General features: G+C 70.9%; 204 protein-coding genes and 2 riboswitches (2 of these 206 running past the window's edge). Of the genes, 116 read left to right on the forward strand and 88 right to left on the reverse strand.

Annotated features, from left to right (window positions below):
• Positions 1 to 18: the 5' end (the start) of a DUF1992 domain-containing protein gene (locus ACQEVI_RS11640; protein WP_432898516.1), read on the reverse strand. 612 nt of this gene lie to the left of the window's left edge; 18 of the gene's 630 nt are visible here — the first part of the coding sequence; the start codon lies at positions 16 to 18; its stop codon lies off the left edge, out of view.
• A gap of 82 nt (positions 19 to 100) precedes the next feature.
• Between ACQEVI_RS11640 and ACQEVI_RS11645 the strand changes: the two genes are divergently transcribed.
• Positions 101 to 1270: a pyridoxal phosphate-dependent aminotransferase gene (locus ACQEVI_RS11645; RefSeq protein WP_432898519.1), complete on the forward strand. Its 1170-nt coding sequence runs from the start codon at positions 101 to 103 to the stop codon at positions 1268 to 1270.
• Here the strand turns inward: ACQEVI_RS11645 and ACQEVI_RS11650 are convergent, their stop codons facing one another.
• The gene (locus ACQEVI_RS11650) at positions 1271 to 1735 is read right to left on the reverse strand and encodes a DUF6328 family protein (protein WP_432898522.1); all 465 of its coding nucleotides are present in this window, start codon (positions 1733 to 1735) and stop codon (positions 1271 to 1273) included.
• A gap of 154 nt (positions 1736 to 1889) precedes the next feature.
• Between ACQEVI_RS11650 and ACQEVI_RS11655 the strand changes: the two genes are divergently transcribed.
• A complete protein-coding gene (locus tag ACQEVI_RS11655) occupies positions 1890 to 3452 on the forward strand; it encodes a hypothetical protein (RefSeq protein WP_432898524.1) in 1563 nt (520 codons plus the stop codon).
• Between the two features lie 106 nt (positions 3453 to 3558).
• On the opposite strand, the gene ACQEVI_RS11660 is transcribed toward ACQEVI_RS11655, so the two are convergent.
• Positions 3559 to 5127, reverse strand: coding sequence for a hypothetical protein (locus ACQEVI_RS11660; protein ID WP_432898527.1), 1569 nt, complete (start codon positions 5125 to 5127; stop codon positions 3559 to 3561).
• Positions 5124 to 5654: a SigE family RNA polymerase sigma factor gene (locus ACQEVI_RS11665; protein ID WP_432898530.1), complete on the reverse strand. Its 531-nt coding sequence runs from the start codon at positions 5652 to 5654 to the stop codon at positions 5124 to 5126. Before ACQEVI_RS11665 ends, ACQEVI_RS11660 begins: the two co-directional genes overlap by 4 nt.
• A gap of 159 nt (positions 5655 to 5813) precedes the next feature.
• Here ACQEVI_RS11665 and ACQEVI_RS11670 point away from each other — a divergent pair, with 159 nt between their 5' ends.
• The 3 genes from ACQEVI_RS11670 (at position 5814) to ACQEVI_RS11680 (ending at position 8545) form a co-directional block, all read left to right on the forward strand.
• Positions 5814 to 6863 carry a PEP/pyruvate-binding domain-containing protein gene (locus ACQEVI_RS11670; RefSeq protein WP_432898533.1) on the forward strand — a complete coding sequence of 350 codons (1050 nt, stop codon included), beginning with the start codon at positions 5814 to 5816 and terminating at the stop codon, positions 6861 to 6863.
• A 78-nt stretch (positions 6864 to 6941) separates the two neighbouring features.
• A complete protein-coding gene (locus ACQEVI_RS11675; RefSeq protein ID WP_432898536.1) occupies positions 6942 to 7628 on the forward strand; it encodes a PAS and ANTAR domain-containing protein in 687 nt (228 codons plus the stop codon).
• 71 nt (positions 7629 to 7699) lie between these two features.
• On the forward strand, positions 7700 to 8545 hold the full coding sequence (locus tag ACQEVI_RS11680; protein ID WP_432898539.1) for an endonuclease/exonuclease/phosphatase family protein: 846 nt from the start codon (positions 7700 to 7702) through the stop codon (positions 8543 to 8545).
• Positions 8546 to 8557: 12 nt separating this feature from the next.
• Here ACQEVI_RS11680 and ACQEVI_RS11685 read toward each other — a convergent pair whose 3' ends face one another.
• Together ACQEVI_RS11685 and ACQEVI_RS11690 are read right to left on the reverse strand one after the other, a co-directional pair.
• Positions 8558 to 8968, reverse strand: coding sequence for a VOC family protein (locus ACQEVI_RS11685; RefSeq protein ID WP_432898542.1), 411 nt, complete (start codon positions 8966 to 8968; stop codon positions 8558 to 8560).
• Positions 8969 to 9083: 115 nt separating this feature from the next.
• Positions 9084 to 9446, reverse strand: coding sequence for a CBU_0592 family membrane protein (locus ACQEVI_RS11690; RefSeq protein WP_432898544.1), 363 nt, complete (start codon positions 9444 to 9446; stop codon positions 9084 to 9086).
• A gap of 208 nt (positions 9447 to 9654) precedes the next feature.
• Between ACQEVI_RS11690 and ACQEVI_RS11695 the strand changes: the two genes are divergently transcribed.
• Positions 9655 to 10560, forward strand: a complete 906-nt coding sequence (locus ACQEVI_RS11695) for a LysR family transcriptional regulator (RefSeq protein ID WP_432898546.1) — start codon at positions 9655 to 9657, stop codon at positions 10558 to 10560.
• An 82-nt stretch (positions 10561 to 10642) separates the two neighbouring features.
• On the opposite strand, the gene ACQEVI_RS11700 is transcribed toward ACQEVI_RS11695, so the two are convergent.
• Both ACQEVI_RS11700 and ACQEVI_RS11705 read right to left on the reverse strand, forming a co-directional pair.
• Positions 10643 to 11137, reverse strand: a complete 495-nt coding sequence (locus ACQEVI_RS11700; protein ID WP_432898549.1) for an NUDIX domain-containing protein — start codon at positions 11135 to 11137, stop codon at positions 10643 to 10645.
• Positions 11134 to 11874: a hypothetical protein gene (locus ACQEVI_RS11705; RefSeq protein ID WP_432898551.1), complete on the reverse strand. Its 741-nt coding sequence runs from the start codon at positions 11872 to 11874 to the stop codon at positions 11134 to 11136. Before ACQEVI_RS11705 ends, ACQEVI_RS11700 begins: the two co-directional genes overlap by 4 nt.
• 269 nt (positions 11875 to 12143) lie before the next feature.
• Here ACQEVI_RS11705 and ACQEVI_RS11710 point away from each other — a divergent pair, with 269 nt between their 5' ends.
• From ACQEVI_RS11710 to ACQEVI_RS11735, 6 genes are all read left to right on the forward strand, one after another.
• Positions 12144 to 13310, forward strand: coding sequence for an HAD family hydrolase (locus ACQEVI_RS11710; RefSeq protein ID WP_432898554.1), 1167 nt, complete (start codon positions 12144 to 12146; stop codon positions 13308 to 13310).
• 145 nt (positions 13311 to 13455) lie between these two features.
• Positions 13456 to 13584, forward strand: a riboswitch (glycine riboswitch).
• 155 nt (positions 13585 to 13739) lie between these two features.
• Positions 13740 to 16679, forward strand: coding sequence for an aminomethyl-transferring glycine dehydrogenase (gene gcvP / locus ACQEVI_RS11715; RefSeq protein WP_432898557.1), 2940 nt, complete (start codon positions 13740 to 13742; stop codon positions 16677 to 16679).
• A gap of 87 nt (positions 16680 to 16766) precedes the next feature.
• Positions 16767 to 17936, forward strand: a complete 1170-nt coding sequence (gene gcvT / locus ACQEVI_RS11720) for a glycine cleavage system aminomethyltransferase GcvT (RefSeq protein ID WP_432898560.1) — start codon at positions 16767 to 16769, stop codon at positions 17934 to 17936.
• A gap of 25 nt (positions 17937 to 17961) precedes the next feature.
• Positions 17962 to 18333 carry a glycine cleavage system protein GcvH gene (gene gcvH / locus ACQEVI_RS11725; protein ID WP_357448238.1) on the forward strand — a complete coding sequence of 124 codons (372 nt, stop codon included), beginning with the start codon at positions 17962 to 17964 and terminating at the stop codon, positions 18331 to 18333.
• Between the two features lie 204 nt (positions 18334 to 18537).
• Positions 18538 to 18762, forward strand: coding sequence for a helix-turn-helix transcriptional regulator (locus tag ACQEVI_RS11730; RefSeq protein WP_357448240.1), 225 nt, complete (start codon positions 18538 to 18540; stop codon positions 18760 to 18762).
• Positions 18763 to 18904: 142 nt separating this feature from the next.
• Positions 18905 to 19348: a (deoxy)nucleoside triphosphate pyrophosphohydrolase gene (locus ACQEVI_RS11735; protein WP_432898564.1), complete on the forward strand. Its 444-nt coding sequence runs from the start codon at positions 18905 to 18907 to the stop codon at positions 19346 to 19348.
• On the opposite strand, the gene ACQEVI_RS11740 is transcribed toward ACQEVI_RS11735, so the two are convergent.
• On the reverse strand, positions 19331 to 20152 hold the full coding sequence (locus tag ACQEVI_RS11740; protein WP_432898567.1) for a 2-phosphosulfolactate phosphatase: 822 nt from the start codon (positions 20150 to 20152) through the stop codon (positions 19331 to 19333). The genes ACQEVI_RS11735 and ACQEVI_RS11740 overlap by 18 nt on opposite strands.
• 451 nt (positions 20153 to 20603) lie before the next feature.
• On the opposite strand from ACQEVI_RS11740, the gene ACQEVI_RS11745 reads away from it, so the two are divergent.
• The 7 genes from ACQEVI_RS11745 (at position 20604) to ACQEVI_RS11775 (ending at position 27703) form a co-directional block, all read left to right on the forward strand.
• Positions 20604 to 20822, forward strand: coding sequence for a hypothetical protein (locus ACQEVI_RS11745; RefSeq protein WP_432898570.1), 219 nt, complete (start codon positions 20604 to 20606; stop codon positions 20820 to 20822).
• 227 nt (positions 20823 to 21049) lie between these two features.
• Positions 21050 to 21856, forward strand: coding sequence for a hypothetical protein (locus tag ACQEVI_RS11750; protein ID WP_432898573.1), 807 nt, complete (start codon positions 21050 to 21052; stop codon positions 21854 to 21856).
• Positions 21857 to 22083: 227 nt separating this feature from the next.
• Positions 22084 to 23331, forward strand: coding sequence for an extracellular solute-binding protein (locus tag ACQEVI_RS11755; protein ID WP_432898576.1), 1248 nt, complete (start codon positions 22084 to 22086; stop codon positions 23329 to 23331).
• A gap of 76 nt (positions 23332 to 23407) precedes the next feature.
• Positions 23408 to 24283: a carbohydrate ABC transporter permease gene (locus ACQEVI_RS11760; protein ID WP_419704819.1), complete on the forward strand. Its 876-nt coding sequence runs from the start codon at positions 23408 to 23410 to the stop codon at positions 24281 to 24283.
• Positions 24283 to 25206 (forward strand): carbohydrate ABC transporter permease, encoded by a 924-nt coding sequence (locus ACQEVI_RS11765; protein ID WP_432898579.1) that lies wholly within the window; start codon positions 24283 to 24285, stop codon positions 25204 to 25206. The genes ACQEVI_RS11760 and ACQEVI_RS11765 overlap by 1 nt, the downstream gene beginning before the upstream one ends.
• 216 nt (positions 25207 to 25422) lie before the next feature.
• The gene (locus ACQEVI_RS11770; protein WP_432898582.1) at positions 25423 to 26367 is read left to right on the forward strand and encodes a methylenetetrahydrofolate reductase; all 945 of its coding nucleotides are present in this window, start codon (positions 25423 to 25425) and stop codon (positions 26365 to 26367) included.
• A 115-nt stretch (positions 26368 to 26482) separates the two neighbouring features.
• Entirely contained in the window at positions 26483 to 27703 is a 1221-nt protein-coding gene (locus ACQEVI_RS11775; protein ID WP_432898585.1) for an N-acetylmuramoyl-L-alanine amidase, read from the forward strand.
• A gap of 50 nt (positions 27704 to 27753) precedes the next feature.
• On the opposite strand, the gene ACQEVI_RS11780 is transcribed toward ACQEVI_RS11775, so the two are convergent.
• From ACQEVI_RS11780 to ACQEVI_RS11790, 3 genes are all read right to left on the reverse strand, one after another.
• Positions 27754 to 28398 (reverse strand): lysophospholipid acyltransferase family protein, encoded by a 645-nt coding sequence (locus ACQEVI_RS11780; protein WP_432898588.1) that lies wholly within the window; start codon positions 28396 to 28398, stop codon positions 27754 to 27756.
• 99 nt (positions 28399 to 28497) lie between these two features.
• Entirely contained in the window at positions 28498 to 30381 is a 1884-nt protein-coding gene (locus ACQEVI_RS11785) for a glycoside hydrolase family 2 protein (protein WP_432898591.1), read from the reverse strand.
• Between the two features lie 141 nt (positions 30382 to 30522).
• The gene (locus tag ACQEVI_RS11790; protein ID WP_432898594.1) at positions 30523 to 31560 is read right to left on the reverse strand and encodes a LacI family DNA-binding transcriptional regulator; all 1038 of its coding nucleotides are present in this window, start codon (positions 31558 to 31560) and stop codon (positions 30523 to 30525) included.
• Positions 31561 to 31673: 113 nt separating this feature from the next.
• Here ACQEVI_RS11790 and ACQEVI_RS11795 point away from each other — a divergent pair, with 113 nt between their 5' ends.
• Genes ACQEVI_RS11795 through ACQEVI_RS11810 form a run of 4 tightly spaced genes read left to right on the forward strand, consistent with a single transcriptional unit; the run spans position 31674 to position 36060 of the window.
• The gene (locus tag ACQEVI_RS11795) at positions 31674 to 33077 is read left to right on the forward strand and encodes an extracellular solute-binding protein (protein WP_432898597.1); all 1404 of its coding nucleotides are present in this window, start codon (positions 31674 to 31676) and stop codon (positions 33075 to 33077) included.
• Positions 33078 to 33091: 14 nt separating this feature from the next.
• Positions 33092 to 34054: a carbohydrate ABC transporter permease gene (locus ACQEVI_RS11800; RefSeq protein ID WP_432898600.1), complete on the forward strand. Its 963-nt coding sequence runs from the start codon at positions 33092 to 33094 to the stop codon at positions 34052 to 34054.
• Position 34055: 1 nt separating this feature from the next.
• A complete protein-coding gene (locus ACQEVI_RS11805) occupies positions 34056 to 34967 on the forward strand; it encodes a carbohydrate ABC transporter permease (protein ID WP_432898603.1) in 912 nt (303 codons plus the stop codon).
• Between the two features lie 16 nt (positions 34968 to 34983).
• A complete protein-coding gene (locus tag ACQEVI_RS11810; protein WP_432898606.1) occupies positions 34984 to 36060 on the forward strand; it encodes an App1 family protein in 1077 nt (358 codons plus the stop codon).
• On the opposite strand, the gene ACQEVI_RS11815 is transcribed toward ACQEVI_RS11810, so the two are convergent.
• Positions 36050 to 37324, reverse strand: a complete 1275-nt coding sequence (locus ACQEVI_RS11815; RefSeq protein ID WP_432898609.1) for an NYN domain-containing protein — start codon at positions 37322 to 37324, stop codon at positions 36050 to 36052. The two genes, ACQEVI_RS11810 and ACQEVI_RS11815, sit on opposite strands and share 11 nt — an antisense overlap.
• A 108-nt stretch (positions 37325 to 37432) precedes the next feature.
• On the opposite strand from ACQEVI_RS11815, the gene ACQEVI_RS11820 reads away from it, so the two are divergent.
• Together ACQEVI_RS11820 and ACQEVI_RS11825 are read left to right on the forward strand one after the other, a co-directional pair.
• Entirely contained in the window at positions 37433 to 38050 is a 618-nt protein-coding gene (locus tag ACQEVI_RS11820; RefSeq protein ID WP_432898611.1) for a TetR family transcriptional regulator, read from the forward strand.
• A gap of 30 nt (positions 38051 to 38080) precedes the next feature.
• The gene (locus ACQEVI_RS11825; RefSeq protein WP_432898614.1) at positions 38081 to 38953 is read left to right on the forward strand and encodes an LLM class F420-dependent oxidoreductase; all 873 of its coding nucleotides are present in this window, start codon (positions 38081 to 38083) and stop codon (positions 38951 to 38953) included.
• Positions 38954 to 38973: 20 nt separating this feature from the next.
• On the opposite strand, the gene ACQEVI_RS11830 is transcribed toward ACQEVI_RS11825, so the two are convergent.
• Both ACQEVI_RS11830 and ACQEVI_RS11835 read right to left on the reverse strand, forming a co-directional pair.
• Positions 38974 to 39591: a DNA-3-methyladenine glycosylase I gene (locus ACQEVI_RS11830; RefSeq protein ID WP_432898617.1), complete on the reverse strand. Its 618-nt coding sequence runs from the start codon at positions 39589 to 39591 to the stop codon at positions 38974 to 38976.
• A 135-nt stretch (positions 39592 to 39726) separates the two neighbouring features.
• Entirely contained in the window at positions 39727 to 40614 is an 888-nt protein-coding gene (locus tag ACQEVI_RS11835) for a TetR/AcrR family transcriptional regulator (protein ID WP_432898620.1), read from the reverse strand.
• A 132-nt stretch (positions 40615 to 40746) separates the two neighbouring features.
• On the opposite strand from ACQEVI_RS11835, the gene ACQEVI_RS11840 reads away from it, so the two are divergent.
• The 6 genes from ACQEVI_RS11840 (at position 40747) to rlmC (ending at position 46601) form a co-directional block, all read left to right on the forward strand.
• Positions 40747 to 41715 (forward strand): ATP-binding cassette domain-containing protein, encoded by a 969-nt coding sequence (locus ACQEVI_RS11840; RefSeq protein ID WP_432898623.1) that lies wholly within the window; start codon positions 40747 to 40749, stop codon positions 41713 to 41715.
• A gap of 8 nt (positions 41716 to 41723) precedes the next feature.
• On the forward strand, positions 41724 to 42479 hold the full coding sequence (locus tag ACQEVI_RS11845) for an ABC transporter permease (protein WP_432898626.1): 756 nt from the start codon (positions 41724 to 41726) through the stop codon (positions 42477 to 42479).
• Between the two features lie 63 nt (positions 42480 to 42542).
• A complete protein-coding gene (locus ACQEVI_RS11850) occupies positions 42543 to 43262 on the forward strand; it encodes a DUF2306 domain-containing protein (protein ID WP_432898629.1) in 720 nt (239 codons plus the stop codon).
• Between the two features lie 29 nt (positions 43263 to 43291).
• Complete coding sequence (locus tag ACQEVI_RS11855; RefSeq protein WP_432898631.1) at positions 43292 to 43912, forward strand: DinB family protein; 621 nt, start codon at positions 43292 to 43294, stop codon at positions 43910 to 43912.
• Positions 43913 to 43945: 33 nt separating this feature from the next.
• Positions 43946 to 45307 carry a M15 family metallopeptidase gene (locus ACQEVI_RS11860; RefSeq protein ID WP_432898634.1) on the forward strand — a complete coding sequence of 454 codons (1362 nt, stop codon included), beginning with the start codon at positions 43946 to 43948 and terminating at the stop codon, positions 45305 to 45307.
• Positions 45308 to 45362: 55 nt separating this feature from the next.
• On the forward strand, positions 45363 to 46601 hold the full coding sequence (gene rlmC, locus ACQEVI_RS11865) for a 23S rRNA (uracil(747)-C(5))-methyltransferase RlmC (RefSeq protein WP_432898637.1): 1239 nt from the start codon (positions 45363 to 45365) through the stop codon (positions 46599 to 46601).
• 17 nt (positions 46602 to 46618) lie between these two features.
• On the opposite strand, the gene ACQEVI_RS11870 is transcribed toward rlmC, so the two are convergent.
• From ACQEVI_RS11870 to ACQEVI_RS11880, 3 genes are all read right to left on the reverse strand, one after another.
• Entirely contained in the window at positions 46619 to 48007 is a 1389-nt protein-coding gene (locus tag ACQEVI_RS11870) for a hypothetical protein (RefSeq protein WP_432898640.1), read from the reverse strand.
• A 199-nt stretch (positions 48008 to 48206) separates the two neighbouring features.
• Positions 48207 to 49667, reverse strand: coding sequence for an RNA polymerase sigma factor (locus tag ACQEVI_RS11875; RefSeq protein ID WP_432898643.1), 1461 nt, complete (start codon positions 49665 to 49667; stop codon positions 48207 to 48209).
• 126 nt (positions 49668 to 49793) lie between these two features.
• Positions 49794 to 50015, reverse strand: coding sequence for a hypothetical protein (locus ACQEVI_RS11880; RefSeq protein ID WP_116673088.1), 222 nt, complete (start codon positions 50013 to 50015; stop codon positions 49794 to 49796).
• Positions 50016 to 50623: 608 nt separating this feature from the next.
• Between ACQEVI_RS11880 and ACQEVI_RS11885 the strand changes: the two genes are divergently transcribed.
• Genes ACQEVI_RS11885 through ACQEVI_RS11895 form a run of 3 tightly spaced genes read left to right on the forward strand, consistent with a single transcriptional unit; the run spans position 50624 to position 53229 of the window.
• Entirely contained in the window at positions 50624 to 52576 is a 1953-nt protein-coding gene (locus ACQEVI_RS11885) for a class I tRNA ligase family protein (protein ID WP_432898646.1), read from the forward strand.
• A gap of 51 nt (positions 52577 to 52627) precedes the next feature.
• Positions 52628 to 52861, forward strand: coding sequence for a type II toxin-antitoxin system Phd/YefM family antitoxin (locus ACQEVI_RS11890; protein ID WP_432898649.1), 234 nt, complete (start codon positions 52628 to 52630; stop codon positions 52859 to 52861).
• Positions 52858 to 53229, forward strand: a complete 372-nt coding sequence (locus tag ACQEVI_RS11895; protein ID WP_432898651.1) for a type II toxin-antitoxin system VapC family toxin — start codon at positions 52858 to 52860, stop codon at positions 53227 to 53229. The genes ACQEVI_RS11890 and ACQEVI_RS11895 overlap by 4 nt, the downstream gene beginning before the upstream one ends.
• Positions 53230 to 53258: 29 nt before the next feature.
• Here the strand turns inward: ACQEVI_RS11895 and ACQEVI_RS11900 are convergent, their stop codons facing one another.
• Positions 53259 to 54104 (reverse strand): ion transporter, encoded by an 846-nt coding sequence (locus tag ACQEVI_RS11900; RefSeq protein WP_432898653.1) that lies wholly within the window; start codon positions 54102 to 54104, stop codon positions 53259 to 53261.
• A 212-nt stretch (positions 54105 to 54316) separates the two neighbouring features.
• Between ACQEVI_RS11900 and ACQEVI_RS11905 the strand changes: the two genes are divergently transcribed.
• Positions 54317 to 54583, forward strand: coding sequence for a GlsB/YeaQ/YmgE family stress response membrane protein (locus tag ACQEVI_RS11905; RefSeq protein ID WP_432898656.1), 267 nt, complete (start codon positions 54317 to 54319; stop codon positions 54581 to 54583).
• Positions 54580 to 55521: a hypothetical protein gene (locus ACQEVI_RS11910; protein WP_432898659.1), complete on the forward strand. Its 942-nt coding sequence runs from the start codon at positions 54580 to 54582 to the stop codon at positions 55519 to 55521. The genes ACQEVI_RS11905 and ACQEVI_RS11910 overlap by 4 nt, the downstream gene beginning before the upstream one ends.
• A 149-nt stretch (positions 55522 to 55670) precedes the next feature.
• On the opposite strand, the gene ACQEVI_RS11915 is transcribed toward ACQEVI_RS11910, so the two are convergent.
• Positions 55671 to 56360, reverse strand: coding sequence for a C40 family peptidase (locus ACQEVI_RS11915; protein WP_432898662.1), 690 nt, complete (start codon positions 56358 to 56360; stop codon positions 55671 to 55673).
• Between the two features lie 47 nt (positions 56361 to 56407).
• Positions 56408 to 56605: riboswitch (cyclic di-AMP (ydaO/yuaA leader) on the reverse strand.
• 165 nt (positions 56606 to 56770) lie between these two features.
• On the opposite strand from ACQEVI_RS11915, the gene ACQEVI_RS11920 reads away from it, so the two are divergent.
• Entirely contained in the window at positions 56771 to 57664 is an 894-nt protein-coding gene (locus tag ACQEVI_RS11920; protein WP_432898665.1) for a hypothetical protein, read from the forward strand.
• A gap of 145 nt (positions 57665 to 57809) precedes the next feature.
• Entirely contained in the window at positions 57810 to 58871 is a 1062-nt protein-coding gene (locus tag ACQEVI_RS11925) for a S8 family serine peptidase (RefSeq protein ID WP_432898668.1), read from the forward strand.
• Positions 58872 to 58969: 98 nt separating this feature from the next.
• On the opposite strand, the gene ACQEVI_RS11930 is transcribed toward ACQEVI_RS11925, so the two are convergent.
• The 4 genes from ACQEVI_RS11930 to ACQEVI_RS11945 all read right to left on the reverse strand — a co-directional run bounded on the left by ACQEVI_RS11930 (position 58970) and on the right by ACQEVI_RS11945 (position 62244).
• Positions 58970 to 59620, reverse strand: a complete 651-nt coding sequence (locus ACQEVI_RS11930; RefSeq protein WP_432898671.1) for a C40 family peptidase — start codon at positions 59618 to 59620, stop codon at positions 58970 to 58972.
• A 345-nt stretch (positions 59621 to 59965) separates the two neighbouring features.
• Positions 59966 to 60412, reverse strand: a complete 447-nt coding sequence (locus ACQEVI_RS11935; protein WP_432898674.1) for an SRPBCC family protein — start codon at positions 60410 to 60412, stop codon at positions 59966 to 59968.
• A gap of 66 nt (positions 60413 to 60478) precedes the next feature.
• Complete coding sequence (locus ACQEVI_RS11940; protein ID WP_432898677.1) at positions 60479 to 61624, reverse strand: PASTA domain-containing protein; 1146 nt, start codon at positions 61622 to 61624, stop codon at positions 60479 to 60481.
• Entirely contained in the window at positions 61621 to 62244 is a 624-nt protein-coding gene (locus ACQEVI_RS11945; RefSeq protein WP_432898680.1) for a SigE family RNA polymerase sigma factor, read from the reverse strand. The genes ACQEVI_RS11940 and ACQEVI_RS11945 overlap by 4 nt, the downstream gene beginning before the upstream one ends.
• Before the next feature lie 80 nt (positions 62245 to 62324).
• On the opposite strand from ACQEVI_RS11945, the gene ACQEVI_RS11950 reads away from it, so the two are divergent.
• Both ACQEVI_RS11950 and ACQEVI_RS11955 read left to right on the forward strand, forming a co-directional pair.
• On the forward strand, positions 62325 to 63434 hold the full coding sequence (locus ACQEVI_RS11950; RefSeq protein WP_432898683.1) for a DNA glycosylase AlkZ-like family protein: 1110 nt from the start codon (positions 62325 to 62327) through the stop codon (positions 63432 to 63434).
• A gap of 80 nt (positions 63435 to 63514) precedes the next feature.
• Complete coding sequence (locus tag ACQEVI_RS11955) at positions 63515 to 64033, forward strand: GNAT family N-acetyltransferase (RefSeq protein ID WP_432898685.1); 519 nt, start codon at positions 63515 to 63517, stop codon at positions 64031 to 64033.
• Between the two features lie 30 nt (positions 64034 to 64063).
• Here ACQEVI_RS11955 and ACQEVI_RS11960 read toward each other — a convergent pair whose 3' ends face one another.
• Together ACQEVI_RS11960 and ACQEVI_RS11965 are read right to left on the reverse strand one after the other, a co-directional pair.
• Positions 64064 to 64813 (reverse strand): GH25 family lysozyme, encoded by a 750-nt coding sequence (locus tag ACQEVI_RS11960; protein WP_432898689.1) that lies wholly within the window; start codon positions 64811 to 64813, stop codon positions 64064 to 64066.
• On the reverse strand, positions 64810 to 65328 hold the full coding sequence (locus tag ACQEVI_RS11965; RefSeq protein ID WP_432898691.1) for a DUF664 domain-containing protein: 519 nt from the start codon (positions 65326 to 65328) through the stop codon (positions 64810 to 64812). The genes ACQEVI_RS11960 and ACQEVI_RS11965 overlap by 4 nt, the downstream gene beginning before the upstream one ends.
• Positions 65329 to 65408: 80 nt before the next feature.
• Between ACQEVI_RS11965 and ACQEVI_RS11970 the strand changes: the two genes are divergently transcribed.
• On the forward strand, positions 65409 to 65666 hold the full coding sequence (locus ACQEVI_RS11970; protein ID WP_432898694.1) for a hypothetical protein: 258 nt from the start codon (positions 65409 to 65411) through the stop codon (positions 65664 to 65666).
• A gap of 93 nt (positions 65667 to 65759) precedes the next feature.
• Here ACQEVI_RS11970 and ACQEVI_RS11975 read toward each other — a convergent pair whose 3' ends face one another.
• From ACQEVI_RS11975 to ACQEVI_RS11995, 5 genes are all read right to left on the reverse strand, one after another.
• Positions 65760 to 66263 (reverse strand): FBP domain-containing protein, encoded by a 504-nt coding sequence (locus ACQEVI_RS11975; protein WP_432898697.1) that lies wholly within the window; start codon positions 66261 to 66263, stop codon positions 65760 to 65762.
• Between the two features lie 446 nt (positions 66264 to 66709).
• The gene (locus ACQEVI_RS11980) at positions 66710 to 67528 is read right to left on the reverse strand and encodes a MerR family transcriptional regulator (protein ID WP_432898700.1); all 819 of its coding nucleotides are present in this window, start codon (positions 67526 to 67528) and stop codon (positions 66710 to 66712) included.
• 40 nt (positions 67529 to 67568) lie between these two features.
• A complete protein-coding gene (locus ACQEVI_RS11985) occupies positions 67569 to 68090 on the reverse strand; it encodes a VOC family protein (RefSeq protein WP_432898702.1) in 522 nt (173 codons plus the stop codon).
• A gap of 84 nt (positions 68091 to 68174) precedes the next feature.
• Positions 68175 to 68537 carry a DUF3817 domain-containing protein gene (locus tag ACQEVI_RS11990; RefSeq protein ID WP_432898704.1) on the reverse strand — a complete coding sequence of 121 codons (363 nt, stop codon included), beginning with the start codon at positions 68535 to 68537 and terminating at the stop codon, positions 68175 to 68177.
• Positions 68538 to 68566: 29 nt separating this feature from the next.
• Positions 68567 to 69532: a DMT family transporter gene (locus ACQEVI_RS11995; RefSeq protein ID WP_432898706.1), complete on the reverse strand. Its 966-nt coding sequence runs from the start codon at positions 69530 to 69532 to the stop codon at positions 68567 to 68569.
• Between ACQEVI_RS11995 and ACQEVI_RS12000 the strand changes: the two genes are divergently transcribed.
• Positions 69531 to 70940: a PLP-dependent aminotransferase family protein gene (locus tag ACQEVI_RS12000; RefSeq protein ID WP_432898709.1), complete on the forward strand. Its 1410-nt coding sequence runs from the start codon at positions 69531 to 69533 to the stop codon at positions 70938 to 70940. The genes ACQEVI_RS11995 and ACQEVI_RS12000 overlap by 2 nt on opposite strands.
• An 80-nt stretch (positions 70941 to 71020) precedes the next feature.
• Here ACQEVI_RS12000 and ACQEVI_RS12005 read toward each other — a convergent pair whose 3' ends face one another.
• From ACQEVI_RS12005 to ACQEVI_RS12020, 4 genes are all read right to left on the reverse strand, one after another.
• Complete coding sequence (locus ACQEVI_RS12005; RefSeq protein WP_432898711.1) at positions 71021 to 71353, reverse strand: TfoX/Sxy family protein; 333 nt, start codon at positions 71351 to 71353, stop codon at positions 71021 to 71023.
• A 32-nt stretch (positions 71354 to 71385) separates the two neighbouring features.
• Positions 71386 to 71898, reverse strand: a complete 513-nt coding sequence (locus ACQEVI_RS12010) for an RloB family protein (RefSeq protein WP_432898714.1) — start codon at positions 71896 to 71898, stop codon at positions 71386 to 71388.
• Between the two features lie 58 nt (positions 71899 to 71956).
• Positions 71957 to 73255 carry an AAA family ATPase gene (locus ACQEVI_RS12015; RefSeq protein ID WP_432898717.1) on the reverse strand — a complete coding sequence of 433 codons (1299 nt, stop codon included), beginning with the start codon at positions 73253 to 73255 and terminating at the stop codon, positions 71957 to 71959.
• A 148-nt stretch (positions 73256 to 73403) separates the two neighbouring features.
• Positions 73404 to 73907, reverse strand: a complete 504-nt coding sequence (locus ACQEVI_RS12020) for a nitroreductase family deazaflavin-dependent oxidoreductase (protein WP_432898720.1) — start codon at positions 73905 to 73907, stop codon at positions 73404 to 73406.
• A gap of 105 nt (positions 73908 to 74012) precedes the next feature.
• Here ACQEVI_RS12020 and ACQEVI_RS12025 point away from each other — a divergent pair, with 105 nt between their 5' ends.
• From ACQEVI_RS12025 to ACQEVI_RS12050, 6 genes are all read left to right on the forward strand, one after another.
• Complete coding sequence (locus tag ACQEVI_RS12025) at positions 74013 to 76994, forward strand: glycoside hydrolase family 2 TIM barrel-domain containing protein (protein WP_432898723.1); 2982 nt, start codon at positions 74013 to 74015, stop codon at positions 76992 to 76994.
• Positions 76995 to 77081: 87 nt separating this feature from the next.
• Entirely contained in the window at positions 77082 to 78197 is a 1116-nt protein-coding gene (locus ACQEVI_RS12030) for a mannonate dehydratase (RefSeq protein WP_432905906.1), read from the forward strand.
• Positions 78198 to 78276: 79 nt separating this feature from the next.
• Complete coding sequence (locus tag ACQEVI_RS12035; protein WP_432898726.1) at positions 78277 to 78885, forward strand: DinB family protein; 609 nt, start codon at positions 78277 to 78279, stop codon at positions 78883 to 78885.
• Between the two features lie 73 nt (positions 78886 to 78958).
• Positions 78959 to 79813: an alpha/beta fold hydrolase gene (locus tag ACQEVI_RS12040; RefSeq protein WP_432898728.1), complete on the forward strand. Its 855-nt coding sequence runs from the start codon at positions 78959 to 78961 to the stop codon at positions 79811 to 79813.
• A 185-nt stretch (positions 79814 to 79998) separates the two neighbouring features.
• Positions 79999 to 80619, forward strand: a complete 621-nt coding sequence (locus ACQEVI_RS12045) for a hypothetical protein (RefSeq protein WP_432898731.1) — start codon at positions 79999 to 80001, stop codon at positions 80617 to 80619.
• A 103-nt stretch (positions 80620 to 80722) separates the two neighbouring features.
• Entirely contained in the window at positions 80723 to 81529 is an 807-nt protein-coding gene (locus ACQEVI_RS12050) for a DUF1206 domain-containing protein (protein WP_432898733.1), read from the forward strand.
• 48 nt (positions 81530 to 81577) lie between these two features.
• Here the strand turns inward: ACQEVI_RS12050 and ACQEVI_RS12055 are convergent, their stop codons facing one another.
• Positions 81578 to 82462: a fructosamine kinase family protein gene (locus ACQEVI_RS12055; RefSeq protein WP_432898736.1), complete on the reverse strand. Its 885-nt coding sequence runs from the start codon at positions 82460 to 82462 to the stop codon at positions 81578 to 81580.
• 143 nt (positions 82463 to 82605) lie between these two features.
• A complete protein-coding gene (locus ACQEVI_RS12060) occupies positions 82606 to 83802 on the reverse strand; it encodes a cellulose binding domain-containing protein (RefSeq protein WP_432898739.1) in 1197 nt (398 codons plus the stop codon).
• 216 nt (positions 83803 to 84018) lie between these two features.
• Between ACQEVI_RS12060 and ACQEVI_RS12065 the strand changes: the two genes are divergently transcribed.
• Together ACQEVI_RS12065 and ACQEVI_RS12070 are read left to right on the forward strand one after the other, a co-directional pair.
• Complete coding sequence (locus ACQEVI_RS12065) at positions 84019 to 84699, forward strand: Type 1 glutamine amidotransferase-like domain-containing protein (protein ID WP_432898742.1); 681 nt, start codon at positions 84019 to 84021, stop codon at positions 84697 to 84699.
• Positions 84696 to 85172 carry a GNAT family N-acetyltransferase gene (locus tag ACQEVI_RS12070; protein ID WP_432898745.1) on the forward strand — a complete coding sequence of 159 codons (477 nt, stop codon included), beginning with the start codon at positions 84696 to 84698 and terminating at the stop codon, positions 85170 to 85172. The genes ACQEVI_RS12065 and ACQEVI_RS12070 overlap by 4 nt, the downstream gene beginning before the upstream one ends.
• A gap of 12 nt (positions 85173 to 85184) precedes the next feature.
• Here the strand turns inward: ACQEVI_RS12070 and ACQEVI_RS12075 are convergent, their stop codons facing one another.
• Complete coding sequence (locus tag ACQEVI_RS12075) at positions 85185 to 86354, reverse strand: AI-2E family transporter (protein WP_432898748.1); 1170 nt, start codon at positions 86352 to 86354, stop codon at positions 85185 to 85187.
• A 159-nt stretch (positions 86355 to 86513) separates the two neighbouring features.
• Between ACQEVI_RS12075 and ACQEVI_RS12080 the strand changes: the two genes are divergently transcribed.
• Positions 86514 to 87809 (forward strand): cation:proton antiporter, encoded by a 1296-nt coding sequence (locus tag ACQEVI_RS12080; RefSeq protein ID WP_432898750.1) that lies wholly within the window; start codon positions 86514 to 86516, stop codon positions 87807 to 87809.
• 40 nt (positions 87810 to 87849) lie between these two features.
• On the opposite strand, the gene dnaB is transcribed toward ACQEVI_RS12080, so the two are convergent.
• Entirely contained in the window at positions 87850 to 89637 is a 1788-nt protein-coding gene (dnaB, locus tag ACQEVI_RS12085; RefSeq protein ID WP_432898753.1) for a replicative DNA helicase, read from the reverse strand.
• Between the two features lie 374 nt (positions 89638 to 90011).
• Here dnaB and ACQEVI_RS12090 point away from each other — a divergent pair, with 374 nt between their 5' ends.
• Positions 90012 to 91355: an MATE family efflux transporter gene (locus ACQEVI_RS12090; protein ID WP_432898755.1), complete on the forward strand. Its 1344-nt coding sequence runs from the start codon at positions 90012 to 90014 to the stop codon at positions 91353 to 91355.
• A 32-nt stretch (positions 91356 to 91387) separates the two neighbouring features.
• Here ACQEVI_RS12090 and ACQEVI_RS12095 read toward each other — a convergent pair whose 3' ends face one another.
• Positions 91388 to 92344, reverse strand: a complete 957-nt coding sequence (locus ACQEVI_RS12095) for a winged helix-turn-helix domain-containing protein (protein WP_432898758.1) — start codon at positions 92342 to 92344, stop codon at positions 91388 to 91390.
• A 488-nt stretch (positions 92345 to 92832) separates the two neighbouring features.
• Between ACQEVI_RS12095 and ACQEVI_RS12100 the strand changes: the two genes are divergently transcribed.
• A complete protein-coding gene (locus ACQEVI_RS12100) occupies positions 92833 to 96855 on the forward strand; it encodes a carboxypeptidase regulatory-like domain-containing protein (protein ID WP_432898761.1) in 4023 nt (1340 codons plus the stop codon).
• Between the two features lie 89 nt (positions 96856 to 96944).
• On the opposite strand, the gene ACQEVI_RS12105 is transcribed toward ACQEVI_RS12100, so the two are convergent.
• The gene (locus ACQEVI_RS12105) at positions 96945 to 98036 is read right to left on the reverse strand and encodes an inositol-3-phosphate synthase (protein ID WP_432898764.1); all 1092 of its coding nucleotides are present in this window, start codon (positions 98034 to 98036) and stop codon (positions 96945 to 96947) included.
• Positions 98033 to 98680 (reverse strand): PadR family transcriptional regulator, encoded by a 648-nt coding sequence (locus ACQEVI_RS12110; RefSeq protein ID WP_432898768.1) that lies wholly within the window; start codon positions 98678 to 98680, stop codon positions 98033 to 98035. The genes ACQEVI_RS12105 and ACQEVI_RS12110 overlap by 4 nt, the downstream gene beginning before the upstream one ends.
• Before the next feature lie 338 nt (positions 98681 to 99018).
• On the opposite strand from ACQEVI_RS12110, the gene ACQEVI_RS12115 reads away from it, so the two are divergent.
• From ACQEVI_RS12115 to ACQEVI_RS12145, 7 genes are all read left to right on the forward strand, one after another.
• The gene (locus ACQEVI_RS12115; protein ID WP_432898771.1) at positions 99019 to 101580 is read left to right on the forward strand and encodes a transglycosylase domain-containing protein; all 2562 of its coding nucleotides are present in this window, start codon (positions 99019 to 99021) and stop codon (positions 101578 to 101580) included.
• A 330-nt stretch (positions 101581 to 101910) separates the two neighbouring features.
• Entirely contained in the window at positions 101911 to 104352 is a 2442-nt protein-coding gene (locus tag ACQEVI_RS12120) for a transglycosylase domain-containing protein (protein ID WP_432898774.1), read from the forward strand.
• Between the two features lie 214 nt (positions 104353 to 104566).
• Positions 104567 to 104857 carry a 30S ribosomal protein S6 gene (gene rpsF, locus ACQEVI_RS12125; protein ID WP_432898777.1) on the forward strand — a complete coding sequence of 97 codons (291 nt, stop codon included), beginning with the start codon at positions 104567 to 104569 and terminating at the stop codon, positions 104855 to 104857.
• A 110-nt stretch (positions 104858 to 104967) separates the two neighbouring features.
• Positions 104968 to 105519 carry a single-stranded DNA-binding protein gene (locus ACQEVI_RS12130; protein ID WP_116673132.1) on the forward strand — a complete coding sequence of 184 codons (552 nt, stop codon included), beginning with the start codon at positions 104968 to 104970 and terminating at the stop codon, positions 105517 to 105519.
• Positions 105520 to 105598: 79 nt separating this feature from the next.
• Positions 105599 to 105835: a 30S ribosomal protein S18 gene (gene rpsR / locus ACQEVI_RS12135; RefSeq protein ID WP_116673133.1), complete on the forward strand. Its 237-nt coding sequence runs from the start codon at positions 105599 to 105601 to the stop codon at positions 105833 to 105835.
• A 17-nt stretch (positions 105836 to 105852) separates the two neighbouring features.
• On the forward strand, positions 105853 to 106302 hold the full coding sequence (gene rplI, locus ACQEVI_RS12140) for a 50S ribosomal protein L9 (RefSeq protein ID WP_116673134.1): 450 nt from the start codon (positions 105853 to 105855) through the stop codon (positions 106300 to 106302).
• 238 nt (positions 106303 to 106540) lie between these two features.
• Positions 106541 to 109117, forward strand: coding sequence for a hypothetical protein (locus ACQEVI_RS12145; protein WP_432898781.1), 2577 nt, complete (start codon positions 106541 to 106543; stop codon positions 109115 to 109117).
• 75 nt (positions 109118 to 109192) lie between these two features.
• On the opposite strand, the gene ACQEVI_RS12150 is transcribed toward ACQEVI_RS12145, so the two are convergent.
• Positions 109193 to 109909 (reverse strand): DUF305 domain-containing protein, encoded by a 717-nt coding sequence (locus ACQEVI_RS12150; RefSeq protein WP_432905908.1) that lies wholly within the window; start codon positions 109907 to 109909, stop codon positions 109193 to 109195.
• 183 nt (positions 109910 to 110092) lie between these two features.
• On the opposite strand from ACQEVI_RS12150, the gene ACQEVI_RS12155 reads away from it, so the two are divergent.
• From ACQEVI_RS12155 to ACQEVI_RS12165, 3 genes are all read left to right on the forward strand, one after another.
• Positions 110093 to 111553: an LVIVD repeat-containing protein gene (locus ACQEVI_RS12155; RefSeq protein ID WP_432898784.1), complete on the forward strand. Its 1461-nt coding sequence runs from the start codon at positions 110093 to 110095 to the stop codon at positions 111551 to 111553.
• Between the two features lie 365 nt (positions 111554 to 111918).
• Positions 111919 to 113172, forward strand: a complete 1254-nt coding sequence (locus ACQEVI_RS12160; protein WP_432898786.1) for an LVIVD repeat-containing protein — start codon at positions 111919 to 111921, stop codon at positions 113170 to 113172.
• Positions 113173 to 113357: 185 nt separating this feature from the next.
• Positions 113358 to 114131 carry a DUF305 domain-containing protein gene (locus ACQEVI_RS12165; protein ID WP_432898789.1) on the forward strand — a complete coding sequence of 258 codons (774 nt, stop codon included), beginning with the start codon at positions 113358 to 113360 and terminating at the stop codon, positions 114129 to 114131.
• Positions 114132 to 114146: 15 nt separating this feature from the next.
• Here ACQEVI_RS12165 and ACQEVI_RS12170 read toward each other — a convergent pair whose 3' ends face one another.
• Complete coding sequence (locus ACQEVI_RS12170; protein WP_432898792.1) at positions 114147 to 114965, reverse strand: CPBP family glutamic-type intramembrane protease; 819 nt, start codon at positions 114963 to 114965, stop codon at positions 114147 to 114149.
• A 36-nt stretch (positions 114966 to 115001) separates the two neighbouring features.
• Positions 115002 to 115817 (reverse strand): hydrolase, encoded by an 816-nt coding sequence (locus tag ACQEVI_RS12175; RefSeq protein WP_432898795.1) that lies wholly within the window; start codon positions 115815 to 115817, stop codon positions 115002 to 115004.
• A gap of 264 nt (positions 115818 to 116081) precedes the next feature.
• Between ACQEVI_RS12175 and ACQEVI_RS12180 the strand changes: the two genes are divergently transcribed.
• The 7 genes from ACQEVI_RS12180 to ACQEVI_RS12210 all read left to right on the forward strand — a co-directional run bounded on the left by ACQEVI_RS12180 (position 116082) and on the right by ACQEVI_RS12210 (position 123453).
• Complete coding sequence (locus ACQEVI_RS12180; protein WP_432898798.1) at positions 116082 to 117242, forward strand: hypothetical protein; 1161 nt, start codon at positions 116082 to 116084, stop codon at positions 117240 to 117242.
• 137 nt (positions 117243 to 117379) lie between these two features.
• Positions 117380 to 118933 (forward strand): sensor histidine kinase, encoded by a 1554-nt coding sequence (locus ACQEVI_RS12185; RefSeq protein WP_432898801.1) that lies wholly within the window; start codon positions 117380 to 117382, stop codon positions 118931 to 118933.
• Positions 118930 to 119646, forward strand: coding sequence for a response regulator (locus ACQEVI_RS12190; RefSeq protein ID WP_432898803.1), 717 nt, complete (start codon positions 118930 to 118932; stop codon positions 119644 to 119646). Before ACQEVI_RS12185 ends, ACQEVI_RS12190 begins: the two co-directional genes overlap by 4 nt.
• Positions 119647 to 119741: 95 nt before the next feature.
• The gene (locus tag ACQEVI_RS12195) at positions 119742 to 121433 is read left to right on the forward strand and encodes a carbon starvation CstA family protein (protein WP_432898806.1); all 1692 of its coding nucleotides are present in this window, start codon (positions 119742 to 119744) and stop codon (positions 121431 to 121433) included.
• Positions 121434 to 121436: 3 nt separating this feature from the next.
• Complete coding sequence (locus ACQEVI_RS12200; RefSeq protein ID WP_432898809.1) at positions 121437 to 121718, forward strand: cory-CC-star protein; 282 nt, start codon at positions 121437 to 121439, stop codon at positions 121716 to 121718.
• A complete protein-coding gene (locus tag ACQEVI_RS12205; RefSeq protein WP_432905910.1) occupies positions 121712 to 122668 on the forward strand; it encodes an ArsA family ATPase in 957 nt (318 codons plus the stop codon). The genes ACQEVI_RS12200 and ACQEVI_RS12205 overlap by 7 nt, the downstream gene beginning before the upstream one ends.
• 212 nt (positions 122669 to 122880) lie before the next feature.
• Positions 122881 to 123453: an FAD-dependent oxidoreductase gene (locus ACQEVI_RS12210; RefSeq protein ID WP_432898811.1), complete on the forward strand. Its 573-nt coding sequence runs from the start codon at positions 122881 to 122883 to the stop codon at positions 123451 to 123453.
• A gap of 139 nt (positions 123454 to 123592) precedes the next feature.
• Here the strand turns inward: ACQEVI_RS12210 and ACQEVI_RS12215 are convergent, their stop codons facing one another.
• On the reverse strand, positions 123593 to 124312 hold the full coding sequence (locus tag ACQEVI_RS12215) for a hypothetical protein (protein ID WP_432898814.1): 720 nt from the start codon (positions 124310 to 124312) through the stop codon (positions 123593 to 123595).
• Positions 124313 to 124715: 403 nt separating this feature from the next.
• Between ACQEVI_RS12215 and ACQEVI_RS12220 the strand changes: the two genes are divergently transcribed.
• The 9 genes from ACQEVI_RS12220 to ACQEVI_RS12260 all read left to right on the forward strand — a co-directional run bounded on the left by ACQEVI_RS12220 (position 124716) and on the right by ACQEVI_RS12260 (position 137437).
• Complete coding sequence (locus tag ACQEVI_RS12220; RefSeq protein ID WP_377136539.1) at positions 124716 to 125615, forward strand: ABC transporter ATP-binding protein; 900 nt, start codon at positions 124716 to 124718, stop codon at positions 125613 to 125615.
• Positions 125612 to 126811 (forward strand): ABC transporter permease, encoded by a 1200-nt coding sequence (locus ACQEVI_RS12225; RefSeq protein WP_432898818.1) that lies wholly within the window; start codon positions 125612 to 125614, stop codon positions 126809 to 126811. The genes ACQEVI_RS12220 and ACQEVI_RS12225 overlap by 4 nt, the downstream gene beginning before the upstream one ends.
• Positions 126808 to 128601, forward strand: coding sequence for a PQQ-binding-like beta-propeller repeat protein (locus ACQEVI_RS12230; protein WP_432898822.1), 1794 nt, complete (start codon positions 126808 to 126810; stop codon positions 128599 to 128601). Before ACQEVI_RS12225 ends, ACQEVI_RS12230 begins: the two co-directional genes overlap by 4 nt.
• 49 nt (positions 128602 to 128650) lie before the next feature.
• On the forward strand, positions 128651 to 130294 hold the full coding sequence (locus ACQEVI_RS12235) for a PQQ-binding-like beta-propeller repeat protein (protein ID WP_432898825.1): 1644 nt from the start codon (positions 128651 to 128653) through the stop codon (positions 130292 to 130294).
• 51 nt (positions 130295 to 130345) lie between these two features.
• Positions 130346 to 132040 (forward strand): PQQ-binding-like beta-propeller repeat protein, encoded by a 1695-nt coding sequence (locus tag ACQEVI_RS12240; protein WP_432898828.1) that lies wholly within the window; start codon positions 130346 to 130348, stop codon positions 132038 to 132040.
• 41 nt (positions 132041 to 132081) lie between these two features.
• Positions 132082 to 133755: a PQQ-binding-like beta-propeller repeat protein gene (locus ACQEVI_RS12245; protein WP_432898831.1), complete on the forward strand. Its 1674-nt coding sequence runs from the start codon at positions 132082 to 132084 to the stop codon at positions 133753 to 133755.
• A gap of 58 nt (positions 133756 to 133813) precedes the next feature.
• A complete protein-coding gene (locus tag ACQEVI_RS12250; RefSeq protein ID WP_432898834.1) occupies positions 133814 to 135490 on the forward strand; it encodes a PQQ-binding-like beta-propeller repeat protein in 1677 nt (558 codons plus the stop codon).
• Positions 135491 to 135536: 46 nt separating this feature from the next.
• The gene (locus ACQEVI_RS12255) at positions 135537 to 136322 is read left to right on the forward strand and encodes a deoxyribonuclease IV (RefSeq protein ID WP_432898836.1); all 786 of its coding nucleotides are present in this window, start codon (positions 135537 to 135539) and stop codon (positions 136320 to 136322) included.
• Between the two features lie 251 nt (positions 136323 to 136573).
• A complete protein-coding gene (locus ACQEVI_RS12260; RefSeq protein WP_432898839.1) occupies positions 136574 to 137437 on the forward strand; it encodes an NAD-dependent epimerase/dehydratase family protein in 864 nt (287 codons plus the stop codon).
• 59 nt (positions 137438 to 137496) lie between these two features.
• Here the strand turns inward: ACQEVI_RS12260 and ACQEVI_RS12265 are convergent, their stop codons facing one another.
• Positions 137497 to 138366 (reverse strand): DNA/RNA non-specific endonuclease, encoded by an 870-nt coding sequence (locus tag ACQEVI_RS12265; RefSeq protein ID WP_432898841.1) that lies wholly within the window; start codon positions 138364 to 138366, stop codon positions 137497 to 137499.
• Between the two features lie 56 nt (positions 138367 to 138422).
• Between ACQEVI_RS12265 and ACQEVI_RS12270 the strand changes: the two genes are divergently transcribed.
• Positions 138423 to 141149 (forward strand): phosphoenolpyruvate carboxylase, encoded by a 2727-nt coding sequence (locus ACQEVI_RS12270; protein ID WP_432898844.1) that lies wholly within the window; start codon positions 138423 to 138425, stop codon positions 141147 to 141149.
• Between the two features lie 49 nt (positions 141150 to 141198).
• Positions 141199 to 141999 (forward strand): sirohydrochlorin chelatase, encoded by an 801-nt coding sequence (locus ACQEVI_RS12275; RefSeq protein WP_432898847.1) that lies wholly within the window; start codon positions 141199 to 141201, stop codon positions 141997 to 141999.
• Positions 142000 to 142058: 59 nt separating this feature from the next.
• On the opposite strand, the gene ACQEVI_RS12280 is transcribed toward ACQEVI_RS12275, so the two are convergent.
• Positions 142059 to 142991, reverse strand: coding sequence for a 5'-3' exonuclease (locus ACQEVI_RS12280; RefSeq protein WP_432898849.1), 933 nt, complete (start codon positions 142989 to 142991; stop codon positions 142059 to 142061).
• 138 nt (positions 142992 to 143129) lie between these two features.
• On the opposite strand from ACQEVI_RS12280, the gene ACQEVI_RS12285 reads away from it, so the two are divergent.
• Positions 143130 to 143528: a hypothetical protein gene (locus ACQEVI_RS12285; RefSeq protein ID WP_432898852.1), complete on the forward strand. Its 399-nt coding sequence runs from the start codon at positions 143130 to 143132 to the stop codon at positions 143526 to 143528.
• Between the two features lie 54 nt (positions 143529 to 143582).
• On the opposite strand, the gene crcB is transcribed toward ACQEVI_RS12285, so the two are convergent.
• The 7 genes from crcB to ACQEVI_RS12320 form a co-directional block, all read right to left on the reverse strand.
• Entirely contained in the window at positions 143583 to 143990 is a 408-nt protein-coding gene (gene crcB, locus ACQEVI_RS12290) for a fluoride efflux transporter CrcB (RefSeq protein WP_432898855.1), read from the reverse strand.
• Between the two features lie 5 nt (positions 143991 to 143995).
• Positions 143996 to 144463: a fluoride efflux transporter FluC gene (locus ACQEVI_RS12295; RefSeq protein ID WP_432898857.1), complete on the reverse strand. Its 468-nt coding sequence runs from the start codon at positions 144461 to 144463 to the stop codon at positions 143996 to 143998.
• Positions 144464 to 144513: 50 nt separating this feature from the next.
• Positions 144514 to 144975 carry a universal stress protein gene (locus tag ACQEVI_RS12300; RefSeq protein ID WP_357503592.1) on the reverse strand — a complete coding sequence of 154 codons (462 nt, stop codon included), beginning with the start codon at positions 144973 to 144975 and terminating at the stop codon, positions 144514 to 144516.
• 24 nt (positions 144976 to 144999) lie between these two features.
• Positions 145000 to 146022 carry a sigma-70 family RNA polymerase sigma factor gene (locus tag ACQEVI_RS12305; protein ID WP_432898860.1) on the reverse strand — a complete coding sequence of 341 codons (1023 nt, stop codon included), beginning with the start codon at positions 146020 to 146022 and terminating at the stop codon, positions 145000 to 145002.
• A gap of 84 nt (positions 146023 to 146106) precedes the next feature.
• The gene (locus ACQEVI_RS12310; protein WP_432898863.1) at positions 146107 to 148302 is read right to left on the reverse strand and encodes a SpoIIE family protein phosphatase; all 2196 of its coding nucleotides are present in this window, start codon (positions 148300 to 148302) and stop codon (positions 146107 to 146109) included.
• Between the two features lie 90 nt (positions 148303 to 148392).
• Positions 148393 to 151422 carry a helix-turn-helix transcriptional regulator gene (locus tag ACQEVI_RS12315; RefSeq protein ID WP_432898866.1) on the reverse strand — a complete coding sequence of 1010 codons (3030 nt, stop codon included), beginning with the start codon at positions 151420 to 151422 and terminating at the stop codon, positions 148393 to 148395.
• 65 nt (positions 151423 to 151487) lie between these two features.
• Complete coding sequence (locus ACQEVI_RS12320; RefSeq protein ID WP_432898869.1) at positions 151488 to 151721, reverse strand: hypothetical protein; 234 nt, start codon at positions 151719 to 151721, stop codon at positions 151488 to 151490.
• Positions 151722 to 152127: 406 nt separating this feature from the next.
• Here ACQEVI_RS12320 and ACQEVI_RS12325 point away from each other — a divergent pair, with 406 nt between their 5' ends.
• Positions 152128 to 152745: a hypothetical protein gene (locus tag ACQEVI_RS12325; protein WP_432898872.1), complete on the forward strand. Its 618-nt coding sequence runs from the start codon at positions 152128 to 152130 to the stop codon at positions 152743 to 152745.
• Between the two features lie 359 nt (positions 152746 to 153104).
• Complete coding sequence (locus ACQEVI_RS12330; RefSeq protein WP_432898875.1) at positions 153105 to 155204, forward strand: penicillin-binding transpeptidase domain-containing protein; 2100 nt, start codon at positions 153105 to 153107, stop codon at positions 155202 to 155204.
• A gap of 73 nt (positions 155205 to 155277) precedes the next feature.
• Here ACQEVI_RS12330 and ACQEVI_RS12335 read toward each other — a convergent pair whose 3' ends face one another.
• The 6 genes from ACQEVI_RS12335 to ACQEVI_RS12360 all read right to left on the reverse strand — a co-directional run bounded on the left by ACQEVI_RS12335 (position 155278) and on the right by ACQEVI_RS12360 (position 160149).
• Positions 155278 to 155745: a hypothetical protein gene (locus tag ACQEVI_RS12335; protein ID WP_432898878.1), complete on the reverse strand. Its 468-nt coding sequence runs from the start codon at positions 155743 to 155745 to the stop codon at positions 155278 to 155280.
• A gap of 210 nt (positions 155746 to 155955) precedes the next feature.
• Entirely contained in the window at positions 155956 to 156324 is a 369-nt protein-coding gene (locus tag ACQEVI_RS12340; protein WP_432898881.1) for an SHOCT domain-containing protein, read from the reverse strand.
• Between the two features lie 97 nt (positions 156325 to 156421).
• Positions 156422 to 157102 carry a response regulator gene (locus tag ACQEVI_RS12345; protein WP_432898884.1) on the reverse strand — a complete coding sequence of 227 codons (681 nt, stop codon included), beginning with the start codon at positions 157100 to 157102 and terminating at the stop codon, positions 156422 to 156424.
• The gene (locus ACQEVI_RS12350) at positions 157099 to 158469 is read right to left on the reverse strand and encodes a sensor histidine kinase (RefSeq protein ID WP_432898887.1); all 1371 of its coding nucleotides are present in this window, start codon (positions 158467 to 158469) and stop codon (positions 157099 to 157101) included. The genes ACQEVI_RS12345 and ACQEVI_RS12350 overlap by 4 nt, the downstream gene beginning before the upstream one ends.
• 75 nt (positions 158470 to 158544) lie before the next feature.
• The gene (locus ACQEVI_RS12355) at positions 158545 to 159780 is read right to left on the reverse strand and encodes an amidohydrolase (protein WP_432898890.1); all 1236 of its coding nucleotides are present in this window, start codon (positions 159778 to 159780) and stop codon (positions 158545 to 158547) included.
• A 72-nt stretch (positions 159781 to 159852) separates the two neighbouring features.
• Complete coding sequence (locus ACQEVI_RS12360; RefSeq protein WP_432898892.1) at positions 159853 to 160149, reverse strand: DUF4287 domain-containing protein; 297 nt, start codon at positions 160147 to 160149, stop codon at positions 159853 to 159855.
• A 176-nt stretch (positions 160150 to 160325) separates the two neighbouring features.
• Here ACQEVI_RS12360 and ACQEVI_RS12365 point away from each other — a divergent pair, with 176 nt between their 5' ends.
• Positions 160326 to 162416, forward strand: coding sequence for an NAD(+) synthase (locus ACQEVI_RS12365; protein WP_432898894.1), 2091 nt, complete (start codon positions 160326 to 160328; stop codon positions 162414 to 162416).
• A gap of 91 nt (positions 162417 to 162507) precedes the next feature.
• Positions 162508 to 163236 (forward strand): copper resistance CopC family protein, encoded by a 729-nt coding sequence (locus ACQEVI_RS12370; protein ID WP_432898897.1) that lies wholly within the window; start codon positions 162508 to 162510, stop codon positions 163234 to 163236.
• Positions 163237 to 163298: 62 nt separating this feature from the next.
• On the opposite strand, the gene ACQEVI_RS12375 is transcribed toward ACQEVI_RS12370, so the two are convergent.
• Together ACQEVI_RS12375 and ACQEVI_RS12380 are read right to left on the reverse strand one after the other, a co-directional pair.
• A complete protein-coding gene (locus tag ACQEVI_RS12375) occupies positions 163299 to 165401 on the reverse strand; it encodes a glycosyl hydrolase family 28-related protein (RefSeq protein ID WP_432898900.1) in 2103 nt (700 codons plus the stop codon).
• Between the two features lie 156 nt (positions 165402 to 165557).
• Positions 165558 to 166964 (reverse strand): MFS transporter, encoded by a 1407-nt coding sequence (locus tag ACQEVI_RS12380; protein WP_432898903.1) that lies wholly within the window; start codon positions 166962 to 166964, stop codon positions 165558 to 165560.
• 319 nt (positions 166965 to 167283) lie between these two features.
• Here ACQEVI_RS12380 and ACQEVI_RS12385 point away from each other — a divergent pair, with 319 nt between their 5' ends.
• The 3 genes from ACQEVI_RS12385 (at position 167284) to ACQEVI_RS12395 (ending at position 169251) form a co-directional block, all read left to right on the forward strand.
• Positions 167284 to 167565: an HU family DNA-binding protein gene (locus tag ACQEVI_RS12385; RefSeq protein ID WP_116673175.1), complete on the forward strand. Its 282-nt coding sequence runs from the start codon at positions 167284 to 167286 to the stop codon at positions 167563 to 167565.
• Positions 167566 to 167743: 178 nt separating this feature from the next.
• Positions 167744 to 168001 (forward strand): helix-turn-helix transcriptional regulator, encoded by a 258-nt coding sequence (locus tag ACQEVI_RS12390; protein ID WP_432898906.1) that lies wholly within the window; start codon positions 167744 to 167746, stop codon positions 167999 to 168001.
• Entirely contained in the window at positions 167998 to 169251 is a 1254-nt protein-coding gene (locus ACQEVI_RS12395) for a type II toxin-antitoxin system HipA family toxin (protein ID WP_432898909.1), read from the forward strand. Before ACQEVI_RS12390 ends, ACQEVI_RS12395 begins: the two co-directional genes overlap by 4 nt.
• Positions 169252 to 169264: 13 nt before the next feature.
• Here ACQEVI_RS12395 and ACQEVI_RS12400 read toward each other — a convergent pair whose 3' ends face one another.
• The 3 genes from ACQEVI_RS12400 to ACQEVI_RS12410 form a co-directional block, all read right to left on the reverse strand.
• The gene (locus tag ACQEVI_RS12400; protein WP_432898912.1) at positions 169265 to 171808 is read right to left on the reverse strand and encodes a flippase-like domain-containing protein; all 2544 of its coding nucleotides are present in this window, start codon (positions 171806 to 171808) and stop codon (positions 169265 to 169267) included.
• 127 nt (positions 171809 to 171935) lie between these two features.
• Positions 171936 to 172733 carry a CPBP family intramembrane glutamic endopeptidase gene (locus ACQEVI_RS12405; RefSeq protein WP_432898915.1) on the reverse strand — a complete coding sequence of 266 codons (798 nt, stop codon included), beginning with the start codon at positions 172731 to 172733 and terminating at the stop codon, positions 171936 to 171938.
• A 28-nt stretch (positions 172734 to 172761) separates the two neighbouring features.
• Positions 172762 to 174279 (reverse strand): S10 family peptidase, encoded by a 1518-nt coding sequence (locus ACQEVI_RS12410; protein ID WP_432898918.1) that lies wholly within the window; start codon positions 174277 to 174279, stop codon positions 172762 to 172764.
• 157 nt (positions 174280 to 174436) lie between these two features.
• On the opposite strand from ACQEVI_RS12410, the gene ACQEVI_RS12415 reads away from it, so the two are divergent.
• From ACQEVI_RS12415 to ACQEVI_RS12430, 4 genes are read left to right on the forward strand one after another with little or no spacing between them, the layout of a single operon-like run.
• A complete protein-coding gene (locus ACQEVI_RS12415; protein ID WP_432898921.1) occupies positions 174437 to 175135 on the forward strand; it encodes a hypothetical protein in 699 nt (232 codons plus the stop codon).
• Positions 175119 to 175430, forward strand: coding sequence for a transcriptional regulator (locus tag ACQEVI_RS12420; protein WP_432898924.1), 312 nt, complete (start codon positions 175119 to 175121; stop codon positions 175428 to 175430). Before ACQEVI_RS12415 ends, ACQEVI_RS12420 begins: the two co-directional genes overlap by 17 nt.
• Positions 175427 to 176290: an ABC transporter ATP-binding protein gene (locus ACQEVI_RS12425; protein WP_432898927.1), complete on the forward strand. Its 864-nt coding sequence runs from the start codon at positions 175427 to 175429 to the stop codon at positions 176288 to 176290. Before ACQEVI_RS12420 ends, ACQEVI_RS12425 begins: the two co-directional genes overlap by 4 nt.
• Positions 176287 to 177096 carry an ABC transporter permease gene (locus ACQEVI_RS12430; RefSeq protein ID WP_432898930.1) on the forward strand — a complete coding sequence of 270 codons (810 nt, stop codon included), beginning with the start codon at positions 176287 to 176289 and terminating at the stop codon, positions 177094 to 177096. The genes ACQEVI_RS12425 and ACQEVI_RS12430 overlap by 4 nt, the downstream gene beginning before the upstream one ends.
• Before the next feature lie 12 nt (positions 177097 to 177108).
• On the opposite strand, the gene ACQEVI_RS12435 is transcribed toward ACQEVI_RS12430, so the two are convergent.
• From ACQEVI_RS12435 to ACQEVI_RS12500, 14 genes are all read right to left on the reverse strand, one after another.
• On the reverse strand, positions 177109 to 179499 hold the full coding sequence (locus ACQEVI_RS12435; RefSeq protein WP_432898933.1) for a heavy metal translocating P-type ATPase: 2391 nt from the start codon (positions 179497 to 179499) through the stop codon (positions 177109 to 177111).
• Positions 179500 to 179539: 40 nt separating this feature from the next.
• A complete protein-coding gene (locus tag ACQEVI_RS12440) occupies positions 179540 to 179848 on the reverse strand; it encodes a heavy-metal-associated domain-containing protein (protein WP_116673181.1) in 309 nt (102 codons plus the stop codon).
• A gap of 47 nt (positions 179849 to 179895) precedes the next feature.
• Positions 179896 to 180216, reverse strand: coding sequence for a metal-sensitive transcriptional regulator (locus ACQEVI_RS12445; RefSeq protein WP_432898937.1), 321 nt, complete (start codon positions 180214 to 180216; stop codon positions 179896 to 179898).
• A gap of 64 nt (positions 180217 to 180280) precedes the next feature.
• A complete protein-coding gene (locus ACQEVI_RS12450; protein ID WP_432898939.1) occupies positions 180281 to 180928 on the reverse strand; it encodes a hypothetical protein in 648 nt (215 codons plus the stop codon).
• The gene (gene eccCa / locus ACQEVI_RS12455; protein ID WP_432898942.1) at positions 180918 to 185006 is read right to left on the reverse strand and encodes a type VII secretion protein EccCa; all 4089 of its coding nucleotides are present in this window, start codon (positions 185004 to 185006) and stop codon (positions 180918 to 180920) included. Before eccCa ends, ACQEVI_RS12450 begins: the two co-directional genes overlap by 11 nt.
• Positions 185003 to 185800 carry a MinD/ParA family ATP-binding protein gene (locus tag ACQEVI_RS12460; RefSeq protein WP_432898944.1) on the reverse strand — a complete coding sequence of 266 codons (798 nt, stop codon included), beginning with the start codon at positions 185798 to 185800 and terminating at the stop codon, positions 185003 to 185005. Before ACQEVI_RS12460 ends, eccCa begins: the two co-directional genes overlap by 4 nt.
• Entirely contained in the window at positions 185800 to 187158 is a 1359-nt protein-coding gene (locus ACQEVI_RS12465; RefSeq protein WP_432898947.1) for an EsaB/YukD family protein, read from the reverse strand. The genes ACQEVI_RS12460 and ACQEVI_RS12465 overlap by 1 nt, the downstream gene beginning before the upstream one ends.
• Positions 187155 to 187367, reverse strand: coding sequence for a hypothetical protein (locus ACQEVI_RS12470; RefSeq protein WP_432898950.1), 213 nt, complete (start codon positions 187365 to 187367; stop codon positions 187155 to 187157). Before ACQEVI_RS12470 ends, ACQEVI_RS12465 begins: the two co-directional genes overlap by 4 nt.
• A 36-nt stretch (positions 187368 to 187403) precedes the next feature.
• A complete protein-coding gene (locus ACQEVI_RS12475) occupies positions 187404 to 188285 on the reverse strand; it encodes an FHA domain-containing protein (protein ID WP_432898953.1) in 882 nt (293 codons plus the stop codon).
• A 123-nt stretch (positions 188286 to 188408) separates the two neighbouring features.
• Complete coding sequence (locus ACQEVI_RS12480; RefSeq protein WP_432898956.1) at positions 188409 to 188798, reverse strand: hypothetical protein; 390 nt, start codon at positions 188796 to 188798, stop codon at positions 188409 to 188411.
• An 18-nt stretch (positions 188799 to 188816) separates the two neighbouring features.
• Complete coding sequence (locus ACQEVI_RS12485) at positions 188817 to 189185, reverse strand: YrhB domain-containing protein (protein ID WP_432898959.1); 369 nt, start codon at positions 189183 to 189185, stop codon at positions 188817 to 188819.
• A gap of 359 nt (positions 189186 to 189544) precedes the next feature.
• On the reverse strand, positions 189545 to 189784 hold the full coding sequence (locus tag ACQEVI_RS12490; protein ID WP_432898962.1) for a hypothetical protein: 240 nt from the start codon (positions 189782 to 189784) through the stop codon (positions 189545 to 189547).
• Positions 189784 to 192543, reverse strand: a complete 2760-nt coding sequence (locus ACQEVI_RS12495; RefSeq protein WP_432898964.1) for a hypothetical protein — start codon at positions 192541 to 192543, stop codon at positions 189784 to 189786. Before ACQEVI_RS12495 ends, ACQEVI_RS12490 begins: the two co-directional genes overlap by 1 nt.
• Before the next feature lie 18 nt (positions 192544 to 192561).
• Entirely contained in the window at positions 192562 to 193674 is a 1113-nt protein-coding gene (locus ACQEVI_RS12500; RefSeq protein WP_432898967.1) for a DUF6177 family protein, read from the reverse strand.
• A gap of 299 nt (positions 193675 to 193973) precedes the next feature.
• Here ACQEVI_RS12500 and ACQEVI_RS12505 point away from each other — a divergent pair, with 299 nt between their 5' ends.
• The 16 genes from ACQEVI_RS12505 (at position 193974) to ACQEVI_RS12580 (ending at position 207604) form a co-directional block, all read left to right on the forward strand.
• Positions 193974 to 194309, forward strand: coding sequence for a hypothetical protein (locus ACQEVI_RS12505; protein ID WP_432898970.1), 336 nt, complete (start codon positions 193974 to 193976; stop codon positions 194307 to 194309).
• Positions 194310 to 194345: 36 nt separating this feature from the next.
• On the forward strand, positions 194346 to 194657 hold the full coding sequence (locus ACQEVI_RS12510) for a pore-forming ESAT-6 family protein (RefSeq protein ID WP_432898973.1): 312 nt from the start codon (positions 194346 to 194348) through the stop codon (positions 194655 to 194657).
• Positions 194658 to 194661: 4 nt separating this feature from the next.
• Positions 194662 to 195009: a DUF6507 family protein gene (locus tag ACQEVI_RS12515; RefSeq protein WP_432898976.1), complete on the forward strand. Its 348-nt coding sequence runs from the start codon at positions 194662 to 194664 to the stop codon at positions 195007 to 195009.
• Positions 195010 to 195080: 71 nt separating this feature from the next.
• Positions 195081 to 195716 (forward strand): hypothetical protein, encoded by a 636-nt coding sequence (locus ACQEVI_RS12520; protein WP_432898978.1) that lies wholly within the window; start codon positions 195081 to 195083, stop codon positions 195714 to 195716.
• A 1-nt stretch (position 195717) separates the two neighbouring features.
• Positions 195718 to 196659 (forward strand): hypothetical protein, encoded by a 942-nt coding sequence (locus tag ACQEVI_RS12525; RefSeq protein ID WP_432898980.1) that lies wholly within the window; start codon positions 195718 to 195720, stop codon positions 196657 to 196659.
• 195 nt (positions 196660 to 196854) lie between these two features.
• Positions 196855 to 197544, forward strand: coding sequence for an SAF domain-containing protein (locus tag ACQEVI_RS12530; RefSeq protein ID WP_432898983.1), 690 nt, complete (start codon positions 196855 to 196857; stop codon positions 197542 to 197544).
• Between the two features lies 1 nt (position 197545).
• Positions 197546 to 198340, forward strand: a complete 795-nt coding sequence (locus tag ACQEVI_RS12535; RefSeq protein ID WP_432898986.1) for a hypothetical protein — start codon at positions 197546 to 197548, stop codon at positions 198338 to 198340.
• A complete protein-coding gene (locus ACQEVI_RS12540) occupies positions 198337 to 200028 on the forward strand; it encodes an ATPase, T2SS/T4P/T4SS family (protein ID WP_432898988.1) in 1692 nt (563 codons plus the stop codon). The genes ACQEVI_RS12535 and ACQEVI_RS12540 overlap by 4 nt, the downstream gene beginning before the upstream one ends.
• Positions 200025 to 200897, forward strand: a complete 873-nt coding sequence (locus ACQEVI_RS12545) for a type II secretion system F family protein (protein ID WP_432898991.1) — start codon at positions 200025 to 200027, stop codon at positions 200895 to 200897. Before ACQEVI_RS12540 ends, ACQEVI_RS12545 begins: the two co-directional genes overlap by 4 nt.
• Positions 200897 to 201808: a hypothetical protein gene (locus tag ACQEVI_RS12550; RefSeq protein WP_432898994.1), complete on the forward strand. Its 912-nt coding sequence runs from the start codon at positions 200897 to 200899 to the stop codon at positions 201806 to 201808. The genes ACQEVI_RS12545 and ACQEVI_RS12550 overlap by 1 nt, the downstream gene beginning before the upstream one ends.
• 64 nt (positions 201809 to 201872) lie before the next feature.
• Entirely contained in the window at positions 201873 to 202073 is a 201-nt protein-coding gene (locus ACQEVI_RS12555) for a hypothetical protein (RefSeq protein ID WP_432898997.1), read from the forward strand.
• Entirely contained in the window at positions 202070 to 202483 is a 414-nt protein-coding gene (locus tag ACQEVI_RS12560) for a TadE/TadG family type IV pilus assembly protein (RefSeq protein ID WP_432899000.1), read from the forward strand. Before ACQEVI_RS12555 ends, ACQEVI_RS12560 begins: the two co-directional genes overlap by 4 nt.
• Complete coding sequence (locus tag ACQEVI_RS12565; protein ID WP_432899003.1) at positions 202480 to 202950, forward strand: TadE/TadG family type IV pilus assembly protein; 471 nt, start codon at positions 202480 to 202482, stop codon at positions 202948 to 202950. The genes ACQEVI_RS12560 and ACQEVI_RS12565 overlap by 4 nt, the downstream gene beginning before the upstream one ends.
• Position 202951: 1 nt before the next feature.
• Entirely contained in the window at positions 202952 to 203401 is a 450-nt protein-coding gene (locus tag ACQEVI_RS12570) for a pilus assembly protein TadG-related protein (RefSeq protein ID WP_432899006.1), read from the forward strand.
• Positions 203401 to 206604, forward strand: coding sequence for a LysM peptidoglycan-binding domain-containing protein (locus ACQEVI_RS12575; RefSeq protein ID WP_432905913.1), 3204 nt, complete (start codon positions 203401 to 203403; stop codon positions 206602 to 206604). Before ACQEVI_RS12570 ends, ACQEVI_RS12575 begins: the two co-directional genes overlap by 1 nt.
• A gap of 142 nt (positions 206605 to 206746) precedes the next feature.
• A complete protein-coding gene (locus ACQEVI_RS12580; RefSeq protein ID WP_432899009.1) occupies positions 206747 to 207604 on the forward strand; it encodes a rhamnogalacturonan acetylesterase in 858 nt (285 codons plus the stop codon).
• Between the two features lie 3 nt (positions 207605 to 207607).
• Here ACQEVI_RS12580 and ACQEVI_RS12585 read toward each other — a convergent pair whose 3' ends face one another.
• The 7 genes from ACQEVI_RS12585 to hemE form a co-directional block, all read right to left on the reverse strand.
• The gene (locus tag ACQEVI_RS12585) at positions 207608 to 207922 is read right to left on the reverse strand and encodes a hypothetical protein (RefSeq protein WP_432899012.1); all 315 of its coding nucleotides are present in this window, start codon (positions 207920 to 207922) and stop codon (positions 207608 to 207610) included.
• Between the two features lie 114 nt (positions 207923 to 208036).
• The gene (gene hemL, locus ACQEVI_RS12590; protein WP_432899015.1) at positions 208037 to 209404 is read right to left on the reverse strand and encodes a glutamate-1-semialdehyde 2,1-aminomutase; all 1368 of its coding nucleotides are present in this window, start codon (positions 209402 to 209404) and stop codon (positions 208037 to 208039) included.
• Between the two features lie 86 nt (positions 209405 to 209490).
• Positions 209491 to 210435, reverse strand: coding sequence for a porphobilinogen synthase (gene hemB / locus ACQEVI_RS12595; protein WP_432905916.1), 945 nt, complete (start codon positions 210433 to 210435; stop codon positions 209491 to 209493).
• Positions 210436 to 210569: 134 nt separating this feature from the next.
• Positions 210570 to 211388, reverse strand: a complete 819-nt coding sequence (locus tag ACQEVI_RS12600) for a uroporphyrinogen-III synthase (RefSeq protein ID WP_432899018.1) — start codon at positions 211386 to 211388, stop codon at positions 210570 to 210572.
• Positions 211385 to 212425 (reverse strand): hydroxymethylbilane synthase, encoded by a 1041-nt coding sequence (gene hemC / locus ACQEVI_RS12605; RefSeq protein WP_432899021.1) that lies wholly within the window; start codon positions 212423 to 212425, stop codon positions 211385 to 211387. The genes ACQEVI_RS12600 and hemC overlap by 4 nt, the downstream gene beginning before the upstream one ends.
• An 86-nt stretch (positions 212426 to 212511) precedes the next feature.
• Entirely contained in the window at positions 212512 to 213912 is a 1401-nt protein-coding gene (locus ACQEVI_RS12610; RefSeq protein ID WP_432899024.1) for a protoporphyrinogen/coproporphyrinogen oxidase, read from the reverse strand.
• 79 nt (positions 213913 to 213991) lie between these two features.
• Positions 213992 to 215077: a uroporphyrinogen decarboxylase gene (gene hemE, locus ACQEVI_RS12615; RefSeq protein WP_432899027.1), complete on the reverse strand. Its 1086-nt coding sequence runs from the start codon at positions 215075 to 215077 to the stop codon at positions 213992 to 213994.
• Positions 215078 to 215126: 49 nt separating this feature from the next.
• Here hemE and ACQEVI_RS12620 point away from each other — a divergent pair, with 49 nt between their 5' ends.
• The 3 genes from ACQEVI_RS12620 to ACQEVI_RS12630 all read left to right on the forward strand — a co-directional run bounded on the left by ACQEVI_RS12620 (position 215127) and on the right by ACQEVI_RS12630 (position 219261).
• Entirely contained in the window at positions 215127 to 216605 is a 1479-nt protein-coding gene (locus ACQEVI_RS12620; protein WP_432899029.1) for a glutamyl-tRNA reductase, read from the forward strand.
• A 172-nt stretch (positions 216606 to 216777) separates the two neighbouring features.
• Complete coding sequence (locus ACQEVI_RS12625; RefSeq protein ID WP_432899030.1) at positions 216778 to 218151, forward strand: hypothetical protein; 1374 nt, start codon at positions 216778 to 216780, stop codon at positions 218149 to 218151.
• A gap of 246 nt (positions 218152 to 218397) precedes the next feature.
• A complete protein-coding gene (locus ACQEVI_RS12630; protein ID WP_432899033.1) occupies positions 218398 to 219261 on the forward strand; it encodes a hypothetical protein in 864 nt (287 codons plus the stop codon).
• 23 nt (positions 219262 to 219284) lie between these two features.
• Here the strand turns inward: ACQEVI_RS12630 and ACQEVI_RS12635 are convergent, their stop codons facing one another.
• Positions 219285 to 220649, reverse strand: coding sequence for a CoA transferase (locus tag ACQEVI_RS12635; RefSeq protein WP_432899036.1), 1365 nt, complete (start codon positions 220647 to 220649; stop codon positions 219285 to 219287).
• Between the two features lie 88 nt (positions 220650 to 220737).
• Between ACQEVI_RS12635 and ACQEVI_RS12640 the strand changes: the two genes are divergently transcribed.
• From ACQEVI_RS12640 to ACQEVI_RS12655, 4 genes are all read left to right on the forward strand, one after another.
• Positions 220738 to 221562 (forward strand): DUF5926 family protein, encoded by an 825-nt coding sequence (locus ACQEVI_RS12640; protein WP_432899039.1) that lies wholly within the window; start codon positions 220738 to 220740, stop codon positions 221560 to 221562.
• 195 nt (positions 221563 to 221757) lie between these two features.
• Positions 221758 to 222555, forward strand: coding sequence for a glycosyltransferase family 2 protein (locus ACQEVI_RS12645; protein WP_377136406.1), 798 nt, complete (start codon positions 221758 to 221760; stop codon positions 222553 to 222555).
• A 39-nt stretch (positions 222556 to 222594) separates the two neighbouring features.
• The gene (locus ACQEVI_RS12650; RefSeq protein ID WP_432899042.1) at positions 222595 to 223713 is read left to right on the forward strand and encodes a diacylglycerol/lipid kinase family protein; all 1119 of its coding nucleotides are present in this window, start codon (positions 222595 to 222597) and stop codon (positions 223711 to 223713) included.
• A 26-nt stretch (positions 223714 to 223739) separates the two neighbouring features.
• A protein-coding gene (locus ACQEVI_RS12655) for a hypothetical protein (RefSeq protein WP_432899045.1) crosses the window boundary here: on the forward strand, positions 223740 to 226386 show its 5' portion. It continues 1655 nt past the right edge of the window; the window shows 2647 of its 4302 coding nt (coding positions 1–2647); its start codon is at positions 223740 to 223742; its stop codon lies beyond the right edge, outside the window.

Genomic DNA, 226386 nt, shown 5'->3' on the forward strand with positions numbered 1-226386 from the left:
GCGCGATCCCGGCGCCATGACGGCATGTTACAACTTTCACAAGCGGCCGGGAAGGGCCGCGCTCCAGCCGCCGGGCGGCTTCGTGGGCGATGATGGCCGCATGAAGGTCTCTCGCCGGTCCCACGTGCCCCCGTTCGCCGTCATGGAGGTGCTCGCCGCCGCGAACGCGCGGCGTGCCACCGGGGCGGACATGCTCAACCTCTGTGCGGGGGAGCCGTCCACCGGCGCGTCCGACGTCGTGCGGGACCGGGCCATCGCACTCCTCAAGGACGGCACCCTCGGCTACACCGAGGCCATGGGCGTCCCGGCCCTGCGCGCCGAGATCGCCGGCCACTACAAGCGCTGGTACGACGTCGATCTCGACCCCGCGCGGATCGCCGTCACCACGGGTTCGAGCGGCGGGTTCGTGCTCGCGTTCCTCGCGGCGTTCGACGTCGGCGACCGCGTGGCCCTCGCCCGGCCCGGCTACCCCGCGTACAAGAACATCCTCTCGGCGCTGGGCTGCGAGGTCGTGGAGCTCGACTGCGGCCCCGAGACCCGCTACCAGCCCACGGTGTCGCAGCTCAACGAGGCCTACTACGGCGGCGGGCTCGACGGCGTCATGGTCGCCTCGCCCGCGAACCCGACCGGCACCATGATCACGCCGGCCGAGCTGGCTGCGATCGCCGAGTGGTGCGCCGACCACGACGTGCGGCTGATCAGCGACGAGATCTACCACGGCATCGCCTACTCGGACGAGGTGGCGCAGGCGACGGCGGCGACGTTCGTCGGCCAGGGCGCGATAGTCGTGAACTCGTTCTCCAAGTACTGGGCGATGACCGGCTGGCGCCTCGGCTGGCTGGTGCTGCCCGACGAGCTGGTCGGTCCGGTCGACGCGCTCGCGGGCAACGTCGCGCTCTCTCCGCCCGCGCTCGCCCAGCAGGCCGGTATCGCCGCGTTCTCGCCCGAGGGCTACGCGGCGGCGGCCGAGAACGTGGCCCGGTACGCGGCGTCGCGCACCCTGCTCCTGGAGCGGCTGGGCGAGCTCGGCTGGCGCCCCGTCGCACCCGCTGACGGCGCGTTCTACCTGTACGGCAACGTCGCCGAGTTCGGGCTCGACTCGGTCACCTATTGCGCTCGGCTGCTGGCCGAGGCCGACGTGGCCATCACCCCGGGGACCGACTTCGACGGCGTGCGCGGCGGGGACTGGGTACGGCTGTCGTTCGCGTCGTCGCTCGACACGGTGTCGCGTGCGGTGGACCGGATCGTGGCCTGGCACAAGACGCTCTGATCAGCCGCGTCGGCGCAGCACCTCCGGCAGGACCATCCACACGAGCGCCAGCACCACGAGCACGCTCGCGCCGACGACGATGCCCTCGGTCCGCCCGACGACGACGTCGAACACCAGCAGGCTCGCACCGGTCATCACGAGGGCGAGCACGGCGAGCGCTGCCCGGGTGAGCCGGTCGGCCAGCGTGACGATGTGGCGCTTCATCTGCTGGCGGAACAGCGACCGGTGCACGCTGACCGGGGCCACGATGAGGGCTGTGGCGATCACCGAGGTCACGACCAGCGCCAGGTAGACCGTGCGCTGGTAGTCGTCGAGATCGGCGAACGCCGGCTGGAACGGGAGCGTGAGCAGAAACCCCGTGAGGATCTGCACGCCCGTCTGCATCACGCGTAGTTCCTGGAGCAGCTCGTTCCAGTTTCGATCAGCGCGTTCGTTCGGTGTTTCCTCGCGTCCGTCGGCTTCCATGACCCCATTGTCGCAACTTGTCGGGTACGTCTGAGCGGATGAAAAAGTTTCACCCGTTTACATCACTGTCTCCCGTGGCCCAACTGTTTCACCCGGGAGAACATGCGGCTGGGGCGGGACGCGTCCGCGTCCCCGGGATGAGGGGCGTGGACTGATGAGAACCAAGATGCGTGTGCCGCTGAGCATGGCGCTCGGCGTGGCACTGATGATGACTGGCGTAGCGGCATCGAGCGGGGCCGCGACACCTGACGGTGCGGCTTCGCCCGGACCTTCCGCGGGGCAGAGCCAGTCCATGACCATGCGGGTGGCGGACGTCGTCGTCACCGCCAAGATCTCCTTGCCGCCGGGTTCGGAGGTGCAGGGCTCCATCCTCGGGACGCTCAGCATCACGCACAACGGGACGTCCGCAACGATGCGGTCGGGGCGCATGACGATGGTCGACCCGGACGGCCGGAGCCTCGTGGGTGCGCAGTTCGCCGCCACGAGCACGGCGAATACCTGGACCTCCAGGGTGCCGCTCTCCGCGGACGCGAAGTCGGGCATCTATCAGGTCAGCGTGGCCGCGGAGATCGCGGTCACCACATCCAACGGTGTGGTCAACGTACCGATCAGCACCGCGAACCCGGCGCTGGTGCCGTTCCGGGCGCAGCGGAACATTCCAGCGATCTGGACGTCCCCGTCGAGCGCGCCCGCCGGCTCGACGATCTCGGTCTCGGGCGCCGCGAACATGCGGAGCCTGGGAACCGGCGACTACCAGCCGGCCGCCGGTCAGCAGGTGAAGGTGTACTTCGACCCGACCGGCGACGCGCCGGAGACGCTGCAGGCCACCCTCACCACCGACTCGCGGGGCTTCTTCACGACGCGCCGGACACCGGTCGGGTCCGGCAAGTGGCGGGCCGAGATGCCGATGACCGATGCGGGCGCGAAGACGGTGTGGACGATCACCTACTCGTCGCGGGAGCGCACCACGACGCTGCGCCAGGGTCAGGTCAGCGTCACCCAGAACGGCCACACCGCGGGTGACCACCTGATGACGCACGACGTCGTCGTCGGGCTGGCCCCGGTGCAGCGGCGGGTCGACGTCGGCAGCCTCGGCTTCACCGTCGGCGGCAGGTCGGGCTTTGTCAGCGCCGAGAGCCGTCGTGGCGAGGGCAGCTTCCCCGACGGGTACCGCGTGGAGCGCGAGATGACGCACGCCGGTGTCGGCACGAGCGCCGTGAACCTTGTCTTCAACCCGACCATGCCTGCCGGCATCTACGACATCGGCATCCGGGACGAGATGAAGGCATGTTCCGCACCGGACTGGGACGCCAACGACGCCGCCAGCGGCATCAGCAACTGCACGCATGACGTCCTGGTCCAGGACGACACCGTCACGACCATCGTGGTGAAGCGGGCGAGCACCACCACCGTCGCGGCGTCGGAGACGTCGTTCACCGGACCGAAGACCATCACCCTCAGCGGTGGGGTGCGCAAGGTGCGGCTCGTGAGCGGCGGTGGCGCCGCGGACAAGCCGGCGCCCAACACGTCGGTGAAGCTGTACTTCGACCCGGCCGGCTCGGCTGGACCGACCCTCAAGAAGACCGTCACCACGGGCGCGAACGGGACGTACTCGACGACGGCCCTGACGAGCACCTCGGGCACGTGGATCGCGAAGTACGCGGGCACCACCCTGCAGGCTCCGTCGCAGGCGACGGTGGCGATCACGGTCAACTAGAGGTCCGTCCTCGCCAGATGGTCAGGCATGGGCTCTCACGCGAGTCCGTGCCTGACCATCTGGTGGGGGCGGACCTCTTGTTGTCCGCTGCTCGCGGCCCGTGGTGTCAGTCGTAGGTGCGGAAGACGGCGTCCTCCGGGACCGTCACCGTCGGCGCTACGGGCACTGCCCGCGCTGGTGAGCCGAGTCCTTCCGGAACCGCCTGCGGTGTCGAGCTGTTGACCTCGGGCTCCAGCAGTGTTCCGACGCTCATCCTGACGCTGGTCGCGTCGGTCGCGCCGCTCCGGTAGTCCACGTCGATGCTGCTCCAGGCGATCCGCTCGCCGGCGATTCCGACCCGTTTCCCTTCCCTCAGACCGCCCTGTCCGATCTGCACCAGATCTGGACGGCCGTTGCTGCCTGACACTGCGTCGCGCAACAGGTAGGCGGCAGAGCCGGACAACCAGACAACTGCGTCGCCCGCCGCGGCAAGGCTGTCCACGCTTTCGTTCCCTAGCCGGACGGCGACAGCGTCGTCGCCAGCGGCCACGCCGTTCACCCGGGAGACGATCGCAAGGTGGTAGCCGCCGTCCAGCGCATAGGTGAGTACGTCGTCGGTGATGTCGACCTGTTGGACAAATGTCTTGCTCGGGTGCTCCAACGTCAGGACGGTCGTCTCGGTGCCGTCGTCCCCGAATGAGGTGAAGGTGGTGGTCCATAGGTCGTTGACCGGCTGGTCGAGCGTCGCCACGACGATCTCGTCATCATCGCCGCCGATAGCCGTTGCCTGCTCACCGAGGAGCCACGGCTCTCCCGACTCGAGGTCTGCCGCCCACGCGGGGATACCCCACGCGTCTGCAGTGGAGCCCGTGGACCCTGCAGGCTTGTCGTCTTGGCGCCATGCGACGCGTTGCGCTGTCACTGCCAGCACCGGGTCGTAGTCTGTCTCGATCTCGGTGATGGCACGGGCCTTGTAGTACTCGCCTGTCACTGGGTCGGTTCGTTTGCCGCCGGCCGCCAGGACAACCCGACTCGGAGGCTGGTTGGTGCTTTCTGCGGCGATCTCGAACCAGGCAGCCTCGTCATCTTGTGGGGTAAGGCCGCCGATCATGTACTCCACATCGTCCAGGGCTGCCGATACCGGACGCATCATCGGGTCCCCTGAACCATTGCTGAGCGGGTCGAGTCGGTGGAAGCGGTCACTGACCCCGTTTCCCGCCGGGGCGCTCCAAAAGGTGCCGTCCTCGGTAAGCGTCGACGGATCGAAGCCGGCGCGTGAGAACTGGCCGTCGAGTCGGATGTCGAAGCAGCTGGACATAGCTCGCGCCCTTGCCAGGTCGAACGTCACTGCAGGGCGCAGGGTCGTGCCCGACTCGACGGCGCTTCTGCGCACGGCAGGCTCCGGTGCCTCGCACCTCGATGCGTCCGCGTCCGCGATCCCGAGCAACTCTCGCACCTGCTCGCTCCCGGGAAGAGTCACATCGCCGAGTCCAGGAACGGGCACCGGCCCCGCCAGAGCAAGCGAGAAGGCGACCATGGCCACCGTCGTGCAGGCACCCACTGCCTGCCACGACCGCCGACGCCGCAGCGCGCGCCGGCTCCCGGCAAGTACTGACTGCGCGTCGAACGAGTGCTCCTTGACCGTGTCGGCACCTGCCCGGAGGCGGGCCAGGACATCGGTGTCGTGGTTGCTCATCGCGCGTCCTCCTCGAAGATGTCGCGCAGGCGGGCGATCCCGCGTGCGTTGGCGGACTTGACGGTGCCGACGGCGATACCGAGCTCTCGGGCCGTCTGTTCCTCGGAGAGGTCGAGAAGGTGGCGCAGCACCACCACCCGGCGCTGCGTGAGCGGCAGCAAGGACAGCGCGCGCATCACCTCGTCGCGCACGGCGATGCCGTCGGCGGGTCCCGCGACCGATCCGGGCGGGACGGCTTCGGCGACTACCTCGTGACGGGTCCGGCGCCAGCCGTCGATGCGCAGGTTGATCAGGATCCGTCGGGCGTAGGCGCGGGGCTCGCCGGCGCGCGCCTTGTGCCAGGACCGGTAGGAGCGTTCGAAGGTCGCCTGGACCAGCTCCTCGGCCCGGTGCGGGTCGCCGGACAGGAAGAGCGCCGTCTTGTACAGGTACGGCCCGGCGTCCTGCACGAATGCCGTGAACTCCTGGTCCTTGGTGCGGGTGATGTCGACCCGGACCAGCGGGTCGTCGCTCACCTGGGCGGACATGGTCGCGTGCTCTCCCTCGTCATGTCCCCCACCACGTGGGGGCCTGCGAGAAAGGTTCCACGTCTCAGGGACCGATCCGAACGCAGGTCAGATGCACGATGATCGGTTGACCACGCCCGCACCCGCACCCGAGGCGAGCCCCGGACGAAGGAGAACTCCGTGAGCACCGATGTCCCGCAGCCGTTCGTGCTCGACCTGGCGGACCCCGCAGCCACCGACCTCGCGACGACCGGCGGCAAGGGCTCGTCCCTGGCACGCCTGGCTGCGGCCGGCCTGCCGGTTCCCGAGGGCTTCATCGTCACCACCGACGCCTACCGTGCGGCGGTGGCAGGCGCTCCGCAGCGGGCGATCGTCGAGGCTGCGGCGCAGGTGGACCCGGACCGGCCCGAGACCCACGAGGGCGCAGCAGCCCAAATCGCCGAGGTGTTCGCGGACCTGGAGATCCCGGCGGAGGTGGCCGACGCCGTCCGAGTCGGGTACTCGAGCCTGCGCATCGAGACCCAGTGCGGCCTCGGCGCGAGCGACCTGGCCGTCGCCGTGCGCTCCTCGGCGACCGCCGAGGACCTGCCGGGCATGTCGTTCGCGGGCCAGCAGGATTCGTACCTGAACATCCGCGAGGAGGCGCTGCTGCGCGCGGTCCGGGACTGCTGGGCCTCCCTGTGGACGGCGCGCGCCATCGGCTACCGCGCCAGGCACGGCATCCCCGCCGAGGAGGTGAGCCTCGCGGTAGTGGTGCAGCAGATGGTCCTCGCCGACGCCGCGGGCGTCCTGTGCACCGTCGACCCGATGACGGGTTCGCGCGACTGGGTGGTGATCAACGCGGCGTGGGGGCTGGGGGAGGCCGTCGTCGGCGGGCAGGTCAATCCCGACACCTTCCTGGTGGCCCGCGTGGGCGGCGTCGTCAAGAGCACGGTGAGCACCAAGGAGGTGCGTACGGTGCGGACCGACGAGGGGACCCGGAACGAGCCGGTTCCGGCCGAGCTGCGTCGTCGCCCGTCACTCACCGACGTGCAGGCCGCACACCTTGCCGCGCTCGGTGCCCGCATCGAGGAGCTGTACGAGGCGCCGGTGGACGTCGAATGGGCGGTGCACGGCGGCCGGCCGTTCATCCTGCAGGCGCGGCCCGTCACGGGCGTCGCGACCGTAGAGGTCCTGGAACCCGGTCAGAACACCGGCCCCACCTGGGCGGATCCCCGGCGCGCCAGCTGATCGCCCGTGCGCTGGGGGGGTCGCACTTCCCGTACCCTCGGAGCACCGGTTCTGCGTACCTGTTCTGGAAGGAGTGTCGTGACCTCCCCAATGACTCCCAGCGAGCCACCGCTCGACGAGACACTGGAGCAAGTACTCGCAGGAGGCGCACGTCCGCCCGTCGGCCGATACCGGCTGGAGCTGGCGACCGGCCAGTGGGCGTGGTCCGACGAGGTGTACGTGATGCACGGCTTCGAGCCTGGCCAGATCGTGCCGACGACACCGCTCATGCTGTCCCACAAGCACCCCGACGACCGGGCGCGGGTCGACGGCCTGCTGCGCCGAGCCGCGGAGACCGGGCAGCCGTTCAGCTCGGTGCACCGCATCTGCGACGCCCAGGGCAACACCCGCACGCTGGCCGTCACGGGCCAGGGGCGGCGCGACCCCGCTACGGGCCGGGTGACCGAGCTGTTCGGTTACTTCATCGACGTCACCGAGTCGCACCGCGAGGCGGCGGCCCGTGACGCGACGGCCTCCATCCAGGCCTCTGCCGAGCGACGCGCGGTCATCGAGCAGGCCAAGGGTGTGCTCATGGTGATCTACGGCATCGACGAGGAGGCTGCGTTCGACCTGCTGCGGCAGGCCTCGAACCTGGCGAACATCGCGGTACGGGACATCGCCTACTCGCTGGTGCAGCTGTTCTCGGGGCCCGAGGTCACCGTGTTCCCGACCCGCGAGGCGATCGACGAGTTCCTGGAGAAGCCGGTCCCGCCGGAGGATCTCTGACGCACACCGGCCGGGGCGTCATGCCCGCGGTGCGGTAGCGGCAGCGAGCTGGTTGGGCCCAAGATCGGGACGTGCGCATAGCCACGTTCAACGTCCAGCACGGTCGCGGCCCCGACGGCCGCGTCGACAACCGCCGGCTGGCCGAGGCGGTCGCGGCGCTCGATGCCGACGTCGTCGGCCTGCAGGAGGTCGACCTGCGGCAGTTCCGGTCCGGGGGCGCGGACCAGGCACGGCTCTGCGCGGAGGCGATGGGTGCGGCCGACCACCGGTTCCAGCCGGCGCTCGCGGGACCGTTCCGCTACCCCGGTGTCCGGCGTCGTGCCCGCCGCGCGGAACGGCCGGACGTTCCCGGCTACGGCATCGCACTGCTCTCCAGGTACCTCGTGCGGAGCTGGCACACGGTGCGCCTGCCGCCTGCCACCCCGTGGGTGTGGGGCCGGGTCCAGCTCGGTACCGACGAGCCCCGGGTGGCGCTCGCCGCAGTGGTCGACGCCCCGTCGGGGCCGCTCACCGTCGTGTGCACCCACCTCAGCGTCTACCGGTTCCCGACGGTCACCTGGGTGGGCGGGATCGCACGGCGCACGGCCGGATACCGCCGCGGCACGCCCGGGGAACGGCATGCCGAACGGCAGGTCGACCACCTCCGACGTCGGCTCGCCGGGCTGCCCCGGCCGCTGGTGCTGCTGGGGGACTTCAACCTCCGCGGGTCGGTGCCGGCGGATCGCACGGGCTGGCGCCCGCTCGCGACCGACGACACCTTCCCCCGGCACGATCCCCGGTTCCAGATCGACCACGTCCTGTGGGACGGCGGCGCGGACACCGGCCCGCCCGCAGCCGTCGTTCGGGCGGTAGACACCGGGGTCTCGGACCACCGGGCGCTCCTGGTGGACCTGTCGTTCACACCGCCGGCCGGTTAGCGGTCCGTCCGGTCAGCCCACGAAGATGCAGAACGTGTGGCCGTCCGGGTCGGCGAGCGCATAGAGCGGCTCCTCGGGGTCGGCCGACCGGTCGTAGCGCAGCGTGGCGCCGAGCTCGAGGGCGCGGTCGCGCGCCTCGGTGAGAGCGGCGACGTCGGGCACGCTGGTGTCCAGGTGCAGCTGCTGTGGCACACCGGGCTCCGGCCACGTCGCCCTGGGTAGCTCATCGACCTGCTGGAACGCGAGCGGAACGCCGTCGTCGTTCTGCAGGACCAGCCAGTCGCGGCCGCTCGGGTCCGGCTCGCCGGCCGGCGGCGGCTCGTCGCCGGGGCGGTACGAGAGTCCGAACAGCTGCCGGTAGAACTCGGCGAGGGCACGGGCGTCAGTGGTGTCGAGCACCACCTGTCGGATGCGCGGCTTCATCTCGACAGCGCACCACAGGTCGCGCCACCCGCAAGCGCTGTCGGGTCGTGAGACGCCGCGAGGCCCGGCGCACACAGCGCCGGACCTCGGGGAGGGTCCCAGGAGACAGGGGCCGTCAGGCGGCCTCGGCGTACGCCCGGTGGCTGACGGCGGGCTGCGCCGCGGGCTCCCGGTCGTCTTCCGCGAGGTCCTCGACGACCGCAAGGGTCGGTGTGCTCTGGGCCTTCCGCTTCTTCGCGCGGAGCACGGTCGTCACCGCGTGCACGCCGATCACGATGACGACGATGTTCGCGGCGGCGGACGGCCAGACGCCGTTCGTCGCGGCGACCGTCAGCATGGTGACGCCGGCCAGCATGTTGGTGCCCTGGAACGCGAGAGAGTCGGCGTCCCAACGCCCGCGGCTGACCATGGCGTAGGCCACGAGGCCGGCAACTGCGCCGACCCAGCCGAGAGCGGTGGCAACCATCATGAGGGTCATGGCAATACTCCTGGTGCTTGAGATCCCACTTGAGATCGAGAGGATCGAAACGATTCGAGGGTGCGAGGAGACCGTGCGCCGGAATCCATCGGGGGGTGTGGCGTGGGGCCCGGGAGAACTGGGCACGACCGCTGCCACGACCAAGCATGAGCCAGATTTGCCTTCAGCACAATCGAACGTTCGTGACTCCGGGATGTAGCATTGCTACATGCCGACGGACCCGCGAAGACTCGCTTTTCTCCTCGCCGTGCACCGCGCGGGCGGAGTGCTCGCGGCCGCTGATCTCCTGCACGTCACGCCCTCCGCCGTCTCGCAGCAGATCTCCCGCCTGGAGGCCGAGGAGGGTATCGACGTGCTGGACCGTGGGCCTCGTGGCGTAACTCTCACACCGGCCGGGCGAGTGCTCGCCGACGCAGCGGAGAGCATCGAGGCGGAGTTGGTCCAGGCGCGCCAGGCCATCGCCGCCCTGGGTGGAGAACTCACGGGCAGGGTGTCCGTGGGGTCCATCCAGACCGCCATCCGCACGGTCGTCGCACCGATGCTCGTCTCGCTCGCCGAACGTCACCCGCACATCGAGGTCGACGTGCAGGAGTACGACCCACCGGAGGCGACCCGTCGACTGCGTGCCGGCGACCTGGACGCGATAGTCCTGGAGCGCGACGTCGACGTCGACGCCCCGGCCCCGCGCGGCGCCCATGACGTCCCGCTGCTCGACGAACCGTGGCGCATCGTCGTGCCGACCAGCCTGCCCGCGCCGGAACGCATAGACGATCTCGCCGGGCTCATGTGGGTGGGCCCGCAGGCCGGATCGGCCGCGGACCGCGCGCTCGGGCGTCTCGCCGCCCAGCTCAACACGGCCTTCGAGACCCGCCACGCGTACAACGACTTCGACACGGCGATCTCGCTCGTCGCCGCGGGCCAGGGCGTTGCAATGTTGCCCGCGCTGGCCCTGCAGCAGGAGATACCCGACAGCGTTGCCGTGGTGGCGCTCCCTGGTCTCGGCGCGCGGCGCATGGTGGTGCGGCACCGCCAGAACCGGCACGAGCCCGGACCTGCGGTGGCAGCGGTCGTGGACGAGATGGTCGCGGCGGCACGCGAGATCGACCTTGGGTAGACCGGTGGCTTGCGGCCATGCGCCGACGCGACCCTGACCAGTGTGTTCTCCACACGGTGCGTCACCATCGACGCCGTCGACCTCAACTGACGTAGGGCTCTATTGAGTTCAGGCCGTGGTCGATGCGGTGACGGAGGGCTGCGTGGATCGGGTAGTCGTCAAGGTCTGCGGGGTCGATCCACCGCACTTCTGCGGCCTCGGAGGGCTGGGGTGTGATCTGTCCGCCGATCAGGCGGGCGCGTAGGCAGATGTTGATGGGTTGACGCACCTCGTCGACCTTGTCTCCGTGCAGGTAGACGATGACGTGGTCGGGGGTGGAGAACACCCCGACCAGGCCGGTGACCTCGACCTCGAGCCCAGTCTCCTCGTGGCATTCGCGGACGCCTGCCTGTCCGACGGTCTCGCCCTTCTTGACTCCGCCGGTGGGGATGGTCCACAGGTCGTTGTCGACCCGCTTGAGCAGCAGCAGGTGCCCGTCGTCGTTGCGGACGAAGACCGAGGCGGAGGTCTTGCGGCTGGTGGGTCTTGGCGCGGTGGGGTCGTGCCAGTAGTCGATCCTGCGGGTGGCTTTGCTCATCGAGCCTCCAGCCGCGCGTCGGCGGGTCGGGCTGATGCCCAGACTCGTTCGTAGGACTCGACGTAGGTGTTGAAGTACGCGCCGTCGATCCGACGTAGATGCAGGGTCGGTGTGTAGGCGGCCAGCACGCCGTAGACGTGGGTGTTGACCATCATCTCGTCGTCGAACCGGTAGATGGAGTTGTACAGCGGAGTGTCATGGAACCGGATCTCGACCTGGTCGGGCATCTGTTGTTCGTAGTAGGCCTTCACGGCGGCGACCCGGCCGGCGACGCCGCCACCGATGCGGTACTCGGTGTCTCGGGCGGCGAGCTGTGCGCCGTTCGGGTCGCCGAGGAGGATCCGTACCCGGGCTCCCTGTTCTGCCTTGGCGGCCAGGGTGGGTATCCAGTCGGGGTGTTCCTCGGTGAGGAACAGTCCGGCGAACGCGAGCAGGTCGATGTCCCGCTCGGAGTTGCGTAGCAGCTCGGTCCACAGATGCCGGGGCACATCGCTGCGGCGGGGGTAGGTCGCGACCACTTCCGCACCGGCGAGGGAGGCGCCGTTGACGGCCTCGGGCCACAGGTAGCTCTCGTCCTCCTTGAGGACGGCGGCTACCCGGTAGCGGGTGCGCGGGTAGGGCACCGAGCCGCTGAGCCACCGCTCGACCGACTTCATGGACACCTCGGCAGCGGTGGCGAGGGACTGGATATCGAGTCCTCCGCGGTGCATCGCGCGGCGGAGTCGTTCATTGACCATCCCGACAGCGTAGACACTCCTCGACATCCCTGGACAGGCCCCTGTCGTGAAGATGTCGGTAGATGTCTCCCGGTGTCGATGTGCTGTCCGCCTCGGGACAGAAGCATTGGCAGGGCAGGACGGCGACCGTCGCCAGACCGGCGTGTGGAGAGAGCACTGACGCGTGCGACGCGTCCATCTCGATCGCCGGGTCCGCAGAGGGGGATGTGATGGGGACTGGGTTTCAGCGCAGCGAGATGCTGTGTGCTTCTGATCGGCCGAAGTCCGGCATGGATGTTGCTTCGGACGCAGCCCGATTGATCCCGCCCAACCAGTCACAACCCCTGATCCGACGCCTGATTGCCCTCGACGTCGACGGCACGCTCCTGGGCCAGGGCTTGAAGATCCCTACCGGGACCGTCGACGCCCTGGACATGGTCCGGGCAGCCGGGCACGAGGTGGTTCTCGCGACGGGCAGATCCTTGGTTGGTCTCATGCCCGTGGCAACCCGGCTCGGCTTGGTCGAGGGGTACGCCGTGTCCTCCAACGGATCCTTGACCGTCCGCCTGGATCCCGCCGTCCCGGCGGGGTACGTGATCGAGGACGCCCGCCGATTCGACCCCGGCCCCGTTGTCCACCGCGCCCTGGCCTTGGAACCGCGGGCCCACGTTGGCGTTGAGGACGTCGGCTGGGGCTGGGCTGTCAACCAGGTGTTCCCCGATGGGCTGCTCAACGGCGAACAGAAGCAGACACTTGTCACCGACTTGTGTGCTGCTCCCGCGACCAGGGTCGCGGTGCACGCTCCAGGCATCGACCGCCACCTCGACGCGCTCCGGGCGACCGGCGTGACGGTCACCCCAGCCGGTCCTGGATGGGCGGACGTCACCGGCGCTGGGACCAGCAAAGCCACCGCCCTGGAACGGCTGCGCACCGGCCTCGGTATCCCGCCCGAGGCCACGGTCGCGGTGGGCGACGGCGCCAACGACGTCGACATGTTTCGCTGGGCCGCCCGCGCCGTCGCGATGGGACACGCCGAGCAGAACGTGCGTGATGCGGCCGACGAGATCACCGGCACGATCGCCCAGCACGGCGTCATCGCCGTCCTGGACTCCCTGCTCCCCGCGAACGTGGACACAACCGCGTTGTCCCGGTTGGCGGCTCAGCTCGCCACCGCCGTCCACACCGCACCCGGATCCGGTGTTGCGCTGCGGGTCTGGCACGGGACCAGGACCGGCCTCATGCGCTGCGAGACCTGGACCTTCCGGAACGGGACATGGCTTCGGCATGCGCCGGTACCCGCCGGGACCGGAGCCACCATGCGCGGTGTAGAGAACGCCGCGAGAGAGGCCGGCTTGATCTACCCGCGTGGTGACGAGGGCCGTCGTCGGGCACAGTGGAGAGCTAGCTTCACCGAAGCCGGCCCTGCCGGATTCGAGCTACCGCTGACATCAGCCTGACGGTTCGCCTGCGAGTCACGCTTCCCGCCCGGACGACGCTCCGCAGGTCTCCAGGGCAGTCGCCACGCCGCTACGATGAGCCCACAACTGAAGATCTTCAACGGTCCCGAGGCTCGACGAGCTCGACCACCAGGACCGTGCCGCCAGAACCGTGACGGGAGAGTCCGGCCGGGTGCGCCCCTCCGCCGTCCGGCAAGGGGCCTCCGGGGAACCGGCGCCGAAGGAGCAATTTCCTCCCCGGGAATCTCTCAGGCCCCCGTACCGCCACGGTGAGGCAACTCTGGAAAGCGAGCCGCTCCGCCGTCAGGCAGAGGGGCTCCACCGACGGTGCAAGCCGGCGCGTCCCGCCCTCCTCCCGGATTCCGGGCGGAGCACGACGGACCGGCAAAACTCTCAGGTAGACGCGCGCCCGGGTGGGCAGGGTGTCGGATGACAGAGCGGGGAGGGACCGCAGTCGTCCCCACGCCCTCGGACAGCCAGGAGCCCGCCGTGAGCACGCCTTACCACCCCGACGTCTTTGCCGACCGGCATCTCGGCCCCCGCGGCCGTGAGGTCAGCACCATGCTGGACCAGCTGGGCATCGACACCATGGACACCCTCGTCGACCGGGCAGTGCCCAAGGCGATCCGCAGCCAGGTGCCGCTGAACCTGCCGGCCGCCCGCACGGAGCCCGAGGTGCTCGCCCACCTGCGTGAGCTCGCCGGCAAGAACCAGGTGAAGACCCAGATGATCGGCCAGGGCTTCTACGGGACGCACACGCCCGCCGTCATCCGCCGCAACGTGCTCGAGTCGCCCGCCTGGTACACGGCCTACACGCCGTACCAGCCGGAGATCAGCCAGGGCCGGCTCGAGGCGCTCCTCAACTTCCAGACCGCCGTCGAGGACCTGACCGGGCTCGAGATCGCGAACGCCTCCCTGCTCGACGAGGCCAGCGCCGTCGCCGAGGCAGTCGCGCTGATATGGCGCGCGTCGCGGGCCAAGGAGGGCTACGTGGTCCTCGACGCCGACCTGTTCGGGCAGTCGCTCGCGGTGGCCAGGGGTCGCGCCGAGGCGATCGGCCTCCCGGTAGTGGTGGCCGACCTCACCGACGGCCTGCACGCCGGACTTCCGGCCGAGCTGCCTGCCGGCCAGATGGTGGGCCTCGTGGTCCAGCAGGCCGGTGCATCGGGCCGCGTGCTGGACGCGCGTGGCGTGATCACCGAGGCCAAGGCGGCCGGCGCGCTCGTGACGGTCGCGACCGACCTGCTCGCCCTCACACTCTTGGTCAGCCCGGGCGAGCTCGGCGCCGACATCTCGGTCGGTTCGGCGCAGCGCTTCGGCGTCCCCCTCTTCTACGGCGGCCCGCACGCCGCCTACATGGCGGTCAAGAAGGGGCTGGAACGCCAGCTCCCCGGTCGCCTCGTCGGCGTCTCGATCGATGTCGACGGCGCCCCCGGCTACCGACTCGCCCTGGCCACCCGCGAGCAGCACATCCGCCGCGAGAAGGCCACGAGCAACATCTGCACGGCGCAGGCCCTCCTGGCCATCGTGGCCAGCATGTACGCGGTCTACCACGGCCCGGACGGCCTCAAGGCGATAGCGACCCGCGTCCACCAGCACGCGGCCACCCTGGCGGAAGCCCTGCGGTCAGCGGGCGTCGAGATCGAGCACGACACCTTCTTCGACACGGTCCGCGCGATCGTCCCGGGCAGGGCCCAGGAGCTCGCGCGCGCGGCAGCCGAGGCGGGCTACAACCTCTTCGTCCCGGACGAGAACCACCTCCAGATCACCACGGACGAGACGACGACCACTCAGGACGTCGCCGCCGTGGCGCAGCTGCTGGGCGGGGTCTCGACAGGCTCGGCCACCGGTGCAGACCTCCCCGCGGACGTGACCCGGACGACCACGTTCCTCCAGCACCCGATCTTCCACACACACCGCTCCGAGACCAGCATGCTCCGGTACCTGCGCAAGCTCTCCGACAAGGACCTGGCGCTGGACCGCACGATGATCCCGCTGGGCTCCTGCACCATGAAGCTCAACGCCACCGCCGAGATGGAGGCCATCTCCTGGCCCGGCTTCGCGGACATCCACCCGTACGCCCCCGTCGACCAGACGCAGGGGTACGAGGAGCTCGTCCACGCGCTGGAGCAGCAGCTCGCCGAGATCACCGGCTACGCGGCCGTCTCCCTCCAGCCCAACGCGGGCAGCCAGGGCGAGTTCGCGGGCCTGCTCGCGATCAAGGGCTACCACGCGTCGCGCGGCGAGGAAGCACGCGACATCGTGCTGATCCCGGCGTCGGCCCACGGCACGAACGCGGCCTCCGCGGCGCTCGCCGGCCTGCGGGTCGTGGTGGTGTCGACGGCGGACGACGGCGAGATCCTGCTCGACGACCTGCGCGCCAAGCTGGACCAGCACGGCCCTCAGGTGGCGGGCATCATGATCACGTACCCCTCCACGCACGGCGTGTACGAGGAGCACGTGCGCGAGGTCTGCGACCTGGTGCACGACGCCGGCGGCCAGGTGTACATCGACGGCGCCAACCTCAACGCGCTGGTGGGGCTCGCCCGGCCGGGCGAGTTCGGCGGCGACGTCTCGCACCTGAACCTGCACAAGACGTTCTGCATTCCGCACGGCGGTGGCGGTCCGGGCGTGGGCCCGGTGGCGGTCGCGGAGCACCTGGTGCCGTTCCTTCCCGGCGACCCGACGCCGGGGGTCTCGACGAGCTCGTCCAACGGCGGTGTGACCGGCATCCCCGTGGCCTCGACGCGATACGGCTCCGCCGGCATCCTCCCGATCTCGTACGCCTACGTCGCGCTCATGGGGCCGGACGGGCTGACCGAGGCGACCAAGGCCGCCGTCCTCACCGCCAACTACGTGGCGAGCCGCCTGAACCCGTACTTCCCCGTGCTGTACACGGGCCCGAACGGGCTGGTGGCGCACGAGTGCATCCTCGACCTGCGCAAGATCACCGCCGAGACCGGCGTGACCGCGGAGGACGTCTCGAAGCGCCTCATGGACTACGGCTTCCACGCCCCCACACTGGCGTTCCCGGTGCCCGGCACGCTGATGGTGGAGCCGACGGAGTCGGAGGACCTGGCGGAGCTGGACCGCTTCATCGCCGCGATGATCGCCATCCGCGGTGAGATCGACGCCGTCGCGGCGGGCCGGTGGAGCGCCGAGGACTCGCCGCTGCGCGGGGCGCCGCACACCGCGGCGTCGCTCATGACCGACGCGTGGGACAAGCAGTACTCGCGTGAGCTCGCGGCATTCCCCGTGGCGAGCCTGCGGGCCGGGAAGTACTGGCCGCCGGTGCGCCGCATCGACGGTGCCAAGGGCGACCGCAACCTGGTCTGCTCGTGCCCGCCGGTCGAGGCGTACGCCGAGTGACCTGTCAGACGACCCCGCACGTGTCAGACACAGAGGTCACCCGAGTGACCTGTACGTCTGACAACTCGCAGACGAGAGGAACCATCCATGGGTGAGGATCGGAAGACCCCGCTTCATCACGAGCACGTAGCGCTCGGAGCTTCGATGACGCCGTTCGGCGGCTGGCTCATGCCGCTGCGGTACACGTCCGACCTGGCCGAGCACCGCGCCGTGCGCGAGGCCGCAGGCCTGTTCGACCTGTCGCACATGGGCAACATCAACGTGACCGGACCCGACGCCGCCGCGTTCCTCGACCATGCGCTCGTCGGGTACATCTCCAAGGTCCGCGAGATGGGTGCGCGCTACTCGATGATCTGCGCCGAGGACGGCAGCGTGCTCGACGACCTGATCGTCTACCACGTCGCACCCGGCGAGTACTCGGTCATCGCGAACGCCTCCAACGCGGAGCTCGTCCTCGCGAAGCTGCAGGAGCGCACCACCGGCTTCGACGTGGCGCTCAAGGACGTCCAGGCGGGCCAGGCTCTGATCGCCGTACAGGGTCCGCGGGCCGCCGAGATCATGCTCGCCACGGCGGGTCTCGCCGAGGATGCCGAGATCTCCGGCGGCACCGCGTTCGCCGACCTCAAGTACTACGCATGCATGGGGATGCGCTTCGAGGGCGTGCCCGTGCTCGTGGGCCGCACGGGGTACACGGGCGAGGACGGGTTCGAGATCTGGGTCCCGGCGGACCAGGCCGTCGCGCTCTGGCGCGCGCTGCTCGTGGCGGGCGAGCCGCTCGGGCTCGTCCCGGCAGGCCTGTCGGCGCGCGACTCGCTGCGCCTCGAGGCCGGCATGCCGCTCTACGGCCACGAGCTCGACACCACCACCACGCCCTTCGAGGCGGGGATGGGGCGCGTGGTGCGCCTCGACAAGGTGACCGACGACGGCTCGCCGCTCCCCTTCGTGGGCCGCGCCGCTCTCGCCGCGCGCAAGGGGTCGGCACCGGCTCGTGTGCTCGTAGGGCTGCGCGGTGAGGGCAAGCGCCCGGCGCGCGCCGACCACGACGTCGTGCTGAGGGCCGAGGGCACCACCCCCGGAACGGTGGTCGGCAAGGTCACCTCCGGGGCGCCGTCGCCCACGCTCGGCTACCCGGTCGCGATGGCGTACGTGACGCCGGAGGTGTCGGCGGAGGGCACGAAGCTCGCCGTCGACGTCCGCGGACGGGCCGAACCGTTCGTGGTCGTGCCCATGCCGTTCTACCGTCGTCCTCAGAACTGAAACCCCCATCCCGCAAGGAGCTGTCATGGCCGACTTCCCCGAGAACCTGAAGTACACCACCGAGCACGAGTGGCTCGACGGTTCCACCCCCGCCGTCATCGGCGTGACCGACGTCGCGGCCGACGCGCTCGGTGACGTCGTCTACCTGGAGCTGCCCGAGGTGGGAGCTACCGTCGAGGCCGGCGCGGTGGTGGGCGAGATCGAGTCCACGAAGTCCGTGTCCGAGCTGTACTCGCCGGTCAGCGGCACCATCACCGAGGTCAACACCGAGGCCGTCGAGAACCCCGAGATCGTGAACAAGGACCCGTACGGCAAGGGCTGGCTCTTCAAGGTCGAGGTGACCGGGGCGGGCGAGCTGCTCACCGCCGCGGAGTACGCCGCGCACACCGGAAGCTGACTTCCGCGGCCTACGGAGGCCGCCGTCGAACCGCCCCTCAGGTCGCCCTTGTGTGCATCTGGGGGGCGGCTTCGGTCTCGGAACGGTAACAGTCGAAAAGTAGCGTCAGAACCGCGTCATGAACTCCATGCGGGGGGCTTAAGCCCATAGCAGCAACCGTAGGCCGGAACCCCAGAACCGGCCGCTGTGTGGAGGAAACCGATCATGAGCGTAATGACCCTTGACCACCGTGTGCCCAGCCTCACCCGTCGAGAGCGGGTAATCCTGGCGAACCTCACCGAGGACGCCACCCTCGAGCAGATCGCTCGACGCCTGTACGTCACCCGTAACACGGTGAAGACGCAGGTCCGTAGCGTCTACCGCAAGCTCGGCGTGTCCTCGCGTGCGGAGGCGATCGCCAAGGCGAACGAGTTCCAGCTCGCTGACTGACACACAGCACACCCCGACGACGGCGCCACTCCCCAGAGGCGTCGTCGTCGTTCTTTGTCCGCGGACGGTCGTTCGTCCGCGGAAGTCGTCGGCGGGTCAGCACGACCCGCCGACGGCGTCCTCGGGTGGGAGACTGCTCCGCATGCAGGAGCCCCTCATCAACGTGGTCGCCGCCGCGATCGTGGACGACCTGAACCATCCCACCCGGCTGCTCGCCGCCCGCCGCTCTGCTCCGGCAGCGCTCGCCGGCCGTTGGGAGTTTCCCGGTGGCAAGCTGGAGCCGGGCGAGGACCACCTCTCCGCGCTGCACCGCGAGCTCGACGAGGAGCTCGGCGTGACGGTGGCCGTCGGCGCCGAGCTGCCGGGGCCGGACGGCGGCGTGTGGTCGATCACCAGCAAGCACCGCATGCGGGTCTGGTTCGCGCAGCTGCGGGACGGCGCGCCCGAACCGCTGGAGGACCACGACGAGCTGCGCTGGCTGACGGCGGCCGAGCTGGACGACGTGCCGTGGCTGGACGGGGACGTCCAGATCGTGACGGCCCTGCACAGGCACTTCGGGCCGGACGGGTCAGTGCGCGCCGGCTGAGACGTTCCTGCGGTTACGGGCCGCCGCGACCCGGTGACCGAGAGGCACGAACGCGCCGTCCATCAGCACGGGCACCACATCGGTGGCGTCGACCTCAGTGGCGATCGTGACGTCGTCGGCGAAGCCGGAGTCGAGCAGCTCGCGCCCGCTCGCGGTCCCGCCCACCGTGTCCCTGGTGTCCTTGGTGCCCTTCCAGAGGGTGATGGTCGCCGCGGTCTCGGGCGAGATGCTGACCTTGGGCAGCATCGTCGTGAGCCGCGCCGCGATGGCACCGACGGCCAGGTAGTCCTCGAGCGCGGGGCGCAACGTGTCGTCGGGCCACCGTTCGCCCACGGGGACCAGCACCACGTCGTGCTTCTCCGACGCGTCCAGGTGTGCGGCCGCGAGGCCGGCCACCGCCTTGGCGTTGCGCAGGCTGCCCGCGACGATGAGGGCGCCCCGGTTGGCGATGGTGTGGCAGATCTGCGCTGCGCTGGGCGAGGGGATGACGAGGCGTTCTGCGTCAAGGTCCTGCAGCGACGCGGGGGAGATGCTGATGCCGTCCTCCCACCGCGGGCCGGCGAGGGCGGCGCGCATGGTGCGCGCGAGCCGGGCCGCTCCCGCTGGATCGTGGTACGGGAAGGGGTACACCCCGGCGCCCTGTTCGCAGGCGACGGTGACAGTGGTGGAGAAGGAGAGCACGTCCACGACGACCACGAGCGACGCGCGCGCATCCGTGGCGGTGAGGGCGAGTGCACCGGAGATGCCCCAGTCCGTGCGCACACGGGCAGGACGCTGGTCGAAGGCGGGGGACGTGTTTGCCACGAACGCATCGTAGTGTCACCTGAACTCGCCCATGTTTCGCGCTGAGCGAACACCATTGCGATCCGGGCAATATTCGCACTCCGGCCGTCGGGCCATAACCGCGCCGCGCAACGCGGCCGCTCGACGCTCCCCCGAGCTCCCCAGAAGGACCGAGCATGCGACGAGTCGCGTCCGCAGCCCTCCCGGTGCCGCCGCACAGAACCTTGACCAACGCACTGACCTGCGCAATCACCGCAGCTTTTGTGCTGTCCCCGGCAGCTGGTGCTGCTGCCGCGCCGTCGCCAGAACGAGAGGACGCCCGGCGCAGCGGTGCCGCGCCGGCGGCTCCGGCACGCTTCGCGAGTGCCCCGTCGCCCTCCGGGAAGCCCGTCGAGATCTCCGCAGATGTCACCCGTCTCGCGTTCGGCGAGCTGGCCGTCAGCACGAGCCGACAGGGCGGTAGATTTGGCTCATGAGTGATTTCGAAGTGGCCCGTAGGCAGAAGCAGGAGCCCACGGCGACCCTGCTGGTACGCGCGATCCTGTGCTTCGTGCTCTTCCTCGGCGGGTTCGCGCTGATCGCCATCGGCGGGGCCGACCAGGGCGCATCGGCGCCGTACCTGTTCGTCGCCGGCATCCTCGCCGTCGGGCTGTCGTTCGGTCTGCCGATGATCGGCGCCACCGAGCGGTAAGCAGCGCACGCCGCAAGCAACGGAACCGAAGAGCGCCTGCCCGTGGCCCGGGCAGGCGCTCTCGTGCGTCTGCGCTTTGCCGACAACGTTTCCGTGCTGCTGTCCGTCCTCAGTGGTGAGCCTGGCGGCGAACGACGTGTTCGCCGGGACAGGGCGCCATCGATCGGACAGGAACCATGATGACTCCGCACAGCACGTCCCGTACTTCCATCCTTCGCCGTGGCCTGGTGGCAGTCGCAGCCGTCGGGCTGTTCGTCGCCGGCCTTGTCGTGTCGCCCGTCGCGCAGGCGGCGCTCCCGCTCGTGGATGCCAGCGAGCGTCACGGCACGGTGATCACTACCCGCATGAACGCGAACGGCGAGACGATCACGGGGAACGTGGCCGCCAACCGGCTCGACCCCGTGGACTTCGTGTACGAGCTCGACCTGCACCTGACCGGTGGCAAGCTCCGCGCCTTCGACGGCGTGGTCACGCTCCAGGGCGTCGACGCGACCCGGGTGCGCCGGTTCCCGGTCACCCTGAACGCCGACGGCGACAGGACCGAGAAGGTCCCGCTCCCCGGGCGCATCACGCCCGGGTTCTATCGTGTGGGTATCGAGTACACCGCGGCGGTCGAGCGGCCCGACGGACGGCTGGTCCTGCACCACGTCGACGTCGACCAGGCCAAGAAGGTCTCGATCCGGCGCGACGTGCATTTCCAGGGGGAGATCACGCATCCCACGGCGACCGACGGACGGCCGTCCCGGATCACGGCCCAGTTCGAGTCGCTGCGCATCAGCCGTGCCGGCGACCTCTCGTGGGGCCCGGTGCGGAACGCGGAGGTGCGGCTCTACCACGACCCGGACGGCCACCTCGAGTTCGAGGAGGAGCCCGTGTTCGTGCGCACGCTCACCGTGGGCCCCGACGGCACCATCTCGACGGTCGTGCCGGCCCGCGAGGGGTCTTGGGAGCTCCGGTACGCGGGGAGCGACCAGACCGTCAGGCGGCACGGCGCGATCCCGCAGGGCAGCGGCGGCGGAGGGTGCGGCTGCTGATCACACCGCCCCGACGGCACACCTCGCCGTCGGCCCGAAGGTCACTGAGGGAGGGGCGCAGCCTTGTGCTGCGGCCCTCTTTTCGGCCTCTGCACTGGCCTCGCAGGCCGTCTCGGGACACGCTGTTACCCGTATGTCACAGGTTTGTTAGAACCCTTGACAGATTAAGGGGCAAGTGAAAACGTGACCTGCACCACGAACGAGCAGGACAAGCCCAAGGAGTAGCAATGGCGCAGTACAGGAGGCTCGGCGGGATCCTCGTGATCACGCTCGCCACGACGACCGGCCTGACGGCCTGCGGGTTCGGCGGGTCGGAGTCGGACGGCGCGGACGGCGGTGCGACCACCCTCGACCTGCTGGTCCCCAGCTACTCCGACGCGTCCCAGGGCCTGTGGGATGACGTGATCGCCGGGTTCGAGGAGACCAACCCGGACATCGACGTGAATCTGCAGATCGAGTCGTGGGACAACCTCGAGTCGGTGATCGCCACCAAGATCCAGGGTGGTGAGGCCCCGGACATCTACAACGGCGGCCCCTTCGCCGGCTTCGCCGCGGACGAGCTGCTGTACCCGGTCGAGGACGTCACCTCCGACGAGACCTACGCCGACTTCCAGCCGACGTTCCTGGAGAACGCCGCCGTGGGCGACACCACGTACGGCCTGCCCTGGATCGCCTCGGCCCGTGCGCTGTTCGTCAACGACGCGCTCCTCGAGGAGGCGGGCGCCGAGGTTCCCGCCACGTGGGACGAGCTGCTCGAGTCCGCCACGAAGGTCTCCGAGCTCGGCGGCGGTGTGGCCGGCTACGGCATGCCGCTCGGTTCCGAGGAGGCGCAGGCCGAGGCGGCCGTGTGGCTGTGGGGCGGCGGCGGCACCTTCGGTGACTCCGACGCCATCACCATCGACGCCCCGGAGAACGCGGCGGGTGCCGAGTTCATCAAGACGATGATCGACGCGGGTGCCACCCAGGCCGACGCCGGCGCGACCGACCGCAGCCCGCTGTTCGACATCTTCGTCCAGGGCAAGGTCGGCATGCAGGTCGGTCTTCCGCCGAGCGTGGGCCAGATCGAGTCGGACAACCCGGACCTCGAGTACTCGATCCACCCCATCCCCACCGAGGACGGCAGCCCGTTCACGCTCGGTGTGGCCGACCACCTCATGGCGTTCCAGAACGACGGTGACAAGCAGGAGGCCATCACTGCCTTCTTCGACTACCTCTACACCGCCGACGTGTACGTCCCGTGGGTCCAGGGCGAGGGCTTCCTGCCCACCACCCTCTCGGGCTCCGAGCAGCTGGCCGACGACGAGACGCTCGCCCCGTTCCTCGAGGTGCTGCCGGACGCGCAGTTCTACCCCGGTACCAACCCGGACTGGTCGGCAGCTGACTCCGCGTTCAAGGCCCTCTTCGGCCAGCTCGACAGCGACAAGTCCGCGCAGGACGTCCTCGCCGAGATCCAGGAACAGGTCGACGCCGGCTGACGCCTGGTGCTGACCGCTCCACAGCAAGCCCGCGTCGACGACATCCGACGCTGAACGAAAGCACGAGGAACCCCTGGTGAAGGACCTTTTGAAGGCCCTGCCATGGATCGGGCCCGCGGTCGCACTCATTGCGGCCGTGGTCCTGTTCCCGGTAGGCCTGATGTTCTGGAACTCGACCCGCGACATCAGTCAGAGCGGCGTGGACGACGGGGGCGTCGGCCTCGCGAACTTCGCGACGGTGGTCGGCTTCCAGTACTTCTGGCCGATCCTCGGGCGGACCGTCATCTGGGTGGTCGTCGTCGTGGGTCTCACCCTGCTCGGGTCGCTCGCCCTCGCGGCGCTGCTGAACAAGGCGTTCCCCGGGCGCCGCCTGGTGCGCATGGCCGTGATCGTGCCGTGGGCCGCCAGTGTGGTCATGACCACACTGGTGGTGCACTACGGCCTGGAGCCGTACTTCGGCATCATCAACTCGTTCCTCGTGGACATCGGCCTGATCGACACCCCCGAGGGCTACGGCTGGACCCGGCACCCCGAGACCGCGTTCGCGTGGGCCATCGTGGTCGCCGTGTTCGTGTCGCTGCCGTTCACGACCTACACGATCCTGGCCGGCCTGCAGACGGTGCCCGGCGAGACCGTCGAGGCCGCGCGCCTCGACGGCGCCAGCGGGCTGCGGACCTACTTCAGCGTGGTGCTGCCGCAGCTGCGGGGTGCGGTGTCGGTGGCGGTGCTGATCAACATCATCAACGTGTTCAACTCGCTGCCGATCCTGCGTGTCATGACGGGGTCCATCCCCGGCTACGACGCCGACACCGTGATGACCATGATCTTCAAGTACATGCAGAACCAGCGGCAGATCGACCTGGCCAGCGCGCTGTCCGTCATCGCGTTCCTGGTGGTCATCGGGATCGTCGCCATCTATGTGCGGGTCGTCCGCCCCCTCGAGGAGGTCTGATGACCGTGACCACCGCATCGGCGACCGCGCCGCGCAAGGCGACCCGGCCGCCGTCGGACAACCGGAAGCGCGTACGGAAGTACACGGCGGACCAGGTACCGATCGGGTCCCTGCTGGTGCGCATGTTCGCAGGCCTCGTCGTGCTGGTCGTGTTCATGCTGCCGTACCTGATCATGTTCTTCGGCTCGGTGAAGACCAAGGCCGAGATCAGGTCGGTCGATCCCACCTACTTCCCCACGGAGTGGCACTGGGAGAACTACGTCACGATGTGGGCGACGCCCGAGACGCCGCTGCTGCAGAACCTGATCTCCACCCTGGTGATCTCGCTGTGCGCCACGCTGCTCGTGCTCGCCGTGGCGCTGCCTGCCGCGTACTACACGGCACGGTTCCGGTTTCCCGGCCGGCTCGTGTTCCTGTTCCTCGTGATCGTGACCCAGATGGTGCAGCCCGCGGTGCTGACGTCGGGCCTGTTCCGTCAGTTCATCGCCCTCGGGATCCTCGACACGTGGGCCGCGATGATCCTGGTCAACGCGGCGTTCAACCTGTCGTTCGCGGTCTGGATCATGCACAGCTTCTTCGCGAGCATCCCGAAGGAGGTGGACGAGGCCGCGCAGATCGACGGCGCGGGCACGTTCACCGTCCTGACGAAGATCAACCTGCCGCTGGTGTGGCCGGGGATCGTGACGGCGGTGGTGTTCACGTTCGTCGCGTCCTGGAACGAGTTCGCGGCGTCGCTGGTGCTGCTGTCGACGGCAGGCAACCAGCCGCTGTCCGTGGCGCTGACGAAGTTCGTGGGTCAGTACGAGACGTCGTGGCACTACGTGTTCGGGGTGTCCATCGTGGCGATCGTGCCCGTGGTCATCCTGTTCATGGCCATCGAGAAGCGGCTCGTGGGCGGCCTGGTGGCCGGGTCGGTGAAGTAGGCGAGCGTCTTCGGCCCGCATGGTCGGTGAGCCAGGTCGTCTCGACCGTCGGACGAATTCTGTCCCAGTGGTGGACATTCGCTTAGCATGGTGGCGAACCCATCCAGAGCGGTCGAGAGTCCTGGCTCCCTGACACCGCAGCAACCTGCCGACTTCCTGCCTCGAGGCCGTGGCGTGAGGACGTAAGGTGCTCACGCCAGGTTCGATGGAGCAGCCATGGTCGCCGAGGTACACCCGCACCGCCCCACGGTCTCGTTCGAGCTCATGCCACCGCGCAGGCCCGACGCCGCACCGAACTTCTGGGAGACGGCGCAGCGGCTCGTGGCGGCCCGCCCCGACTTCGTGTCCGTCACGTACGGCGCCGCGGGCGGTGACCGGGCGACGTCGCGCGAGGTGCTCGCCACGCTGCTCAGGGGCACGCCTGTGCTTCCGGTGGCCCACCTGACCTGCGTGGGGGCGTCCCGCGAGGACGTGTCCGAGGTGATCGACGAGTTCCTCGACGCCGGCGTGCGGTCGTTCCTCGCGCTGCGGGGGGACCCGCCGCGCGACGAGCCCGACTGGCGTCCCGCGGACGACGACGTGCGTTCGAGCATCGACCTGGTCCGGCTGCTGCGGCAGGTGGACGAACGTCGTTGCGCGGCGGACGCCAGCACCGCCCTGCGGTCCGCCGCCCGCCCGCTCACCATCGCCGTCGCGACGTTCCCGGACGGCAATCCCGGGGCCGGTACCACCCGCGAGCAGGAGGTGCGGCGGCTCCTGGAGAAGCAGGAGGCCGGTGCGAGCTTCGCGATCACCCAGTTCTTCTACCGGGCCGAGTCCTACACCGGGTTCGTCGAGTCGGCTCGCGCGGCGGGGGTGACCATCCCGATCCTCGCCGGGATCCTGCCCGCCACGGAGGCCCGTCGCCTGCGCCGCGTCGAGGAGCTCACGGGCGTCGCCGCGCCGGCCGACCTCCTGCGGGAGCTCGACCGGCTCACGGGGCCCGGCGGCGACGTCGACCCCGAGGCCCAGCACGAGCGCGGCCTCCAGTACTCCACGACGCTCGCGCGCGACGTGCTCGACGCCGGTGCCCCCGGCGTGCACGTGTACACGTTCAACAAGCACCGCCCGGCCCTGGACCTCCTGGACCGCATAGGCCTGACAGGCCGCGCAGCGGCCTGAGGTATCGCTTGGGCGTATGGACCCGATGTGATGTACCGAGGGGTTGCCAGGTCGGCCGATACTACGGATGAAATCGGCCCGTACCCCCAGCGACCGAACCCGTGGAGGCACCACCGTGCACGATCACGATCACAGCGCCACCGACCACAACCAAGACAGCCACGCTTCGCTCGGACGGCGCGACCTGCTGCGCAGCGCCGTCGTCCTCGGCATCGGTGCCGCGGGCGCGACGATCGCGGCACCCGCGGTCGCTGCTCCCGCCGTCGTCGGTCCTGTCGGCACCGCCCCGGCGCGAGTCGGCGAACCCTCGCAGTCCCTGGCGCCCGACCCGGAGGCGCCGGCCGACGCCCCTCCCGGGGCCCAGGCCGGGGTGGAGGTCGCCGCGCCGGTCATCGCCAGCTGTGGCACCTGGGGCGCGGCCGCTCCCCGGGGCACCATCGAGCCGGTCTCGACCAACCCGAACAAGATCCTGATCCACCACACGGCGTCGGCGAACGTCACCGACTACTCGCAGGCCGCCGGCTACCAGATCGCCCGCGACATCCAGCAGTGGCACTTCGACAACGGCTGGGTCGACACCGGCCAGCACCTCACGCTGAGCCGCGGCGGTTACGTGATGGAAGGCCGGCGCGGGTCGCTTGCCCGGCTCCAGAGCGGCAGCGGAACGGTGGTGGGTGCACACGCGCCGGGGCAGAACAGCCAGGCCATCGGCATCGAGAACCAGGGCACGTACACGAGCGCCACTCCGCCGGCGCAGCTCTGGAGCCGCCTGGTCGAGCTGTGCGCCTACATCTGTGATCAGTACGGGATCGCGCCGACCCAGATCTACGGGCACCGGGACTACACCGCGACGGCCTGCCCGGGTGACGTCCTGTACTCGATGCTGCCGCAGCTCCGGTCGGAGGTTGCGGCGGCCCTGGCGGGCTCCAGCTGGTCGGTCATCGTCGACAACACGTCGTCGGGATTCGCGGCGGGTGGGTCATGGCTGACGTCGTCCTACTCGGCCGAGCGTTACGGCGCGAGCTACCGCTACGCGACGCCTGCCGAGGTGAGCGACCTGGCGACGTTCTCGGCGACGATCCCGTCCAACGGTTCGTACCGGGTGGAGGCGTGGTTCCCGGGCATCGCGGGCTACAACACGTCCACGCCGTTCATCGTCTACACGGGGACCGGCTCGTCGACCATCAGGGTGGACCAGTCCACGGGCGGCGGCGCCTGGCTCTCGCTCGGTACGTACGCCATGACGGCGGGCACCCGCACGGTGGTGGCCGTCAGCCGCTGGACGCAGGGCACGGCGTACGTGATCGCGGACGCCATCCGCATCACGCGCCTCTAGCTCCGGTGTCAGACGTACAGGTCACCCAGGTGACCTGTACGTCTGACACGTCAGTCGTCCGCGCGTTCCTGGCCGCTCATCGCCTGGATGGACTGCATGACCTGCTCCGTCAGCTCGCGGCGGGCCTGGGCGGGCTTGGTGCCCGCCGCGATCTGGCGGGACGGGTCGATAGGCACGCCGAAGTGCAGCTCCACCCGGGCGAACCGCGGCATCTTGCCGATGGGCTTCACCTTGTCCGTCCCGAGCAGGGCCACGGGCACGACGGGCGCCTTGCCGGTCAGAGCCAGCCAGGCGACGCCGGTGTGCCCCTTGTGCAGCTTGCCGTCGCGCGAGCGCGTGCCCTCGGGGTAGATGCCGAATGCGCCGCCGCGCTGCAGGACGGCGAGCGCGTCCTCGAGGGAGCGCTGGCCGGCGCGCGGGTCGTCCCGCTGCACCGGGATGTCGCCCATCTTGGTGAAGAACCAGCGGGAGAGGCGCCCCTTGATCCCCTTGCCGGTCCAGTACTCGGCCTTGGCCAGGAACGCGACGTGGCGCGGCGCCATGATCGGGATGAGCAGCGAGTCGATGAACGACAGATGGTTGCTCGCCAGGATCACGGCGCCGCGCTTCGGGATGTTCTGCAGGCCAGTGACGCGCGGGCGCAGAAGCACTAGCACGAGGAGCGAGAGGATGAGCTTGAGGAACCGGTACGTCACCGGCCTATTGTGCACCCCCCAAGCGAACCTGTGGACGGGGTGATATGTGGTGAAAAAGACTAAAGGGACCCACAAGAACCCCGTCTCCGGCCACCACGTCTAGCTGACTGTCGCCTCGGCGTTCTCCGCCGCCTCCACGGCCGCCACCTGGGCCTGCACCTCCCGCACGCGCGCGACGTCGAGCTTCTCGCCGCGGTCGAACCGGTAGATCCCGTTCTCCTCCTGGAACACGTCGGTGAGCTGTGTGTAGCAGTAGGCGAACATTCGCGGGTCGCCGAGCAGCGCCTCCGTGAGCCCGCGGAACCGGGCGTGGAACTCCTCCTCGTCCGCGACCCGCTGGCCGTAGCCCCAGGAGTCGGGCGAGCTGCCCGACGCGGTCGCGGCCACGTCCGGGTTCCACCAGATGCCGCCGTACTCGCTGACGAAGTACGGCTGACCCCGGTACGGCACCGACATCTTGGTGCCGTCGTCCCGCGTGTTCTCGTACGGCTGCCCCTCGGCGAGGTTGCCCACGAGCTCCGCGAACTTCTCCGGCTCCTGCTCGTACAGGTGCGAGTCCCAGACGTCGGTCTCGAGGACGCGGTGCGAGTAGCCGCTGGCGTCCAGCACGGGCCGGGACGGGTCGGCCACCTTGGTGGCGAGCCACATCGCCCGGGTGACGTCGTCGAGCTGCGTGATGCGGTCGTGCAGGTCCTGGTGCGTCTCGTTGAGCGGGCACCAGCCGATGATCGACGGGTGGGAGTGGTCGCGCTGCAGCGCCTCCATCCACTCGGCGACGAACGACGTCGTCGGCCGCTGGCCGTCGGCGGGCGTGCCGTGGCCGCTGACGCCCCAGTCGCCGAACTCGCCCCAGACCAGGTAGCCGAGCCGGTCGGCGTGGAACAGGTAGCGCTCCTCGAAGACCTTCTGGTGCAGGCGCGCGCCGTTGAACCCGGCCGCCAGGCCCAGCTCGATGTCGCGGGCGAGCGCGGCGTCCGACGGCGCGGTCATGAGCGACTCGGGCCAGTAGCCCTGGTCGAGCACGAGCCGCTGGAACACCGCCTCGCCGTTGATCCGCACGGCCTGCCCGTCGATGGACACGGAGCGCAGGCCGCCGTAGGAGCGCACGGAGTCGACGACGGCGCCGTCGGCGTCGCGCAGCTCGACGTCGATCCCGTACAGGTGGGGGTCGCCCGGACCCCAGGTGCGTACGCGGTCCGCGGGGACGACGACGCGCAGCGCGGGCGCCAGGTCGAGGTCGGCGCGCGCGGTGGCGGTCGCGACCTCGCCGTCCGCGTCGGTCACGGTGGCGGTGACGGTGTGGCCGCGCCGGTTGGCCGACAGCGGCACCACGACGTCGAACGCCGTGCTGGCCAGGTCGGGCGTGATGCGCGGGCGGCGCAGGTGCGCGGCCGGGACCGGCTCCAGCCACACCGTCTGCCAGATGCCCGTGGTCCGGGTGTAGTTGCACTCGAAGTTCGCGTAGCGGTTGCTCTGCTTGCCGCGGGCCTGCGGCCCGTGCCGGGTGTCGCGGGCCCGCACGACGACGGTGACCGTGTCCCCGGGGCTCGCGATGCCGTGCAGGTCGGCCGTGAACGGGGTGAACCCGCCGCGGTGCCGCACCACCTCGGTGCCCTCGACCCACACGGTGGTGTCGTGGTCGACGGCACCGAAGTGCAGCAGGACGTGCGGGTCGTCGCCCACGGCGGCCCACTCCGCGGGGACGGTGACCTCGCGGCGGTACCAGACCGCCTCGAGGAAGTCGGTGTTCTCGATGCCGGAGAGCTGCGACTCAGGTGCGAACGGGACGACGATCTCGCCTTGGAGCGCACGTTCGACGAGGCCGCGCTCGAGCCCGGAGTCGCCGGGGTCGACCTCGAACTGCCACGTGCCGTTGAGGTTGAGCCAGCGGTCGCGGGCCATCTGCGGGCGGGGATACTCGGGGCGCGGTACGGCGGTGGCCGTTGGTTCGCCGGCAGGCGAGAAGCGGTCGAGGAAGGTCATCAGCTGCTCCGTTGCGTCTACGACAGGTGCGCGGCGATTCAACACCGCATCCGACCGAAATGCAACGTTGTATCAACTCGGTGGTTCTTGCCGAGCCCTCGCACCGCCCCCAGCCAGGGCCGTGCGAGGGCTGCTCGGGGCTCAGTCGCGACTGCTCTCCCGGACCAGCAGGCGGTGCGGCACCAGCGCGTCGACCGGCTCGACGGCGGCGTTCTCGAGCTGCGCGAGGATCCGGTCCACTGCCGTCTCCGCTATCGCGCGCAGGTCCGGCGCCACGGTCGTCAGCGAGGGGTTCGAGTACCGGCCGTCCTCGGTGTTGTCCCACCCCGTGACGGCGAGGTCGGCAGGGACCCGCACCCCGTTGCGGCGCAACGCATAGAGCGCGCCCAGGGCCAGCTCGTCGTTGGCGCACACCAGCCCGTCGATCTGGCCGATCCGGGGCAGCACCTGCTCGATGGTCTCCGCGCCCGCCGGCCGCGAGAACTGAGGGCACTGGAGCACCCAGCGCTCGTCGACCTCGATGCCCGCGGCGGCGTGGGCGTCGAGGAAACCCTGGACGCGCTGCGCGCCGGTGCGTCCGGCGCCGGGCGGTTCGGCGCCGAGGAACCCGAGCCTGCGCCGTCCTGAGTCCAGCAGATGCTTCGTGACCTGGGCTGCGGCGTCCACGTTGTCGATGCTGACATGGTCCGTCCGGCGCGCGCGGGTGGGATCCGGGTCGGCCCGCTCGCCCAGGAGCACCAGGGGTACGGGACCGCGCACCTCGTCGATCTCGGCAGGAGGTAGCTCCAGCGGCGAGAAGATGATGCCGTCGATCGCCTGGACGTCGAAGCCGCGTGCCACCTCGAGCTCGGTGTCGCGCGAGGACCTCGTCTCCTCGATGAGCACGCGGTACCCGCGGGAGCTGCCGACCTCGATCACCTCGTGGGCGAGCACCGCGAAGTACGGCGCGTGCACCCACGGCACGGCGAGCGCGAGCGTGTTGGTGCGGCCCCGCCGCAGCTGGCGTCCGGCGAGGTTGGGCCGGTAGCCCAGCTCGGCGATCACGGCCTCCACCCGGGCCCGGGTCGCGTCACCGACGCGTCCCGTGTCGTTCACAACGTTGGAGACAGTTTTCCAGGAGACGCCCGCAGCAGCAGCGACCTCCTTGATGCCGACGCGGCGACCCACTTGCTCCGACAACCCATCACTTCCTTCCGCACCCGTTGCCGACCCGTTGCCCCTTGACGGGACGCTCGGCCTAGTCCATCGTGATCCAACGTTGGATCGCAACGTTGCACCATTGGAGGTCGACGATGACCGTGCTACGAGGACGTGGCGCCCCAGGGCGGGAAAGCTCAGCGCTCGCGTCAAGAACCCGCAGTCGTGCCGAGAGCTCCGGCGGCCTGAGCCGCCGTGACCTGCTTCGCGCGGCGCTGGTCGGCGCCGGCGGTGTCGCGCTGGGCGGGGCGCTCGCGGGCTGCGCCGCACCAGGCGCGGTCGGTGCGGGCCGGACGCCGGTCATGATCTGGGACCTGTTCTCGGGCGGTGACGGCGCGCTCATGCAGGAGATGGTGGGTGCGGTCGCGTCCGCGAACCCGGACATCGCCGTCGAGTCGACGACGCTGGCCTGGGGGCCGCCCTACTACACCAAGCTGGCGATGGCGTCGTCGGGCGGACGGCCGCCGGAGGCCGCCGTCATGCACATGTCCCGGCTGGCCGGGTACGCACCGGGCGGGCTCCTGGAGCCGTTCGACCTGGACGCGCTCGCGCAGCTCGGGGTGCGTGAGGAGCACTTCGCTCCCGCCGTCTGGCAGAAGGCCCAGTACGACGGGCAGCTCTACGCGCTGCCGCTGGACACGCACCCGTACATCACGTTCCACAACCCGACGATCGTCAAGGACGCGGGCCTCGCGCGAACGGACGGCAAGCTCGACCTGGACGCCGTCACCGGCGCGGACGCCTTCCTCGCAGCAGGCCGTGCGATGGCCGAGGTCACGGGCGAGACCGGCGTCGGCTGGGGCTACCAGCGCGACCCCGCCGGATGCTGGCGCATGTTCTGGGGCCTCTACTCGCAGAACGGCGGCGAGTACGAGCTCACGCCCGGCCGCCCCGCGGCGCTCGACGAGGAGGCCGCCGCGGAGGTCTTCGAGTTCCTGCAGGAGATGGTCGACGGCACGGTCGCCGCGAAGAACCAGGACGGCAACGCCGCAGCCGCCCGCTTCATGGCACAGCGCACGGGCATGATGTTCGCCGGCGAGTGGGACCTGCCGATGTTCCGCGACGCACTGCCCGACGTCGGGGCCACGCAGTTCCCGGCGATCTTCGACACGCCGGCCAACTACGCCGACTCCCACGCGTTCGTGCTGCCCCGGCAGGGACAGCCCGACCCCGCCGGGCGCGAGGCGACCTACCGCGTCCTCGCCGGCCTCCTCAAGGAGGGCCTGACCTGGGCCTCGGCGGGGCACATCCCCGCCTACCAGCCCATCGTCGAGGAGCCCGCGTACCAGGAGCTCACGCCGCAGCGCGACTACGCACCCGCGGCCGAGATCGCCGTCTTCGACCCCGACGCCTGGTTCACCGGCGGCGGCAGCGACTTCCAGGTCCGCATGGCCGACGCGATGACGGACACCCTCGCGGGCACGGCACCGCCGCGTACCGCCGTGACCCGGATGCTGAGCGAGATGGACCGGTTCCTCGCCCTGCCCAACCCCGCCTGATCGAGAGGACGACGATGACTGTCTCGAAGACCGGCGTCACCGCGCCCGCGGGGCCGGCAGCGCCAGACACCCCCGCGAGACGTTCCGGCACGGCCGCCGGGACCCCCCGCAAGCCCATGCGCGAGCGCGACAGGTCCGGGTACCTGTTCGTCGCGCCGTTCGCCGTCGCCACCGGCCTCTTCCTCGTGGTGCCGACGCTCTACGGCCTGTGGATGAGCTTCACCAACCAGAGCCTCACGGGCGCCGGGAGCGAGTTCATCGGCTTCGCCAACTACGTGGAGGCGTTCGGCGACCCCCAGGTGTGGCAGACGCTGTGGCACACCGTGTGGTTCACGATCCTCAGCACGGTGCCCCTGGTGCTCGTGGCCCTGGTCATGGCGCTGCTCGTGCACACCGGACTGCCCGGCCAGTGGGTGTGGCGCATGTCGTTCTTCGCGCCCTACCTGCTGACCAGCGCCGTCGTCTGGCACCTGAGCAACTGGATGTTCCAGCCCGACATCGGCCTGCTCGACACCTGGATCACCGGCCTGGGCCTGGATCCCCTCGGCTGGCTCACCGACGAGAACGTAGCCATGTTCTCCATCGCCGGGGTCACCGTGTGGTGGACCGTCGGCTTCAACTTCCTGCTCTACCTGGCGGCGCTGCAGGGCATCCCGGCGCAGCAGTACGAGGCAGCGACGATCGACGGCGCGGGCGGCTGGCGCCGGCTGTTCTCCATCACGCTGCCCCAGCTGCGCACGATCACGGGCGTCATCGTGGTGCTGCAGCTCCTCGCCTCGCTCAAGGTGTTCGACCAGATCTACCTGCTCACCCAGGGCGGGCCCAACGGCAGCACGCGGCCGATCCTGGAGTACATCTACGACACCGGCTTCACCAACTACCGGCTCGGCTACGCCTCGGCGATCTCCTACGTGTTCTTCGCCCTGATCCTTGTCTTCACGCTGGTGCGGCTGCTGCCGGCCCGGAAGGAGGCCTGAGATGGCCGTCACCGACATCACCGAGGTCCGCCGGACGAAGGCACTGCAGGAGCGGGCCGAGAACCGGGCTCTGACCAGACTGACCATCGGCCCGTCGCCCTGGGCGCGCGCCGGGGCGCTCGCCGCGCTCGTCGTGCTGGCCGGAGCCTGGCTCGTGCCCATCGTCTGGGGCGCCGTCACCAGCTTCAAGCACGAGGCCGAGGCAGCGCTCCCCGCGTCGTTGCTGCCCACCACGGGCTGGACGCTCGACGCCTACCAGAAGGTGCTCGGCAACAGCGACCTGCTGCTGTGGATGTGGAACAGCCTGGTGGTCGCCGTGCTGGTCACGGCGCTCACCGTGCTCATCTCCGCGATGGCGGCCTACGCGTTCTCGCAGACCCTGTTCAGGGGCCGGGCGCTCATGCAGTGGCTGACCCTCGCGGCGATCATGATGCCCGGGCAGATCCTCATCGTGCCGCTGTTCCGGGAGATGCAGGTCCTGGGGCTCGTGGACACGGTCGCCGGCATCGTCCTGCCGCAGGTGGTCGCTCCCGTGATGGTGTTCATCCTCAAGCGTTTCTTCGACGCGATCCCGCAGGAGCTGCTCGACGCCGCCCGGATCGACGGCGCGGGCTCGTGGCGGCTGTTCTGGACCATCGTGCTGCCGCTCTCGCGGTCGATCCTGGTGGCGGTCGCGATCTTCGTGTTCATCGGTGCGTGGAACAACTTCCTGTGGCCCTTCATCATCACGACCGACCCGCAGTTCATGACCCTGCCCGTCGGCCTGTCCACGGTGAAGGACGCCTACGGTGTGCAGTACGCGCAGAACATGGCCTCCGCGATGATCGCTGCGTTGCCGCTGCTCATCGTGTTCATGCTCTTCCAGCGCCGCATCGTCCAGGGTGTCGCGACCACGGGCATGGGTGGGCAGTAACAAGCGACAATCGGGTGTGGCCACTCCTACCCCGCACCCCTCACAGCGCCCGCACCTCGCCGCGGTGGTGGAGGACCACTTCTACGCCGCAGCGGGGTGGGTGCTCCGTCGCGCCGGCTGGCACCCCCGCCTCGAGACCTACAGCGGCTACGGCACGCCGGACCAGGTGCGGGTGCTTGCCCGCGTGCTGCTCTCCCGGCCGCGTCCCGCCGCCCCGGACCTCGAGGCGCTCCGCGCCGGCCGGCGCGGGTTCCGCCACTTCCTGACCGTCCCGGTGCCGCACCGCCGCGTGCGGCTCCAGGTCGGTGACCACGTCTCCGAAGTGACGAGCGACCGCGCCGGCTACATCGACGTCGAGCTGCCCACCGACGCCCCGCTGTCGGCCGGGTGGCACTCCGCGATCCTGACGGTGCTCGACGAGACCGACCCGTGGGAGGCCGAGGCGTTGATCCGGGTGCTCGACGAGCGGACCGAGTTCGGCGTCATCAGCGACATGGACGACACGACGATGGTCACCGCGGTGCCACGGCCGCTGCTCGCGGCGTGGAACACGTTCGTGCGGCACTCCAGCGGACGGCGAGCCGTACCCGGCATGCCCGAGCTGTACCGGACCCTGCAGCAGGCGCACCCGGACGACGCCTTCTTCTACCTGTCGACCGGCGCGTGGAACACCGCGAACACGCTGCGTGCCTTTCTCTCGCGGCACGCCTACCCGCGCGGACCGCTGCTCCTGACCGACTGGGGACCGACCCTCACCGGATGGTTCCGGAGCGGACCTGCCCACAAGGAGGCGAGCCTCGAGCACCTGATGTCGTGGTTCCCGCACGTGCGGTGGCTGCTCATCGGCGACGACGGTCAGCACGACCCGCAGATCTACGCGGAGGCCGTGGACCGGCGTCCCGATCAGGTGCTCGCGGTCGCGATCCGGCAGCTCACCGGCGGACAGCAGGTCCTCGCCGGGAACATCCCGGACGGCGGCACCCGGGCCGCCGACCTCGAGGTGCGTCCGGTGCCGACCGTCCACGGGCGGGACGGGGCCGAGCTGACCCGCCAGCTGGCCGCGATCCCAGGTGTGCTCGGTCCTAGGCGGTGACGAGGTAGTCGTCCGCGTCGTCGTCCCAGGCGAGGGACACGGCGCCGGCGGCCTCCGCGGCCTTCGCGAACTGCAGGAACCCGCGGAAGCCGAGCGCCTTCTCCGAGAAGTCGGGACGCTTCTTGCGCACGGCGTTCTTCAGCCCGGACAGCGCGGCCGAGCCGCTCGACTCCCGCACCACGTCACGCAGCAGCACGAACGCCGCATCGGTGTCGCCCTGCTCGGGCAGCGAGACCTCGGGGTCACCCGTCGACGGGCCCGCCGCGAGCTCGACGAACCCGCGGTCGGCGAGGAACCGCAGGAACTCGCCGAACGTACGGAACCCGTAGTCGGACTCGCTGAACGTCGGGTCCTTGCGCAGCAGCGTGCGCTTCAGGGCGGACGCCGTCACGGCGCCGCTCGTCGAGGACTGCAGGTCGGCGAGGGTCTGCGCCACACGTACCTCCATGGGCGCGTCGCTCGATGCCGGGACCTCCTCCTCGTGCTCGCTGACGTCGTTCTCCACCTCGGCCTCGGGCGCGACCTCGACGGGTGCGGGTGCGGGGTCGGCCTTCTTGCGGCGGCGGGTGGCGGGCTTCGCCTCGGGCTCGGCGACGACGTCGGGCGTGGAGGCCTCGGCGACGGCCTCGGCAACCGCTTCTGCGGCCTTCGCGCGCCGCGAGGTCGTGGGGGCCTTCTGCGTGGTGGCGGGGGCGCTGGCAGCGGCGGCGCGGTCCGGCGCGGCGGCCGGCCGACGCGAGCGGGAACCGCGCTTCGGGGCAGGGGCGCCCTGGTCCTCGTCGGGTACCTCCACGCCTTCGAGGCGGTCGTAGAAGAGGAACTCGTCGCAGGCGGCGGGCAGCAGCCGCGACGTCGACTTCTCGACGCCGACGCCGATGACGCGCTTGTTCAGCTCACGCAGCTTGTGGACGAGCGGCGAGAAGTCGCTGTCCCCCGTGCACATCACGAACGTCGAGATGTAGTCGCGCTCGAAGGCCATCTCGATGGCGTCGACCACCATCTTGATGTCGGCCGCGTTCTTGCGGGAGGCGCCCATCCGCTGGGTCATCTCGATCAGCTCGACCTGGTGCCGCGTCAGCATGCGGCGGTCCTCGTCGAAGTACGACCAGTCGGCATAGGCCCGGCGCGCGACGACGCGGCCGCGCACGGCGAGGGCGTCGGCGATCGGGCCGAAGTCGAACTGCATCCCGCCCAGGTGCTCCCTGGCGCCCAGCGCCAGGTTCTCGTAGTCGATGAAGACTGCAAGGCGTTCTTCGAGGTCCATGCTCGCCACTCTAGGGGGTTTCCAGGCTACCGAGCGAAAGGGTGAAATATGCCGTGTCGAGCGCCGCTGTCCCGGCCCGGGAGTCGCTCGTTCCCTACTATCGACCACATGGCCGAGGTGACCGCCGACCACGAGGATCCGATCTCCAGCCGGAGTCGCATCATCGCCGCTGCGGTGCGCCTCACCTGTGCCGACGGGTGGTCGAAGGTGACGATGGGCCGTCTCGCGGGCGAGGCGGGCGTGAGCAGGCAGACCGTGTACAACGCGGTCGGCAGCCGCGAGGACCTGGCCGAGGCGATGGTGCTCACCGAGTCGGCGAAGTTCATCTTCACGATCGTCGAGGGCTTCGAGAATCACCCGGACGACCTCCTGTCAGCGATCCACGCGGCCGTGGAGAACACGCTGGTGCTCGCCGAGGGCAACGCGTTGCTGCGTGCGGTGGTCTCGGCGACGCACGGCGCGGACACCGAGCTGCTGCCCTTGTTCACCACCCACTCGGAGCCGCTGCTCGGCACGCTGATGGTCGTGGTGCAGGACCGGGTCGACCAGTACGAGATCGACCTGGAGCCGGAACGGATCACGGCGATCATCGACATGGTGGTGCGGTCCGCTCTGAGCCACGTCATGCAGCCGACGGCGACACCGCGCAAGACCGCCGACTCGATCACCTGGTTCGTCGCCCGGATCCTCGGGCGCGCGGGAGAGCTCACCGGCTCCCGCGCTTGACGTCACGCGTCGGCGGAGGAGGATCGAGGCATGCGAATCGGCACCCACTTCATGCGTTTCGACTCGATGGAGCCCGCCCGGATGCGTACCGAGCTGGCGGACGCCGCCCGGTACGCGGACGACGGTGGCGTCACGTGGGTCTCCGTGATGGACCACTACTTCCAGATGGAGCACCAGGGTTTTCCGGCGTCGGACCCGATGCTGGAGGCGTACACGACCCTCGGCTATCTCGCGGGGGTCACCGAGAAGGTTCAGCTCGGTGCGCTGGTGACCGGCGTGACGTACCGCTACCCCGGCCTGCTGGCCAAGATCGTCGCGTCGCTCGACGTGGTCTCGGGCGGCCGCGCCACGTTCGGCATCGGCGCTGCCTGGTACGACAAGGAGCACGCGGCCCTCGGGGTCCCGTTCCCGCGGCTCAAGGACCGCTTCGAGATGCTCGAGGAGACGGTCCGGATCGCGCGCCAGATGTACGACCCGGACAACGACGGCCCCTTCGAGGGCAAGCACTACCAGCTCGCCGAGACCCTGTGCTCGCCCGCGCCGCTGTCCGGCCCGGAGATCATGATCGGCGGCTCCGGGGAGAAGCGGACGCTCCGGCTCGTCGCCCAGTACGCGGACGCGTGCAACCTGTTCGCCGAGACGCCCGAGCGGCTTCGCCACCTGCTGGACGTGCTGCACCGGCACTGTGACGACGTCGGCCGTGACCCCGCCGACATCCGCGTCACGATGCTGCACCGCGGTGCACCGATCGGCCCCGGTGACACAGGGGCGTTCGTCGAGGAGATGCGTGGCTTCGCCCGGCACGGGGTGGACACGGTGATCCTGCGCCCACCGGCGACCTCCCTCGCCGAGTGGGTCCGCGACGCGGTCCTCCCGGTGGTGGAGCCGTGCGCCGAGCTATGACGTTCAGCTGACCACCACGCTCAGCTGACCTCACCCGGCGCGAGGATCCGGCCCCGCCCGAGCACCGCCGGGCAGGTGGCCACGTGGTCGTCCACGAGCCCGCAGGCCTGCATCGCCGCGTAAGCGGTCGTCGGGCCGATGAACCGGAACCCCTGCTTCTTCATCGCCTTGCTCATGGCCTTCGACTCGTCGGTCCAGCCCGGGATGTCGCCGAAGGTGGCCGGGCGCTCGCGGGCGCCCGGCTCGGGGGCGAAGGACCAGAACAGCTCGTCGAGGGTACGGCCGGAGTCGTGCAGGGCGATGACCGCCCGCGCGTTGTCGATGGTGGCCTCGATCTTCATCCGGTTCCGGATGATGCGGGCGTCGGTGAGCAGCCGTTCGACGTCGTCGGAGCCGAAGGCCGCCACCTTCTCCGGGTCGAACCCCTCGAAGACCTCCCGGAACGCCGGACGTTTGCGCAGCACGGTGATCCAGGAGAGCCCGGACTGGAAGCCTTCCAGGGCGATGCGCTCCAGCAGGGCCTGCTCGCCGTGCACGGGCCGGCCCCACTCGTCGTCGTGGTACGCCTCGTAGAGCGGGTCGCCGTCACCGAAGCAGCGCAGCGCCGCACCCGGCGCCGCCGTCTTGCCTTCTGTCATGGGATCACTTGTCACGGCACCACTCTGACTCACGCCACTGACGGTCCACACGCTCTGGTCGCTCACCTGTGCACGACGTCCGAAAACCGCTGCCTGTGGTCGTGCCAGAAGCGTTGTGGCGCCGGGCGGAGGGGCTCATGACCCGTCGTCGGGCAGCGCGCCGCACCGCCGCAGGAAGGCCTCCACGCCGTCGAGCACCACAGAGATGCCGAAGGCGATGTCGTCCTCGGAGTGCGCGGTCATGGAGTTGTCCGGCCAGGTCGCGAACGCCTCGAAGAGGTTCGGGTACGTCGTGGGGTCGGCGTACCTGGAGAGGACGGTCTCGAAGTCGGCGTACGGGTTGGCCGCGTCGATCGCGGCGGGATCCAGCTCGGACTCCGGGGTCCCGTCGGGCAGCCCGGACTCCCGGACCACCTGCTGGACCGCCGCACGCCGGGACTCGATGTGGACGCGCGACTCGCCGAGGACGTGCTGCGCGAGCAGCCCGACGACCGCCAGCTTCGCGTCGGCGGGAAGCTCGATCGGGCGCATGACGCCGAAGGCCTGGTCGATCCAGCGCACCCGGTTCGGCCCCGGTGGCGCGGCGGACAGCGGCAGCTCGAGCATCCACGGGCGGGCGATCCCCAGCTCGATCTGGGCGCGCGTCCAGCGTTCGAGCCCGGCCCGCCAGCCGATGCCGGCCGGGATGTCGGGCAGCTCGGCGGCCACGGCGTCGGCCATCAGGACCAGCAGCTCCTCCTTGCCGGAGACGTGCCGGTACAGGGCCATGGGCGTATAGCCGACGGCGTCCGCGATCCGGGCCATCGAGACGGCGGCGAGGCCCTCGGCGTCGGCCAGGTCCAGTGCGGCCTGCACGATCTGCGCGGCGGAGAGTGCGGGCCTGGGCCCGCGCCGGCGGGGTGCCGTAGCGCCCCACAGCCGCTGCACGACCGCGGGCAGCTCGCGCGTCGCACCGGTGCCGTCCGGCTGTCCGGGCGGTACCTGCGGCTGCCCGGCGGGTTCGGGCGTGGTGTCGGTGCTCATCGGATCCCATCCTGCCCTGATCAGCCGCGCGAGCCGATCCGAAACTCTCTTGACCACATACTGTTTACGCCCCACACTAAAGCGCGTAGAGCATACACAGTAACTGCCTGCCGCCCCGGAGGAGAGAGACAGATGACAGCGATCGTGACGGCCGAAGGGCTGCACAAGTCCTTCGCGAGACGCGGCTCGTCGAGCCCGCCGGTGCTGGACGGGCTCGACCTGGAGCTCGAGGAGGGGCAGGTGCTCGCGCTGCTGGGCCCCAACGGTGCGGGCAAGACCACCACGGTCCGCATCCTGGCGACGCTGCTGCGGCCCGACGCGGGCCGGGCGACGGTCGCCGGGTTCGACGTGGCCCGGGACGCGCGCCGGGTCCGTGAGGTCATCAGCCTCACGGGGCAGCAGGTGGCCGTCGACGACAAGCAGTCGGGTGCCGAGAACCTCACGATGATGGGGCGCCTCGCGCACCTTCCGCGCCGGGTCGTGCGCGACCGCGTGGCGGAGCTGCTCACGGCGTTCGACCTGTCGGACGCGGCGCACCGGCAGGTCGGCACCTGGTCCGGCGGCATGCGTCGTCGGCTCGACCTGGCGGCGGGCCTGCTGACCCGGCCCCGCGTCATGTTCCTCGACGAGCCCACCACGGGCCTCGACCCGAGGTCACGGCAGGCGCTGTGGGACGTCGTCCGCGACGTGGTCGACGAAGGCACCAGCGTGTTCCTCACCACCCAGTACCTGGAGGAGGCGGACCGGCTCGCGCAGCGGGTGGCGCTCGTCGACGGCGGCCGGATCGTCGCCGACGGCACCCCCGCTCAGCTCAAGAGCCAGGTCGGCGAGGCGGGCGTCGAGCTGACGTTCGCCACGCCGTCCGACGTCGGCCGGGTGGCCCCCGCGCTCGGGGTCGCGACCGTCGACGGCATGCGGGTGCGCGTGCCCACCGACGGCTCGGTCGGGCACGTGCGGGCAGTGCTCGCCGCGGTCGAGGCCACGGGAGCGACACCGGAGCACTGGGAGGTGCGGGTGCCCAGCCTCGACGACGTCTTCCTCACCCTGACCGGGCACGTCGGCAAGGAGAGCTCGGCGCGAGCGACGGGGGCGGCGGTATGACGCACTTGGTGAGCGACGTCTCCACCATGGCGACGCGCAGCCTGCGCCTCGTCTCGCGGGACGTGGACGCCTTGATCACGGCGGTCGTGCTGCCCGTGATCATCCTCCTGATGTTCGTGCTCGTCTTCGGTGGCGCCGTCAACATCGGCACCGACTACATCAACTACGTGACGCCGGGCGTGATCCTGCTGGCCGCCGGGTTCGGCGCGGCGAACACCGCCCTGGCCGTGGAGAGCGACATGTCGAGCGGCATGGTGGACCGGCTCAGGTCGATGCCCATGACCGCCTGGACGGTGCTGTCGGGTCACGTGGTCGCGAGCCTCGTGAAGAACCTGGTCACCACCGCCATCGTGTTCGGGGTGTCGATGGCGCTGGGCTTCCGGCCCGAGGCCTCGGCCCTGGAATGGCTCGCCGCGGTGGGCATGATCCTGCTCTTCGTCGGCTGGATCACCTGGCTCGCCGCCCTCGTCGGTGTGCTCGTGCGGTCGCCCGACGCCGCCGGCGGCTTCTCGTTCTTCGTGATGTTCCTGCCCTACGTGTCGAGCGCCTTCGTACCGGTCGACACGCTGCCGTCCTGGCTGCGCGGCTTCGCGGAGCACCAACCGGTGACCCCGGTGATCGAGACGGTGCGCAGCCTGCTCTCGGGTGACGTCGCGTCGTCCGCGGACCCGACGGGCGTCGCGATGCTCGCCGTCGGCTGGTGCCTGGGGCTCGGCCTGCTCTTCGCGGTGGCGGCCGGCCTGGCGTTCCGTGCCCGGCGCTGACCTGGCGCACGTCCTGACCTTCCGACCTGACGAAATCCGGCTCCGACGAAAGCAGGTAAGGCCATGGCAACAGACACGACCACCGCGCCGGCTCCCGCCCGCACGCCACGGAAGGTGCGCTGGTGGCGGCGTCCCTGGATCGCGCCGCTGGCCGTCGTCACCGCGCTGTTCCTGGTGAGCACGCTGCCGCGCTACGTGGGCCTGGACCCCTCGCTCTCCCTGGTCCCCACCGACCGCGGCCCGGTGTTCTACCCGGCGCTCGTGACCCACATCCTCGCGGGCTCGGTGATGCTGAGCGCGGCCGTGCTGCAGCTCTGGCCGTGGCTGCGGGCCCACCACCCGCGGGTGCACCGGTGGAGCGGCAGGGTCTACGTGGCGTCGGCGCTCGTGACCGGCACCGGCGCCCTGGTGACCGCCCAGTTTCCGAGTGCGGGTGTCGCGCAGCAGGTCGCGAACACGCTCCTGAGCGTCCTGCTCCTGGCGACCACCCTGCTCGGCTACCGCGCGGTACGGCAGCGCCGGTTCGGCGACCACCGGGAGTGGATGATCCGGAGCACCGCACTGGCCTTCTCGATCGTGGCCAACCGGTTCTGGGCCACGGTGCTCATCGCCCTCTACGTCCCGGGGGCGCTCACCGACCCGGAGATCGGATTCGGCGCACCCGAGATCGAGGGCGCTGCGATCGCATCCGCGTGGGTGTCCTGGATCGTCAACCTCATGTTCGCCGAGTGGTGGATCCACCGGACGCCGAAGAAGCGCGGCCGGGCGCAAAAGGTTCGGTGAGTGTCGGTGCCTGGGGACACACTGTCCCCATGGCACAGACGACTGGCAGCGCGATCGGCTCGGGCGAGCTGGAACAGAAGCAGATCCTGAAGAAGTACCTCGGCGAGTCCCGTGCGGCCCTCCTGTGGAAGCTGGAGGGCCTCACCGAGAAGCAGGCCCGCTGGCCCCTGGTGTCCTCCGGCAACAACCTGCTGGGCATCGTCAAGCACTGTGCCAACGTCGAGATCGGCTACTTCGGGCAGTGCCTCGGGCGCGAGTGGCCGACCCCTGACGAGATAGTCCCCGACGCGGTGTTCGACGAGGACCCGCAGGCAGACTGGTACGCGACGGCAGACGAGTCGATCGCCTCGATCACCGACCTCTACCGGCGGGCCTGCGCGTTCACCGACGAGGCGATCGACACGCTCCCGCTCGACACGGTCGGGCACGTGCCCTGGTGGCGGTCCGGCGAGGTCACGCTGTTCCGCCTCATCGTGCACATCACCGACGAGACCGCCCGGCACGCCGGCCACGCCGACATCCTGCGTGAGCTCACCGACCGAACCGTGGGGCTGCGCGACGGCAACACCAACGTCCCCGACTGGAAGGCCGAAGAGCTCGCGGACTACATCGACAAGCTCAAGAACCTCGCGGAGCGCGCCGGGAATTAGCGTCCCGGCCATAGATTCGCCAAACTTCGGGCCATGCCCCTCACTGCGGAGCCGCCCGCACCCGCCGGACCGCCACTCGACCCCGCCGCCGTCGCGTCGAGCCCGCCTCAGGGCACGACTGCCGAGGTACCGGACGAGACCCAGCACCAGGTCATGACGCCCGGCAGGGACCGTGCCCCGTCGGACGGCGGATCGATGCGACCGCTGGTCGTCTTCCTGATCGCAGCGGCGGTCGCGCTGGTGGCCAGCATCGTGTTCGCGCTCGTCCACGTCGGCAACGAGCGTGAGCGGGCGCAGCTGGCCGACGCGCGCGCCGACATCGTGCAAGCAGTCGACGAAGGGCGCGCGGCCCAGGAGGGCCTGGCCCAGCAGATCGCGACGGCGGAAGAGGTCCTCGCGGCCTCCCGCGGCAAGGTGGCCGACGCCGACGTCCGCGACGACCTCATGGGCCACATCGCGGCAGCCAAGGAGCTCGGCGGGATGCGGCCGCCGGCCGTGCCCGGCACCGCAGCCCTCGACGCGACCGAGGACATCGACGCGCTGGAGGCCGAGGCGACCGAGTGGGCGACCACCGTGCGCACGACCGCGACCACCCTTGTCGCGGCGACCGAGGACGTACAGGCGTCGAACCGGCAGTGGCAGCAGGACCGCAAGGACGCGCGGGCCAAGGCCACCGCGGAGGCGGAACGCGCGCAGAAGGCCGCCGGCCGGCTCAAGACGGCGAAGGCCACGCTCACCTCGGTCACCGCGCAGCTCGAGATCTCGGTGCGCGACTCCGAGTACACCCTGACCTGGACCGCCGAGACCGGCGCCCCGGCCGCCGTCCGCAAGACCCTCATGACCCATCGTGCCGAGGGCAAGGCGGCGCTCGCGGCCGGGGCGAACCTGAACGACCTGCGCTCCGTCCAGGCGCTCGGCGAGCGGCGCGAGGCAGCGCGGGCAGCGATCGAGGCGGCGGCCTGGGATGCGCGCGCGACGGTTGCCGACGGCTCCAACGGACGGCTCGACGTGGACAAGCTGTGCAAGGTCGGGGTCGGACCCGAGGGGCAGGACCAGTACCTGCGCTGCGACGCGGCCGAGGCCTGGAAGAAGCTCGGCGCTCGGTTCGAGGCGGAGTTCGGCAAGCCGCTGCGTGTGGAGTACGGCTACCGGCCCTACGACTGGCAGCTCCAGGCGCTCGACGAGTTCGGCGGCGGGCAGGTGGCGGCGCCGGGAACCTCGAACCACGGCCTGGCGCTGGCGGTAGACGTGCCGGTGGACGACGGCTTCCGCTTCGGCCGGCCCGAGTACGCCTGGCTCGCCGCCAACGGCCCCGAGGTCGGCTGGCACCACCCCGAGTGGGCACGTGCGGGCGGTGGCCGCGAGGAGCCGTGGCACTTCGAGTACGCGGGCTGACGGCGGTGCGTCGGCGCTGATCAGGGCGTTTGCGTACGGGTTGGATAATGGAGCTGTGCAGTGCCCCCACTACGACGCCGGCCGCTGCCACTCCTGCACCCTCCTGGAGATCGACTACCCCACCCAGGTGCTCGACAAGGAGCGGCACGTCGCCGCGCTCCTCGCCCCCGTCCTGGCAGACAAGTCGGCAGACAGGTCCACAGCTGGCTCGACAGCCTTGTCCACAGACTTGTCCACAGGTTCGGCCCTGACCTGGCTGCCCCCGGTCCGGAGCGCGGAGTCGGCCTTCCGCAACAAGGCGAAGATGGTGGTGAGCGGCACCGTCGCGGAGCCCGTCCTGGGCATCCTCGACCGGGCCGGCCACGGTGTCGACCTCACGGACTGCGGGCTCTACCCGGACGCCCTGCACGCCTCGTTCGCTCCCCTTGCCGCCTTCGTCACGCGTGCGAACCTGGAGCCGTACCAGGTCTCGGGCGTCGGCAAGCGCGCGCAGCAGCGCGGCGAGCTCAAGTACCTGCTGGTGACGCTGTCGCCCGACGGCGAGCTCATGGTGCGGTTCGTGCTGCGCTCCCAGGAGGCGATCGCTCGGATCCGCAAGCACCTGGCCTCGCTGCAGGCGGATCTTCCGGCACTGGCCGTGGCTTCGGCGAACATCCAGCCGGCGCACGCCGCGGTGCTGGAGGGCGACCTCGAGATCCCGCTCACCGAGCGCACCACCCTCCCGATGCGCATCGACGACATCACGCTCGATCTACGCCCGCAGAGCTTCTTCCAGACGAACACCGCGGTCGCGACCGAGCTCTACCGGCAGGCCAGTGCCTGGGTCTCCGAGCTGAACCCGCGCAGCGTCTGGGACCTGTACTGCGGTGTGGGTGGCTTCGCGCTGCACTGCGCCGCGCCGGGGCGCGTCGTCACGGGTATCGAGATCAGTGCGGAGGCGGTGGCCGCGGCGTCGGGCACCGTGGAGAAGCTGCGCGACGGCGCGGGGGCGGCGCGCTTCCGTGACGTCACGTTCGCCGCGGGGGACGCGACGGCGTTCGCGATCGGGCCGGAGGCCCCCGAGCTGCCCGAGATGGTGATCGTCAACCCGCCGCGGCGAGGTATCGGCGCGGACCTGGCGCAGTGGCTGGAGGCTTCGGGGATCGAGCACGTCCTGTACTCGAGCTGCAACGCGACGACGCTCGCCAGGGACCTCGCCGCGATGCCGTCGCTCCGGCCGGTGCGGGCGCGCCTGCTCGACATGTTCCCGCAGACCTCGCACTACGAGGTGCTGGTCCTCCTGGAACGGGCCTGATCCGTCGTCCCACCTGCTCAGCCGGGCGAGGTGTCATCCTTCTTGGCCTGGCCCGGTGGGACCTGGTCCTTCTTGGCCTGGCCTGGCGGAGTCTCGTCTTTCTTGGCTTGGCCCGGCGGAGTCTCGTCCTTCTTGGCCTGGCCGGGTGGGACCTGGTCCTTCTTGGCTTGGCCCGGCGGGACCCCGCCCTTCTTCGCGAGGCCGGGTGGAGTATTGCCGTTCCCGGTCTCGCTCGGTGGGGTGGTGGCATCCGGCGTGTCGGGGCTGTCCGAGCCGTCGGGGTCGTCAGCCTGGTCGGGCGGCACGTCGTCCTGCTTCGCGAGGCCGGGCGGCAGCTCGGTCTCCTTCGTGAGGCCCTGGGGTAGCTCGCTGCCTTCCGCCAGCTCCGGCACGATCGAACGCGTCGGCTCGGGAAGGTTCGTCGGGTCCGCCGCCCGGGAGGTCGGCGTCGCCCCCCGAACCGCTGTTCTCGCAGCCTCCTCCGTCGAGACGGAGACGGTCCCGGTCTCGAGGAGATCAGGCGCGCCATCGAGTCCGCCCACCACTCCCGTCGTGACGGCAGTGGTGAGGAAGAGTCCGCTGGCCACGGTCGCCGTCAGGCTCACCGGATCGGTCAGCGCGCTGCGAACGGTCAGGACCACACGGGTACCCAGGGTGGCGAGCCCGCCGCCCAGCCCGGCTCCGGTCACACCCGCGGCCGCCAACGCCGTGCCCGTCTCCGCCGCGGTCGCCGCTCCGAGCAGGAGAACCGGTGCGGCGGCCCGCAGCATCCAGTACGACTCCCGGACGTCGACGAAGGCCCTGGTACAACCCGAGCACTGGACCATGTGGTCCTCGACCTTCTGCCGGCGGCCCGGCAGGAGACGGTTCCGCACGAAGTCGTGCATAGAGGCCCTGGTGGACTCACACTCGGCGTTGTCGGCTGCGCCGGTATGCGTCTCGGCGAAGCTGCTCGCGAGCCGGTTCTCGGCACGTCGGAGTCGGCGCTTGGCGGCGTAGGGCAGCACGCCTATCTCGTCGGCTATCGCGGCGACCGGACGGGACGCCACGTGGTGGTCCCAGAGAAGCTGTTGATCACCGGCGGGCAGCCGCTCCATCGCCGTGGTCAGCACCTCGAAGTCCAGAGCGCGACGGACCGGTGCGCTGAGGGTTTCCGCGCGCGAGGTCTGCTCGTCCGGAGAGCGGTCCTCGTGTGCCATCTCCTGCGCGGCGTCCACGGCTGCGGCGCTCCAGAAGGCGACGGGATCGGAGATGCCGCCCTGTCTCATGAGCTCCACGCACAGCAGCTCGAGCCCGCGGCTCGCCGCCAGCTCGGGGTCGATACCGGGTACCCGTCGCGAGACCGTGAAGACGACAGCACGACGGTGCGCCGCCCACTGGCTGAGGTCCGCGCTGGTGACCGTCACGCCGACTCCCTTCCGCACACGACAGCGCGCCGCGTGCCATCACGTTCCACGAAACCTCGGTCGTGCATGCTCGCAAAGAACGCACGCGCAGGGAAGACGCGGACGGCGTCGGCCGTCGATCTTGGGCTGTCGCCCAGCAATGCTGTGCGTTCGCACAGCGCTGAGGGGATGCGGGCCAGGTATGAGGCCCGCATCGCCATCAGTTCCCTACCGCTGACCCAGCGTCGTCGACGGCCTGGCCGGCGTTTCCGGCGACCGTGCCGAAGAACAGTGCCCAGATCTCGTCCAGCGTGGTCGTGGCAAGGTCGATCCCGGGCAGGTCGGAGAGACCCAGGCTGAGGAGCAGGGCGTCCAGTGCCGCGCCGGGGCCGGCGGTCACCGGGGGGTCCGGCGGGTCCGGGGGGTCGGGCGGGTCCGGAGGATCAGGCGGGTCTGTCGGCTCGGGAGGGTTCGGTGGCTCGGTGGGCTCTTCCGGCTCGGGCTGGGTCGGAGGCTTCACCGGGTCGGGCCGGTCCGTGCCGCTGTCCGGTGCCGGTTCGGGTGCCGAGGCCGGCGGGTTGTTCACAGGCTGGGAATCGGCAACCTGCTGCTCCGGTGCAGGGGCTGCGTCTTCCTTGGGTGTCGTGGCCGGGCGCGGCTGCGGGTCGGCGGGCGGGATCGACGGCGGTCGCTCCTGCGTGGGTCGCTCAGGAGAGCTCGGCGCGCCACCGCTACCGTCGGCACCGCCACCAGCACCACCGCCGCCCGCACCGCCGTCACCCGCGGCGGCTCCGGCGTCCTCGATCGCCTGGATCGGCGGCTTGTCGGCCTGGCTGGCGATCAGCGCCGCGGCGCCACCGCCGATCGCCAGCGCGGCCAGGACCCCGGCGGCGACGGCGGTCTCCTTCTTGCCGAACGAGCGCGGGCGCGCACCACTGGCACCGGCTGCACCGGCACCGGCGACGGCTCCGCCGACCCAGCCGCCTGCGATGAGGTGTTGTCCGAGGTCGCGGAGCATCCAGGACACCTCGCGGACGTCGACGAACGCGCGGGTGCACTCGGCGCAGCCGTCCATGTGGACCTCCAGGCGCCGTTGGCGGCGGGGCAGGAGGCGTCCTTTGAGGTAGTCGTGCATGGCGGCGCGGGTGGTGCGGCACTCGGGTTCGTTGACGTCTTGGGCGTGGGCGGCGGCGAAGGCGCCGGCGAGGCGTTCTTCGGCGCGGCGCAGGCGCATGGTGACGGCGTGGGGGCGCACGCCGAGAGTGGTGGCGATGTCGGCGACCGCGCGGTCGTGGACGTGACGTTCGAGGAGGAGGTTGCGGTCGTCGTCGGCGAGGTCGGACAGTGCGGTGCGGAGCATGGTGACGTCGGCGTGGCGTTCGGCGTCGAGCTCTGCTCCGGCGACGGGGGGTGTGAGGCGGTCGAGGGTGTCGTCCTCGACCACGTGGGCGCGTCCGGCTTCGCGGGTCATGCTGATTGCTTCGTTGACCGCGGCGCGTCGCCAGTAGGGGGCGGGGTCGTCGATGGTGGTGCCGGTGGAGGCGAGGCGGACCATTTTTTCCAGGGCCCGGCTGGCGGCTTCCTCGGCGTCGATGCCGGGTACGCGTGCGGCGACCGAGCGCACGACGTTGGAGCGGTGCACCACCCAGTCGTCAATCCGCAGGTCACCAGTCGTGGTCACGCGCTCTTGCCCCCCTCTGCGCATAGTGTCCGGATTTGTTGCGCTGGCCAATGATCGCACCACAACTCTGTTTCCGCGCAAGTGTTCGGGATCTTCGGCCGCGGGCTCTGTCCTGTTCATCGGTGCTCACCTCCGGTTGGTCGCGAACGTGGTCGACACGACGTCGAGGCCCTGCGGCCCCGACGTCGCGTGGATGACCGCCAGCGCGACCTCACAGGTCGCGGCGATCAGGTCGCTCGCCCCCCAGGCGTCCGCGAGACGGTAGAGGTTGACGGCATCACCCTCCGCGTACGCGCGCAGGTATTGGGCGCCCAGACGAACGAGTTCGGGGTGCTCGGTGTGTTCCATGCAGCCCAGACGCTCGAGGTGCGGAGATGTCACAGCACTTCCGGGATTTTTCTTCGATTTCTCCCGAGACATCCGTTTGGGCCCTGTATGCGGCCGAATCGGACGCCCGAAACAGCAGTCAGCAGGCAGCCTGGACGTCGCGCGTCGCCCTCCGGCAGGACGTGTGATCCAGGCCACATGCGACGGCTTCGAGAAGTGCTGTGACTTCCGGGGCGTGCGCGCGTCTTAGGTGCGACGCGGACGAAGTTCGGACCTCGCTGGGGGCGGGCCGAGCTACGACGCGTCGGACGGGAGCCATGGTTCGGAGCGCGCCCCCCGCACACCGGACCATGGCTCTCGTCCAACGGCGCGAGCGCCGGCTCGGACCTCGCTGGCGGCGGACCGAGCCGGCGCTCGTGCCCTGGGTGACCAGGGGCGGCGTCCTGCCCGAAGTTCCTTTACCCGGCTCGACGGGTGCACGTATCGTTGCCGCATGCGCAACGCACGCTCGCTGCTTACGTAGCCGCACCGGACCAGCCCCTCGATCGGGCACACCCGGTGCGGCCGCCCCTCCTTGCGAGGGGCTTTTTCGTGCCCGGACCCGATCGACGCACCGGAGAGCGAGAGCGATGAGCGCGACATACCCCACCCCCCGACCGACCGACGAGGGCTCGGCGCAGGACCGCCTGTACGAGGCGTCCGACGACGGTGCCCGCCCCCGCCGGTACCTGCTGACGATGTTCCCGTACCCCTCGGGCGACCTGCACATGGGCCACGCCGAGGTGTTCGCGATCACCGACGTCGTGGCGCGGCACTGGCGGGCCAAGGGCTTCGACGTGCTCAACCCCGTCGGCTGGGACTCGTTCGGCCTGCCTGCCGAGAACGCGGCGATCCGCCGTGGCGAGCACCCCGCCGCGTACACGGAGACGAACATCGCCACCCAGGCGGCGTCGATCCGGCGCTACGGCGTCTCGTTCGACTGGTCCAGGCGCCTGCACACCCACGAGCCGGAGTACTACCGCTGGACCCAGTGGCTGTTCACCCGGCTGCACGAGCGGGGGCTGGCCTACCGGGCGGCGGCAGAGGTGAACTGGTGCCCGAAGGACCGCACGGTGCTGGCCAACGAGCAGGTGGTCGACGGTGCGTGCGAGCGCTGCGGCACCGGCGTCGTCGCCCGGACACTGACGCAGTGGTTCTTCCGGATCACGGCGTACGCGGACCGCCTGCTGGACGACATGGAGCTGCTGGAGCCGGGCTGGCCGCCGCACGTGCTGACCATGCAGCGCAACTGGATCGGCCGGCAGGACGGCCCGGACGGCGCGACCTACCGCCTGCACGACTGGCTGGTGTCCCGGCAGCGGTACTGGGGCGCGCCCATCCCTGTGGTGCACTGCCCGGAGTGCGGTGAGGTGGTCGTGCCGGACGACCAGCTGCCCGTCGAGCTGCCCCACCTGGAGGGCGCCCAGCTGGTCCCCGGCGACGTCTCGCCCCTGGCCGGAGCGCGTGACTGGGTACGGACGACCTGCCCGCGGTGCGGCGGCCCGGCGGAGCGGGACACGGACACGATGGACACGTTCGTGGACTCGTCCTGGTACTTCCTGCGCTACCTGTCCCCGGGTTACGACGGCGGCCCGTTCCGCCCCGAGGACGCCGCGCGCTGGATGCCCGCCGCGCTGTACGTGGGCGGGGTGGAGCACGCGACGATGCATCTGCTGTACGCGCGGTTCGTCACCAAGGTGCTGTACGACATGGGTCTGGTGCCCTCGTCCGAGCCGTACGCGCGGCTGATGAACCAGGGCCAGGTGGTCAACCACGGCAAGGCGATGAGCAAGTCGCTGGGCAACGGCGTGGACCTGGCGGCGGAGCTGGACCGGCACGGGGTGGACGCAGTCCGGCTGGCGATGCTGTTCTCGGGTCCGCCGGAGGACGACGTCGACTGGGCGGACGTCTCGCCGGAGGCGATGCGGAAGTTCCTGGCCCGGGTGCTGCGCCTGGTCCCCGACGGCGCGAACCCGGACCACCGCTGGTCGAGCCTGTCGGGACCCGGGTCTGGACACGCCCGACCAGCGGACGGACAGGTCCGACCGGCGGAGAGCCTGCGCAGGGCGGTGCATCGCACCGTGCACGACGTCGACGGGCTGGTCGAGGCAGGGCGGTTCAACGTGGCGATCGCCCGGCTGATGGAGCTGGTGGGCGAGGTGCGGCGGGCGACGTCGGACGGCGGGGCGGGCGAGCGCGCGGAGACCTACCGCGAGGCGGTCGAGGCGGTGGCCGTGCTGCTGAGCCTGTTCGCCCCGCATGCCGCCCAGGAGCTGTGGGAGCGGCTGGGGCACACGACGCCGGTCGCGGCGCAGCCGTGGCCGGCGGTGGATCCGGCGCTGCTGGTGACGACCGAGGTGGAGGCGGTGGTCCAGGTGGACGGCAAGGTGCGCGACCGGCTGCCGGTGCCCGCCGACGTCACGGCGGCCGACCTGGAGCGGGTGGCCCTGGCCCGGCCGACGGTCGCCCGGGCGGTAGGTGACCGGACGGTGCGGCGGGTGGTCGTGCGGCCGCCGCACCTGGTCAACGTGGTGCTCAGCTGAATCGCGCCAGAAGTATTGACCAGGTCTGACCAGACCAGAGACACTTGGCTCATGACTGCGATGACCATCTACGAGGCCAAGACCCACCTTTCGCGCGTTGTCTCACTTGCGGAGGAAGGAACCGAGACGATCCTCACGCGGCACGGCAAGCCGGTCGCGCGCGTCGTGCCGCTCGCGCCGCACCGGTCAGAACGCAAGCCGGGCGTCCTCAAGGGCAAGGTGTGGATCGCAGACGATTTCGACGACATGACCGAGGGCGAACTGACGGACTGGTACGGCGCATGAGGATCCTCGCCGACACACACATCCTGCTCTGGTGGCTGATGGATGACGGGCAACTGTCCGAGCGGCACCGAGAGGTCCTTGGCGATGCTGCCAACCTGGTCGGGTTCTCCGCCATCAGCATCGCCGAGATCGCGATCAAGGAGTCGATCGGCAGGCTGAAGGTCGGTGTTGACATCACGCGATACCTGCGAGACCAAGGATTCCTGGAACTTGAGTTCGCCTCGGAGCACGCCAGGCAGCTTCGCGACCTGCCATGGATCCATCGTGATCCGTTCGACCGCATGCTCATTGCCCAGGCCCAGGTCGAGGACGTCGCCCTCATGACCGTGGATCAACGCATCCCGAAGTACGACGTCAGGATCGTCTGAGTTCCGACGCGATCCACGATCACCATGAGTCAGGCGCCGGTGCCGCCCTCGTCGAGCTTCGTGCGCAGCGAGCGGAGCTCGGCGAGGATCTCGCGGTTCTGCGCGGCCAGGTTGTCGAGTCGCTCGTCCTTCTGCGCGTCGTCCTTGCGCTCCTCCTCGGAGATCTCCTCCATGCCGTTGACGATGACGGCGATGAACAGGTTCAGCACCGCGAAGCTGACCACCAGGATGTAGAGCACGAAGAAGACCCAGGCCCACGGATGGGTCTCCATGACCACGCGGGCGATGTCGGGCCAGGCCTCGCCCGTCATGGCCTGGAACAGCGTGAACAGCGAGGTCCCCAGGTGCCCGAAGTACTCGGGCGCGGCCTCACCGAACAGGCCGGTCGCGATGACCGCCGCCACGTAGATGACCAGCACCAGCAGGGCGCCCACGGCACCCATGCCCGGCACGGCCCGCAGTAGGCCGTCCACCACGCGGCGCAGCGACGGCACCACCGTGATCACACGCAGCACGCGGAGCACCCGCAAGGCACGCAGGGCGGACAGGGACTCGCTGGCGGGGAGCAGGGCGATGCCGACGACGGCGAGGTCGAACAGGTTCCACGGGTCGCGGAAGAACTTGCGACCATGGGCGACGATCCGCAGGAGCAGCTCGACCACGAAGAAGCCGAGCATGGTGTGGTCGATGACCATCAGGATGTCGAGCGCAGTTCCGCTCACCATGGTCTCTGCGCCCAGGATCAGGGCGTTCGCCAGGATCACCACGAGAACGAGGTTGACGAACCACCTCTGGTCGAGGAACGCGCGGAGCCGCCCCCTCCAGGTGCGCGGTTCGATCCGCGACTCGGCCGGTGTGCCGATCGCCTGGTTCATGCGGTCTCCCTTGCTGTCACGTGCCCGGGGCCCCTGCCCCGGTCCTGCCTCGGGCCCTTGCCCGGCCGAACTGTAGCGCGGGTGTTCGGCCGGAGATTCCGCTGGGCGCAATGTCCCAATTTGGGAGTGATTCGGCGGGTCCGGTGGCAAGTCGGCGCGATCAGTGCTGAGGTAGTCGCAAGCAAGCCACACCACTCTGGAGGAAACACATCATGGGTTTCTTTGCGTTTCTCATCCTCGGGCTGATCGCCGGCGTGATCGCCCGTATCGTCATCCCGGGCAAGCAGCCGGGTGGCTTCTGGCTCACACTGCTCCTCGGTGTGCTCGGCGCCATGCTCGGTGGGTGGCTCGGCGGGCTCATCTTCGACATCAGCCTGGACGAGTTCTGGTCCTGGGAGAGCTGGCTCTTCTCGGTGATCGGCGCGATCATCGTGATCCTGATCGTCCAGGCCATCTTCGGCCGCCGCAAGACTGCTTGATCGCAGCACACCGCGGCCGCGGAGCCATCCTCGTCCTTCTGACGTCGATGGTCTCCGCGGCCGCGGTCGCGTGTACGGGTGGCGGCGCGCCGTCGTCCACGAAGGGTGCGGTGCCCGACGACGTCGCTTCCCGGCTCAGCGTCGAGGTGGCGCAGGGTCGCGAGCAGTACGCCGAGCGGGAGATCCGGCTCGAGGTCACCAACGACTCCGACGAGACGATGACTCTCCTCTCCGGGGCCCTGCGGACCGAGCAGTTCGGGCCGTCGCACCCCACCAAGGAGGGGCGCACCCTCGTGCTGCGGCCCGGCGCCACGCGCGCTGTCTTCGTGGGGCTGGGCGAGGCGCGTTGCGCGGACCCGGCGGCGGAGGACGGTGCCGCGACGGCGGCCGCGCCGTCCGCCACGATCACGCTCGCTCTCGGCGAGGGCGACGACCTGGGTCCGGCGACCGACATCCCCGTCGACGAGGTGGGCGATCCCATAGGGCACCTCGCCCGGAACCACACGGTGGACTGCTCGGCAGCGGCCGTAGCGGCGGGTGCTGACCTCACCGTCGATCCCGACGTCCCGGTCGAGACCCGCGACGGCGAGCTGACCGCCCTGGTCACCCTGCGGATCGAGCGGGTCGACGGCGGCCCGGAGGTCACCCTCGACCGGATCGCCGGGACCACCCTGATGAGCAATGCTGACCCGGGCGGCGAGGCCTCGGGCTGGGTCGGCCGGGACCTGGCGGGCCAAGGGTCCGGCGAGGTGGCCCTCGCCGTGGTGCCCGCTCGCTGCGACGTCCACGCGGTGGCAGAGGACAAGCGGGGCACGTTCCTGCCGGTGTACGCGCGCGTCGACGGCGTCCGGCAGGAGCCGGTCTACGTGCCGATGCCCGACACCGCGCGCTCCGACCTCTACTCCTTCGTCGCGGACTACTGCGACTGGCCGGAGTGACCGACCCCGGACACGCGAGAGGCGCCGCCTCCGGCGTCGGGCGGAAACCCGGCGCGGAGGCGACACCTCGCGATGTACTGCGGTAGCTCAGGCTCTGTGGCTGGCTCAGGCTCTACTTGTATCCTCTGGGCCTGCGGTTCCGCTCCGGCTCAGACGACGCGGATGAACGTCGGGCTGTTCTGCCACATCTCGGTGTAGCGCACCGGCATGCCGGCCGCCCACGCCTCGATGATCATGCCGTCGCCCGCGTACAGGGCCACGTGGCCGGGCGTCCAGACGATGTCGCCGGGCTCCGGGTAGGTGACCTGATAGCCGGAGCTGAGCATCGCGCTCGAGGAGTGCGGAAGGTTCACGCCGAGCTGTGCGTACGTGTACTGGATGAGGCCGGAGCAGTCCATGCCCTCGGCCGGCGACGCCCCACCGAGCACGTACGTGATGCCGAGGTAGTTGAAGGCGATGTTGATGGCCTGCTCGCCCAGCGGGACCGGGTCCGGTGCGTCGACCGAGACCACGGCGGGGCCGTCGCCCTTCTTGCCGTCGGCGCCCGAGGAGGTGCCCAGCGCTTCCATCTCGATCGGCATCTTCGCGTCGGACGGGACGGTAACGGTGGGGGCCGCGGCGACCGCCTGCTTGGCCACCGCGGTGAGGGATTGCAGGTCGACCGTGTTCAGCTTGGCGGACTTCACGTCGGTCTTCAGATCCATGGCGGGGGCCGCGTGGGCCGTCGTCGCGATGGTCGAGATCAGGACGCCACCGGCTGCTGCGGCGATGGCTCCTCGGCGGGCTACGGTGCCGGCGTTCTCTGTGGCGGTACGAGCAAGGATGGTCAGCGGTGTCATGGCCGGACGGCTGTCACGATGCCGTCCGCGAATGGAGTTCGTCACCTAAATGTCTCCTGTACCGCCTGCGAGGTCAGCTGTCGGGTTCGGGTAGGAGTACACACCCGGCCGCACGGCTACTGGGGGGTTCCGTCCGGCTTCACCCCGAGGGCGACGATGGTGCTGTCGCCCGGGAAGGTGGGTCCCCCGCTCCTGTCTCGAACGTCTGGTCATGAACCGGTGACAGGATTCGGCGTCCGATTCACGGCCTCACCGATGTGGTGGGGCAGAAGTCAAAGTACACACGTTCCCCAGAAAAGTCACGATCGGGTTACGCATTCCGGTCCCACCCGCAGAAGGCGCAGATTTGCGCCGTTCCGGTCTTCATGGGCTATGACCGACATCACATACATCGGCTACCGTTCGGCGGCATGGGTGAAAGCGCATATCGCGTCTCCGCCTGGTGGGTGCTTCCCATCAGTGCCGTCGTCTGGTGGGTGTGCGGGTTTCTACCCTGGCTCCTGCAGGTGTTGTACGAGGTCACAGGTCTTGCCGAGGCTTCGGCAGTGCGCTCCGCCGGATTCCTGCCGCTCCCGTTCACCGCCGACGACGCGGTGGTCGGCCTGGTCGTCATGGCGTTGTTCGGCGGCCTCCTCGGCGGCCTCACCGCGGGCATCCCGGCTTCGGGAAGGGCTGGCGCGGCTGCCGCGACGACGGGCACCTTGCTCGCCATGTCCGCAGCGGGCGGTGCCTCGTGCCTGCTCGCGATCCGCGGTAGTGCTCCCGGTGACGCCGCGCCGCTCGGGATGCTCGTCGTCACCGTCACTGCCGGGGTCGTGGGGCTGGCGGCCGGCCTCCTGGTGGCCCTGGGCCCGGCCGTCCTGCGTGGGCCCGCCCTGGCCCTGCCCGTCGTGCTCCTGGACGGTTGGCTGTGGGGTCTGGTGCCGGGCAGCCTGGTGTCGCCCACCGGAACGTGGTGGATCTTCGCGGTGGCGCTCGGTATCGCGTTCGGACTGGCGGTGGACAGCCGGCCGCTCGAGCTTCTCGGCTGGCTGCCGACCGCGGGCATCGTATGGGTGCTGCAGGCAGCCGGGCCGGCCCTCCTGGCCGTGCAGGAAAACATCTGGCCGGGCTCCGCGCTCACGGAGAACCCGCTGTCCGCAGCGGCGATCGTGGCGCACGAGCTCGCCTCGGCGGCCATGGTGCCCGACACGCACCAGCTGGGCGCCTGGGTGGTCGCCCTGCTGCTCGGTGCGGCGATCGCAGCGCTCCGGCTCTCCCGGGAAGCGGCGGACGAGAGCGAGCTCTCCGAGGCCTGGGCCTGAGGCGTCAGCTCGCGCCCGTGCTGATTGCGAGCGTGTAAATTTTCACCCGCCGTGCGTTGCGGGCCCTGTTCGACGCTTGTCCGGTCCCCGTAGGTTTGTCCAAGTTCGGGGGTATCCGGCCCGCGAGCGAACACAGGGGGCACACATGAACAGGAAGTCACTCGTCGGCGCCGCCACCTCCGCCGCGCTCGCCGTGGCGGTGCTCGCCGCCGTGGCACCCGGTGCGCAGGCTGCCACCGACGACCCCCTCCGGGACAAGCAGTGGGGTCTGGACCAGATCAACGCCGAGGCCGCCTGGTCGGCCGGTACGGGTGAGGGTGCGGTGGTGGCCGTCGTCGACACGGGCGTCGACTTCGACCAGCCGGACCTCGCCGGCCAGCTCCTGCCGGGTGCCACCTTTACCGGCTGCGCGGACGTCCGCCCGTGCGGCGACGGGGATTTCAGGGGCCCTGACGGCCAGAACGACGGGGACGAGCACGGCACGCACGTGGCAGGCATCGTCGCCGCCGCGGCCGACAACGGCATAGGCGTCGCGGGCGTGGCTCCCGGTGCCAAGGTCCTCCCGGTCAAGGTCCTCGAGGCCGGTACGGGCTCGTCGCAGGACATCGCTGACGGGATCCGGTGGGCTGCCGACAACGGCGCCGACGTCATCAACCTGTCCCTGGGCTCGGCCCCTGGCGGGCAGCTGCTGACGATCATCGGCCTCGACACCCTGATGCGCGACGCCATCGCGTACGCCCGCGAGCGGGGGGTGCTCACGGTCGCGGCGGCAGGCAACTCGTCGACGCCGCTGTGCAGCGACCCGGCCTTCACCAGCTCGGCCATCTGCGTGGGGGCCACGGACTCGGCCGGGCTCCACGCCTACTACTCGGAGCTCCCGATCAAGCTCGACCTGAAGAGCGTCTCGGCGCCCGGCGGCGCGGGCGGTCTGAACGGGTGCGACGGCGACGTCTGGTCCACGGTGCCCGTGGGCACGGGCTCGGACACGTGCGCAGGCGGCAGCTACGACGCCTACGCGGGCACGTCGATGGCGACGCCGCACGTGGCAGGGGTCGCGGCGCTGCTCTACGGCCAGGGCCGGTCGATGACAGAGGTCGAGAGCGCGATCCTCGGCACCGCGCGCGACCCGCTCCTGGGCCTCGTCGGTGTGTGGACCCCGCTGTACGGGTACGGCATCGTCGACGCGGCCGCAGCGGTCGCGTACTGACCTGATCCGCGAAGTAGGGCGGAAGTAGAGTGCCTGTCCGGCTTCCGCAGGTCTACCCTGTGCGGAAGCCGGACAGGCGCTCTACTGCGCGGATCAGGTCAGTAGGGGCGGATGTAGACCGCGTAGTCCTGCCACTGGGCGGTGTGGCGCACAGGGGTGCCGTAGTTGGCGGCCTCGACGACCATGCCGTCGCCCGCGTAGAGGGAGACGTGGCCCTGGGTCCACACGATGTCGCCGGGGATGGGCGACGCGACCTGGTAGCCCGATGCCACCATGGACGACGACGAGTGCGGCAGGTCGACGCCGAGCTGGGCGTACACGTACTTGATCAGCCCGGAGCAGTCGAAGCCCGACCCCGGCGACTCGCCGCCGTACGTGTAGGCGATACCGATGTACTGCATGGCGATCGCGACAGCCTGTGCGCCGATGGAGCCGTCGGACGCGTAGTCCGGGGTGGCCGGCTCGACCTTCTCGGTCGCGGCCTCCGCCTCGGGGTGGGTGGTGGTCTCCACGACGGGCTCTGGCTCGGGCTCGGGAGCGGGGGTGACCTTGACGGCCTTGCTCTCGATCTTGAGCTTCGCGTCGGTCGCGACCTGCACGGCCGGAGCCGCCGCCAGCTCCTTGCTTGCCAGGCGGTTCGAACCGTCTCCCATGGCGGCGTGTGCGCTGGGTGCGAACGCCGTCGCGAGAAGTCCGGACGATGCCGCGATCACTGCACCCGAGCGGGCGGCAGTACGGGTCACGGTCATCAGGGGAGTGCTAGGAGCGTGAACGGCGCGGTGTCGACCGCGTCGGACGGTGGTACTCACCGAAGTTCTCCAAGTCGCCGGTTTCGCGCGCCCGTACCGATCTGGGGAATGGGGCTCACGATTGTGCCTCCGGTGGCACAACGGATCTGACGCTACATACGGGTCATCACTCTGTCTCGATCAGATAACACATGTCGTGAAGTACCAAGGCGCGTGAAGCATGGGTAACTTTTCGACAGCCCTCTTTTCCCAGCGTAAGAGCCATTCTTTTGACCGATATGGTCTTGAGGCGGCATAAAAAACCCGCGCGAGAAACAATGCGACATGCCGATCTGCGGTGGCAGGTCAGCCCTTTTCCAGGGCGCGACGCTCCGCCTCGGCCTTCAGATCGGCCAGTTCGACGTCGACGAGCTCCCGCGCACGGGAGCCGAGGGCGAGGTTGGTCAGCCCGGCGAGCATCCCGCTCTGCGCGACCGCCAGCGTGAGCTCGCACGCGACGTCGGACACCGGCGCGATCCGGTGGGCCACCCCCGACCGCACGCCCGGGGTGCTGCTCGACCAGGAGAAGCCGCTGCCCTCGGTGAGGCTGTCCACCTCCCAGACCGCAGGTGGCAGGCCGGGCTGCGTCAGCTCGACACGGGAGCCGACGGCGATCGTCGGCTCGGTGCCCAGGATCGTCACGCCGGTCATGGAGCCGGTCCAGGTGGGCATGCGCTCGACGTCGGACAGCACCTGCCAGACGACGTCGGCGGGCGCCTCTACCCGGGTGCTGGTGCGGTAGGCGTGGGCCACGGGCCCCAGGCTACGCCGGGCTCGACAGCATCCGGCATGGCCTGGGGCCCGTGGGGAACCAGCAGGTCAGGAACCCATGGAGAGCTGGAGCGTGACCAGGGCGCCCCAGGCGACCAGAGCGCCGGCCTCCGGGTCGGACGAGATGACGGTTCCCTCGGGCACGGTGTCCGACCGCGTCTCCTCGAATATGCAGGTGAGATGCGCCTGCTGGCAGGCGAGCCCGGCATCCTCGACCGTCATCGCGTCGAAGTCAGGGACCTCGATGGCGCTGTCGGCGACCTCGTCGGGGAGCTCGGTGAACTCCGTCGCGAGGTACACCGAGAGGGAGTGCATCTTGCCCAGCGACTCCTCGACCTGGAGCGGGACGTCCTGCTCCTCGTCGTAGATGACCGTGGTGGTCCGGTCCCACAGCTCGAAGGTCGCGGCGGTGCCCGGACGGTTCTCCGAGTCCTGGACGTCCTGCGCCACCTCGACGCCGGGAAGGCTCGTGAGCAGCTCCCACGCCGCGGCGCGCAGCTCGGTCGAGGCGGGCGCCACTCCGGTGGCCAGGCCTGTCGCCGCGTAGAGCACCGCCTTCTCGCCCTGGCCGGCCGGTTCGTAGGTGTCCAGCAGGGCATCGTGAAGAGCGTCCGGCTGCGTCGGGAGCTCCGCCAGCTCTGCCCACGTGAGGTCGACGTTGGTGCTCTCGGTGTGGCCGAGCCCCACGTAGTCGAGGACGCTGAGCAGGGCCGGGCCGTTCTGGGTGAGCTCGAAGGCGACACCGTCGCCATACCAGCGCTCCAGCCCGAACGGCGAGTCGTCCTCGCGCTCCTCGCCCTGCTTGGTCACGTCGCTGCGGGTCACGACATGAAAGTAGGTGGCGTCGCGCCAGCCCGGCGGCGGCGTGAGGTGACTCTCGACCGGATTGCTGGGCTCTCCGGGGAGCCTGTCCCCCTCGACCGACGTCACGGGCGGCCCGCTCGGCTCCGGTGACGGCTCCACCTCCGTCGTCATCGAACCACCCGGCAGGGCGGTGCCCGGCGGCTCCATCGTGGTGGCTGCCCAGGCTCCGCCACCCAACGCCAGCCCGAGGGCCAGGGTGGCGCCGCCCACCCGGGCCGCCCGACGCCGTCGGGCAGCGGGGACGACTCGGGTGACGTCGACGTCGATCTTCGGCGCGACCTGGGTCACCTGGGTGCGCAGGCTCGCTGCGAACTGCTCGTCGTCGTTCATGACGCACTCCTCTCGTCCGTGGCGCTCGTGCTGGTTGCCGTGGTGCGTGCGGCGTCTGCCTGGTCCTCCGCCTGAAGGAGCTCCCGGAGGCGGGCGAGGCCGCGTGACGCGGTGGACTTCACGGTGCCGACGGAGACACCCGTCGCGTCGGCGACCTCACGCTCCGTCAGGCCCTCGAGGTGGCGGAGCACCACGATCCGGCGCTGCTTCGTCGGGAGCGTCAGCAGGGCGCGGCTGAGGCGGTCCCGCTCGGCGTGCCGCTCGGCCGGGCCGGGGCCGCCGCCGGGCCGGTCGGGCAGCGTGTCGGAGGCCATGAGGACCTCCCGCCGGTGCCTGCGCCACGTGTCTATCCGCGCGTTGGCCAGGATCCGGCGCGCATACGCGAGGGGTTCGCCTCGCCGTGCCTTCGGCCAGGCCAGATACGTCTTCATGAGGGCCTGCTGCACCAGCTCCTCGGCGACGTGCGTGTCGCCGCACAGCAGCCAGGCGGTGCGTGCGAGGGCCGGGGCGGACCGCGCCATGAAGACCGCGAACTCGGCCTCCTTGTCCCCCACCACGACCACGTCGATCGCCTGAACCTTGTCGGGGCTCGAACGCCCCGCGACCATTGGCATGCTCATGCCTCCTTCACGGTCCAGCACCACGAAAGGTTGAGTCGGTCGCTCGGGAGACTGTCGGTGCCCTTCCGTATCCTCGCGGCATGGCTACGCATCGGCTCACCGTGCAACAGGGGCGACGCATCGCACTGCGCGCTCAGCTGCTCGACGCCCGCCGGCCGGTGGACCTCGTGCACCTGGTGGAGGATCTGACGTTCCTCTCCGTGGACCCGACGTCGGCGGTGGCGCCCGCGGTGGACCTCGTCGCCTGGTCGCGGCTCGGCAACGAGTACTGGCAGGGCGCGGTCGACGACGCGATCTCCGACCGCATGCTGTTCCAGCTGCGTGGCACCGTGCGGTCGATGGTCGACCTGCCCCTGTACCTGGAGCAGATGGCCCGCTGGCCCCAGAACGAGACCATGCGGCAGTGGCTCGCCGACAACGCAGAGTTCGAGCGTGCGGTGCTGGCGCTGGTGGAGGCGGACGGGCCGGTGCTCGCCAAGGACGTGCCGGACACCGCCCGCGTGCCGTACACCTGGGGCGCCGAGGGATGGAGCAGTCGCCGGAGCGTGGCCGAGATGCTCGAGGCGCTGAACATGCAGGGCAAGCTGGCGATGGTCGGGCGCAAGGGCAGGCAGCGCTTGTGGGATCTGGCGGAGCGGGTCTATCCGCAGGTCGAGGCGGTGCCGCTGGAGGAGGCGGTCCAGGAGCGGGTGGCGCGGCGCCTGGCTGCCGAGGGCATCTCCCGCAAGCGGGTGCAGGGCCGTTCGGGCGACGGCGGCTGGTGGGTGGACCTGCCCGGCGAGGTGGTCGAGATCGAGGGGGTCGACGGCGAGTGGCGCGCCGATCCCGAGCTGCTCGAGCGGGTGGACGACGAGTTCGAGCCCCGGACCGCGCTGCTGTCCCCGTTCGACGCCATAGCCGCTGATCGGCCCCGGCTCCTCGACCTCTTCGGCTACGAGTACGCGCTCGAGATGTACAAGCCGAAGGGCAAGCGCCGCTGGGGCTACTTCGCGCTGCCGATCCTGCACGGGGAACGGTTCGTGGGAAAGCTCGACGCGAAGGCGGACCGCAAGGCGGGCGTGCTGAACGTGTTCGCGGTGCACGAGGACCTGCCGTTCGACGGGGCCACCATGGACGCGGTGCATGCCGAGGTGGAACTGCTCGCCTCGTGGCTGGGACTGGGCCGGGTCGACTATGCCAGGGAGGCATAGGCGGCCCTCCTGACCCGCAGTCAGGTGGTTGAAAGTTTCACCAGTCCCAGCAAGTCCGAAATGCGACTATCATCCGCGAGGTGACGTCGCAGATGATGGTCGACCTGGTTCCCGTGGACGAGGAAGTGCTCGAAGGCCTCCTGGCCCTGGCCGTTGCCGAGGCTCTGCCCGGAGAGGTCATGCCGCCCGCCTCGGGCGAGTCGACCACCGAACCCCGCACGAACTGGACCGAGCTACGCAAGGGTGCGTTCAGGGAGTACCACCGCCGGTGCCGCGTGAACCCGCACTCCCCGGTCCCCGAGGTGACCTGGGCGGTCAAGGCCAGAGGCAGGATCGTGGGGGCTGCGCGCCTGGCCCTGGTCGACGGCGACCCGGCCGCACGGGAGGTCGGCCTCTGGCTCGGTCAGTCGTACCGCGGTCAGGGCATCTCCGGCGAGGTGGCCTACTGGGCCTTCGCCGCGGCACAGACCATGGACGCGAAGCGCCTGGTGGCGCGGACGACTGCGCGGTCGGCGATCGTGCGGAAGTCGTTGGAGCGCATCGGGTTCGAGGTGGTGGACAGCGGCGGTGTCCTGGTCGGCACCATCTCGCTGCCCTGACGCGGCCTGCCCTGACCTGGAGCTGGCGGCTCAGTCCAGGGTGAGGGCCTCGAGCTCCGCGCGCGTGCCCGCGAACACGTTCATGTCGATGTACGGCTCGACGCCGTCGTAGCCGGGCAGCCGGTCGCGGTTCGAGTACTGCCATACCGTCCACTCGCGGCCGTCGGACAGGCCGGGTGCCCACGCGACCGACCGGATCCAGACGGGCAGGTCCGGATAGCGGCCCGCCAGGTAGAGGTCGTAGGCCTCCTCCGTCGCGTACACGATCGGAGCGGCGCCGTAGTGCTCCCTGATCCCCGCGACCAGCGGATCCAGGATCGCGTGCACCTCGTCCGGTGTCGGGTGGTTCTCGAAGTACGAGCCGTAGAACTCAAGGTCGATCACGGGCGGGAGGGTGCCGGGGGTCGCCGGGACCTCGGCGGCGAGCTGTGCGGCCTGGTCGGCCCCCGAGCTCTCGAAGCTCATGAAGTGGTACGCCCCGACGAGCAGGTCGGTCCGTGTAGCGGCCGCCCAGTTCTCGGCGAACCGTGGGTCGGTGTGCGAGGCGCCCTCGGTGGCCTTGATCCACGCGAAGTCGAGGTCCTGTGCGGCCAGCACGTCCCAGTCGATCTCCCCCTGGTAGTGCGCGACGTCCACCCCTCGTACGTCGTACCGGGCGGCGAGGATCCGGTTGGGCCAGACGACGCCGTTGGCCACGAGCACGCCGAGCACGGCAAGGACGGTGACGACCGCCGTCGTCGTCCACGCAGTCGTCTTCCATAGGGCTCTGCGTCTGCTCATTCGCCGGTCGCACCGCCCGCCAGCTCGGCGAAGACGTCCAGGTGGCCCGCGTGACGGGCGTACTCCTGGAGCACGTGGAAGCAGATCCAGGCGAGCGTCGGCGGGTCCTCGGTGAACCGGCCGCCGGCCGCACCTCGCTCGTCCAGGGAGTGCGTCGCGAGCACCTCGCCGGACACCGCGCCGCCCGCGTGCAGCGCCTCGAGGAGTTCCTCCAGGCCTACGCCGTCGGGCACTGCCCACGGTCCGTCCGGGTCCTCGGCCGCGTGGTCGCCCCACGGGTGGTCCACCGGCTCCGCCAGGAAGCCCCAGCGGAACCAGCGCCGCTCCATGTGCACCAGATGGATCAGCAGCTCGAGCGGTGACCAGCCGGACGGGAGCCGGGACGCCCGCAGATCGACGTCGGACAGGCTGCGCAGCTTGCGGTCCACGGCGTGCCGGTAGTAGTCCAGGTAGGCGGTGAACAGAGCGGCCGGGTCGGCGGTGTCGAGGCGTGGCTCGCGGTCGGAGAGGGGCACGGGGCGAGGTTACTTCGAGGCACTGACAACCTGGTCGCGGAAGTGCTGTGACATCCGGGCCGCTGGTGCGTCTGTAGTGCATGAAGCAGACCAGGAGCAGGACCTACGGCCTCGCCTCGAACCCCTCGGAGTGGGCGGCGCACCGCCGCGCCGTCGTCTTCTCCGTGCGCCGGATGTACCCGGGGGTCGACGCGGAGCGGGCAGCCACTGAGGGCCTGGGCGAGTTGTGCCGCCAGATCGTGGTGCACGGCGCCGTCGACCGGCCGGCCGTCGTGTGGTGCGAGGCCGCGGTCGCGGCTGCTGCGCGCCTGCGGACCGGGGTCGGTTCGGCCGCGTGAACCGGCGGTGGTGCGCCCCGGCGCCGTCCGACCGTCCGCATCCGCGCATGTCGGACGCACAGGCCTACGGGACCTGTGCGCCCGACACCTTCGTCAGCGCGTGCTGCCGACCTCTGCGACGAACCGTGCGGCCCGCTCGCGCAGACCCAGGATGCGCCGGTCGGTGATCAGCTCACGCATGGCCGGGTCGTTGCCCGCCTCGGTGAACGTCGGCTTGCGCCGCACGTTCCGCGAGCAGCCGAACTCGGTGCAGATCAGGGTGCCTATCGTGTTCCCGTTGCGCCCCGGGGCGCCGCCCCGGCGGGCGACGTACAGGGAGACGTCGTCGGTGACGACGACGTCCTCGCACCAGGCGCACACGCCCTTGGTGCGCTTGCTCGACTTGGCCTCGGCGGCGCGCAGCAGCACGCCGGTCGGTTCGCCGTCGAGCTCGAGCACCACGTAGGCGGACAGCGGCGCCTTGCGGTCGTGCCACCCGAGGTAGTCGAGGCGCTCCCAGTCGAGCGTGTCGAGGTCCGGGAGGGTGGCCTGGGCGGCCTCCCGCTTGCTCGCGTTCAGGAAGGACGCGCGGATCTGCTTCTCGGTCAGAGGATTCATGGGGTATCGGCTTCCGGTCGTTCGGAGGCCGCCGGCCGGCATCGGCCGTCGTCAACGAGTGCACGACGGCGACTCGGTCACCGATCGGTTCGGTCACCGGGCCGGCAGGCGGCAGGGCAGGGGTCGATGCCGCGCCCGCCCTCCGACGTCCGGCGACAGCGCGCGTGACCGCCGAAGCGGTCGGTGCGGTGTGCTGCCGTGACTCAGAGAGCCGTGACGCGGGTCCGGGAACTGCCCGAGCAGGCCGCGACGGCCGCCCCGCATCCCGCGGTGAATACCCGCATCTCTCGCTCCTTGTGTGATCCCTGAGGCCGGCCGGGCAAGATCGCCGCACAGCCGACCCCTCGATGCTACGACACGTACCCTGCGCGGTACACGTGCTTTTTGCCACAGGCTGACGGCCCGCGTCCGCCCGGTACGTGCAGCGCGCCGCGGGCCGATCCGGCTCACGTCCAGGTGGCGGTCTCCGGGTCGACGCCGTGGGCCAGGGCGTTCGCGTCCACGACGTCGCGGAGCCATTCGGCGAGACCTCGCTCGAGGTCGTCGTAGAACGAACGGAAGCCCGGGTCCTCGGCGTAGGACCGGGCCAGGCAGACCTGCATCGCGTGGGTGCAGTCGAAGTAGGCACCCATCGACGCCCGGTGCTGCTCCGCCAGGGCGTTCGCCCGGGCGCTTCCCGGCAGCACGCCGTCGCGCAGCGCCTTGGCCAGGTCGGTGTGCAGCACCTCGACGTCCGCCATGATGCGACGCCAGTCCTCAGGGCTCCGGTCCGCTGCTCGTTCCGCGTACTGGGCCCACTGCTCGCTGTCGCCCCAGCGTTCCCTGGCCTCAAGCTGCCGGGACGGCTGCCAGGTCGTGCCGAAGATGGCCACCTGTTCGTCGTGCGGGAGCAGGACGCCTGAGCGGCGGGTCTCGATCAGCCGGTCCAGGGCGTCCGCCGAACGTTCCAGACGCGCGATGTGCTCGCGCACCTGGTCCCGCTGCCTCGTCAACGACTCCTCCGCGTCTTCGGTCGGCGCGTCGAGCAGCTCCGCGATATCGGCGAGGGGGACACCGAGCTCGCGGTAGAGGCGGACCCGGTGGAGCCGGGCGACGTCGGCGGCGTCGTAGAGCCGGTGCCCACCGGGCGTGCGCTGGGACGGGCCGGCCAGCCCCACCTCGTCCCAGTGGTGCAGCGTCCGGACGGTGACGCCCACGACGGACGCGGCGCCGCCGACGGTCAAGCCGTCCGGCGGCACCGCGCCAGTAGTGCTCCGGTGCGTCATCACGGCAAGTCTCGCAGCCGTCGCGGTCACCGGGACGGCCTCACGCCGAGGGCCCCTCGATGCCCAGCTCGTCGCGCAGGCTCTGGGCCTCGGCGCTGTCCGGGTCGTAGGGTCGGGCAGCGGTCATGATCACCCGCACGTTCTCCGGCGTGACCACGTCCAGGTCGATGGTGTTCCACGGCGTCCGACGCGAACCGGTGGTGCTCCCGGGCACCAGCTCCTCGCAGGCCGCCGCGATCTGGTCCACCTGGCTCAGCACGCACGAGAAGGTCACCGTCATCGCCGGTGGGGTGGCCAGGACGCCTGCAGGGTCGTCCGTCGGGACGAGCAGGACGTCCTGGAACGCCCACCGACGCAGGTGGGTGACCCGGCCCGGAGCCGCGAAGAGCTCGAAGAAGCCGAGGCCGCGGGTCCAGAACTCGACGGAAGCGGCCATGTCTCCGGTAGGCGCGTTCACGAACATCGGCATGCCGTAGATGCCGCGGAACAGCTCGGCGGGCTCGGCGTCGAGCGCGGGAAGGGGCACGGGGCCCATGTCGAAAGCAGGGTAGGTGTCGGTCATGACGCCAGCGTCAGCCCTCACGTGGCGTCAGGTTCAAGTCCGTACGGAATTTCGGTCGAGCCGCGTACCGGCGCCGGCCGGGAACTAGCGGGTGGGCTCCAGCTCGGCCGCCGTCGGTGCCGTCGCCTCGCGGTCGGCCGGGTCGGCGAGGTGGCCGGTCCGCTTGAGCCACCACTCGGCGAGCAGCGTGGTCAGCGGCGGGACCGACGAGGCGAGGGCCACCAGCGTGCGGAACCAGCCCCAGCGCAGCTTGACCGCCACGAACAGCGTGACCCCGACGAATAGCACGAACGCGCCGCCGTGGAGGCGGCCGAACAGCCACACCCCTGCCTCGGTGGTCTCCGTGACGTACTTGAGGAACATGCCGACCAGGAGTCCGGCCCAGGTGAACGCCTCGATCCAGGCGACGATGGCGAACAGGCGGCCGAGACGGGACATCGCGGGCATGCAGAACCTTCCGGAGGCGAGGTGGCTGGTCACCCCAGTCTGCCCGACGCCGGACGGTGCTCCGCACCGTCCGGCTGCCGCAGCCGGGACCGGACGGCCGTGCCCGCGCAGGCGATGACCGCCGCCCCGCCGAGCACGGTCGCCCAGGTGAGCTGCTCGTGCAGCAGCAGCGCCGCCCAGCAGATGCTGAGCACCGGCTGGACCAGCTGGACCTGGCTGACCTGCGCCATCGGGCCGATCGCGAGGCCCCGGTACCAGGCGAAGAAGCCGAGGAACATGCTCACCACCCCGAGGTAGCCGAACAGCGCCCAGTCGAGCGGGGTTCCCGTCGGCGGGTCCTGCACCAGCGAGACGCCGGTGAGCAACGCCATCGGGGCCGCGGCCAGCACGAGCGCCCACGAGATGGTCTGCCAGGCGCCGAGCTCGCGGGCGAGCAGCCCGCCCTCCGCGTAGCCGAAACCACACGCGACGACCGCCCCGATCAGCAGCAGGTCCGCATGGTGGAGCCCGCCGAGCCCGCCGCCCTGCACGGCGGCGAAACCGACCGCCGCCACCGCGCCCAGCACGGCTGTCACCCAGAACGATGCCCGTGGACGCTCGCGCACACGCAGCACCACCAGCACCGCCGTCACAGCCGGCAGCACCGCGATGACGACGACGCTGTGGCTCGCCGACGCCGTCGCGAGCGCGAACGTGGTGAGCACCGGGAAGCCGAACACCACCCCGCCCGCGACGATAGCGAGCCGCGCCCACTGCCTGCCCCTGGGCCGGCGCTGCCTGGTGACACCCAGGGCGATCGCCGCGAGCGCGGCCGCGACGACGGCCCGGCCGCAGGACACGAACAGTGGTGACATGCCCCCGCCGTCGACCACCATGCGGGTGAAGGGGACGGTGAACGAGAAGGCCGCGACCCCGAGGAGGCCCCACCAGAGGCCGGCCCGCGCCGGGGATAGCGGCGGTGCGGTCTGGAGAGTAGCGCTACTGTTGGCTGTCATGTATGACAATAGCAGTGCTCGCATTGTCGCCGGCCTGCGCGAGTGGATCGCCGCCGCCGCGCCGGGGGCCCGGCTGCCCTCCAGTCGGGCACTCGTGACGCAGTACGGGGCGAGCCCCGTCACGGTGCAGAAGGCGCTGCACACCCTCGCTTCGCAGGGTGTGGTGGAGACGCGGCCGGGCGTCGGTACGTTCGTCCGGGCGGTGCGCGTACCGCGCCCCCACGACTACGGCTGGCAGACGGCGGCCCTCGGCCCACGGCCGAAGGCCGTCCAACAGCTCGCGACAGCCCTGCACACCCATTCGAACGACGTGATCGCGCTGCACTCGGGCTACCCGGATCGGGAACTCCTGCCCGAACGCCTGGTCCGCGCGGCCTTCACCAGGGCTGCGCGCGGCGACGCCGCCGTCGCGCGCCCGCCGGCCGCTGGACTCCCGGAGCTGCAGACCTGGTTCGCCGCCGAGCTGGGCAGTGCGGCACCTGTCGGGACAACACCCCCGGCCCCGAGCGACGTCATAGTCTTCCCCGGCAGCCAGGCCAGTCTCAGCACCATCTTCCGCGCCCTCGTGGGCACCGGCCGCCCGCTGCTCGTGGAATCGCCCACCTACTGGGGCGCGATCCTCGCCGCGGAGCAGGTCGGTGTGCAGCTCGTGCCGGTGCCCAGCGGCCCCCACGGCCCCGACCCGGACGAGCTCGCGCGTGCCTTCGACCGGACCGGTGCCCGAGCCCTCTACGCACAGCCGAGCTACGCCAACCCGACCGGCGCTCGCTGGTCGTCCGACCTGTCCGACGAGGTGCTCCGCCTGGCCCGCGCGCACGGCGCCTTCGTGATCGAGGACGACTGGGCGCACGACTTCGGCATCGCCCAGGACGTCGTGCCCCTCGCCGCCCGTGACGACGGCGGGCACGTGGTCTACCTGCGCTCGCTGGCCAAGAGCGTCTCGCCGGCGGTGCGTGTCGCCGGGCTGGTCGCTCGCGGTCCGGCCCGCGAGCGGATCCTCGCCGATGCCCAGGCCGAGGCCATGTACGTGAGTGGGATGCTGCAGGCCGTCGCGCTCGATGTCGTGACCCAGCCCGGGTGGCGTACCCACCTGCGCGCCCAGCGACAGCGGCTCGCCGCACGCCGGGACCTGTTGCTCGGTGCCCTCCGGGAGTACGCGCCGACCGCCCGGGTCGAGGTGGTGCCCCAGGGTGGTCTGAACCTCTGGGTGCGGCTCCCGGACCCCACCGACGTCGCGCGCCTGGTCCGGGACTGCGAGACGGCCGGCGTCGTAGTGGCCGCGGGCGACGAGTGGTTCCCCGCCGAACCCACCGGTGCCTATCTGCGACTCAACTATTCCGGGCCGAATCCCGGGGCCTTCCCGGAGGGCGCACGCGTGATCGGCGAGATGCTGGCGCGTCAGGGCTGAGCCCTTCCCGTTGACCATGTACCTGCTGCCACGCAAACCCGATTCTTGGCAGCAGGTACATGGTCAACGGTGACGGGCGTCTACTTCGGCGGCAGCGAGCTGGCGTGGTCCACGCCGCGCCGTACCCAGCCGGCCAGCTCTTCCTCGGTGCCGAGATCGTCGGGCCCTACCGACAGCCAGCCGGCCATGACTCGCGCTCCCATCACGGCGCGCGTGGCACCAGTGGTGCGCTCCAGCTCCTCGGCGGCGTCGGGTCCCACACGGACCAGGACCCCCTCCGAGCCGCGCACCGCCACCGCGAGATTGCCGTTAACCATGAACGAGAGCCCGCCGAACATGCGTCGCTCGGTGACCTCGGGCGCGCCGTCCAGCACGGTCCGGATCTCGTCCGCGAGGGCAAGGTCGTATGCCATGCGAACGAGGCTACGCCGACCCCATCGAGCGCCTAAGAACGACGCAGTGCATCGACCAGGTGGGGCATCGCGCTCGACGGATTCGGGCCACGTGAGTTCCGGGACATCGGCCTGTCCTTGTGCGTGGCCATGGTGACGGCTTGATCGACACGGTCGAACGGGAACGAGGTGGGAAGGTGTTTGCCGACAAGCCCGTGGCGCCGAAGCTCCTTCTTGAGCGAGGCGGTGGTCTGTGGTGCTCCGGTGCTCGCGAAGTGCCACAGCAACCACACCTCGAACTGTGGGTTCGACACCACGACCGTTTCGCCGCCCGTCGCGCACTTGCGCAGGACGTCGTCCAGCGACGCGTGATCGTCGACGTCAACTACGAGCCACACCGCCTCGTAGTCACCCTGCGAGGCGAGGTCGCGGGCCTTCGCGAGAACACGGGACGGTTCCCCGCCACCGCTCTGAACGGTGCAGGGGACCACAGTGACGCCGGCAGTCCGCAGGTACTGGGCGAGCCCCTGCAGGTACTGAACCTCGGTGATCTCGCCTTCGGTCACTATCAGGAGCTTCTTGTTCTCTTGACGACTTGGCCGGCTCCTGCGTACCGAACCGCCCTTACGCATCCGCCGTTTCCCTTGGCTCGGCGTCAAGGAGCGTCGCCAGGAAGGACCGCGCAGTACGGGGGATCGCGCCGTACCGGCCGTCGAGATAGCGCCTCGCGAAGTTTTGGTCTGCCCGGGTCGGGAAGTCAGCCAGCGAGAACAGCGATGTCGCGCCGTCACGGTCCTTCTCCGTGAACCACGTTTCCTCAGGAGTGAGCATCGAGTCCGACTGGGCGGACAGGAGGAAGGTGTCGTGCGTCGTGAAGACGAGCTGGGCACCGGTGCGGTTGTAGTCGGGATCCTTGAACATCCTGAGAATCACCTGCGACAGCTGAGGGTGCAGGCTGGCATCGATCTCGTCCACCATCAAGACGCCGCCCTGGCGCAGGATCTTGAGCGCTGGAAGGGCGAGGCTGAGCCACGAGAGCGTCCCGGTGCTCTGTGCGTCGAGAGGCAGCGGGAAGGTGCCGTTGTGGCCGAGGTGACGAAAGATCAGCGCTCTCTGGACCAGTTCAACTTCTCTTCGTGCCGTCGTGTTCGAAGGGCTATTGCCCATGCGCTGGCTCGGGACGATGCCGAAGAGGGACTCCACTGCGTCCTTGCCGAGTCTGCCCTTTTGGCGCGCGAGCATCAGGCTCGTGAGAGTGAAGTAGTCGGGCACCTCCGACTCGTCGACAGCGACGTCAGCTATCCCGATGTCGGCGACTCGCAAGAGCGTGATCACGTCGTGGAGGTCAATGACCCCGTCCGCGATTCCCTCGGTGATCTGGTCGAGGCGTAGACCCCGGTCCCGCTCGGAGAAGTCAGCGATGACGAGACGGTCGACGAGTGCGGACCACAGCGTGCTAAGCAGCTCGTGTCCGTTCGACCTCGCCTTCGAGAGGAAGAGCTCTCGTTCGCCGGTTGCCGAAGCGTGCGTGCGCGGAGCGCCGAGCAAGGCGCGACCGAACTTGAACTCGTGTCCTTCCCGCTCGAACAGAACGCGATGCTTCGTGCTCGGGTAGTCGAAGAGCCACTCCTGGTGGACGGCATCCCGGTCGATCACGAACCCGTACTGGTAGCGCAGGTCGTTGAGAACAAAGTCGACCGCGTAGCCGGACTCGGAGTCCTTGGTCTCGGGGTCGAGCAAGAAGGGCTGCTGCGGCAGCTCGTTGTTCAGGCTCCACGACGTTGCGGAGTTCATGACCATCGCACGGAAGAACTTCAGCGCGTCCACGACGGTCGACTTGCCAGATGCGTTTGCCCCGTAGATCCCGGCTACCCGCGTCGTGGCCCCGACCCAGTCGCCGTCCTTGGGGTGCAGCGTGGTCATCGAGGGTCGGACGAGCGACAGTGCCGCCTCGTCGCGGAGGCTCCGATGGTTCTCGACCCGGAAGCGCAGAAGGATCATGCACCCACTATCGCACTTTTCTCGCGGATTCAGTCGGAGATCAACCAAATCTTTGTGAATAAGGCAGTGATCACACCTTCTCCACTGGCGCACTCACCCGCCGCAGCCGGAACAGCCGCACCACCCGGCCGGAGTCCCGTTCGTAGCCGCGATAGCCGGGCCACTGCCGCTCGATCTGCGCCCAGACGGCGTCCCGCTCGTCGTCCCCGATGAGGGTCGCGCGGACCGGGATCCGCCGTCCGCTCACGCTGATGCTCGCCTCCGGGTGTGCGAGCAGGTTGTACGTCCACGCCGGGTGCCGCCCCTGGGCGAACGCCGACCCGGCGACGATCGCCCGGCCGGGCCCGTCGGGCGTGTACATGAGGTAGGTGTCGCGTGGCTCGCCCGACCGTGCACCCGTCGTGTGCAGCACGAGCGATGGCACCAGCAGGGCGCTGACCTGCAGCCGCCCTCGGGAGAGCCAGGTGAGTGCCCGTTCGGCCGGTGGCAGCAGCACCGGGCCGACGGCGCGGAACACCCGCGTGCGTGTCAGCGGGGCGACCGCGGATCGGACGGTGTGCAGAAGGCTGGCCATCTGTCCATCATCTGGCTTCGGGCACCCGTTGGCACGGTTTTGCGAGGTACGGTCTCGACCGGCGCTTGTGCTTGCCCGCTTCCACCCTCTCCGCCTGGAGGAGTCATGACCACCACCCACGAGTCCGTCGCTATGCCGGACGGTGTCGTCGCCCCGCGATTCCGCCCGCCGGCCGGCGCGTCCAGCTCAGCGACCCTGTCGCTCGACGGGGAGTGGCGGTTCCGGCTGTTCCCGCATCCCGAGACGGGGGTGGACCGCGCCGAGCGCGGTGACGACTGGGACCGGCTGGCGGTGCCTGGGCACTGGCAGCTCGCCGAGGCCCCGCACGCGTGGCCCTACGGCGTGCCCGAGTACAACAACGTGCTCTACCCGTTCCCGGTCGACCCGCCGCACGTGCCCGACGACAACCCGACCGGCGAGTACCGCACGACGTTCCGGCTGCCCGCCGACTGGCCGGAGGGCGGCCGTACCCTCCTACGCTTCGAGGGCGTGGACTCCTGGTTCCAGGTGGCGCTGGACGGCGAGCTGCTGGCCACGTCGCACGGCTCCCGCCTGCCCACCGAGGTGGACCTGACCGACCGGCTGCGCGCGGGAGGCGAGCACCTGCTCGCGGTCCGTGTCACGAAGTGGTCGGCCATGTCGTACGTCGAGGACCAGGACCAGTGGTGGCTCTCCGGGATCTTCCGCAGCGTCACGCTGGAGCACCGGCCGGACGGCGCGCTCGACGACGTCCGCGTGCACGCCGGCTACGACCACACGACCGGCGTCGGCACGCTGCGGGTGGATGCCGCGACAGTGGTGGCCGCCCCCGGCGCGGTCGCGGCACGGGTCGCGGTGCCCGAGCTCGGGATCGAGGGCGCGGCCGGCGAGGAGCTGCGGGTCGCCGTCGAGCCGTGGAGCGCCGAGCGGCCGCGGCTCTACGACGTCGTCGTCTCTACGGACACCGAGACGGTGACCCTCGCCGTCGGCTTCCGTACCGTCTCCATCGAGGACGGCGTGTTCCTCGTCAACGGGCGGCCGATCAAGCTGCGCGGCGTCAACCGGCACGAGTTCGACCCGCTGCGCGGCCGTGCCGTGACGCCCGAGCGGATGCTCGAGGACGTGCTGCTCATGAAGCGGCACCACATCAACGCTGTCCGCACGAGCCACTACCCGCCCCACCCGCACTTCCTCGACCTGTGCGACCGGTACGGCCTCTACGTGATCGACGAGAACGACCTGGAGACGCACGGGTTCCTGGGCGAGAGCTGGGCCGGCAACCCCACCGACGACCCGGCCTGGACAGAGGTGCTGGTCGATCGCGTCACGAGGACCGTGCGCCGCGACGCGCACCACACGAGCATCATCATGTGGTCGCTGGGCAACGAGGCGGGCGGCGGGCGCAACGTCCCGGCGATGGTCGACGCCGTCCGGGCGCTCGACCCGAGCCGGCCCATCCACTACGAGGGCGACTACTCGAGCGACCACGTCGACGTGTACTCGCGGATGTACGCCGACAGCGCGGAGGTCGAGCTGATCGGGCAGGGAATCGAGCCGCCGCTGGAGCGCGCCGACGCCGATGCCCGTCGTCGGGCCATGCCGTTCGTGCTGTGCGAGTACGCGCACGCGATGGGCAACGGTCCGGGCGGCCTCGCCGACTACGACGCGGCGTTCGACCGGCACCCGCGCCTGCTCGGCGGGTTCATCTGGGAGTGGATCGACCACGGCCTGACCCGCACGGACGCGGACGGGGTCGAGTTCGCGGCGTACGGCGGCGACTTCGGCGAGCGGTTCCACGACGGGACCTTCATCGCCGACGGCCTGCTCCTGCCCGACCGCACGCCGTCACCCGGGCTGCTGGAGACGGCGGCCGTGTTCGCGCCGATCCGCATCGACGCGCAGCCGGACGGCACGCTCCTGGTGCGTAACCGTTACGCGTTCCGGGACACGAGCCACGCGGAGATCGGCTGGACGCTGCACCGCGGCGCGGAGCAGCTCGCGACCGGCACCCTCGACCTGGTGCTGGAGGCCGGGACCGAGACGGTGGTGCGGCCGCCGTCCGACCTCGTGCTCCCGGAGCCGGGCGAGGCCCCGGTCTGGTGGACGGTGCGCGCCGTCCAGCACAAGGCGGAGGCGCTCGAGGAGGCGTGGCTCGAGCCGGGCTTCGAGCTCGGCGCCGGCCAGCTCCTCCTCGTCGAGCCGGCGTCGCTCACCGCTCCGGCGGGCCGGGTGTCCACGGAGTCCGACGGCGGGTTCAGCGCCGGTCCCGCCCGGTTCGACGGCCGCGGTGACCTCCGTGAGCTCGCCGGCCGAGCGGTGCACGACTTCCGGGTCGACGCGTGGCGCGCGCCGACCGACAACGACCGCCGTCCGGCGAAGTGGCAGGGGTCGGCCGACGAGGAGAAGTGGCGCTCCGCTGGCCTGCACCTGCTCGCCGAGCGCAAGAACGGTGTCGGCGTCAGTGCCGACGGGGCGCTCGAGATCGACGCCAGGATCGCCGGCCCGGCGACCCGTGCGGGCTTCGCCACGCGCTACCGCTGGCAGCCCGTCACCGACGCGCCCGACGCGGTCGACCTGCTCGTCGACATCCGGCCGGAGGGCCGCTGGCCCGAGAACGTCGCTCGGCTCGGGGTGCTGCTCGCGCTCGACGAGCCGACGGCCGCCGAGACCGGCGTCCGCTGGACGGGCCTCGGGCCGGACGAGTCGTACGCGGACTCGAAGCAGGCGGCGCTCGGTGGTTCGTGGCAGCACACCGTCGCCGACTGGCAGACCCGGTACACCCACCCGCAGGAGAACGGCGCGCGCCGGGGCGTCACGAGCGCAGTCCTGTCCTTCACGGACGGCACCGGTCTGCGGATCGACGCCGGGGACGTGACGGTCGGCGCCCGGTCGCAGCTCGGGATCGAGCTGTCGTTGCGCCCCTGGTCCGACGAGGCGCTGGACCGCGCGGCCCACCCGCACGAGCTCGTGCCGGACGGCAGGCTGTGGCTGCACCTCGACGCGGCACAGCACGGCGTCGGCAGCGCCGCGTGCGGCCCTGGCGTCCTGGCGAACGCTCAGCTCCACGCGGCGCCCGTCCGGATGCGGCTGCGCTTCACCACCCTGTGAACACGTGCCCGCCCCGCGTCGCGGGGCGGGCATGATGTATACAAGAGCGGACATACAAGGGCGACGACGAGGAGTGCGGCCGTGAAGATGGGCTTCCGCTGGTACGGCGAGGGCAACGACACAGTGACCCTGGATCAGGTACGTCAGATCCCTGGCGTGGAGACCATCGTGTGGAGCCTGCACCACAAGCAGGCCGGTGAGGTCTGGGAGCAGGCGGAGATTGACGCAGAGGTCGCCCGTATCACCGGCCTGTCGGACGAGGCCCGCGCCAAGGGCGTGACGCGGACGTTCGACGCCGAGGTGGTCGAGTCGGTCAACGTCCACGAGTCGATCAAGCTCGGCCGGACCGTGCTCGGGATGAGTCGTGACGAGGCGATCGCGAACTACGTCACGACCGTCGAGCGGCTCGGCCGCGCCGGCGTGAAGGTCGTCTGCTACAACTTCATGCCCGTCTTCGACTGGCTGCGCACCGACCTGTGGCACCCGCTGCCCGACGGCTCGACCGCGCTGTACTACGAGAAGGCCGTGGTCGACAAGATGTCGCCGGAGAGCCTCATCGCCGACATGGAGGCGAACACGCACGGGCTGACCCTGCCCGGCTGGGAGCCGGAGCGGCTGGCGAGCTTCCATGAGCTCAACGCGGCCTACGTGGGCGTCACCCACGACGACATGTACGCGAACTACCAGTACTTCCTCGAGGCGGTCATCCCGACGTGCGAGGAGTACGACGTCAAGCTCGGCGTCCACCCCGATGACCCGCCGTTCGACGTCTTCGGCTGGCCGCGCGTGGTCTCCAGCAAGGAGCGCATCGCCCGGGTGCTCGACCTGCACCCGAGCCCGCACCACGGCCTGACGCTGTGCCTGGGCAGCTTCTCCGCCAACCCTGAGCACGACGCCGTCGACGCCGTGCGGACCTTCATGGACCGCATCCACTTCTCGCACGTGCGCAACATCAAGCACTTCGACAACGGGGACTTCACCGAGGTGGCCCACCGCGCAATCGAGGGGAGCGTCGACACCACCGGGATCATGAAGGCGTACGCGGAGGCCGGCTACCAGGGCTACATCCGGCCCGACCACGGACGCCACCTCTGGGACGAGAACACCACGAACAAGCCTCGTCCCGGGTACGGCCTCTACGACCGGGCGCTCGGCATCCAGTACCTGCTCGGCGCATGGGACGCGTTCCGCTACCAGGCCTGAGCGGCGGCGCGGGCCCGGCAGGCAGCGTGGGGCCGATTTTCCGTGGCGGTCCGCTCCGGCACGGGTCCACGATGTTCGTATGGACCCACAGGAGCAGGCCGAAGAAGCCCTGACGGCGCGCTGGACGCAGTCCACAGTCTTCCCCGACATGTGGACGGACCCCGACGACGACCCGCGTGAGACCGAGACCCCGACCGACGACGAGCGCGGGCTGCTGCTCGACTACCTCCGTTACTACCGGCTCACCCTGGAGATGAAGTGCGGGGGGCTCGACGCCGAGCAGATCGCCCGCCGGTCGGCCCCGCCGTCCACCATGTCCCTGCTCGGCCTGGTGCGGCACCTCGCCGACGGCGAGCGGCACCTGCGCCGGGTGATGGCGGGCGAGGACGCCCCCGACCTGTACCGCACCGAGGAGGACCGCGACGCGGAGTGGAACGGCGCAGTCGCCGACCCGGCGGTCGTCGAGGACGCCTGGCAGACCTGGCACGCCGAGATGGACGCCACGGACCGCTACCTGGACGGCGTCACCGACCTCGGCACGTGGAACGCCGGCGCGTCCGACTTCGGGCCGGAGGGCGCGGACCTGCAGCTGCGCGATGCGCTCGTGGGACAGATCGTCGAGTACGCGCGGCACTGCGGCCACGCCGACATCCTGCGCGAGCGGATCGACGGCCGCGTCGGCCAGTGACCGGCGTGGCGAACCGAGGGGTCGCTTCGACGCCTGGGTGTGGAGGGCGCCGGGCTCGGTAGCATCTGGCCCCATGTCTCCCACGTTCGTCCTGGTCCACGGCGCCTTCGCCAACTCGTTCTCGTTCGCGCCGCTCCAGGCGGAGCTCGCCCTGCTGGGCCACCGCTCGGCTGCGGTCGACCTGCCCGGGCACGGCTTCGCGGCGACCTTTCCGGCCGCCTACCAGGCGCCGCAGGACCTCGCGGGCCTGGCGACCGCGCCGGGCAGCATCAAGGGCGTCACCCTGGCCGACAACGCGGCCCGGGTCATCGAGGCCCTCGAGCGCGCCAAGGAGCACGGCCCGGTGATCCTGGTCGGTCACAGCCGCGGCGGCGCCACGCTGACCGCGGTCGGCAACGCCCGTCCGGACCTGATCGACCGCATCGTGTACGTCTCCGCGTGGGCCCCGGTAGAGCTCGGGGTGGGCGAGTACTACGCCGAACCGGAGATGGCATCCGTCGACGCCGGGGCCCTCGCCGGTGTGCTGGCGGCCGACCCCGCCGCCGTCGGCCTGCTGCGGGCCAACTTCCGGACCGCGGACCCCGCTGTGCTCGCGGGCCTCAAGGAGGCGTTCCTCGCCGACGGTACCGACGACGAGTTCTTCACCTTCCTCAACACCTTCCAGCCGGACGAGAACCTGGACGCGGGTACGCCGGCAGACCGGGTTCAGGCCGCGACCTGGGGCACGATCCCGAGGACATACGTGCGGCTCAGCGCCGACACGAGCATCCCGGTCGCGATGCAGGACCGGATGATCCGCGAGGCAGACGCGCTCACCCCCGACAACCGGTACGACGTGCACACCCTCGAGTCCAGCCACCTGCTGTGGCTGGTCCGGCCGCGCCCGGCGGCGGAGGTGCTGGCGAGCCTGCCGGGTCAGTACAGCTAGCCGGGCTCTCTCCTGGGCCGATGCCGTCCGCGCTGCCATGATTCGTCCATGTCCAGCAGCGAACTGACCCGGCCCGACGAGGCCGGCACGTCCGGGGTAGGACTCGTACCCGACACGGATCCCGCTGGCCGGCGCTGTCGCACTAGAAGCGGCAGACCTTCGCCGACAGCATCGTCCGCACGGTCGTGGTGCAGGCAGTTCCCGACCTCCCGCGCACGCAGGGGATCGCCGTGTACTCGGCGGCCCTGGTCGTCGTCGTCCTGGGACTCGGCTACTGCCTGCCCATCAACGGCGGCGGCTCATCGACCACTGAGGGGGTCGTCCCGTGCGAGCTGGACGGCCCGGGACCTTTGCTGACAACCGGGGAGATCCTGCTCGGCGGATCGGTGTGGGAGAAGCGGGAACGCCGGATGTGGACCGTCAGGGCGACCAGGACCGCGCACCCGGGCGCGTCGATCACCTGGGCGAGCGACCCGTCCGTGCGGGACGCCGGCTACCGCGTCGAGATCGACGCCCGACCGTCCTCGGCGAACGGTGAGCCAGTGGTCTCCCGGTCCTGGGACATCGGGACGGGCGGCGTCGGCGACGACCCTTCGTCGGACGGTTCGTACCTGCACACCAGGAACGTCGCGCCGGACGGAGACATCCACGTCGTGGACGTCGAGCTCCAGGGGGCGGACGGCGATCTGGGCGACCTGGGGACACAGGTGTGGATGGACGTGCGGCTGATCGCCGACGGCGAGACCGTGGCGGCGTGCGGGAGCGCGATCGACTACGACCAGGCGGCTGCCGACCAGGCGGGCTGATTCGCCGCGCGGCGGGCCCCCCGGAAGCGCAAGGTGCGAATTGCGGTGAAATGCGCGAGCGTGGACCGTGTCGCGATCCGCGCGGCCCGACGGAGGTGTGCGCGTGTCCAAGAAGTCTCCCGCCAAGGCCGCACGGCGTGCCCAGAACAGCGGTGCCGTACGCATGCTCGCCCGCGGCGGCTACGTCGCCTCCGGCGTCCTGCACATCCTGGTCGCCTGGCTGGCGGTCCAGCTCGCGCTGGGCCAGTCCTCAGGTCAGGCGGACCAGTCCGGCGCCTTCAGCGCCATCGCGCAGGCACCCGGCGGTGAGCTGCTCCTCTGGGCGGTGGCCGTGGGGTTCGCCGCGCTCGCGGTGTGGCAGCTCGCCACCGCCGCTCTCGGTGTGCCGAACGCGGAGAACCAGGCTGGTGCGCGGCTCAAGAGCCTGGCCAAGGGTGTGCTCTACGGGGTGCTCGCGGCCACCGGCGCCCAGTACGCCCAGGGCTCCGGCGGATCGGGCAGCAGCGAGGAGAGCATGACGGCCCGTGTCCTGACCATGCCGGGCGGCCCCTGGCTGGTGGGCCTCGCGGGCCTGGTGATCATCGGTGTCGGCGTCTATCACGTGGTCAAGGGCGTACGGAAGAAGTTCCTGCGTGACCTCGCCGGAACCGGCGGTGGCGCCGTCGGCCCTGTGGTGGTGCGACTCGGGCAGGTGGGCTACGTCGCCAAGGGGATCGCGCTCGGCGTCGTCGGCGGACTGATCGTGGCCGCCGCGGTCACGGCGGACCCGTCCCAGGCCGGTGGGCTCGACGAGGCGCTGCACACGGTGCGCGACCAACCGTTCGGTACCGCGCTGCTCCTCGTGATCGGGCTGGGGATCGCCGCGTTCGGCCTCTACTCCTTCGCGCGAGCCCGGTTCGCGCGCCTCTGAGCGGCACAGACCAGCAGCCCGACGGGCGTGGCCCGGTGTGCTGCTCGGTCAGGTCTGCCGCCGGAACGGGGCGAGCGTGGTGCGCACCTGATCGGCGGCGCCCCAGTCGTCGTCGAACTGCGCGATGACCGCCAGGTGCTGGCGCAGCTGGAGGATCGGCATGCGCTCCTGCCAGCCGGGGTCGAGCGAGGTCAGCTCCGCGTACAGGTCGAAGAAGACGTGCGCTTCGGGCGGCGGTGCCGTCGTCCACAGGTGAGCCAGATCGACCTCGGCCCACATGTACGAGACCGCCAGGTCGATCAGGGCCGGCTGCCCGTCGGCTGCGGCCAGGACGTTCTGCGCCCACAGGTCACCGTGTGTAAGGCACGCGGTCTTGGCCGGGAGCAGCTCGGGCAGCCGGGCGCACAGCCGCTCCAGCGCCGACCGGTCCGCGGCGTCGAGCGCCGCCTGGACGCGGGGCTCGTCGAGCCAGCGCAGCAGCCGGTGCCGGGCGAAGAACTCGAGACCGTCGTCCGTCCAGGTGTTGACCTGCCGACGGCGCCCCAGCCAGTTGTCGCGATGCCAGCCGAACCGGTCGTGAGCGGTGCTCGAGTGCAGGCGCGCGAGTGTGTGCGCGAGCTGCTCCCAGAAGGCTTCTGAGCTCGGCCTGGGGCGCAGCACCGAGAGCACGAGCAGGTCGCGGCTTGCCAGGAGCACCTCGGGCGTCATGACACCCCCGAGGGTGCGCAGCGCGTGCAGCCCCTCGGCCTCCACCGCGAACGCGTCGTCCGACGGCGGTTCGGCGAACGCCTTGACGAACAGGGACGTGCCGTCCACTCGGCTCGCGAACCCCGCCGTCGCCGCGAGGCCGCCGGTCGCCGGCTCGACCGTGACGACGTCGGTGAACCCGGCCGCGTGGAGCCGATCGAGCAGCAGCAACGTCGGATCCACCACGGGTGTGCTCCTCTCGACGGCTCCGCCGTGAGTGGCGAAGCGTCGGCATTCAAGCACGTGGCGTGCCCGGTGAGAGAAGGTGACGGCCGCCGACCCGCTCGACGGCGGGTCGACGGCCGGCCGGCGGTCGCCGGCTCACCCCCTCAGGAGCTGGTGCACGCCAGGGCGGGTGTCGGTGGTGTGCCGCTGCCGAGCAGGCCGAAGGTCGTGGTGCCACCGGCCGCGAGGCGACCGTTCTCGGCCGCGTTCCGGACGACGACCTGGTCGCCCTGCGACGTCGCCATCCCGTTCCACACCTGGTCCACCCGCTCACCGGACGAGCGCCAGCTGACGCTCCACGACGTCGTCGGCGCGTCTCCGGCGCGGACGGTCACCTCGCTCTGGAAGCCGCCGGGCCAGGAGTTCACGGTGCGGTACGTCGCCGTGCAGGAGCCGGTGGGTGTCGGCGTCGGCGTCGTCGACGTCAGGGACGTGAAGAACCGCCAGATCTCACCCGGTACGTGCGACTGCGACTGCCCGCGGTCCCGGGCGTCCCACTGGTGGTCGCTGTCGTTCGCGATCCACACGACCGGGTAGCCGTCGCGGCACGTGTAGCTGGTCCTGGTGTGCGTGCCGCTGCCCGCGGCGGGCTCCGGTGCCTGCTGTGCCTGGCATCCGTTGTTCCGCAGGAAGCGGTCGCGCAGCGTACGGCCCTGCGAGATGTTCAGGACGCTGTCCGTGACGCCGTGGGAGCCGAGGTAGGCGACGGGCTGGGTGCCGCCGGCGCATCCGGACAGCTGGGCGCCGTTGAGGACCGCGACCGCGCGGAACACGTCGGCTCGCGCGCAGGCCAGGGCGTTGCTCATCCCGCCGCCGTAGCTGAAGCCGGTCGCGAACCGCTGGCCCGTGTCGATGCAGAACGCGGAGTCGAGGGTGCGCAGCACGTCGTCCACGAACGTGACGTCCCGGCCGTTGGTGTTGGGCCAGGCGTTGTCGATGCCCTGCGGGGCTACGAAGATAGTGCTGTTGCCGGCGAGCGGCTTCAGACCGTAGAAGCCCTGGTTCACCACGTCCTGTGACGTGCCGTGCCACCAGTGCAGTCCCACGACCAGGCGGTACGACCGGCTCGGGTCGTACCCGGCGGGTACGTCGAGGCGGAACGTTCGGGACTGCCCGCCGCTCGTGATGGTGTGGTTGCCGGTGCCCAGACCCGCGGGCTGGCCGCATCCGGCGGTGGCCGCCGCCGGAGCGGCTTCTTCGGGGAGTGCGGAGGCGGGTGCGTTGAGCCCGCCGAGGGCGAGCAGGACAGCCGAGGCCGCCAGCAGGGCCCGCCAGCCTCGGGACTGAGTGGGGTGTCGCATGGTGTCGCTCCCTTCACCAGGGTCCCCAGCGGCGCTGCCGAGGACGGAGTCCGCAGGGCGAAGCCCCACGGTGCGGCGAATTTATCGTTAAAGGTCGAACGGTCTGAAGGAGGTTAAACGGTTCAAGCGCCAGACTCGGGGCACGGCAGCGATGATTCCCGCAGCTCCCCGCCGTCTACCGGTCGTCGAGCTCTTCCTCCCCCGAACCGGAGAATCATGCGACTGCTGCTCACCTCCGCAGGCGTCAGGAACGCCGGCATCCACGGCGCGCTGCTCGGCCTCCTGGGCCGGCCGGTCGCCGACTGCGACGCCCTCTGCATCCCCACCGCGCTGTACGGGCACCCGGCCGTCGGTCCGGGGCTCAACGCCAGGGACTTCATCACCGGCGAGTCCGACAACATGACCGGGCTCGGCTGGAAGTCGGTGGGCGTGCTCGAGCTGACCGCGCTGCCCTCGATCGACGAGAAGCTCTGGGTCCCCAAGGTCCGGGAGGCAGACGTCCTCCTGGTGGCGGGCGGCGACGCCCTCTACCTGAACCACTGGATGCGGGAGTCCGGATTCGCGGACCTCCTGCCCTCGCTGACCGAGACGGTCTACGTGGGGATGAGCGCAGGCAGCATGGTGATGACCCCGCGCATCGGGGAGTGGTTCGTCGAGTGGACCCCGCCCTCGGGCGACGACAGCACGCTCGGGATCGTCGACTTCTCGATCTTTCCGCACGTCGACCACCCGATGCTGCCGTACAACACGATGGCCGCCGCCGAGAAGTGGGCGGCCGGGATCGACGGACCGGCGTACGCGATCGACGACGAGACCGCCCTCGTGGTGGTCGACGGGTCCGTCGAGGTCGTGTCCGAGGGCCACTGGAAGCTCCTTGACGACACAATGGCCCGATGAGTGATCCGACCGAGGCGCCAGTTCTTCGTGCCACCTCCGCCGAGTCCGCGGTCGTGGGCCGGCTTCTCTGGGAGTTCAACCAGGAGTTCTCCACCGAGGGGCCAGGTGCGGAGGAGTTCGCCGGCCGCTTCACGAGCCTGCTCGACCGCGACGACGTCGTCGTCCTGCTCTCCGGCAGCCGTGACGACCCGACCGGCTTCGCCTTCCTCACGCTGCGCCCTACGCCCTACTACGACGGGCCGCTCGCGCAGCTCGAGGAGCTCTACGTCAAGCCGCACCTGCGCGATCGTGGCCTCGGCACGGCGCTGCTGAGTGCCGCCGTCGACCTCGTCCGGTCGCGGCACGGCGGCGAGATCCACATCAATGTCGACGAGGTGGACGGGGACACGCGGCGGTTCTACGAGCGACACGGCTTCACCAACATCCAGCCCGGCGAGGACTACCGCATGCTCTGCTACATCCGTGAGCTCTGAGGTCTGCGCGGGTCAGACGGTCTCGGAGCGCTTCTGCCGCGCGAACCGTGCAGGCAGGTCGGGTCCGTCCCACACCTGGATCGCGCGCCAGATCGACGCGGCGATCGGTACGGCGAGGATGGCGCCGGTGATGCCGACGAGCACCGTCCCCGCGGTCAGCGCGAACAGGATGACCAGCGGGTGCAGGCGCAGGGCCCGGCCCATGACGACCGGCTGGAGGAAGTCGCCCTCGAGCTGGTTCACGACGACGACGATCGCTACGACGATGAGCGCCTCGACCGGCCCGACCGCGACGAGGGTGACCAGGGCCGCGAGGATGCCGGCCACCGTCGCGCCGACCAGCGGGATGAAGGCGAGCAGGAAGACGAGCACGGACAGCGGGATGACGAGCGGGACGCCCACGATGGCGAGGCCGATCCCGATACCGACCGCGTCGACGAACGCCACGATCGCCGTCCCGCGCACGTAGCCGCCGAGCGTGCGGATGGTGGCGGAGCCGACGCGCTGCCCGCGCTCGTACCGGTGGCCCTCGAACGGCCGCAGCACGAACTCCCACATGGCCGGGCCGTCCTTCAGGAAGAAGAACAGGACCACGATCATGATGAAGAAGCCGGCGACGAAGTCGGCCGTCTGGGAGACACCCGCGAGGGCACCGGAGCCGAAGGTGTCCGACTGCAGCAGGTTCACGGCGGACTCGCGCACCGAGGCGATCTGCTCGTCGGTGATCTGGAACGGCAGGTCCTGGATGTAGGTCTGCAGGGAGTCGAAGCCGTCGAGCGCCTGGGTCTGAAGCTCGTCCCACTGGTCCACGACGGCTCGCACGACGAGCCACACGATCGCCGTCAGCAGCGCGACCAGGGCCAGCAGCGCGATCCAGGTTGCGAGCAGCGAGGGCAGACCGCGGCGGCGCAGCAGCGAGACCAACGGGTAGATCGCCGCCGCCAGCACGAGCGCGATGAGGACGGGGATGACGACGAGGGTCAGGCGTGTGCCCACGTACCCGAAGACGGCGATGACCGCCAGGACCGCGAGGACCTGCAGCGACCGTGTGCCGACGCGACCGAAGCCGTCGGACCAGAGCCGGGACGCGCCGCTCTCGGCGGGCTTCACGCGCCCGGCGGGCGGCTGGGCCTCGACGCTCGGGCGGGCGGGGCGCGGTGTACGGCGGCCGAAGAGTCCCATCGCCTGTCCTCCTTGTGCAGGATCCGGCGGACGCCGGACGTGCCGACCGTATTGCGATCGGGTCCGAGTCGCGCGGCGACCCGCCTGCTCTCGGCCATCCGACCTGGCGTCTTACGGCACCGACGTGCGGGTGGCGGGCCCCGCACTACGCTCCGACAGATGATCGAGCTCGAGAGCTCCGGGGGCCTTTTCGTCGCGCTCGGCCTCGCCACGCTCGCAGCCGCTCTGCTCCCGCGGGTCCTTGGCCGGGCACCGATCTCGATGCCGATGGTGTTTCTCCTTGCCGGTTTCGTAGGTTTCCTGCTTCTGCCGACTCTGCCGGACCCTGATCCGCTCGAGCACGGGACCATCGCCCTGCACCTCACCGAGATCTGTGTGATCGTCTCGCTCATGGGGGCGGGCCTCGCGCTCAACCGGCCGCTCGGATGGCGCTCGTGGTCGACGACATGGCGACTGCTCGCCATCGCGATGCCGCTGTCCATGCTCGCCGTCGGGCTGCTCGGATGGGCGGCTCTCGGTCTGGGGGCCGCGAGCGCGCTACTCCTGGCGGCCGCGCTCGCACCGACCGATCCCGTGCTTGCCACCGAGGTCCAGGTGAGCGAGCCCGTCACGGAGGCAGAGGCAGAGGACGACGAGGTCCGGTTCGCCCTGACCTCCGAAGCCGGTCTGAACGACGGGCTGGCGTTCCCGTTCACATACCTCGCCATCGCGGTGAGCGTCGCGGGCGTCCACCCGAGTGGCTGGGCCGCGGAGTGGCTTCTGGTCGACGTCGCGTGGCGGCTGGGCGTGGGCGTGCTCATCGGGATCGCCGTCGGCTGGCTGCTCGGGCGCATCTTCTTCTCGAAGGTCGGTGATCGACTGGGCCTGACCGAGAAGGCCGAAGGGTTCGTGGCGCTCGCGGCGACGTCCCTCGCCTACGGGGCCGCCGAGCTCGCCGAGGGGTACGGGTTCGTCGCGGTCTTCGTGTGCGCATGCACGGTGCGGACGGTCGAGCGCGAGCACAGCTATCACTCGGTGCTGCACAAGTTCGTCGAGCAGATCGAGCGCCTGCTGACCGTCGCCGTCGTCGTGCTGCTCGGCGGTGCCGTGGCGCGAGGACTGTTCGACGACCTGGGGTGGTTCGACGTCGGGCTGGCTCTCGTGTTCCTGCTCGTGATCCGGCCGCTCGCGGGCTGGCTCTCGCTCACGCCGGGGAGGACCGGTTCGAGGGACCGCGCGGTCATCGCGTTCTTCGGGGTGCGCGGCATCGGCACGCTGTACTACGTGGCATACGCCCTCGGACACGCGACTTTTCCCGGCGAGGGCCGGCTCTGGGGGATCGCCGGCCTGGTGGTCGTCAGCTCGATCGTCATCCACGGCATCGGCGCGACGCCCATCATGGCCGCACTCGACCGACGTCGATCGCGAGCCGCGCCTCAAAAGGACGAGACCACGATCGCGGAGACGCCGGTCTGAGCAGCACCAACCGGAGCGACGACCTCAGCCCAGAGACGCGTCACACCTGCATGTCGACGAACCGCTGGTAGTGCCCCTGGAACGCAACGGTGATCACGTCGGTCGGGCCGTTTCGGTGCTTGGCGATGATGAAGTCCGCCTCGCCTGCGCGCGGTGACTCCTTCTCGTAGGCGTCCTCACGGTGCAAAAGAATCACAACGTCGGCATCCTGCTCAATTGACCCAGATTCACGCAAGTCAGACATCTGCGGCTTCTTGTCGCTGCGCTGCTCAGCGCCACGGTTCAGCTGCGAGATGGCGATGACGGGCACCTCGAGCTCCTTCGCGAGCAGCTTGAGCGAACGCGAGAACTCGGAGACTTCTTGCTGACGCGACTCGACGCGCTTGCCGGACGACATCAGCTGGAGGTAGTCGATGACGACGAGCTTGAGGTCGTGCTTCTGCTTGAGCCGTCGGCACTTCGCGCGGATCTCCATCAGCGACATGTTCGGCGAGTCGTCGATGAACAGCGGGGCGTCCGACACCTTGCCCATGGTGGCGGCGAGCTTCTGCCAGTCGCCGTCGTCCATGTTGCCGCTACGCATCTTGGTCAGCGGGACCCGGGCCTCGGCCGCGAGCATACGCATGACGATCTCGTTGCGGCTCATCTCCAGGGAGAAGATGACGGAGGCCTGGTTGTGGTGAATGGCCGCATGAGAAGCGACGTTGATTCCCAGCACAGAGTTGTGGGTCGGGACCATCGACCGGCTCGCTAGGTACAGGTGCGATGGGTTCTCCACCTCGACACAGCGCACGGGCACCGATTCGATCAGCCGAACAGAGGCGACTCCGAAGACACGTGGCGCACCCTCATGTCCTGGGCCGATGGCCAGCTCAGTGCCACCACCAAGCTTTCCGGCCATCTCTTCGGTCGTCAGGATCTGGGCGTCTCCTGCCGCGCCGACCGCCCACTGGTGCTGAGCGTCCGCGACGATCACCGTGCCGTCGTCGAACTCCACCTCATAGCAAGGACGGCCCCGCATGACCTCGGTGGCCGCGACCACCCTGGTGGGAGTGCCGTCGGCAGCCAGGAGCAGGTCGCCGACGGCGACCTCGCCCATGGTCGTCCAGCCCGACGGCGTCGGAAGCGGTGTGTCGAGTGCCAGTGCCTTCCCGACAGCAGGTCGGGCCGCCACGACGATCATCTGGCCGCCGTGCAGGCCGTTCGTCAGGCGGTCGAAGTCCGAGTACCCGGTCGGCACGCCGGTGAGTCCCTCACCGCGGCCCTGGGCGGCGTCGATCTCGTCGAAGGTCGGCCCGATGATGTCGGCCAGCGGCAGGTAGTCCTCCGACGCCCGGCGCTCGGTCACCGCGTAGACCTCGGCCTGCGCGTTGTTGACGACGTCGTCGACCTCGCCGCCGTCAGTGGCGTAACCCATCTGCACGATGCGTGTGCCGGCCTCGACGAGGCGGCGCATGATCGCGCGCTCACGGACGATCCGCGCGTAGTAGCCCGCGTTCGCCGCCGTCGGCACGCCGGCCATGAGGTCGTGCAGGTACGGGGCTCCGCCGACGCGCGCGTGTTCGCCGCGACGCTGGAGCTCGGCGAGCACGGTGATGGCGTCGGCCGGCTCGCCGCGGCCGTAGAGGTCGATGATCGCGTCGTAGATCGCCTCGTGCGCCGGCCGGTAGAAGTCGTTGCCGCGGATCTGCTCGATCACGTCGGCGATCGCGTCCTTGGACAGCAGCATGCCGCCCAGCACGCTCATCTCCGCGGCGACGTCCTGCGGCGGGGTGCGATCGAGGCCCGGCCGTCCCGAATAGCTCGACTCCAGCTCTTCGACCGACATCCGCACCTCCTGCTTTCCACGTCTCATGACATCTTGGCGCACGCTGCGCGTACGCTCGACCGACGTCCTACATCTGTTCTACTCCTCGCCACCCACACGCCCCGGGACTTCGGGGCCGACACGCCTTTGTGTCGTGTGTGACAGCCTCTCCCCGGCTGGTCCGGCTACTGGGTCCCGCTGACGCTAAGCCCCTGCGGACCCGAACGCAATGAGACCTGTGGACGAGCCTGTGCACATCCATGTGGAAAGGTGGCCCAGGGCTGTGCACAGTGGGTGGACAACCCTGTCCCCAGCTGTGGATAACCCCTGTGTAAAACATCACCATCCCCTCTGACCTGCATCGACGTAACCCCCAGCCTGTGGAGGAAAGAAAGTTGGGCGAGCCGCGCCACACTCCGGGTTTTCGGCGGTCCATCGACCGGGAGATCCTCGCCCTTGCGGTACCTGCCCTCGGGGCGCTCGTCGCCGAACCCGTCTTCGTGCTTGTGGACAGCGCGGTGGTGGGGCATCTCGGCACGGCCCAGCTCGCCGGCCTCTCGCTCGCGAGCAACGTGCTCCTGACGCTCGTGGGGCTGTGCATCTTCCTCGCGTACACGACCACCGCGTCGGTCGCCCGGCTCACCGGTGCCGGCAAGGAGCGGGAGGCGCTGCAGTCCGGCATCGACGGGATGTGGCTCGCGCTCGGGATCGGCGCCGTCCTGGTTGCCGTCCTGCTGCTCGCCGCCCCGCTGACGGTGACCGCCCTGGGCGCGCACGGCGACGTCGCGCAGCATGCCGTGACCTATCTGCGCTGGTCGGCGCCCGGCCTCGCCGGGATGCTCGTGGTCCAGGCCGCGACCGGCGTCCTCCGCGGCCTGCGCGACACGCGCACCCCGTTGGTCGTCGCGGCTTCCGGCGCGCTGCTCAACGTGGGCCTGAACTTCGCGCTCGTCTACGGCGCGGGCATGGGCATCGCCGGTTCAGGCCTGGGGACGGCCATCACCCAGATCCTCATGGCGGTGGTGCTCGCGGTAATAGTGGTGCGGGGAGCACGGGCTCGCGGGTCGAGCCTGCGTCCGCACCGGGCAGGCATCCTCTCGGGAGCCCGGGCCGGCGTACCGCTGGTGATCCGTACCCTCAGCCTGCGTGCCGCGATCCTGCTCACCGTGGTCGTGGCGACCGATCTCGGCGCTGTCGCGCTGGCCGGGCACCAGGTCGTGAGCTCCCTGTGGGGACTTGCCGCGTTCGCGCTCGATGCGCTCGCCATCGCGGCGCAGGCGTTGGTCGGCCACGGGCTCGGCGCCGGCGACGTCGGACACGTGCGCCTGGTGCTGCGCCGCTGCCTGCAGTGGGGCGTCGGCGCCGGGGCACTGATCGGCCTGCTCCTGGCGGCAACCGGCTGGTGGATCGCGCCGCTGTTCTCGCCCGATCCCGACGTCCGCGTCGCGACAGCTCTCGGCATAGCCGTCTGCGGTGTGCTCATGCCGATGGCGGGCTGGGTTTTCGTGCTGGACGGCGTCCTCATCGGTGCGGGCGACGGCCGCTACCTCGCCTGGGCCGGCATGGCGACGCTGGTGGTCTACGTTCCGTTCGCGCTCGCGGTCTCCGCCTGGGGGCCCGACGGCGCACGGGGTCTCGCCTGGCTCTGGCTCGCGTTCGCCGGTGTGTTCATGGCCGCGCGCGCCGTCACCACCGGATGGCGGGCGCGGGGCGACCGCTGGCTGGTGACCGGGGCCTGACCGTGCGCCCCGACCTGTCCCTGACCCGCGCCTCAGACCCGCACCCTGAGCCGGTAGCCCACGCCGCGCACCGAGGCGACCTCCACGTCGCGGACCGGCGCCAGCCGCTTGCGCAGCCGCTTCACCGCCGACGTCACCGGGTCGGAGTCGCCGAGGTACGGCAGCTGCCACACGCGCGCCGTGAGCTCGGCGAACGACCAGACCCGGCCCGCCTCCAGGGCCAGGGTCGCGAGCAGGTCGAACTCCCGCGCCGACAGGTACACGCGCCGGCCCAGCGCGATGACCTCCCGGCCGGCCAGGTCCACGTGCAGCGGCCCGGCCACCAGTGGCTCCAGCGCCGGCGGGGCGGTCATCGGGATCGATCCGCTGACGGCGGGAGCACTGCCGCCCCGGTCCCGCACGGCACCGGAACCGCCGCCCAGGCCAGGCTCCAGGACCGAGCCGGTGGCACGCCCGGTGGCACGGGACGCCGAAGTGGCTGCCGCGTACCCCGGCTCCGGCCGGAGTGGTGCCGGGACGGCGGCGCGGACCACCGGCTGTGCCAGCACGCTGCCCGACGCCGGCCGGAACCGCCCGCGGCGTCCGGCGGCTCCGGCGTCGGCCATGCCGGGCAACGGCGCGGGTGAGGCCGAGGACAGCGCTGTCGACCTGCGCTCGGCCCCGACGAGCAGTGGGGCCTCGGTGAGGTTGTCGCTCTCGGGGAGCCGGTCGGTGGGGTGCTCGGGGAGGCGCCGGCCGTGGGTCTGGTCCTCCGTCGGGCCGGGATTGTCGTACCGCTCGGGCTGCGCGCCGAGGACGCGCGGGACGGCATCGGCGGAGCGCCGGGCCTCCTGGTTGCCGAGGACGGCGCGGGCGCCCTCAGCGTCAGGCGTGGCGAGCACCGTCGCCCGGCCACGGAGCAGATGGGCGATCTCGATGATCTGGTCCGATGGCAGGCCAACGCAGACGACGAGGCCGGGGGCGGAACCTGGTGCGAGGTCGAGCGTCATGTGCGTCACCCTCCGTGGATGGGGCCGTTCGGGTACTTACCGGGTGGAAACCAGCCAGCGAGCGGCCAGTTTGTCCTCGGCCCGTACCAATGAGGTCAATTTTTCGTTACCTGCGCGTTGCGTGCCGGAAATGACACATTCCCGCCCGGGTGGCATCTTTATGCCACGAACCACCCGCTAAGGGTGAATTTCGATCGCAACCGGGTGAAGTTTTGCCAGGGCTGTTGACACGGGCGGTCGCTCCACCCCGACCGTGTTTTGACCGAGAAGTGACCTACACCTGACCGTGAACGGACCTTGTTGCCCTGACCTGCGCGAACCACGGTTAGGGATGGCCCACGACCGTGGTCCGTCCAAGCGCATCCGGAGTCGTGGATGCGCCGGGTAATGGAGGGTTCATGCATCGTCGAACTGCTCTCGCGAAACGCTCGACAACCGCCACAGCGGTTTTCGCGCTTGTCGCGACATCAGCGCTGAGCGTCGCCCCGGTGGCGTTCGCAGGAACGTCCCCGGCCACAGCGGCGACAACCACGAAGGCTGTGGCGGCCGACCCCGAAGACAAGTTCACCGACTTCGCGAGGGAGATGCTGGCGGAGCGCAAGACTGCCGACTTCTGGGTCGAGATGGCCGACGAGGCGGACCTGACCGACGCCCGGGGCATCACGAACTGGGACGAGCGGGGGCAGCGGGTCTACGACGCCCTCACCAGCACCGCCGAGACGTCCCAGGCGAGCCTGATCAAGCAGCTCGACGCCGCCGGCGCCGACTACGAGAGCTACTGGATCAGCAACCGGATCCTCGTCCAGGACGGCACGCTCGCCCTGGCCGACAAGCTCGCGAAGAGCGGCGAGGTCCAGCGGATCAGCGAGACGGTGCAGCTGAACCTGGTCGAGCCGGTCAAGCGGACCGACGTCAGCGACAAGGGCACCCTTGCGGTCGAGTGGGGTCTGGACGCCATCAACGCGCCAGAGGTCTGGGAGATGGGCTACACGGGTGAGGGCATCACCGTGTCGAACATCGACACCGGCGCGCAGTACGACCACCCGGCCCTGGCCGACCAGTACCGCGGCAAGCAGTCCGACGGCACGGTCGTGAACGACTACAACTGGCAGGACACCTCCGGCTCGGCCGAGCTGCCGTTCGACGACAACGGCCACGGCACGCACACCATCGGCACGATGGTCGGCGACGACGGCAACGGCAACCAGATCGGTGTCGCTCCCGGCGCCGACTGGATCGCCACGAACGGCTGCGACAGCTGCTCGGACGCCGCCCTGCTCTCGTCCGGGCAGTGGATAGTCGCCCCGACCAAGACCGACGGCAGCGACCCCGACCCGTCGATGCGGCCCAACGTCGTCAACAACTCGTGGGGCCTCACCGCCGCGGGCACCATCGACGACTGGTACACCGACACCACGGAGGCCTGGGAGGCCGCAGGCATCTTCGGCACCTGGTCCGCCGGCAACTCCGGCCCCGGCTGCACGACGACGTCGTCCCCCGGCGCCAACACCGGCTCCTACTCGGTCGGCGCGTTCGACGTGAACGGCGCCATCGCCGGCTTCTCGTCCCGCGGTGCCGGCGAGGACGGCCTGGTCAAGCCCAACATCTCGGCCCCCGGCGTGAACGTGCGCTCCTCGGTCCCGGGTGACGGCTACGCCGCCTTCAACGGCACGTCCATGGCGGCCCCGCACCTCGCCGGCGCGGTGGCCCTGCTGTGGAGCGCGGCCCCCGCCCTCATCGGTGACATCGAGGGCACGCAGGCCCTGCTCGACGAGTCCGCCGTCGACACCAACGACACCACCTGCGGCGGTACCGCCGACGACAACAACGTGTGGGGCGAGGGCAAGCTCGACGTCGCCGCACTCATCGACGCCGCGCCGATCGGCGCGACCGGGTACGTCAACGGCACCGTGACCGACGCCGCCGGCACCCCGATCGCCGGGGCCGACGTCACGGTCGACGGTGAGCGCGACCGCACCGTCAGCACCGACGAGGACGGCACCTTCAGCGCGCGCGTCGCCACCGGCGACTACACGGTGTCCGCGTCCGCCTTCGGGTTCCTGCCCTCGACGCCGGCCCCCGCCGTCGTCACCGAGGACGGCACCGTCGACGTGCCGATCACGCTCGAGGCCGCCCCGTCGCACGCCGTGACGGGCACCGTCACCTTCGCCGGGTCGGGCGACGCCGTGGTGGGCGCCCCGGTCAGCCTCGGCAGCCACTTCGAGGACACCACCACCGGCGCGGACGGCACCTTCGCCTTCGCCGACGTCCCCGAGGGCACCTACCCGCTGACCGTGGAGATGGGCGGCTGCGCCTCCTCCTTCGAGGCCGACGTCGTGGTCGACGGCGCGAAGGACGTGCCCGTCGAGATCACCGCGGTGACCGACGACTTCGGCTACTCCTGCGCCACCTCGACCGGCGACTACCTGCAGGGCGACACCAAGACCTCGCTCACCGGTGACGACGTGCAGACGTCGCTCGACCTGCCCTTCGAGTTCCCCTTCTACGGCGAGGGCTACGACACCGCGTTCGTCACGTCGAACGGCCACGTGAACTTCCTGGCCGGCACGACGAGCTACGCGAACGGTCCGATCCCGAGCAGCGCGGTTCCCAACGCCGCCCTGTACCCCTTCTGGGACGACCTGCTCATCGACGCCGAGTCGGGCCTCTACACGGGCACGACGACGGTCGACGGCGAGGACGCGTTCGTCCTCGAGTGGCGCAACGTGCGCAAGTACAGCCCGGCCACCGACCGCCTGGACTTCTCGGTCACCCTCGTCGCCGACGGCACCGTGCTCTTCGGCTACGGCGACGTCAGCGACACCGACACCGCCAAGGGCAACTCGGCGACGGTCGGTATCGAGAACGCCACCGGCACCGTCGGCATGCAGTACTCCAACAACACCCCCGCGATCTCGTCGGGGCTCACCATCACCTACACCGCCCCGGTCCTCGCGTTCCTCGAGGGCACCGTCACCGACCTCAACACGGGTGACCCCGTCGAGGGCGCGTCCGTCACGGCGACCGCAGAGGGCGTCACCCGGACCGCCACGTCAGGTGAGGACGGCACCTACTCGGCCATCGCCCTCCCCGGCGACTACACGGTCGAGATCACGGCGCCGGACTACGAGTCCGAGTCGGGCACCGTCACGCTCGAACCGGAGGGCACCGGCACGTTCGACGCGGCGCTCGCCGCGGGCAAGCTCGCCGTCAGCACCGGTTCGATCAGCACCACGCTCCCCCTGGGCAGCTCCACGACCAAGCGGTTCACGGTGAAGAACGAGGGCACCGCGCCGGCCGACGTCGAGCTGGTCGGCAGCGGTGGTGGCTTCGACATCCTGGGCGCTGAGGGCGCCGCCGTCATCCAGCACCCGCAGGGCGAGGCGACCGTCGCCAAGTCCACGAAGCCGTCGGCGAAGGTCGGCGGGTCGCTCGGTACCTCGGGTACGCGGCTCCAGGCCGCGGGCAAGGGGACCACGGGCAAGGTCGTGACGCCGGAGTCCATCCCGGTGTCGCCGAACGCCACGACCATCACCCACTCGACGTCGCAGGAGATCGCCGAGCTCAGCTCGGCCTCGTGCGGTGGCCTGGCGGGGACGACGGAGAACCACTTCTTCCGGACGTTCACGCTGAGCGACTTCGGCATCGACGGTGACTTCGACGTCTCGGAGGTCTCCTTCGGGGTGGAGCAGGCGACGGCGCAGACCCTGACCGTCAAGCTCCACACCCTGGACGGCGCACTCACGTTCGCCAACCTGACGCAGATCGGGACGGCTGACATCGCCATCCCGGCCTCGACCCTGACGATGATCTCGGTGCCCGTGACGGGCGAGGTGCCGGCCGGCTCCACGCTCGTCGTCGAGATCGTCTCGGCCAACCAGCAGGCGACCGGTGGCGTCTTCTACATCGGGTCCAACGGTGCGGGTCAGAGCGCGCCGTCGTACCTCTCCGCCACCGACTGCGCGCTCCCGGAGCCGGCGACGACGGACTCCATCGGCTGGCCCGACATGCACATCGTCATGAACGTCTCCGGTGACACCGCCGGCGGCGGCAGCATGGACTGGGTGACGACGACCCCCGCCGAGTTCACGCTCGCACCGGGTCAGAGCAAGACCATCACCGCGGCCCTCAACGGTGTGGTGGCCCAGCCGGGTACGTTCACCGGCTCGATCGTCGCCGACGCCGCGACGCCCTACGACGCCCCGTCGGTGGACGTGTCCATGAAGATCAACCCGCCGAAGAGCTGGGGCAAGCTCTCCGGCACCGTGGGCGGCTTCACCCCTGACGGCGTCGTGTCGCTCGGGGACTCGGTGGTCCAGCTCAACGGCCGCTTCTCGACGGTCACCCTGGTCACCGGGGCGGACGGCAAGTACGAGTACTGGTTCGACAAGTCGGAGCGCAAGACGCAGATCATCGCAACGGCCAACGGGTACGTCCCGCAGGTCGGCTCCGCGAAGGTGACGGCGGGCACCAACGTCGTGACCGACTTCGAGCTGGACCCGCTCAAGTAGCCGGTCCCGTCACGCCGAAGTAGGACTGCAGCCCACCCCGACGCGGGGTGGGCTGCAGTCCTGTGTCGCCGTGGCTCTACCTCGGTGGGTCAGCGCTCGATGTCGCCGCGGATGAATGCCTCCAGCTGGGCGCGGCCCGCGGTGTCCTCCATCTGCACCGGCGGGGACTTCATGAAGTAGGTGGCCGCGGACAGGATCGGGCCGCCGACACCGCGGTCCTTCGCGATCTTCGCCGCGCGCACCGCGTCGATGATGATGCCCGCCGAGTTCGGGGAGTCCCAGACCTCGAGCTTGTACTCCAGGCTGAGCGGCACCTCGCCGAACGCACGGCCCTCGAGGCGCACGTACGCCCACTTGCGGTCGTCGAGCCACGCCACGTAGTCCGACGGACCGATGTGTACGTTGCGGTCCTCCTTCTTGCCGGCGAGGGCGCCCGTCAGGTTGGACGTCACGGCCTGCGTCTTGGAGAGCTTCTTCGACTCCAGACGGTCGCGCTGCAGCATGTTCTTGAAGTCCATGTTGCCGCCGACGTTCAGCTGGTACGTGCGGTCCAGGACGACGCCGCGGTCCTCGAACAGCTTGGCCAGCACGCGGTGCGTGATCGTCGCGCCGACCTGGGACTTGATGTCGTCGCCGACGATCGGCACGCCCGCGTCCTCGAACTTCTTGGCCCACGCGGGGTCGGACGCGATGAACACGGGGAGGGCGTTGACGAAGGCGACGCCGGCGTCGATCGCGCACTGCGCGTAGAACTTGGCGGCCTCCTCGGAGCCCACCGGCAGGTAGCACACCAGCACGTCGACCCGCGCCTCGCGCAGCGTGGCCACGACGTCGACGGCATCCTTCGTGGACTCGTCGATCGTGGCGCGGTAGTAGTCGCCCAGGCCGTCGAGCGTGGGGCCGCGCTGGACCGTGACGCCGGTCGGCGGCACGTCGGCGATCTTGATGGTGTTGTTCTCCGACGCGCTGATGGCCTCGGCCAGGTCGAAGCCGACCTTCTTCGCGTCGACGTCGAATGCCGCGACGAACTCGAGGTCCGACACGTGGTAGTCGCCGAACTGCACGTGCATGAGGCCCGGGACGGTACTCGCCGGGTCGGCGTCACGGTAGTAGTGCACGCCCTGAACCAGGGACGAGGCGCAGTTTCCTACGCCGACGATGCCCACGCGGATGGAGGTCATCCTCGCTCCTTCTTCGTTTGGTCTTGCTGCGATGGGCGGGGCGGCGCCGCAGCACGACCCCGTTCCGTGGAGATGAGGCTGTCGAGCCAGTGCACTTCGCGCTCGACCTTCTCGAGCCCGAACCGCTGGAGCTCGAGCGCGTACTCGTCGAGCCGTGAACGCGGGTGCGCCGCGGCCTGGCGGTACGCCTCCAGTCGTTCGGTCAGCCGGGTGCGCCGACCTTCGAGGACACGGAGGCGGGTCTCGGCGTCGGTCTGCCCGAAGAGCGCGAACCGCACGTCGAAGTTGTCGTCCTCCCAGGCAGCCGGGCCGGCGCTGGCCAGGACGGCGTGGAGGTGCTCCTTGCCCTCGGCGGTCAGCTCGTAGACGACCCGGCGTCGGCCGAGGGGCTTGGGCTTGGTGGTGCGGCCGGGTATCACCGGCTTGGTCCTGCGGGGCGGGGCCGGCGGCGGGTCGCTCTCCGTCGTCGCGATCAGACCACGTGTGACCAGGGCCTTGAGAGCTGGGTAGAGCGTGCCGTAGGAGAAGGCACGGAACGAGCCGAGCACAAGATTGAGGCGCTTACGGAGCTCGTACCCGTGCAGCGGGGACTCGTTGAGCAGGCCGAGGACCGCGGTCTCCAGGACGTCGGATCGACTGCGCACGGCGGCCTCCTTCCCGAGCTCGACCCCGATCTTCCGGTCGAATCCATTCCCGATCGACGACTCGATGTATCGAGTCGATACATCGAGAGAATAGGCACGCGGATCATGGTGCGCAATCCGCCGCTCCGGTGCCGTCGCCCTCAGTTCGTTAGTGGATGAAATGTGAAGCGGGGGCAGACGGACTGGGCTGACCCTGGGGGAAGTGTCGGTGTGCGGGTTCGGGGAGCAGTTTCGGGCTGTTAGTGCATGCGGGTGATCCCCTATGGTTTCGGTTTGTCCGCCGTGGCAAGTCTCGACCGCAGGCGACGGGCGCAAGTCGAACCGAGGAAGAGGCTGACGTGTCCAACTGGAGTCCCCCTCCGATCTGGCCCCACACTCCCCGACGGCGGCAGGGAATCTGGAACTACCCCCGCCCCTACCGCACCGGGCTCCGTGCGTGGGTCCCGTCGTGGCGGGTCGTCGTGGGCACCTTCCTGACGGGCACGTCGCTCGTGGCCGGTGTCCTCGTGGCCGGTTGGCTCGGGTGGGACGTTCCGGCCGAGAACCCGGACGTCGGATCGCAGACGACCACCGTGTACTACTCCGACGGCACGCCCATCGGAAAGTTCGCGGCCCAGGACCGCACGATCCTGTCGCTGTCCGACCTGCCGCCGTACATCGGGCAGGCGGTGATCTCGTCGGAGGACTCGAAGTTCGAGAGCCACCCGGGTATCGACCCGGTGGGCATCGTCCGCGCGGCGCTCAACAACCTCACGGGCGGTGCGCGACAGGGCGCCTCCACGCTGACACAGCAGTACGTCGAGAACACCTACTACGTGGCGGGCCAGTCGAGCTACGCCGACAAGCTCCGCGAGCTGGTGCTGGCGCTCAAGGTGGACCGGGACAAGTCGAAGGACGAGATCCTCGAGGGGTACCTCAACACCATCTACCTGGGCAGAGGCGCCTATGGCGTCGAGGCGGCGTCCAAGCAGTACTTCGGGCACTCGGCCAAGGAGATGACCATCTCCCAGGCGGCCTTCCTCGCGGGCATCGTCCCGAACCCGACCTACTGGGACCCCCGGCAGGGCGAGGGCGCCCAGCAGCAGGCCGAGAACCGCTGGAACCGCACCCTGAACCTGATGCTGGAGAACGGCTACATCACCGCGGAGGACCGGAACAGCGCACAGTTCCCGGAGCTCCAGGAGTACAAGCAGGGGTCGGGCGACAACCGGACCGCGTACCTGATGGAGCAGGTGGCGAGAGAGCTCGCCCAGCCAGGTTCCAACGGCACCGTCATCTCTGAGGACGATCTGACGAAGAAGGGCTACGAGATCCACACGTCGATCGACCGCAAGATGCAGGCCGCCGCCTACGAGACGATGGAACTGCCTGAGGATGCCGGCAAGTTCACCCGTGCTTCACTGACGTCGATCGACCCGCAGACCGGCGAGATCAAGGCTATGTACGGCGGGCGGAACTACTCGGAGTACCCGACCAACGCCGCGACCTTCCGGGCGCAGGGCGCCTCGACCTTCAAACCGTTCACGCTGATCGGGGCGCTGCGGGAGGACATCCCGCTCACCAAGAAGTACGACAGCACGGACGGTATGACCATCGAGGGCTGGAAGAACGAACCCGACGGCCCGGACGTCCCGCTGAGCAACTTCGACAACAAGTCGTACGGGTGGATCGACCTCGCGGACGCGACGGCGCAGTCGGTCAACGTGGTGTACGGCCAGCTCAACAAGGAGATCGGGCCGGACAAGACGGCTCAGGCCGCCTACGACCTGGGCATCCCACGACCTGACGACAACGAAGAGACGAACGACTGCTGCGTCATCAGGAACAACCTGGCGAACGTGCTCGGCACGGACTACGTGACCAACGTCGACCTCGCGCACGCCTACTCGACGATCGCCGCGCAGGGCTACCGCACCACGCCGCACATGGTGACCGAGGTGAGGGACGGTGACGGCAACCTCATCGACGAGGGTGAGACCGACCGCGAGCAGGTGTTCGACGAGGACGTGATGGCCGCCGCGACGTACGCGCTGGAGAAGGTGGTCCAGGAGGGGTCCGGCGTGGAAGCGCAGAAGCTCATGGGCCCCGACGGCGTGACCTCCCGCCCGGTGGCGGGCAAGACAGGCTCGTCGCAGCAGACCGAGTCGGCATGGTTTGCCGGCTTCGTGCCGCAGCTCACCACCGTGGTCGGGCTCTACCAGTACGACACGGACAAGAACACCTACGAGCAGGTTCAGCCGTTCGGCGGCTACGAGTGGATGACCGGTGGTTCCTGGCCCGCCAAGGCATGGACCGCCTACATGAACAAGGCGACCGCGGGCATGGAGATCGAGGAGTTCCCGGAGTACGTGCCGCCCGCCCCGGAACCGGAACCCTCGCCGTCGTCCTCCCCCTCGGCCACCCAGTCGGAGGAGCCGGAGGCTGAGATGGTCGTCGTACCCGACAACCTCGTCGGCGAGCAGTACCCCAACGCCGTCTCGGCGCTCGCGGGTCTAGGGCTTGTGCCCGAGCCGGTGGAGGTGGACAGCGACCAGCCGGCCGGCACAGTGCTCGAAGTGGCCCAGGCCGGCCAGGAGGTCGAGGTCGGCACGACCATCCGCGTCCAGGTCTCGAACGGCTCCGCCGTCGAGGAGGAGACCACCACGGTGCCCTGGGGCCTGACGAACCGGGATCAGGGCTCCGCAGCGGGGCAGCTGGAGTCCGCCGAGCTGACGCCGGTCGTCCAGGAGCAGGCGTCCGACACCGTGCCGGAGGGCCGGGTGATCTCGGTCAACCCCGGCGAGGGGTCGGAGGTGCCGGTGGGCAGCGAGGTGACGCTCGTCGTCTCGACCGGGCCCGCGGAGGGCGGCGGGGATCCGTCCGATGATCCTTCCGATGATGGGGGCGGGATCTTCGGGTAGGTCGTGACCTGCGGGGACGGGCTCGGCCGGCGCAGGTCGAGCCCGTCGTCGGGCCGGGTGAATTGCGGTTGATACCGCCGCTTGAACACGGTGCGTACACAGAGAAACCGCGTTTGTACTACTTGCCGCGAACATCGATCCTCTATCGTTTCCTCGGCCCAGTGCGATCACTGGACCGATACGAGGAACGAGGAAGACGTGGCGAACAGGAGTCCATCTCCGATCTGGCCGCAAACTCCCCGACGACGGCGGGGTGTCTGGAACTACCCGCGGCCGTACCGCACGGGGATCCGTGCCTGGGTCCCGTCGTGGCGAGTTGTCGTCGGCACCATGCTGACCGGTATATCGCTCGTGGTGGGCGTTTTCGTGGCCGGGTGGATCGGCACCCCGATTCCCGAAGAGAACGCCGCCATCGGTTCGGAGACCACCACCGTCTACTACGTGAACAACCGGGTGATGGGTACGTTCGCGGCGGTGGACCGCACGATCCGCACCCTCGACGAGCTGCCGCCGCACGTGCCCGCGGCCGTGCTCGCGTCCGAGGACCAGAACTTCGAGAACCACTTCGGTGTCGACCCTCTGGGCATCGTCCGTGCCTTCGTCAGCAACGTGACCGGCGGTACCCGGCAGGGCGCGTCGACGCTGACGCAGCAGTACGTGGAGAACACCTACTTCGAGCCGGGCCAGACCTCCTACGCGGACAAGTTCCGCGAGATCATCCTGGCCGTCAAGGTGGACCGGGAGAAGTCGAAGAACGAGATCCTCGAGGGCTATGTCAACAGCATCTATCTGGGCCGCGGCGCCTACGGGTTCGAGGCTGCCGCGAAGGCGTACTTCGACAAGCCAGCGGCTGAGCTGACCGTCTCGGAGACCGCGATGCTGGTGGGGATCATCCCGTCGCCGTCGTACTGGGACCCGCGCTTCGGCGAGGGGTCGCGCGCCGTCGCCGAGCAGAAGTGGGCTCGTGTCCTGCGGAACATGGCCGAGCAGGGCCTCATCACCCAGGAGGACCGCAAGTCGGCCACGTTCCCCGAGCCGATCGAGTACAAGCCGGTGTCGCGCGCCGGCCAGGTGGGGTACCTGCTCGAAGAGGTCCGCAAGGAGCTTGCCGCGAGGTCGGACCTCACCGAGGAAGATCTCATGAAGGGCGGCTATGAGATCCACACCACCATCAACCCGAACTGGCAGAAGGCCGCGGTCGAGACGGCGCGGACCATCCCGTACGAGGGTGAGGGCGCCGCATCGAAGGAGCTCGGCGTCTCCATCGTGTCGGTCGACCCCAAGGACGGCGCGATCCGCGCACTGTACGGCGGCGCGGACTACGCGGAGAAGCAGTTCAACGCAGCCACCGACGGCAAGGCGCAGGGCGGCTCCACGTTCAAGCCGTTCACCCTGATCGGCGCGCTCGAGGAGGACCACGAGCTCAACGAGTACTACACGGGAAACAGCCCGATGCAGATCGACGGCTGGACGGAGCTGGTCGACGGCGTCCAGAAGGAGAAGGAGCTCACCAACTTCGGCACCGAGCCCGGCGGCGAGTCGTTCGGCGACATCGACCTGATCGACGCGACGGCGAACTCGGTGAACACCGTCTACGCGCAGCTCAACGTGGAGATCACACCGCAGAAGACACAGGACGTCGCGATCCGGGCGGGGATCCCCAAGGGGGACACGAACGACACGCTGTCCAACGTGCTGGGCACCTCCACGGTGCGCGCTGTCGACCTGGCGGGTGCCTACGCCACGTTCGCCGCGATGGGCACCCGGACTACGCCGCACATGGTCAACTCCGTGAAGGACGGCGAAGAGGTCCGCTACGAGTGGGAGGGCGTGCCGGAGCCGAACATGATCGATCCCGAGGTGATGACCAAGGCCACCTACGCGCTGCAGCAGGTGGTCGAGAAGGGTTCGGGCAAGCCGGCGCAGGAGCTCCTCGGCCCGGACGGCAACCCGCGTCCGGTCGCCGGCAAGACCGGCTCCACCAACGACAACTATTCCGCATGGTTCGCCGGCTACATCCCGCAGATCTCGACGGTCGTCGGCCTCTACCAGATGACGCCCGACAACAAGGGACAGGCCACCATCACGCCGTTCGGTGAGTGGGCGGGCGGCAACCTGACCGGTGGCACCTGGCCCGTCCAGGCGTGGACCGAGTACATGAACAAGATCACTGGGAACATGGAGGTGGTGGACTTCCCGGACTACGTGCCGCCGCTCCCGTCCCCCTCGCCCACGCCGACGCCGTCGCCGACGCCCACCCCGGACGCCAAGGTGCTCGTCCCGGTCGGGCTCGTCGGGCAGCAGTACAACGGAGTCGCGGCGGTGCTGTCCGAGCTGGGCCTTAGCCCCATGCTGGTGGAGGTCGAGAGCGATCAGCCCGTCGGGATGGTGATCTCGGTGCAGCACGAGGGCCAGGAGGTAAATCGGGGTACGGGCATCCGGGTCCAGGTCTCGACCGGACCTGATGAAGAGATGACGAAGGTGCCGGGCGGTCTGGTCGGCGGCGACGAGAACAACGCCAGGAACCAGCTCCGGAACGCAGGGCTCCGGCCCGCCATCCAGTACCAGCCGTCCGACGACGTCGAGCGGGGCGTGGTCATGCAGGTCAACCCGACCGAGGGTACGGAGGTGCCCGCCGGTAGCCCGGTGCAGGTGATCGTCTCGTCCGGATCGGGCGACATCGGATTCCCGACCGGCGAACCGACGGGCGGTGGCGGCGGCGGGAACGGCGGCGGTGGTGGTGGCGGTGGCGGTGGCGGCGGAGGCGGCTAGCGCTCGTCCTTCCGGGACCCCGTGACCGAGGGGCCGTCTCCAGTCGGAGGCGGCCCCTCGGCCGTCCCGAGACCGCCGAGACCTCGGGTGTGAGGGGACTCTCGGCCGTTCGATTCCACCGTCGTCCACATGGCGGGTAGTCTTGGCCCTTGCTGTGAACCCTCCTGTCACGGAACGACCGTGACCGCTGAGACCAGAGGAGGTGGGTATACACATGCGTCAGTACGAAATGATGGTGATCCTTGACCCGGAGGTCGAGGAGCGCACCGTTGCCCCGTCGCTCGACAAGTACCTGTCGGTCATCGCGACCGAGGGTGGCTCCGTCGACAAGGTGGACATCTGGGGGCGCCGCCGTCTGGCCTTCGAGATTCAGAAGAAGTCCGAGGGCATCTACGCCGTGGTCGACTTCACCGCGACGTCTGCCACCGCCAAGGAGCTGGACCGTCAGCTCGGCCTCAACGAGGTCGTGCTCCGGACCAAGATCCTGCGCACCGGCGACAAGTGAGTCGTCCGAACTGACCCCTCTTCGCCCGCGCGAGTGTCAGTGTCTCGTGGTTGCATTCACCGCGAGCCCGGACATCGCGTACGGAACGTCGACTGAATCGAGGAATTGGCATGGCTGGTGAAACTGTCATCACAGTGATCGGGAACCTTACCGGGGACCCTGAGCTGCGCTTCACCCCTTCAGGTGCTGCGGTCGCCAACTTCACGGTGGCGTCGACCCCGCGAACCTTCGACCGCCAGAGCAACGAGTGGAAGGACGGGGAAACCCTGTTCATGCGCTGCTCGATCTGGCGTGAGGCCGCGGAGAGCGTCGCGGAGTCGCTGACCAAGGGCACGCGCGTCATCGCGCAGGGTCGTCTGGTCCAGCGCTCCTACGACACCCGTGAGGGCGAGAAGCGAACCGTTGTCGAGCTGCAGGTGGACGAGATCGGTCCGTCCCTGCGCTACGCCACGGCCAAGGTCACCCGGGCCCAGCGGTCCGGTGGTGGCGGCGGCTTCGGTGGCGGTGGCGGCGGTGGCTTCAACGGTGGCGGTGCCCAGCAGGGCGGCGGCTCCGGTGGAGGATTCAGTTCTTCCGGTGGCGGTCAGAGCAATGACGACCCGTGGGCCACGGCAGGCCCGGCGTCGTCCGGTGGTTCGTTCTCGGACGACCCGCCGTTCTGATCGGCATCCCCACGTTCATTCTTTTTGCTCGCACGGCCCGCCAGGTCGAGTGAGCAGCACCTGACAAAGGAGCAACACCATGGCAAAGCCTGTGGTGCGCAAGCCCAAGAAGAAGATCAACCCGCTCAAGTCGGCGAAGATCCACAACATCGACTACAAGGACACGGCGCTCCTGCGCAAGTTCATCTCTGACCGCGGAAAGATTCGTGCGCGTCGTGTCACTGGTGTCTCCGTGCAGGAGCAGCGTCAGATCGCGAAGGCCGTGAAGAACGCCCGCGAGATGGCCCTGCTGCCGTACACGTCCACGGCTCGCTGAGGAAGGGATCGAGAACAATGGCAAAGCTGATCCTGACCCATGAGGTGACCGGCCTGGGTGAGCCCGGCGACGTGGTTGAGGTGAAGGACGGGTACGCCCGTAACTTCCTCATCCCGCGTTCGCTGGCGACGCCCTGGACCAAGGGCGCCGAGTCCGACATCAACGCGATCCGTAAGGCTCGCAAGAGCCGCGAGATCGCATCGCTGGACGAGGCGAAGGCCCTGGCCTCCTCGCTGTCCGCGAAGCCTGTCGTCGTCGCGGCGAACGCCGGCCCCGGTGGCCGTCTGTTCGGTGCGGTGACCACGGCGGACATCGCCGGTGCGGTCTCCGCTGCCGGCGGCCCGTCCGTCGACAAGCGCAAGATCGAGATCGGTCAGTCCATCAAGACGACCGGTGACTACACCGTGTCGATCCGCCTGCACCCTGAGGTGTCGGCCAAGATCGGTGTGAAGGTCGTCGCCGACTGAGCTGACGCTTGGTTGACTGTCTGATCGCATGATCGCGAAAGGCCCCGGTTCCCCTGTGGGGAGCCGGGGCCTTCTGCATGCGCAGTACCGGCGGGCCGCGGCGGGCGACCATGCGGCCAGGTTGATGAGTTTCGCCGATCGGCGTCGGTGGGTGATCTTTCCCCGTTTTACTGAGTTGTGATCAATAGAGCGTTCCCCAGAGCGTCAACCGCCGGTACGTTCGGCCCAGACGCCCGAGATGACGGGCTTCGTGCTCGCCAACGGCGGCGAGCCCGGCGGACAGTGGCGCCGGTTGGACGACTTTTCGCGGGGCAACGAAGTCCGCGAAGCGAGAGGTGAACCGATGACGCAGTTGCACGCATCCCGACCAGCGCAGCCAGGTCCGGCTCCAACGATCCTGATAGCGGTGGGTCTTGCCTTCCTGCTCGCTGGCGCGATCGCCGCCACGGGCTTCATGCTCCTGTTCCAGGGCCAGGTCGCGTCCGGCGCGGATCAGCTGGCCGACGGCGCGGGCGAGGTGAACGACGGCGTCCAGACGAGTCTGGCCTCCGGCGTCGACGAGCTCAGCGCTGGAGCCGTCGAGCTCAACGCCGGCGTGCAGAACGAGGTCGTGCCGGGTGTCGAGAAGCTCGCTGACGGGGCCGGGCAGCTTGACGACGGGGCCGCCGAGCTGCGCGCGGGCGTGATCAAGCTGCACGACGGATCGAAGAAGATCGCGGACGGCACCGCAGAGACGGCGGAGGACGTGTCCGAGCTCGCGGACGCGTCACTGCGGCTGACAGCTGGATCAACGAAGATAAACGACGGGCTTGGCAAGGTGAACGCCGGGGCACCTGAGCTTGCTGCCGGAGCTGAGCGGCTCGCGGATGGGTCGCTGCTGGTCGCCGCCGGCGTTGCGACGGTAAGTGAGGGCGTCAGCCCGCTCGACGCGGGTGCGCGCCTTCTCGCTTCTGGCTCCGGAGACGTGCGGGACGGTGTCGCGAAGGTGAGCGACGGCGTGACTCCGCTCGATGCGGGTGCGCGTCTGCTGGCTGCTGGTTCTGGGGAACTGCGGGCGGGTGTCGCGAGGGTGAGCGACGGTGTGACTCCGCTCGATGCAGGCGCCCGTCAACTGGCATCCGGATCGCAGGGAGTGGCTGCGGGAGCTGGCCTGGTCGATACAGTCGCTACCCAGCTTGCCGATGGTTCCTCACGAGTGTTCGTCGGCAGCCAGACGCTGAACACTGGGCTGTCGCAGCTGGCCGCGAAGAACAGCACCATCCTGGGTGGGGTATCTGCGCTTCAGGGTGGTGCGCGCAGCCTGGCCTCCGGCGCATTGGTACTGGACGCCGGAGCTGACCAGCTCAACGCCGGTCTGCAGCAGCTCGACGCCGCTGCACCCGCGCTCGCACAGGGCGCGGACGAGACCGCAGCGGGCGCCAAGAGCGTGGCGGCGGGCGCTGCACCCTTAGCGGACGGCGCGGCCATGGCGCAGGGTGGCGCGGAGACCCTCGCTGCGAAGCTTGGTGGTCTCGTCGGTGGCGCGCAGCAGGTTCAGGGCGGGAACCAGGCCCTTCAGTCGAAGTTGACGGAGCTCGCCGGGACAACTGACGACCCCGCTCTCAAGCAGCAGCTCGAAGGGCTGGCGGCATCGGCCGGCGGGTTGGCTGCTGGCGCCGGGCAAGTCGCGACGGGGGCTGGTCAGGCCAAAGATGGCGCGGCGGACCTCGGCGGCAAGCTCGGCACACTCTCCGCAGGGGCATCGGCGGTCGCGAACGGTTCGGCGGCCGTTGCCAAGGGGGCAGGGCAGGTATCTGGTGGCGCCCAGCAGGTCGCCTCGGGTATTCACACCCTCTCGGACGGCGCAGTTCGTCTCGCCGCAGGCTCAGAGCAGCTCAAGGACGGCAGCGCTTCCCTGCACGCCGGGTTCGAACAACTCGTGCCAGGCGTAGAGAAGTACGTTGCCGGCGTCGGATCGGCTTATGAGGGCAGCGGGTCTCTCGTCGAAGGTACCGGTCAGCTGGCTGGCGGTAACGCCGAGCTTGCGCAGAACACTCCGGCCCTGGTCGCGGGCGCTTCGCAGGTAGCTGCTGGTAACGCCGGTCTTGCGGCGGGCATGGGTGAGCTCAAGGGTGGTCTGCCGGCGCTGCTTTCCGGTGCCCAGCGGGTCGCAGTCGGTAACGCCGGTCTTGCGGCGGGCATGGGTGAGCTCAAGGGTGGTCTGCCGGCGCTGCTTTCCGGTGCCCAGCGGGTCGCAGTCGGTAACGCCGGTCTTGCGGCCGGCACGGGTGAGCTCAAGGGTGGCCTTCCCGAGCTGCTCTCCGGTGCGACTCGGGTGGCCGACGGCAACGCCGACCTGGCATCGAAGACACCAGGGCTCGTCTCCGGCGTCGACCGGCTCTACACCGGCTCCAGCGAGCTGACCGACGGCATCATCGAGGTCCGCGACCGCGTGGTCCCGAAGGTCGCGAAGTCTCAGCGCCTGGCCGACGGGTCGGTCAAGGTTCGGGACGGGCTCGAGGACGCCCGGAAGGGCACCCGCACCCTCGTCGACGGCACAGGCGCCCTCGACGACGGCACGCAGACCCTGGCGGCAGGTGCCACCGATCTTGCCGCCGGGACGCAGTTGCTCGCTGACGGTTCCGGCAGGCTGGCCACGGGCACCACGGAGCTGGCGTCCGGAACTACGCGGCTGTCCGACGGCACCGGTGAGCTCCAGACCAAGGTCGGCGATGCGCCGGTGGGTGCGGTGGGCATCGTCGTCATCATCGCTGCGGCGCTCGGTGTGCTGGCAGCCATCGCCGGTCTGATCCTGCAGAGCCGCCGTCGCGCCTGATCAGCGCCGCTCACCACAGATCGCCGGGACGGAGCCAACAGCTCTGTCCCGGCGATCGTCATGTCAGACGTCGACTCACAGCTCGGCGAGCATGTCCGCCATCCGGTCGATCTCCGCCATCTGGTCGGCCGCGATGTTGGTCGCCAGCTCGAGGACCCGCTCCTCGCTGCCCGTCCCGGCGACCTCCTCGCACATCGTGAGCGCACCTTCGTGATGCTTGATCATGCCCTCGAGGAACAGCCTGTCGAACTCGGCCCCGGACGCCTCCTCGAGCGCCGCCATCTCCGCGTCGGTCAGCATCCCGGGCATGCTGTCGGCGTCGTGCCCGTGCCCCGAGGTCCGCGGGCCGGAGCCGTCGCCCGCCTCCGCGGTGAGCGGCACCGCGTACTCGTTCTCCTCGAGCCAGCCGGACATGAGGTCGATCTCGCTGTCCTGCACGACGTCGATCCGGGCGGCGAACTTCTGCAGCGGCTCCGAGTCGCTCCGCTCCGGAACCAGCCCGGACATCTCGATCGCCTGGGTGTGGTGCACGATCATGTCGCTCAGGAAGTCGGCGTCGCCCTTGGAGAACTCTGCCTGGGCGGGTGCCCCCTTGTAGTCCTCGGGGGCGATGGTCTCGTTCTTCTCGCCGGGCTTCCCCGGCTGCAGCACCACGGAGCTGGGCGTCGACACCGGTTCCGGCTCGTCGGCCGGCCCGGTGCAGCCTGCCAGACCGAGGGTGAGCGGCATCAGCACGGCGAGGCCGGAAGCGACCGCGCGGAAGCGCGGCCGTCGTGCGGTACCTGTCAGCATCTCCACGGGGCGATCCTCTCGTACGTGCTGTCGCGTCTGGATCTCCGGACTCCGACAGTTGTCTACCCGCGCCGATCCTGCCAGGCAATTTGTCTCCGCTGTGTAAAAACCGCCCAAAATTCCTGGTGCTGGGAGAACGCTGTGGGTCAAACTGCCTGTACCGACCTAGGAGGTGTGACGCCCTTGCGTCGTACAACCCTTACCCGATCGCATGTCCGGGGCGCCGCTGCTGCCGCCCTCGCAGCGGCACTGGCGGCGGCAACGCTCGCTGTCGCAGCACCGAGCCTGGCCTCGCCTGGCGACGGTACGGCGGAGCAGTCCATCGCCGGCACGACGTCGACATCCTCGGCCGACCCGGACGTACCCCCGGGCGAGACCGAGTCCTCGAAGATCACTCACCTGAGCAACCAGCCCAAGAACGGCGCGCTGCTGAGTACCGGCTCGGACATCGCGTTCCAGGGCAAGTACGCGTTCGCGGGCAACTACGACGGGTTCACCGTCTACGACCTCTCCGACCCGGAGAACCCGGAGCAGGTCGTCCAGGTCTACTGCCCGGGCGGCCAGAACGACATCTCCGTCTACAAGGACATCCTGGTGCTGTCCACGGACTCGTCGCGCAGCGACGACTCGTGCTCCTCGACGTCCCTCTCGGCCACCGAGAAGTCGGCGTGGGAGGGCATCAAGATCTGGGACATCTCCAACCCGCTGGCGCCGGAGTACGTCCAGTCCGTCGAGACCGACTGCGGTTCGCACACGCACTCCCTTGCGCCGTCCAAGAACAAGCGAGACCTCTACGTCTACGTCTCCTCGTACTTCCCGTCCGCCACGTTCCCGGACTGCCAGCCGCCGCACGACAAGATCGCGATCGTGAAGATCCCGCTGCGCACGCCCACGGCGGCCCGCATCGTCGCCGAGCCCAACCTCTTCCCGGACGGCGGCTACGAGGGTGACGACCGCGGTTCGTACACGCAGACCACCGGTTGCCACGACATCACCACCTACGCCAAGTACGACCTGGCGGCCGGCGCGTGCATGGGTGACGGCATCCTGATGGACATCTCGAACCGAGAGCGCCCGCGGGTGATCGACCGGGTCCGGGACACCGAGAACTTCGCGTTCTGGCACTCGGCGACCTTCAACAACGACGCCACCAAGGTCGTGTTCACGGACGAGCTCGGCGGCGGTGGCCTCGCGACCTGCACCGACGAGTACGCGCCGGAGCTGGGCGCCAACGGTATCTACGACATCAAGCGCAAGTGGTTCGGCAAGAAGGACCTCGTCTTCAAGTCGTACTACAAGATCCCGCGCATCAACACGGAGAACGAGAACTGCGTGGCGCACAACGGCTCGCTGATCCCGGTCAAGGGCAAGGACATCATGGTCCAGTCCTGGTACCAGGGCGGCGTCTCGGTGTACGACTTCACGGACTCGCGCAACCCGCGCGAGCTCGCCTGGTTCGACCGGGGTGAGGGCGTGAGCGGTGGCGGTACGTGGTCCACGTACTACTACAACGGCTACGCCTACTCGAACGACCTCGCCATCGGCTTCGACACCTTCGAGATCGACGACTCGATCGACCGGAAGGCCGAGAAGGTGCGGCTCCGGTCCCTGAACCCGCAGATGCAGGAGTCGTACGGCCGCTGACGCGTCCGCGTAAGTGCGTCGGCTCCGGCGTACCAGGCTGCCCGACGGCGGCGGGGTGCTTTCCGTACGGAAGGTGCTCCGTCCGCCGTCGGGCAGACTTGCGTCGCTTGGGGCAATTGTCACCACTGTGTAAAAAAAGCCAAGAGTCCTGGTACTGAGAGGTTGCTGTGAGCCACACTGCCTCAACCGACCTAGGAGGTGTGGCGCCCGTGCGTCGTCCAACCTTTACTCGCTCTCGCGTCCCGGGCGCCGCTGGCGTCGCGCTGACAGCGTTCTTCGCCGCGGCGACGGTGGCACTGGCAGGGCCTGCGGCGGCATCCGTCGCCGAGCCGGACGTGCCACCGGGCGAGACACAGTCCTCGAACATGACCCACCTCAGCAACCAGCCCAAGAACGGTGCGCTGCAGGGCACGGGTTCGGACATCGCGTTCCAGGGCAAGTACGCGTTCGCCGGCAACTACGACGGCTTCACCGTCTACGACCTGACGGACAAGGAGAACCCCGAGCAGGTCGTCCAGGTGTACTGCCCGGGCTCGCAGAACGACGTCTCGGTCTACAAGAACCTGCTGGTGCTGTCGACCGACTCGTCGCGCAGCGACGACTCGTGCTCCTCGACGTCCCTCTCGGCCACCGAGAAGTCGGCGTGGGAGGGCATCAAGATCTGGGACATCTCCAACCCGCTCGCCCCGGAGTACATCAAGTCCGTCGAGACCGCGTGCGGCTCGCACACGCACTCGCTCGCCCCGTCGAAGAACGGCCGTGACCTCTACGCGTACGTGTCGTCGTACTCGCCGAACGCGACCTTCCCGGACTGCCAGCCGCCCCACGACTTCGTCTCGATCGTGAAGATCCCGGTGAAGAAGCCGACGTCGGCCAAGGTCGTCTCCACGCCGGTCCTGTTCCCGGACGGCGGCTACGAGGGCGACCCCGACCGCCGCGCCTCCACGACGAGCGGCTGCCACGACATCACCACCTACGCCAAGTACGACCTGGCGGCCGGCGCGTGCATGGGTGACGGCATCCTGCTGGACATCAAGGACCGTGAGCGTCCCCGCGTGATCAGCCAGGTGCGCGACACGGAGAACTTCGCGTTCTGGCACTCGGCCACCTTCAACAACGACGCGACCAAGGTGATCTTCACCGACGAGCTCGGTGGCGGCGGTCTCGCGACCTGCACCGGTGAGTACGCGCCGGAGCTGGGCGCCAACGGTATCTACGACATCAAGCGCAAGTGGTTCGGCAAGAAGGAGCTGGAGTTCGCGTCCTACTACAAGATCCCGCGGATCAACACGGCCGCGGAGAACTGCGTCGCGCACAACGGCTCGCTGATCCCGGTCAAGGGCAAGGACATCATGGTCCAGTCCTGGTACCAGGGCGGCGTCTCCGTCTTCGACTTCACCGACTCGGACAACCCGCGCGAGCTCGCGTGGTTCGACCGCGGTGAGGGCGTGAGCAGCGGCGGTACCTGGTCGACGTACTACTACAACGGGTACGCCTACTCGAACGACCTCGGCATCGGGTTCGACACGTTCGAGATCGACGACCGCATCGACGGCAAGGCGGAGCGGGTCCGGCAGCACAGCCTGAACCCGCAGATGCAGGAGCCGTTCGGCCGCTGAGCCCACGCCTTGCCGAGGTAGAGATTCGGCAGGGGCCATGCAGCGAGGTAGTCACCCGGTTCGCGCTGGGTGGCTACCTCGCGGCATGACCGCCTCGGCAGATGACCTCGGCGCAGGGGCTCGGGTCTCGTGTGCGGGTTTTCCGTGATGGCGCGACCAGGGCTTTGTATGGGAGCCTCCCGGACATGACGCCCCAGGACTCGACGACCGAGGAGACCACCCCGCCGTCGGGCAGCATGCCTGATGCGGAGACGCCGGCTCCCGAGTACGGGCTGCGCCGCCGGCTCCGGCTCATGGGAGCGGTGCTCGCCGGCGGGCTCGCCGTCGTGCTGGCCCTGCTGCTCTGGCTGGGCGTGCTGGTCCCGGCCAAGCAGAAGGCCGCCGGCTACTCCGACGCGGACGCCGCCTACGCCGCCGTCGCGATCGAGCACAACGCGCAGGCGGTCCAGCTGACGGCGCTCGCTCCCGGCCGGTCCACCGACGACGACGTGCTCGCCCTGGCTGTCGAGGTGGGCGAGGCCTCGGCCGGCCGGGTCGAGGACCTCGCCGCATGGCTCCAGGCACGGGACATCCCGGTGCCCGCATCGGGGCGGGAGGCGCTCGCGCTGGCCGAGGACGGCCTGACGACCGAGCTGCCCGACGACGGCAGCGGGCCCCGGTCCGGCACCACCGCCCACTCGCACGAGGGCGGCAACCACGGCATGCTCACGGACGCTCAGGTGAACGGGATCGCCGCGCTCCAGGCGCAGGACTTCGACATCGCCCTGCTCGCCGCGCTCGTGGAGCACCACTACGGCGGGCTGCAGCCCGCCGACGAGGAGATCACCGGGGGCGAGGACGCCGAGGCGATCGCGCTGGCGCAGGCCGAGGCCGACGCCATCCGCGTCGAGGTGGAGGATGTCCGTGACGCGCTCGCGTCCATCGGCGGCCCGGGTTCCAACGACGGCTCCGGCTCGTAGCCGAGCCGGAGCGGGTCAGGGCGCGGTGACGAAGATGTCGAACAGCTCCGGGTGGTGGCCGTGCACCAGGACGGCGAACACGACGGCGTCGAAGAGCAGGTGCACCGCCACGACGTAGCTGAGCGACTTGAACTTCGCGAAGATCCAGCCCTGGACCAGGGCGAACGGCACGGTGAGCAGCGGGCCCCACTCGCGGTAGCCGAGCTCCCACAGGAACGACACGAAGATCATCGACTGCAGCAGGTTGGCCTGCCACATCGGGAAGTGCTTGCACAGCAGGGCGAACACCACGCAGATGAAGAACAGCTCGTCCCAGATGCCGACGGCGTTCACGCCGACGAAGAGCCGCCAGATGTCCTGCGACCCGTCGAGGTCCGGCCAGTTGAGGTACGCGCCGGAGCCGAGGAAGTAGAACGGCAGCAGCACGTACCCGAGCGCCACGACGGCGGCCAGGTAGACCCACTGCCCACGGGTCCAGCGGCGCCCGGTCAGCACGGGGAACTGGATGGTGTCCTGCTTCAGCACGAACCGGGACAGCGCCCACGGCACGAGCACCGAGCCGCCGAGGGCCAGGGTGAAGCGCAGCATCCCGGCGTCGGACAGGTCCGCCTTCAGCGAGATCAGCGAGATGATCCCGAGCCCCACGCCGATCAGCGCCAGGTCGCGGCCCAGTGCACGGTCTACCCACAGGCCCAGCGCTATGCCCAGCACCAGCGGCAGGTACGCGATCGGCCGGATGTGGATGGCGAAGAGCAGGATCGCCGACGCCGAGACGAGGAACGCGGCGGTGAGGCGCGCCGGACCGACCAGTGAGGGGGGCAGGGTGAGGGTCACAGGGACGAGACTCCCACAACCAAGACAGGGATGGGGTCAGGTCAGGTGGTCGAAGTCGCCCCTGGTCCAGGCCGCGTGGCGGTCGGCGGAGCGCAGCACGATCCCGCGCGCGTCGACGGGGATGACGCCCCGGAAGTTGTTGTACAGCCGGTCGAACTCGAACCGCCCCACGTGGTGCGCGACCCGCTGGACCACGGGCCCCGACAGCGGGATCCGGTTCGGGTAGCTGCGCATGAACGACACCGACGTCCGGTCCGGGTTGGCGAAGATCGTGTCGCCGCTCAGCAGCACGCCCTTCCCTGACGCGCCCGCCGTCCAGTGCGCCACCGAGGAGCCGGGGAAGTGCCCGCCCGGCTGGCTCAGGGTCACACCTGGCAGGATCTCCCTGTCGCCCTTCCACAGCTCGACGGCGTCGTCGGTGCGGGCGAGCCAGTCGGCGTCGGCCTCGCTGACCAGGATCGGGACCCCGCCCAGCCGGCGGCTCCACTCCACCTGTACCCCGTACATGTGCGGGTGGCTCGCCACTATGTACGCCAGCCCGCCGAGGTCGCGGACGGCGGCGACCGCCGCGTCGTCCACGTAGCCCGGGACGTCGAACATGAGGTTCCCCCGAGCGGTCCGGACGATCTTCGCGGTGGGGCCGATACCGACGTCGGGCACGGTGGTGAGCCCGAACAGGTCGGGCTCGAGCTCCTCGACGGCGAGGCTCTGCCCCTCGTCCGCGAGCTCCTCCAGCGTGGTCCAGTGCTGCCCGTCGGCGGGTACCCACTGGCGTTCGTCCGCGCAGACGGCGCACACCTCGGGCCGGGACTCGTGCTCCACGCCGCACGTGCGGCAGATCCAGAACGTCATCGACAGGTCTCCTTCGTCGGGCTGGTGCTGCGTCACTGCAGCGGCGCTGCTCCGACACGATCCGCCCGAGCGGTGGTCGTGTCCAGCAAATCCCTGTCGGACGCGAAGACTTTCGGCCGGTCGTACGGCGCGGCGTATCGGTGTGTCGGAAAGTGAATCGTTTCGGATCCCTTCCGCCTCTGGTGCCGGAGGGGTGAAATCCATACGCTCGTGACCACGTGGGTCTACAACGTTGTAGGCCGTCGTTCTCAAGGAGGAGTGACCATGGCATCAACGTCACAGCGCCGCCCACGGCTTCTCGCCGCAGGAGTCGCAGCACTGTCGATAGTCGTCTCCCTGCTCGCCGCCCCCGGGGTCGCGGCCGCACCCACCGGAACGGCGGCCGGCACCGCGGCCGGCGGCCCGACAGCGGTCGCGGCACCCGCTGCTGCCTGCGGCGACGGCGCGGACGCCCTCGTCACCGGAAGCCAGTCGTCCGGTTTCACCGCTACCTATCGCGGGCGGACCGTCTACCAGGGCCAGTACTACATCAACGCCATCTGGGAGGCGTTGGGAGCGCTCAACCCGAGTCGCACCAGTCAGGAGAAGGTGTCGGTGATGGCCAGCGCCTGGATCGGCAACAACACGATCAACCTGCCGAGCCACACGTCGTTCGAGGTCTGCGGCACCATGGACACCGGGAACGTGTCGGGGCGTGGCGCGATCCAGGCCATCGGGGTCCGGAACGTCTCCATCCCCAACCTCAACATGACCGGCGCCCCGTACTTCGGCATGCGGTTCGCCGACGTGCACGGCCTGCACCTGGGCCAGATCAACCTGCGGATGAGCGGCGGCCTCGGTATCCGGTTCGAACGTGACCTGCCGGGCAGCACCGACGTCCGCATGGACAACGTCTACGTGTCGGGCACCGGCAATCACGGCGTCGAGACGTGGAACGTGGACGGGCTGCGGATCGGCACCATCACCGCCCGCAACGTCGCCTACGCGGGCCTGCTGCTGAACAACACGCGCAACGCGACGATCGGCACGGTCGACGGCGAGAACGTCGCCACCGGCACCGGCTACGCCACGTTCCGCATGGCCAACACCAACGGGCCCGGCATCACCGTCGACCGGGTGCGCTCACGCGGCGGCGGCCGGGGCGTGTTCTGCGTGTCGAACTCGCGAGGTGCGCGGATCAACTCCGTCGACCTCGCGAGCAACGGCAACAACTCGATACTCATCGAGAACTGCTCGGACATCACCATCGCCGGCGGAACGGTCAACGGGGGCGGAGAGGTGCGGCTCGCCGCGCGTACGGAGTTCCCCAACAACCGGAACATCAACATCACGCTCCGCGTGGACAACACCTCCGTGCGGGAGTCGCCGTGCGGGGAGAACACCAACTGGTACCTGAGCGGGAACGGCTCCCGCAACATCTGCTGACCCCGGCAGCGGGAGGCGCGGCGAGAACGGGGTTGTGTTCGCCATAGAGCTCGTTCCGAGCACAACCCCGTTCTCGCGGGCGCGTCTCCGTCTTGAGAGGGAAGCGGTCATGCCTCCGGAGTTCCTACCCTGGGGGCATGGCCGATGCTCCATCTCCACCTGACGCCCGGCATGCTGGCGTGCCACGGTCCGACGTGCCCCGCGCCGACGAGAGCGTGGTCGCCCGCATGCTCGACTGGTTCGGCGTCGACTCCGACTGGGAGCGGGTCCCCGCGGGCCGTGACGCCTTTCGCAAGGACCTGCTGCTGGGTGCTTGGTTCGCGGTGCTCGCGGCGGTGTCCATCGAGCTGGGCCGCAGCATGGGCATCTTCGAGGACGTGAAGGAGCCGCTGTGGCTCGTCTATCTGCTCGGAGTGGTCAGCACCGTGCCACTGGCGTGGCGCCGCCGCTACCCGCTGGTGTCCCTCGTGCTCGTGTACGGGTCGTTCCTCGGGCTCGGCCTCACGATCCCGCAGATCACCGTGCTCATGCCCATGCAGGTCATGTACTTCGTCGCGCTGTTCACGGCGGTCGCCTGGGCGCGGGACCGGCGCGCGATGCTCGTGGTGGTCAGCGCCTGCGTGCTGGTGATGTTCACGTGGCTGGTCTGGATGTTCGCGGTGCAGCAGGGCATCGAGACGATCGTCGAGGAGTTCCCTACCCCTGCGGACTGGCCTGGCCTGATCGACCCGTACCTCGCCAACAGTGCCTACCAGTTCATCATCAACATCGCTTTCTTCGGCGGTGCCGTGGTGGCGGGGCAGATGCAGTGGAACGCGGCCCGGCGTCGTCGGCAGCTCGGCGACCAGGCGGTCACCATCGAGAAGCAGGCGGCGGCTCTCACCGACCAGGCGATAGTCGCCGAGCGGGTGCGGATCGCGCGCGAGCTGCACGACGTCGTCGCACACCACGTGTCCGTGATCGGCATCCAGGCGGCGGCCGCCCGGCGGGTGCTGGACCGCGACCCGGCCCGTGCGGCGGAAGCGCTGCTCACGATCGAGCGCGAGTCCCGCGAGGGTGTCGCACAGATGCGGAACCTCGTCGGCACGCTCCGCTCGGTGCCTGACGTCGGTGGCGCGGGCTCGTCGTCCGGGCCGGACGGCGCAGGTTCCCGAGCGCCGGAACCGGGCCTGGCCGACCTCCCGGCCCTGACCGCCGCCGACCACGACGGACTGGACACCACGTTCCGGCAGGTCGAGGAGCCCGCGGGGGCCGCAGCCGACGTGCCGGACCCGATGGGACTCAGCCTCTACCGAACTGCCCAGGAGGCGATGGCGAACGTGCGGAAGCACTCGACTGCCCGGTCCGCGACGGTCACGCTGCGCGTGGTCCGCAGTCCGGAGACGCAGGCGGGACAGCAGTTCGAGCACGGCTTCGCCGAGGTGGAGGTGCTGGACGACGGTCGTCCGCGCCACGGGACGTCCGGCTCCGGCCTGGGGCTGCTGGGCATCCGCGAGCGGGTCGCCACGCACCAGGGGATGGTCGAGATCGGGCCACGGGCGACGGGTGGGTACCGCGTCCGGGTGCGGCTGCCGCTGCCCGCGCCGGGACCCGGCGTGGGTCCGACACCTCCCGGGGTTCCAGCTACCGAGCGCCAGGCGGCGGCTCCGGCCGAGGACTCGTCGGTGGCTCGCACGGAGGTCGTCGGATGACGCGCGTGCTGCTGGTCGACGACCAGGCGCTGGTACGGTCCGGCTTCTCTCTCATCCTCTCGGTGGAGGACGACTTCGAGGTGGTCGGCGAGGCGGGCGACGGCGCCGCGGCGATCGAGCTGACCCGCACCCTGCGGCCTGACATCGTGCTGATGGACGTCCAGATGCCCGTCATGGACGGTATCGAGGCCACGCGTCGGATAGTCGCGGAAGACCTCGCGAAGGTACTGGTTCTGACGACGTTCGACAACGACGAGTACGTCTTCGACGCGCTGGCGGCGGGGGCCTCCGGGTTCCTGCTCAAGAACTCCGACGCGGAGCACCTGGTCGAGGCCGTGCGGACGGTGGCCGCCGGTCATGCGCTCCTCGCGCCGCAGATCACGCGACGCGTGATCGAGCAGATGGTCGCGGGGGAGCGGCAGTCCCCGTCCGAGCGGAGATCGCTGGTCGACCGGACTCCGTCGGTCGAGGTCGCCGAGTCCCCCACCGCGAGGCGGCAGGCAGCGGCCCCTGCCGGCCTCGCGCTCCTCACTCCGCGCGAGCGCGAGGTACTGGAGCTGGTGGGCACCGGGCTGTCGAACGCGGAGATCGCCTCGACCCTGTACCTCGGCGAGGCGACGGTGAAGACCCACGTCTCGAACGTGCTCTCCAAGCTGCACGTGCGGGACCGTGTCCAGGCGGTGGTCCTCGCTCATCGGGCGGGCCTGGTCTGAAGGGTCAGCGGGCCTGGTCAGCTCTGTATAAAGGAAAACCAGGAACCAGTATGGTTTGACGAGTCCCCCGTCGACGACGACTCTGGAGGCCCCCCGTGAACTCCCTCGTCCTGGCCGTCATCGGTATCGCACTGATGGTCGCCGGATACCTGCTGTACTCCAAGTTTCTCGGCAAGAAGGTGTACCGGCTCGATCCCGCTTTCAAGACGCCCGCGCACGAGCTGAACGACGGTGTGGACTACGTCCCCACCAACAAGTTCGTGCTGTGGGGCCACCACTTCACGTCCGTCGCCGGCGCCGCCCCCATCGTGGGCCCCGCCGTCGCCGTGATCTGGGGCTGGCTGCCCGCGGTCCTGTGGGTCACCATCGGCACCATCTTCTTCGCCGGCATGCACGACATGGGCGCCCTCTGGGCATCGCAGCGCCACAAGGGCCAGTCGATGGGCATGCTGTCGGGCAGGTACATCGGCCCGCGCGGCCGTTCCCTGTTCCTCGTCGTGATCTTCCTGCTGCTGCTCATGGTCGTGGCCGCGTTCGCCGTGGTCATCAAGAACCTGCTGATCGGCACGCCGAGCGCCGTCATCCCGGTGTGGGGCGCGATCCTGGTGGCCCTCGTGATCGGGCAGATGATCTATCGCTGGAAGATCAACCTGCTGGTCACGACGATCATCGGCGTCGTGGCACTGTACGCGCTGATCATCGTCGGTGACGCCAACCCGATCGTCCTGCCCGACCCAGTCCTCGGCATGTCGCCCGGAACCTTCTGGATCGTGGCGCTGTTCGTCTACGCGGGCATCGCGTCCCTGCTGCCGGTGTGGGTGCTGCTGCAGCCGCGCGACTACATCAACGGCGTCCAGCTCTTCATCGGCCTGGGCATCCTGTTCGGCTCGGTGCTGCTGTCGGCCCCGGCGATCGTCGCCCCGGCGATCAACCAGAACGTTCCGGAGGGCACGCCCCCGCTGGTCCCGTTGCTGTTCGTGACGATCGCCTGCGGCGCCATCTCGGGCTTCCACGGCATGGTGTCCTCCGGCACATCGGCGAAGCAGCTCGACAAGGAGCCCGACGCCCGGTTCGTCGGCTACTTCGGCGCAGTCGGCGAGGGCCTCCTGGCCCTCGGAGCGATCATCGCCGCAACGGCCGGCTACCGGACGCTCGCCGACTGGGAAGCCGTCTACACCGCGTTCAACCAGGGCGGCGTGGCCGCGTTCGTCGAGGGCGGCGGCAACATCCTCAACGCGGGACTCGGTATCCCGCTCGGCCTGTCGGCCACGATCCTCGCCACCATGGCCGTCCTGTTCGCGGCGACCACCATGGACACAGGGGTCCGCCTCCTGCGCTTCGTGGTCCAGGAGGCCGGCGAGCTCGTCAAGGTCAAGATCGGCGGCCTGCTCGGCACCGTGATCGCGCTCGTGGTGGCCGTCGGCCTGGTCTTCAGCCTCGGCGCCGACGGCGAGGGCGGCATGCTGATCTGGCCGCTGTTCGGCACGACGAACCAGCTGCTGGCGTCCCTGACGCTGTCGGTGATCGCCGTGATCCTGCTGCGCAAGAAGATCAACCCGCTGCCGGTCATGATCCCGCTCGCCGTGGTCATGGTCATGTCGATCTACGCACTCGTACTCCAGATGGGCACGTTCTACGCCGAGCAGAACTGGATGCTGCTGGTGCTCGACGTCATCATCCTCATCGCCTCCCTCTGGGTGGCGGTGGAGGCGTTCATCGCCATGGGCAAGGCCCGCGGCGGGGTGGACGACGACGCCGACAAGACCGTCGCGAGCGTCGAGGGCTGACCTGTGCTCAGCCGCCGGTCAGGCACCGTCCGCCGGCGGCTGAGCGCCGTCTCCGAGGGGCTGCGCGAGTTCTACGTAGCGCCGTATCGCCGCACGTTCGCGCGGGCCCAGCGCGACGAGGACGACCTCTTCATGCTGCTGGTCCTGAGCGAGGCGCTAGGGGTGCCCAACCCGGCGTCGTACTACACGGCCGAGCTGCTGCCGCTCGTCTACGAGCGCGTGCACGAGTGGCACACCCGTCTGGGTATGGACCGGTCACCGCTGGAGGACGTGTCGTGCTGCTGACCGACGTCGTGCGGGACCGACGCGTCCTGTTCCTGGGTGGAAAAGGCGGCGTCGGCAAGACGACGACGGCGTCCGCCCTCGCCCTCGCCCAGGCACAGGCGGGTCGCCGGGTCCTGGTCGTCTCGACCGACCCGGCACACAACCTGGGGCACCTGTGGCGACGGGAGATCGGGGACGCCGTCGTGCCGCTGTGGCGGGGTGCCGGGCCGCTCGACGGCGTGGAGATCGATCCCCAGCGCACCACCGACGCACATCTGGCTCAGGTCGGGTCGACGCTGCGCCGACTGATGCCGGAACACCTCGCCAACGAGGTCGACAGGCACCTCGACCTGGCAAGAGACGCCCCGGGAACGCACGAGGCGGCGGTGCTCGAGCGCATCGCCGATGCCGTGGAGACGGGGCTCGCCGACTACGACCTCGTCGTCTTCGACACGGCGCCGTCGGGCCACACCGCCCGGCTGATGTCGCTGCCTGAGACGATGGCGGCCTGGACCGAGGGCCTGCTCCGTCGGCGGGACCGGGCGGACAAGTTCTCCGGAGCGCTGTCCGGCCTCGGCGTGCGCGACCCGAAGGCCGAGCGGGACAGCGAGATCCGGCGCACGCTCCTGCGGCGCCGAGAGCGCTTCGAGCGGCTGCGTGCGGTGCTCACGGACCCGGAGACGACGTCGTTCCTGCTGGTCCTGGCTGCGGAACGTCTGCCGGTGCTGGAGACCGTCGAGCTCGCCGGAACCCTGCGGAAGCTCGGGGTGCCCGTGGGCGGACTCGTCGTGAACAAGCGCTCGCCAGTCGGTGCGGGTGAGCTGCTCGCGGCCCGGCGCGCGCAGGAGGACGAGTGGCTGGCTGTCCTCGACGCCGACCTGGGCGATCTGCCTCGCGTCGAGTGCGAGCTGCTGCCTGGCGAGGTCACGGGAGCTGAGGGCCTGGAACGGTTCGGCGCGGCTCTGCGGTAGGCCGAGGGCCACGCGTCACCCGAGGCTGGTCAGTCGCCGTGCGAGGCGCCGGCAGGCGTCGACGAGCTCGGGTGGCTCCAGCTCGGAGAGATCTGCGTCGAACGTCGCGAGGATCCCTGCGACGCCCGCCCAGGACCGCGCGCCGATGGTGAAGCGGGAGTGCTCGGCGTCGAGGTGCTCGACTACCGACCCTCGACCCGCTGGGGAACGCGGTGCTGGACGCGCCCGGACTGCGGGTCGCGGTCACGACCGGTCCCAGCTACATCTGGGGCGCCATGTTCCCCGAGTCGCCACGCACCGACCTCCTGCGTGACGTGACAGGCTCGGCGCTTCGCGACGCGCTGCTCACCCGCTTTCGGCAGCACGGCTGGAGCGAACGTTCCCTCGAGGTGATCGCTCGGGCGGACGCGGCACGTGTCGCCGCGTTCAGGTTCAACGCCGCGTCGATCCGCGCCCGTGACCTCGCGCCGTGGCCTGCTGGGCACACGACCGCGCTCGGAGACGCCGTGCACGCGACGCCACCGACGGCCGGGATGGGAGCCGGCGCGGCGATCCTCGATGCGGCGGGCCTGGTCGATCACCTGTGCGGCGTCCGCGCCGCAACCACCACGCTCTCCGTGGCGGTGAGCCGGTTCGAGGCGGAGATGCGGCTGCGCGGCAGCGTGATGCTGACCCTGGCCATGAAGACCGTGCGGCTGATCCTGGCCACCGACACCCGGCTCGGGACGGTTCTTACCGGAGGGACTTTACCGGTGCTCGCCGCCGTCAACCGGGTCAGGCGCTGAATCGCGTTGGATAGGTTGCTGAATCGGAGATATTGCCCTTTACCGGCAATGTCGGGAAAGGGGCGGAGAAGCGAGGCCCTGGGGAAAGAGCCTCGCTCCTTTGCGCCGCGCGATACAGGCGCTCTTCCCGGAAACCGGACTATTCGGTCGGTTCCGTGGAAGGCTCAGGTGAAGGCTCGGTCGACGGGTCCGGAGAAGGATCTGTCGAGGGCTCCGGCGACGGCTCGGTGCTCGGCTCCGGGCTCGGCTCTGCCGGCGGCTCGGTCGGCTCCTGCGTCGGCGGGTCCGTGGGCTCCTCCGACGGCGGGTCGGTCGGCTCCGGCGTGGGAGTGGGGGTCGGCGTCGGCTCCGGGGTGGGAGTCGGTGTCGGTGTCGGCGTGGGCTCCGGGGTGGGAGTCGGCGTCGGCGTGGGGGTCGGCGTAGGAGTCGGCGTCGGCGACTGCGTCGGCGGCTTCGTCGTGGGCGGGCCCGAGGGGTGGCTCGGGGGCGTCGGCCGAGCACCGTTGCCGAGGTCGATGCCCGGCAGCGGAGCCATCGTGAAGCCGCCGCTGGGCTGGTCAGGCGGCGAATCGGCCATGTGTCGCGGGACGTACGTCGACGCGGGCGGCGGTGTGTACGTGAACTGGTGCTGCGCGGAGCGCGTGCGCACGTCGACCGTGCCGTTCTCCCCGTGGCTGGACGTGGCCTCGCGCTTCACCATCATCGGCGGCAGGCCCTGCAGCACATCGGGCACAGCAGGTGCGGCCGTCGTGTCCCGGTCCTTGTCCGGTCCCGGTGGCTGCACGGCTACGGCACCCATGATTCCCGCCGTCAGCACGAAGGCTGCGGTTGTTCCTGTGACGATCAATCGCTTGCGCACGCTTAGCTCCCCCTGCGGGTTCAGATACTGCGTTGTGCCCTCTGTCGTGACGGTCCGTTCCCTCTGTACCGGACCGCAAAGACATCCTCCGGAGTGGAATGTCCATTCCTCCGTGGACGGGCTGACGAACCATTCAGCGCCACTCTCGTTCTTATGACGCTCCGGATGGGACAATACGTGGCAGAACGCCATCGGCAACCGGTACGTGTAATACCAGGTCAATGGGTATGTGGATGCAGGTGCACAGACCGTGGTCGGCAGAATGTCGCGAGATCGGCAACTCGAAATGCCGATCTTCTGCCGTTTTGCCGATCACGCCGGCGGACGCCACCCACCGGGAGGCGGAGGGGGTTCCGCCTTGCGGTGGATCCCCCTCCCACGTCGCGGCCATAGCGTGACTGCCATGAGCGATCTGGAGGTGCGGGACCTGACCCGCGTGTTCGTGTCGGGCGGCGCATCCCGGCGAGCGGTGGACGGCGTCAGCTTCACGGCGAGGTCGGGCCTGCTCACGGGGTTCGTGGGGGCCAACGGGGCGGGCAAGACGACAACCATGCGGATGATCATGGGAGTGCTCGCCATCACGAGCGGTGAGGTGCGGTTCGGCGACGAGCCGGTCACCCGGCACGACCGCCGCGAGTTCGGGTACATGCCCGAGGAACGCGGCCTCTACCCGAAGCAGCCCGTGCTGGACCAGCTCGTCTACCTGGCCCGCCTGCGGGGCATCGCGGCGCCGGTCGCGCGCCGCGAGGTGGTGGAGCATCTCGACCGGCTGGGGCTGGCGGACCGCGCGAAGGAGCACGTGGAGAAGCTGTCGCTCGGCAACCAGCAGCGCGTGCAGATCGTCGCGGCGATCATGGGGCAGCCCAAGGCGCTCGTCCTGGACGAGCCGTTCAGCGGCCTCGACCCGGGGGCCGTCGACGCGATGGTCGACCTGCTGCGCGAGCACACGCGGCGCGGGGTGCCGGTGCTGTTCAGCTCGCACCAGCTCGACCTCGTGGAGCGCCTCTGCGAGCGGCTCGTCATCCTCGGCGGGGGCAGGCTCCTCGCGGACGGCACACCCGACGGCCTGCGCGCCCAGGGCGTGACCAGGCACCGGCTGGTCCTGTCGGGTGACGCCGGCTTCGTCCGCGGCGTGCCGGGCGTCCTGGCGGTGGATGTGGACGGCACGTCCGCTCTTGTCGAGGTGGACGACGACGCCGCGGCCACCCGCCTCCTGTCCGCCGCCCTGGAGCGGGGCGCCGTCCAGGAGTTCTCCCCAGTTCGGCCGACTCTGGCCCAGATCTACCGCGAGGTGACCGCGTGAAGAACGCATGGATGCTGGTGGCGACCCGCGAGATCGTGGTGCGGGCGCTCAACAAGGGGTTCCTGATCGGCCTCGTGGTCAACGTCGCCATGATCGGCGGGCTGATCGGCTTCACGTCCTACATGGACGGCCGCACCGAGTCCTTCGACGTCGCGGTGGTCGCAGGGGACGAGTCCGCGGCGACCGCGCTGGAGGCCGCTGCCGAGGCCGCGGCCTCGGACGACCAGGACATCGAGCTGAACGTCGTGCGCGTGGACTCCGCCGCGGCGGCAGAGGCGGCGCTCGAGGAGGAGAGCGCCGACGCCTGGCTCAGCTCCGGCGACGGCGCCGCAGGCGGCTGGACCCTGTCCGGGTGGCGGGAGCCCGACAACGACCTGGCCGCGCTGGTCGAGTCCACGGTGCGCGACCAGGTGATGGCCGGTCGGGCGGACGCCGCCGGGACCACCGTCGACGCGCTCACGGCCGGCAGCGACGTCGAGACGGAACGCCTCGACGGCAACCCGGTGGACCCGCAGATCGTGTTCGTGGCCGGGTTCGTGCTCGCGTTCCTGTTCTTCATGGGGGCCGTCGGGTCGGGCTCGATGATCGCGGGCAGCGTGATCGAGGAGAAGCAGTCCCGGCTGGTCGAGATCATCGCCACCGCCGTGCCGCTGCGACAGCTGCTCGGGGGCAAGATCATCGGCAGCTCGGTGATCGCGCTGGCGCAGAACCTCCTGCTCGCCGGAGTGGGGCTCATCGGCGCCGCGTTCACCGATCTCTCGGCGATCCTGCCCGCGATGTCGGCCACGATGATCTGGTTCGTCGTCTTCTTCACCGTCGGGTTCGTCGCGGTGGCGGCCCTGTACGCGGTGGCGGGCGCGCTCGCGTCGCGCACCGAGGATCTCCAGTACACGACCAGCCCGCTGATGATGCTGATCCTCGGCGTGTACGTGGTGACCTTCTCGGCCGACGGCATGCTGGAGCGTGTCCTGTCGTACATCCCGCCTGCATCGATCGTCTCGATGCCGGTGCGGGTGCTCAACGGCGACGCGCTCTGGTGGGAGCCGCTCGTGTCGCTCCTCATCCTCCTGCTGGCCACGCTCGGTGCGGTGCTCCTCAGCGAGCGCGCCTACCGCGGGGCGCTCATGCAGACGGGTGGCCGGGTCAGCTGGAAGGCGGCCATGGCCGCGGACCGGGGCACTACCCTCGGGGCGTGACCGAACGCACTCAGCAGGACGACACCGGGAACGGGACGCCCGATCCGTCGAAGGTGCAGACCTTCGAGCTCATCGACGAGGTCCCCGGTGCCTTCGACGCCCAGGCCGACGGCCCGGGCACGGACGGCCCGGACGGCGAGAGCCCGGACGGAGGCGGCTCCGCGACGGAGCCGGACGCCGAAGCCGCCGAGCCTGCTCCTCGCGAGCCCGGTCGGGTGGCGCTGGCGCTCGTGAGCGCCCGGGCCGCCGTCGGTCGGAACGTGCGGCGTGGTGGGTCGGCCGTCCGGCGGCGGCTGCCCACCACCCGGCGCGGCAAGGCGCTGCTGGTCGGCGGCACGGTGTCCGTCGTCGTGCTGGCTGTCGCTGCCGGGGTGCTGGTCAACGCACGGCTGCGTGAGCAGGCGCTCCTCGCGACCCCGGCGGGGGTGCGGAACCTGGAGGCGAAGCTCACCGAGCAGTGGTCGATAGACCTCGAGAACCCGATCGCCTCGACGCTCGTCGAGATGCCGGGTGTGCTCGCGATCGCCGGCGACGCGAAGGTCCGCGGTGTGGACCCAGCGTCGGGCGAGGTGCTGTGGACCGTCGACCTGGAGGAGAACCTGAGCTGTGGTCCGTCGCCGCTCCTCGGCAACGGCGAGCCGTCGATCCAGGAGCCGGCAGACCCGCTCGTCTGCGTCACGTCCTCCGGTGAGGGCGACGAACGCGAGCAGCGCGTCACGGTCATCGACGTCGACGGCACCACGAAGAGCCGGGAGCTCGACCCCGCTGCCGACGTCGTCCCCGTCGCCGGCGGTGGTCTCCTCCAGTTCGAGATCGCGGGCGGCGGGACGGAGCAGCGTCCGGTGGTGGTCGACAAGCTGGGCACTCCCCACCTCCCGAAGGACTTCGTCGGACCGGACCTGACGGTCGGTGTGGAGGACGCCGTGACGGGTACGGAGCGGTGGAGCGACACCCTGACGTTCGGGGCTCCGCGGCCCGACAGCTGCATCACCTATGACGAGTCCGGCGCCCCGGTTCTCGACGTCGCCGGCGCGCTGGGCCGGGACCTGCACGGTGACGTGCTGGAGGTCCAGGGCTGCGGCGTCTCCGGGGCCTTCCTGCTCGACGGCACCCGGCTCGACGACCCGAAGGACACGGAGGACCCGCCCGCCGACGGCGTCGACACCGCGTCGTTCCTGTCCCTGCCGGACGGCGCCTGGGTCGGTCCCGACACGGCGGCCGCCGACGCCGCGCTGGCCAACGACGTGGTGCACCTGTCGGACGGCGGCGTCGTCAACCTCGACGGTCACGTACTCGTGCCGTGGGCGACCGACGGCCGTGATCCGGGGCTGGTGCTGGAGCGGGTGGGTATCAGCACGCAGGCCAGGTCCACGTCCGACGACGACGCTGGGGCGCTGCTCTGGACCGCACCGCAGCTCAGCGCGACGACGCTGCTGGCCGAGGTGTCCGGTACCGCCGTCGTCCTGGACGAACACGGGGCGGTGCGCGCCATCGACCTCGGTACCGGTGCGTACAGGTGGACCCTCGCCTCGGAGACGCTCTCGTTCGGCGACATGGCCTGGGCGGCGGAGTCGGCGATCTTCGGGGCCTACACGGACGGCGACATACTGCTGCTCCCGGTGAGCGCGGACCCGCGCGGTGATACCTCCGGTCTCCGTCTGCTCGCCCTGGACCTCCGGGACGGATCGGTGCGCTGGGAGCTCGAGCAGGAGACCCCGTACACGCAGCTCATCAGTGTGGACGGTCATCTGGCGCAGATCACGCAGCATGGCGTGGTGGGTCTCGGCTGACCACACCTGCGGTACCTGACCTCGCAGATCACGCGGGTAGGCTCCGGCCATGCCACGGCCCGCCAAGCAGGAGTCCGTAGTCTTCGACCTGGTCGAGGCGAACGGGTCCGGCGGCGACGCGTTCGACGACACGTTCAACGACGCGTTCGGCGACGCGAACGGCGCCGCGAACCAGGCGGGCGGGGGACCGGACGTCCCCGCTGCGCCCCTGTCCCAGCCGCCGGCCGGGTTTCCGCGGCTGTCGCGGCGGACCTGGGTGCTCACCGCCGCGGCGGTCACCGTCGTCGCGGTGACGGTGGCCGCGGTCGACCTGGTGCGGGACCACCGGCGTGCGGAGCTGATGCGCACCTCGCCGGTGGGCGTGGAGTCTCTCGCGGACGCGCCCGCGGAGACCTGGGCGGTGCGGTTCGACACGCCCGTCGAACAGGGCCAGGACACGTCCATGAACCAGCAGGTGGTGATCATGGACGGGCTGCTCGTGGTGCCCCCGACCAATGCGCGGAGCTACTGGGTGGATCCCGTCCAGGGGCCCGGCGAGCCGGTTCTGCCGGGTTTCGACGAGGTGGTGGCCATCGATCCGGCGGAGGGTGGGGTGGCCTGGCGGGTCCCGCTGGGCGAAGACCCCACCTGTGGTCCGACCGGGTACGACGCGTCGACGTCGACCGACGTGCTGGTCTGCGTGCACGGCGCCGACGACGCGCGCGAGGTGCTGGCCATCGCCCCTGATGGAAGCACCCGGACGCGGTCCGCGGAGCTTGCCGAGGGCGAGCACGTGTTCCCGGGGCCGGACGGGACGGCCGTGCGGACGATCCGGACCGGCGATCCGGCAGGAGCGGTGAAGTGCGACGCGTCGTCGGGTGCTTGCTCGTCCGAGTCCATGACCACCGGTCGCGACCTGCTCGTCACCGCGGAGGATGCCGGGACCGGTGTCGAACGCTGGACGAGCACCGTCGAGTTCGACCCGATGAACTCGATGAACTGCCAGGGGACGTTCGACTCGGCGGTGGACCCGGACGTGGTCGTGGTCAGTGCGGGGGCCGAGACGGTGGTCGTCGACGGGTGCGGCGTGTCAGCGACGTTGTCCGCGGACGGAATACGGCTCGATCTGGTGGGCGACGCCAGCCTGGCCGCGCCGGCGTGGGTCACCCGGATCGGTCCCGGCCGCTTCGCGGTGGAGGCGAAGTGGCTGGGTACGACAGTCGTCGACGAGACCGGCAAGACGCTGCACACCCTGGACGGCTCGATACGGACAGACGCGACGTCGCCCGACGCGCCCGCCGACCTGTGGTTCGTCAAGACGACCACCGAGACGTCGGGGTTCGAGGCAGTCCGCGAGGACGGGTCCGTCGCCTGGTCGGAACGCTACGGCCGGAGCGTGCTGCTCGCCGGGCGGGACGTGGTGGTCGTGAACCGTGGCAACCGGGTGGTGGGACTGGAGCGGGCCACCGGCGCGGAGCTCTGGAGCTGGAGCAGCGACGACCTGACCGAGATGATCCCCTTCCGCACGCTGACCGACGGCGAGACGGCGGCTCTCGAGTACCTGTCGCGGGACGGTTCCGGCGACGGACTGCTCGTCACCCTCGACCTGGACACCGGTAAGCAGCTCTGGCACATGCCGTTGACCGGCCCGGCGATCGCCGTCGGCGGGCATCTCGTGGAGTTCACCCCGGAGGGCGTGCGCGGCCTCGGGTGATCTCCGCCGGACCGGCGGGTCCGCGCGGCGCCCGGCGCTACGCTCGGCCGCATGGCGCGCGACCCGGACGAGGGTGATGCGTTCGTCTTCGAGCTGGTCGACGACGACGCGGCCGCTGGTGACGTGCCGACGGGTCCTACCGGGCCCGGCCCGGCACCCGATGCGGAGCTCGCGGCGGCCGACCCTGCGGCGTCGGGCAGCCCGGGACGCAGGCGGCGCGCCGCCGCGCAGGCCGCGGCAGTCCTGGCGATAGTGCTCGGGACCGGGCTCGCCGTCGACGGCATCCGCGACCACGCGCGGATCGAGCGGATGCGCGACATCCCCGGGGGCGTCGCCGACGTCTCGGCGCCGCTGGAGGAGACCTGGGTGTGGGCAGGCGCGGTGGGTTCCGGCGAGAGCAGCATCGCCGACGTCGTGGTGCTCGGCGGAGTGCTGGCCTTTCGCTCCGACGACGGGCTGGTCGCGCTGGACCCGGCCACGGGCCAGGAAGCCTGGGCCGTGCGGCTCCGTGAGAACGCTGACTGCGGTCCGACGGTCTCGCCGGCCCGGACCGATCCCACGTCGGAGGCGTTGGTGTGCCTGCAGCGGGCCGGGAACGGCACAGAGCGTGAGGTGGTCGCCGTGGGGCCGGACGGCGCGGCGTCGGCCCCGCGCGTCCTGGACGCCGCCGACACGCGCTCGTACGGACTGCCGCACGTGGGGCCGGACGGCACGGTGCTGCGTGCGACGCGGGTCGGACCGCTCTCGGCGACAGACCTCGGCGACGCCGGGTGCACGGCCGCCGGCGAATGCAGCGGAACCGTGGAGGCGGGCCGTGACCTGCTGCTCCGTGCCGAGGACGCGGCGACCGGCGCCGCGCGCTGGGCGGTGACGGTCCCCTTCCGTGCGGCGGACGCCGCGCAGTGCGCGCGCATGTTCGGCGGGTCCTGGGGCGGCTCGGACACCCAGATGGTGCTCAACGGGCAGCTCACTCCTGACACCTTCGGCGCCCGGGTCACCCCGCGCCTCGTCGACCTGAACGGGTGCGGCATCGAGGCCTCCGTCACGACGGACGGCGTGGTGCTCGGTACGGAGATCGAACCGGGCAGGGGCGGCGTCATCAGGCTGGGTGCCACCAGGTATGCGGGGGTGACCTTCGAGGGCGTGGCCCGCGCCCGCCTGTACGCGGCCGACGGCGACGTCGTCGGCGAGATCGTCGGCTACCCGCTCAGCCCGGCGGCCACCGACGAGGTAGGGCCGACGACGCTGCTCGCGGTCGACGAGCCCGCGCGGCGGCTGCGCGCCTACGAACCGGACGGCACACCACGCTGGGACATCGTCCTGCAGTCGGGTGGCCAGGAGTTCCTCGCCCAGGTGGGGGACACGGCGGTCATCACGTCCGGGGCGGGGACCGTGCGCGGGCTGGATCTCGCCACGGGCGCGGAGAGGTGGGTCTGGGAAGGCTCGGCCCCGGTGTCGGCGGACGGCGGCGGCTACTTCGGGAACGCCCACGTGGTGCAGACATTCACCGACGGCGAGTCGGTGCTCCTGCTGACCGAGCGCGAGGCGGGTGGGGGGACGCAGGGCCTGGTGGCGCTCGACGCGGCCTCCGGTGCGGTGCTCTGGGACCGGGCGGGCGGCGGGCCGATCGCCCCGTTCGGCCTGACGGACGGCGACACCGACGAGCAGGGCGTGGTCGGTGACCTGATAGCGGTGGACGGCAACCTGCTGGAGGTCACCCCACGCGGTGTGCGTGGCCTTGGTTGAGACTTGGGTGAGACCGACCCGACCGGCATACGCTCGACCGCATGGCACGTGATCCGGAGCCGGGTGGTGCGTTCGTCTTCGACCTGGTCGACGACGGTGCGGCCGACCCCGTGGACCCTCTCGCACCGTCTGCTGCGGCCACCGGGGACGAGCCGGACGGGGAACAGCCGGAACGGGGCGACACGGCCGGTGAGCTCCCGGTCGGGTCGGACCGGAGTCTCCGCGGCGTCGCGCCGGTCGCCGCGGTCCTGGCGATAGTCCTCGGCACGGGCCTCGGGGTGGACGGCATACGGGACGCCGCGCGGTCGGAGCAGATGCGTGCGGTCCACGGAGGTGTGGTCGACGTGTCCGCGCCGCTCACCGAGACATGGGCATGGGAGGGCGCCGTCGGCTCCCCGACGGCGGTCGAGGAGGGGCTGGGGGCCGAGGTGGTGGTCCTCGGCGACGTGCTCGCGTTCGAGTCCGGCGCCGAGCTGGTCGCGCTCGACGCAGCGACGGGTGCCGAGGCCTGGGCGGTCCCGCTCGGTGCCGACCCCGACTGCGGGCCGACCGGCTCGACGGGCTGGGGACAGGTCACGACGTCGGTAGTGGTGTGCCTGGCCGGCCCGGATGCGGACCGGGCGGTGACAGTTGTCGGGCCGGACGGCGTGGTCTCGGCGCCACGCGCCCTCGCCGTCGCGGACACCCGCCGGTTCGGAGAGCCTCGGCCGGGGCCGGACGGCACGGTGGTGCGCGCCGAGCGGACGGGCCGGGTGCCGACGTCCGGCCTCGGCGACGGCGAGTGCACCGAGCTGGGGGAGTGCAGTGGGACGGTGCGGGCAGGTCAGGACCTGACGGTCCGGGCCGAGGACGCCGTCACCGGTGAGGAGCGCTGGCGCGTGACGATCCCGTTCCGACCCACGCCTGCTGACCAGTGCGCGAACTGGTACGGCACCTCGTGGGACGGGTCGGGCACCGCCGTGGACCTGGACAGCATGCTCGATCCCGGCGGCTTCGGCGCCCGGATCACCGACAGGCTGGTGCAGCTGTACGGGTGCGGGGTCGAGGCCGTCATCACCTCGGACGGCGTGCCGCTCGGTACGGAGATCGAGCCCGGCACCGGCGGCGTGGAGAGCTTCCGCAACGGCGGGTACACCAGCTACACCTACAGCCAGGACGTGCGGACCGTCCTCTACGACTCCGCCGGCACCACCGTCGGCGAGATCGACGGGTACGCCGTGGAGCCGAGTGCCGTGGACGGGTCGGGGCCCGACACGCTCCTCGGCGTCAGGGAGCCGGGAGCCCGGGTCACTGCCTACGAGTCGGACGGCACCCCGCGCTGGGACGCCGACGTGACCACCGATGCCCAGAACTTTCTCGCGCAGGTCGCCGGGACAGCGGTGATCCTGACCGGCAGCGGGATGGTGCGCGGGCTGGACCTCGCGTCCGGCGAGGAAGGGTGGGTGTGGAACGGCACGGACGCCGACGAGTTCGGGGCGGATCTCTACGTCTCCCGTAGCTTCACCGACGGGCAGTTCGTGCTGCTGGTCGTCGAGAACGGGTACGGCGGCGCGGGGATGGTGTCGCTCGACGTGGTCTCCGGCGAGGTGGTCTGGGAGCAGCACGGCGAGGAGTCCGTCCTCGACGGAGCCGGCCAGATCGGCGGCAGCGGGCTGCTGGCGATCGACGGCAACCTCCTGGAGGTCATGCCGGACGGCGTCCGGGGGCTGGGCTGAGCAGCGGGCGGCGACACTTCGAGTGATTCGGCGGGCTGCTCCGCATACGCTCGGTCGCATGGGACGCGATCCGGCAGGTGGTCACGCGTTCGTCTTCGACCTCATCGACGACGACACGGGTGGCGACGGCATGCCCGACGGCCTGGCGCGTTCCGATCTGCCGCGTTCCGAGGGCCCGGCGGACGGCGGCCCTGACGACGCCTCGGAGCTGCGCGACGGCGCGAGCGTCGACCCGGTGCCGACGGTCGCGCCCCGGTGGCTGCGCCCGCTGGCGCCGGTCGCCGCGGTGCTCGCGGTAGTCCTGGGGACGGGTTTTGCCCTGGACGGCGTACGCACCGCCGAGCAGCTGGACCGGATCCGCGAGGTGCGCGGTGGTGTGGCAGACCTGTCGGACCCCCTCGCCGAGCGGTGGGCGTGGGACGGTGCCGTCGGCACCGGCGGGTTCGAGGCGTACGGGGGCAGCCAGGTGGCCATGCTCAGCGACCTGCTGGTGTTCGTGTCGCACGACGAGCTGCTCGCGCTGGAGCCGGCGTCCGGCGCCGAGGCGTGGTCGATCCCGCTCGGCGACCGCCCGGACTGCGGGCCCACAGGGCACCCGGGCGGCGCGGACCTCACCACCGCGTCGGTGGTGTGCCTCCAGGGCGCGCCCGAGGAACGTGAGGTCATGGTGGTCGAGCCGGACGGTACGGCGTCCGAGCCGCGCATCCTCGATCCCGCGGACACGCGCCGGTACGGAGCCGCCAGGCCCGGGCCGGACGGCACGGTGCTGCGGGCGCAACGGGTCGGTGAGACCTCGGCGGTAGACCTGGGTGACGCCGTGTGCTCGCCGACCGGCGACTGCACGGGGACGGTCGAGTCCGGCCGGGACGTCGTGCTCCGCGCCGAGGACGCCGTCACCGGTGCGGAGCGCTGGAGCGTCACCGCGCCGTTCGAGGTGACTCCCGCCGCGGACTGCAACGCGTGGCAGAGCGGCGGCCCATGGGGCGAGGTCTCCGACCCCGTGAGCGACGACCCGCTGCAGCCCGACGCGTTCGGTGCGCACATCAGTGGCGATCTCGTGGCCCTGCACGGCTGCGGCGCCAACGCCTCCGTCACGTCGGACGGAGAGCTGCTCCCGGGGGCGGCACCCCGAGCCGGCGTCGTCGCTCTCGGCACGGGTGGCTACCTCGCGTCGGGCATCGACTCGAGGACGGACACCGTCGTCTACTCGGCCGACGGAGAGGTTCTCGAGACGGTCGCCGGCTATGCGGTCGAGGCGGCAGTGGTCGACGGAGCGGGCCTGCTGCTCAGCTGGGACAAGGACACGCCCGGCGTGCACGCCTACGAACCGGACGGGACACCCCGCTGGGACGCCCGGGAATCAGACACCTTCCAGTTCGCTGCCGAGGTGGGCGAGACGGCGGTCGTCCTGGCCTCGGGCCCAGAGGTACGCGGGCTCGATGTCGTGACCGGGGACCGGCGGTGGGTCCTGGACATCGCGAACGGCGCTGACGGCGAGTCCGCCGACGTCCGGTTCCTGTTCCAGGCCTTTACCGACGGCCGTCATGCGCTCCTGCTCCTGCACGACGAGACAGGCAGGTTGGATCTCGTGTCGCTCGACACGGTCTCGGGCGAGCTCGCCTGGGACGTGCCCATCGCGGACGTTCTTCTCGGCCGGGCCCAGGACGCGTCCCTGGTCGCGGTCGGCGGCCGGCTGCTCGCGGTGACGCAGGGCGGAGTCCGGGGGCTGGGCTGACGGCGTCGGCCGACGCCGTGTCGGTGAGCCGTCCTATGGTGGGGCCATGGTGAAGATCGGCGCGCACGTGGACCTGACCGACGCGATCGGTGCGGCGAAGACGCTCGGCGCGGACACGGTGCAGGTGTTCCTCAGCGACCCGCAGGCGTGGAAGGTCCCGGACCTCCCGTACGAGGGCGGTGCGGAGGCGCTCCGGGCCGACGCCGCCGCGGTCGGCGTGGACCTGTACGTGCACGCGCCGTACGTGATCAACGTGGCGTCCACGAACAACCGGATCCGGATCCCGAGCCGCAAGCTGCTGCAGCAGATCATGAACGGCGCCTCCGCGATCGGCGCCAAGGGTGTCGTCGTGCACGGCGGGCACGTCACCGCGAACGACGAGCCGGCCAAGGGCTTCGACAACTGGCGCAAGGCGATCGACGCCCTGGAGACCGACGTCCCGGTGCTCATCGAGAACACGGCGGGCGGCGACCACTCGATGGCGCGCCGGTTGGAACGGATCGAGGAGCTGTGGGCGGCCGTGACCACGGCGAACGGCGGCGACAACGTCGGGTTCACCCTCGACACCTGCCACGCCTGGGCCGGTGGATTCGACCTCGCGACGGCCGTCGACCAGATCCGCGCGATCACCGGCCGCATCGACCTGGTGCACGCCAACGACTCGCGCGACGCCGCAGGGTCCGGTGCGGACCGGCACATCAACTTCGGCAAGGGGCTGATCCCCGAGGAGCTCCTGGTCGGGGTGGTCGCGGCGGCGGGAGCCCCCGTGATCTGCGAGACCAAGGGCGACATGGCACCCGACATCGCCTGGCTGCGCGAGCGCCTGGGCTGATTTCCACTGTCGCTCAGCGGGTCTGGCCTCTGGCCGAGTGCAGACTTTGTCACGCTCGCATCGGCGACTGCAGACCTGGTCTCTGACCAGGGCCCGCCAGCCGCAGCCAACTCTGCACTCCCCGGCGACGAGGGCGACGAAGTCTGCACTTGCCAGTTCTGGCGAGCCGACGCCGACCGGGGCCGGGCGCATCGTCCGGTCCTCCTGGTGCTCCGTCCGCGCGCCGTCGGATGCCTGGCAAGATCGGACGCATGGCAACGACGCAGCGAGTAGTGGTCACCGGAGCGAGCGGGAAGCTCGGCCAGTTCGTGGTGGAGCACCTGGTGGACTCGGGCTACCACGTGGTCTCGACCGACCGCGAGGCGCCTCCGCCGGGCAGTCCTGGCGACTTCACCGTCGCGGACCTGACGGACCTCGGCCAGGTGATCGAGCTCCTGTCCGGCGTGGACGAGGGTCGGGCTGCTGATGCCGTCGTGCACCTGTCCGCGATCCCCGCGCCCGGCCTGGCGACGAATGCCGCGACGTTCCGCAACAACGTGCCCAGCACCTACAACGTGCTGCGCGCCGCCCAGGTCGTCGGCATCCGGAACGTGGTGACGGCGTCGTCCGAGACCGTGCTCGGTCTCCCGTTCGACGTGCCGCCGCCGTACCTCCCGGTGGACGAGGAGTACGACGTCCTGCCGCAGTCCACGTACTCGCTCGGCAAGTCGCTCGAGGAGGAGATGGCCAAGCACTTCACGCGCTGGGACCCGGAGCTGAAGGTCGTCGCGCTCAGGTTCTCCAACGTGATGCGCCCCGAGGACTACGCCCGCTTCCCGTCCTGGCAGGACGATGCGCAGGCCCGGCGCTGGAACCTGTGGGGCTACATCGACGGCCGCGACGGGGCACAGGCGGTGCGCCGCGCGCTCGAGGCGGAGTTCACGGGTTTCGAGGCGTTCGTCATCGCCAACGAGGACACCGTGATGCGGCGCAGCTCGGCCGACCTGGCGGCGGAGGTCTTCCCCGACGTGCCCGTCAGGCGTCCGCTGGTAGGCCGGGAAACCCTCCTGAGCATCGACAAGGCCCGCCGCCTCCTGAACTACGCCCCGACCCACCACTGGCAGGACCACGCCTAGCCCGCTGAGTGCTGGGTATTTGTTGCTCTCAGGCCTCTTTTCGCACAGATACCCAGCACTCAGCGGTCGGGGAGGGTGATCTGGTCGCGGGTGCGGATCTCCGACCAGGCGCGGGCGCGCGGCAGGCGGTGGATGGTGATGTCCGTCGGGCGGGTGCCCGACGGCGTCCGGGGCGGCTCCGCCAGCACGTCCGCCGCAGGCAGTGGGCCCAGGCCCAGCCGGGTGAGCGCCGCGACGTCGGCCACCGGCACCTGGTAGGTCCGGAACGGGCCCAGCGGCGGGATGTCGTCCCGCGCCAGGGCCTGTGCGGTGATGGCGTGGAGCTGGGCGTCGTCGAGCTGCGGCGTCTGGTCCAGCACGAACCCGGTGGCCCGCAGCACGTCGCCCGGCCCCACCCACGCCACCACCTTCCAGAACAGGCGCGGGATGCGGACGCCGCGATAGAGCGGGTCGTCGGCGGCGAAGACCGGCCCGGTCTGCACCGCCAGGCGGTGGTCATGGGCCGCGGCGTACGCGAGCACGTGGTCCTCGAGCCCGTTCCACAGCTCCTTCGACTGGTTGAACCTGTTCACCTGCGGCGCGGCGTTCGTGTAGGTGAACGTGTCGTGGTTGGCCCGGGCGGCGGTCTCGGCGTCACCCCACACGGGGTCGAGACGGCGGACCAGGTGGCCGCGGTCGAGCGGGTTGCCCGAGTACAGCTCGCTGCCCGACTGTTCCCCGGAAGCCACCCGGTGGTCGAGCCGCCACCGGCCGCTGCGGCGCAGGGCCAGCAGCGTCGCGCCGTCGACCATGCAGGCGGTGGCCGCGGCAAGCCGGCGCCGCGGATCGAGGAGCACCGAGAAGTGGGTGTAGTGAAGGACACGTACCTTGGCGGACGAGACCGGAAGCGGGACGGTGAAACCGAGGAACTCTGCGTCATAGCCGGTCACAGACAGACAGCCAACCAGAGTCCGGCAGGTCATGACCAGACCAACAATCGGACACGATGAACGGGCAATGGCAATCTGGTCCTAGGCTCTCACCCGTGAGTGAATCAACTCAGACCGTTCGCGGCAACGCCCGGCACGAGGTACCCGACCCGCTGCGCGAGGATGTACGTCTCCTCGGCGGACTTCTCGGCAGGATCCTCCGCGAGGACGGGGGTCAGGATCTGCTGGACGACGTCGAACGTCTCCGCGAGCTGACCATCCGCGCCTACGGCGACCCGTCGCCGCACGCGCTGGACGAGGCGGCGGACCTGGTCGCGTCGTTCTCGGTCGAGCGCGCCGAACAGGTGGCTCGCGCGTTCACCTGCTACTTCCACCTCGCGAACCTCGCCGAGGAGTACCACCGCGTCCGCGTGCTGCGCTCCCGCGAGGCCGAGACGACCACGGGTCCGGCGGTCCTCGAGGACACCATCCCCGCGGCGTTCGCCAGGCTCACCGAGGAGGTCGGTCGGGACGAGGCGCTGCGCAGGCTCGGCGAGCTCGAGTTCCGGCCGGTGCTGACGGCGCACCCGACCGAGGCGCGCCGTCGGGCGATCAGCGGCACCATCCGCCGCCTCGCGGACCTCCTGGCAGAGCGGGACACCCGCCGCCCCGGCGGCGTGACGCTCGCTGAGAACGAGCGGCGCATGCTCGGCGAGATCGACACCATGTGGCGCACCGCACCCGTGCGGACCAGCAAGCCCTCCGTGATCGACGAGGTCAAGACCGTGATGGGCGTGTTCGACGCCGTCCTCGCGGACGTCTTCGGCGACGTGTACCGGCGGCTCGACGACTGGCTCCTGGCCGACGAGGCCGGTCGCGCCACCCCTGTCGCGAAGCCGTTCGTGAAGCTCGGGACCTGGATCGGCGGCGACCGCGACGGCAACCCCAACGTCACCGCGGAGATCACCCGGCAGGCCGCGGCCCTCGCCGCGGACCACGCGCTGGCGGCGCTGGAGCGGCTGGCCGTGGAGACCGGACGCAAGCTGACGCTCGACGCCGAGGGCACCACCCCCTCGTCGGACCTCAACGCGCTCTGGCAGCGGATCCGCCAGATGTCCGAGGACGTCGCCCGGCGGGCCCAGGAAGCGTCGCCGAACGAGCCCCACCGTGCGGTGATGCTGGCGCTCGCGGAGCGGATCTCCGCGACCCGGACCCGCAACGCCGACCTCGCGTACGCGAACGCGGAGCAGTTCGAGGCGGACCTGATGGTCGTGCAGGACTCGCTGGTGGCGGCCGGCGCGGCCCGCGCCGCGTACGGGGACCTGCAGCGCCTGGTCTGGCAGGTGCAGACCTTCGGGTTCCACCTGGCGGAGCTCGAGGTGCGGCAGCACTCGCAGGTGCACGCAGCGGCGCTCGCCGAGATCCGTGAGCTGGGGATCAACGGTGCACTGAACGACAAGACCCGCGAGGTGCTCGACACCTATCGCGCGCTCGGTGCCATCCAGCGCCGGTTCGGCGAGCGTGCCGCGCGTCGCTACATCGTGTCGTTCACGCAGGCGCCGGAGCACCTCGCCGCCGTCTACGAGCTGGCCGCGTACGCCTTCGCGGACGACCCCGAGGCCGGGCCCGTGATCGACGCGATCCCGTTGTTCGAGACCTTCGCGGACCTGCAGAACTCGGTGCCCATCCTGGACTCGATGCTGACGCTGCCCGCGGTGCAGAAGCGGCTGACCGAGAACGGCCGGCGCGTCGAGGTCATGCTCGGCTATTCGGACTCGTCCAAGGACGTCGGTCCCGTGGCGGCGACGCTTGCGCTGCACGACGCCCAGTCGCGGATCGCCGAGTGGGCCCGCAACAACGACCTCAAGCTCACGCTGTTCCACGGCCGGGGTGGCGCGCTCGGCCGCGGTGGCGGTCCCGCCAACCGGGCGGTGCTGGCCCAGCCGCCGCACTCGGTGGACGGCCGGTTCAAGCTGACCGAGCAGGGCGAGGTCATCCTCGCCCGGTACGGCGACCCCGTCATCGCGTCCCGGCACATCGAGCAGGTGGCGGCGGCGACGCTGCTGGCGTCCGCACCGTCGGTAGAGGTCATCAACGAGAGCGCCGCCGCGAAGTTCGCCCCGCTCGCCAAGGCGCTCGACGCGACCTCCCGCGAGCGGTTCCACGAGCTCGTGAAGGCCGACGGGTTCCCGAAGTGGTTCGCGCAGGTCACGCCGCTCGAGGAGGTGGGGCTGCTGCCGATCGGTTCGCGTCCCGCCAAGCGCGGCCTCTCCGTCAACTCGCTCGACGACCTGCGTGCGATCCCCTGGGTCTTCTCCTGGTCGCAGGCCCGCATCAACCTGGCCGGCTGGTACGGCCTGGGTACCGCGCTCGCCGCGGTCGGCGACGTCGAGCTGCTGAAGGCCGCGCGTGCCGAGTGGCCGCTGTTCGCGACCATGCTCGACAACGTCGAGATGTCGCTCGCCAAGACCGACGAGCGGATCGCCGCGCAGTATCTCGCGCTGGGTTCGCGCGACGACCTCGCCGCGATGGTGCTCGACGAGCTCCGCCTCACACGCGAGTGGGTGCTGAAGATCAGCGGCAACGAGTGGCCGCTGGCCTCCAAGCGGGTGCTCGGCCGTGCCGTGCAGCTGCGGTCGCCGTACGTCGACGCCCTCTCGTTGCTGCAGGTCCGCGCGCTGCGTGGCCTGCGTACCGGGTCCGACGGCGGTTCCGCGGTCGACGGCGACTACGCCGGCCGGCTGCAGCACCTGCTGCTGCTCACCGTGAACGGTGTCTCCGCCGGCCTGCAGAACACGGGGTGAGCTGACCGACGTCGAGGTGGCAGGAGCCGGTGGACCGATGGGAGAGATGATGAGTGCGGTACTGGTCGGGACGTCCCACGGGACCGACGATCCTGCGGGACAGGCGGCGGTACGCGCCCTGCTCGACGGCGTCCGAGCGGCGCGGCCCGAGCTCGACGTGCGCGAGGCGTTCGTGGACGTGCAGCAGCCGGAGGTCGACGACGTGCTGGCGGGCGCTGTGCGGGACGCGGGCTCCGCCGTGGTCGTGCCGTTGCTGCTGTCCACGGGGTATCACGTGCGGCACGACATCGCGCAGGCCGTCGCGGCTGTCAACGCCTCCGGTGCGGCGTCCCCCGACGGCGGTGCCGCCGCCGTCGCCGCCGAGCCGCTCGGGCCGCATCCGCTGCTCGTCGACATCCTCGCCGACCGGTACGCCGCCGCCGAGGCGGCGCACGGCTCCTTCCGGCCGGGCGACGCGGTGGTGCTCGCGGCCGCCGGATCCTCGGTGGCCGCGGCCGCCACTGCCGTCGAGGAGGTCACGAGCGCGTTGGCCCAGCGACTCGGGCGGCCCGTCACGCCGTCGTACGGAGCGGGGGCGGAGCCACGCGTGCCCGCCGCGGTCGCCGCTGCCCGGGCCGCGGCGGCCGCGACGCCTGGGGCCTCCGGGACCTCCGGCGCCGCAGGTACGCCTGCCCCGCGGGTGATCGTCGTGTCCTACCTGCTCGCGCCCGGGTACTTCCTGGACCGCGTGCTGGAGGCGGGCGCCGATGTCGTGACCGACCCGGTCGCCGGTCCGGCCCGAGCCGAGAAGGCTGACCCCCGCCTGGTCCAGGTGGTGCTGGACCGCTACGACGCCGCCGTCAGCTCCTGACCCAGCTGTCAGACGTACAGATCACCTGAGTGACCTGTACGTCTGACACGGTAGGGGGCTCACGCCCAGCCGAACGCCGTCCGCACCCGCCCCACGCTGGACTGCAGACCCCACGTGGCGGTCAGCGCCGCCAGCGCGTCGGGGTCGGCGGGCGCCTTGGGCACCGCCGGATCGAAATCGGGCAGCGGCGCGTCCCGTGCGACCTGGACGACGACGGGCGCGACCTGGAGGTAGGCGTCGGCCTCCTGCAGGCGGCGGCGCTGCGTGGTGGTCAGGCCCTTGTCGCCGGCGTCACGGGCCGCGATGATCCCGGCCAGGTCGCCGTACTGGGCGAGCAGCTTGGCCGCCGTCTTCTCGCCGACCCCCGGCACACCGGGCAGGCCGTCGCTCGGGTCGCCCCGGAGCGTCGCCATGTCCGCATAGGCCTGCCCGGACGCGACGCCGTACCGCTCGGCCAGCCGTTTCTCGTTCACCACGTCTGGGTCACGGATGCCGCGCGCCGGGTACAGCACGCGCACCCCCGCGGCATCGTCGACCAGCTGGAACAGATCGCGGTCGCCGGTGACGATGTCGACGGGGCCGGTGTTCTGCTCGACGGCGCGAGTGGTCAGGGTGCCGATGACGTCGTCGGCCTCGTAGCCGGGCACACCGACGCGCGCGATGCCGAGCGCGGCGAGCACCTCCACGATGATCGGGACCTGGGCGAGCAGTATCTCGGGCACCTCCTCGACGCCGGTGGTGCCGGGCACCTCCTGCGCCACGCGGTGCGCCTTGTAGCTCGGGATGGCCTCCACGCGGAACGCGGGGCGCCAGTCGTCGTCCCAGCACGCGACCATGCGTTCGGGGCCGTGCGTCGTGGCGAGCCACGCGATCGTGTCCAGCAGGCCGCGGACGGCGTTCACGGGCGCGCCGCTCGGTGCCCGCAGCGAGTCGGGGACGCCGAAGAATGCGCGGAAGTACAGCGAGGCGGTGTCGAGGAGCATCAGGCTCATGCAGCGAAGCCTGCCACGGCACACCGACACACGTACGTTGAGCGCGCTGTGGGCCCCGTAGGGCGCAGTACGGGAACAATTTGGGTGAAATAGCGGCCGAAGGGTGGTTCCGGCCCGGTGTGGCCGTAGTGTCTTAACATGGCAAGCAAAGAACAGCAAGTGACCGAGGTCATCGAGGGCCTCGGCCTTGGTATGGCAGCTATCGGCGAGACGCGAGTCACCTCCGTGAAGGCGGACCTCGAGCGTGCGCTGAACCACGCGTGGTCGAGCTGGGCACACAGCAGCGACTACCCGTTGATCGAGCGAGTGCAGAAGCCGGAGAACGAGCTCCGGGCCGGGATCAGCGGTTCGAACCGGCGGACGAACGCCGCGGTCGTCTGGCGAGAGCGTGACGGCTCGTTCGTCGTCGACATCGCGCTGGTGAACCGGACACCTGAGGAAGCGGCGCGCTTCGTCGGCGACCGACCGCTCATGGAGTGGACGTTGCTGGCCGGGCTCTTCCTCGGCGCGCTGAACCCCGACGAGGTGCCGGTGTAGGCCTCCCCACGGGCGCACCGCCGACGACGATCTGAGCGGCGTCGCGGGTCCGGGTCAGCCGTACGGTCCGCTCACCACCGTACCCAGCCACATGCCCAGCGCGGCCGCCGTGACGGTGACCGTCAGCGTGCCCAGCGAGTTCGCCAGCGCGAGCTGCACCCGGCCGGACCGGGCCAGTCGCACGGACTCCACAGTGCTTGTGGAAAACGTCGTGTACCCGCCGCACAGGCCGGTGACGAGGCCGAGCTGCACCAGGTGAGCGGTGCTGCCGGGCACCCCGAGATCGACAAGCGTGAAGAACACCATCGCGAACAGACCGATGAGGAACGAGCCGGTCACGTTCACGACGAACGTCCCCCACGGGAACCCGCCGCTGTGGCGGGCGCGGATCTCGCCGTCGATCATGAACCGGGCGGCGGCGCCCAAGCCCCCGCCGACGGCCACCACGAGCAGCACGAGCATCTATGTCACCTGCGCTCTCGTCGTCGGTCGGCGCGTGCGGCCAGCGCGATCCCGCCGAGGCAGGCAGCGGTCCCGCCCGCGAGAGTGAGCACCACGTAGAGCAGCGCGAGCCAGCCGAGCCCGTCGCCGAGCAGCTGCTGCGTCTGCAGCGCCAGCGCCGAGTACGTCGTGAACCCGCCCAGCACGCCGGTGCCGATCCCGATGCGCATCTTGCGGCGTCGCACGGTCTCGCGGCCACGGCGGGCGAGGGCCTCCAGGAGGTATCCCAGGGCGAGTGCGCCGAGCACGTTGACCACGAGCGTCCCGATCGGGAAGAAGAGGATCGTCTCGGCCGCACTCGGGAAGAGGATGGTCAGTGGCGTCAGGAGGATCCCCGACCAGAAGGTCAGCAGGTGCCGGGCAACCGAGCCCGCGGCTCCGCCGAGCGCGACGAGACCGACGTACCGCCAGTCGCGGTGCGGCGCTCGGGTCACCCGGTGTGCTCCTTCGTGAGTGCTCGACAGGTCGTGGAAGAACCTATCGCTCACGAGGTCGGCGCCGCCCCCGGAAGAACCACCACTGGTCGCGGCTGGTTGTGGATCAGCCGGCCGGCGACCGTCCCGCCCACGATGTTGGTGGTCCAACCGCGCAGGCCGGAGCGCCGAGCACCGACGACGATCATCGCGGCCTCCACCTGGTCGGCGACCCGCCCCAGCTCAGCGGCAGGATCGCCGGCGCCGCGCAGGGCGCTCCACGGCAGGCCGACGTCGGCCATCGCCCTGTTCAGGCCCGCCAGGACGTCGGCCCCGTACGCGTCCGAGGACACGGCGATGTCCGGATCCACCGAGACGGTGAATCCCCGGGAGTCCGAGACGGCTGTCTCGTCGACCCACACGCACACGAGCTCGATCAGGCTTCCACCCAGGGACTGGACGAGCGACGCTGCCCGCCGAGCCAGGTCCGGATTCTTGTGGTCAACACCGACCACCACGGATCGCACAGTCACCCTCGTGAGGGTATGGCCAAATGCCTATTCGAGGTGGCTCGGCAGGCCGAATCGGGAGAACCACTTCTCCGTGTCGAGAAAAGTGGTGATGCCGGTGATGTGCGAGCCGTCGTTCTCCAGCACCACGATGCCCCACGGGAAGTAGCCGCCCTTCGGATCCTGCCGGTACTGGGCGAACCCCGGGGTGCCGTTGACGTGGATCGGGACGCAGCGGGAGCCCTCGCACCCGCTGCCCGGGCCGAGCATCCACGCCTGGATGTTCTCGATGCCCTCCAGCCACATCGCGTACGGCGGCATGTTCATGACCGCGTCCTCGCGCAGCAGGTTGGCCAGCGCCTGCATGTCGTACCGCTCGAACGCCGCCACGTACCGCTCCAGCAGCTCGGACTCGCCCGCCGACGGCGGTGCGGAAGCCTCCGAGGTACCCGACCTGTCCGGTGCCTTGTCGGCGAGCGTCGCACGCGCCCGTTGCAGCGCGCTGTTCACGGACGCCACCGACGTGTCGAGCAGGGTGGCGACCTCGGTCGCCGGCCAGCGCAGCACCTCGCGCAGGATGAGTACCGCGCGCTGCTTGGCCGGCAGGTGCTGCAGCGCGGCGACGAACGCCAGGCGCACCGACTCACGCGCGACGGCCGTGTCCGCGGGGTCACCCGCGCCGGGGAGCACGTGCTCCGTCGGGACGGGTTCGACCCATGCGTACTCGGGCAGTACGTTCGCGAGGCTCTCCTCGACCGGGTCGGCCGCAGCACCGAGGCCCATGGGTCGCTCGCGCTTGGCCCGGCTCGAACCCAGCTGGTCGAAGCAGACGTTCGTGGCGATCCGGTACAACCAGGTGCGCAGCGAGGACCGCCCCTCGAACCGCTCGTAGGACCGCCACGCGCGCAGGAGGGTCTCCTGCACCGCGTCGTCGGCGTCGAACGCGCCGCCCAGCAGCCGATAGCAGTACCCGGTGAGCTCGCGGCGGTAGACCTCCAGCTGTGCGGAGAGCTCGTCCGCAGCCAGGTCCTCACCGGTGCTTTGCCTAGGATGTGACGCTGTCTGTGCCATGGATCACACGGTACGCGGCACCACTGACACGCTCCCGTGGATTCGATCCTGGCCGAAGCCGCCGGCCCAAGTTCACCCCCGGCGTCAGCGCAGGTCGAGCTCGAACCAGACGGTCTTGCCGGTCCGCCGGCTCTCCCGCCGGCCGGCCCGATGCTGCCTGTCGGCCGGCTCACCGTGCCGGTCCACGCCCCAGCGGGACGCGAGCCGCTCCAGGAACTGCACGCCGCGGCCGCCGAACTCGGTGACGGTCGGGTCGCGCAGCTCGGGCTGCGCGGTCGACGAGTCCCGCACCCCGACCCGCAGGCGCTCCATGTCCACCTCCACGGTGGCGGTGAACGGCGCCTGCCCGTGGTCGACGGCGTTGGTCAGCACCTCGGACGTCAGCAGCATCACCGTCCTGCGCAGCGCCATCGGTACGGCGCAGCTCTCCAGCACGTCGTCGACCCAGATGCGGGCCGGGCCGACGTCGCTCAGCGAGGGGGCGAGCTTGCGCTCCGCGGTGGCGGGCCGCCCCAGCGACGGCGGGCCGGACGGGGCCGCCGCCCGCACACGGACCGCGAGCACCGCGACGTCGTCCCGCTGGTCGTCCGAGGCGAGGCGGCGCACGAGGGTCACGGGGAGCGCGGCGGTGGCCGTGTCGCCCAGCACACCGAGCGTCTTCTGCAGGCGGTTCAGCCACTGGTCCGGCGTGGTGCCGCGCTGCTCGGCGAGGCCGTCCGTGTAGAGCAGGAGCGTGTCGCCGGGGTGCAGCGTCGTGACGTGGTCGGTGCGTTTCGCCGTCGGCCGTACGCCGAGCATCATGTCCGGCAGCACCGCGAGGCGCTCCACCGTCCCGTCCGCCCTGAGCACGAGGGGCGGCGGGTGGCCGGCGGTCGACCACGTGAGCTGATAGGCCGCGCCGGCCCGCTCCAGGCGGGCGACCACCGCGGTCCCGCTGGCGAGCAGCCCGAGGCCGGAGTTGGCCTTGTCGAGCAGGGACAGCAGGGCCGACGGCGACTCGTCGTGGCTCCACGCGAACGCGCGCAGCAGGGACCTGAGCTGACCCATCTTCGCCGCGGCGCGCATGTCGTGGCCGGTCACGTCGCCGATCATGAACATGGTCGCGTCGTCGTCCACCGCTACGGCGTCGTACCAGTCGCCGCCTATCTGGTCGGAACGGGTGGCGGGGGAGTAGGTGGCCGCCATGTCGAGGTGCGGCACCTCGGGCAGCCGGCTGAGCATCGCCCGCTGCAGTGTCTTCGCGGACTCGCGGCGTTCCTCCAGGAGCCGTGCGCGCTCGAGGGCGTGACCCGTGTAGTGCGCGAGACCGGTCTGGAGGGCGTACGAGTCCTTGTCCGGCCCGCGGTCGCGGTCCCACGCCAGCCCGATGACGGCGACGACGGCACCGGCCGTCACCACCGGGAGGAAAGCCCGGGCGCCGATGTCCGGGTCGCAGAGGTCCTTGAGGTCCGGGAAGGCCGAGAAGAGATCGTCGCCCGACCGGAAGAACAGCGGACGGCCCGTGCGGGCGGCCTCGGCCAGCGGTCGCTGGTCGTCCAGCTTCGCCTGCCGCAGCCGCTGCGGGAACTGCGGCTCGGCGTGGACGAGCGAGCGATAGGTGATCCCCCGCCCGTCGGCGTCCATCAGGGCGAACGCGCAGTACCGCGCGCCGATACCGGCGGTACTGACCTCGACGATCACCTCTTCGACCTGGTCCATGGTGTTGGCGTTCGCGAACGCCTCGCTCAGCGAGAGCAGGAACCGGCTGCGGCGGTTGGCGCGGACCGCCGTCTGCTGGATCCGGCGGGCGCGCTCCCGCTCGGCCCGCAGCCGCAGCTCGGCGGTGCAGGCCGCGGCGAGATCGGCGAGGGAGGCGCGGTCGTCCTCCGACCACTCGCGCGGCTCGTCCACCACCGCGCACAGGGCACCGACGGCGCGGCCCCGCAGGTCGAACACGGGGTAGCCGGCGACGGCGACCAGGCCCATCTCGCGGACGAGGTAGTTGTCGCGCAGGAGCGGGTCGAGGCGGGCGTCCGACGAGACGACCGGCTCGCCGCGCGTGGCGATCACGTTCGTGAGCGTCCCGGGGTACTGCAGCATGCGGTTCGACTGCATGGGTTCCGGCATCCCTGAGGAACCCGCCAGTACCTGCCCCTGGGGAACCACGAAGTACACGACGGCGGCCGGCACCTTCAGGTGGCGGCGGACCAGGCGAGCAAATCGGTCAAAGGCCTCATCAGCAGTGGGAGCACCGAGACCGACGTGCTCAAGGTCTCGCAACGCCTGGAGGTCCGTCGGCATCTGCTCAGTATTGCGAGAGAAGGGCGCGTGCGCGACAGATGTACCGGATGTGTCCCTTTTGCGCCGGGCAGGTAGCCTGCCGCTTTCGGGTCATACTTCGAGCAGGCCGCGCTGGTGCGCGAGGCTCACCGCTTCCGCCCGTCCCGAGGCGCCGAGCTTGGCGAGCAGGTTGGACACGTGCACGCTCACCGTCTTGGTGGAGATGAAGAGCCGTTCGCCGATCTGCCGGTTCGAGAGGCCCTGCGCGACGAGGCCGAGCACCTCTTCCTCGCGGTCCGTCAGGGTCGACGCGGTGGCCCGACGTACCCCCGGCAGGTCGAGCCGCGCCCGCCTGGCCAGTGCGCGGACTGCCTCGGCCAAGGGCTTGGCGCCCATGGCCTCCGCCTCCGAGAGCGCCTCGGCCGCCTCCACCTCGGCGGCCTCTCGTTCGCCGGTCCCCAGCAGTGCCTCGGCCCAGCGGTAGCGCGACCGTGCCACCTCGTAGCGGTAACCGAAGTCGAAGGCGTTCACCGTCTCCTGCCACGCCTCGGCGGCCTCCCGCCACAGCCTGTCCGACGCCGCTCCGTCGCTCTCGTCCCCCGCCGGTCCCTGGCCGTGCCCCACCACGGCGTGCAGGCGGGCGTTCTCCGCGGTCGCCCGCTGCAGCCAGGCCCTGCCCTCAGGACCGAGCACACCGCCGCGGGGACGGCCGCGCTGCGCGGTCTCCCGTGCGATGGCGAGGAGCGAGTCACCGCTCTCGATGCGAGCGGCAGCACGGGACTCCACGGCCGTCGCGGCGGCAGATCCCGGAGCGCCGACGCGCCCCGCCGAACGGTCGGCCTCGGCCGCGTCGGCCAGGGCGGCGATCGCCAGCGCGGACAGCCAGATCCGGCCGAGGAACACCTCCGTCCACACCTCGCCGAGGTGGTCGGTGATCCGTACGGCCAGGGCCGCCGCGTCGTCGTACCGGCCTGCCCACGTCAGGGCGTCGACCATGCTGCCACCACCGAGCAGGGCGATCTGGCCGTCGTTCTGCCAGTGGTCCAGCAGGGCCTCGCCGCGCGCGAGCACGTCGTCGTCGCCCCGCGCCACTGCCGCGTACATCCGGCTCGCGTCCATGATGTGCCTGGACGTGGTGGGGACGCCGCCGTCGGCGCGCGCCGTCAGGTCGCCGCGGAAGTAGAGCATGACCTCCTGCAGGATGCGCAGGTTGACGGTGGGCGTGCTCCAGGAGAGGCCGAGCTCCTCGGCCCGGGCGAGCGCGTGCTGCACCCGCTGCTCCGCGGTGTCCAGCTCACCCGCGTAGAAACGGTTGGCCGTGGCGTTGTAGAGGGTGCGCATCTCGGTGAGCACGTCCCCTGCCTCGACGGCCGCCGAGCGCGCCTCGTCGAGGAGCGCCGCCGCCCGGTCGGGATCGGCGACGTCGAGCACGGCGAGCGTGGAGAGTGCGGCGGCGAGCGCGCCGGGCTGGCCCGTGTCGCGCGCCTCCTCGATGGCGCAGGCGGCGTGCACGCGGGCGTCGTCGTCCTGGTCGACGATCATCGCGATCCGAGCGAGCAGGGCGTTGGTCCAGATCCGCTCCGGGCTGCGCTCCGGCAGGATCTTCAGGGCGGCCCGCAGGTCCGCGATCGCCGCTTCGACCTGGCCGGGTGTCTCGTCCCAGGTGGGCAGGTCGAGGTTGCGGTGCACGAGCACGTGCTGGAGGCCGGCCCGCCGCACGGGGTCGTCGACGCCGTCGGCCGCGCGCCTGGTCAGCTTGACCGCGCGCATCGGGTCGCCTGCTCGCGCGGCCGCCTCGCCCGCCGACAGGGCGACGGAGACCCGGTCCTCGCCGATCCGTTCCGCGGCGTCGGGGACCGACTCCCACAGCGCCAGCACCTGCTCCCAGTGCTTCAGCTCTTCCTCCGGTGCGAGCAGCCGGCGGGCGCGCAGGGCGGCGTCCCGCGACGCGCTCAGGGCCGCGGGCAGGTCGTGCCCCTCGAAGGCGTGGTGGGCGCGTTCGGCCGCGCTGCCGATCGGCATGCCGTCCGGCCCGTCCTGCTCGATCACCGCGAGGTAGGCGCGGTGCACCGCCGAGCGTTCGCCCGGGAGCAGGTCGGCGTACAGGGCCTCGGCCAGCAGCGCGTGCCGGAACTCGAGGCACGCGTCGCACACCACGAGGACCTGCTGGGTCACGGCCTCGCGCAGCGCGGCGTCGATGTCCGGCGCGCCCCAGCGCGCGGCGGCGGCCCGGAGCAGATCCTCCCGCACGCGGCGTCCGGCGACCGACGCGATGCGCAGCACCTGCTGCACCTCGGGGTCCAGCCGTTCGAGCCGGGTGCGCAGTACCTCGGTGAGAGTCCAGGGCAGGCTTGCCGAGTCCGGCCCGGCGTCCAGGAGCTCTTCCGCGAAGAAGGCGTTGCCCTCCGACCGCTCCAGCACCTCGGCGAAACCCGCGGGCGCAAGCGGCCGGCCGACCAGGGCAGTGGTGAACTCGCGCAGCTCCTTCTCGTTGAAGGGCTGCAGGTCCATCCGCTCGACGTGCTCCAGCCGGGACAGCTCGGCGAGCAGCGGGCGCAGTGGATGGCGCCTGTCGACGTCGTCGGTCCGGTAGGTCACCACTATCAGCACGTTCTCGGAGCGGGCGCGGGCCGCGAGGAACCGCAGCACGTCGCGCGTCGACGCGTCGGCCCAGTGCGCGTCCTCGATCACCAGCACGAGCGGACGCTCGGGCACGCCGGAGAGGGCGAGGCTGCGCCCGATGCCCTCGAAGAGCTGAAGCCGCTCGTCGTGGTCGGCGTCGCCCGTCCCGCCGGGCTCCAGGAGGCGCCACAACGCCGGCCGCTCGGCCACCAGCTCGGTGACCCGTGCCGCCGCCTCGGGGCCCGCGGCACCGGCCTGCAGCTGGGTCAGCGCCTCGGTGAACGGCAGGTACGGGATGCCCACCTGGCCCAGGTCCACGCAGTGGACCACCACGGCGCTCGCCCCTGCCTGCTCCGCCGCCTGAGCGACGTGGCTGATCAGGCGTGTCTTGCCGACACCGGCGTCACCGCCCGCGAGCACGAAGCCGGGACGGCCCGCCGAGGCGCGCCCCACCGCCAGCAGGAGGGAGGCAACCTGCTCCTGCCGGGAGACCAGGGGGATCGTCGTGGAGCGTCGCACCTGCACATCGTGCCACCGCTCACCGACACTCCCCCCGGTCTCCTGCGTCCCGGCTCCCACCGTGATCACGCGAACAGGCCGTGACGGGCGGTGGTCGCCGCCGGGCGCATGCCCGCGATGCCCTCCCTGATCTGCTCGGCACGGTCGGCCCGCACCCGGCGCTCCGACCGGCGCTCCGACCGGCGCTCAGCCCGGTCGGCGCGGTCCGCGCCGCTCGTCCCCTGGCGGCCCCAGGCCTTCCTGACCTCTGCCTGCCGGTACTCGATCTCCGCCTCGACGGCGGGTCCCCACAGCGACATGATTCCTCCGGATGTCCCCGGCGGGCCGTGTGCCCGTCCGGCTGATGAGGAAGACACTCGTCCTGAGGCCGGACCCCGCGGATCGGACGGTCGGGCAGTCCTGGCGAGCCGGGTACCTCAGCCGGTCGGCTGAGGTGCCTCAGAGATGCCACTGAGGTACCCCTGAGGTGGGACTGAGGTACCTCTGAGGTGCGGCGCGCGAAGCCTTCGGTACCTCGCGGCGGACGAGATTCAGGCTGTTCACAGGGTCGCTATTGCGATCTACGTCACACCAGACGCACACTGGAACAAGCAGCGAACCCAATTCGGGGGTGGAATCGTGACCGGAACCGAAGCTGGAACGTACGACATCTTGCCCATGCTCGGCCGAGGAAAGCACCGCAACCCAAAGAAGGGCGCGTGCTTCATGGAGCTCGCATCCTTCCTCGCAGGCGAGAAGTGGAGCGACCACCCCGCCTGCACGCATCCGCTGATCGCGATGCTCGCCCGTGCGGTGAACGACCTGACCGCGGATCACGCGCGCCCGCAGCTCGCGCCGCTCATCCCGTCGGTCATCGGCCTGACCAGCACCGACCCACGCTGGGACGTGCGCATCGCGCTGCGCGCCGCGCAGACGGCGCTGCCTGTGTCGCCTGCCGACCGGCAGCAGACGCTGGCCGTCGCGATCCTCGGCTCCGAGCGCATGCTCGACGTCCTCGACGACCGGCCCTCCGGCACCCTGGCGCCGGAGAGCAAGGACGCGCTGGCGGCCGTACCGAAGACGGCGGCCTGGGCCGAGCGGTTCTGCGCAGGCACCAGCGTGCGGCCCAAGCGGTTCGTGCGCGACGCCGCACCGAGCGTGGTCTCCACCGCGGTGCAGGGCATCTCGGAGGCCTTCGTGCCCGACGTCGACGCGCGGCTGCGCAACCTGCTCGAGGCCACGATCGCCGACGCGCGCCGCTGGGCCGGGAACGCGGACGACGACGCCCGCACGCTCGACCCGCTGGCATGGGGCCCGGTGGTGAAGTCGGCACCGACCGCCTGATCCGTCGGCTGCCTGACCCGTCGGGCTGGACAAGGGGGAACGGGCCGGGGTGCACCAGGGGGTCGCCCCGGCCCTCGACCCGGGACTGCGGGCCTTCCTGGCCGAGAGCGCCGACCGGGCCGCGACAGCCGGTGAACTCCGTCGCCACGGTCACAAGTCCCGAGTCCGTGCCTCCCTACCAGTCGAGCTCGCCACGCGCCCTCGTGACTCTTGCCGGTTGCCGGACGCGTGACGTCGACGGGCGGGGCCGCAGGTCCAGGGGGTTCGGCGGCCCCGCCCATTTCCTTCACCCAAGCCCGCCCGATTCCTCCCAAGAGATAACACGTGCGGATCATGACCTGGCCCTTAGGCTCCTGGGCATGAGCGGATATTCTTCACCCCACCTGCCTGCGGACGGTCATGCGCCGGTCCCGCCTCCGCCAGGTGGGTATGCAGAGGTTCCGCCCCCTCCGGGCGGCTACGCACAGATACCGCCGCCCGGCGGCCCGCCGCCCACCGCACCGGCTCCCGACCGCAAGCGCCGGCGGGCACTGATCATCGGCGCCGTCGTCGTCCTGCTCCTGGCGGTAGGGGTCGGCCTGTGGTTCCTGTTCCGTGAGCCGCCGATCCCCGACCCGGAGCCGGCCGCCGAACAGCTCGCGGCAGCGCTCCAGGAGGGCAAGCCGGCAGGCGTCCCGCTCGCCATGGAGACGTCGGCGTCGCCGGACGAGCAGTACGCCCAGGTGTTCGAGCAGCTCCTGGCCGCCGTCGGCGAGGACGCCGGGACGGTGCGGGTCAAGAGCGTCACGCCGATCGAGGAGGGCGACGACGGCACCGCCACCGCCACCGCGACGCTCGCCTGGTCGTGGCCCGTCGCGACCGAGCAGGCCTGGGAGTACGAGACCGACGCGCAGCTTACCTACCCCGGCGCGACCGACGGCGAGGCCGGGCAGTGGGAGGCGGGCTGGAGCACCGGTGTGCTCGTGCCGGGCCTGGAGCCGGGCGAGCGGCTCGCCGTCGACCGCACCGAACCGGCGCGGGGCGAGATCGTCTCGACGACCGGAGAGACGATCGTCGGCATGACGCCCGTGCACCGCGTGGGCATCGACAAGACCCGTCCGGGCTGGGACACCGCCGCCGAGCAGCTCGGGAGCGTGCTGGAGTTCGACCAGGCGACCACCGACGACATCGCCGCGCAGGTCGCCGCCGCAGGGGACAAGGCGTTCGTCGAGGTCATCACGATCCGCGACAACGACTCGGAGTACGACTTCGACGCCGCCATGGCGATCAACGGCGTGGTCGGGATCCCCGACGAGCTGGCACTCGCCCGGGATCGTGACTTCGCGCGGCCCCTCCTCGGTTCGGTCGGGGAGGCCACCGCGGAGATCGTCGAGGAGTCGAAGGGCACCATCAAGCCCGGCGACATGGTCGGCCTGTCCGGTCTGCAGGCCGCACACGACGAGCAGCTCCGCGGCGTGCCGGGCCTGGCGGTGACCATCGAGCCCACCGAGGGTGGCGAGGGCCGCGAGGCCTTCACCATCGACAAGAAGGACGGCGAGCCGGTGACGATCTCGCTCGACCCCGCCACGCAGCTCCGGGCCGAGGCGGCGCTGGCCGACCTCGACGACCTGGCGAGCGCCATCGTCGCGATCAAGCCCTCGACCGGCGAGGTGCTCGCGGCGGCGTCGGGCCCCGGCTCCGAGGGGTACAGCACGGCCACGCTGGGCCAGTACCCGCCGGGGTCCACGTTCAAGATCGCGACGTCCCTCGCGATGCTCCGTTCGGGGATCACGCCGGACAGCCCGCTGCCCTGCACGGAGAGCATCAACGTCGAGGGCCGCACCTTCCAGAACGTCCCCGGTTACCCCGCGTCCGCGATGGGTGACGCAGTGCCGTTCCGGACGGTGTTCGCCAACTCGTGCAACACGGCCTTCATCTCGCAGCACCAGAAGATCTCGCAGCAGCAGCTGCACGACGCCGCGGCGGCGCTCGGCCTGGGCGTCGAGGCCAAGGCCTTCGGTGCCGGGGCCGCGATGGGCGACGTCCCGGCTGAGGCAGCGGCCACGGAGCACGCGGCGTCGATGATCGGCCAGGGCAAGGTGCTGGGCACGCCGCTCGCGATGGCGACCGTCGCGGCGAGCGTCTCCGCGGGCCACACCGTGTCGCCGTGGCTGGTGGAGCCGTCCGGCGAGCAGGCCGCCGAGAAGGAGCCGGCCGGCGATCTGACCACGGAGGAGGCGGCCACCCTGCGCGGCCTGATGGGCGGCGTGGTGGAGGAAGGCTCCGGCACGGCGCTGCAGGACGTGCCAGGGATCGTCGGTGCGAAGACGGGAACGGCTCAGTTCGGTGACGGCAGCAAGGCCCACGTCTGGATGCTCGCCATCACGGACGACCTGGCCGCCGTCGTGTTCATCGAGGAGGGTGAGCTCGGCTCGACGACGGCCGGCCCGGTGATGCACAAGTTCCTCACGGGCAGCTGACCCGCGCGCCCCGGTGGTCGAGCTCGTCGAGACCGACGAGCTCGACCACCGGGGCCAGTTCAGGCCGCTCGGGTCAGCCCTTGAAGCCGCCTTCCTTGCATGCGGTCTCGTAGTTCTTGACAGCCGTGTCGACGGCCTTGGGGCGGGCGATGGAGCCGTCGAGCGCCTGGTCGAACGGCGCGCGGACCGCCTCGAGGTGGGCGATGCTGACCTCGTCCGCCTTGCTGATGATGTCACCGATGTTCCTGCTGACGCTGCTGAAGGCGCCAGTGCGCTCCTCGGTGAGCGGCGCCTGGACGGCGTCCCTGAGCTGCCGGACGTTGTCCACGATCGGCCCGGTGAAGAACACCCTGCACGACTCGACGAGGTCGTACTCGCCGGTGCTGATCGGGGCCTTGGCGACGGGCGACGGCACGACCGGCGTGACCTCTTCGCCGGAGGGCGCGAAGTCGCTGGCCATGCTCTCGAGGGCCGCGCATCCGGACAGCAGGAGTGCACAGGAGACCAGTGCGGCCGTCGCCCAGTTCTTGCTGGTGCTCACGATCTACTTCCCTCACGTCATCGGGTCAGAAAAGTGCGTTCGGTCGCACTCGCCCGCGAGTCTAGCGGCACCGCCGCAACAGAAGGCCAATCGTTGCCGTCGTGACGAGCGGTGCTCCGGCACCCGGCGCCGCGCGGAACGGCCGGACACGCACTCGACGCCCAGGTCACCGGAGTGACCTGGGCGCCGAGGATCGGGCGGGGCGGTTCGTCAGCGGTTGTCGTCGGCCGGCGGCTGGTCCTGCGGCGTGGGGGCCGCGGGCGGCACGTCGGGAGCCGTCGGGTACGGCTCCGCCGAGCGGAGCACGGTGAGCCGGGAACGGTACTCGGCCTCGTCGATCTCGCCGCGGGCGAAGCGGGTCCCCAGCAGCGTCACCGGGTCGGCCCCGGCCGCGGCGTGCGCCGCCCACGGACCGCCCCAGCCGCCGCGCGGGCCGCGCCGGGCGCGCCGGGCGATCAGGAAGACCACCGTTGCGAACAGCAGGAACCAGAGCAGCGGGAAGATGAAGAAGAACGGGCCGGGTCCGCCCCAGCCGTCGTGCGGCCCGTTGGCGAGGACCTCCGTCGTCGCGGTGAGCATGTCGACCTCCAGCATTCGGTTCGGCCGGTCGTTCCGGCCACAGCACCAGGCTGCCGCCGTCCGCCGCCGGGGTCGTCAGCCCCGCGTACCTGCCCGGCTACCCCTGTGGTGCCGGGCCGCTCCACCCGGGTCGCACGAGGCCCGCCTCGTACGCGAGCACCACGAGCTGCGCGCGGTCACGCGAACGGGTCTTCATGAGCACCCGGGAGACATGCGTCTTCACGGTCGACTCGGAGAGGTACAGCTTCCCGGCGATCTCGTCGTTCGCGAGCCCGCCGGCCACCTCGACGAGCACCTCGCGCTCACGCGGCGTGAGCTCCGCGAGCGCGGGCACCGGCCGGACGTTGCGCGTCGCCTCCGCGACCTTGGCCAGCAGCCGCCGCGTCACCGTCGGGGACAGGAGCGCGTTGCCCGACGCCGCCACGCGCACCGCCCGCACCAGCTCGGCCGGCTCGGTGTCCTTGACGAGGAAGCCCGAGGCGCCGGCGCGGATGGCTTCCGTGACGTACTCGTCGAGCTCGAACGTCGTCACGACCACCACGTGCACTCCGGCCGCCCGCGGCTCGGCGATGATCCGCCGCGTCGCCTCCAGCCCGTCCAGGCCCGGCATCCGGATGTCCATGAGGACCACCTGGGGCAGGTGCTCGAGGGTGAGCGACACTGCGGCGTCGCCGGTGGCCGCCTGCGCGACGACGCGCATGTCGTCCTCGGAGTCGATGAGCGCGCGGAACCCGCCGCGCACGAGTGCCTGGTCGTCGGCGAGCAGGACGTCGATCATGCGGTTTCTCCGGTCTCGGGTCTGCCTGATGGCGGGGGTGCGCCCTGGGGTACCGGGAGCCTCGCACGGACCTCCCACCCGGCGCCGTCCCCACGGGGTCCGGCGGTGAGTGTCCCGCCTGCGCCCTCCACCCGTTCGCGCATCCCCAGGAGCCCGTAGCCGGGCTCGACCGACTCGCCCGTGGGGACGCCGTCGTCGGCCACCACCACCTCGACGCCGTCGTGTCTGGCCACGCGCAGGGTCACCCGGCGGGCCGAGGGCGCGTGCCTGCGCACGTTGGTCAGGGACTCCTGCACCACGCGGTGCACGACGCCGACGACGTGGTCGGGCAGGCCGCTCACGTCGGCGGCGAGCTCGACGGTGACGTCGAGACCCTCGGCCCTGGCCTGGTCCGCCAGGGCGTGCAGCCCGGTGAGGTCCCAGGTGGGGGTGAGCGGGACGGCGTCGTCGTGCAGCGCGCCCTGGGCGGGCGGAGAGGCGCCCTCACGGACTATGCCGAGCACCGTGCGGACCTCTGCGAGGGCGTCCTTGCTGGTCTCACGGATGTTGGACAGCGCCTCCCTGGCCTGCCCGGGATTCTTCTCGAGCAGGTGCAGGCCGACTCCGGCCTGGACGTTGATGGCCGACAGGGAGTGGGCGAGGACGTCGTGCAGCTCCCGCGCGATCCGGAGCCGCTCCGAGGCGACGGCGGTGCGCTCCCGCTCCGCGGCGGTGGCCCGGGCCGCGGCCCGCGCCGCCACCCGTCGCGTGATCCGGTCGCGCGCGGCGCTCGCGATGAGCAGCACGACCGCCAGCCACGCGGCTGCCGCGACGAGCGACCCCGGGCTGAGCAACCAGCCGCCGTCGGCGGCGTTCCAGCCCGGACCGTGACCGGGGCCCCACTCGCTGCGCGGAGGTCGCGGCTCGTCGATCAGGGCCTGTTCGACGCGCGGTGCGATGAGCGCGGCGACGGCGCTCACGCCCCCGGCGAGCAGGGCGGCGCCGGACCACGCGATCAAGCGGGCCCGGCGCACGTCGCCGCTGAGCATGATGCCCGCGAGCACGGCGACCGGCCCGAGGAAGACAGGACCCCATGGGTAGCCGAGCAGCAGGAACGTGACGGTCGCCGCGACGGACAGCACAGCGGCAAGGGCGGGGCGCCGGGGCAGCAGGAACAGCAGCGCCGCCGGCGCGACCAGCAGCAGGAGGAACCCGACGAGGCCGGGTTCCGACGCCCAGGTCTGGCCGCGCGCGGCGCCGAGCGAACCCAGGTTGGAAGCGAACGCCACGGCGACCGCGACGAACACGCGTGGTCGTGCGCGGTCGAACGGTCCGGGGGTGTGCGGGTCCGGGAGGAGGTCGCTCGTGGGACGGGTGGTGCCCAGCATGCTCGCACGCTACGCCCGGGCGGGCCGCGCCGCGTCCGACCGGGGTACCGGTGCGTGTCGTACCCCGGTGCCGGGTCAGGCGAAGCGGGCGGAGCGCTCGACCACGCGGCCGGCCCCGCGCCCGCCGTCGGCGGCCGGGTCCCAGCTGTAGACCTCGGTGCCGGTGATGAAGACGTGCTCGGCGCGGGAGTCGGTGTCGAGCGGATCGCCCGACCACAGCACGACGTCGCCGTCGAGCCCCTCCTTGATGGCGCCCACCCGGTCGTCCAGGCCGAGGAACGACGCCGGGTTGGTCGTGATCGCCGCCAGGGCGGTCTCGCGCGGCAGTCCGTCGCGGGCCGCGAACGACGCCTGGTGCACCAGGAAGTTGATCGGGATCACCGGGTGGTCGGTGGTGATCGCTACGCGCACACCGGCCGCCGCCATCACCGCGATGTTGCGGTTCGCGCGCTGCCGCACCTCGACCTTGGACCGGGAGACGAACATCGGGCCGTAGATGACGGGGATGTCCTTCTCGGCGAGGACATCGGCGATCAGGTGGCCCTCGGTGCCGTGGTTGATGACGAGCCGGTAGCCGAACTCCTCCGAGAGCCGGATGGCCGTTGCGATGTCGTCGGCGCGGTGCGTGTGCTGGTCCCAGGCGAGCTCGCCCGCCAGGACGCGCGCCAGTGTCTCCTTGCCCAGGTCCCGCTCGAACGGCTTGCCCTCCTCGGCCGCGGCGTCCCGCTTCGCCGCGTAGTTCTGGGCGTCGACGAACGCCGCACGGATCACGTTGGCGACGCCCAGGCGGGTCGACGGGAGCTGCTTCTTGTCGCCGTAGACCCGCTTCGGGTTCTCGCCGAGCGCGCTCTTGACCGACACCGAGTCGCTGATGACCTGCTCGTCCACGGTGCGGCCGCCCCACGTCTTGATCGCGACGGTCTGCCCGCCGATCGGGTTGCCCGAACCCGGCTTGATGACGGCCGTCGTCACGCCGCCGGCGAGGGCATCGCGGAAGCCCTCCTCGTCCACCTGGATCGCGTCGAGCGCGCGGAACGCGGACCCGTCGGGGCCGGTCATCTCGTTCGTGTCGTTGCCGGCCCAGCCCTCACCCTCCTCGTGGACGCCGAGGTGGCCGTGCCCCTCGACGAACCCCGGCAGGAGCCACCTGCCCTGGGCGTCGATCGTCCGGGTGCCCTCGGGTACTGCCACATCCTGTCCGACGGCGGTGATGACGCCGTCGGTGATGAGGACCGTGCCGTTCTCGATGACCGCGGAGGCGACGGGGACGACGCGGGCGTTGACGATGGCGATGCTGGAACGAGTTGTCATGGGTACATCATTACCCGGAGTAACGACGTGTCCGGACACGTCCGTGGCGGTGGGCGCCTGTTCCGGCGGGCTTCAGCCCGAGGTCGCCGGGTTGGTTGCCTTCCCGTCGAGCCAGAGCGTGTCGGACTCGTCGCTGTGCGAGCCCGAGGTGCCCACGTGCTTCGTGCTGATCCGCGGCCCCTTGGTGATGACGTGGACGATGGCCATGCCGTGCCCGCGGCCCAGGCCGTAGTCCTCCTTGAGCCACTCGAGGATCGGGGTCGCCTTGGTGGACGCGTCGAACCCGCGCTCCTCGGCGAGCTTGATGAGCTCACGGGGCGTGTGCCCGGTCTTGGTCTCGACGGCGTCGAGGTAGGCCTGGAATGACATCGGGTAGGTCCCTTCGTTCGGCATGCGGCACCGGTCGGCACCGCGATCTGACAGGACAGACGACGCTGGCCGGTAGGACTAATCGGTGAGAACGGGGTTGTGTTCGTCGAGGGCATCGTCCTGAACACAACCCCGTTCTCGCTCGATCGGGACCTCTCATCCATAGACTCGACACCGTGGACTTCTACAACGCCTATGCCCACGGGTTCGCCCGGGTGGCGGCCTGCACCATCCCGGTCGCCGTCGCCGACCCCGCCGCGAACGCCGCGATGGTCCTGGACCAGGCGCGGCAGCTCGACGACGACGGCGTAGCCGTAGCAGTGTTCCCCGAGCTCTGCCTGAGCGGCTACGCGATCGACGACCTGCTCATGCAGGACGTTCTCCTCGAGTCCGTGCTCGACGCGCTCGCCGCCATCCGGCAGGCCAGTCTCGAGCTCGGCACGATGCTCGTCGTCGGCGCGCCGCTGCTGGTCGGCAGCCGCCTGCTGAACACCGCCGTCGTCGTGCACAGGGGCCGGATCCTCGGCGTCGCGCCCAAGTCCTACCTGCCGAACTACCGCGAGTTCTACGAGAAGCGGCAGTTCGCGTCCGGCGACGAGCACCGCGGCACCCTCACCCTGCTCGGCGAGGAGGTGCCGATCGGCGCCGACCTGATCTTCCGGGCCGACGACGTGCGCGGCCTCGCCGTCCACGTCGAGGTCTGCGAGGACATGTGGGTGCCCGTGCCACCGAGCGCACTGGCGGCGCTCGCGGGTGCGACGGTGCTGCTGAACCTGTCGGCGAGCCCTGTCACCGTGGCGCGCGCCGAGGATCGCCGGCTGGTCGTCCGCAGCGGGAGCTACCGCTGCAGCGCCGCCTACGTCTACACGGCCGCCGGCCAGGGCGAGTCCAGCACCGACCTGTCGTGGGACGGCCAGACGATGGTCTACGAGGCAGGGGACCTGCTCGGCGAGACGGAACGGTTCCCCGACGGCGCCCGTGCCACCGTGGTCGACGTCGACCTGGACCGGCTGCGCCAGGAACGGCTCCGGCAGGGCACGTTCGACGACAACCGGCGTGGGCTGGGGATGGTCTCGCCAGGCTCGACCAACGGGGGCGGCTCGACCGGCGACGACGGAGGGTTCCGGGAGATCGCGTTCAGCGTCCAGCCGCCGCAGGGCGACATCGGCCTGCGCCGCAAGGTGGACCGCTTCCCGTTCGTGCCCGACGACGCCGAACGTCTCGCCCAGGACTGCTACGAGGCCTACAACATCCAGGTCACCGGGCTCGAGCAGCGCCTGCGCGCCATCGGGCAGCCGAAGATCGTGATCGGCGTCAGCGGCGGGCTCGACTCCACGCACGCGCTGATCGTCGCGGCCAAGGCCATGGACCGGCTCGGCAGGCCCCGTACCGACATCCATGCGTTCACGATGCCGGGCTTCGCCACGGGCAAGGAGACCAAGGACCGGGCCATCAGGCTCGCCGAGTCCCTGGGTGTCACCTTCCAGGAGCTCGACATCCGGCCCGCCGCCGAGCAGATGCTGCGGGACCTGGACCACCCGTACTCGGACGGCGTCAAGCAGTACGACGTCACCTTCGAGAACGTCCAGGCGGGCTTGCGTTACGACTACCTGTTCCGGCTCGCGAACCACCGCGGCGGCATAGTGCTCGGCACGGGCGACCTCTCCGAGCTGGCGCTCGGCTGGTGCACGTACGGCGTGGGCGACCAGATGTCGCACTACGGCGTGAACGCGGGCGTGCCGAAGACGCTGATCCAGCACCTCATCCGCTGGACCGTCGACAGCGGCCAGTTCGCGGCGGACGCGAGCAGCCCGGTCAACGCCGTCCTGACGGAGATCCTGGAGCAGGAGATCACTCCTGAGCTGATCCCCACCGAGGAGGGCGAGACGCCGCAGTCCACCGAGGCGACGGTCGGCCCGTACGCCCTGCAGGACTTCACGCTGTTCCACGTGCTGCGCTACGGCTTCCGCCCGTCGAAGATCGCGTTCCTGGCGTGGCACGCCTGGCACGCGGTGGACGACGGCGACTGGCCGCCCGGCTTCCCCGCCGCGCAGCGCACCGCCTACGACCTCGCGACGATCCGGCGCTGGCTCGATGTGTTCGTGCGCAGGTTCTTCGCCTCGCAGTTCAAGCGGTCGGCCCTGCCGAACGGCCCGAAGGTGTCGCCGGGTGGCACCATGTCGCCCCGCGGCGACTGGCGGATGCCCTCGGACGCGACGCCGGCGGCCTGGCTGGCGGAGCTGGAGAGGAACGTCCCGGAAGGCTGAGCGGCCCTGGTGAGCGCACGACTTTTACGCCGATGACGGACAGCCCGCCGCGACGGCCGCGCTCACGACGGCGGCGGGTAGGGTGCCTCGTATGCCTGCTGTCTCCGCTGCCCTGGCCCGGCCCGGTAGCCGTCGCCTCGTCCGCGTGATCACCGTCTTCGCGGCCGTGCTCACCTTCGCGGCACTCCTGCTGGTGGCCGGTCCGGCGAGCGCTCACGACCAGCTCCTGTCGTCCGACCCGAAGGACGGCGCGGCGCTCGACGAGCACCCGGCGAGCATCTCGCTCACCTTCAGCTCGGCGCCGCTCGACACGGGCATCGAGGTCGTCCTGGCCGGTCCGGACGGCGTCACCGAGCAGGGTCAGGACATCCAGGTCGACGACAAGGTCGTGACCGCGCAGCTCGCCGACGACCTGCCCGCCGGCCGGTACGACGTCGCCTGGCACGTCGTCTCCTCCGACGGCCACCCGATCGACGGCGAGTTCAGCTACGAGGTCGAGGCCGCGGCCGAACCCACGACGACACCGAGCGACGAGACCACCGAAGAGGCCGAGCCGTCCACGCAGGAGGCCGAGCCCACCGACGCCACGCAGCCGACGGCGCCGTCGGAGCTGGCCGGCGCCGGGAACGGGGCCGGGGCGAGCGGGCTGGCCGTCACCGGCGGGATCGTCGCCGCGGTGCTGGTCGTGCTGGGCGTCGTGGTGATGATGCGCCGCAAGATTCTCGAGAACGACCGCCTGCGGCAGGCTCACGAGCACGACCCCGAGGGTCCGGACGGCGAGAAGCCGAACACGAACCCGGACGGCAAGCCCCGCATCTGACGGCGGGCTGCCAGAACCTCAGACCACGTGAGTGACCTGAGGTTCTGCCATGTGGGACGAGCTCACCACGGCGACGGGGCCGGCGGTGCCACGACGGTCGGGGTGTCGTTGCAGCTGATGACGTTCGGCAGGTAGCGGGTCAGCCAGTTCGCAGGTCCGTCACCCCAGGGCGTGCCGGTCTGCCCGTCGTTCCCGCCCAGGTCGGCGACCGTGAACTCCGAGCCGTTCTCGAAGTCCCAGTTGAACGCCCCGCAGTTGTTCACACCGGCCCAGCCGACGTTGCGCGCGTCGACGTTCTCGAACGAGGCCGACCCCGCCGTCCGGGCGCTGAGCACCGACGTCCCCGCGCCGTCGACCCGGACGTCGCGGACCCGCACGCCGTCGATCCGGTGCTCGTCCTTCACGCCGAACTCCGTGACGAGCATGATCGCGTTGTACGTGCTGTCGAGGTAGTGGTCGCCGGTGACGGTGATGTCAGCGGAGATGCTGCTGTCCAGCGCGTAGAACCAGAGCGAGCCGAGGCCGATCCGCCAGTTCAGGTCCAGGCCGCCCGCCCGCACGGTCGTGTTGTCGCGGAACGTGAGCGCGCCCTCGAACGGTTCCGCGCCGAAGCGCGCACCGGCATGCAGCCCGGAACCCTCGCGCACCGGATCGGCGACGAGGTTGCCCTCGACGGTGATGTCACGGCCGCCGTAGATCGCGATGCCGTTCGCCAGCACCGGTGTCTGCACGGTGTTGCGGGCGAACGTGTTGCCGCTGTTCTGGTCGACCTGCGCCCACATGGCCAGCGCGTCGTCGCCGGTGTTGCGGAAGAAGCTGTTGGTCACGGACGAGTCGGTCACGCCGCGGTGGAAGTTCACGCCGTCCCCGATCTGGTCGGTGACGACGACGTCGGAGACGTGCGTGTTCGACATCGGTCCGTCGAACCACAGGCCCACCTTCGTGCGGTGGATGTACAGGTCCGAGACGGTGGAGTCGCTCATCGCCCCGCCGACGCCGTTGACCTGGTCGGTGTCGATGCGCTCGCGGACGTCCCCGACGATCGCGAAGCCGGACAGGTGCACGTCGGTCGATCCGCCGTCCTCGGCGTACTTCCCGTAGAAGCCGACGCCGGTGTGCACCGAACCGTCGGGCGCCGGCTCGGCCAGCTCGACCTCGCGGCCCCGGACCACCGAGTGCCAGCTCCCCGCGCCCTTGACGGTCACGTCGTCGACCACGACGTGCTGGTTGACCTGGAAGGTGCCCGCCGGGATCCACAGGGTGCGGTCGTGGGCCGACGCCCAGTCGACGGCGCGCTGGAACGCGGCACCGGAGTCTCGGCGGCCCGTCGGGTCGGCGCCGAACCGCAGCACGCTCACCGCGCCGCGTGGTCTGGCCGCCGGCCGTCCGACGAGCTCGGAGTCGAGCAGGTCTATCGTCGTGCGGTCCGCCGTGGCGCCGCGGGGGACCGACAGGCGCACCACGTCGCCCGCGCGGTAGGTCTTGCCGAGCAGGAGGCGCTGCTCGTCGTAGAAGTGGCTGGGCCGGAACGGCTTGACGAGCCAGTCGGGCGTGGCCGTCCCCGGCACGCAGGCGCACTCCGGGTACCACCAGTCGGGCTGCGTGAGGTCGGCCTGCGGATCGTTGGTGAACGGGTACGCGTTGTACAGCCAGGCGTACTCGGAGGTCAGCCGTAGCGCACGGGCCGGTCCCGCGGGAGTGAGGTGGCCACGATGGGCGCGCAGCACCCGCACGTCGAGCGGCGACGTGATCCCGCCGCCCTCCGGTGCGTCGGGGATCGAGTAGCGCACCGTGATCGCGTCCGCGTCGGCGGGCAGGGTGAAGTCGACGTACTCGCCCTCGGTGAGCTGTACTGCGGAACGCCCGGACGCCTCCGCCGCGAGCGTGTAGGCGTCCCGGCTCGGGGCGAGCACCGTGCCGGTGGTGACTGCCTGCTCCGCCTCCTGCTCGAGGAACGGTACGTCCGCCCCGCGGCCGGCGACGAGCGCGGGGTCGAGCCCGGCGCGGGTGACGACCGGTCCGTCCGCGGGCCGGGGCTGTGCCGTGGCGGACGCCGTCGTGGCGGCGGTCGCGAGGAGGGCGCCGGCGACCACCCACGCGGTGAGCCGCGCGTCGAGGGGCCGTCGGGCCAGGGCCGGAGGAAGTGGGGGAGCAGGGCGTGTCATCGTCGACTCGACTCTGTCAGGCCGGCCCAGGGCCGGCTGGCTGGCGCCGGCTTCGGGCCGGGCGGCTGCATTGCCGCACGTCGAGCGTAGGTCTGGGAAGGGGCCTGGGCAACCACTTCCATCAAGATTCTTCAGCGATGCATCGATTTTTTGCAGCTAGACCGCAAGTGATTGCGTCCGCAGAGGGCTGTCGCGGTGCCGCACCGCCAGGATCACCGTCACCACGGCGGGCAGCAGCAGGACGGCGCCCGCCGTGTTCACCGCCTGGAACCCGCCCCAGGCGAGGAGCGGGCCGGCCAGGGCGGCGGCGCCCGCGCCGAAGTAGTTCATCAGCGCATCGGTCGCGCCCTGCAGCGGCAGCTTGACGTGCGGTTCTGCCACGGACGCCAGCACCGCCGACGACGCGATGACGCACGCCGACCAGCCGAGCCCGAGCAGCACGAGGGCCACCGCCGTGAGCACCTCGGTGTCGAGCGCCGGGCCGGCGGCGTCGTGCCCTGCGTGCGCGCCGGAACCCGCGTCGGCGTCCGGCACCATCGCGGCGGCCAGGAAGCCCAGGACCACCGCCGCGCCCTGCAGCACCAGCCCGCCGACGGCGACCCGCAGCGGGCCGAAGCGATCGGACAGCCAGCCGAACACCGGGCTGAACGCGAACATCCCCAGCACGTGCAGGCTGATCACCATGCCCACGAGCTGCAGCGACATCCCGCCGTGCTGCATGTGCACGGGCGTCATCACCATCACCATGATCATCACGCCGTGCGCGACGGCGGTGGTCACCACGGCGAACCGTGCCCGGGGGTGTGCCCAGGCCCACCGCAGCGCGGCGAGGGCCCCGGTCCGGCGGGGCTCGGCGCGTGCGGCGCCGTCGGTCCGCCTGCCGAGCCGCCCGACGGCGGTGGTGGCGGCCGTGACCGCGTTGCCCACCGGGTCCCGGTACAGGGCCGCGAGCACGAGCCCGGCCAGCAGGTACGCGACGATCGAGAAGAGGTACGGGCCGCCGAGGGCCGGCACACCGAACCCGCTGCCCACCACGGCACCGGGTGCCGCGAGGTTGGGTCCCACGACGGAGCCGACGGTGGTGGACCACAGGACCACCGACATCGTCCGGGCGCGGGTACCCGAACCCACGTTGTCCGCCGCCGCGTACCGGGACTGCAGGTTGGTCGCGTTGGCCACGCCGTAGAGCGTCAGGCCCACGAGCAGCACGACGAGCTGCCCCACGACGGCCGCCGTGACGATGAGCAGCGCACCCACCGTGGAGAGGGCGTAGCCGAGCGACAGCGCCCAGCGGCGTCCGCGCACCTGGGCGAGCGTCGCGAGCGGGATCGAGGCGACGGCGGCGGCGAGCACCCCGACGGCCTGTGCGAGGCCGGCCACGGAGGTGCCGCCCAGGCTCTCGGCGAGCAGCGCACCGACGGCGGCACCGGAGGCGACCCCGACACCGGCCAGCAGGTTGCTGAACACGAGCACGACCAGGTTGCGCCGCGCGTGCGGGACGTCCGCGGGAGCTGGAGCAGCGAGCTCCGCGGTGTCCTCGGAGGCGTCCTGAGTGGTGTTCACGACGCCTTCGACGGTGGCTGGGAGCTCGTTCGGCGGTTTCTCCACGATTTCCTCTCATTGGCGCGGGACTACTGGAACGGTAGACGGCTATGGGTTGCGGAAGTCATCGGATAGTGCGGGGTGACACTGCTCCGGGAGGCCCTTCACCGTCGTCGTCCACAGGCTCGTACACAGGTTCGCGTCCTCTGAGAGCAGAAAGTTAGCCACGACTCGCCGTAGAAGTACCCGTTCTCCGCGAATTCCTGCCGATCTGCTGGCAGTATGGGGCCTCGTCGTCGGGCGGGTACCGCCGCACGACGTGACCGAAGAAGGGAACCGCATGTCGCTCAACAAGTCCGAGCTCGTCTCGGCCATCGCCAGCAAGGCCGAGATCAACAAGACCGAGGCCGAGGCCGCGCTCAACGCCTTCCAGGAGGTGCTGATCGAGTCGCTCGCCAAGGGCGAGGCCGTCAAGGTGACTGGCTTCCTCTCGGCCGAGCGCGTCGAGCGTGCCGCCCGCACGGGTCGCAACCCGCGCACCGGCGAGGAGATCCAGATCCCGGCGAACTTCGGTGTCAAGATCAGCGCCGGCTCGCTGCTGAAGAAGGCCGTCGCGAAGTGACGCTTCGCCGCTGATTTTTATAGCGAGGCGAAGGCCCGGCTCCCCACCAGGGGAGTCGGGCCTTCGCATGTTCGTGGGTGAGCCCCTGCTCTGTAGCTGGGTGATGTGAGCGTACGCGCACATCACCCCAATGTGTACGTACTTGCACTTTGACGCGATGTGCGCGTACGCTCACATCATGGTGAAAGTTCGGGACGCGTACTCGCTGGGCATCGGGCTGAAGGCGGCTCGCCTCAAGGCTGGGCTGACGCAGGCAGGGCTTGCCGAGCGATCCGGCGTTTCTCGCCGAACCATCATCAATGTCGAGAACGGCCATCCAGCAGGCGAGATCGGTCGCATCATCACCATCGCAAGGGCGCTCGGCCTAGCCATGGTCCTTGAGGAGGCGTCAGATACCGAGGACGTGGAAATCGACCTGAAGTGGGGAGACCTGTGACCGACCGCTCACTTGCTGTCCACCTCTACGGGCAACGCATCGGCACGCTTGTGCAGACAACCGGAGGCGGCCACTTCTTCACCTACGCCGAAGCTTATGTCGAAGCCGGTAGCACGCCGATGTCTCTCGCGATGCCGATCACTGCAAGCCCTTATGGCAAGAAGCGGATCGATCCGTTCCTCGAGGGGCTGCTTCCGGACAACAGTGAGGTTCGCGAACGATGGGGGCAGAAATTTGGCGTCAATGGCCGCAACGCGTTCGCGCTGCTCGAACACATGGGGGTGGATTGCGCCGGAGCTGTCGAGTTCCATCCTGATGGCGAAGGCGTTGAACGCCAGGCGGTCCTTGAACGAGTCAGCGAGCGTGACATTGCAGCACACCTGATGGGTCTGCGGTCCGATGAGACGGCGTGGGCGGTTGGTGGCGAGCGATGGAGCCTTGCTGGGGCTCAGGGGAAGTTCGCACTGTCACGGGGTGTGGATGGCCGCTGGTACGAGGCGACCGGGGCTGCGCCGTCGACGCACATCGTGAAGCCAGGTGTATCTGGCTATCGGGACCAGGCCCTGAACGAGCACGTCTGTCTCCGAACCGCGCGCATTCTCGGTATGAACGCCGCTGCTACAGAGTTCACGACCTTCGAGGACCAGGCGGCTCTGGTCGTCACGCGGTACGACCGTCGTCGTGCTGCAGACGGGACGATCACGCGCGTGCATCAGGAGGACATGTGTCAGGCACTGTCTGTTTATCCATGGCGCAAGTACGAGGCGAGCGGAGGGCCGACGGCGGCGCGGATCGCCAGCCTGCTCTGGGAGAGCGGGTCCGAACCGAGCAGCGACGTGCCGGCCTTCGTGCGTGCTGTCGCATTCAACTATTTGATGGGTGCTCCGGATGCGCATGCAAAGAACTACTCGCTGCTCCTGGCCGGATCACAGGTGAGCCTCGCGCCCTTGTACGACGTCGCATCGTCGCTCCCCTACGAACCCACGACCGCTGACCATGAGCTGGACCTTGCGGCGATGGGCATCGGCGGGGAGAAGAAGTTTGGTCAGGTGACTGGAGCCCACTGGGGAAAGCTGGCCCGCCAGTGCCGCGTCTCAGCGGACCGGGTCCGAGCAATCGTCCAGGAACTTGCCACTGACATTCCAGGAGCGCTGGAGCAGGCATTCGAAGAACACCGCAATGCGGCGCTGCGAGAACGAATGCTCACTCGGATCGGGGATCATTGCGCGGCGGCGCTCGCCAACTTGTGACTCGTCCTCGCTGTCAGAGGTCGCCCTTGCGCTCCAGGTACTTCATCGCCACCCAGCCCAGCGGCACGCGGCCCCAGTAGGTGCACAGGCGGTACAGGATGGTCGCGGAGAACGCGATGGTCGCCGGAACGCCGGCGGCCGTCAGGCCGGCCGTCAGGGCGCCCTCGACACCGCCCAGGCCGCCGGGGGTCGGGATGAGCGCGCCGAGCGCGTTGCCCACGAGGTTGACGAGGGCGATGTCGACCAGCGAGAGCGACTGCCCGAACGCCGCGAGGCAGCACCACAGGGCGATGATGTAGCCCAGCGTCATGATCAGGTTCCCCGCCACACCGAGCGCCAGCCGGCCGGGGTGGCTCAGCATCTGGGCCAGCCGGGGCCACACCTGCCGCAGCCTCGGTCCGATGTACCCCATGCCCCAGCGCCGTACGGGCGGCACCAGCAGCGTCGCGACGACGACCGCCCCTATGCCCGCCAGGGTGATCAGGACCGCGGGCGACGGCAGCTCCACGAGGGCACCGGACCCCGTGAAGATCGACAGCGCGACGAGCAGCAGCACCGTGACGACGAACTGCGACACCTGGACCAGCGCGACGGTGGCCACGGCCATCGACATCGACACCCCGCGCTGCGTCAGCAGGCGCAGGTTCAGCGCCGCCGGTCCGATGCCCGCCGGCGCCGCCAGAGCGACGAACGAGCCTGCCGCGGCAGTGCACGTGGCTCGCCCGATCGGCACGCGCACCGGTGAGAACGCGACGAGCGTGAGACCGGCGCCGAACCAGGTGAGGAGGGCGAGCGCGAACGCCACGGCGATCCACCACGGGTTGGCCTCGCGCACGGCCTGCGTGATCTCGTTGAAGTTGATGGTGGTCACGATCACCGCGACCGCGATGATCATCAGCGTCGTGGTCAGCACGGTGCGCGCGCTGAACCGGGAGATGCGCTGCGGCTGCACGCTCGCCTCGGGCAGGCGCTCCACCAGGGCGCCCCGCAGCTCGCCCAGGAGGCCCTTCGCCCGCCGGACCTCCTCGCGGGTGGTCCGCGGCAGGGCTATCGACTGGATCAGGGGCCCGATGGCGGCGATGTCGGCGTCGGGCAGCGCGCGGACCGCCGACGCGACGGCGCGCCGGGGGCCTACCCGCAGCCCGATGAGCGCGAGCATCTGCACGAGGTCGAGGCGGCGCGAGAGCGGCGGCGACGCGATGTCGCCCTGCTCCCAGCCGGTGACCCACACGTGCGGGTCACCGTCGGGGTCGCGGTGCGTGAGCAGGACGTCCTGCGTCAGCGCGCGGTGCGTGAGGCCCGCCGCGTGGGCCCGGCCGAGCTGTTCCCAGGCCTCGGCGATGAGGCCGTCGTCCACGTCGTCGTCGGGCAGGTCGCGGAGCGACAGCGCCGGGGAGGCGTGCTCGAGGACGAGCGCTATCGAGTCGCCGAACTCGCCGATCCCCAGGAGCCGGGGGGTGCGGACGCCGGCGGCGGTCGCGGCGTAGGACAGGAGGGCGGTGCGCTCGGCGACGGCCTTGAGCGAGATGGCGGCGCGGCCCTCGATCCCGCGCAGGCGCAGGGCCCGCCACAGGCGCGTGATGAGCCCGACGACCTGGCGGTCGCCGTCGAGCACCACCACGTCGCGGCGTACGCCGTCGTCGCAGTAGAGGGCGTACACGCGGTTGCCGTCCGCGCGGCTCAGGGCGAGCGCTACCGGGTCGTCGGGCGTGGCGTCCGGCGTGCCGGCCCCGGCGGACGCGGTGGCCTCGTCGCCGGTCTGTACGGGCTGCGCCTGCACCCGGGCCAACGACGTCGGCACGAAGCCGGCGCGGCGCACGGCGGTCACGAGGTCCGGCCCGTACGCACGCTCGCTGCGCGTGCCCGACACGTACTGCACCGAGGATCCGGCGAGTCGGCCGAGCAGCAGCGCGACGAGCACCCCCGGCAGCGAGACCTGGCCGGTGATCAGCACGATCAGCAGGGCCGCGAACATGAGGTTCCACGAGATGCGGACGGTCCGGCGTCGCGTGGCGGGCCCCGCGACCGTGAGCATCGCGGTCAGGGCGACCGCGTACTCCGGGATGGTCAGTACGTAACCGGTGCCGCTCTCCCACACCGACATGCCGCGCACGAGCTCGTCCGAGCCGAGCTGTCGCAGCAGGACGGTGGCGAGGACACCCAGCACCAGACCGAGGGCGGCGCCGACGATCGACTCGACGATCTGCCTGCCCAGGCGGCGGACCGCCAGCTCGATCATCACGGCGACCGGGGCGAACATGCTGACCAGTCCCTGCAGCACCGCCACCGGGACGAACAGGATGTCGGCCAGCAGGTCGTTGAAGCCCCGGACGTCCTCGGTGACGCCCTCCGTGGTGCCGTGCGCGACCACCGAGAGGATCAGGACGCCCGCCACGCCCAGCGCGCACCCGATCATCCAGACCAGCGCGCGCGGGTGCCGGACACGCACTTCCGGCGTGTCGACGACGTCGACCAGGTCGGACCCGGCCGGCGCGGTACGCGGAGCGTCGGACAGATCGGCACCGGCGCCAACGCTGCCGATGCTCGAGTTGGACATGTCTCGGATTCTAAGGGCGTTGGGCCGCACATGACCGGAGGAGCGGTGGCGACACCCATTTCTTTCCAGGGCGGGCCAGGCAGGTCCGGTCAGGTCGGCGAAGTCCCTTGTACTGCCCTGCTCGGGATCAGCGGATCCCCAGGGCCTCGCGCCACTCCGCGGGTACCAGGGCATAGCCGACGAACGCCACGACGTCGAGCAGCGTATGGGCGACGACCAGCGGGATCACGCGGCGTCGACCGTCGGGCCGGAACCTCGGCGACGTGTAGAACCACGAGAAGACGACGCCCATCACCACGTTCCCGATGAACGGTCCGATGCCCTGGTACAGGTGGTACGACCCGCGCAGGAGCGAGCTGGCCACGATGAACTTCACACGGTTCCAGCCGAGCTCCCGCGTGCGCTCGTAGAGGTAGCCGACGGCGATCACCTCCTCGAGCAGCCCGTTCTGGAACGCGCTGAGCAGCAGCACCGGGACGATCCACCAGTGGGTGTCCAGGGCGCTGGCCTGCACCTCCACGGTGATGCCGAGCGCGCGTCCGAGGACGTAGAACGCGAGCCCCGGGATGCCGATCGCCGCGGCCAGGGCGACGCCCCAGCCGAGGTCACGGCCCGGGCGGGACCGGTCGAGGCCGAGGCTGCGGACCGCGCTGCGGCCCGGCCCGCTGAGCAGGTACAGCGCCAGCGCCACCGGGACCAGCGCGAACCCGATGCTCAGCAGCTGGTAGACGAGGTCGAGGTAGGGGCGCTCGGACCGGCTCGCGTTGAGCGTGGCGGTCTGCTCGCCGAGCGGCGTGCCCGCGGTGAGGCGGGCCGCGATGTTGACGAGCGCGTAGACCGCCGACTGGCCCAGGCTGAGCCCGAGCACTATCCAGACTTCGGCGGCGACACGGCGGTTGGAGACTGGCTGCTCGATGACGCTCACGTCCGGAAACCTATCTGCCGACCATCGATCAGCGGTTCGACGCGCGGCGGACGAAGTCCGCGAGGTCCGCTGCCTGCGCCACCCGGGACTCCTGGTGGATGTACATCATGTGGCCCGCCGGGTACACCCGGGTCTCGATGCGGTCGCGGTAGGACGCCGGGATCGCCATCTGGTCGAGGCTGTACTCGATGGCCTCGACCGGGACGCCGCCGTCGTACCGGCCCATGGCGATGTGCACCTGGAGGTGCGGGTTGATGATCATCGCCGTCGCGAGCTTGTCGGCGACGTCGACGGCCTGGCCCTCGAACTCCTTGTACGACCAGGGGTGCACCTGGCGGGAGAGCACCTCGTAGATCGCGTCGTTCTCGTACTCGAGCTCGCCCCGCAGGTAGTGGTGCAGTGCCGCCGTGTACGGCCCCGACGTGGCGGACATGAACGGGTCGTACGGCATCTGCTCGTGGATGTAGTGGTCGGCCGGCCCGGTGAAGCGGGTGTCGAGGCGCCCCGTGATCAGGCGGCGCGAGCGCAGCAGCTCCGCGTAGACGCGGGTGTGCTCGAGCCGCAGGTTGGCGCGGTCGACGTAGTCCTCGCCGAGCCCGGTCAGGGAGGCGATCTTCGCGACGGCGGCGGCGCGCTCGTCGTCGGGCACGCGCGCTCCGCGGGCCAGGACCGAGGCGTACGTCTCCGCCCAGTCCCGCGCCTCGGCGACGACGTCGTCCATCGTGCGGTCGCCGAGCAGGCCGTGGTACTGCGCGGTCGCCGCGTAGAGCGGCAGAAACAGGGGATGCGGCAGGTTGGAGTGCTCGCCGTCGAACAGGGCCTCCAGGTTCAGCGCGGGAGCCACCAGCATGACGCCGTTGAAGAACATGCCGAAGCGCTGCTGCAGGTACTCGGCCAGCGCGGCCCCGCGGGTACCTCCGTACGACTCGCCGATGAGGAACTTGGGGCTCATCCACCGGTCGTTACGGCTCGTCCACAGGCGGATGATCTCGCCGACCGACTCCAGGTCGCCCGTGAACCCGTGGAACGGCTTGGCCTGCTCGCCCTCGGTCGCCCGCGAGTAGCCCGTGGACACGGGGTCGATGAACACGAGGTCGGAGACGTGCAGCAGCGTCTCCAGGTTGTCGACCAGCCCGTACGGCGGGGCGGTCAGGTCGCCGACGTCGCCCGAGTCGACCCGCCGGGGTCCGAGCAGGCCCAGGTGCAGCCATACCGATGACGAGCCCGGTCCGCCGTTGAACGCGAACGTCACGGGGCGGCGCGTCACGTCTGTGTCGTGGAGCGTGTAGTAGGTGATCGAGACCTCTGCCTTGGGCTTGCGGCCGTCGTACTTCTCGTCCTTGTGGACCTCCTGACGCAGCACGACCCGGCCGGTCGTGGCGCTGTAGTCCAGGTCGCCCTGCGGGGTGTGCAGCGTGTGCCGCGTGGTGACGAGGTCGTCGGTGGGTTCGGGCTTCTTCGGCGCGGCCTCACCGCCTGACGCCCCACTCTGCTCCGTCGTGGTCGCCTCGGGTCGGTCGGTGCTGGTGCTCTTCTCGTCGGTCACCTGGGGAACCTATCGCGGCAGGTGCGGCGCGATCATGTCGTTTTCGGGCTGTACGGGCCCGGCGACGCACTCACGTCGAAAAGGCATTGCGCCCATGCGTGCAGGTCTGACAGACTAGTTTGCAGGACAAACCAGTTTGTGAGGCGAGGAGATCATCATGGCAAGCGACCCGACGTCGGGCAGGCCGGAGGGACCGGGAGAACCGGCGGGGCTCGACCCCGCCGAGACGCTCCGCATGATCCGGGAGCAGCAGGAGACCACGCGGGACGCCGTCGAGCCTGACGGCCGCATGCTGTTCGGCGTCTGGGGCCTGGCGTGGCTGATCGGGTATCTGGCCATGTGGTCCACCGCACGCGACACGGGCAGCCCGGAGCGCTGGGCCGCGTGGGTGTTCACCGGGTGCATCGTCGGCGCGATGGTGTTCACGATCGCGCACAGCATCAGCCGGACCGCAGGCACCCGCGGCGTGAGCGCCCGGGTCGGGGCGCTCTACGGGTGGACCTGGTTCCTCGCGTTCGCCGTCTACGGCGCGCTCCTCGGTGCGATGGGCGACGCGGGTGCTCCGCCCGAGGCGCTGGCACTCGTCGCGAACGGGGTCGCCGCGCTGATCGTCGGACTCATGTACATGGCGGGCGGCATGCTGTTCTGCGAGAACCGCATGATCGCCATCGGCGGCTGGATGCTGATCACAGCTGTGGTCGCCGCGTATGCGGGGATGCCGAATACCTACCTCGTGATGGCGGTCGCGGGCGGCGGCGGATTCCTCGCCATGGTGGTCGTCGAGCATGTCCTGCGCGGCCGACGCCGCGCATCCCCGCCCACGGCCCGGACGGAGGGCGGTGACCAGGGTGCCTGAAGAGCTCGACCCTGTCATCCACGTCCCCGCGCGGCTGCGCGTCGTGGCCTCGCTCGCGGCCATGGGCCGTGGTGACGAGGTGGCCTTTCCCAAGCTGCGGAAGCTGCTCGACATGACCGCCGGAAACCTGTCGACCCACCTGCGCAAGCTGGAGGACGCCGGATACGTGCGCGTCACCAAGACCCATGAGGGCAGGACACCTGCGACGTACCTGGCCCTCACCGATACCGGCCGCACCGCGTTCGCGGACTATCAAGCGGCACTGATGGGCCTATTGAAGGGAGCACAGGGATGAGTGCGGTAGAGGTCGGCGCCGTAGAGGTGAAGGGTGTGACACGGCGCTTCGGCGCTGTCGTCGCCCTCGACGATGTATCGCTGGAGGTGGGGCGCGGCGAGCTGGTGGGCATGCTCGGCCCCAACGGGGCCGGCAAGTCCACGCTGCTGTCCCTGGTCAGCGGCCAGCGGCGGCCCGACGCCGGGGTGGTGCGCCTGGACGGCCGTGACCCGCGGGACGCCCGGGCGCGCACTGTGCTCGGCCTGACCCCGCAGGAGACGGGCCTGCCCGCGACGCTGCGGGTCCGCGAGGTCGTCGACTTCGTGGCCGGCCACTACCCCGACCCGGTGCCGACGGACGAGCTGCTGGAGCAGTTCGGGCTCGCCGACCTGGGTCGACGCCAGACCGGTTCGCTGTCCGGCGGGCAGAAGCGGCGGCTCGCCGTCGCCATGTCGCTGGTGGGGCGGCCGAGCGTGGTGCTGCTCGACGAGCCCACCACCGGGCTCGACGTGTCCGGTCGCGCCGCGCTGTGGGACGCCATCCGGGAGTACCACGCCAGGGGTGGGACGGTGCTGCTCACGTCGCACTACCTCGAGGAGGTGCAGGCGCTCGCCGAGCGCGTGGTCGTCATCGACCACGGCAAGGTGCTCGCCGACGACTCCCTCGAGACCGTCCTCAGCCGGGTGGGCGCGCGTCGGGTGCAGCTGACCGACGCCGCGGGTGTGCGGCAGGAGCACCTCGTCCCCGACTCGGACGCCTTCGTACGGGACCTGGTCGCCACCGGCGTGGAGTTCCGCGACCTGGAGATCCGGGGCGCGTCCCTGGAGGAAGCATTCGGACAGCTGGTCAACCACGAGACCCCGGAAGAGGCAGTGCGATGAGCGCGGTGGCGAGCACGACGACGTCGGGCAGCAGGACGGGCAGCGGGCACACCCAGCCCTTTCTGGCGCTGTCCTGGCTGCACCTCAAGTACCAGTTCCTGGAGACCGTCCGGATCCCCATCGCGGTGCTCGGGAACGTGCTGTTCCCGTCGCTGTCCATGTTCTTCTTCGTCGTGCCGCAGACGGCGGTCGCGGGCAACCCCCTGTTCGCGACGACCGCCGTCGCCAGCCTCGCGCTGTTCGCCGTCTGCTCGGCGAGCCTGTTCACCTACGGCCTCGGTGTGGCCGAGGACCGGCAGCTGCCGTTCTACCCGTTCCTGCGGTCGCTGCCCACCGGGCCCGGCCCGCAGATGGTGGCCCGCGTGCTCAACGGTGGGATCTTCTCGCTGTTCGGTGTGCTGCCGCTGATCATCATCGGCTGGCTGTTCACCGAGGCCACCGTCACGCCGGGGCAGCTGCTCGCCGGGATCGGGACCATCCTCGCCGTGTCCGTGCCGTTCGTGCTGCTCGGCATGGCGATCGGGTACGCGCTCTCCGCCAAGGCGGCGCTGCCCGTCGTGCAGATCATCCTGTTCCCGCTGGCCTTCGCGGGCGGGCTGTTCCTGCCGCCGCAGATGTTCCCCGGCTGGCTCGACGCGATCTCGATGGCGACGCCCACCCGGGCCGGCCGTGACCTGCTGGTGCAGGCCACGACGGGCGCGGAGGCATACTCCCTGGCGCTCCCCGTCCTGGCCGGGTGGACGCTGCTGTTCGTCGTGCTCGCGATCGTCGCCTACCGCAACGACGAGGGCCGCCGCTTCCGCTGAGCGGTGGTCGCCCTACTCCGCGCGGCGCAGGCGCAGGGAGTTCAGCACCACCAGCACCGAGCTCGCCGCCATCGCTCCGCCCGCGATCATCGGGCTGAGCAGGCCCGCCGCCGCCAGCGGGATCGCCGCGACGTTGTACGCGAACGCCCAGAACAGGTTCTGCTTGATGACCCGCAGAGTCTTCCGGGACAGGCGTACGGCGCTCGCGGCGGCCCGCAGGTCGCCGCGGACCAGCGTGATGTCGCTCGCCTCGATCGCGACATCGGTACCGGTGCCCATCGCGAGACCGAGGTCGGCGGTGGCGAGCGCGGCGGCGTCGTTCACGCCGTCGCCCACCATCGCCACCGTGTGGCCCTCGGCCTGGAGCCGGGCCACCACCGTGGCCTTGTCCGCTGGCAGCACGCGGGCGATGACGTCAGCGGAGGGGATGCCCACGGCCCGCGCCGCGACGAGGGCGGCACCCTCCGAGTCGCCGGTCAGCAGGTACGGTCGCAGGCCCAGCTCCTGGAGCTCGGCCACTGCCCGCGCCGACGTCGACTTGGCCGGGTCGCGCAGCGCGATCACCCCGCGGGCGGCCCCGTTCCAGGCCACGGCCACCGCGGTGGCCCCCGCCTCTTCCTGCTCCCGGACGGCGATACGTACCTCCTCCGGGACGGTCACCCCCTGCTCGACGAGCCAGGCGGGGCGGCCCACCAGGACGCGGCGGGTGTTCAGCGCCCCGCCGAGGGCCAGGCCGGAGTGCGCGCGCCGGACGAGGCCCTCGACGCCGCCGCCCGGGTGGGCGATGAAGCCCGTGACCTCGAGCGGCGTCCCCGTCTCCGGCTCCCCGGCGGAGCGTCCCGCGGCAGTGATCGCCCGCGCGATGGGGTGCTCGCTCAGTGACTCGACGGCGGCCGCGTAGCGCAGCACGTCCGGGGCGTCGGTGAGGTGGTTGGCGTCGGTCTCGACGGGCTCGACCACCGTAGGCAGGCCGGCACCCCACACGTCGACCACCCGCATGCGGCCCTCGGTGACCGTGCCGGTCTTGTCGAGCACTACCGTGTCCACGCGGCGCGTGCTCTCCAGGATCTCCGGCCCGCGGATCAGCACACCGAGCTGGGCGCCGCGGCCGGTGCCGACCAGGATCGCCGTCGGCGTGGCCAGCCCCAGCGCACAGGGGCACGCGATGATCAGCACCGCGACGGCGGCGGTGAACGCCGCCTCGACGTCGCCGGTCAGGGCCAGCCAGCCGACCAGCGTCAGCACGGCCAGCACGAGCACCACCGGAACGAACACCGCGGAGATGCGGTCCGCGAGCCGCGCCACGGGGGCCTTGCCCGTCTGCGCCTGGGCCACGAGCCGCCCGATACGGGCGAGCATCGTGTCCTCGCCCACGCGGGTGGCGCGCACGAGCAGGTGTCCCGAGGTGCTCACCGTCCCGCCGACGACGTCGTCGCCGGGCGTCACGTCGACAGGCACCGGTTCGCCGGTGACCAGGGAGGTGTCGAGGGCCGAGGCGCCCTCCACCACCGTGCCGTCCGTGGCGACCGTTCCGCCGGGGCGGACCGCGAACACGTCCCCGACCTGGAGGGCGGCGACGTGCACGGCAGTGGTGCGCCAGCCGCCGTCGGCGAGGCGCAGGGGTATGCCGTCCGGGCCGAGCGTGATGCGCTCCGCGTCCTTGGCGCCCAGGCTCAGGAGGGCGCGCAGGGCGTCCCCGGCGCGGCGCCGCGACCGGTGCTCGGCGTACCGTCCGGCCAGGAGGAACGTGGTGACCACCGCGCCGACCTCGAAGTACAGGCCCGGGCCCGCGCCCTCGCCCGCAGGCCGGAGCGTGTCGGCGACCAGCACCCACAGCGACCACAGGGTCGCCGCGAGCACGCCGATGGACACGAGCGTGTCCATGGTCGAGCTGGCGTGCCGGGCGGCTCGCACGGCGGCGGTGTGGAACGGCCAGGCACCCCACGCGACCACGGGCAGCGCCAGGGCGGCGACCGCCCACTCGCTGCCCGGGAACGCCAGCGCCGGCACCATCGACAGGAGCAGCACCGGGACCGTCAGCGCCGCCGAGACGCGCAGCCGGCGGAGCAGGTCGTCGCCGCGGTACTCGGCGCCGACCGCCGGGGTCGCGCCCGGCTCGCCGCCGGCGCTCGTGTCCTCGGACGGGCTCGACCCGTTGGCGGCCCGCCGCCGCGTCACCTGCGCGCCGTATCCGGCCGACTCGACGGCTTCGACCAGGTCCTGGTCGGTGACCGCCTCCGACAGCACGACGTGCGCCGACTCCAGGGGCAGGTTCACGGTGGCGGCGACCCCGTCGAGCCGGTTGAGCTTGCGCTCGACCCGGGCCACGCACGAGGCGCAGGTCATCCCGGACACGGCGAGCTCGACCTCGCCGACGAGATGCGGCGCTTCAACGACAGTCACGGTTCTCCTGGGAGTGGGGGTGCCCGACGCTTCGGAACGGTCAGGACGAGATGATCGGCAGCGAGCGGTTCGCCTGGCGGGCCGGGGCCTGTGCCGCCGACTCGGCGGCTACCGCGTTCTCGAGCACCTCGACGTCGGTCACGTCGTAGCCTGCCTCGTCCACCGCGTCGCGCAGCGGCGCCTCGGCAAGGGGCAGCTTGGAGATCACGCGCACCAGCGAGGTGTCGCCGGCGTGCAGCTCGACGCTGACGTCCTGGACGTCCGGGACGCCCTTGAGCTCGTTGGTCACGGCGGACACGCAGTGCCCGCAGGTCATACCGGTCACGGCAAGCTTGGTCACGGTGGTCATGTCGTCTCCTCGGATGGCGGGCTGATCGGCACGCAGCCGATCGGTGTTCACATGCGGACGAGGCGAGCGATCGCCTCGGCGGCTTCCTTGACCTTGGCGGCGCCCTCGTCGTCGGACGCCTTGGCCGCGTCGACCACGCAGTGCCCCAGGTGATCCTCGACCAGCGCGAGGCTCACCGCCTGCAGGGCCTTCGTCACGGCGCTCACCTGGGTGAGCACGTCGATGCAGTACGCGTCCTCGTCGATCATGCGTGCGATGCCGCGCACCTGTCCCTCGATACGACGCATCCGCTTGAGGTACGCGGGCTTGTCGGACGTGTAGCCGTGCGGCTCGTCGTGCGAGTGGGTGGTCTCGGTCGCCTCGGTCACCACTCCATCAGATACCCCATGGGGGTAGCGAGTCAAGTGTGCTGGCCAGAGGCATAGCGGCGCGCTATCCGACCGGGCCGGACGCCAGCGGGCTCCGGGCCGCCCCGCTGCCGGCGGAATATGCCCGCGCGAGCGCCTCGACGGCGACGGCGAGCACGGCGGCACGGGCCGGGGCGCCGAGGAGGTCGTCACGCACGGCGCCGGGCGCGGTGAGCGCGACGTCGTACGGCAGCCCCAGATCGTCCGGGACCCGGTGGGCCCTGCGGTACAGCCACGCCGTGTCGATCCCGACCAGGAGGGCGCCGGGCAGCCCGGCAGCTGCCCGGCCCGCGAGGTGCAGCCCCTCCGGGTGCCACGGCGTCACCACCAGCGGTACAGCGCCCGGTGCGCGCGCGGGCGTCTCGCCCGGGAGCAGCGCGGTGGCCCCGGCGCACTCGACCGAGACCTGGGCCGTACCGGGTGCCGCCCACGCCCAGGCGTCCGGCGGGTTGCCTGCGCGCTCGGCCAGCGTGCCACCGGTGTGGTCGACCAGGGCGACGCGACCCGGCCGCGCTCGCGCGACGACCCGGGCGACGAGGGCGGCGAGCGTCGTGGCACCCACGCCGCCCGCGACGCCCACGACGACGATGCGCGCGGTACGCGGACCCAGGTCGGCCGCGAGCCACTGCTGCGCGGCGGGGTCGTTCGGCCGGGCCGTCATCTCACGAGGCACGGTTGCTCCCATCGGCTGTCGCGGTGGCGGGCGGCGGCGCGGCGGGCCACGGGCGGCCCACCTGGACCAGCACGGGGCGGTCGCCCCGGCGGGCCCACACACCCCGGCCCGGCGGGAGGTGCTCGGCGCGGACGCCCGGGAACAGCTGCCCCTCTGACCGCTCTCCGGACATGACGAACCCGCTGGCCCCGATGTCCCGCAGAGCCTGCAGCACGGGGTCGTACAGCGCGCGGGACGCACCGGCGACGGGGCGGGCGATGATCACGTGCAGGCGCAGGTCGCGCGCTGCGGGCAGGTACCGGAGCAGGGGCCGCAGGGGATCGGTGCCACCCGAGGAGAGGATGTCCTCGTCGTCCACCACCACCACTATGCGGGGGCCTTCGATCCCCGTGCCGCGCGGCGCGCTGCCGAGCCACTGCGTCCGCTTCTCCAGCTCGACGGCCACGGTCGCCGACAGCTCGAGAGCCTTGACGGGGTTGGTCGCGAGCCCGCCGATGTACTCGTCGTCCGGGACGGCGTCGGCCACGGAGCCCCGCATGTCGTACAGCGCGAGCGTGAGCTCGTCAGTGGTGCTCCGGTCGGTCAGAGCGGTGACCAGGGTGCGCAGCAAGGTCGTCCGGCCGCTGCCCGAGTCGCCCAGCACGAGCAGGTGCTGGTCCCTGTTCTCGAGGTCCAGCAGCGCCGGCTCCATGGTGTCCTGACGCAGCCCGAAGGGGAGCTGGTCGGGCTCGTCCAGCGGATCGGGCAGATCGTCGGACGACAGGTCGTCGGGCAGCATCCGGATGGGCGGCGCGGCCGGGCCCGCCCACGCCTGCGCGGAGAGCCGCGCCAGCGCCTCCACGCCGTTGCCCACCTGCGCGTCCGCCTCGTCCGACCCACCGGGCGCCCCCAGCAGCGGGAGCGCTACCTGCGCGAACAGCTTGTCGTCGGTCAGTACCCGGCCCGCCTGCGCGGCCCGGATCGTGCCGTTGAGCTTGCGTGCGATCGTCGAGTCCGCCGGGTCGTTGAGCCGCAGCTCCACCTTGGTGCCGATCAGGTTCTGCTGCGCGGACCGGAGGTCGTTCCAGCGCCCCGTCGCCACGACCACGTGCATGCCGAACCCGCCGCCGCGCTGCAGGAGCTCGCCGAACCCCTCCTCCAGCTCCTCGAAGTCCTGGCGCAGCAGCCCCACGCCGTCCACCAGGAGCACCACGTCCGCCGCGGGCAGCTCCGGGATCCCGCCCGTGGCGTGCCGTGCGCGCAGCATCGCCAGCGAGTCGATCCGGTATCGGGCGAATACCCGTTCGCGGGTGGCCAGCATGCCGAGCAGCTCCTCGAGGAGCCGTCGCAGCTGGTCCCGGCGGGACCGGGTGGCGACCCCGCCCACGTGCGGGAACCCCTCGATACGGGCCAGCCCTCCGCCGGCCAGGTCCATCCCGTAGACGGCTACCTGCTGCGGGGTGTGCGTGAGCGCGAGGCCCACGGCGACCGACCACAGGAACGTCGTGCGACCGGACTGCGGTGCGCCGAGCGCGACGACGTGCCCGCCCGCGCGGGTCAGGTCGAGCTCCCAGGTCTCCTGGCGCTGGCGGGCAGGGTCGTCCAGCAGTCCGACCGGCACGGCCAGCGGGCGGCCGCGCACCGCGCCGCTTCCCAGCTCGTCCGACGTCGGTACGTGCATCCTGCCCAGCACGTCGCCCAGGGTGACCTGGGCGGGCAGCGGGGCGAGCCACACCGGCCGCGCCCGCGCGCCGGCGGCGGCGAGCTGCGCGACGATGACGTCGACCATCGGCCGCTCGACCGACGGCCGGGCCAGCTCCGGCTCGCCGACGCTCGACCCTGCGGCAGCGATCCCGTTGGCCCGCCGGATGTCGTTGTACTGCCCCAGCAGCAGCGGACGGCGCAGCTGGTCGTCCGGCTCGGGCACCGAGCCTGCCGCCTCGACCGGGCCGGACACGTACCCCGCGCGGAACCTCCGGTACACGCTCGTGTCGACCTTGAGATACCCGAACCCTGGCACCGCCGGCAGGTGGAACGCGTCGGGGGTGTCCAGCACCATCGACGACTCCGCCTCCGAGAAGGTCCGCAGCCCGATCCGGTACGACAGGTACGTCTCCAGGCCACGCAGCCGACCGGCTTCGATCCGCTGGCTCGACAGCAGCAGGTGTACGCCGATCGACCGCCCGATCCGGCCGATCATGAGCAGCAGGTCCACGAACTCCGGCTCCGCCGTGAGCAGCTCGCCGAACTCGTCGATGACCAGCAGCAGGTGCGGCAGCGGTTCGAGGTCGGGGCGCTCGCGCCGCATCTCGCGATAGTGGGTGATCGACGGCGAACCGGCGTCGCGCAGCACCTGCTGGCGGCGCAGCACCTCACCGGAGAAGCTCGCGCGGGCCCGCTCGGTCAGCCCGGCGTCGTCGGCCAGGTTGTCCAGGATCCCGGCCACGTGGGGCAGGCCCTCGAACGGCGCGAACGCGGCGCCACCCTTGTAGTCGACCAGGATCATCGCCAGGTCCTCGGGCGGGTGGGACGCCGCGAGCGAGGCGACGAGCGTGCGCAGCAGCTCGCTCTTGCCGGAACCGGTCGCGCCGACGCACAGGCCGTGCGGCCCCATGCCGAGCTGGGCGGACTCCTTGAGGTCCAGCAGCACGGGCGCGCCGTCGTCGTCCGTGCCGATCGGCACGCGCAGGAAGTCTCGCGGCGACCGCGGCCCCCACAGCGCGGGGACGTCCAGGTGCGTCACGGAGTCGACGCCGAGCAGCTCGTCCGTGCGCGCCGCGCGCTCGGCGGACGGGGAGCCGTCGGCGGACGACACGCTGAGCCGCACCGGGGCGAGTGCGTGGGCGATCCCCCGTAGCACCGCGGCGCTCGGGGCGTCCGGCGCCGCGTGGACCGGGGGCGGCGTCTGGGCGGCCAGGCCGTACCGCAGGTCGTCGACGACGAGCTCGACGCCGCCGTCCGACCGGCCCGGCGATCCCGCCGCGCGCGCGGTGATGCGCAGCGCGGTCTCCGAGGGCTCGTGCAGCCGGTTGGACACGAGATGGATCACGGTGACGCCGAGGTCCGCGAGGCCCAGCGCGACGTCGGGGGTGCCGAAGGGCTGGGCGGTCTCGCCCCACCCGTCGACGACGACGATCAGCCGCGGACCGCGGTCGGCCGCTCCCGGCCCCGACCGTCGGTGCGCCTCCGCGGCGCGTGCGGCACGGCCCTCCAGGTCCGCGGCCAGCAGGCGGCGCAGACCGGCCAGGTCGGGCGCGACGCGTCGCACGGCGGCGGGCCCGTCGAAGACCGTGTCGTCCACGACGTGGGGCAGCAGGTCCACCCCGCGCCAGTCGGCCAGCCGGTCCGGTGGGGTGACCAGGGCGACGCGCACGTCATCGGGTGCGTGCAGGGCGGCGACCTGAGCGAGCATCGCGTGCACGACGTCGAGGGTCTCCGCGCGCGTGCCCACCACCGCGACGTCGCCGACGCTGTCGAGCGGGACGACCACGGGGACGTGGCGCAGACGCGAGTGGCGGTCCACGACGCTCCGCGCCTCGGCCAGCAGCATGGGGTCCGGCGGCTCGGCGGGGCTGTCGGTGAGCGGCATCGTGAGACCGGGACGTGGCACGTCGCCGACACCGACCCGGACCTCCAGGAAGTCCGGGTCCCAGCGCCGCCGCTCCCACAGCCGGGCCGGGTCGCGGACGACGTCGAGCAGCGCCGCCGGGGCCGGGTGCACCGTGTGCGCCTCTGCGCGAGCCGCGTGCTCGGCGGTGCGCAGGTCGGCGCGCAGCGTCTCCAGATGGTCCAGGTAGCGCTCGCGCTGGTCGTGCCGGGTACGGGTGGCGTTGCCGCGCTGGCTGAGCGCCGTGCCCAGCCCGCCGACCAGGGCCACGACCAGCACGACGAGCGCCACCAGCACCATCACCGGGTTGTTGCGCAGCACCAGCATCATCGTCATCGACGACACCGCGCCGACCAGCGGCAGCAGCGCCTGCAGGGGCAGCCCGGCGACATTGCCGCTACCGACGGCCGGCGGTGTGGCCAGGGTGCGCTCCGGCGGCGCCGCGAGCGGTCGCACGGCACGGGCGGGGCGGTGCACGATCCGTTGCGTCATGCAGTCCTCGCCTCGGTGAGCAGGTGCGCGGCCGTCTTCGCGACGGCGGCGCGGGTCCGTGCGTCGAGCTGCGGCAGGGGCGTACCGAGCGACCGTGCCGCAGCGTGGTCGTGCGGCACCGCCAGCGACCCCGGCCGTTCGGTGTGCACGAAGGGCGGTTCGCCGGGCGCCACCCCGACCAGTACGAGCACCACCGGGGCGTGGGGAAGCGCGCCCCGGACGCTGTCGGCCAGGGTCCGGCCGGCGGCGAACGCCCCGGCGTCGGTCCGGGCGACGACGGCGGTCACGTGCGACTCGGCGGCGAGCTGAGCGGCGTCGTCAGGGTTGCGCCGTCCGGCGTCCGTCACGACCACCTCGAAGAACCGCCCCAGAGCAGCCGCTGCATCGCTCCAGACCGAGAGGTGGGGCGGCCAGCCGGACGCCCCGGCGAGATGCAGACCGGGCCGGGCCTCCCGCGTGGCTGCGCGGGCGTCGGCGAGGGACCGGACGGGGGCGCCGTAGGCGACGTCGTCGAGCGCCGGGGCGTCGTCGACCCCCAGGCGCGTGCGCAGGGCGGACGGCCCGCCCGCCGCGTCGAGCGCCAGGACGGGCCCGGTGCGCCGCCGCGCGAGGGTCAGGGCGACCGCCGAGGCGAGAGTGGTGGTCCCCGTGCCGCCGTCGGCCGCCAGGAACGTGATGCGCCGGCTGGTGCCCACCGGCGCGCGCACGGCGGTGTCCCAGGCGGCGGCGTCCTGGGCGAACCGGCCGGCGCCACGCAGGACGGCGCGGAACGTGTCAGTGGTGCCGGTCTCCATCAGAAGACCCCGAGCAGCAGCTCGTAGACGCCGAACACGCCGAGCACCGCCGGCACCACGACCAGCATCGCGAACAGCTCCAGCACGTCGCCGGCCCGGCGCCAGCGCGCACGTTGCTGGGCGTTCGGCGTGCGAGACACCATGAACGTCACGAGCAGGGCCAGGGCACCGAGGACCACGGCGGTGAGCGTGGGGTTCCCGCCCAGAGCGGCGAGGGTGCCGATGACGGTCGAGGCCGCCACCGCGCCCCACAGGGACGCTACCTGGGCGGTGAGCGGCAGCGGACGCACGCGGAGGGCCGCGACGAGGAGCACCGCGATGCCGAGCAGCCGCGACCAGAGCGTCGGGGTGGAGAGCAGGACTGCCGCGGCAAAGGCGAGCGCGATCCCCGTGGCGACGGTCGTCCAGGTCAGGGCACGGTAGGCCTCCTCCAGCGAGGGGATCACCACCTGTCGGTCAGGGGTGTCGCCCTCGAGCGTGGCGTCGTCCAGGCGGTGCACGCCCGACGTGCTCAGCGCGACAGCCGGCAACACCCCCAGGAGGACCGCGGCGACCGCTGCGACGACGGCCGCGGCCCGGTCGGACCCGAGGTCGAACCCGACCGGGACCGAGGCCAGGAGGACCAGGCCGATGCCGGTTCCCGCGCCGGCGAGCATCCCCCGGCTGCGATGGGAGACGCCGGCGGCCCACAGCGCACAGCAGGCGACGGCGAACGCGACGATCCCGGCGAGCTGGAGCGCCGCCCTGTCCGGGACGGGGCCGACCAGGTCCGCCACGGGCGGGAGCGCGGCGACCGCGAGGCCGAGAGCCGGGCCCAGTCCCGCGGCCGCTGAGCCGGCCGCCAGCCGGAGCCAGGCGCCGCGCTCGCGGCGGCTGCGGGCGCGCGGGGCGGAGGCGCTGAGGACCAGGAGCACCAGCACGATGATGCCGAGCATCCCGGCGGCGGCGCTGTCCGGCCCTGCGTCGTACGCGGGGACGATCCCGGCCGCACCGGCGATCAGGCCGACGCCGACGGCCCCGGTGGCACGGCGAGCACGCTCGTCCCACTGTCCTGGCAGGTCGGCGAGCACGTCGGTCGCCGCCTCGGTGACGTCGGCGATCTCGGCGGGCGGCGGTGCGTCCTGGGTATGGACGACCCGGAGGATCTCGCCGTCCGGCAGGCCGAGGGTGTCGAGGTCACGGGAGACGTCGAGCTGGTCGCCGGTGTGCCGCACCAGGGTGACCGCCCCTTGTCCGGGCGGTTCGGCGACCAGGTCGAGGATCTGCGGGAGCAGTACCGCGAGCTCCTCGTCGGACGGCAGCACTATGTCGCCGCGGCGGGCGGAGCCCACCACCGTGACGCGGGTGAAGCGGCTCACTGGCCCAGTCCTCCGAGGTTGTTCACGAACGAGTACCCGGCACAGCCGGCGCACGCCACGGCGGCGAGCACGATGCTGCCGACCAACCGCTTGACGTTGTCGGAGACGTTTCGCCGCCCGGCGAGCTCCCCGTGCAGGAAGGCGGAGATGAGGCGTGCGCGCCGGGTCTCGACGGATTCGAGCAGCTGCTTGTCCGGATCACGCGCCATCGGTGGCCACCTCTCTGAGCGGGATCTGGGTCGCGGTCACGATGCCTCCACGCGGAACGTACGGTTGCCGAGCTGTACGGCGCCGCCCGCAGGGGCGGCGACGGGGCGGCCGGCCTCGGCGCGGTGCCGTGTGCCGTCGGCCCGCACCACCCAGGAGCCGTTGGTGGAGCCGCGGTCCACGAGCCACAGCGTGGCGCCGTCCCAGCTCAGCAGGGCGTGGGTGGACGAGACGGAACGGGTGGGATCGGTGAGCTCCACGACGGCGCCGACCTCCTCGTTCGGTCGGGGTCTGGGGCGGCGGCCGAGCAGCACGGTGCTCGCCACCTCTATGCGCTCGGCGCCGTCGGTCAGGACCGCGACGGGGACGTGCTGGGGCCGGGTCTGCGCGGTTGGTGCGGGGGCCGCCGGGGTTGCCGGAGCGGGCGTCGACGCCGCGATGGGCATCGATGCCGCGACAGGTGCCGGCGGCGTCGGACGGCGCTGTGCGAGGCGGACCGACACGACCCCCGCGCCAGGCCAGCGGCCCGGTCCGGGTGGCGTGCCGACGAGCGCGTCCACGTAGCGGGTCCGGGTCAGCAGCGCGCCGGGCGTCCCGCCGGTCTGCCGGAAGGCCCGCACCAGCAGCACGGCGACGCCCGCGACGAGGACGAGGCCGAACGGGACGGCGATCGCGGGCGGCCAGACGCCGACGGCACCCAGCAGGACGGGCGCGGCCGTCAGGACGACGAGTCCGACGTCGAGGGCGGCGGCCAGCGTCCGTTCGCTGCCGGACGCCGGGGTGAGGCTCGCCAGCAGCGCGGACGCGACCGGTCGGGAACCGACTGCCGGGGCCTCGCACCTGTCGCACCGGGGCGCACCCGGCACGAGCACCGCACCGCAGGCGCCGCACGAGCCGATCGCGGCATGTCCTGCTGTCACCGTGGCGCCCCCCACTGGTCTTCGAGTGCCGGCCAAGTCGCGGCGTGGAAGATTCTGGCACGCCGGGCGAATTTTCTGGACGAATCTCTCAGCGGGGTGGCTGGGACTCAGGTCGGGTGGTGCTCATCGACGGCCGTCCTGCGGCACGCAGGTACCGCCGACCAGGTCTGTCAGTGCTTGGCACACCCGCACGCCGGTCACCCCGGCTTCGTCCCAGGGCGCGTACGCCTGGATCCACACGGGCTGGGCGTCCGGGGAGACCCGATGCTCAGGGTCGGCCACAGACCTGGCGACGTGATGTCCGGGGAGCAGGCGCCAGATCTCGTGCGGTGACCCGAGGGCGGACTGCTGCTCCATGGACAGAGCGACCTGTTGGTCGCCGTCGACGACCTGGATGATCGCGCCGTCGACGGTCCAGCGGACGCGCAGCGCGGGGTCGACGGCTTGCAGGCTGTCCATCAGGTCGTCCTCGGTGACCATGCGTGGCATCAGCATGGTGATCTCACGGGGCATACGTGCTCCCTTGTTCGTTCATGTGGGCGGCGGCCGGTGACCGCCATCGACGACCATCGGGGCGTAGAGCTCGGAACCCGGTGCGCCGAATTTTTCCGCGAGGAGTTGACGAGCTTCGGCCTCCGAGACCTCTCGCAGGTCTGTCGCTCGCCAGCGATCAAGTTCCTGATCGGTTGTACCGGCGGTTCCAAGAACGACAAATTCATCACCATTCTTTGGGACAGCAATAGGGCCGGCCAGGAACTGGTCGAACACGTTGCCGGACTGCAGGTAATCTGCCGTGTTCCAGTTCACGATCCACACATCGTCGTGATCGACGGTGCCTTGGACTCCAAGCTCGCCGTCGAAGATCGCCATCCGCTTTCCCGACTTGGCTTCGAGCTCCATGAGTGCTCGCTCGGCGCAGGCAACCCCATTCGCCGGCCGGTCAATCCTCGCTGTCAGCTACCATAGGAGCGTGCAACTGAGAACCGGCTTGGAAAGCGGCTTCCAAGAACTCGGCCGCTTCGGACTCCGAAACCTCACGCAGTGAGATATCGTTGTAACCCTTCATTGACATCGATATATCGCCCGTAGAATGCCATCTCCCGTCTCTCCAGAAGACGGAGTCGCTGGTAATGTCGCCGACTCGCTCACGTCGGTATAATCCGCCTTCGATTTTTCTTCCATCTGGCAGAAGGTCGATCTCGCGATAAAACTTCGTCATACTGCACGTCCCTGACTGATGACCAATGATGCGTGAACGGTTAACCGGCGTAGACGACCGTGTCCGGCCACAGTCCGGCACTCACTGATTCCTTGTATGCCTTCATGATGATCCTTATTGCAACCTTTTCGAACTCTTGATTCGGCACGATGATTCTTTGGGTGAAGTCAGCCTTCACGGCGACGATCCGTCCCGCCGAAGGGCCGTCTGCCGATATGAACGAGTAGACGACAAGGTCATCGTCTTCGTACAGTTTCTTGCCGTCTATGAGAACGCCCATCAGCTCAGACCCACCTCTCTGGCCCAGTTGGCAACATGATTTGCTGCAGCATGTGCCTCGCGATACGTGCTGCCTGGATTATCTCGGAGATATTCGAGTTCTGTCTTCTCGTGCAGCAACCATAGCCGGTCGGACGGCAGGGCTTTCCCGTCCTGCAGGCGGAACCAGGCCTCGGCCTGCTCAGGTATCGCATCAAAGCGCTTGATGGCGACCGTGCCGTCGCCGTATCTCAGCTCGTGTTCTGTGAGAAAGACGTGTTCTTTTATGGCGGCCAAATCATCCAGGGTAATAATTGTACCGTCCGGCAGGTCGAGGTTGGAGGTGGCCGCTGCGATCATCGTGACATCGTCGGTGGCATCTCGGATCTCGTCATATGCGTCTTCCGACCAGATCTCGCGTAGGGCAATATCGCGAGGACCGGTGTGGCCGCCACCGATGGATTCCGCTCCGACCGCAGGAGCCTGAGCGCCATCAGCGGCCTGCCCTGGGTCGTCGATTGTGGCATGACTGGTTGAGCCATTTTCCGGGTCGGGCCAGTCGATGGCATCTGCGTCTTCGGGTCTTGGTACGGCATCGAAGATTTCGTCCTGCAGAATCTCGAGTTGAGCGCGGCGTTCAGGTGCGACGCCTGGAACTCGCTGTTCCTCGTACAGAGAGTGGGCGGCCATCTTGGCATCGAAACTGTCCGGGGTGTGGAACTGGACTTCGATGATGCGTCCGGACTGGTCGACCCAGTTGCTGTTGATGCCCTGGTAGCCGGGCTGGTCCCACGTGTTCTTGAGCTTCCCGAAGGGTTCGTATCCGCGCTCGCTGAGGTCGTCGATGATGGCCTGCGTCGAACGGACGTAGTCGCCTGGCTCCACGAGGAACGTGAAGCGAACCGAGTCCTTCATCCTTGCGAGCTGATCGTCGGCGCTCAGCAACGGGTTCGTACCGATCGCCGTCGCAAGCTTGCGGTAGAACGAGTCCTCGCTCTTGAGCCGGTAGTCGAGGCCCTCGAGCCGGGCGCCAGGATGCTCGGCGGCGAGGTCCTGCATGTCTTGCGTGATCCGCGGCTCGATCTGCCTGCTCGTGGCCAGATACTCGTCCGCGGCCGTCTTCTGACTCTCGGTGAGGGACACGCCCTCGTCCGGGTTCTCCCATGCGATCGGGTCGTCGCCGAGCCCGGAACGGTCCCCTCCGTCGCTACCGGACCCGGACTCGCCATGATCGGGGCTCTCCGTCGCCGGCTCGCCACCTTGGCCGGCAGGGTCCGGGTCGTCTGCGTCTCGGTCCCCATCGTCCCAGTCGGCTCCCTCGTCCGGACGGTCACCGCCTGGTGCATCGCCGTCCGGCACATCGCCGTCCGGCATGTGGCCGCCGGACACATCCCCGTCCGGCAACCCTCCGTACGGCTGGCCGTTCCCGCCGTCGATCACCGTGTCCCCGCCGGTGCCGAAAGATCCCTCTGATCCGTACGCGCCCTGCGCCGCGCCGACCGTCACCGGTTCGCGGACATGGTTCACCGAGCTCAGGTGACCGTTGTCGGTCGTGTACTTCTCGACCGACGGCGTCTCCATCCGGGCCGGGATGTCGTTGCCCTTCATTGCCGCGGGCTCGGGCACGTTCGAGAGCTGGGTGACGGCCGGCACCTCGATCTGCGACAGAGACCGCAGCCCCGCGCTCAGACCTGCCGTCACACCCGTGGCACGGGTCGTGGACACCAGCGACGTGCCGCCACGCAGGACCGCTATCGGGTCCATCGCGTTACCCAGGATCCGGGCGCCCTGCATCGTGGCCGACAAGACCTGCCCGGTCCGGCCGGCGGTCGCCACACCCTTGATCGCGGCCCCGGTCCCCAGGGTTGCCACCGTCAGCAGGATGTTGCCCGCCGCCGTGCCGAACGCACGCGCAGGGTCCTCCTCCCACATGTCCCACGCCACGAGCGACTTACCCGTCTCCAGCCACGCGTCGCCGGCCGTTCCCCAAGACCATTGGCCGGAGGCCGGGTCGCGGCCGATCAACGCGCCCATCCCGCCCCACGTGGCGGTGAACGTCTCGGCGCTGAACCCGTGCTCGTCCAGGCCGATGAGGCCACCCAGGCCCAAGAAACCCTCGCCGATGACGTCCTTGGCGAACCCGTCCCACACGGCCGACCTCACCGATGTGACCGCCGAAGCGGGACAGTGCTCCTTCTGCTCCACCGGTGCGCCCCATGGCATCGCCGTCTCGGTGGGGATCTCGGTCAGCCCGAACGTATTCGGGTCGGCAGGGCCGTCGCTGACGCCCGCGTTCCAGGGGGCCAGGCAGTCGATCGCGCGGATCGCGTTGGCGCACTCCCGTTCGGCGTCCCACAGCTGCACCTGCACGCTGTTGACCCGCCCCAGCAGCGTCGTGTTCTGCGCCACCAGCTCCGGGTCGAACTCCCACTCCGGGTTGGTAGAGATCCGCGCGTGGAAAGTCCACGCATCAGCGCGCACGACGTCGAAGGCCGACTTGATCGCGCGCAGGTCCTGGGCGAAGCGGCCCAGCGCTGTGGCGACCTGCTCCAGGTCATCACCGAGCCTGGCGGTATCGGACCGCACCGGGTCCAACGCGGACAGAAGTTGGTCAGCCTCCGGCGCCTGATAGTCGGCCCGCAACCCGTACCACGCACCGACTACGTCGACACCTGCGTCCCGGACCGCCAGCGCGTCCGCCCGGAGGCTGCGCGCGGCATCGTCCACCGCGTCCGGATCCAGGTTCGCGCCAGGGATCAGCTCGGGATCAATCGCCGGCATTCACGCCCGCCCTCTTGGTCATGGTGCAGGGTCGCTGGGTGTCGTGCCGTGCAGATCGGCCAGGAGCTCTTCGGCTCCGAGCCAGCGCACGATCCGGGTGGCCGTGTTCCAGTCGGCGTGGTCGAACGTGCCGAGGGTGAAGCGGAGAACCGGGAGCCGCCGGGCGCCGAGGCGGACGGCGCCGTGCTCCCGGACTGCCGCGTCGACATCGACCCTGAGCTGGCGTATTCCGGGGGCCCCGAGCAGCATCTGAAGCGGTGCGGGCGGAGCCTCGAGCTCGGGCGGGACCCGCAGGTCACCGCGGCCGATGCGCGTGGTGGCCAGGCAGAACAGCGGGAGCAGCTCGTTGCCGAGCGTGTCGAACAGGCCTGGCACCCTCTCGGTGACGTGGCGCGCTGCGTCGCTGCCGGGCCTGCCGGTGACGACGTCGAGAGTGGTGATCTCCTCCAGACCGTCCCGCGTGCGGCGCACCAGCATCGTTCCGATCACGCCGTCGCCCACCACGACCAGGCGCACCGGCTGCGGTGCCCGCTGACGAACGTACCGGGTGAGCACCGTGCGGTCCCATGCGGCGAGCGCGGGCTCGTGCGTGCCCCACGACAACGGCGGGGCGCCGGTCAGGTGTTCGATCGCGAGCTCGGCCGCGCGGCCGAGGGTTGTGGTCGGCCGCGCCTTGTGCCGCACGGACAGCGACAGCTGGACCGTACCCGCGATCGGCCCGCTGCGCCGTGCCGTGAGATCGGCGGCGACCTGCTCGTCGATGCCGTCGGGCGTCCCGCCGAGGAAGACGGGTGAAATGCTCTCGAGCTTTGGTGGGTCGGACGGGGCGTCCACGGCATCCTGGAGACGGGAGAACTGCCTGCCGGTGACGCCGTCACGAAAGGTGCCGTCACCCTGGTCGACCATCCATATGCCGCCGGTGCCGACCAGCGCGTCGCGCATGGGGCGGGTCAGGTAGGAGCGTTCGTCGGTGCCGAGTACCAGACGCGATCCACCGATCGACCGGAGCAGGTCCGAACGGGCTTCGGTGAGCCCGGCCACGACGGCACGGCTCTGGGTCAGGAACAGGTCGGCCTCGACGTCCCAACCGTCGATCAGGGGGTGCAGTGCGGACTTTGGCTCGGGGGGCAAGCGGGGCATCTCCTGGATTCACGACGTACTGGCCCGTGCTGGAGGCACGATTCTGGCACGAGAGCACGCTCGTGTGGATGAAATTTTTCATGCGGCTCAAGCCGGACGAAATACCGGACGAGGCTCTCAGCCCGGGTTCTCTGGGTTCAGGCGGTCGACTGTCCGGACCATCGGTAGCGGCGTCGGGCGATCGCCTCGCGGTTTCATGGACGCAGACCTGCGGGTCTTGTACTTTTGTGAATGATTTCGCCCGCTCAACTGAGTCGGCGGAGAGGCGTTCCGACGTGGGGGAGCTCGCTATGAAGTTCGCGATGGGGTCGGAAGTCCTCTCGACCTTGACGAAGAAGACCGGTGCGTCCTCGGAGGATCTGGGGGCGCTGGTGCGGGAGCTGGGCGCGGCCGCGGAGCCGTTGGAGGGCAAGTTCAACGGCGCGGGTCGCGCGGCGTTCGATGCCTTCAAGGGCCGGACGGAGGAGATCTCCGTCGAGCTGAACCAGGCGCTCAACGCGGTCCTGACTGGTGTCTCCGGCATGGACAGGTCGTTCAGCGAGGGCGACACGACGATGGCCGACGAGACGCGGGCGAAGCAGGCCTCTGCCTCGTTCGACGCCGCGCGCTTCGGCGCCGGCAAGTAACCGGCAGACAGCACAGAGACCAGGGGGCTGAGAATCATGGCCAATGCAATGGATCGTCGGGACTACGAGCTGGGCGCGTCGACCGAGACGCAGGAGAACTTCGAGCGGGTCGCATCCCGCCTGGAGGCGCTGATCGATCAGCGCGACGCGGACGTCAAGGCCGCGATGGCCGACTACGAGGCGTCGGGTGTCTCCGAGGACTACCGGGCCAAGGAAGTGCGATGGAACACCGTCGCGGGCGAGGTCCGGGGCATCATCCGCACGCTGCGCGGTTCGCTGGAGCAGAACGACGCGACTGCCCAGGACGCGATGTCGCGCGCCCGGGCCGCGGTCGACTCGATCGGCTGAGCAGGTGACCGGCTACCGGGTCTCGCCGGAGGGCGTGGAGGCGACGCTGCGCACGGTCCAGGACCGTGCGCAGTCGTTGTCCACCACCCTCGGCGGGCTCGAGGGGCATGTGACCAAGGCGGTGACGGGCGCAGGCGGAAGCGCGATCATCGCCGAGGCGCTCGGGACGTTCTTCAACGGGCGGGTCGAGACCTTGCGGTCCATCGGCACGCGGATCGAGGCCGGTATGACGGGTGCCGTGCAGGCGGTCGCCAGCTATGACCGCGCTGATGACGAGATGGCCCAGACGCAGACGAGTCTCGCGTCGCGGGCGACGACGTCGGGTGGGTTCTCGGGCACGACCAACGGGTGAGTCGTGCGGCTGGGTGATGTTCCGACATGCTTCGTTGCACGCCCCTGAAATGCCACCGAGGAGATTTCTGCATGTTCAGCAAGCCGCGTCCCGCCGTCATGGGTGCCGCTGTTGCCCTGGCCCTGATGCTCGGCCTGTCGGCCTGCCAGGCCGACTCCGAGGCAGCCCCCGACAGTTCGGCGTCACCGTCGGCCCCATCGACTCCGACAATCCCGCCGTCGCCGTCTGCATCACCGACTCCGGAGGATCCCGCCGAAGCAGCCAAGGCGAAGAACATCGCCGAGGCCAAGCAGCGCTACCTGGAGTTCCAGGAGATCACCACTGAGAACGCGAAGAAGGGGAAAAGCCCGTTCTCGGAACTGATGAGCGGGGGCTACATCGGCAGCTCCGAACTCCAGAGTCAGCAGCAGTCCTTCTGGGAGCAGTACACCGAGCTGAAGCTCAAGCAGGTCGGTGAGGCGAACGTCGAGGTGGTCGCGGTGACCAAGTACGAGGGTGATCCGCTGCAGAAGGACGTCACCGGTCAGCGCGTGCACATGAAGGTGTGCGTCGACAACAGTGGCAAGGATGTCGTCCGACCGGACGGGACCTCGGCCGTCCAGAAGGGCAGCCCGGACCGGGTGCTCATGAAGGTCACGATGCAGGGTCAGACGCAAGACGGCATCTGGTCGGTCAACGAGGTCACGTCTACCGGGGAGAAGTGCTGACATGCGCCGGACCGTGACGGCTCTCGTGGTCGCCCTCCTGATCGTCACTGGTGCTCCGGTCGCGACTGCCGCGTTCGGCGCAGCAGTCGTATCCACCGCTGCTCCAGACCCCACCGGCGGCGTCGAAGCTGACACAGAGGGTACGGTCATTGTCGGCGTCGAGACGGGTGGCGAGGCCGGCGAGACCACCCCGGTGAGCAAGCCCAGCGGTGGCAAGAAGCCGGTCTGCACCTACGAGGGCGAGAAGGTTCCGTGTACCTCGGACGACGGGGTCTGGGACGGTGCTTGTCACATGAAGGCTGCCGACCCGCAGCCTCCGAAGAGCGATGCCGTGTGGCAGGGGAACGAGAACGGCCTGATCGTGACCTGCACCCCGTACTGCGATGAGGCCGGTACCGGGGGCCAGATGGGGAACCCGGGTGCCTTGTGCGCAGTGCCGGTCACCCGCTGGGTGCCGACCCTGCCCGGCGCGCCGGACCCTGCGGTCCTGGCTCAGCGCGCGGTTTCGACGATGCAGCTGCGCGGGATCGACGTCGGCATCGTGCCCGAGGAAGGGCCCGACCGGGTCGGGATCCTGGGGATGCCCCAGTGGATGTGGGTGAACGAGCCGAGGCCGAGGACGTTCGGCCCGATCACGCGTGAGGCCTCGGCCGGCGGTGCCACTGTCACCGCAACCGCGAAGGTCGACAAGGTGGTGTGGGACATGGGTGACGGCAACACCGTCACCTGTGTCGGCCCGGGCACTCCGTACGAGGACCGGTATGACATCTCCGACTCCCCGGACTGCGGCTACAAGTACACGAAGCAGGGCAAGTACGAGGTGACCGCGACGTCCTACTGGACGGTGCAGTGGGAAGGCATCGGCCAGACCGGCACCATCCCGCTGGACTTCACCTCCACCGCGAACATCGTGATGGGCGAGGCCCAGGTCATCACCCAATGACGGCCGGGCTTGCGGAAGGTGTGAGTCGTGCGGCTGGTAGTCGTCGAAGCCTGGCCAACGCCCGATCGACGCGGTGCGCGACGTACCTACTGACCTTTCCTCCGAATCCTGACAAGCCCCGACTACGATGCGGGGGCGGACGGCGGTAAATTTCGCCCGTTCGAGGCCATGCATACCCAGGGAAGGCCTTCCAGCATGACAACGACCACACCCGCCCCTGATGCCGCGCGCGTCGAGCGCTCAGGTCGCCCCGGTGGTGGAGCCACGGGTCCCGATCAGATCGCGCCGCCGCCGAAGATGCGCCGACGCCCCGCCATGATCGCCCTGTCGGTGGCCCTGATCTGCGTGGGTGGCCTGGCCAGTGGGTGGGCGTGGCAGTCGACGTCGACCGCGCAGGAGGTCCTGACGGTCCGGGAGACAGTGCTTCGCGGTGCGGTGATCGAGGAGGACAACCTCGTGATCGTGCGGATCGGCGTCGACCCGGCGATCCAGACCGTGAAGGCCTCGGAGATGGCGACGCTCGTTGGACAGCGGGCAGCGCTCGACATCGCCGCGAAGAGCGTCGTCACTCCGGACCAGGTCACCGACGCGGTGGTTCCGCCGAAGGGTTTCTCGGTGGTCGGCCTGAGCCTGACCGCCGCGATGCTCCCGACCGAGCAGCTCGCCGCCGGCGACAAGGTGCGCGTCGTGACGACGGGGGGCGAGGACAACGCCGCCGCACCGCCGCCCGCGGCCTACGGCGCGACCGTCGTCCGGTCGTCCCCGGACGAGATCACCGGAAACACCCTGGTGAACGTGCAGGTGGCGACCGACGTCGCTCCAGGTGTGGCCAGGCGCGCGGCAGCCGGCGAGGTAGCGCTCGTGCTGGACAGTCAGGAGCGGTGACATGGCGCTGATCGTCCTGACCTCTGCCAGCGGCTCACCCGGCGTGACGTCGACGGCGCTCGGCCTGGCCATGACGTGGCCCCGCCCCGTCATCCTGGTCGACGCGGACCCGACGGGCGCGCGCGCGATCCCCGCCGGGTACTTCGGCGGTGCGCAGCTGCCGAACGACCACACGATCATCGACCTCGCGGTCTCGCACCGGCAGGGCACCCTGGCCGAGGACCTGCCGCGGATGCTGATCCCGGTCCCGGGCACCGGGGTGCAGCTGCTGAGCGGGCCGCAGAACCACTACCAGGCGCGCGCGCTCGACAGCATGTGGGAGCCGCTCGGCGGGGTGTTCAAGTCGCTGGAGCGCACCGGGCAGGACGTGATCGTCGACGCGGGCCGCCTGGGTCTCGAGGGCTTCGCGATGAAGCTCACCACGCAGGCCGACCTGGCGCTGCTGGTGACGCGCTCCAACCTGCCCGCCCTGGTCGCCGCCAGCTCGTGGGCGGCGACGCTGCGGGAGTCGTTCACGCGTGCCGGCGCCCTGGACAGTCTTGGTGTTCTCGCGGTCGGTCCGGGCAAGCCGTACGACAACCGCGAGATCGCAAAGGTCCTGGAGCGCCCTGTGATCGCGAGCGTGGCCTGGGACCCGTCGTCGGCGGAGGTGTACACGTACGGCGCCAAGCCGCCACGCAAGTTCGAGGCGTCGAGCCTCACCAAGTCGCTGCGGGCGGCAGTGCAGAGCGTGCGGGCCGGCGTCACCCGGTCGAGGGCCCAGCTGGGCGTCGCCACCGAGGGGATCCTGCGGTGACGGGTCAGCCCACGGATCCCACTGCCCTGCCGATCTTCGGCGGGCCGGACGAGTGGCAGGACCCGCAGGAGCCGGTCCGGGAGTCGCCCGCCGGGCAGATCCGGCCGCGGCGGCCCGCCGCCCGTTCGCTGGCCGGCCGGATCGCGGCGCGGCCGGGAGCCCAGACCGGAGCGCCTGCCGCCCCGGCGCCCGTGCAGAGCCCGAACCCGGCTCCCCCCGTGCTCGCGCAGCCCCCGTCCGGCGCGATGAGCCCGTGGCTGGGCAAGGTGACGCCCACCTCTGTTCCCACGAGGCTGCGCGCCCGTGCCACCTCGACCACCCCGATCACCCCGACGGTCAAGATCGACTGGCACCAGGTGGCGCTGTTCCGCGCGCAGACGTCCGAGCGTCTTGTCGAACGACTCGGCGAGGACAAGGGCAAGGACCTGGAGGCCGAGCGGGAGCTGGGCAAGGAGATCATCCAGACCCTGCTCGAGGACGTCGTCGCCGACCGCCTGCACGACGGCGAGCAGGTGTGGCGTACCGACGAGCAGGACGCCCTGGCCAAGGCCGTCTTCGACGCCGTGTTCGGCCTGGGCAGGTTGCAGGCGCTGGTCGACGACGACTCGGTCGAGAACATCATCATCAGCGGCGCCGACAACGTGTGGGTCGAGAAGACCGACGGCGAGCTGGTCCGCAAGGACCCCATCGCGGACTCCGACAAGGAGCTGCTCGACGAGCTCGCGTTCATCGCCACGCGTTCGGAGGGCAGTGCGCGGAGCTTCTCCACGTCCAGCCCACGTCTGCACATGCGGCTCGATGGCGGCTCCCGGCTCGCGGCTGCCGCGTGGGTCACCGCCCGCCCGTCCGTCGTGATCCGGCGGCACCGGCTGCGCAAGGTCACGCTCGACGACCTGGTCGGGCGCGACATGCTGAGTGTGAGCCAGGCCTCGTTCCTGAGCGCCGCGGTCCGGGCCAAGAAGTCGATAGTCGTGGCCGGCCCGCAGGGCGCGGGCAAGACCACCCTGGTCCGGGCGCTGTGCGGGGAGATCCCGCGGTACGAGGCGATCGGCACCTTCGAGACGGAGTTCGAGCTGCACCTGCACGAGCTCACCGACGTGCACGACATCGTCCACGCGTGGGAGGCCCGGCCGGGTTCCGGGGAGATCGGGCCGGACGGCCGCCAGGCCGGCGAGTTCGGCCTGGAGGAGGCCCTGTACGACTCGTTCCGGTTCAACCTGTCCCGCCAGATCGTCGGTGAGGTCCGCGGCAAAGAGGTCTGGGCCATGATCAAGGCCATGGAATCGGGCGCGGGCTCGATCTCCACCACGCACGCCGCCGACGGTGAGGCCGCGATCCGCAAGCTCGTCACCTGTGCCATGGAGGCGGGCTCGCACGTGACCCGCGAGCTGGCGACGTCGAAGCTCGCCGAGACGGTCGACCTGATCGTGCAGATCAACCTGGACACCAAGCCGGTCGACGCCGCCGGGACCCAGTGGCGCCGGTCCCGGTGGGTCTCGGAGATCGTGCACGTGGCCCCCGGCGAGGCCTTCAAGGGCTATGCCACGACGCACGTGTTCGAGCCCAGCAGGCACGGCGGACCGGCAGTGCCCGGCACCATGCCGGACGAGCTGCGCGACCTCGAGCGCTTCGGGTTCGACCTGACCTCCTACCTGGCCGAGAACGGCCGCGAGGAGAGCGTGCGATGACCGTGATCTTCCCCGCCCTGGGCGGCGCTCTCGTGGTGGCCGGCCTGCTCGGCCTGATCATCGGGCTGCGCAGGACCCCGGTCGATGCCACGGCCCCGCCCGGACGGCGCCGGAGCCGCGCCGTGGCCCGCCTGATGCGGATGGACCGGCGCACCCGGCTGCTGGCCCTGGTGGGCCTGGCCGCGGGCGTGGTCGTCTACATGATCACCGGTTGGCTGGTCGCCCTGGTGATCGGGCCGCTGGCCGGTATCGGCCTGCCCGTCCTCCTGAGCTCCAACGACTCGGCGTCCACGATCAGGAAGCTCGAGGCGCTGGAGGAGTGGGTCCGCAGCCTCGCGGGAGTGCTCACGGTCGGCGTCGGGCTGGAGGAAGCGCTGCGCATGACGCTGCGCTCGGTTCCCGACGCGATCCGGCCCGAGGTGACCACGCTCGTCGCGCGCCTGCGCGCCCGCTGGGGCACGGAGGCCGCGCTGCGCGCGTTCGCCGACGACCTCGACGACGCGACCGGCGACGTGGTCTCCGCGAGCCTGATCCTCGGCGCGCGCCGCCGCGGCGCGGGCCTCGCCTCGGTCCTGGAGTCCACCGCACAGTCCGTGGCCGACGACGTCCGGGCCCGCCGGGAGATCGAGGCCGAGCGTGCCGGGCCCCGGTCGACCGCACGCTGGGTCACGATCATCACCGCGTGCGTGCTGGGCGTCCTCGCCCTCACCGGCGACTACATCCAGCCCTACAGCACGCCGATCGGGCAGCTCCTGATCACGCTGTTCCTTGGCGCCTACGTCGGGCTGCTGGTGATGATGCGGAACATGTCGAAGGGCACACCTCTGCCGCGCTTCATGGGCGCGGACGCGCGGGAAGGGGCCAGGTGATGATGACCACCGGTCTGCAGATCGCGCTGCTGGGCGGGGCCGTGTTCGGTCTCGGCGTCGCTCTGCTGGTCTGGCGCCTGATGCCCGCCGACCCGGACGTGGTCGACGTCGTGCGGCGCTACTCGCCCGAGGCGGCAAAGGAACGTTCGGCGGTGCGGCAGGAGATCGTTGCGCCGGGAACCGTCGAGAAGCTAGGGATCTGGGCGATCCGCCGGCTTCCGGCGTCCGTCTGGGGCAGGTCCCCCACCAAGGAGCTGGCGCTGCTGCGGGTGCCGGTCCACCGGCACTACGGCACCAAGGTGATGTACGCGCTGGTCGGCCTGGTGATCCCGCCGATCCTGTCGTACTACTTCACGCTGATCGAGCTGCCGGTTCCCGTGGTGGTGCCTGCGGGTGGCTCGCTCATCCTGGCGGCCTTCCTGTTCCTGGCGCCGGACATGAACATCCGGTCCGACGCCAAGAAGGCCCGCGGGGACTTCTCCAGGGCCCTCGGTGTCTACACCGACCTGGTCGCTCTCGAGCGGCTCAGCGGTGCCGGGTCCCGGCAGGCCATGGAGAGCGCCGCCGAGGTCGGCGACAACTGGGTGTTCCGCCGTATCGGTGAGGAGCTGCAGCGCTCCCGCTGGAGCGGCCTGGCGCCCTGGGACTCGCTGCAGAACTTGTCCGAGGAGCTCGGACTGCCCGAGCTCAACGACCTGGCCGACGTCATGCGCATGAGCGGTGAGGGGTCCCAGGTCTACGACAACCTCCGGGCCCGTTCGACCGCCTTGCGCTCGGCCATGCTGAACACCGAGCGCGCCACCGCGAACGCCGCCAGCGAGCGCATCAACATGCCCATGTCCCTGCTGGGCGTGGTGTTCATGATCATCCTCATCACACCAGCGCTGCTGCGCGTGATGGCCGGCGTCTGATGTGCCGCCGGCTCGTACCTGCCTGACCGTTCCACTACGCCAGACCTCCAGAAAGGGGAGCCCCATGCTCCACATCGTCGCAACACTGCACGTCTTCGGGCTGAGGGCTGCCGACCGCGCTCGCGCCCGGCAGGCCGAGGCTCCGGAGCGGGGCAACGTCACCATCGAGAACGTCCTGTGGGCCGTGGCGGTCATCGCCATCGTCGCGATCGTGGTCGCCGCGATCAGGGCCTTCGTCACGTCAGAAGCGGCCAAGATCGGGTGACCTACCGTCCCCGGCACGCACGATCCCGGGTACGTCGTTCCCTGAGGGCCGGCGAACGCGGCTCGGCCAGCATCGAGCAGGTGTTCCTGCTGCCTGCCCTCTTCACGCTGATGTTCATGTTCGTGCAGGGCGCCATGCTGTACCAGGGCAGGGCGGTGGCACTGGCGGCTGCGCAGGAGGGTGCGCGCGCGGCGGCGGCGGAGCACGGGACGACCGGCGCCGGCGTGAGTGCCGCGCACGAGTACGTGAGCACGACGACCGTCGGGCTGAAGGGCACCACGGTGACCGGGCTGCGCACCGCGACGCAGGCCACGGTCACCGTCACCACCCACACCGTGTCGCTGATCCCGGGCTGGGAGCCGACCGTCGAGCAGTCGGCCACGCTTCCCGTGGAGAGGATCACCGGATGATGCGGCGCGCGCCGTGGTGGGCTCTGCGGCCCAGGACGCACGGCCGCCGGCGGGACGGCGAGCGCGGGTCTGCCTCGATCGAGGCAGTGATCGGCGTGACCGCGTTCGTGCTGCTCGGGTCCCTGGTCATCGCCGGTGGCCGGGTGGCTATCGCGAACCAGGCCATCGAGTCGGTAGCGGCGGAGGCCGCTCGGTCGGCGTCGATCGCGCGCACCCAGAGCGAGGCCGATGCGTCGGCCGCGGTCGGCGCGCAGGCGAGCCTGGCGAACCAGGACGTCCGGTGCACCCGCAGCAGCGTCACCGTCGACACCAGGGGGTTCGCCGCTCCTCCGGGCACGCCGGCGGAGGTGTTCGCCACCGTGTCCTGTGCGGTCGACCTGTCCGACGTCGCACTGCCCGGGGTGCCCGGTGCGATCACGATCACCAAGACGATGTCCAGCCCGATCGACACCTACCGGGAGCACTGACATGTGGTGCCTGAGACGCTCACCCACGACCGAAAGCGGCACCCACGAGCGGGGTTCGGTGTCGTCCTGGCTGGTCACGTCGACGTTCGTGATGATCCTCGGCGTCGGCATCGCCGTCGACCTGACCGGGCAGGTCCACGCGCAGCAGCGCGCCCGCGACGTCGCCTCGCAGGCCGCTCGCGTGGGCGGGCAGCAGCTCCAGGGAGGAGCCGCTCTTCGCGGTGAGGGCGCGCAGGCGGACGCGCACCAGGCCGCCGTCGCCGCCCGCACCTATCTCGTCTCGACGGGCATGACCGGGACGGTCACCGTGCCTGGGGGCGTCCGCGTCGTGGTGCGGGCCGAAGACGTGTACCAGACCAAGTTCTTGTCGTTCATCGGCCTGAGCTCCATGCCGGTCTCGGGCGAGGCAGAGGCTCGCATCGTGCGGGCCGTCGGAGGGATCGAGCAGTGATGCGTCGTCTGAAGGGCCTGCTGGCACTGCTGGTGATCGTGGGGGTGACCGTCGGCCTCCCGTTCGTGCTGCTCGCGGTCGGCGCCGACCCGTTCAAGGCAGATGTGCCGTCGTTCGAGTCAGTGGTCGACATGCTGACCTCGCGGGACGACGGCACGATGTTCATGGTCGTGCTGCAGGTGGTCGGCTGGCTGGCGTGGGCCTTCCTCGCGTGCTCGATCCTGGTCGAGCTCGTCGCGCAGCTGCGTGGCGTCCGCGCGCCCCGGCTCCCCGGGCTGCAGCTGCCGCAGAGCGCCGCCCGCGGCCTGGTCAGCGCGATGCTGCTCCTGTTCACCGCGGTGCCGATGGCCAACGCGGCGGTCCTGCCGGCCGGTGCGGCACCGGTCATGGAGGCGCGCACGGTCTCGGTGTCCGCACCCGCGGTGGTGGAGGCTCCCGCGGAGCGGACGGCGGCGCCGACACGCGAGGCGGCCGCCGAGCAGACCGCACCTGCGACCGTCCAGCACACCGTGGTGCGCGGCGACACGCTGTGGGGCCTGGCCGAGGCCTACCTGGGTGACGGGCACCGGTTCCGGGACATCGTCGAGCTGAACCAGGAGCAGCTCGCCGACAACCCGGCCTTCCTGACGACCGGCTGGGTCCTGACGATCCCGGCGGCGCCTGACGCTGCGCCTGACGCGGACGCCGGTCACGATGACGAGCGGGACGGCGCCGACAGGTCCGTGGTGGTCGAGCGGGGCGACACCCTGTCGGGCATCGCCGCGGAGGAGCTCGGCGACGCCACCCGGTACCCCGAGCTCTTCGAGGCCACGCAGGACGTCGACCAGCCCGGCGGCGCCCACCTGACCGACCCGGACCTGATCCATCCGGGATGGACCGTTCAGGTACCGGGCGCCACGGAAGCCGCGCCGGCGTCCGCCCCGCACACGACTCCGGAGCGCAGAGCACCAGAGCCGAAGCCGGTGACCCCGGTGGAGGCGACGGCGGAGCACGCGGCGTCGACGCAAGCGGAGGCACCCGCGTCGTCGTCGGCCGAGGCGCCGCGTACCGGGGCAGAGACCCAGCGGCCGAAGGTTGCTCCTGCCCCCGCCTCTGCACGGCAGGGCGAGGCCGCCGCCGAGCGGCAGGCAGACACCGTCCACGACGAGGTGGCGGACGACGGCCTGTCCGACGAAGTGCCCTGGCAGGTCGCGACCGCTACCGGCGTCGGGACGATCCTGGCCGCAGGCATGCTCGCGGTCCTCGCGCGCCGCCGCAGGGACCAGCAGCGGCTGCGCCGCCCCGGGCAGCGCATCCCGCTTCCCGCCGGCAGCACCGCGGTGTTCGAGCAGACGATCCGGGCCGCCGCCGACCAGATGTCGGTCGAGACCGTCGACCTGGCACTGCGTTCCCTGGCGAGCCTGTGCGTCGAGTCCGGTCGCCCGCTCCCCGTGGTCCGTGCGGCCCGGCTCACCGCCCAGGCCTTCGAGCTGTACCTCGAGGAGCCGACGCTCCTGCCCCAGCCCTGGCGCGCCGCTGCTGACTCCACGGTCTGGACGCTCGACGTCAGCGACCTGCGACGGCTCGCCCCGGTGGACCCCGCCGTCGTCCCTGCCCCCTACCCGACGCTCGTCACCATCGGGTCCGACGACGACCAGGGCCACGTCCTCCTCAACCTCGAGCACCTCGGGGCACTCGGGATCACCGGCGACGACTCCGCCACCCTCGAGATCCTCGCGGCCGTCGCCGTCGAGCTCGCCACCTCCGTGTGGGCCGACGATCTCCAGGTGACCCTCGTGGGCGCGTTCCCCGACCTCGAGGACACGATGCGCACCGGTCGCATCCGCTACCTGCCGAGCGTCGGCCGGATCATCGAGGACCTGACCCGGCGCGCGCACGCCGACCGCGCGGCGCTCGCGGCGCAGAGCGTGCCCGACCTGTACTCGGCCCGGGTGACCGGTGCGGTGCCCGACGCCTGGGTGCCGGAGATCGTGCTGCTCGCCGACCAGGTCTCCGACACGGAGCGCGCGCGCCTGACCGAGCTGATGGACGTCCTGCCGCACGTAGCGCTCGCGACGATCACCGGCGGCACCAGCGTGGGCGAGTGGGCCCTCCAGATGCTGCCCGGGCAGGAGCTTGCGGTCCTGTCGCCGACAGGCCTGGAGCTGCGCCCGCAGCGGCTGCCGTCCGAGCAGTACGGGCACCTGCTGCGGCTCGTCACCTTGGCGGACCTCGGCGAGCTCGAGGGGGCGGGGCAGTCCGAGCCGAGCGTCGCGGAGGTCGAGGCGATCAGGCCCGTGCTGGAGCCGCGGACCGACACCGCAGAGGTCCCGATCGTGCCCGCTTCGCTGGTGGAGCCGACTTCGCTGGCCGAGCCTGCCGACCCCTACGACGGCGAGCCCGCGCCCGACACGCTGGAGGTGCCGATCGTCGCGGATCCGCGGGCGGAGCCGTCGGGTGGCACGCCCGGGATCCTCGCACTCGGCACGGTGGCTCTCCGGAACGCGACCGGAAGCGTGGAGGACGGCCACCGTGCGCGCCTGCTGGAGTTCGCCGCCTTCCTGGCGCTGCACCCAGGGGTAACACGGACGGAGATCGACGACGCGGTCTGGCCCGAGCGGACGGGCACCGACAATCTCGCCGTGCGCAACGCCGCGACGTCGCGACTGCGGCGCTGGGTCGGGCAGGATCCTGACGGGCAGGACTACCTGCCCCGGCACCAGGCCGACGGTGGGTACGGGTTCCTCCCGTCGGTCACCACCGACATCGGTACGTGGGACCGCCTGCTGGCAGGAGATCCGCTGGAGGCCTCGACGGAGCATCTTGAGGCAGCCCTCCCGCTGGTGCGGGGTGTTCCGTTCGAGGGCGCGCACGGCCGCCGCTACGCGTGGGCCGAGCCGGTCCGGCAGCGCCTCGTCGCAGAGATCGTCGACGCGTCGTACGCGCTCGCGAAGCGGCGACTGCTGGAAGGTCGCTGGCGTTCGGCCGAGGAGGCCGTCGCCGTCGGGCTGCGGGTCGAGCCCGCGCAGGAGAGCCTCTGGCGCGTCCGGATCCTGGCCGCGCACGAGAGCCGGGACGCCGGGGCCGAGACCGAGGCGATCGAGAGCCTGCTCAGCATCACCGAGCGCCTCGAATGCGATCTGCAGCCCGAGACGGAACAACTTCTGGCGGCGCTGAAGAGGCCCGGTGCCGGCTTCGACCGACTCATGGTCGAGGCGCTCTGACGAGAACGTCCCGGTGGAGTGGTTCGCCTGGCCCGAGGCTGCGGCCCTGGCTACGGCCTATAAACGGCGCTGACCAGCAGGGAGATCGGCTATCTTTCGTCCTGGACACCCCAGGTTCTTGCACGAGAGGCACCCCACAGGCATGGCCGCCCCGATGACCCGTCGCTTCATGCTCGCCGCACTTGTCGCCGGACCGCTCGTTCTCACCACGGCGAGCGCGGCACCCGCGGCCGCTCCCGCTCGTGAGCCGGCGATCCGCGCCGTCGCCCGGACGGCAAGGGAGCAGCACCCGCTCCGGATCCACATCGCCGGCGACTCGACCGCCGCACAGAAGTACGCTCCCGCCGCCCCCGAGACCGGCTGGGGCATGGCGCTGCCCTGGTACGTCGCGGCCCGGACGGAGGTGCTCAACCACGCGATGAACGGGCGCAGCTCCCGGACCTTCGTCGAGGAGGGGCGCCTCGCCGAGATCCTGGCCGACCTCCGCGCCGGCGACGTGCTGCTCGTCCAGTTCGGGCACAACGACGAGAAGTCGGACCCGCTGGTGCGCACCGACCCGTGGACCACCTACCAGTCCTTCCTGCGCCTCTACGTCGACGGCGCGCGGCAGCGGGGTGCCGTGCCGGTGCTGCTCACCCCGACGGAACGGTGGCGGTTCGACGACGACGGCAACGCCGTCGCGACCCACGGGCGCTACCCGGACGCGATGCGCGCGCTCGCCGCGGCCGAGGGCGTTCCCCTGATCGACATCACCGCGCAGACCATCGCGCGGTGGCAGCAGCTCGGGCCTCAGTCCAGTCGGCTCGATTTCCTGCGCACCGCGGACGGCTTCGAGGACAAGACGCACTTCAACGCCGCGGGCGCGGGCGTGGTGGGGCAGATGGTGGCGCGAGGGCTGCTCGCCACCGGGGTCCTCGCCGAGAATGCGCTGCGCCGTCTCGACGAGGACGTCCCGGCGCCGTGGTTCACGTGGCCGGAGAAGGTCCCCGCCGTGGCGTGACGGTCAGCGCGTCAGGTTGCCGATGACGATGGCGACGACGGCCACCGCTGCCCAGAGCACCAGGCCCCACCGCCACCAGAGGTTCAGCGTGAGCTTGTTGGGCGCGTCGAGCTGCATGGCCTCCTCGTCCGAGAGCGGCCGCGTCGCCCACCCGGCCTCGGTGGCTGTCGCCAGGCTGTACCTGAGGCCCCACGAGACCCGCAGCAGCCAGAACAGGTGGAAGTACGAGTAGCGCAGCACCAGGGCTCGCCCCGCGTCGAGCGGCGCAGTCTTGCTCTTGCTGCCCCAGCCGAAGAAGACCATGTTTCGTTCCCTCATCTCGAGCCCCGCGCACGGTGCGCAGGGCTCGCAGATTGTGACAGAACATGGCATAGCGGTCAGTGGGTAGACCTCCCCACGGACCGTCGGCCGCCACGCGGATCCCGGGACGGGTCAGGCGGACGCCGCCGCCGCGCGGGCTGCCGCCGGGAGGGCGTCGAGGATGCGTGACACCGCGGCGTCGTCGTGCGCAGCGGAGACGAACCAGGCCTCGAAGACCGACGGCGGCAGGTTGACCCCGGACTCCAGCATCGAGTGGAAGAGCGGTGTGTACCGGTACGTCTCGGCAGCCTGGGCCTGCGCGTAGTCGCGCACGCCCGACGCCGCGGCGAGCGGGCCGAAGAACACCGAGAACAGGGAGCCCGCTCGCTGCACGCGGTGCTCCACGCCCGCGGCGGACAGCGCATCGCCGACGGCGTCGGACAGCACCCGCGACACCTCGTTCACGCGGGCGTACACGGTGTCGTCGGCCAGCCGCAGGGTCGCCAGACCGGAGGCGACCGCCACCGGGTTACCCGACAGCGTCCCCGCCTGGTAGACGGGTCCGAGGGGCGCCAGGTGGTCCATGATCGACGCCGGCCCACCGAGCGCGGCCACCGGCATGCCGCCGCCGACCACCTTGCCGAACGTGAACAGGTCGGGCGTGTAGCCCTCGCCACCGGCGGCGCGGATGGCCTCGTTCTCGAGCCCCCACCAGCCGGACGGGCCCACGCGGAACCCGGTGAGCACCTCGTCCATGATGAACAGCGCGCCGTGCGTCGCGGTGATCCGCCGCAGGCCCTCGTTGAACCCCTCGGCGGGCGGCACCACGCCCATGTTCGCGGGCGACGCCTCGGTGATGACGGCGGCGATCTCCGAGCCGCGCTGCGCGAACGCGGCCTCGACGGCCGCGAGGTCGTTGTAGGGCAGCACCAGCGTCTCGGCGGCGGTCGCCTCGGTCACGCCCGCCGAACCCGGCAGTGCGAGCGTCGCGACGCCCGACCCGGCCTCCGCCAGCAGCGCGTCCATGTGCCCGTGGTAGCAGCCGGCGAACTTGACCACGAGCGGTCGGCCCGTGAACCCGCGCGCGAGGCGGATCGCCGTCATCGTCGCCTCCGTGCCCGTGGAGACGAGGCGGACGCGCTCGGCGGCGGGCACCCGGCGTCGGACCTCCTCCGCGAGGTCCACCTCGGCGACCGTCGGGGCGCCGAACGACAGGCCACGCGCGGCGGCGTCCTGCACCGCGGCGACGACCTCGGGGTGCGCGTGCCCCAGCAGCGCCGGACCCCAGGAGCAGACCAGGTCCACGTACTCGCGCCCCGCGACGTCCGTGACGTACGGGCCGCTCGCCGACGCGAGGAACCGCGGGTCGCCGCCCACGCTGCCGTAGGCGCGGACCGGCGAGTTCACGCCGCCCGGGATCGCGCCCTGCGCACGCAGAAAGGCAGCGTGGTTCGCCTCGGGCGCCCGCCGCAGACTCTGGCTCTCGACCGCTTCGCTCATGCCTGTCCTTCTCGTTGAGTGCTGGGTATTTGTGGCCAGGGTGGGTGCTGGGCCACAAATACCCAGCACCCAGCACCCAGCGGAGGTCAGCGGAGCCAGCCCGCCAGCTCCAGGGCCCAGTACGTGAGGATCACGTCAGCGCCCGCTCGCTTGATGCTCGTCACCGACTCCAGGACTGCCCGGTCCCGGTCGATCCAGCCGTTCGCGCCGGCCGCCTCGATCATCGCGTACTCGCCCGACACCTGGTACGCCGCCACCGGCACGTCGCTCCGGTCGGCGACCGCGCGCAGCACGTCCAGGTACGACCCGGCGGGCTTCACCAAGACGATGTCGGCGCCCTCGGCGAGATCCAGGTCGGCCTCACGCAGACCCTCGCGGCTGTTCGCGAAGTCCATCTGGTACGTCTTGCGGTCGCCCTTGAGCTCCGAGTCCACGGCCTCGCGGAACGGGCCGTAGTAGGCGCTCGCGTACTTGGCGCTGTAGGCCAGGATGCTGGTGTCGAGGAGGTCGGCGTCGTCCAGGGCGTCGCGGATCGTCGCGACCTGGCCGTCCATCATGCCCGACGGCGAGATGACGTCCGCGCCCGCCCTCGCCTGCGCCACCGCCATGGAGGCGTAGCGGGCCAGCGTCGTGTCGTTGTCCACAGCCCCTGTGGACGTGAGGACGCCGCAGTGGCCGTGGTCGGTGAACTCGTCCAGGCAGGTGTCCGCCATGAGGACCGGGGTGGGCGCGCCCGCGGGGACCTCGTCCAGCACCTTGCGCGACGCCCGCAGCGCCCGCTGCAGGATCCCGTCCTCCGCGTCGGCCTGGGAGCCGGTCGCGTCCTTGACCGTCGGGATGCCGAACAGCATGACGCCGCCCAGCCCCGCGTCCCGTGCGGCCCGCACCGCGTCCACCAGGGACTCCTCGGTGTGCTGCACCTGCCCGGGCATGCTCGTCAGCGGCGCGGGCTCGGTCAGCCCCTCCTTGACGAAGAGGGGCAGCACCAGGTCGGCCGGGTGCAGCCGGGTCTCCGCGACCAGGCGGCGCATGCCGGGTGTGGCACGCAGGCGACGCGGTCGGTACACGATCCCGGTGGAGCTCAAGGTGTCCTTCTCTCTGTTCGGCTCGGTCGAGTTGTCAGACGCTCAGGTCACCAGCGTGACCTGAGCGTCTGACAGGTCCATCAGGTTCTGACGAGTGCCTCGGTCACGGCGTCGGCCAGGGCCTCGTCCGTGGGTTCGGCCGCGGTCGCGAGCACCGTGTGCCCGACGGCTCGTGCGGTGCCGGCCGACGGCTCACCGATCGCGACCACCCGCTGCGGACCCAGCTGAGCCGCGACCTGGCGGGCCGCCGAACCCGAGGCGACCACCACCACGTCGTACGGCCGGCGCAGCTCCGGGGGGAGCTCGCGCGTGACCGTCCGGTAGGCCGTCACGACGTCGACGGCCCAGCCCTTGGCCACGACGCCCGCGCGCAGGGTGTCGGAGGCGAGGTCGCCGAGCGGGAGCAGCACGCGAGGCTCCTGGCCGCCGGCGCGGAACGTGTTCGCGGCGGTCGCGGCGGGGAACACGTCGGCGAGCCCGGCACCGGTCGCGACGTCGGGCACCAGGTCGACGGACAGCCCGCGGGTGGCCAACGCCTGCCGCGTGGCCGGCCCGACGGCGGCCCACCGGACAGGGCCGACGGCGGCCAGGTCGGCCGGGTCCGGCGTGCGGCCCCCCTCGGTGTCGTCCGTCGCAGGCCCCAGCAGTGCGTCCACCGCGTTCACGCTCGTGACCGCCACCCAGTCGTACGCGCCCCGCGCGAGGCGCTCGCGGGCGGCGCCGAGCTCCGCCAGGTCCTCGACCGGTGCCCTCTCGATCACGGGCGCCGCCACGGCGTCGAGCCCTCGCTCGCGCAGCAGCGCGAGCAGCCCGGCGGCCCGTCCCGGCGAGCGCGCCACCAGCACCGTGGGCTGTCCGGCGGAATCAGCCGGCTCGGTGGGGAAGACCGCCTCGGTCACGCCTTCTCCGGGACGGTCGCGCTCAGCGGTGCGAGCCGCTCCGCGCCGTCGGCCAGCAGATGCTCGGCCACGGAGGCGCCCAGCGCGCGGGCGGCGTCGTCCAGGTCCTCGGGGGCGACGTCCGGGGAGAGCTGCGTCTCCCCGCTGCGGGACATCTGCTCCGTGCCGTCCACGGCGGCGACCACGGACCGCAGCCGGAGCACGGTGCCGGCCGCTGTCGCGTGGGCCCCGACGGGCGCGGCGCAGCCGGCCTCCAGCCGCGCCAGCACCGAACGCTCGGCGAGCACGGCCAGGCGGGTCGGGCGGTGGTCGAGCAGGTGGATCGCATCGGCGAGGCCCTGTCCCACGGCGTCGGCGGGGGACACGAGGTCGGCCGTGCGGACCTCGACGGCGAGCGCGCCCTGGCCGGGTGCCGGGGCCACGACGTCGACGTCGAGCACCTCGCTGATCACCTCGGTGCGGCCCAGCCGGGCCAGGCCCGCGTAGGCGAGGACCACTGCGTCGAGGTCGGCTTCGGGGCCGAGCGCGCGGTTGAGCCGGGTGCCGACGTTCCCGCGGATGTCGACAACCTCCAGGTCCGGCCGGGTGGCGCGGATCTGCGCGGCGCGCCGGGGTGAGCCGGTGCCCACGCGACCCCCGCGGGGGAGCGTCGCGAGCGTGAGACCGTCGCGCGCGCACAGGGCGTCGCGCGGGTCGGCACGCTCGGGCGTCACGTAGGTGAGGTCAGGCGCGGGGGTGGTCGGCAGGTCCTTGAGGGAGTGGACGGCGACGTCGCAGCGGCCGTCGAGCAGCGCCTCGCGCAGGGCCGTCACGAAGACCCCGGTGCCGCCCAGGCTGGCCAGGCTGCCCGTCTTCACGTCGCCCTCGGTCCGGATGTGCACCAGCTCGACCGGCCGGCCGGTCAGCTCCTCCAGGCGCTTGGCCACCAGACCGCTCTGGGTGGTGGCGAGGGCGCTCGCACGCGTACCGAGACGGATCGGCGCGGCGTCTCCCGGGACGCTTCCTGGTGTGCTGACGGCGAGGGGGGTCGGGGTCACTATCCCAGTCTCCACCCGAACCCCCGCCTGGAGGAAACGCGGCGGCGTATCTCACAGCCTTGCTGGCGGACTGTCAGAACGTTCTGTCAGAACGCGCCGTTCCGGGCCGTTCCGGGCTCGCCGAACCGCTCCGCCGTGCGCCGCGCGTGCCCGACGATCGCCGCCAGACCCGTGCCCGCGATCCAGCCGCCCGTGGCGTCGATGCCGGGCTCGGCCAGCACCGCCTGCTCGAACTCCTTGATCGCGGCGCGGTAGGCGGGCGTCGGCGGGGGCAGCGATCCGTCCCAGCGCTGGTGCAGGCTGTCCCGTACCCGACCGGTCAGGTCGACGCCGAGCAGCGCCGACGCGTCGCGGGCGGCCTCCTCGGCGGTGGGCGCCGGCGTCGGCTCGCCCATGCGGCCGTAGCTCAGCCGCACCACGTGCCACCCGGGCCCGACGGCGTCGCGCACCCGCCGGGCCAGCCACGGCCACTTCGCCGTCGCGTGGGTCAGGGCCTTGGCGCGCACGGCGCCCGGTGCGGTGCCGGGGGCCACGAGCATCCCGGAGCCGCGCGGGGCGGCGTCCAGCTCCGGCGCCTCCAGGAGGAGCGTGACCAGGCGGATGTCGGCGCCGCGCTCGGGAGCGGGCGGCAGGGCGAGCCCGCCGGCCGCGGGCAAGGGACCGAACTCGGGACGGGTCGCGAGCACCAGCCGCGGCGCGCGCAGCACCTGGCCGTTCCCGGTGCGGACCAGCCAGTCGACGTCCGCGCGCTCGACGCCCACCACTCGCGCCCCCGGCCGCACGTCCAGGCGCTCGACCAGGGCGTCCACCAGCGCGTGGACACCGCCGTCGATCCCGCGCACCGCCGATCCCGGGGGCGCCGCGGCTCGCAGCGACGCCACGGCCCGCGAGAGGGACCCGGTCCGCGCGTACGCGTCCAGCAGCCCGGGCGCGACGGCGGCGACGTCGAGCCGGTCGAGCGGCGCCGAGTGCACCCCGGCCGCGACCGGCGTGACCAGCCGGTCCGCCACCCGGGACCCGAGCCGCGACCGGGTGAGCGTCCCGAGATCAGTGGTGTCGACGAACCGGGCCGGCAGCACCCGGTCCAGCGACCCGCGCAGCACGCCGGGCCAGCCGATCGCGCGCCGCACGTCCGCCGCCCACGGCCGCGCGGGGATCCCGAGCACCCCGGCGGCGGGCAGCGGGAACGCCCGTCCGGCGGCATAACCCCAGGCGGTGAGCCTGGCCGGGGCCTCGACGGTGAGGCCCAGCTCCTCCGCCAGGTCCTCGACCACGCCGCCCCGCACCGCGAACGACTCCGCGCCGAGATCCAGCGGCACGCCCGGCAGCGCGGCGAGGGCCCCGCCCCGGATCGGCCCGCCGGCCTGGTCGGCGGCCTCCAGCACGACGACGCGCAGCCCGCGCACCGCGAGCGTGTGGGCGGCGACGAGCCCGCCGATCCCGGCCCCGACGACGACGACGTCGGCAGCCCCGGTGATCCCGGTCATCTGGACCGACCGAGGCACGACCATGCAGTTGCTGCCAGGCCGGTCCCGATCTTGGCAGCAACTGCATGGTCAGCCCTGGTCATAGCGAATGAACCAGCTCGACCACGCGGGTCAGTACCGTCGGGTCCGTCTCGGGCGGCACGCCGTGACCGAGGTTGACCACGTGCCCGGGCGCCGCCGTCCCGCGGGCGACCACGTCGCGCACGTGCGCCTCCAGCACGTCCCAGGGCGCGGCCAGCAGAGCGGGATCGATGTTGCCCTGCAGGGGCACGCCGGGCAGCAGGGCGGCGGCCTCGTCGAGCGGCGTCCGGTAGTCGACGCCCACCGCGTGGTCCACCAGGCCCGCGGCGACCAGCACGTCGCGCATGGCGGGCAGCAGGTGGCCGGTGCCGGTGCCGAAGTGGATGGCGGGCACGCCGGCGTCCGCCACGTAGGCGAGCGCACGCGTCGACGACGGCGCGACGCGCGACGTGTAGTCCGCGAGCGAGAGCGAACCCGCCCAGGAGTCGAAGAGCTGCACGGCGCTCGCGCCCGCCTCGACCTGCGCCCGGAGGAACGCCCCGGTGAGGTCGGCGGTCCAGGTGACGAGCGCGTCCCAGGTCGCGGGGTCGGCGTGCATCAGGGTGCGCGCGGCCAGGTGGTCGCGCGACGGCCGGCCCTCCACGAGGTACGCGGCGAGCGTGAACGGCGCCCCGCCGAACCCGAGGAGCGGCGTGCTGCCCAGCTCGGCGACGGTCAGCGCGACCGCCTCCCGGATCGGGTCGAGGGCCGCCTCGTCGAGCGTGCGTGAGGTGAGGCGGGCGACGTCGTCCGCCGTGCGGTAGGGCTGGTCCATGACGGGGCCCACCCCCGCCTTGATGTCCACGCCGACCCCGGCGAGCTTGAGCGGCACCACGATGTCCGAGAAGAAGACGGCGGCGTCCACCCCGTGCCGGCGGACGGGCTGCAGCGTGATCTCCGACGCGAGCTCCGGCCGCAGGCACGACTCGAGCATGCCCGTGCCCTTGCGCACCTCGCGGTACTCGGGGAGGGACCGGCCGGCCTGGCGCATGAACCAGACGGGCGTACGGCCAGGACGATCACCCCGGAGGGCCTGCACCAGGGGTGCGGCAGAGGTCCGCCCGTCAGCGAGCGGATGAGCAGGGGCAATCGTGGTGGACTTCACGCTTACCGATTCTGCCCTGCCGCGCCGGGGTGCATAAAGTTGGAGCACTGTGGTTCTCCTCTCCCTCACCGCCAGCCACCGCGAGCTCGACCTCGACGCGCTGGAACGCCTGTCCACGGGTTCGTCGTCAGTGGGTCGTGTCGTCGTGGGTTCGTGCGGCCCCGTCGCGGGCGCCGTCGTGATCTCCACGTGCAACCGCTTCGAGCTCTACCTCGACGTCGACGCCCCGCTCAGCGGCGACAGCGTGCGGCACGCGACGCGCCACGTGGCTGAGCTGGTGGCGCGCTCCTCGGGTGTGACGGGCGACGTCGCCGCCCGCAGCTTCACGGTCCGCACCGGGCCGGAGGTCACCGAGCACCTGTTCGCCGTGGCGGCGGGCCTGGACGCGATGGTCGTGGGCGAGCGCGAGATCGCCGGCCAGGTCAAGCGCTCGCTGGCGGAGGCCCGCGAGCAGGAGACCACGTCCAAGACCCTCGAGCTGCTCTTCCAGACGGCGTCGCGCACCTCCAAGCGGGTGGGCACCGACACCGAGCTCGGTGCGGCAGGCCGGTCCGTCGTCGCCCTCGCGCTGGATCTCGCCGAGCGCGAGCTGCCGCCGTGGGACGGCACGCGCGCCGTGCTCATCGGCACCGGCTCGTACGCCGGCGCGTCCGTCGCGGCCCTCCGGGCGCGCGGCTGCGACGACATCCGCGTCTACTCGCAGTCCGGCCGCGCCGAGGCCTTCGCCGAGTCGCACGGCGTGCAGCCGGTGGACTCGCTCATCGAGGCACTGGCCGACGCCGACCTCGTGGTCAGCTGCAGCGGCGCTCGCGGCCGCGCGGCCGCCGCGCAGGCGGAGTCCCAGGACGAGCGGCTCAGCGCCACGGTGGCCGGGGACCTCGGCGGCTCGACGGTGCTCCCCGGCCTGGTGACCGAGAACGGACCGGAGGCGAGCCTCGGTCACGTCCTGGACGCCGCCGCGCTGGTCCGCGCGCGGGAGCGTGCCGCTGACCGCGCCGGCGACGAGCCTGAGCCGAGGCCGCTGGTCATCCTGGACCTCGCGCTGCACCGCGACGTCGACCCGGGCGTGGCCGACGTCGAGGGCGTCCTGCTCTTCGACCTCGCCACCCTGAAGGCGCACGCCCCCGCCGTGGCGCACGACGTCGTCGCGCAGGCGCGGCGGATAGTGGACAGCGCCGCGCGGCGCTTCGAGGAGACCCGCCTGGGCCGGGAAGCCGACGCCGCGGTGATCGCCCTCCTGGACGAGGCGGAGGTCCGGGTGGTCGCCGAGATCGAGGAGTCCGTCGCCCGGCTCACCGCCGAGCTGGCCGCACGCGGGGTGCCCGGCCCGGACGACGTCGACGTCGACGTCATCGCCCGCGAGGTCCGCAAGCGCGTGCACGCAGAGCTGCACGACAAGATCGTCGACGTCCGGGCGCAGGCCACCGCCGAGGCGCGTGCCGCGGAGGCCGCCCTCGTCCAGGGTGCGGAGGCGCTGACGATGGAAGCGTCCGCCCACCGAGACGCCGGTTCCTCCCGCCGCCGATAACGCCGCACGCGATAACTCGCGGAACAAGCGGGACGGACCGGTTTCTAGGGTCCAATTCGGCCATCGTTACCAAACCGTAACAAGGGTGATTTTATTCACCCGGGGGTGAGGGCTAGGTTCGGTGGCTCAAGGACCGAACGCGCTCATGCGCAACGAGATGCTGGAGCAACTCTTGAAGCACGCAGCACACAAGAAGAAGACCGTATCGGCGGGTGCGCGGACCATCGCGACCGTCGCCATCGCAACGGCGGCCACGAGCATGGCCGCCCCGGCAATGGCCGCAGAGGCCTCGCCGCTCGACTCGCTCGGTGACCTCGGGACCACCGCCGAGGGCCTCAAGTCGAACCTCCCTGCCCTCTCGTCGACGTCGATCGACCTGAGCGAGCTCACGAAGGCCGCGCCCGTGGCCGACGCCGTGGTCAAGGAGCTGCCCGCCTCCATCGCTCCCACCACCGCCCTCGCGCCGAACTACGAGCCGGCCCAGTTCGTGTCGGGTGCCCTCAAGGGCGCCGCACCCCAGGCCGTCTCGGGTGTCGTGGGTGGCGTGACCGACGGCTCCGCCGTCTCCGGTGTGACCGGCTCCGCCCGGTCGGCCCTCTCGAACGTGCTCGGCGGCAACGTCGTCGGCACCGCTACCGGCGTCGTCGGTGGGGTCGCGGGTGGCGCGCTGCAGGGTGACGTCGTGAACGGCGTCGGGGGTACCGCCACCGGTGCGGCCGGCAGCGTGGTCAACGCCGCCACCGGTGTCGCCGGCGGGGCCGTCGACACCACGACCGGCGCGGTCGACGGCGTGCCGTCCACCGTTGCCGACGTGATCCGCAACCTGCCGAACGTCCTGGGCGGCGTGACCGCTCCGATCGCCGGCCTCACCGCCAACCTGCCGGGCGTGCTCGGTGGCGTGGGCGGCGTGGTGAACAGCGTCGTGTCGCAGGTTCCGGGCGTGGTCGCCGGCGTTCCGGGTGTCGTCGCCAAGGTCACCACCCCGGCCGCCGGTGTGGTCGAGAACGTCGTGGGCGACGTCGCGGTCGACGGCATCGTCCGGCCGGTCACCACCGAGGTCGTCCCGGGCACGGTCGGTTCCGTGCAGGGCAGCGTCGTCCCGGGCGCCACCGCGGCCGTCGGCAACGTGGCGGGCTCCGTCGTCCCGGGTGCCGTCGGCGCCGTGACGGGTGACGTGGTTCCGGGCGTCGTGAACGACGTCGCGAAGCCGGTCGTCGGGGACGTCGTCGTCGGCGGTGTGGTCGAGGACGTCGTCAAGGACGACGTGGTCGGCAGCGTGGTGGAGCCCGTCGTCAAGGACACGGTCGTCGACGGCGTCGCCAAGCCGGTCGTCAAGGACGTCGTCGTGGACGGCGTCGCCAAGCCGGTCGTGGACACCGTGGGCAGCGTCGCCAAGCCCGTCGTGGACACCGTGGACGAGACCGTCGAGGGTGTCGCCGGCGGCGCCGTGACGGACACCGTCGGTGGCGTCACGGGTGCCGTGGACGGCCTGACCGGCGGTGCCGTGAGCGGCCTCACCGGTGGACTGCTGGGGGGCAACTCCTGAGCTGAGAACAAGAGGACCCCAGCCTCTTCGACCTTGACGTAGCAGGGTGGAGCGCCATTGGCGCTCCACCCTGTTTACGTTTTCCGGAACTTTGTCAAGGTTCCATCTATCTGTCTGTTGTTACCGGATCGTTACCACCGCTACCGCTTTTTCCGATGCACCCCTTTTTCCTTCTATTCCCGATCCGGTAACGTCGTGGCGTCCCCGGTCCCGGGCAGTTGTAGTCGACCAGCTGGAGCAGCTCTCATGAAGCACGCCGCCGTCAAGCCTTCGTCCGTCGCCAAGACCGCGGCCTCCCGCGTCGTGGCGACGATCGCGCTCGCCACCGCTGCGACCGCCGTCGCCAGCCCGGCGATGGCGCACGACGGCGGTGGCCGCGACGGTCACCACGGGCACTCCGCCGACAACGACCGTGGCTACGACGGGGGTTACGACCGCGGCCACGGCCACGACCGCGGCCACGGGCGGGACGCCGGAGCCCCGCGCTCGTACGCGCCGTCCGCCTACTCGGAGCCGAACTACGACGTGCCGCAGTACGGCTCCCAGCGGGGCGACTGCGACCGCGGTGCCGAGACCATGAGCCAGACCGGCTCGCAGGGCCGGGACGACTGGCAGGGCGGCTGGGGCGAGCAGGACCGCGAGCAGGTGCGCGAGGCCATCCGGGAGCACCTGAACGAGGCCGCGGCGCCCGCGCCGAAGCCGGAGGACGTCGCCCCGCGGCCCGCCGCCCCCGAAGCGGAGGCCGCGCCCGAAGCGGAGGCCGCGCCCGTCAAGAAGGCGGAGCCGGTGGTGGCCGAGGTCGCCGCCCCCGTGCAGGACGTCGCGCCCGAGGTGTCCGAGAGCCTGGAGCCGGCGGCCGTCCAGGCCCCCGGACAGCAGTGGCAGGGCAGGCCGACAGCGGCCGATACCGCAGGGGCCCAGCTCACCGCCTACGTCCCGTCCGAGAGCGAGCAGGAGGCGTCGGCCCTCGCCGGCGTCACGCTGGATGCCCCGGCCCGGCTCTCCACCACCGGCGCCGAGGCGGCCGCGCTGACGGCGGCGGCCGGCGCCCTGGTGATCGGTGGCGCGGGCTCGCTCCTGGTCGCGCGTCGCAGCCACGTCCGCGTCTGACCCTCTCTCGCCCCGCCACGGCTCTACCTCGCCGGGGTGGGACGCCAGATCGGGGCGTCGGTGCCCCACCGGTGTGCGGGGTGCGCGTAGTCGTCGTGCCCCGGGAGGGCCGGGCGCGCCGTGGTGACCCCGGCGTGGGTCACCGTCGCGCGCGCCGACCCTTCGACAGGCTCAGGACGGCGGACCGGCGCGGCGGCCGGGTGCAGCGGGTCCCGGCCCGGCAGGTCCAGCAGCCAGGCCGCGGTGCGCGCGAGGGATACCGAGACGTCGAGGTCCGGCCCGTCGTCGGCACCGGTGAGCGCGTCGACGATCCCCGCCGCGAGCAGGTAGCCGGAGGTGTGGTCGAGAGCCTGGGCGGGTAACGCCCCCGGCGCCCCGTCCTGGCCCTCCAGCAGGGCTATACCGCTCGCGGCCTGCACTATCGAGTCGAACCCCCGCCGGCCGGCCCAGGGTCCGGTGCCGCCCCATGCGGAGACCCTGCCCGTCACGACACCGCGCGGTACCTCGAGCCCGAGCCCCTCGATCGCACCCGGCCGATAGCCGGTGACCAGCACGTCGGCCGCTTCCAGCAGCTCCTGGGCGGTACGGCGGTCGCCGCCGTCCCGGAGGTCGAGGACGGTGCTGCGCTTGCCCTGCCCCGAGTCGAGGTGCTGCCACTCGATCTCCGCGGGGACCGGTGGGTCGACGCGCAGCACGTCGGCGCCGAGCAGGGCGAGCGTCCGCGTGGCGACGGGGCCTGCGATCACGCGTGTGAGGTCGAGCACCCGGACGCCGGCGAGGGGTGCGGCCCCTCCGCTCGGCAGGGGCTCCGCCACGCGGCGTCGTCGGGCACCCGTGGGCTCGGCCCGCTGCGCGGTCCGTACCAGGGGGCCCGACGACGCCGCGCGTCCCGGCGCCGACGTCCGCCACTCCTGCTCGGTCCGTACGCGCGCCACTATCGCGCCACCGCCCCGTTCCGGGCCCGTCGCAGGGTCGGCCGCGCGGTCCTCCAGCTCCTGCCCCGCGAGCTGGGTGAGCCGCTGGGCCAAGGCGGGGCGCCCGACGTCGTCGGGCAGGCCGACGAGGGTGGTCAGGCGTGCCCGGTGGTGGGGATAGTTCGCGTGGGTGCGGACCCAGCCGTCCGAGGTGCGGAAGAAGCCGGAGAGCGGAGCGAACGCCTCCATGGGGCGTCCGTCGAGCGCGAAGACCTGGTCGGAGGCGAAGGCCGCGGCGACTCTTGCTGGATCGAGGTGGACAGGATCGAGGTGGACAGGGTCGGGGCGGGCAGCACCGGACGGGACGGGCCCGCTCGTCCGGCGGTCGGCCCGGGCGGACGCGCGCTGGACGGCTCGGACGGCGTCGAGCGCGAGGTCGAGCACGGGCAGGTGTGCGGCGAGCCAGGGTTCCACCGCTCCATCATCAGCCGCGCCCGACCAGTTTCCGAAAACATCACCGGCCCGACAGAACTGGGAGCATGCGCGCGGATACACTCGCCGCATGGCCAAGAACCCCTCCTCCGACTTCGTGCTCCGGCCCTTCGAAGGTCTCCCCGGGGAGACCGACTGGGTGGCGATGCGTGAGATCGTCCCGTCAGCGACCGCGACGGCTCGCACCACCGCCGAGTACGGCTCGCGCGACGTCACGGTCGTGACGCTGCTCCCGGGGGCGTGGACCGCTCTGCACCGTGCCGACGGCACGATCCTGCTCGCCGTGCAGGGAATCCTCAGCACCGGCGACGTGAGCCGCGACCTCGCGGCGGCCCTCCTCGAGGCGCTGGAGCTGGAGCCGGGCACGGCGGTCGAGTCGGGTGAGCTGCCGGGCGAGGGCCCGCGCCTGCAGGACGTGCTCGACCTGAGCGTCCCGTTCGAGGTCACCGTGCACGAGACGTTCGACTTCTGGCTCGACCCGAGCGCCGAGATCACGCCGGAGCTCAAGGAGAGCCTGGAGGACGCCGCCGACGGCGCGATCCCCACGGTCAAGGTGTCCTCCGTCGAGTCGGCCTACTGGTGCAGCATGACGCGCGAGTTCCTGCGCTGGGCACGTCCCGAACCGGAGGACGACCTGATCGACGCGCTCTCTCGTCTGCACGCAAAGCGCGAGTCAGGGCTAGCGGGTGGGAAGTTCGTGGGAGCGTTTCGTGCGTCCGGCCTGGTCGTACCCGTCTGGGAGCTGCCGAAGGGCACCGAGGCGGCTGATCTCGAGGGCCCCGCGACGGAGCTCGGCGAGAAGCTCGCGAAAGCACTTTCCATCAAGGAGCCGCTTGATGCGAACGAGCGACGCGCCAGAGCAGGTATCGTCTCCCGGCAGGTCACCCTGCGTTAGTCCGGACCCCCTGGCTGGTCGTTCGCGAGCGGCCCGGAACGCGTCGGCAGTCACCGAGGATCGCCACGAGCGGTCCAGGTTTCGGCAACTAGCGGACCAAGGGAGTAGGATTCCAGGGGTAAACCTTTGCACTCACCAAGCAAAGGACTATCCGGTCACCCACCAAGGCAAATCGACGCTTCAGGCAGGACAGGTGTGAACGCTCTCCCGGTCGCGAAGACCACGCGTCCCGGCAATGCTCAGGCAGGCAAGAACGTCCAGCGGGTGGCGGCGGTCATCCCCGCCAAGGACGAGGCCGAGCGCATTGCCGCGACCGTGCGCTCTGCGCGCGCGATCCCTCATGTCGACCTCGTGCTCGTGGTCGACGACGGCTCCGAGGACGACACGCAGCACGTCGCGCGTGCCGCCGGTGCCGTCGTCGTGCGTCACTCGCACAATCGCGGCAAGGCCGCCGCGATGGAGACGGGTGCGGCAGTCGTCGCGATGCGCGACGCGGACGGTCGTCCGCCGCGCCTGCTCATGTTCATCGACGGCGACCTCGGCGACACCGCCGTGAACACGGCACCGCTGGTCCGTCCGGTCCGCGAGGGTGTGGCCGATCTCGCGATCGCCCTGCTGCCCAAGCAGGCCGGCGCGGGCGGGCGCGGCATCGTCGTCGGCGCGGCCCGCCGGGCGATCGAGGCGATGACGGGCTGGAGCCCGTCACAGCCGCTGTCCGGCATGCGCTGCCTCACCCGTGAGGCCTTCGAGGCGGCCACCCCGCTGGCGCGTGGCTGGGGTGTCGAGACGGGCATGACCATCGACCTGCTGCGCAAGGGGTACGTCGCCGTCGAGGTGCCCTGTGATCTCAAGCACCGTGCCTCGACGAACGACCTCAAGGGACAGATCCACCGGGCCGCGCAGTACCGCGACGTCCTGCTGGCCGTGAACGCGCGCAAGATGCGCGGCGCGGTGGACGCGGTGCGGCATGCGGGCTCGAACGTCCGCAGCTGATGCGCGGGCGTCACCGCGCGTGCCCCGTACCCTGATCCCATGGGGTGGCAGGTCTGGTTAGGGATTGCCGCGATCAGCGTCGCCGTGCTGGCACTTGCCGTCGCCATCGGGGTGTGGACGCAGCAGGCACGGATGCGGCGCCGCGACCCGCACCGGGCGACCCCGCAGAGCGTGCAGGCCGCACCGCAGCTCGCGGTGATCGTCAACCCGTCCAAGCAGGGCGCGAGCGGTCTGGCACTCGAGGTCCGCGCCCACTGCAGGGCCCACGGTCTCCCGGAACCGCTCTGGTACGAGACGACGGTGGAGGATCCGGGCAAGGGCCAGGCCCGGCAGGCGCTCGACGACGGCGCCGACATAGTCGTCGCCGCGGGCGGTGACGGGACGGTCCGGGCCGTCGCCGAGACCATGGTCGCCTCGGACAAGCCGATGGGCGTGCTGCCGGTGGGCACCGGCAACCTCCTGGCCCGGAACCTCGAGCTGCCGCTGACGAACGTGGACCACGCCCTCGACGTGATCGTGCACGGCCGCACGCGCGCCATCGACGTCGGCTGGCTGCGGGTGACCGAGTTCGCGGAGGCGCCGCGCAACGGGGAACACCCCAACCAGCCCGACCACGAGCCCGACACGGAGCGCGAGCACATCTTCCTGGTGATCGCCGGCCTGGGGTTCGACGCGGCGATGGTCGCCACCGCGGACGCGGACCTGAAGAAGCGGGTGGGCTGGGTCGCCTACTTCGTGGCCGGGCTCTCGCACCTGCAGGCCCGGCGGATGCGCGCCACCCTGCAGCTCGACGAGACCCCGCCGGTCGAGGCCCGCGCCCGGTCGATCATGGTCGGCAACTGCGGCCTGCTCCCCGGCGGCGTCACCCTGCTGCCGGATGCCGTGCTCGACGACGGGGTGCTCGACGTGGCCGCCGTCGACGTCCGCGGTGGGGTGTTCGGCTGGGCCCAGCTGACGTTCGAGATCGCCATGCAGGGCGTAGGGGTGCGCAACGACCTGCCGGAGAAGCTGGGCCGCATCGACCACACCAAGGCGCGCCGGGCGCGTATCCGCGTGCCGGCGGGCGAGGAGGCCCAGGTCGACGGTGACCCGCTCGGGCGGGCGGTCGAGATCGACGTCCACGTCCAGGCGGGCGCCCTCCTGGTCCGGGCACCGTGACCGCTCGGGCCATCTACCCTGGGCGGGTGAATCCCAGTTCCACGCGAGCCTTGGCCGTGCCCGCAGTCCTGGTCATGCTCGTGGCGGTCCTGCTCGGTCTGCTGAGCCCGGCCGCAGCTTCGGCCGTGCCCGGGACCGACGTCGCAGGGTCCGCCGCCGCAGCCACCCGGAAACCCGTCGCGCCGGTGGTCGTGGTCGGGGTGGCCGGCCTGCGCTGGACCGACGTGTCCCGCAGCACCACACCGAACCTGTGGCACATGATCGGCGGCGGCTCGGTCGCCTCGATCAACGTCCGCACCGCGGACCCCGCGACGTGCCCCCTGGACGCGTGGCTCACCCTCTCCGCAGGCAGCCGCACGGTGTCCGCGGGCAGCGCGGAACGGGCGGAAGCACCCACCCGCGAGCCAGAGGACGGCCGGACGCCGGAGGCGCGCGGGGCGATGTCGTGCACGCCAGTACCGCAGGCCCTCGGCGGAGGCGGCGCCGAGCCGACCGCCGCGACGGTCGACGGCTGGGACCAGCTTCTCGAGCAGGAGGAGGGCACCGGCGAGGAGGAGCCGGCCGAGACCGCCGAGACTCCGGCACCCGGCCTCCTCGGCGAGCTGCTCGCCGACGCGGACGCCTGCTCGACGGCGGTCGGACCGGGCGCCGCCGTGATGCTCGCCCGTGAGGACGGGAGGGTGAGCCGGTACGTCCCCTCGCTGGCCGCGCTGTTGGCCGCGACCTCGGATCCCGCCTCCGATACGGCCTCCGACACGGCGGAGCCGGGTGCCGCGGGCACCGGGAACCCCGCCTGGAGCGACGTCCTCGCCGAGTGCCCGGTGACCGTCATCGACGCGGGCAGCCTGCCCGAGGGCCCCGAGCGGGCGGCGGCGCTCGACGCGCTGGACAAGACGCTCAGCACGCTGCGGACCGGCCTGCCGACCGGTACGCGCGTGCTCGTGGCGGGTATCGCCGACACGCCGCTCACGCAGCAGGGGCTGCAGGTCGTCGTCGACTGGGTGGTCGACGTGCCGCGCGTGCGCTGGCTGACGTCGGGCGCCTCGCGCAGCACCGGGTTCGTCCAGCTCACCGACCTGACGGCGACCGCTGCCGAGGCCGGCGACGCGCTCCCTGACCCCGAGGCGGAGCCCGCTCCGGGACCGGTGGTCGAGGAGCCGGAGATCGACGGCATGCCCGTCGTCGTGGGCGAGCCGCGCCGCACCACCGTCGCCCGCACGGTCGAGAACCGGCAGTACATCAACGTGCTCGCGGACACGATCCCGGCGCAGGTGCCGGCCTTCGCGGGCGCGATCATCCTGTTCCTGCTCATCGCCGTGCTGGTGCTGGTGCTGCCCCGCCGGACGGGGCGCCCGCGCCGCGACCCCGGTCCCTACCGGCAACGCCTCGCGCTCGGGGCCGTGCTGCTCGCCGTGTCGGCCCCGGCCGCCGCCGCTCTCGCGACCCTGACCCGCTGGTGGGTCTGGCCCGCGCCCGAGTTCGGCCTGGCCCTCTCGCTGACCGCTGCGACGGTCCTCGTGGCGCTCACGGTCCGCGGGGTGTCCCGCCTGCTCCCGCCTGCCCCGTGGCGTAACGCGGTCGCCGCGGCCGGGATCACCTGGCTGGTGCTCACCGTCGACGGCAGCACCGGCTTCACGATGCTGCAGGGTTCGCTGCTCGGCTCGTCGCTCGCCACCGCCGACCGGTTCTACGGGTTCTCCGACATGGCGTTCGTCGTCTACGCGGCGGCCGGCCTCGTGCTCGCCGCCGGCCTCGCGGCCTACGCGGTGCGCGGTCGCACCCGGCCGGGTGCCGGAACGGCGCTGGGCGACGGCGTCCGTGGCCGCGCCGGCGGGCGGTCGTCCCGGCCGGCGTGGCGTGCGGTGAGCATCGTGACCGTGGTCGCGCTCGTGACCGTCGGGGTCGACGCCGCCCCGTTCCTGGGCGACCGCCTGCGCGGGCTGTTCCTGTTCGTACCTTTCGCCCTCGTCGCGCTGCTCGCGGCCCGGTCCGACCTGTTCACCCGGTTCCTCGACGCGCGCGGCTGGCTGCCCTCCGGCAGGCACACCGAGCCAGTGCGGCGCGTGCCGTCCGCGGTCCTCGGCCTGTCCGGCGCGCTCCTGCTCAGCCTGCTGTTCGCCGCGGCGGTGCTCCCGGTGCCCGGCGCCGACGCCGCGGGCGAGGAGTCCGGCTCGCTCAGCACCGCGGCGCCCGTGGTGCCGCCTGGTGGCAGCGTCGTCGTGATCGGCACCCAGGGCCTGCGCTGGCCCGACGTCCAGCCCTCCCTGGACACCGGCCAGGCGCCCGCGCCCACCCTGTACGGCCTCCTGACCGACGGCGCGGACGCCGCGGGCCTCACCCTGCCCAACGGCCGCGCGGCACGCTGCCCGGACAGCGGCTGGCTCAGCCTGTCGGCAGGCCGGCTCGCCGAGGTGGCCGACGAGCGCGGCGCCGACAACCACTGGATCTGCGACGACGTCTCGGTGACCCCGGCGCAGGGTGACAGCCCCGCCGTCGTCGACCAGTGGGAACGGTTCCTGGAGCTGCAGCGCGGGTCCGGCTACGCCGCGCACCCCGGCACGCTCGGCGAGGCCCTGGCGGGCGAGTGCGCGACGGCGGTCGGCACGGGTGCGGCAGTGGCGCTCGCCGAACGGGACGGCACCGTCGACAGGTACTTCGACCTCGAGACGGCGG

The organism is Promicromonospora sp. CA-289599 (genome assembly GCF_050936155.1).
In the GTDB taxonomy this organism is placed as follows: Bacteria; Actinomycetota; Actinomycetes; order Actinomycetales; family Cellulomonadaceae; genus Promicromonospora.

What these genes read in the sequence shown, in the direction of transcription:
- ACQEVI_RS12480 (WP_432898956.1), bottom strand. Translation starts at nt 188,798, where the DNA reads ATGCCCCGTGAGATCACCATGCTGATGCCACGCATGGTCACCGAGGAC.
- ACQEVI_RS12355 (WP_432898890.1), bottom strand. Translation starts at nt 159,780, where the DNA reads ATGACAACTCGTTCCAGCATCGCCATCGTCAACGCCCGCGTCGTCCCC.
- ACQEVI_RS12330 (WP_432898875.1), top strand. Translation starts at nt 153,105, where the DNA reads ATGAGCGGATATTCTTCACCCCACCTGCCTGCGGACGGTCATGCGCCG.
- ACQEVI_RS12145 (WP_432898781.1), top strand. Translation starts at nt 106,541, where the DNA reads ATGACGGGCTTCGTGCTCGCCAACGGCGGCGAGCCCGGCGGACAGTGG.
- hemB (WP_432905916.1), bottom strand. Translation starts at nt 210,435, where the DNA reads ATGCGCCGCCTGGTCGCGGAGACCCGGCTGCACCCGGCCGACCTGGTG.
- ACQEVI_RS12505 (WP_432898970.1), top strand. Translation starts at nt 193,974, where the DNA reads ATGAAGTTCGCGATGGGGTCGGAAGTCCTCTCGACCTTGACGAAGAAG.
- ACQEVI_RS12345 (WP_432898884.1), bottom strand. Translation starts at nt 157,102, where the DNA reads ATGATCGACGTCCTGCTCGCCGACGACCAGGCACTCGTGCGCGGCGGG.
- ACQEVI_RS12070 (WP_432898745.1), top strand. Translation starts at nt 84,696, where the DNA reads ATGAGTGATCCGACCGAGGCGCCAGTTCTTCGTGCCACCTCCGCCGAG.
- ACQEVI_RS12430 (WP_432898930.1), top strand. Translation starts at nt 176,287, where the DNA reads ATGAGCGCGGTGGCGAGCACGACGACGTCGGGCAGCAGGACGGGCAGC.
- ACQEVI_RS11825 (WP_432898614.1), top strand. Translation starts at nt 38,081, where the DNA reads ATGCGAATCGGCACCCACTTCATGCGTTTCGACTCGATGGAGCCCGCC.
- ACQEVI_RS11800 (WP_432898600.1), top strand. Translation starts at nt 33,092, where the DNA reads ATGACTGTCTCGAAGACCGGCGTCACCGCGCCCGCGGGGCCGGCAGCG.
- ACQEVI_RS11930 (WP_432898671.1), bottom strand. Translation starts at nt 59,620, where the DNA reads ATGACCGTGACCCGTACTGCCGCCCGCTCGGGTGCAGTGATCGCGGCA.
- hemL (WP_432899015.1), bottom strand. Translation starts at nt 209,404, where the DNA reads ATGAGCGAAGCGGTCGAGAGCCAGAGTCTGCGGCGGGCGCCCGAGGCG.
- ACQEVI_RS12120 (WP_432898774.1), top strand. Translation starts at nt 101,911, where the DNA reads ATGCTGACCGGTATATCGCTCGTGGTGGGCGTTTTCGTGGCCGGGTGG.
- ACQEVI_RS11835 (WP_432898620.1), bottom strand. Translation starts at nt 40,614, where the DNA reads ATGAGCACCGACACCACGCCCGAACCCGCCGGGCAGCCGCAGGTACCG.
- ACQEVI_RS12385 (WP_116673175.1), top strand. Translation starts at nt 167,284, where the DNA reads ATGTCGCTCAACAAGTCCGAGCTCGTCTCGGCCATCGCCAGCAAGGCC.
- dnaB (WP_432898753.1), bottom strand. Translation starts at nt 89,637, where the DNA reads ATGTCGGTCGAAGAGCTGGAGTCGAGCTATTCGGGACGGCCGGGCCTC.
- ACQEVI_RS11805 (WP_432898603.1), top strand. Translation starts at nt 34,056, where the DNA reads ATGGCCGTCACCGACATCACCGAGGTCCGCCGGACGAAGGCACTGCAG.
- ACQEVI_RS12650 (WP_432899042.1), top strand. Translation starts at nt 222,595, where the DNA reads ATGGGGTGGCAGGTCTGGTTAGGGATTGCCGCGATCAGCGTCGCCGTG.
- ACQEVI_RS11855 (WP_432898631.1), top strand. Translation starts at nt 43,292, where the DNA reads ATGGCACAGACGACTGGCAGCGCGATCGGCTCGGGCGAGCTGGAACAG.
- ACQEVI_RS12390 (WP_432898906.1), top strand. Translation starts at nt 167,744, where the DNA reads ATGGTGAAAGTTCGGGACGCGTACTCGCTGGGCATCGGGCTGAAGGCG.
- ACQEVI_RS12530 (WP_432898983.1), top strand. Translation starts at nt 196,855, where the DNA reads ATGACAACGACCACACCCGCCCCTGATGCCGCGCGCGTCGAGCGCTCA.
- ACQEVI_RS12130 (WP_116673132.1), top strand. Translation starts at nt 104,968, where the DNA reads ATGGCTGGTGAAACTGTCATCACAGTGATCGGGAACCTTACCGGGGAC.
- ACQEVI_RS12270 (WP_432898844.1), top strand. Translation starts at nt 138,423, where the DNA reads ATGAACGGGCAATGGCAATCTGGTCCTAGGCTCTCACCCGTGAGTGAA.
- ACQEVI_RS11815 (WP_432898609.1), bottom strand. Translation starts at nt 37,324, where the DNA reads ATGGACCTCGAAGAACGCCTTGCAGTCTTCATCGACTACGAGAACCTG.
- ACQEVI_RS12570 (WP_432899006.1), top strand. Translation starts at nt 202,952, where the DNA reads ATGTGGTGCCTGAGACGCTCACCCACGACCGAAAGCGGCACCCACGAG.
- ACQEVI_RS11650 (WP_432898522.1), bottom strand. Translation starts at nt 1,735, where the DNA reads ATGGAAGCCGACGGACGCGAGGAAACACCGAACGAACGCGCTGATCGA.
- ACQEVI_RS12575 (WP_432905913.1), top strand. Translation starts at nt 203,401, where the DNA reads ATGCGTCGTCTGAAGGGCCTGCTGGCACTGCTGGTGATCGTGGGGGTG.
- ACQEVI_RS12005 (WP_432898711.1), bottom strand. Translation starts at nt 71,353, where the DNA reads ATGGCATACGACCTTGCCCTCGCGGACGAGATCCGGACCGTGCTGGAC.
- ACQEVI_RS11945 (WP_432898680.1), bottom strand. Translation starts at nt 62,244, where the DNA reads ATGAGCATGCCAATGGTCGCGGGGCGTTCGAGCCCCGACAAGGTTCAG.
- ACQEVI_RS12065 (WP_432898742.1), top strand. Translation starts at nt 84,019, where the DNA reads ATGCGACTGCTGCTCACCTCCGCAGGCGTCAGGAACGCCGGCATCCAC.
- ACQEVI_RS11665 (WP_432898530.1), bottom strand. Translation starts at nt 5,654, where the DNA reads ATGTCCGCCCAGGTGAGCGACGACCCGCTGGTCCGGGTCGACATCACC.
- ACQEVI_RS11960 (WP_432898689.1), bottom strand. Translation starts at nt 64,813, where the DNA reads ATGAGCAGACGCAGAGCCCTATGGAAGACGACTGCGTGGACGACGACG.
- ACQEVI_RS11695 (WP_432898546.1), top strand. Translation starts at nt 9,655, where the DNA reads ATGCCGACGGACCCGCGAAGACTCGCTTTTCTCCTCGCCGTGCACCGC.
- ACQEVI_RS11705 (WP_432898551.1), bottom strand. Translation starts at nt 11,874, where the DNA reads ATGGTCAATGAACGACTCCGCCGCGCGATGCACCGCGGAGGACTCGAT.
- ACQEVI_RS12255 (WP_432898836.1), top strand. Translation starts at nt 135,537, where the DNA reads ATGGTGAAGATCGGCGCGCACGTGGACCTGACCGACGCGATCGGTGCG.
- ACQEVI_RS12150 (WP_432905908.1), bottom strand. Translation starts at nt 109,909, where the DNA reads ATGCTGACAGGTACCGCACGACGGCCGCGCTTCCGCGCGGTCGCTTCC.
- ACQEVI_RS12510 (WP_432898973.1), top strand. Translation starts at nt 194,346, where the DNA reads ATGGCCAATGCAATGGATCGTCGGGACTACGAGCTGGGCGCGTCGACC.
- ACQEVI_RS11655 (WP_432898524.1), top strand. Translation starts at nt 1,890, where the DNA reads ATGAGAACCAAGATGCGTGTGCCGCTGAGCATGGCGCTCGGCGTGGCA.
- ACQEVI_RS12490 (WP_432898962.1), bottom strand. Translation starts at nt 189,784, where the DNA reads ATGGGCGTTCTCATAGACGGCAAGAAACTGTACGAAGACGATGACCTT.
- ACQEVI_RS11710 (WP_432898554.1), top strand. Translation starts at nt 12,144, where the DNA reads ATGGATGTTGCTTCGGACGCAGCCCGATTGATCCCGCCCAACCAGTCA.
- ACQEVI_RS11755 (WP_432898576.1), top strand. Translation starts at nt 22,084, where the DNA reads ATGGCGCAGTACAGGAGGCTCGGCGGGATCCTCGTGATCACGCTCGCC.
- ACQEVI_RS12030 (WP_432905906.1), top strand. Translation starts at nt 77,082, where the DNA reads ATGGGCTTCCGCTGGTACGGCGAGGGCAACGACACAGTGACCCTGGAT.
- ACQEVI_RS11735 (WP_432898564.1), top strand. Translation starts at nt 18,905, where the DNA reads ATGCAGGAGCCCCTCATCAACGTGGTCGCCGCCGCGATCGTGGACGAC.
- ACQEVI_RS12250 (WP_432898834.1), top strand. Translation starts at nt 133,814, where the DNA reads ATGGGACGCGATCCGGCAGGTGGTCACGCGTTCGTCTTCGACCTCATC.
- ACQEVI_RS11985 (WP_432898702.1), bottom strand. Translation starts at nt 68,090, where the DNA reads ATGACCGACACCTACCCTGCTTTCGACATGGGCCCCGTGCCCCTTCCC.
- ACQEVI_RS12470 (WP_432898950.1), bottom strand. Translation starts at nt 187,367, where the DNA reads ATGGCGCGTGATCCGGACAAGCAGCTGCTCGAATCCGTCGAGACCCGG.
- ACQEVI_RS11840 (WP_432898623.1), top strand. Translation starts at nt 40,747, where the DNA reads ATGACAGCGATCGTGACGGCCGAAGGGCTGCACAAGTCCTTCGCGAGA.
- ACQEVI_RS12360 (WP_432898892.1), bottom strand. Translation starts at nt 160,149, where the DNA reads ATGTCATTCCAGGCCTACCTCGACGCCGTCGAGACCAAGACCGGGCAC.
- gcvP (WP_432898557.1), top strand. Translation starts at nt 13,740, where the DNA reads ATGACAGAGCGGGGAGGGACCGCAGTCGTCCCCACGCCCTCGGACAGC.
- ACQEVI_RS12525 (WP_432898980.1), top strand. Translation starts at nt 195,718, where the DNA reads ATGCGCCGGACCGTGACGGCTCTCGTGGTCGCCCTCCTGATCGTCACT.
- ACQEVI_RS12060 (WP_432898739.1), bottom strand. Translation starts at nt 83,802, where the DNA reads ATGCGACACCCCACTCAGTCCCGAGGCTGGCGGGCCCTGCTGGCGGCC.
- ACQEVI_RS11730 (WP_357448240.1), top strand. Translation starts at nt 18,538, where the DNA reads ATGAGCGTAATGACCCTTGACCACCGTGTGCCCAGCCTCACCCGTCGA.
- ACQEVI_RS12535 (WP_432898986.1), top strand. Translation starts at nt 197,546, where the DNA reads ATGGCGCTGATCGTCCTGACCTCTGCCAGCGGCTCACCCGGCGTGACG.
- ACQEVI_RS12340 (WP_432898881.1), bottom strand. Translation starts at nt 156,324, where the DNA reads ATGCTCACCGCGACGACGGAGGTCCTCGCCAACGGGCCGCACGACGGC.
- ACQEVI_RS12305 (WP_432898860.1), bottom strand. Translation starts at nt 146,022, where the DNA reads ATGGCACAGACAGCGTCACATCCTAGGCAAAGCACCGGTGAGGACCTG.
- ACQEVI_RS12375 (WP_432898900.1), bottom strand. Translation starts at nt 165,401, where the DNA reads ATGACACGCCCTGCTCCCCCACTTCCTCCGGCCCTGGCCCGACGGCCC.
- ACQEVI_RS11920 (WP_432898665.1), top strand. Translation starts at nt 56,771, where the DNA reads ATGGGTGAAAGCGCATATCGCGTCTCCGCCTGGTGGGTGCTTCCCATC.
- ACQEVI_RS12415 (WP_432898921.1), top strand. Translation starts at nt 174,437, where the DNA reads ATGGCAAGCGACCCGACGTCGGGCAGGCCGGAGGGACCGGGAGAACCG.
- ACQEVI_RS12235 (WP_432898825.1), top strand. Translation starts at nt 128,651, where the DNA reads ATGCCACGGCCCGCCAAGCAGGAGTCCGTAGTCTTCGACCTGGTCGAG.
- ACQEVI_RS12285 (WP_432898852.1), top strand. Translation starts at nt 143,130, where the DNA reads ATGGCAAGCAAAGAACAGCAAGTGACCGAGGTCATCGAGGGCCTCGGC.
- gcvH (WP_357448238.1), top strand. Translation starts at nt 17,962, where the DNA reads ATGGCCGACTTCCCCGAGAACCTGAAGTACACCACCGAGCACGAGTGG.
- ACQEVI_RS11880 (WP_116673088.1), bottom strand. Translation starts at nt 50,015, where the DNA reads ATGGAACACACCGAGCACCCCGAACTCGTTCGTCTGGGCGCCCAATAC.
- ACQEVI_RS12190 (WP_432898803.1), top strand. Translation starts at nt 118,930, where the DNA reads ATGACGCGCGTGCTGCTGGTCGACGACCAGGCGCTGGTACGGTCCGGC.
- rplI (WP_116673134.1), top strand. Translation starts at nt 105,853, where the DNA reads ATGGCAAAGCTGATCCTGACCCATGAGGTGACCGGCCTGGGTGAGCCC.
- ACQEVI_RS11860 (WP_432898634.1), top strand. Translation starts at nt 43,946, where the DNA reads ATGCCCCTCACTGCGGAGCCGCCCGCACCCGCCGGACCGCCACTCGAC.
- ACQEVI_RS11850 (WP_432898629.1), top strand. Translation starts at nt 42,543, where the DNA reads ATGGCAACAGACACGACCACCGCGCCGGCTCCCGCCCGCACGCCACGG.
- rpsF (WP_432898777.1), top strand. Translation starts at nt 104,567, where the DNA reads ATGCGTCAGTACGAAATGATGGTGATCCTTGACCCGGAGGTCGAGGAG.
- rpsR (WP_116673133.1), top strand. Translation starts at nt 105,599, where the DNA reads ATGGCAAAGCCTGTGGTGCGCAAGCCCAAGAAGAAGATCAACCCGCTC.
- ACQEVI_RS12325 (WP_432898872.1), top strand. Translation starts at nt 152,128, where the DNA reads ATGGAGCTCGCATCCTTCCTCGCAGGCGAGAAGTGGAGCGACCACCCC.
- ACQEVI_RS11895 (WP_432898651.1), top strand. Translation starts at nt 52,858, where the DNA reads ATGAGGATCCTCGCCGACACACACATCCTGCTCTGGTGGCTGATGGAT.
- ACQEVI_RS11995 (WP_432898706.1), bottom strand. Translation starts at nt 69,532, where the DNA reads ATGACAGCCAACAGTAGCGCTACTCTCCAGACCGCACCGCCGCTATCC.
- ACQEVI_RS11765 (WP_432898579.1), top strand. Translation starts at nt 24,283, where the DNA reads ATGACCGTGACCACCGCATCGGCGACCGCGCCGCGCAAGGCGACCCGG.
- crcB (WP_432898855.1), bottom strand. Translation starts at nt 143,990, where the DNA reads ATGCTCGTGCTGCTCGTGGTGGCCGTCGGCGGGGGCTTGGGCGCCGCC.
- ACQEVI_RS12220 (WP_377136539.1), top strand. Translation starts at nt 124,716, where the DNA reads ATGAGCGATCTGGAGGTGCGGGACCTGACCCGCGTGTTCGTGTCGGGC.
- ACQEVI_RS11970 (WP_432898694.1), top strand. Translation starts at nt 65,409, where the DNA reads ATGAAGCAGACCAGGAGCAGGACCTACGGCCTCGCCTCGAACCCCTCG.
- ACQEVI_RS12075 (WP_432898748.1), bottom strand. Translation starts at nt 86,354, where the DNA reads ATGGGACTCTTCGGCCGCCGTACACCGCGCCCCGCCCGCCCGAGCGTC.
- ACQEVI_RS12095 (WP_432898758.1), bottom strand. Translation starts at nt 92,344, where the DNA reads ATGACGCTCGACCTCGCACCAGGTTCCGCCCCCGGCCTCGTCGTCTGC.
- ACQEVI_RS12565 (WP_432899003.1), top strand. Translation starts at nt 202,480, where the DNA reads ATGATGCGGCGCGCGCCGTGGTGGGCTCTGCGGCCCAGGACGCACGGC.
- ACQEVI_RS11980 (WP_432898700.1), bottom strand. Translation starts at nt 67,528, where the DNA reads ATGACGCACCGGAGCACTACTGGCGCGGTGCCGCCGGACGGCTTGACC.
- ACQEVI_RS11990 (WP_432898704.1), bottom strand. Translation starts at nt 68,537, where the DNA reads ATGCCCGCGATGTCCCGTCTCGGCCGCCTGTTCGCCATCGTCGCCTGG.
- ACQEVI_RS12585 (WP_432899012.1), bottom strand. Translation starts at nt 207,922, where the DNA reads ATGAGGGAACGAAACATGGTCTTCTTCGGCTGGGGCAGCAAGAGCAAG.
- ACQEVI_RS11915 (WP_432898662.1), bottom strand. Translation starts at nt 56,360, where the DNA reads ATGACACCGCTGACCATCCTTGCTCGTACCGCCACAGAGAACGCCGGC.
- ACQEVI_RS11975 (WP_432898697.1), bottom strand. Translation starts at nt 66,263, where the DNA reads ATGAATCCTCTGACCGAGAAGCAGATCCGCGCGTCCTTCCTGAACGCG.
- ACQEVI_RS11770 (WP_432898582.1), top strand. Translation starts at nt 25,423, where the DNA reads ATGGTCGCCGAGGTACACCCGCACCGCCCCACGGTCTCGTTCGAGCTC.
- ACQEVI_RS12240 (WP_432898828.1), top strand. Translation starts at nt 130,346, where the DNA reads ATGGCGCGCGACCCGGACGAGGGTGATGCGTTCGTCTTCGAGCTGGTC.
- ACQEVI_RS12280 (WP_432898849.1), bottom strand. Translation starts at nt 142,991, where the DNA reads ATGAGCCTGATGCTCCTCGACACCGCCTCGCTGTACTTCCGCGCATTC.
- ACQEVI_RS12180 (WP_432898798.1), top strand. Translation starts at nt 116,082, where the DNA reads ATGGCATCAACGTCACAGCGCCGCCCACGGCTTCTCGCCGCAGGAGTC.
- ACQEVI_RS12550 (WP_432898994.1), top strand. Translation starts at nt 200,897, where the DNA reads ATGATGACCACCGGTCTGCAGATCGCGCTGCTGGGCGGGGCCGTGTTC.
- ACQEVI_RS11900 (WP_432898653.1), bottom strand. Translation starts at nt 54,104, where the DNA reads ATGAACCAGGCGATCGGCACACCGGCCGAGTCGCGGATCGAACCGCGC.
- ACQEVI_RS12630 (WP_432899033.1), top strand. Translation starts at nt 218,398, where the DNA reads ATGAAGCACGCCGCCGTCAAGCCTTCGTCCGTCGCCAAGACCGCGGCC.
- ACQEVI_RS12105 (WP_432898764.1), bottom strand. Translation starts at nt 98,036, where the DNA reads ATGACCTCCATCCGCGTGGGCATCGTCGGCGTAGGAAACTGCGCCTCG.
- ACQEVI_RS12185 (WP_432898801.1), top strand. Translation starts at nt 117,380, where the DNA reads ATGGCCGATGCTCCATCTCCACCTGACGCCCGGCATGCTGGCGTGCCA.
- ACQEVI_RS12000 (WP_432898709.1), top strand. Translation starts at nt 69,531, where the DNA reads ATGTATGACAATAGCAGTGCTCGCATTGTCGCCGGCCTGCGCGAGTGG.
- ACQEVI_RS12520 (WP_432898978.1), top strand. Translation starts at nt 195,081, where the DNA reads ATGTTCAGCAAGCCGCGTCCCGCCGTCATGGGTGCCGCTGTTGCCCTG.
- ACQEVI_RS11820 (WP_432898611.1), top strand. Translation starts at nt 37,433, where the DNA reads ATGGCCGAGGTGACCGCCGACCACGAGGATCCGATCTCCAGCCGGAGT.
- ACQEVI_RS12555 (WP_432898997.1), top strand. Translation starts at nt 201,873, where the DNA reads ATGCTCCACATCGTCGCAACACTGCACGTCTTCGGGCTGAGGGCTGCC.
- ACQEVI_RS12640 (WP_432899039.1), top strand. Translation starts at nt 220,738, where the DNA reads ATGGCCAAGAACCCCTCCTCCGACTTCGTGCTCCGGCCCTTCGAAGGT.
- ACQEVI_RS12440 (WP_116673181.1), bottom strand. Translation starts at nt 179,848, where the DNA reads ATGACCACCGTGACCAAGCTTGCCGTGACCGGTATGACCTGCGGGCAC.
- ACQEVI_RS12310 (WP_432898863.1), bottom strand. Translation starts at nt 148,302, where the DNA reads ATGCCGACGGACCTCCAGGCGTTGCGAGACCTTGAGCACGTCGGTCTC.
- ACQEVI_RS12610 (WP_432899024.1), bottom strand. Translation starts at nt 213,912, where the DNA reads ATGACCGGGATCACCGGGGCTGCCGACGTCGTCGTCGTCGGGGCCGGG.
- ACQEVI_RS11890 (WP_432898649.1), top strand. Translation starts at nt 52,628, where the DNA reads ATGACTGCGATGACCATCTACGAGGCCAAGACCCACCTTTCGCGCGTT.
- ACQEVI_RS11645 (WP_432898519.1), top strand. Translation starts at nt 101, where the DNA reads ATGAAGGTCTCTCGCCGGTCCCACGTGCCCCCGTTCGCCGTCATGGAG.
- ACQEVI_RS12485 (WP_432898959.1), bottom strand. Translation starts at nt 189,185, where the DNA reads ATGGAGCTCGAAGCCAAGTCGGGAAAGCGGATGGCGATCTTCGACGGC.
- ACQEVI_RS12175 (WP_432898795.1), bottom strand. Translation starts at nt 115,817, where the DNA reads ATGACGTTCTGGATCTGCCGCACGTGCGGCGTGGAGCACGAGTCCCGG.
- ACQEVI_RS12245 (WP_432898831.1), top strand. Translation starts at nt 132,082, where the DNA reads ATGGCACGTGATCCGGAGCCGGGTGGTGCGTTCGTCTTCGACCTGGTC.
- ACQEVI_RS12260 (WP_432898839.1), top strand. Translation starts at nt 136,574, where the DNA reads ATGGCAACGACGCAGCGAGTAGTGGTCACCGGAGCGAGCGGGAAGCTC.
- ACQEVI_RS12460 (WP_432898944.1), bottom strand. Translation starts at nt 185,800, where the DNA reads ATGGAGACCGGCACCACTGACACGTTCCGCGCCGTCCTGCGTGGCGCC.
- ACQEVI_RS12015 (WP_432898717.1), bottom strand. Translation starts at nt 73,255, where the DNA reads ATGACCACGCTGCACCCCAAGGACGGCGACTGGGTCGGGGCCACGACG.
- ACQEVI_RS12165 (WP_432898789.1), top strand. Translation starts at nt 113,358, where the DNA reads ATGACGCCCCAGGACTCGACGACCGAGGAGACCACCCCGCCGTCGGGC.
- ACQEVI_RS12320 (WP_432898869.1), bottom strand. Translation starts at nt 151,721, where the DNA reads ATGTCGCTGTGGGGACCCGCCGTCGAGGCGGAGATCGAGTACCGGCAG.
- ACQEVI_RS11685 (WP_432898542.1), bottom strand. Translation starts at nt 8,968, where the DNA reads ATGAAGCCGCGCATCCGACAGGTGGTGCTCGACACCACTGACGCCCGT.
- eccCa (WP_432898942.1), bottom strand. Translation starts at nt 185,006, where the DNA reads ATGACGCAACGGATCGTGCACCGCCCCGCCCGTGCCGTGCGACCGCTC.
- ACQEVI_RS12545 (WP_432898991.1), top strand. Translation starts at nt 200,025, where the DNA reads ATGACCGTGATCTTCCCCGCCCTGGGCGGCGCTCTCGTGGTGGCCGGC.
- ACQEVI_RS11745 (WP_432898570.1), top strand. Translation starts at nt 20,604, where the DNA reads ATGAGTGATTTCGAAGTGGCCCGTAGGCAGAAGCAGGAGCCCACGGCG.
- ACQEVI_RS12370 (WP_432898897.1), top strand. Translation starts at nt 162,508, where the DNA reads ATGCCTGCTGTCTCCGCTGCCCTGGCCCGGCCCGGTAGCCGTCGCCTC.
- ACQEVI_RS11905 (WP_432898656.1), top strand. Translation starts at nt 54,317, where the DNA reads ATGGGTTTCTTTGCGTTTCTCATCCTCGGGCTGATCGCCGGCGTGATC.
- ACQEVI_RS11925 (WP_432898668.1), top strand. Translation starts at nt 57,810, where the DNA reads ATGAACAGGAAGTCACTCGTCGGCGCCGCCACCTCCGCCGCGCTCGCC.
- ACQEVI_RS12400 (WP_432898912.1), bottom strand. Translation starts at nt 171,808, where the DNA reads ATGTCCAACTCGAGCATCGGCAGCGTTGGCGCCGGTGCCGATCTGTCC.
- ACQEVI_RS12040 (WP_432898728.1), top strand. Translation starts at nt 78,959, where the DNA reads ATGTCTCCCACGTTCGTCCTGGTCCACGGCGCCTTCGCCAACTCGTTC.
- ACQEVI_RS11885 (WP_432898646.1), top strand. Translation starts at nt 50,624, where the DNA reads ATGAGCGCGACATACCCCACCCCCCGACCGACCGACGAGGGCTCGGCG.
- ACQEVI_RS12080 (WP_432898750.1), top strand. Translation starts at nt 86,514, where the DNA reads ATGATCGAGCTCGAGAGCTCCGGGGGCCTTTTCGTCGCGCTCGGCCTC.
- ACQEVI_RS12350 (WP_432898887.1), bottom strand. Translation starts at nt 158,469, where the DNA reads ATGCTGGGCACCACCCGTCCCACGAGCGACCTCCTCCCGGACCCGCAC.
- ACQEVI_RS12580 (WP_432899009.1), top strand. Translation starts at nt 206,747, where the DNA reads ATGGCCGCCCCGATGACCCGTCGCTTCATGCTCGCCGCACTTGTCGCC.
- ACQEVI_RS11660 (WP_432898527.1), bottom strand. Translation starts at nt 5,127, where the DNA reads ATGAGCAACCACGACACCGATGTCCTGGCCCGCCTCCGGGCAGGTGCC.
- ACQEVI_RS12275 (WP_432898847.1), top strand. Translation starts at nt 141,199, where the DNA reads ATGAGTGCGGTACTGGTCGGGACGTCCCACGGGACCGACGATCCTGCG.
- ACQEVI_RS12020 (WP_432898720.1), bottom strand. Translation starts at nt 73,907, where the DNA reads ATGGCCAGCCTTCTGCACACCGTCCGATCCGCGGTCGCCCCGCTGACA.
- ACQEVI_RS11950 (WP_432898683.1), top strand. Translation starts at nt 62,325, where the DNA reads ATGGCTACGCATCGGCTCACCGTGCAACAGGGGCGACGCATCGCACTG.
- ACQEVI_RS12025 (WP_432898723.1), top strand. Translation starts at nt 74,013, where the DNA reads ATGACCACCACCCACGAGTCCGTCGCTATGCCGGACGGTGTCGTCGCC.
- ACQEVI_RS12495 (WP_432898964.1), bottom strand. Translation starts at nt 192,543, where the DNA reads ATGCCGGCGATTGATCCCGAGCTGATCCCTGGCGCGAACCTGGATCCG.
- ACQEVI_RS12425 (WP_432898927.1), top strand. Translation starts at nt 175,427, where the DNA reads ATGAGTGCGGTAGAGGTCGGCGCCGTAGAGGTGAAGGGTGTGACACGG.
- ACQEVI_RS11700 (WP_432898549.1), bottom strand. Translation starts at nt 11,137, where the DNA reads ATGAGCAAAGCCACCCGCAGGATCGACTACTGGCACGACCCCACCGCG.
- ACQEVI_RS11795 (WP_432898597.1), top strand. Translation starts at nt 31,674, where the DNA reads ATGACCGTGCTACGAGGACGTGGCGCCCCAGGGCGGGAAAGCTCAGCG.
- ACQEVI_RS12160 (WP_432898786.1), top strand. Translation starts at nt 111,919, where the DNA reads ATGACCCACCTCAGCAACCAGCCCAAGAACGGTGCGCTGCAGGGCACG.
- ACQEVI_RS11940 (WP_432898677.1), bottom strand. Translation starts at nt 61,624, where the DNA reads ATGAACGACGACGAGCAGTTCGCAGCGAGCCTGCGCACCCAGGTGACC.
- ACQEVI_RS12035 (WP_432898726.1), top strand. Translation starts at nt 78,277, where the DNA reads ATGGACCCACAGGAGCAGGCCGAAGAAGCCCTGACGGCGCGCTGGACG.
- ACQEVI_RS11690 (WP_432898544.1), bottom strand. Translation starts at nt 9,446, where the DNA reads ATGACCCTCATGATGGTTGCCACCGCTCTCGGCTGGGTCGGCGCAGTT.
- ACQEVI_RS11785 (WP_432898591.1), bottom strand. Translation starts at nt 30,381, where the DNA reads ATGACCTTCCTCGACCGCTTCTCGCCTGCCGGCGAACCAACGGCCACC.
- ACQEVI_RS11830 (WP_432898617.1), bottom strand. Translation starts at nt 39,591, where the DNA reads ATGACAGAAGGCAAGACGGCGGCGCCGGGTGCGGCGCTGCGCTGCTTC.
- gcvT (WP_432898560.1), top strand. Translation starts at nt 16,767, where the DNA reads ATGGGTGAGGATCGGAAGACCCCGCTTCATCACGAGCACGTAGCGCTC.